Annotated in this window: 199 protein-coding genes, 7 tRNA genes, 2 pseudogenes and 2 riboswitches (1 of these 210 cut by a window edge); of the genes and pseudogenes, 47 read left to right on the top strand and 161 right to left on the bottom strand. The window is 60.2% G+C overall.

The window, feature by feature from the left end:
- Together AAA138_RS03070 and AAA138_RS03065 are read right to left on the bottom strand one after the other, a co-directional pair.
- Window positions 1–279: the 5' end (the start) of an ABC transporter ATP-binding protein gene (locus AAA138_RS03070; protein WP_349089505.1), read on the bottom strand. Its footprint begins 462 nt before the window's first position; the window shows 279 of its 741 coding nt (coding positions 1–279); it begins with the start codon at window positions 277–279; its stop codon lies beyond the left edge, outside the window.
- A 5-nt stretch (window positions 280–284) separates the two neighbouring features.
- Window positions 285–2,507 (bottom strand): hypothetical protein, encoded by a 2,223-nt coding sequence (locus AAA138_RS03065; protein WP_349089503.1) that lies wholly within the window; start codon window positions 2,505–2,507, stop codon window positions 285–287.
- A gap of 135 nt (window positions 2,508–2,642) precedes the next feature.
- On the opposite strand from AAA138_RS03065, the gene AAA138_RS03060 reads away from it, so the two are divergent.
- The 6 genes from AAA138_RS03060 to AAA138_RS03035 all read left to right on the top strand — a co-directional run bounded on the left by AAA138_RS03060 (window position 2,643) and on the right by AAA138_RS03035 (window position 7,252).
- Window positions 2,643–3,155, top strand: a complete 513-nt coding sequence (locus AAA138_RS03060; protein ID WP_349089502.1) for a hypothetical protein — start codon at window positions 2,643–2,645, stop codon at window positions 3,153–3,155.
- A 9-nt stretch (window positions 3,156–3,164) separates the two neighbouring features.
- Window positions 3,165–3,416 carry a helix-turn-helix transcriptional regulator gene (locus AAA138_RS03055; protein WP_006235292.1) on the top strand — a complete coding sequence of 84 codons (252 nt, stop codon included), beginning with the start codon at window positions 3,165–3,167 and terminating at the stop codon, window positions 3,414–3,416.
- An 18-nt stretch (window positions 3,417–3,434) separates the two neighbouring features.
- Window positions 3,435–4,142, top strand: coding sequence for a site-specific integrase (locus AAA138_RS03050; protein ID WP_349089510.1), 708 nt, complete (start codon window positions 3,435–3,437; stop codon window positions 4,140–4,142).
- 396 nt (window positions 4,143–4,538) lie between these two features.
- On the top strand, window positions 4,539–4,826 hold the full coding sequence (locus tag AAA138_RS03045; protein WP_006235289.1) for an ACT domain-containing protein: 288 nt from the start codon (window positions 4,539–4,541) through the stop codon (window positions 4,824–4,826).
- A gap of 77 nt (window positions 4,827–4,903) precedes the next feature.
- A complete protein-coding gene (locus AAA138_RS03040) occupies window positions 4,904–6,322 on the top strand; it encodes a citrate synthase (RefSeq protein ID WP_349089501.1) in 1,419 nt (472 codons plus the stop codon).
- An 87-nt stretch (window positions 6,323–6,409) separates the two neighbouring features.
- Window positions 6,410–7,252 (top strand): Cof-type HAD-IIB family hydrolase, encoded by an 843-nt coding sequence (locus AAA138_RS03035; protein WP_349089500.1) that lies wholly within the window; start codon window positions 6,410–6,412, stop codon window positions 7,250–7,252.
- A gap of 101 nt (window positions 7,253–7,353) precedes the next feature.
- On the opposite strand, the gene AAA138_RS03030 is transcribed toward AAA138_RS03035, so the two are convergent.
- The 3 genes from AAA138_RS03030 to AAA138_RS03020 form a co-directional block, all read right to left on the bottom strand.
- Complete coding sequence (locus tag AAA138_RS03030) at window positions 7,354–9,174, bottom strand: adenine deaminase C-terminal domain-containing protein (RefSeq protein ID WP_349089499.1); 1,821 nt, start codon at window positions 9,172–9,174, stop codon at window positions 7,354–7,356.
- A 279-nt stretch (window positions 9,175–9,453) separates the two neighbouring features.
- Window positions 9,454–10,665, bottom strand: coding sequence for a tyrosine--tRNA ligase (gene tyrS, locus AAA138_RS03025; RefSeq protein WP_035137437.1), 1,212 nt, complete (start codon window positions 10,663–10,665; stop codon window positions 9,454–9,456).
- Window positions 10,666–10,762: 97 nt separating this feature from the next.
- Window positions 10,763–12,733 (bottom strand): U32 family peptidase, encoded by a 1,971-nt coding sequence (locus AAA138_RS03020; protein WP_349089498.1) that lies wholly within the window; start codon window positions 12,731–12,733, stop codon window positions 10,763–10,765.
- A gap of 165 nt (window positions 12,734–12,898) precedes the next feature.
- Here AAA138_RS03020 and AAA138_RS03015 point away from each other — a divergent pair, with 165 nt between their 5' ends.
- A complete protein-coding gene (locus tag AAA138_RS03015) occupies window positions 12,899–15,082 on the top strand; it encodes a PBP1A family penicillin-binding protein (RefSeq protein WP_349089497.1) in 2,184 nt (727 codons plus the stop codon).
- Between the two features lie 182 nt (window positions 15,083–15,264).
- On the opposite strand, the gene AAA138_RS03010 is transcribed toward AAA138_RS03015, so the two are convergent.
- The 23 genes from AAA138_RS03010 to yqeB form a co-directional block, all read right to left on the bottom strand.
- A complete protein-coding gene (locus AAA138_RS03010; RefSeq protein WP_006235280.1) occupies window positions 15,265–15,702 on the bottom strand; it encodes an ArgR family transcriptional regulator in 438 nt (145 codons plus the stop codon).
- A gap of 132 nt (window positions 15,703–15,834) precedes the next feature.
- Window positions 15,835–16,875, bottom strand: coding sequence for a glycosyltransferase (locus tag AAA138_RS03005; protein WP_349089496.1), 1,041 nt, complete (start codon window positions 16,873–16,875; stop codon window positions 15,835–15,837).
- A gap of 161 nt (window positions 16,876–17,036) precedes the next feature.
- On the bottom strand, window positions 17,037–17,861 hold the full coding sequence (gene truA / locus AAA138_RS03000) for a tRNA pseudouridine(38-40) synthase TruA (RefSeq protein WP_349089494.1): 825 nt from the start codon (window positions 17,859–17,861) through the stop codon (window positions 17,037–17,039).
- A gap of 92 nt (window positions 17,862–17,953) precedes the next feature.
- Window positions 17,954–18,421: a 50S ribosomal protein L17 gene (gene rplQ / locus AAA138_RS02995; RefSeq protein WP_055252240.1), complete on the bottom strand. Its 468-nt coding sequence runs from the start codon at window positions 18,419–18,421 to the stop codon at window positions 17,954–17,956.
- Window positions 18,422–18,451: 30 nt separating this feature from the next.
- Window positions 18,452–19,393: a DNA-directed RNA polymerase subunit alpha gene (locus AAA138_RS02990; protein WP_006235276.1), complete on the bottom strand. Its 942-nt coding sequence runs from the start codon at window positions 19,391–19,393 to the stop codon at window positions 18,452–18,454.
- Window positions 19,394–19,425: 32 nt separating this feature from the next.
- Window positions 19,426–20,022: a 30S ribosomal protein S4 gene (gene rpsD / locus AAA138_RS02985; protein WP_006235275.1), complete on the bottom strand. Its 597-nt coding sequence runs from the start codon at window positions 20,020–20,022 to the stop codon at window positions 19,426–19,428.
- Between the two features lie 19 nt (window positions 20,023–20,041).
- On the bottom strand, window positions 20,042–20,446 hold the full coding sequence (rpsK, locus tag AAA138_RS02980) for a 30S ribosomal protein S11 (protein WP_006235274.1): 405 nt from the start codon (window positions 20,444–20,446) through the stop codon (window positions 20,042–20,044).
- 14 nt (window positions 20,447–20,460) lie between these two features.
- Entirely contained in the window at window positions 20,461–20,835 is a 375-nt protein-coding gene (gene rpsM / locus AAA138_RS02975; protein ID WP_022094275.1) for a 30S ribosomal protein S13, read from the bottom strand.
- Window positions 20,836–20,849: 14 nt separating this feature from the next.
- Window positions 20,850–20,963: a 50S ribosomal protein L36 gene (gene rpmJ, locus AAA138_RS02970; RefSeq protein ID WP_006363204.1), complete on the bottom strand. Its 114-nt coding sequence runs from the start codon at window positions 20,961–20,963 to the stop codon at window positions 20,850–20,852.
- Between the two features lie 147 nt (window positions 20,964–21,110).
- Entirely contained in the window at window positions 21,111–21,329 is a 219-nt protein-coding gene (gene infA / locus AAA138_RS02965; protein WP_035137443.1) for a translation initiation factor IF-1, read from the bottom strand.
- Window positions 21,330–21,433: 104 nt separating this feature from the next.
- The gene (map, locus tag AAA138_RS02960) at window positions 21,434–22,222 is read right to left on the bottom strand and encodes a type I methionyl aminopeptidase (RefSeq protein ID WP_195503615.1); all 789 of its coding nucleotides are present in this window, start codon (window positions 22,220–22,222) and stop codon (window positions 21,434–21,436) included.
- Window positions 22,219–22,845 (bottom strand): adenylate kinase, encoded by a 627-nt coding sequence (locus AAA138_RS02955; protein WP_055252238.1) that lies wholly within the window; start codon window positions 22,843–22,845, stop codon window positions 22,219–22,221. The genes map and AAA138_RS02955 overlap by 4 nt, the downstream gene beginning before the upstream one ends.
- An 18-nt stretch (window positions 22,846–22,863) precedes the next feature.
- Window positions 22,864–24,150, bottom strand: a complete 1,287-nt coding sequence (gene secY / locus AAA138_RS02950) for a preprotein translocase subunit SecY (protein ID WP_035137447.1) — start codon at window positions 24,148–24,150, stop codon at window positions 22,864–22,866.
- Entirely contained in the window at window positions 24,144–24,593 is a 450-nt protein-coding gene (rplO, locus tag AAA138_RS02945; protein ID WP_006235267.1) for a 50S ribosomal protein L15, read from the bottom strand. The genes secY and rplO overlap by 7 nt, the downstream gene beginning before the upstream one ends.
- Window positions 24,594–24,596: 3 nt before the next feature.
- Window positions 24,597–24,779, bottom strand: coding sequence for a 50S ribosomal protein L30 (rpmD, locus tag AAA138_RS02940; protein WP_006235266.1), 183 nt, complete (start codon window positions 24,777–24,779; stop codon window positions 24,597–24,599).
- Between the two features lie 2 nt (window positions 24,780–24,781).
- Complete coding sequence (gene rpsE, locus AAA138_RS02935; protein WP_006235265.1) at window positions 24,782–25,306, bottom strand: 30S ribosomal protein S5; 525 nt, start codon at window positions 25,304–25,306, stop codon at window positions 24,782–24,784.
- A gap of 14 nt (window positions 25,307–25,320) precedes the next feature.
- Complete coding sequence (gene rplR / locus AAA138_RS02930) at window positions 25,321–25,689, bottom strand: 50S ribosomal protein L18 (protein WP_006235264.1); 369 nt, start codon at window positions 25,687–25,689, stop codon at window positions 25,321–25,323.
- Window positions 25,690–25,764: 75 nt separating this feature from the next.
- A complete protein-coding gene (rplF, locus tag AAA138_RS02925) occupies window positions 25,765–26,301 on the bottom strand; it encodes a 50S ribosomal protein L6 (protein ID WP_006235263.1) in 537 nt (178 codons plus the stop codon).
- A 33-nt stretch (window positions 26,302–26,334) separates the two neighbouring features.
- Entirely contained in the window at window positions 26,335–26,733 is a 399-nt protein-coding gene (gene rpsH, locus AAA138_RS02920; RefSeq protein WP_006235262.1) for a 30S ribosomal protein S8, read from the bottom strand.
- A gap of 119 nt (window positions 26,734–26,852) precedes the next feature.
- Window positions 26,853–27,038 (bottom strand): type Z 30S ribosomal protein S14, encoded by a 186-nt coding sequence (locus AAA138_RS02915; protein ID WP_022094280.1) that lies wholly within the window; start codon window positions 27,036–27,038, stop codon window positions 26,853–26,855.
- 79 nt (window positions 27,039–27,117) lie between these two features.
- A complete protein-coding gene (gene rplE / locus AAA138_RS02910) occupies window positions 27,118–27,675 on the bottom strand; it encodes a 50S ribosomal protein L5 (RefSeq protein WP_006235260.1) in 558 nt (185 codons plus the stop codon).
- 311 nt (window positions 27,676–27,986) lie between these two features.
- The gene (locus tag AAA138_RS02905) at window positions 27,987–29,030 is read right to left on the bottom strand and encodes an XdhC family protein (RefSeq protein WP_349089493.1); all 1,044 of its coding nucleotides are present in this window, start codon (window positions 29,028–29,030) and stop codon (window positions 27,987–27,989) included.
- 9 nt (window positions 29,031–29,039) lie between these two features.
- Window positions 29,040–29,834, bottom strand: coding sequence for a selenium-dependent molybdenum cofactor biosynthesis protein YqeB (gene yqeB, locus AAA138_RS02900; RefSeq protein WP_349089492.1), 795 nt, complete (start codon window positions 29,832–29,834; stop codon window positions 29,040–29,042).
- A gap of 101 nt (window positions 29,835–29,935) precedes the next feature.
- Here yqeB and yqeC point away from each other — a divergent pair, with 101 nt between their 5' ends.
- Window positions 29,936–30,670, top strand: a complete 735-nt coding sequence (gene yqeC / locus AAA138_RS02895) for a selenium cofactor biosynthesis protein YqeC (RefSeq protein WP_346979546.1) — start codon at window positions 29,936–29,938, stop codon at window positions 30,668–30,670.
- Window positions 30,671–30,789: 119 nt separating this feature from the next.
- Here the strand turns inward: yqeC and hydA are convergent, their stop codons facing one another.
- The 6 genes from hydA to dpaL all read right to left on the bottom strand — a co-directional run bounded on the left by hydA (window position 30,790) and on the right by dpaL (window position 38,002).
- Entirely contained in the window at window positions 30,790–32,157 is a 1,368-nt protein-coding gene (gene hydA / locus AAA138_RS02890) for a dihydropyrimidinase (protein ID WP_346979547.1), read from the bottom strand.
- A 9-nt stretch (window positions 32,158–32,166) separates the two neighbouring features.
- Window positions 32,167–32,781, bottom strand: a complete 615-nt coding sequence (locus AAA138_RS02885; RefSeq protein WP_346979548.1) for a nucleotidyltransferase family protein — start codon at window positions 32,779–32,781, stop codon at window positions 32,167–32,169.
- Window positions 32,782–32,958: 177 nt separating this feature from the next.
- Window positions 32,959–33,909 (bottom strand): carbamate kinase, encoded by a 951-nt coding sequence (gene arcC / locus AAA138_RS02880; RefSeq protein WP_349089491.1) that lies wholly within the window; start codon window positions 33,907–33,909, stop codon window positions 32,959–32,961.
- Between the two features lie 14 nt (window positions 33,910–33,923).
- Window positions 33,924–35,126, bottom strand: coding sequence for a knotted carbamoyltransferase YgeW (gene ygeW / locus AAA138_RS02875; protein WP_195644111.1), 1,203 nt, complete (start codon window positions 35,124–35,126; stop codon window positions 33,924–33,926).
- Window positions 35,127–35,327: 201 nt separating this feature from the next.
- Complete coding sequence (locus tag AAA138_RS02870; RefSeq protein ID WP_195246774.1) at window positions 35,328–36,713, bottom strand: YgeY family selenium metabolism-linked hydrolase; 1,386 nt, start codon at window positions 36,711–36,713, stop codon at window positions 35,328–35,330.
- 74 nt (window positions 36,714–36,787) lie between these two features.
- A complete protein-coding gene (gene dpaL / locus AAA138_RS02865) occupies window positions 36,788–38,002 on the bottom strand; it encodes a diaminopropionate ammonia-lyase (RefSeq protein WP_055252227.1) in 1,215 nt (404 codons plus the stop codon).
- A 277-nt stretch (window positions 38,003–38,279) separates the two neighbouring features.
- On the opposite strand from dpaL, the gene AAA138_RS02860 reads away from it, so the two are divergent.
- The 7 genes from AAA138_RS02860 to AAA138_RS02830 all read left to right on the top strand — a co-directional run bounded on the left by AAA138_RS02860 (window position 38,280) and on the right by AAA138_RS02830 (window position 45,879).
- Window positions 38,280–38,933, top strand: coding sequence for a helix-turn-helix transcriptional regulator (locus AAA138_RS02860; RefSeq protein ID WP_349089490.1), 654 nt, complete (start codon window positions 38,280–38,282; stop codon window positions 38,931–38,933).
- Window positions 38,934–39,057: 124 nt separating this feature from the next.
- The gene (locus AAA138_RS02855; protein ID WP_349089489.1) at window positions 39,058–40,089 is read left to right on the top strand and encodes a hypothetical protein; all 1,032 of its coding nucleotides are present in this window, start codon (window positions 39,058–39,060) and stop codon (window positions 40,087–40,089) included.
- A 264-nt stretch (window positions 40,090–40,353) separates the two neighbouring features.
- Window positions 40,354–40,444: riboswitch (SAM riboswitch) on the top strand.
- 8 nt (window positions 40,445–40,452) lie between these two features.
- Window positions 40,453–40,875, top strand: coding sequence for a hypothetical protein (locus AAA138_RS02850; protein ID WP_349089487.1), 423 nt, complete (start codon window positions 40,453–40,455; stop codon window positions 40,873–40,875).
- 180 nt (window positions 40,876–41,055) lie between these two features.
- Window positions 41,056–41,268, top strand: coding sequence for a YlcI/YnfO family protein (locus tag AAA138_RS02845; RefSeq protein ID WP_233506695.1), 213 nt, complete (start codon window positions 41,056–41,058; stop codon window positions 41,266–41,268).
- Between the two features lie 2 nt (window positions 41,269–41,270).
- Window positions 41,271–42,104: a GIY-YIG nuclease family protein gene (locus AAA138_RS02840; protein ID WP_271748590.1), complete on the top strand. Its 834-nt coding sequence runs from the start codon at window positions 41,271–41,273 to the stop codon at window positions 42,102–42,104.
- Entirely contained in the window at window positions 42,105–44,666 is a 2,562-nt protein-coding gene (locus AAA138_RS02835) for a type I restriction-modification system subunit M (protein WP_349089485.1), read from the top strand.
- A 1-nt stretch (window position 44,667) separates the two neighbouring features.
- On the top strand, window positions 44,668–45,879 hold the full coding sequence (locus tag AAA138_RS02830) for a restriction endonuclease subunit S (protein ID WP_349089484.1): 1,212 nt from the start codon (window positions 44,668–44,670) through the stop codon (window positions 45,877–45,879).
- A 117-nt stretch (window positions 45,880–45,996) separates the two neighbouring features.
- Here the strand turns inward: AAA138_RS02830 and AAA138_RS02825 are convergent, their stop codons facing one another.
- Window positions 45,997–47,031 carry a restriction endonuclease subunit S gene (locus AAA138_RS02825; protein ID WP_349089509.1) on the bottom strand — a complete coding sequence of 345 codons (1,035 nt, stop codon included), beginning with the start codon at window positions 47,029–47,031 and terminating at the stop codon, window positions 45,997–45,999.
- On the opposite strand from AAA138_RS02825, the gene AAA138_RS02820 reads away from it, so the two are divergent.
- Window positions 47,014–47,625 carry a restriction endonuclease subunit S gene (locus AAA138_RS02820; RefSeq protein WP_349089508.1) on the top strand — a complete coding sequence of 204 codons (612 nt, stop codon included), beginning with the start codon at window positions 47,014–47,016 and terminating at the stop codon, window positions 47,623–47,625. The two genes, AAA138_RS02825 and AAA138_RS02820, sit on opposite strands and share 18 nt — an antisense overlap.
- Here AAA138_RS02820 and AAA138_RS02815 read toward each other — a convergent pair.
- The 4 genes from AAA138_RS02815 to AAA138_RS02800 all read right to left on the bottom strand — a co-directional run bounded on the left by AAA138_RS02815 (window position 47,622) and on the right by AAA138_RS02800 (window position 53,337).
- Window positions 47,622–48,548 carry a site-specific integrase gene (locus AAA138_RS02815; RefSeq protein WP_118345121.1) on the bottom strand — a complete coding sequence of 309 codons (927 nt, stop codon included), beginning with the start codon at window positions 48,546–48,548 and terminating at the stop codon, window positions 47,622–47,624. The two genes, AAA138_RS02820 and AAA138_RS02815, sit on opposite strands and share 4 nt — an antisense overlap.
- Complete coding sequence (locus AAA138_RS02810; protein ID WP_349089482.1) at window positions 48,529–49,131, bottom strand: restriction endonuclease subunit S; 603 nt, start codon at window positions 49,129–49,131, stop codon at window positions 48,529–48,531. Before AAA138_RS02810 ends, AAA138_RS02815 begins: the two co-directional genes overlap by 20 nt.
- A gap of 59 nt (window positions 49,132–49,190) precedes the next feature.
- Complete coding sequence (locus tag AAA138_RS02805) at window positions 49,191–52,391, bottom strand: HsdR family type I site-specific deoxyribonuclease (protein ID WP_349089481.1); 3,201 nt, start codon at window positions 52,389–52,391, stop codon at window positions 49,191–49,193.
- Between the two features lie 211 nt (window positions 52,392–52,602).
- Complete coding sequence (locus AAA138_RS02800) at window positions 52,603–53,337, bottom strand: 3'-5' exonuclease (protein ID WP_349089480.1); 735 nt, start codon at window positions 53,335–53,337, stop codon at window positions 52,603–52,605.
- Between the two features lie 462 nt (window positions 53,338–53,799).
- Between AAA138_RS02800 and AAA138_RS02795 the strand changes: the two genes are divergently transcribed.
- Window positions 53,800–53,925, top strand: coding sequence for a hypothetical protein (locus tag AAA138_RS02795; RefSeq protein WP_255412934.1), 126 nt, complete (start codon window positions 53,800–53,802; stop codon window positions 53,923–53,925).
- 423 nt (window positions 53,926–54,348) lie between these two features.
- Here the strand turns inward: AAA138_RS02795 and AAA138_RS02790 are convergent, their stop codons facing one another.
- Window positions 54,349–55,740, bottom strand: a complete 1,392-nt coding sequence (locus AAA138_RS02790) for an ATP-binding protein (RefSeq protein ID WP_349089478.1) — start codon at window positions 55,738–55,740, stop codon at window positions 54,349–54,351.
- A gap of 778 nt (window positions 55,741–56,518) precedes the next feature.
- Here AAA138_RS02790 and AAA138_RS02785 point away from each other — a divergent pair.
- On the top strand, window positions 56,519–57,517 hold the full coding sequence (locus AAA138_RS02785) for a hypothetical protein (RefSeq protein ID WP_349089476.1): 999 nt from the start codon (window positions 56,519–56,521) through the stop codon (window positions 57,515–57,517).
- Window positions 57,518–58,240: 723 nt separating this feature from the next.
- On the opposite strand, the gene xdh is transcribed toward AAA138_RS02785, so the two are convergent.
- The 5 genes from xdh to AAA138_RS02760 all read right to left on the bottom strand — a co-directional run bounded on the left by xdh (window position 58,241) and on the right by AAA138_RS02760 (window position 67,615).
- The gene (xdh, locus tag AAA138_RS02780; RefSeq protein ID WP_349089474.1) at window positions 58,241–61,018 is read right to left on the bottom strand and encodes a selenium-dependent xanthine dehydrogenase; all 2,778 of its coding nucleotides are present in this window, start codon (window positions 61,016–61,018) and stop codon (window positions 58,241–58,243) included.
- Window positions 61,019–61,030: 12 nt separating this feature from the next.
- Window positions 61,031–61,510, bottom strand: a complete 480-nt coding sequence (locus AAA138_RS02775) for a 4Fe-4S binding protein (RefSeq protein ID WP_006235055.1) — start codon at window positions 61,508–61,510, stop codon at window positions 61,031–61,033.
- Window positions 61,511–61,521: 11 nt separating this feature from the next.
- On the bottom strand, window positions 61,522–64,521 hold the full coding sequence (gene ygfK / locus AAA138_RS02770; protein ID WP_349089473.1) for a putative selenate reductase subunit YgfK: 3,000 nt from the start codon (window positions 64,519–64,521) through the stop codon (window positions 61,522–61,524).
- Window positions 64,522–64,669: 148 nt separating this feature from the next.
- A complete protein-coding gene (gene ssnA / locus AAA138_RS02765) occupies window positions 64,670–66,025 on the bottom strand; it encodes a putative aminohydrolase SsnA (RefSeq protein ID WP_124786005.1) in 1,356 nt (451 codons plus the stop codon).
- A 195-nt stretch (window positions 66,026–66,220) separates the two neighbouring features.
- On the bottom strand, window positions 66,221–67,615 hold the full coding sequence (locus AAA138_RS02760) for a solute carrier family 23 protein (RefSeq protein WP_055285183.1): 1,395 nt from the start codon (window positions 67,613–67,615) through the stop codon (window positions 66,221–66,223).
- 351 nt (window positions 67,616–67,966) lie between these two features.
- Between AAA138_RS02760 and AAA138_RS02755 the strand changes: the two genes are divergently transcribed.
- On the top strand, window positions 67,967–68,623 hold the full coding sequence (locus AAA138_RS02755; RefSeq protein WP_349089472.1) for a PAS domain-containing protein: 657 nt from the start codon (window positions 67,967–67,969) through the stop codon (window positions 68,621–68,623).
- A 246-nt stretch (window positions 68,624–68,869) separates the two neighbouring features.
- Here the strand turns inward: AAA138_RS02755 and AAA138_RS02750 are convergent, their stop codons facing one another.
- Window positions 68,870–69,247, bottom strand: a complete 378-nt coding sequence (locus AAA138_RS02750; protein WP_349089471.1) for a Rid family detoxifying hydrolase — start codon at window positions 69,245–69,247, stop codon at window positions 68,870–68,872.
- 378 nt (window positions 69,248–69,625) lie between these two features.
- On the opposite strand from AAA138_RS02750, the gene AAA138_RS02745 reads away from it, so the two are divergent.
- Together AAA138_RS02745 and AAA138_RS02740 are read left to right on the top strand one after the other, a co-directional pair.
- Window positions 69,626–72,118, top strand: coding sequence for a U32 family peptidase (locus AAA138_RS02745; protein WP_349089470.1), 2,493 nt, complete (start codon window positions 69,626–69,628; stop codon window positions 72,116–72,118).
- A gap of 15 nt (window positions 72,119–72,133) precedes the next feature.
- Complete coding sequence (locus tag AAA138_RS02740) at window positions 72,134–72,793, top strand: RluA family pseudouridine synthase (RefSeq protein ID WP_233509079.1); 660 nt, start codon at window positions 72,134–72,136, stop codon at window positions 72,791–72,793.
- Window positions 72,794–73,170: 377 nt separating this feature from the next.
- Here AAA138_RS02740 and AAA138_RS02735 read toward each other — a convergent pair whose 3' ends face one another.
- The 27 genes and pseudogenes from AAA138_RS02735 to AAA138_RS02605 form a co-directional block, all read right to left on the bottom strand.
- The gene (locus tag AAA138_RS02735) at window positions 73,171–73,917 is read right to left on the bottom strand and encodes a DeoR/GlpR family DNA-binding transcription regulator (protein ID WP_148331877.1); all 747 of its coding nucleotides are present in this window, start codon (window positions 73,915–73,917) and stop codon (window positions 73,171–73,173) included.
- Between the two features lie 3 nt (window positions 73,918–73,920).
- Window positions 73,921–75,000 carry a Gfo/Idh/MocA family oxidoreductase gene (locus AAA138_RS02730; protein ID WP_349089468.1) on the bottom strand — a complete coding sequence of 360 codons (1,080 nt, stop codon included), beginning with the start codon at window positions 74,998–75,000 and terminating at the stop codon, window positions 73,921–73,923.
- Between the two features lie 352 nt (window positions 75,001–75,352).
- Window positions 75,353–75,658 (bottom strand): 50S ribosomal protein L24, encoded by a 306-nt coding sequence (gene rplX, locus AAA138_RS02725; RefSeq protein WP_099432059.1) that lies wholly within the window; start codon window positions 75,656–75,658, stop codon window positions 75,353–75,355.
- A gap of 13 nt (window positions 75,659–75,671) precedes the next feature.
- Entirely contained in the window at window positions 75,672–76,040 is a 369-nt protein-coding gene (gene rplN / locus AAA138_RS02720; protein ID WP_006235041.1) for a 50S ribosomal protein L14, read from the bottom strand.
- A 118-nt stretch (window positions 76,041–76,158) separates the two neighbouring features.
- The gene (gene rpsQ, locus AAA138_RS02715; protein ID WP_006235040.1) at window positions 76,159–76,419 is read right to left on the bottom strand and encodes a 30S ribosomal protein S17; all 261 of its coding nucleotides are present in this window, start codon (window positions 76,417–76,419) and stop codon (window positions 76,159–76,161) included.
- Window positions 76,420–76,435: 16 nt separating this feature from the next.
- Window positions 76,436–76,651 (bottom strand): 50S ribosomal protein L29, encoded by a 216-nt coding sequence (gene rpmC, locus AAA138_RS02710; protein WP_006235039.1) that lies wholly within the window; start codon window positions 76,649–76,651, stop codon window positions 76,436–76,438.
- 107 nt (window positions 76,652–76,758) lie between these two features.
- Window positions 76,759–77,154 (bottom strand): annotated as a pseudogene (rplP, locus tag AAA138_RS02705) (50S ribosomal protein L16); the annotation flags it as partial.
- Entirely contained in the window at window positions 77,154–77,864 is a 711-nt protein-coding gene (gene rpsC, locus AAA138_RS02700) for a 30S ribosomal protein S3 (RefSeq protein WP_006235037.1), read from the bottom strand. The pseudogene rplP and the gene rpsC, both read right to left, overlap by 1 nt.
- A gap of 6 nt (window positions 77,865–77,870) precedes the next feature.
- Window positions 77,871–78,242: a 50S ribosomal protein L22 gene (rplV, locus tag AAA138_RS02695; RefSeq protein ID WP_006235036.1), complete on the bottom strand. Its 372-nt coding sequence runs from the start codon at window positions 78,240–78,242 to the stop codon at window positions 77,871–77,873.
- Window positions 78,243–78,256: 14 nt separating this feature from the next.
- Complete coding sequence (gene rpsS / locus AAA138_RS02690; protein ID WP_006235035.1) at window positions 78,257–78,517, bottom strand: 30S ribosomal protein S19; 261 nt, start codon at window positions 78,515–78,517, stop codon at window positions 78,257–78,259.
- Between the two features lie 32 nt (window positions 78,518–78,549).
- The gene (gene rplB, locus AAA138_RS02685; RefSeq protein WP_022094198.1) at window positions 78,550–79,380 is read right to left on the bottom strand and encodes a 50S ribosomal protein L2; all 831 of its coding nucleotides are present in this window, start codon (window positions 79,378–79,380) and stop codon (window positions 78,550–78,552) included.
- 179 nt (window positions 79,381–79,559) lie between these two features.
- A complete protein-coding gene (gene rplW, locus AAA138_RS02680) occupies window positions 79,560–79,847 on the bottom strand; it encodes a 50S ribosomal protein L23 (protein ID WP_022094197.1) in 288 nt (95 codons plus the stop codon).
- Complete coding sequence (gene rplD, locus AAA138_RS02675; protein ID WP_349089467.1) at window positions 79,848–80,474, bottom strand: 50S ribosomal protein L4; 627 nt, start codon at window positions 80,472–80,474, stop codon at window positions 79,848–79,850.
- Window positions 80,475–80,520: 46 nt separating this feature from the next.
- Window positions 80,521–81,141: a 50S ribosomal protein L3 gene (gene rplC, locus AAA138_RS02670; RefSeq protein ID WP_035137484.1), complete on the bottom strand. Its 621-nt coding sequence runs from the start codon at window positions 81,139–81,141 to the stop codon at window positions 80,521–80,523.
- Between the two features lie 448 nt (window positions 81,142–81,589).
- Entirely contained in the window at window positions 81,590–82,216 is a 627-nt protein-coding gene (locus AAA138_RS02665; protein WP_349089466.1) for a histidine phosphatase family protein, read from the bottom strand.
- A 39-nt stretch (window positions 82,217–82,255) separates the two neighbouring features.
- On the bottom strand, window positions 82,256–83,410 hold the full coding sequence (locus tag AAA138_RS02660) for a cation diffusion facilitator family transporter (RefSeq protein ID WP_349089464.1): 1,155 nt from the start codon (window positions 83,408–83,410) through the stop codon (window positions 82,256–82,258).
- Between the two features lie 150 nt (window positions 83,411–83,560).
- Window positions 83,561–84,775 carry a PTS transporter subunit EIIC gene (locus AAA138_RS02655; RefSeq protein ID WP_349089462.1) on the bottom strand — a complete coding sequence of 405 codons (1,215 nt, stop codon included), beginning with the start codon at window positions 84,773–84,775 and terminating at the stop codon, window positions 83,561–83,563.
- Window positions 84,776–84,815: 40 nt separating this feature from the next.
- Entirely contained in the window at window positions 84,816–86,540 is a 1,725-nt protein-coding gene (accD, locus tag AAA138_RS02650; protein WP_349089460.1) for an acetyl-CoA carboxylase, carboxyltransferase subunit beta, read from the bottom strand.
- Window positions 86,527–87,870, bottom strand: a complete 1,344-nt coding sequence (locus AAA138_RS02645; RefSeq protein ID WP_006235026.1) for an acetyl-CoA carboxylase biotin carboxylase subunit — start codon at window positions 87,868–87,870, stop codon at window positions 86,527–86,529. The genes accD and AAA138_RS02645 overlap by 14 nt, the downstream gene beginning before the upstream one ends.
- A 10-nt stretch (window positions 87,871–87,880) precedes the next feature.
- Window positions 87,881–88,303, bottom strand: coding sequence for a 3-hydroxyacyl-ACP dehydratase FabZ (gene fabZ / locus AAA138_RS02640; RefSeq protein ID WP_117563763.1), 423 nt, complete (start codon window positions 88,301–88,303; stop codon window positions 87,881–87,883).
- A gap of 9 nt (window positions 88,304–88,312) precedes the next feature.
- Window positions 88,313–88,786: an acetyl-CoA carboxylase biotin carboxyl carrier protein gene (gene accB / locus AAA138_RS02635; RefSeq protein ID WP_349089459.1), complete on the bottom strand. Its 474-nt coding sequence runs from the start codon at window positions 88,784–88,786 to the stop codon at window positions 88,313–88,315.
- A 3-nt stretch (window positions 88,787–88,789) separates the two neighbouring features.
- Entirely contained in the window at window positions 88,790–90,037 is a 1,248-nt protein-coding gene (gene fabF / locus AAA138_RS02630; protein ID WP_349089458.1) for a beta-ketoacyl-ACP synthase II, read from the bottom strand.
- Between the two features lie 39 nt (window positions 90,038–90,076).
- Entirely contained in the window at window positions 90,077–90,850 is a 774-nt protein-coding gene (gene fabG / locus AAA138_RS02625) for a 3-oxoacyl-[acyl-carrier-protein] reductase (protein ID WP_346977379.1), read from the bottom strand.
- Between the two features lie 30 nt (window positions 90,851–90,880).
- Window positions 90,881–91,807 carry an ACP S-malonyltransferase gene (locus AAA138_RS02620; RefSeq protein WP_349089455.1) on the bottom strand — a complete coding sequence of 309 codons (927 nt, stop codon included), beginning with the start codon at window positions 91,805–91,807 and terminating at the stop codon, window positions 90,881–90,883.
- Window positions 91,795–92,739: an enoyl-[acyl-carrier-protein] reductase FabK gene (gene fabK, locus AAA138_RS02615; protein WP_346977382.1), complete on the bottom strand. Its 945-nt coding sequence runs from the start codon at window positions 92,737–92,739 to the stop codon at window positions 91,795–91,797. The genes AAA138_RS02620 and fabK overlap by 13 nt, the downstream gene beginning before the upstream one ends.
- Window positions 92,740–92,741: 2 nt before the next feature.
- The gene (locus tag AAA138_RS02610) at window positions 92,742–92,978 is read right to left on the bottom strand and encodes an acyl carrier protein (RefSeq protein WP_055285196.1); all 237 of its coding nucleotides are present in this window, start codon (window positions 92,976–92,978) and stop codon (window positions 92,742–92,744) included.
- A 52-nt stretch (window positions 92,979–93,030) separates the two neighbouring features.
- A complete protein-coding gene (locus AAA138_RS02605) occupies window positions 93,031–93,990 on the bottom strand; it encodes a beta-ketoacyl-ACP synthase III (protein WP_349089453.1) in 960 nt (319 codons plus the stop codon).
- A 176-nt stretch (window positions 93,991–94,166) separates the two neighbouring features.
- Between AAA138_RS02605 and AAA138_RS02600 the strand changes: the two genes are divergently transcribed.
- Window positions 94,167–94,943 carry a biotin--[acetyl-CoA-carboxylase] ligase gene (locus tag AAA138_RS02600; RefSeq protein WP_346977034.1) on the top strand — a complete coding sequence of 259 codons (777 nt, stop codon included), beginning with the start codon at window positions 94,167–94,169 and terminating at the stop codon, window positions 94,941–94,943.
- A gap of 116 nt (window positions 94,944–95,059) precedes the next feature.
- Here AAA138_RS02600 and rpsJ read toward each other — a convergent pair whose 3' ends face one another.
- The 12 genes from rpsJ to AAA138_RS02540 form a co-directional block, all read right to left on the bottom strand.
- On the bottom strand, window positions 95,060–95,368 hold the full coding sequence (gene rpsJ, locus AAA138_RS02595) for a 30S ribosomal protein S10 (RefSeq protein WP_022094184.1): 309 nt from the start codon (window positions 95,366–95,368) through the stop codon (window positions 95,060–95,062).
- 60 nt (window positions 95,369–95,428) lie between these two features.
- Window positions 95,429–97,528, bottom strand: coding sequence for an elongation factor G (gene fusA, locus AAA138_RS02590; protein WP_022094183.1), 2,100 nt, complete (start codon window positions 97,526–97,528; stop codon window positions 95,429–95,431).
- Between the two features lie 19 nt (window positions 97,529–97,547).
- Window positions 97,548–98,021: a 30S ribosomal protein S7 gene (gene rpsG / locus AAA138_RS02585; protein WP_006235013.1), complete on the bottom strand. Its 474-nt coding sequence runs from the start codon at window positions 98,019–98,021 to the stop codon at window positions 97,548–97,550.
- A gap of 73 nt (window positions 98,022–98,094) precedes the next feature.
- On the bottom strand, window positions 98,095–98,472 hold the full coding sequence (gene rpsL, locus AAA138_RS02580; RefSeq protein WP_006235012.1) for a 30S ribosomal protein S12: 378 nt from the start codon (window positions 98,470–98,472) through the stop codon (window positions 98,095–98,097).
- 682 nt (window positions 98,473–99,154) lie between these two features.
- Window positions 99,155–100,231, bottom strand: coding sequence for a DUF4179 domain-containing protein (locus tag AAA138_RS02575; protein ID WP_349089452.1), 1,077 nt, complete (start codon window positions 100,229–100,231; stop codon window positions 99,155–99,157).
- A complete protein-coding gene (locus AAA138_RS02570; RefSeq protein ID WP_349089451.1) occupies window positions 100,182–100,700 on the bottom strand; it encodes an RNA polymerase sigma factor in 519 nt (172 codons plus the stop codon). The genes AAA138_RS02575 and AAA138_RS02570 overlap by 50 nt, the downstream gene beginning before the upstream one ends.
- A gap of 201 nt (window positions 100,701–100,901) precedes the next feature.
- Window positions 100,902–105,380 carry a DNA-directed RNA polymerase subunit beta' gene (locus tag AAA138_RS02565; RefSeq protein WP_195503394.1) on the bottom strand — a complete coding sequence of 1,493 codons (4,479 nt, stop codon included), beginning with the start codon at window positions 105,378–105,380 and terminating at the stop codon, window positions 100,902–100,904.
- Window positions 105,381–105,386: 6 nt separating this feature from the next.
- A complete protein-coding gene (locus AAA138_RS02560) occupies window positions 105,387–108,878 on the bottom strand; it encodes a DNA-directed RNA polymerase subunit beta (RefSeq protein WP_271803438.1) in 3,492 nt (1,163 codons plus the stop codon).
- Window positions 108,879–109,165: 287 nt separating this feature from the next.
- Complete coding sequence (locus AAA138_RS02555) at window positions 109,166–110,074, bottom strand: UTP--glucose-1-phosphate uridylyltransferase (RefSeq protein WP_117745808.1); 909 nt, start codon at window positions 110,072–110,074, stop codon at window positions 109,166–109,168.
- Window positions 110,075–110,385: 311 nt separating this feature from the next.
- Complete coding sequence (rplL, locus tag AAA138_RS02550) at window positions 110,386–110,763, bottom strand: 50S ribosomal protein L7/L12 (protein WP_006235005.1); 378 nt, start codon at window positions 110,761–110,763, stop codon at window positions 110,386–110,388.
- A gap of 102 nt (window positions 110,764–110,865) precedes the next feature.
- Window positions 110,866–111,387 (bottom strand): 50S ribosomal protein L10, encoded by a 522-nt coding sequence (gene rplJ, locus AAA138_RS02545; protein ID WP_006235004.1) that lies wholly within the window; start codon window positions 111,385–111,387, stop codon window positions 110,866–110,868.
- Window positions 111,388–111,891: 504 nt separating this feature from the next.
- Window positions 111,892–113,028, bottom strand: coding sequence for an aminotransferase class I/II-fold pyridoxal phosphate-dependent enzyme (locus AAA138_RS02540; RefSeq protein ID WP_349089450.1), 1,137 nt, complete (start codon window positions 113,026–113,028; stop codon window positions 111,892–111,894).
- Window positions 113,029–113,121: 93 nt separating this feature from the next.
- Between AAA138_RS02540 and AAA138_RS02535 the strand changes: the two genes are divergently transcribed.
- Window positions 113,122–113,781 (top strand): hypothetical protein, encoded by a 660-nt coding sequence (locus tag AAA138_RS02535; RefSeq protein WP_349089449.1) that lies wholly within the window; start codon window positions 113,122–113,124, stop codon window positions 113,779–113,781.
- Between the two features lies 1 nt (window position 113,782).
- Here the strand turns inward: AAA138_RS02535 and AAA138_RS02530 are convergent, their stop codons facing one another.
- The 4 genes from AAA138_RS02530 to feoB form a co-directional block, all read right to left on the bottom strand.
- Window positions 113,783–114,346: a uracil-DNA glycosylase family protein gene (locus AAA138_RS02530; protein WP_349089448.1), complete on the bottom strand. Its 564-nt coding sequence runs from the start codon at window positions 114,344–114,346 to the stop codon at window positions 113,783–113,785.
- Between the two features lie 3 nt (window positions 114,347–114,349).
- On the bottom strand, window positions 114,350–115,726 hold the full coding sequence (locus tag AAA138_RS02525) for an alpha-amylase family glycosyl hydrolase (RefSeq protein ID WP_349089447.1): 1,377 nt from the start codon (window positions 115,724–115,726) through the stop codon (window positions 114,350–114,352).
- 153 nt (window positions 115,727–115,879) lie between these two features.
- On the bottom strand, window positions 115,880–117,076 hold the full coding sequence (locus tag AAA138_RS02520; RefSeq protein ID WP_349089446.1) for an MFS transporter: 1,197 nt from the start codon (window positions 117,074–117,076) through the stop codon (window positions 115,880–115,882).
- Window positions 117,077–117,196: 120 nt separating this feature from the next.
- A complete protein-coding gene (gene feoB / locus AAA138_RS02515) occupies window positions 117,197–119,557 on the bottom strand; it encodes a ferrous iron transport protein B (protein WP_349089445.1) in 2,361 nt (786 codons plus the stop codon).
- Window positions 119,558–120,071: 514 nt separating this feature from the next.
- On the opposite strand from feoB, the gene AAA138_RS02510 reads away from it, so the two are divergent.
- Window positions 120,072–121,253 carry a zinc-ribbon domain-containing protein gene (locus tag AAA138_RS02510; RefSeq protein ID WP_349089443.1) on the top strand — a complete coding sequence of 394 codons (1,182 nt, stop codon included), beginning with the start codon at window positions 120,072–120,074 and terminating at the stop codon, window positions 121,251–121,253.
- Between the two features lie 397 nt (window positions 121,254–121,650).
- Here the strand turns inward: AAA138_RS02510 and AAA138_RS02505 are convergent, their stop codons facing one another.
- Entirely contained in the window at window positions 121,651–122,550 is a 900-nt protein-coding gene (locus AAA138_RS02505) for an alpha/beta hydrolase (RefSeq protein WP_349089442.1), read from the bottom strand.
- A 246-nt stretch (window positions 122,551–122,796) separates the two neighbouring features.
- Between AAA138_RS02505 and AAA138_RS02500 the strand changes: the two genes are divergently transcribed.
- From AAA138_RS02500 to AAA138_RS02455, 10 genes are all read left to right on the top strand, one after another.
- Window positions 122,797–123,360 carry a PTS glucose transporter subunit IIA gene (locus tag AAA138_RS02500; protein ID WP_349089440.1) on the top strand — a complete coding sequence of 188 codons (564 nt, stop codon included), beginning with the start codon at window positions 122,797–122,799 and terminating at the stop codon, window positions 123,358–123,360.
- A gap of 234 nt (window positions 123,361–123,594) precedes the next feature.
- On the top strand, window positions 123,595–125,529 hold the full coding sequence (locus AAA138_RS02495; protein WP_349089438.1) for an acyltransferase family protein: 1,935 nt from the start codon (window positions 123,595–123,597) through the stop codon (window positions 125,527–125,529).
- A 136-nt stretch (window positions 125,530–125,665) separates the two neighbouring features.
- Window positions 125,666–127,069, top strand: coding sequence for an asparagine--tRNA ligase (gene asnS, locus AAA138_RS02490; RefSeq protein ID WP_349089436.1), 1,404 nt, complete (start codon window positions 125,666–125,668; stop codon window positions 127,067–127,069).
- 258 nt (window positions 127,070–127,327) lie between these two features.
- Window positions 127,328–128,116 carry a hypothetical protein gene (locus AAA138_RS02485; RefSeq protein WP_349089435.1) on the top strand — a complete coding sequence of 263 codons (789 nt, stop codon included), beginning with the start codon at window positions 127,328–127,330 and terminating at the stop codon, window positions 128,114–128,116.
- Between the two features lie 159 nt (window positions 128,117–128,275).
- Window positions 128,276–129,256 (top strand): ABC transporter substrate-binding protein, encoded by a 981-nt coding sequence (locus AAA138_RS02480; protein WP_349089433.1) that lies wholly within the window; start codon window positions 128,276–128,278, stop codon window positions 129,254–129,256.
- 204 nt (window positions 129,257–129,460) lie between these two features.
- On the top strand, window positions 129,461–130,384 hold the full coding sequence (locus AAA138_RS02475; protein WP_195535792.1) for an ABC transporter permease: 924 nt from the start codon (window positions 129,461–129,463) through the stop codon (window positions 130,382–130,384).
- Window positions 130,377–131,171, top strand: a complete 795-nt coding sequence (locus AAA138_RS02470; protein ID WP_349089431.1) for an ABC transporter ATP-binding protein — start codon at window positions 130,377–130,379, stop codon at window positions 131,169–131,171. The genes AAA138_RS02475 and AAA138_RS02470 overlap by 8 nt, the downstream gene beginning before the upstream one ends.
- 278 nt (window positions 131,172–131,449) lie before the next feature.
- On the top strand, window positions 131,450–132,217 hold the full coding sequence (locus AAA138_RS02465; RefSeq protein ID WP_349089429.1) for a mechanosensitive ion channel domain-containing protein: 768 nt from the start codon (window positions 131,450–131,452) through the stop codon (window positions 132,215–132,217).
- 92 nt (window positions 132,218–132,309) lie between these two features.
- Window positions 132,310–134,226, top strand: coding sequence for a BMP family ABC transporter substrate-binding protein (locus tag AAA138_RS02460; RefSeq protein ID WP_349089428.1), 1,917 nt, complete (start codon window positions 132,310–132,312; stop codon window positions 134,224–134,226).
- Window positions 134,223–134,933 carry a metallophosphoesterase family protein gene (locus AAA138_RS02455; protein WP_349089427.1) on the top strand — a complete coding sequence of 237 codons (711 nt, stop codon included), beginning with the start codon at window positions 134,223–134,225 and terminating at the stop codon, window positions 134,931–134,933. Before AAA138_RS02460 ends, AAA138_RS02455 begins: the two co-directional genes overlap by 4 nt.
- 287 nt (window positions 134,934–135,220) lie before the next feature.
- Here the strand turns inward: AAA138_RS02455 and rplA are convergent, their stop codons facing one another.
- The 18 genes from rplA to disA all read right to left on the bottom strand — a co-directional run bounded on the left by rplA (window position 135,221) and on the right by disA (window position 148,326).
- The gene (gene rplA, locus AAA138_RS02450; protein ID WP_022093892.1) at window positions 135,221–135,928 is read right to left on the bottom strand and encodes a 50S ribosomal protein L1; all 708 of its coding nucleotides are present in this window, start codon (window positions 135,926–135,928) and stop codon (window positions 135,221–135,223) included.
- Window positions 135,929–136,045: 117 nt separating this feature from the next.
- Entirely contained in the window at window positions 136,046–136,474 is a 429-nt protein-coding gene (gene rplK / locus AAA138_RS02445; protein WP_349089426.1) for a 50S ribosomal protein L11, read from the bottom strand.
- 120 nt (window positions 136,475–136,594) lie between these two features.
- A complete protein-coding gene (gene nusG, locus AAA138_RS02440) occupies window positions 136,595–137,131 on the bottom strand; it encodes a transcription termination/antitermination protein NusG (RefSeq protein ID WP_006234984.1) in 537 nt (178 codons plus the stop codon).
- A 3-nt stretch (window positions 137,132–137,134) separates the two neighbouring features.
- Entirely contained in the window at window positions 137,135–137,473 is a 339-nt protein-coding gene (gene secE, locus AAA138_RS02435; protein WP_117775877.1) for a preprotein translocase subunit SecE, read from the bottom strand.
- A 76-nt stretch (window positions 137,474–137,549) separates the two neighbouring features.
- Window positions 137,550–137,625 (bottom strand) — tRNA-Trp (locus AAA138_RS02430).
- Window positions 137,626–137,638: 13 nt separating this feature from the next.
- On the bottom strand, window positions 137,639–137,788 hold the full coding sequence (gene rpmG / locus AAA138_RS02425) for a 50S ribosomal protein L33 (RefSeq protein WP_022093895.1): 150 nt from the start codon (window positions 137,786–137,788) through the stop codon (window positions 137,639–137,641).
- A 279-nt stretch (window positions 137,789–138,067) separates the two neighbouring features.
- A complete protein-coding gene (tuf, locus tag AAA138_RS02420) occupies window positions 138,068–139,258 on the bottom strand; it encodes an elongation factor Tu (RefSeq protein WP_035137538.1) in 1,191 nt (396 codons plus the stop codon).
- A 96-nt stretch (window positions 139,259–139,354) separates the two neighbouring features.
- A tRNA-Met gene (locus AAA138_RS02415) sits at window positions 139,355–139,431 on the bottom strand.
- A 3-nt stretch (window positions 139,432–139,434) separates the two neighbouring features.
- Window positions 139,435–139,510: transfer RNA gene (locus AAA138_RS02410), tRNA-Thr, on the bottom strand.
- 10 nt (window positions 139,511–139,520) lie between these two features.
- Window positions 139,521–139,602: transfer RNA gene (locus AAA138_RS02405), tRNA-Tyr, on the bottom strand.
- A gap of 682 nt (window positions 139,603–140,284) precedes the next feature.
- Window positions 140,285–142,135: a DUF262 domain-containing HNH endonuclease family protein gene (locus AAA138_RS02400; RefSeq protein WP_349089424.1), complete on the bottom strand. Its 1,851-nt coding sequence runs from the start codon at window positions 142,133–142,135 to the stop codon at window positions 140,285–140,287.
- A 403-nt stretch (window positions 142,136–142,538) separates the two neighbouring features.
- Window positions 142,539–142,613, bottom strand: a tRNA-Thr gene (locus AAA138_RS02395).
- A gap of 224 nt (window positions 142,614–142,837) precedes the next feature.
- The gene (locus tag AAA138_RS02390) at window positions 142,838–143,515 is read right to left on the bottom strand and encodes an NYN domain-containing protein (RefSeq protein WP_006234978.1); all 678 of its coding nucleotides are present in this window, start codon (window positions 143,513–143,515) and stop codon (window positions 142,838–142,840) included.
- Between the two features lie 3 nt (window positions 143,516–143,518).
- On the bottom strand, window positions 143,519–144,433 hold the full coding sequence (gene rlmB, locus AAA138_RS02385; RefSeq protein ID WP_349089423.1) for a 23S rRNA (guanosine(2251)-2'-O)-methyltransferase RlmB: 915 nt from the start codon (window positions 144,431–144,433) through the stop codon (window positions 143,519–143,521).
- A 143-nt stretch (window positions 144,434–144,576) separates the two neighbouring features.
- A complete protein-coding gene (cysS, locus tag AAA138_RS02380) occupies window positions 144,577–146,043 on the bottom strand; it encodes a cysteine--tRNA ligase (protein ID WP_349089422.1) in 1,467 nt (488 codons plus the stop codon).
- Window positions 146,044–146,046: 3 nt separating this feature from the next.
- Window positions 146,047–146,541, bottom strand: coding sequence for a 2-C-methyl-D-erythritol 2,4-cyclodiphosphate synthase (gene ispF, locus AAA138_RS02375; RefSeq protein ID WP_006234975.1), 495 nt, complete (start codon window positions 146,539–146,541; stop codon window positions 146,047–146,049).
- Entirely contained in the window at window positions 146,531–147,259 is a 729-nt protein-coding gene (gene ispD, locus AAA138_RS02370; RefSeq protein WP_138374748.1) for a 2-C-methyl-D-erythritol 4-phosphate cytidylyltransferase, read from the bottom strand. Before ispD ends, ispF begins: the two co-directional genes overlap by 11 nt.
- Window positions 147,259–148,326, bottom strand: coding sequence for a DNA integrity scanning diadenylate cyclase DisA (gene disA / locus AAA138_RS02365; protein WP_040359001.1), 1,068 nt, complete (start codon window positions 148,324–148,326; stop codon window positions 147,259–147,261). The genes ispD and disA overlap by 1 nt, the downstream gene beginning before the upstream one ends.
- A 346-nt stretch (window positions 148,327–148,672) precedes the next feature.
- Between disA and AAA138_RS02360 the strand changes: the two genes are divergently transcribed.
- Together AAA138_RS02360 and AAA138_RS02355 are read left to right on the top strand one after the other, a co-directional pair.
- Entirely contained in the window at window positions 148,673–149,251 is a 579-nt protein-coding gene (locus AAA138_RS02360) for a manganese efflux pump MntP family protein (protein WP_349089421.1), read from the top strand.
- Between the two features lie 210 nt (window positions 149,252–149,461).
- Window positions 149,462–149,953 (top strand): helix-turn-helix domain-containing protein, encoded by a 492-nt coding sequence (locus tag AAA138_RS02355; protein WP_349089420.1) that lies wholly within the window; start codon window positions 149,462–149,464, stop codon window positions 149,951–149,953.
- Window positions 149,954–150,222: 269 nt separating this feature from the next.
- Here AAA138_RS02355 and AAA138_RS02350 read toward each other — a convergent pair whose 3' ends face one another.
- Entirely contained in the window at window positions 150,223–150,582 is a 360-nt protein-coding gene (locus tag AAA138_RS02350; protein ID WP_349089507.1) for a DUF3784 domain-containing protein, read from the bottom strand.
- A gap of 69 nt (window positions 150,583–150,651) precedes the next feature.
- Between AAA138_RS02350 and AAA138_RS02345 the strand changes: the two genes are divergently transcribed.
- Window positions 150,652–151,422 carry a radical SAM protein gene (locus tag AAA138_RS02345; protein WP_349089419.1) on the top strand — a complete coding sequence of 257 codons (771 nt, stop codon included), beginning with the start codon at window positions 150,652–150,654 and terminating at the stop codon, window positions 151,420–151,422.
- 39 nt (window positions 151,423–151,461) lie between these two features.
- Window positions 151,462–151,617, top strand: a complete 156-nt coding sequence (locus AAA138_RS02340) for a hypothetical protein (RefSeq protein WP_349089418.1) — start codon at window positions 151,462–151,464, stop codon at window positions 151,615–151,617.
- A gap of 1,248 nt (window positions 151,618–152,865) precedes the next feature.
- On the opposite strand, the gene AAA138_RS02335 is transcribed toward AAA138_RS02340, so the two are convergent.
- The gene (locus tag AAA138_RS02335; RefSeq protein WP_349089416.1) at window positions 152,866–153,519 is read right to left on the bottom strand and encodes a DUF1648 domain-containing protein; all 654 of its coding nucleotides are present in this window, start codon (window positions 153,517–153,519) and stop codon (window positions 152,866–152,868) included.
- A 156-nt stretch (window positions 153,520–153,675) separates the two neighbouring features.
- Between AAA138_RS02335 and AAA138_RS02330 the strand changes: the two genes are divergently transcribed.
- The 3 genes from AAA138_RS02330 to AAA138_RS02320 all read left to right on the top strand — a co-directional run bounded on the left by AAA138_RS02330 (window position 153,676) and on the right by AAA138_RS02320 (window position 156,652).
- Window positions 153,676–155,202: a hypothetical protein gene (locus AAA138_RS02330; protein WP_349089414.1), complete on the top strand. Its 1,527-nt coding sequence runs from the start codon at window positions 153,676–153,678 to the stop codon at window positions 155,200–155,202.
- Window positions 155,203–155,204: 2 nt separating this feature from the next.
- On the top strand, window positions 155,205–155,981 hold the full coding sequence (locus AAA138_RS02325; RefSeq protein ID WP_349089413.1) for a hypothetical protein: 777 nt from the start codon (window positions 155,205–155,207) through the stop codon (window positions 155,979–155,981).
- A 110-nt stretch (window positions 155,982–156,091) separates the two neighbouring features.
- Window positions 156,092–156,652, top strand: coding sequence for an NYN domain-containing protein (locus AAA138_RS02320; RefSeq protein ID WP_349089412.1), 561 nt, complete (start codon window positions 156,092–156,094; stop codon window positions 156,650–156,652).
- Window positions 156,653–156,901: 249 nt separating this feature from the next.
- Here the strand turns inward: AAA138_RS02320 and AAA138_RS02315 are convergent, their stop codons facing one another.
- From AAA138_RS02315 to AAA138_RS02305, 3 genes are all read right to left on the bottom strand, one after another.
- Window positions 156,902–157,189: a hypothetical protein gene (locus AAA138_RS02315; RefSeq protein ID WP_349089411.1), complete on the bottom strand. Its 288-nt coding sequence runs from the start codon at window positions 157,187–157,189 to the stop codon at window positions 156,902–156,904.
- A 1,086-nt stretch (window positions 157,190–158,275) separates the two neighbouring features.
- Window positions 158,276–159,838, bottom strand: coding sequence for a hypothetical protein (locus AAA138_RS02310; RefSeq protein WP_349089409.1), 1,563 nt, complete (start codon window positions 159,836–159,838; stop codon window positions 158,276–158,278).
- Window positions 159,784–160,749, bottom strand: coding sequence for a hypothetical protein (locus tag AAA138_RS02305; RefSeq protein WP_349089407.1), 966 nt, complete (start codon window positions 160,747–160,749; stop codon window positions 159,784–159,786). The genes AAA138_RS02310 and AAA138_RS02305 overlap by 55 nt, the downstream gene beginning before the upstream one ends.
- Before the next feature lie 406 nt (window positions 160,750–161,155).
- Here AAA138_RS02305 and AAA138_RS02300 point away from each other — a divergent pair, with 406 nt between their 5' ends.
- Window positions 161,156–161,803, top strand: a complete 648-nt coding sequence (locus tag AAA138_RS02300; RefSeq protein ID WP_349089405.1) for an AbiH family protein — start codon at window positions 161,156–161,158, stop codon at window positions 161,801–161,803.
- Between the two features lie 1,005 nt (window positions 161,804–162,808).
- Here AAA138_RS02300 and AAA138_RS02295 read toward each other — a convergent pair.
- The 18 genes from AAA138_RS02295 to AAA138_RS02210 all read right to left on the bottom strand — a co-directional run bounded on the left by AAA138_RS02295 (window position 162,809) and on the right by AAA138_RS02210 (window position 185,401).
- Window positions 162,809–164,266: an aminoacyl-histidine dipeptidase gene (locus AAA138_RS02295; RefSeq protein WP_349089404.1), complete on the bottom strand. Its 1,458-nt coding sequence runs from the start codon at window positions 164,264–164,266 to the stop codon at window positions 162,809–162,811.
- Window positions 164,267–164,480: 214 nt separating this feature from the next.
- Window positions 164,481–167,123: an ATP-dependent Clp protease ATP-binding subunit gene (locus AAA138_RS02290; protein WP_195625121.1), complete on the bottom strand. Its 2,643-nt coding sequence runs from the start codon at window positions 167,121–167,123 to the stop codon at window positions 164,481–164,483.
- Window positions 167,124–167,315: 192 nt separating this feature from the next.
- Entirely contained in the window at window positions 167,316–168,005 is a 690-nt protein-coding gene (locus tag AAA138_RS02285; protein WP_260698809.1) for a TetR/AcrR family transcriptional regulator, read from the bottom strand.
- Window positions 167,989–172,428: an acyl-CoA dehydratase activase gene (locus AAA138_RS02280; RefSeq protein ID WP_349089402.1), complete on the bottom strand. Its 4,440-nt coding sequence runs from the start codon at window positions 172,426–172,428 to the stop codon at window positions 167,989–167,991. The genes AAA138_RS02285 and AAA138_RS02280 overlap by 17 nt, the downstream gene beginning before the upstream one ends.
- Window positions 172,429–172,708: 280 nt before the next feature.
- Entirely contained in the window at window positions 172,709–173,257 is a 549-nt protein-coding gene (locus AAA138_RS02275; RefSeq protein ID WP_349089400.1) for a DUF2798 domain-containing protein, read from the bottom strand.
- Between the two features lie 314 nt (window positions 173,258–173,571).
- Window positions 173,572–175,140, bottom strand: a complete 1,569-nt coding sequence (locus tag AAA138_RS02270) for a threonine/serine exporter family protein (RefSeq protein WP_349089398.1) — start codon at window positions 175,138–175,140, stop codon at window positions 173,572–173,574.
- A gap of 419 nt (window positions 175,141–175,559) precedes the next feature.
- Complete coding sequence (gene lysS / locus AAA138_RS02265; RefSeq protein ID WP_349089397.1) at window positions 175,560–177,524, bottom strand: lysine--tRNA ligase; 1,965 nt, start codon at window positions 177,522–177,524, stop codon at window positions 175,560–175,562.
- A 79-nt stretch (window positions 177,525–177,603) separates the two neighbouring features.
- Window positions 177,604–178,074 (bottom strand): transcription elongation factor GreA, encoded by a 471-nt coding sequence (greA, locus tag AAA138_RS02260; protein WP_006234960.1) that lies wholly within the window; start codon window positions 178,072–178,074, stop codon window positions 177,604–177,606.
- A gap of 106 nt (window positions 178,075–178,180) precedes the next feature.
- Window positions 178,181–178,456: a twin-arginine translocase TatA/TatE family subunit gene (tatA, locus tag AAA138_RS02255; RefSeq protein WP_022094895.1), complete on the bottom strand. Its 276-nt coding sequence runs from the start codon at window positions 178,454–178,456 to the stop codon at window positions 178,181–178,183.
- A 112-nt stretch (window positions 178,457–178,568) separates the two neighbouring features.
- Window positions 178,569–178,645, bottom strand: a tRNA-Pro gene (locus tag AAA138_RS02250).
- Window positions 178,646–178,694: 49 nt separating this feature from the next.
- Window positions 178,695–179,591: a 4-(cytidine 5'-diphospho)-2-C-methyl-D-erythritol kinase gene (ispE, locus tag AAA138_RS02245; RefSeq protein ID WP_349089396.1), complete on the bottom strand. Its 897-nt coding sequence runs from the start codon at window positions 179,589–179,591 to the stop codon at window positions 178,695–178,697.
- Window positions 179,592–179,593: 2 nt separating this feature from the next.
- Entirely contained in the window at window positions 179,594–179,890 is a 297-nt protein-coding gene (locus AAA138_RS02240; RefSeq protein WP_006234957.1) for a Veg family protein, read from the bottom strand.
- A gap of 130 nt (window positions 179,891–180,020) precedes the next feature.
- Window positions 180,021–180,467 carry a D-aminoacyl-tRNA deacylase gene (dtd, locus tag AAA138_RS02235; protein WP_349089395.1) on the bottom strand — a complete coding sequence of 149 codons (447 nt, stop codon included), beginning with the start codon at window positions 180,465–180,467 and terminating at the stop codon, window positions 180,021–180,023.
- Between the two features lie 3 nt (window positions 180,468–180,470).
- Window positions 180,471–181,112, bottom strand: coding sequence for an RdgB/HAM1 family non-canonical purine NTP pyrophosphatase (rdgB, locus tag AAA138_RS02230; RefSeq protein WP_055286757.1), 642 nt, complete (start codon window positions 181,110–181,112; stop codon window positions 180,471–180,473).
- A 143-nt stretch (window positions 181,113–181,255) separates the two neighbouring features.
- Window positions 181,256–181,981 (bottom strand): ribonuclease PH, encoded by a 726-nt coding sequence (rph, locus tag AAA138_RS02225; RefSeq protein ID WP_349089394.1) that lies wholly within the window; start codon window positions 181,979–181,981, stop codon window positions 181,256–181,258.
- A gap of 55 nt (window positions 181,982–182,036) precedes the next feature.
- On the bottom strand, window positions 182,037–182,921 hold the full coding sequence (murI, locus tag AAA138_RS02220; protein WP_117802904.1) for a glutamate racemase: 885 nt from the start codon (window positions 182,919–182,921) through the stop codon (window positions 182,037–182,039).
- Window positions 182,922–182,974: 53 nt separating this feature from the next.
- On the bottom strand, window positions 182,975–183,886 hold the full coding sequence (locus AAA138_RS02215) for an HAD-IIB family hydrolase (RefSeq protein WP_349089392.1): 912 nt from the start codon (window positions 183,884–183,886) through the stop codon (window positions 182,975–182,977).
- A gap of 30 nt (window positions 183,887–183,916) precedes the next feature.
- Entirely contained in the window at window positions 183,917–185,401 is a 1,485-nt protein-coding gene (locus tag AAA138_RS02210; RefSeq protein ID WP_349089391.1) for a UDP-N-acetylmuramoyl-L-alanyl-D-glutamate--2,6-diaminopimelate ligase, read from the bottom strand.
- 432 nt (window positions 185,402–185,833) lie between these two features.
- Here AAA138_RS02210 and asnB point away from each other — a divergent pair, with 432 nt between their 5' ends.
- Together asnB and AAA138_RS02200 are read left to right on the top strand one after the other, a co-directional pair.
- Window positions 185,834–187,702 (top strand): asparagine synthase (glutamine-hydrolyzing), encoded by a 1,869-nt coding sequence (gene asnB, locus AAA138_RS02205; RefSeq protein WP_349089390.1) that lies wholly within the window; start codon window positions 185,834–185,836, stop codon window positions 187,700–187,702.
- A gap of 57 nt (window positions 187,703–187,759) precedes the next feature.
- Window positions 187,760–187,835 (top strand) — tRNA-Val (locus tag AAA138_RS02200).
- A gap of 614 nt (window positions 187,836–188,449) precedes the next feature.
- Here the strand turns inward: AAA138_RS02200 and AAA138_RS02195 are convergent.
- From AAA138_RS02195 to AAA138_RS02140, 12 genes are all read right to left on the bottom strand, one after another.
- On the bottom strand, window positions 188,450–189,733 hold the full coding sequence (locus AAA138_RS02195) for an aminotransferase class III-fold pyridoxal phosphate-dependent enzyme (protein WP_349089389.1): 1,284 nt from the start codon (window positions 189,731–189,733) through the stop codon (window positions 188,450–188,452).
- A 64-nt stretch (window positions 189,734–189,797) separates the two neighbouring features.
- Window positions 189,798–190,778 carry an acetylglutamate kinase gene (gene argB / locus AAA138_RS02190; protein ID WP_349089388.1) on the bottom strand — a complete coding sequence of 327 codons (981 nt, stop codon included), beginning with the start codon at window positions 190,776–190,778 and terminating at the stop codon, window positions 189,798–189,800.
- An 81-nt stretch (window positions 190,779–190,859) separates the two neighbouring features.
- Entirely contained in the window at window positions 190,860–192,125 is a 1,266-nt protein-coding gene (gene argJ, locus AAA138_RS02185) for a bifunctional glutamate N-acetyltransferase/amino-acid acetyltransferase ArgJ (protein WP_349089387.1), read from the bottom strand.
- 134 nt (window positions 192,126–192,259) lie between these two features.
- Window positions 192,260–193,330, bottom strand: coding sequence for an N-acetyl-gamma-glutamyl-phosphate reductase (gene argC, locus AAA138_RS02180; RefSeq protein ID WP_343011776.1), 1,071 nt, complete (start codon window positions 193,328–193,330; stop codon window positions 192,260–192,262).
- Window positions 193,331–193,587: 257 nt separating this feature from the next.
- Window positions 193,588–193,998: a pyridoxamine 5'-phosphate oxidase family protein gene (locus AAA138_RS02175; protein WP_099432117.1), complete on the bottom strand. Its 411-nt coding sequence runs from the start codon at window positions 193,996–193,998 to the stop codon at window positions 193,588–193,590.
- A 54-nt stretch (window positions 193,999–194,052) separates the two neighbouring features.
- Window positions 194,053–194,499 (bottom strand): pyridoxamine 5'-phosphate oxidase family protein, encoded by a 447-nt coding sequence (locus AAA138_RS02170; protein WP_349089386.1) that lies wholly within the window; start codon window positions 194,497–194,499, stop codon window positions 194,053–194,055.
- Window positions 194,500–194,529: 30 nt separating this feature from the next.
- Window positions 194,530–195,330 carry an energy-coupling factor transporter transmembrane component T gene (locus AAA138_RS02165; RefSeq protein ID WP_349089385.1) on the bottom strand — a complete coding sequence of 267 codons (801 nt, stop codon included), beginning with the start codon at window positions 195,328–195,330 and terminating at the stop codon, window positions 194,530–194,532.
- The gene (locus AAA138_RS02160) at window positions 195,330–197,234 is read right to left on the bottom strand and encodes an energy-coupling factor transporter ATPase (RefSeq protein WP_349089383.1); all 1,905 of its coding nucleotides are present in this window, start codon (window positions 197,232–197,234) and stop codon (window positions 195,330–195,332) included. Before AAA138_RS02160 ends, AAA138_RS02165 begins: the two co-directional genes overlap by 1 nt.
- On the bottom strand, window positions 197,231–197,821 hold the full coding sequence (locus tag AAA138_RS02155; RefSeq protein ID WP_117745765.1) for an ECF transporter S component: 591 nt from the start codon (window positions 197,819–197,821) through the stop codon (window positions 197,231–197,233). Before AAA138_RS02155 ends, AAA138_RS02160 begins: the two co-directional genes overlap by 4 nt.
- Window positions 197,822–197,826: 5 nt before the next feature.
- Window positions 197,827–198,019, bottom strand: a riboswitch (FMN riboswitch).
- A gap of 370 nt (window positions 198,020–198,389) precedes the next feature.
- Entirely contained in the window at window positions 198,390–200,027 is a 1,638-nt protein-coding gene (groL, locus tag AAA138_RS02150; RefSeq protein WP_022094352.1) for a chaperonin GroEL, read from the bottom strand.
- 96 nt (window positions 200,028–200,123) lie between these two features.
- Entirely contained in the window at window positions 200,124–200,417 is a 294-nt protein-coding gene (groES, locus tag AAA138_RS02145; protein ID WP_022094351.1) for a co-chaperone GroES, read from the bottom strand.
- Window positions 200,418–200,719: 302 nt separating this feature from the next.
- Entirely contained in the window at window positions 200,720–202,357 is a 1,638-nt protein-coding gene (locus AAA138_RS02140; protein WP_349089382.1) for an amidohydrolase, read from the bottom strand.
- Between the two features lie 167 nt (window positions 202,358–202,524).
- Between AAA138_RS02140 and AAA138_RS02135 the strand changes: the two genes are divergently transcribed.
- The gene (locus AAA138_RS02135; RefSeq protein WP_349089381.1) at window positions 202,525–203,988 is read left to right on the top strand and encodes a M20 family metallopeptidase; all 1,464 of its coding nucleotides are present in this window, start codon (window positions 202,525–202,527) and stop codon (window positions 203,986–203,988) included.
- Window positions 203,989–204,094: 106 nt separating this feature from the next.
- Here the strand turns inward: AAA138_RS02135 and AAA138_RS02130 are convergent, their stop codons facing one another.
- From AAA138_RS02130 to AAA138_RS02070, 13 genes are all read right to left on the bottom strand, one after another.
- The gene (locus AAA138_RS02130; RefSeq protein WP_199573591.1) at window positions 204,095–204,592 is read right to left on the bottom strand and encodes a DUF2752 domain-containing protein; all 498 of its coding nucleotides are present in this window, start codon (window positions 204,590–204,592) and stop codon (window positions 204,095–204,097) included.
- The gene (locus tag AAA138_RS02125) at window positions 204,585–205,193 is read right to left on the bottom strand and encodes a DUF4234 domain-containing protein (RefSeq protein ID WP_117770102.1); all 609 of its coding nucleotides are present in this window, start codon (window positions 205,191–205,193) and stop codon (window positions 204,585–204,587) included. The genes AAA138_RS02130 and AAA138_RS02125 overlap by 8 nt, the downstream gene beginning before the upstream one ends.
- Window positions 205,194–205,388: 195 nt before the next feature.
- The gene (locus AAA138_RS02120) at window positions 205,389–206,705 is read right to left on the bottom strand and encodes a zinc-ribbon domain-containing protein (RefSeq protein ID WP_349089380.1); all 1,317 of its coding nucleotides are present in this window, start codon (window positions 206,703–206,705) and stop codon (window positions 205,389–205,391) included.
- 150 nt (window positions 206,706–206,855) lie between these two features.
- On the bottom strand, window positions 206,856–207,878 hold the full coding sequence (locus AAA138_RS02115; protein ID WP_349089379.1) for a YitT family protein: 1,023 nt from the start codon (window positions 207,876–207,878) through the stop codon (window positions 206,856–206,858).
- A 208-nt stretch (window positions 207,879–208,086) separates the two neighbouring features.
- Window positions 208,087–208,602 (bottom strand): Asp23/Gls24 family envelope stress response protein, encoded by a 516-nt coding sequence (locus AAA138_RS02110; RefSeq protein WP_161115101.1) that lies wholly within the window; start codon window positions 208,600–208,602, stop codon window positions 208,087–208,089.
- A gap of 55 nt (window positions 208,603–208,657) precedes the next feature.
- Window positions 208,658–209,035 (bottom strand): DUF2273 domain-containing protein, encoded by a 378-nt coding sequence (locus AAA138_RS02105; protein WP_233540326.1) that lies wholly within the window; start codon window positions 209,033–209,035, stop codon window positions 208,658–208,660.
- A complete protein-coding gene (locus AAA138_RS02100; RefSeq protein WP_349089378.1) occupies window positions 209,028–209,573 on the bottom strand; it encodes a hypothetical protein in 546 nt (181 codons plus the stop codon). The genes AAA138_RS02105 and AAA138_RS02100 overlap by 8 nt, the downstream gene beginning before the upstream one ends.
- A gap of 166 nt (window positions 209,574–209,739) precedes the next feature.
- On the bottom strand, window positions 209,740–210,546 hold the full coding sequence (locus tag AAA138_RS02095; RefSeq protein ID WP_006234926.1) for a YebC/PmpR family DNA-binding transcriptional regulator: 807 nt from the start codon (window positions 210,544–210,546) through the stop codon (window positions 209,740–209,742).
- A 165-nt stretch (window positions 210,547–210,711) separates the two neighbouring features.
- Window positions 210,712–212,895 carry a DUF6020 family protein gene (locus tag AAA138_RS02090; RefSeq protein ID WP_349089377.1) on the bottom strand — a complete coding sequence of 728 codons (2,184 nt, stop codon included), beginning with the start codon at window positions 212,893–212,895 and terminating at the stop codon, window positions 210,712–210,714.
- A 140-nt stretch (window positions 212,896–213,035) separates the two neighbouring features.
- Entirely contained in the window at window positions 213,036–213,857 is an 822-nt protein-coding gene (lgt, locus tag AAA138_RS02085; protein ID WP_349089376.1) for a prolipoprotein diacylglyceryl transferase, read from the bottom strand.
- A gap of 109 nt (window positions 213,858–213,966) precedes the next feature.
- Entirely contained in the window at window positions 213,967–214,245 is a 279-nt protein-coding gene (locus AAA138_RS02080; RefSeq protein ID WP_035137589.1) for a NifU family protein, read from the bottom strand.
- A 170-nt stretch (window positions 214,246–214,415) separates the two neighbouring features.
- Window positions 214,416–214,940 (bottom strand): dCMP deaminase family protein, encoded by a 525-nt coding sequence (locus tag AAA138_RS02075; protein ID WP_099432128.1) that lies wholly within the window; start codon window positions 214,938–214,940, stop codon window positions 214,416–214,418.
- Between the two features lie 84 nt (window positions 214,941–215,024).
- Complete coding sequence (locus AAA138_RS02070; RefSeq protein WP_349089375.1) at window positions 215,025–215,876, bottom strand: type III pantothenate kinase; 852 nt, start codon at window positions 215,874–215,876, stop codon at window positions 215,025–215,027.
- A gap of 192 nt (window positions 215,877–216,068) precedes the next feature.
- Between AAA138_RS02070 and AAA138_RS02065 the strand changes: the two genes are divergently transcribed.
- On the top strand, window positions 216,069–217,772 hold the full coding sequence (locus AAA138_RS02065) for an OPT/YSL family transporter (RefSeq protein ID WP_161144637.1): 1,704 nt from the start codon (window positions 216,069–216,071) through the stop codon (window positions 217,770–217,772).
- A gap of 200 nt (window positions 217,773–217,972) precedes the next feature.
- Here AAA138_RS02065 and AAA138_RS02060 read toward each other — a convergent pair whose 3' ends face one another.
- Entirely contained in the window at window positions 217,973–221,428 is a 3,456-nt protein-coding gene (locus AAA138_RS02060; RefSeq protein WP_349089374.1) for a CAP domain-containing protein, read from the bottom strand.
- Window positions 221,429–221,734: 306 nt separating this feature from the next.
- On the opposite strand from AAA138_RS02060, the gene AAA138_RS02055 reads away from it, so the two are divergent.
- Complete coding sequence (locus AAA138_RS02055; RefSeq protein ID WP_349089373.1) at window positions 221,735–222,874, top strand: DUF389 domain-containing protein; 1,140 nt, start codon at window positions 221,735–221,737, stop codon at window positions 222,872–222,874.
- Between the two features lie 69 nt (window positions 222,875–222,943).
- Here the strand turns inward: AAA138_RS02055 and AAA138_RS02050 are convergent.
- The 4 genes and pseudogenes from AAA138_RS02050 to AAA138_RS02035 form a co-directional block, all read right to left on the bottom strand.
- Window positions 222,944–223,405: pseudogene (locus tag AAA138_RS02050) on the bottom strand (aryl-sulfate sulfotransferase); the annotation flags it as partial.
- 96 nt (window positions 223,406–223,501) lie between these two features.
- On the bottom strand, window positions 223,502–224,461 hold the full coding sequence (locus AAA138_RS02045; RefSeq protein WP_349089372.1) for a 3-hydroxyacyl-CoA dehydrogenase: 960 nt from the start codon (window positions 224,459–224,461) through the stop codon (window positions 223,502–223,504).
- A gap of 416 nt (window positions 224,462–224,877) precedes the next feature.
- Window positions 224,878–229,659 (bottom strand): acyl-CoA dehydratase activase-related protein, encoded by a 4,782-nt coding sequence (locus AAA138_RS02040; RefSeq protein WP_349089371.1) that lies wholly within the window; start codon window positions 229,657–229,659, stop codon window positions 224,878–224,880.
- Between the two features lie 11 nt (window positions 229,660–229,670).
- Complete coding sequence (locus tag AAA138_RS02035) at window positions 229,671–230,381, bottom strand: TetR-like C-terminal domain-containing protein (RefSeq protein WP_349089370.1); 711 nt, start codon at window positions 230,379–230,381, stop codon at window positions 229,671–229,673.
- Window positions 230,382–230,686: the final 305 nt, after the last annotated feature.

The raw sequence follows: 230,686 nt of genomic DNA, 5'->3' as shown, positions 1-230,686 counted from the left end.
TTCCGCACGCAATCCGGGATACAGCAGCGTCCCCTCACCAGGTGCATAGAAGATCATAGAACGGACCTCTCTCGCACCCGTACCCTGCACCTCATCCAGAACGATGTTCCCGTCCACGCGAGGACCCGGCAAACCTGCCATCGCACGCAGCAACGTCGTCTTTCCATGCCCGTTCGGAGCGACGAGACCGTAGACCGTACCCGGGGCAAACTCAGCGTTCACCGAATCTACGAGCACCTTCTTTCCATAAGAGATCGTCAGCGTTTGAAGGTCAATCATCGAGATCATCCCCTTTCGATCTTTGGAACACTCAGGCGCACCATCAACGGAGATACGGCGCCCAAGACCACCAGCAGAGCGCCCGATGCGCCGACGACCTCTCCAAAAGGCATCGCGTTCGTCCCTCGCCCAAGGAACCCAATCGTCCCCACCTGGGAAGCGGGATCAAACGAGGCGAATGGAGCCAGCAGCGCGACGCCCATGCCCACGCTTTCAACATGAGCGCTCAACGAACCCAACACCAAGAGAACCGCGCAAACCATTCCGGTGACAACGGGGTTGCGGCTAATCGCTGCTGTCAACGCAGCGACGACGGAAATCACGCCGTATGCCATGACCAGCAACGGAATACTGCACAACACCGCCTCCCCCACCATGGACGTTGTCGAAGCTCCCGCCCGAATGAGAGCGACGGGATACTCCGATCCACCCGCACCGTTCTTAATCACGGACACAACGACAGCGGGAACCATCGACACCAAAAGCAGCACCAAGCCAAGCAGGAGAGCCAGCGCAACAGCCGCCAGAAAACGCACATGCGCTGTTGCGGGGATCTGGAGAACCAGAAGGGAACGACACTGCAGGTGGGTGCACGCGAGCGATGTGACAACCACGGGCAACAGCAAAAATAAGGAGGGAAGCGCTGCCTGGAGATACGAAAGGAGGATTAATGGGGGCATCTTCGTACTTAACTCGTAAACCTTGGGGTCCGGCAAGCTCGCGATCGACTCAAGCAGAAGGGCGCGCGCCTCCGCACGAGAAGGAGTCTCCGGCTCGATTCCGATCGATTGCAGGAGAGTCGCATCTGCCGCGCCCAGCTCACCTCGAGCGCGCTCGTACGTCGCAAGGCTTCGAAACCCCTCCGCAGGCATAGGCGCGTACACGAAACCCGAAAGAGCATCCCGCATGTCTTCCAGGGCCGCTTTGCCCTCGACGTCCATATTCGCAGCGTTCTGCTCTAGATACCGATCTATTGAACGGAGCTCCCCATCCCTATACCGAACAGCGGAAACGTTATCAGCGTCAGGAAACATCTCGACCAGAGCCGGGGCCAGCATCGTCGTCGACATTGCAATCGCGCATACGGCGAGGGTAGGAGAACGCAGGAGCAGTTTCCCCATCGTTCTTACGTATGCAACGGCGGAGGCACAAGCGCTCGAACGAGTTGCCGTTCTCGATGCAGTGAAGGAACCTCTCTCAAGACAAATCGGGGATATCGGGCACGCGCAGCCGCTCTTTCCAGCAACGCAAAGCAGGCTAATTGCCAGCACCTCGATCCCGATTGCGCATACGAGGGCAATCGCGCCACGCTCGAAGCAAAGTCCAGGCAGATTCACTATCTGCGTTGTCGGGTACGGGCTATAGGCGCCGACGGTCAACTCAGTGTTCGCATACGTAAGGGGATTCAACAGGGCGAACTCACGTAAAGCGATGGATCTTCCGTAATACCCGGGAACCATCGTCACCCCCATCAGGGCACATACGAACACGATTCCAAGCGTAGGGTTATTGGCAATCTTCACGGCAAGGTGAACGACAAGCGAGATGAACGCTGCCACCAAGAATTGCAAGATGGCCGTCTGCGCGAACACCAGCCAAGCCGGTTTGATAACCGGAGTCGCATATTGAATGTAGCCTATCGGATAGAACGGCGAGCCCGGGCCATTCTTCACAAGCGCGGCGATTATCCCTGGAAGATTGATGGCGAGGACGGCAAGCATTGCAAAAACACTCGCCCATACGCTCGATGCAACAAGTCTACCCAGCTCGCCCATCGGTGCCTGGATGATGAGCTTTTCACGTTTGTTAAGACGCGCGGCAAGGAACGAGACGGCAACGGCCGTTGCGACCCATAGCAAGTACTCCTTCGATCCGTCATAATAGGTGTACTCTCCATCCGATATCTGCAGAAACGGAAGTAGGGGAGAGAGCGGTGCCAAGATAAGACGTCCCGCGGCAAGAGGGTACAGAAGCGCGGGCATGCTTGATGAAGAGGTATAGACACCGTCCTCCCCCGCATTCACAAGCGCATCCGCATAGGATGCTGACAATTCCTGCTCAACACGGGTTATTCCCGACTCGAGGTATTCGACCCGTCCGTCGATGCCAGCCGCGCTCCTGAAGACGGGCAGAGCACAAAGAACCATCAACGCAACAACGACAACACAGAGCGACCTGGAGGAGAGAAGCGACCTAAAGATCGCCTTCGAGATTTTGAGCATATTCATCGCCAACCTTAACCTCATCCAGTCGGAACAGAGGGGCCGAACAAAATGCTCGGCCCTTATTACTTGCCGGCAAAGTCAATTTAACATAAACTGTTAAAAAGTAACCTGAGTTTTTTAAATTCTTCGGAGGTTATTATGAGTTCCGACAATCGCACTCCCCGGCTTCATTCCTTCCGCATCGCATGTGCGATAGCCTCTGCGACCCTTTGCGCCACCGCCATCGCACAAGTGGCGTTCTCCTTAAAGCCAGCAATCGAAGTGCTCGACAACCCTGTAATTGCAGACTCCCCCGCGTATCCAGCCCTTGCGATCTCGACATTGGTCCCTGCCGTCATCGGTATCGCTACGACCATCCTCAGCGCCGTTCTCGTGTGGACGATCAAGAGCGCAGACCCCTTCAAGAAAGGGTCTGCGACATGCTTGAAGGTGCTCGGCATTCTCTTCGTTGTTCAAGCTGCCACCAGCCTCTACGCCGGCTCACTCAAAACCTCCTTTTCGATGTTTGGCGGCGAGGGGGCCGTCGGCGCCCAAGAGATCGCTTCATCATTCGATTGGACCTCTCTGGTTCTCGGCATCGTCCTGTTCATGCTTTCCCAGCTCTTCTTGTACGCCCGAGAGCTGTACCTCGACTCCGACGAGATTGCGTAAGGAAACGCCATGCCCGTAATTGTTCGCCTCGACAAGATCATGGCCGAGCGAAAGATTTCCTCGAACGAACTTGCCGAAAGGATTGGAACCACGCCCGTGAACCTGTCCCGTATTAAAAAAGGGCATATTCGCGGCATTCGCTTCAACACACTCGAGCAGCTATGCCTCGCCCTTCGTTGCCAACCCGGAGACCTTCTCGAAGTCATGAGCGAAGAGGATGCCCGAAAGGAGTTCGGACTCGATTGGTCCGCCGAGGATTAGAGGGCGGTCGTACTCGCCCTGCACACGGGGATGCGAATCGGCGAGGCCTGCGGCCTTCGGTGGTGCGATGTGGATTTCGAGACGGGCCTGATCTCGATCAGACACTCGGTGGCGTACGCGAAGGGAATGGGTTCGTTCATCAAGGACACCAAGACCCATGACGCCAGGGGTATCCCCATCGACCCGGTCGGCCTACTCCCCTTCCTGAAGGAGACCCACGAGATCGACTGCGGAAAGCTGCGCTTGCGCGGCCTTACCGGGGCGGTCGAGATCGGGGACTGCTACATCCTGTCGGAGCCGGGCGCGACCTTCGCGACGACAAGCTATATCCGCAGGGCGTTCAAGACGTTCTCGGAGACCAACGGCCTCATGGGCACCAACGACGAGCTGATCACGTTCCACGGCCTTCGCCACACGTTCGCAACGCAGTGGATCCGCCAAGGCGGCGATATCAAGGCGCTCCAATCGATCCTCGGCCACAAGGACGCCATGGCGACGCTCAACGTCTACGCCGACATCGAGCCCATCTCCAAAATCCATAACATGCTGCGCGCCACGCCGTGCCTTTGGCGCGGGCACCTCGGGCCGAGGGTCGATCCGGGTCCCATGTTCCAACAGAGGATCCAGGAGTCCATCGAGACGCTCCAGGCGTTCGGCTACGGCATCACCGAGCCGGACGACCGAAATATCGCCATACGCGACGTGAAGACGAACAGTTGGCTCTAGCTCACCGAGTACGCGGCAGTGCTGGGCCCATCCCAACTGAGGTCACGGTGGTCCGATAGGGGCGCCGCCCGCGGCATGCGCCGCGGAGCGGTATCCCCTACCGAAGGGCGGGGATGCCCTCCGCTTCCAGTTCGGAATCAGCCGTCGGAGGCGTTCGGCTGACTGCGGGAACGGCCTGTCCGCTCAATGTGTTCGGCTGAGATCGGAAATCAACCCAACACGAGCCGGACACGCGCCAGACGGCTCTTCCCCGTACGGCCTTCCCCCTTACGCTCATGTTGCAGGCATGTAACGCCGCAGCGAGCGCGCCTTTTTTGCGCCAGACAGGTACAATGATGAACACTGTACCGTAGCGGAGCGCCCCGCGCGCGCCGCAATCACGCGAAAGGGTTTCCCATGGCCGAGATCTCGTCCTCCCGTATCGTCATCACCGTCCTTGGCAAGAACCGCCCCGGCATCGTCGCCGGCGTCACCCGTGTCCTAGGCGAGGCCAACGTCGACATCCGCGACATCACGCAGTCCATTATCGAGGACATCTTCACCATGACCATGCTGGCCGATACCGCCGAGTCCAAGCTCGACTTCGCCGAGCTGCAGAAGGCGCTGGCCGAGGCCGGCGAGCTTTCGGGCGTCAACGTGTCCATCCAGCGCGAGGACGTCTTCAACTTTATGTACCGCCTGTAGCGAGCAAGCCGTTGGGGATAGCCTGACGCGCGCATGCCCATGCAAGTCACCCCGATGCGGCCCGGAGAGGAGCGCGCATGGCCTACGACGCCAAGAAAATCTATTACCGCTTCGATGACCACTTGAGCCGCCTGGTTCTGGATTACGAAGCAAGCCGCCAGATTTCGCCCGAGAGCGAAAGCCTCTACCACGGCCTGCCGACCGACCCTTATGACGAGGGCCTGTTTGTCGAGCACAATGTCAAGCGCGGCCTGCGCAATGCCGACGGCTCGGGCGTGGTCGCGGGCCTCACTCGCATCTCGGATGTGCACGGCTACAACAAGGTCGACGGAAAGGTCGTGCCCGATCAGGGCAAGCTCACGCTTCGCGGCTACAGCATCGAGGATCTGGTCAACAATGCCCAGGCCGAGAATCGCTACGGCTACGAGGAAGTCGCCTATCTGCTTATCACGGGTTCGCTGCCCAACAAGGAAGAGCTCGACGGCTTTTGCGAGCGCCTGGGCGCCTTTAGACATCTGAGCGACGAATACGTCAAAGAGTTCCCTATGGCCACGGTGTCGTCGAGCATCATGAACGTGCTCCAGCGCGCCGTGCTGCTGCTCTACGCCTTCGATGCCGAACCAGACGTGATCACGCCCGAGCACGAAATCGACGTCGCCATTTCCATGCTCGCACGTCTCCCGCGCATCGCCGCCTTCGCCCACATGGCCTCGGTCGCCAAGCTTCGCGGCTCCGAGGTTCACGTGCCGCACCCCACGCCCGGCCTCTCCACCGCCGAGACCATTCTGCAGGTCCTGCGCGGCGGCATGGCGTTCACCCGCGATGAGGCGATGCTGCTCGACGTGATGCTCATGCTGCATGCCGAGCACGGCGGCGGCAACAACTCCACCTTCGCTTGCCGCGTGCTGTCGTCTTCGGCCACCGACCCGTATTCCGCCTACGCCGCGGCCATCGGCTCGCTCAAGGGCCCGCGCCACGGCGGCGCCAACGCCAAGGTCGTGTCCATGCACGAGGACATCCGTGCGCATGTCTCCAATTGGGAGGACGAGGACGAGGTCGCAGCCTACCTGGGCAAGATCCTCGACAAGCAGGCCTTCGACGGCACGGGTCTCATCTACGGTATGGGCCACGCCGTCTACACGCTGAGCGACCCGCGCGCCGAGGTCTGCCGCCGTTACGCGCGCTCGCTTGCCGCCAAGAAGGACTTGGGCGAGGAGTTCGCGCTCATCGAGCGCATCGAGCGCCTGGCCCCGCAAGTAATGCGCGATCACGGCATGACCAAGCCCATCTGCGCCAACATCGACCTGTACACGGGCTTTATCTACAAGATGCTCGGCGTGCCCGAGACGCTCTTTACGCCGCTGTTCGCCGTCGCCCGCATGGCCGGCTGGTCGGCGCACCGCATGGAAGAGCTCTTCTGCGCGCACCGCATCATCCGTCCCGCGTATCGCCCGGTTATCGAGCCGCTGGAATACAAGCCGCTCGCCGATCGCTAGGACGCGGACCGTTATAGAACCCGAGCGTGGCCAGGGCATCACCGCCCTCGGCCACGCTTTTTATGCCAGTAGAAAGGATCGCAGCGAATGATTGTGTTTTCCGATATGGATGGAACGCTGCTGACGAGTGATAAGCAGATGAGCGACGCCACCTGGGCGATGCTCGACGAGCTTGCGCGCCGCGGTATTGAGTTTGTGCCCTGCACGGGGCGCCCGCTGTCGGGCATCTTTGAGCCCATCCTCGCCCACCCCGCCGTACACTACGCGGTCTGTGCCAACGGTGCCAGCGTCTGGCAGCTCGACGACGGTACGCCCACCGATGCCTCACGTGCTACGCGCATTTTGAGCCGACCGCTCGACCGCGCCATCGCCCGCCGCGTCCACAGCATTGCCGTCGGCCATGACGTCACCTTCGATATCTTCGCGGACGGGCAGTGCTTCCTCCCCCGCTCGCTCTACACGCGCCTGGACGAGTTCTGTGGCGGCGACCCCCACATCGCGGCTTCGCTCAAGCGCACGCGCACGCCGATCGACATGGATATCGACAGCAAAATCGACGAAGTCGAGGTGCTCGAACGCATCGCTATGTACTGGCACGATCCGGCCGACCGCGACGCCATCACGGCGGAGCTCGATACACTCGGCGGGATCGAGGTCACGCGTTCGTACGCCATGAATATCGAGGTTATGGGCGAAGGCGCTACCAAGGGAACGGCACTCACGTGGCTATGCGAGCATCTGGGCGAGCGTCTCGCCGACGCCTGGGCCTTCGGCGACAACATCAACGACATCCCCATGCTGCAGGCAGCGGGCCACGGCATGGCCATGATCAACGCCGAGTCCGAGGACCGCGACGCCGCCGACGCCATCACCGAGTTCGACAACGACCACGACGGCGTCGCCCGCACCATCATGACCGCCCTCGCCTAGTCATTGGGGACGTTCTTAAACGACTAGTCATTGGGGACACTCTTCGCGAAAAGCTGCAAGGACTGTCCCCCACTGCCGGGCAAAAAAGGAACGCCTAATGACTAGTCAGCGTAGGTGAAGGTGGTGACGTCGAACATGCCCTCGGGGCGGATGCGGAGCGTCGGGATCACCGGCAGGGGCAGGAAGATGATGCCCATGATGGGATCGAGCGGCGGCTCAATGCCCATGGCGCGCGCCTTGACCATAAAGTCGTCGTGCTGTGCGGCGACATCCTCGGCCGTGCCCTCGCTCATCAGACCACCAAGCGCCAGCGGAATACGCGCCACGACCTCGCCGTTGCGCACCAGCACGTGGCCGCCCTGGCCAACAGCCTCGACGGCAGCCATCATATCGGCAGCGTTATCGCCCACGACGCATACGTTGTGCGAATCGTGGCCAATCGTCGAGGCGATGGCACCGCCCGTGATGGTAAAGCCGCGCACCCAGCCACGGCCGATATGCTTGCCGACGAGCCCCATGCCGGCGGGACCGTCGCCATCGGCGCCCTCGGCCTGCAGCGACACGCCGCAACCGTGACGTTCGATCAGCATAATGCGGCGCAGACCCTCGGCATTCTCGGGACGAACCATGCCCGTGATGGCCTTGCCCGGCACCACGTCGATCACGGCCTCGCCCGGCTTAAAGGCATAGTCGAACACGTCGAGCGATAGCTTCGGCAGCTTAACGGAAGCACGCAGCTCATCGGCAAGCGCTGCGACCTCGGCGGTCTCGGGCGCAACCTCGCCCACAAAAGTGCCGTCCTGTGCCACGAGCGCGCCGGCTGCATACACGCGATGCGGAGCCGTGGCAAACGTCAGGTCGTTGAGCACCAACAGGTCGGCACGCTTGCCCGGGGCGATGGCGCCACGCAGCTCGTGCGGGTCGCGGCAACCGTGGTCCAGGCCAAACGCCTCGGCCGTGGACAGGGACGCCATAGAGATGGCAACCACGGGGTCAATACCGGCCTCGATTGCCACGCGGCAGGCGTTGTCGATCATACCGGTCGAAAGCGCGTCGGAGGGAGCGCGGTCATCGGTCGCAAAACAGCAGCGGCGGGCACGGGCGGGGTTCTCCAGCAGCATCGGCGACAAGTTGGCCAGGTCGTGGCTACACGTACCCTCGCGCAGCATCACATACATGCCGCGGGACAGTTTGTCGAGTGCCTCCTCGGGAATCGTCGACTCGTGGTCGGCGATAATACCCGCCGCGGCATAGGCGTTGAGGTCCTTGCCGGCAACGAGCGGCGCATGGCCGTCAACTTGCTTGGACGGCGTCTGGTTAGCGGCATCGATGCGAGCGCAGGTCTCGGGGTCGGCCATAAAGACACCCGGCAGGTTCATCATTTCGCCCAGACCAAAGACGTCGCCCGGGTGCTCGGCAAAAAACGCCTGCATATCGGCGGCGGTAATCACAGCACCCGCTTGCTCATCGGGCAGCGCGGGCACGCACGAGGGCATCATGTACTTGATGGAAATGGGCGCGCGACGGCCGTCCTCGATCATAAAGCGCAGGCCGTCCAGGCCGGAAACGTTGGCGATCTCGTGGCTGTCGGCAATGGCAGTGGTGGTGCCGCGCGTCGCCGCCATGCGCGCATACTCGGCGGGACGGATGTTCGAGGACTCGATATGCAGATGTCCGTCGATAAAGCCGGGGGCGATATAGCGACCCTGGCAGTCAATGACCTCGGCAGCCTCGTAGGTACCGGCGGCATCGTCGCGACCGTCGTAGAGCACGCCGACGATTACGCCGTCCTTGACGGCAACGCTACCGGGCGCCACGCGCTGACCGTACACGTCGACAATCTGCGCATTGGTGAACAGCGTGTCGACGGGCACACGACCCTCGGCTGCATCGATCACAGACCTCATGACCTCAACGGACATACATACTCCTTTAACTGTAAAAATAGCTGCGGAGCGGACGAGCCTTCACCGCAGCAAGCCAATAGCAATTGTATGCCCAAAAGGAGGTCCCGCTAACACCCCATCCGCTTAACGGCACCGCCAAATGATCCCTTGGGTGCGGAAGAAAAGTTGCGGTGGAATAGTTCCTGCCTGGGCGCCGTATGGCATTTTTAGGAACTATTTCACCGCAACTCAAAGGGCCGCAGCCGGAATCGTTCCGGCTGCGGCCCTATTGCACATGTTAGGTTGACCTACTTGCTAGACCAATTTAAAGCCCTTGCGCTTGCCTACGGAGAGGGTGTCGCCCAGCTTGAGGGCGCTGGGGTCGATGTTGTAGCTCTTGGGAGCCACGGCCTTGCCGTTGATCTTGACGCCGCCACCGTCAATGTCGCGACGGGCCTGGCCGGCGCTCGCCGAAAGGCCCAGGTCCTTAAGCAGGCCTGCGAGGTAGATCTGGCCCTCGTCGTTGACGGTCAGCTCAACGTGCTTCTCGGGGAAGTCGGCAAGCTGGCCCTCCTTGAACACGCGGTCGAACTCGGCCTGAGCCTCGTCACCGGCACCGGCGCCGTGATAGGTATCGCACAGGTCGCGGCCCAGTGCACGCTTGAGCTCATAGGGGTCGGCGGAACCGTCGGCCAGGGCGGCGTCGATCTTGTCGACCTCGGCCGGGGTGAGCGAGCTGGCCAGACGATAGTACTTGCCGATCATTTCGTCGGGGATGGACATGGTCTTGCCGAACATATCCTTGGGAGCATCGGTCAGGCCGATGTAGTTGCCGTAGGACTTGGACATCTTGCGCACGCCATCGGTGCCCTCGAGCAGCGGCATGGTAAGCGCGATCTGCGGCTCCATGCCCATCTTCTCCATGAGCTCGCGACCAGCGAGCAGGTTGAAGAGCTGGTCGGTGCCGCCCATCTCCACGTCGGCCTTGATCTGAACGGAGTCGAAGGCCTGCATCACGGGGTACAGGAACTCGTGCAGGGCAATCGGCGTCTGGGACTGGTAGCGCTTGGTAAAGTCATCGCGCTCGAGGATGCGGGCGACGGTGAACTTGGAGCACACCTGCAGCAGGCCGGCCAGATCCATCGACAGGATCCAGTCGCCGTTGTGCACGATGGTGGTCTTCTCGGGATCCAGGATCTTCATGGCCTGGCTCACGTAGGTCTCGGCGTTAGCCTCGATCTGCTCCTGCGAAAGCTGCGGGCGGGTGGAGTTCTTGCCCGAAGGATCGCCGATCAGCGCGGTACCGTTGCCGATGATGAGGGTGACGTTATGACCCAGGTCCTGGAACTGACGCATCTTGCGCAGGGGCACGGCATGGCCCAGGTGCAGGTCGGGGCTGGTGGGATCGACGCCGAGCTTGATGTTGAGGGGCTCGCCCTTCTCAAGCTTCTTGCGAAGGTCGGCCTCGGGGACGATCTGCGCTGCGCCCGAGGTGATGATACGCATTTGCTCGTCGACAGACAGCATTGGGTATCCTCCTTTTGCTATAGCACCCTCACCGGATACGGCGGTGCTCGAAGTTCATAAACCCACTAATAATAACCAAAACGGCGCGGCCGAACACCTACGACAGGAAAATCCTCGTCCTGCCGCACGCGTCGATAACGACCGGCAAACGCGTGCCGTCACGTTCGACCAAAAAGCGCGTCTGCTGACGGCGCGAGCAGTCACGGCAACGGACCTGCCCCATCGCATCCGTGGCGCAGGCGCCCTCGGCAGTCAGCAAGCAGTGCTCGCACACCATGAGCTCGGGACGGTCGGCGTCGACAGCCCCCAAGACACCGGGGCAAGCGGCAAGCTCGGCAACGCGCTCCGCGTCGTCGGCGACAAGCTCGGCAGGCAAATACACACGGCCCGCGCCGAGTCCGCGTAGCCAGGCAAGCGTAACCCGGTTCGCGCAAAACACCGGTGCCGCAACGTCAAACGCCACGCCCAGCTCACACGCCATCGCCACCTGTCCCAGATTACGGCAGACGACGCGCCCGGCACGCCGCATAAGTGAGCGGGTACGCGAGGCATCGGCCGCGCGACAGACCTCGTCGAGCACCACGGTCGCATCGGACAGGTCGCGCTCGCCACACGAGTCGGCATCCATCAGCTGCCAGGCAAAGACCATGCGAGCGGAAGCCCCCTTTTCCGTCGGCTCCGCCAACGCCGCCTCGGGCACGTCGTCAACAGTCACGGCGCCCTCAAAGGGCAGTATCTCAACGGCTCGTGCAACGGGTACGACCGCGTCCGCCTCGACCCGCATGCGCTTTAGCGCCGTCGCCGTCTGCTCCAACACGCCGGCGCTGCGAATCAGGTACACCTCGCATCCCGCATCGACCTTGCGCTTGCAGTGCACGACAACGCGCTCCCCCGCCGCTGCATCCACCGGGCAGGGCACCTGGGGCCAGCGCTTGGGCACATCGGGGCGCGCGTCGGCACCCGGATAGAACCGGATCTCGAGCGTGTCGCCCGCGGCAACGGCGGCATCGAGCTCGACGGTCACCTCTTCGTGACCCACCGTCACCAAGTGGCCCACGCGCACGCCCTGGTTGATCGCACGCTCAAAGCTCATGAGCTCAGCACCCGATCGCCCCCGCAGATATGCATCGGTAAACCCGCGGTTGAACGACCTGCCCAGCTCGCGCTCGAGCGCCGACACGGCAGCGGCATCCCACGCGCCATCGCGCAGCATATCAAGTGCACGACGCCACACCCGCACCACGTTGAACACGTAGTCGGGGTTTTTCATGCGCCCCTCGATCTTGAGCGACGCCACCCCGGCCCCAACAAGCTCGGGCAGGTGCGCAATGCCCAGATAGTCGCGCGGGCACAGCAGACGATCGCCCTCCACGGAAACGACGCTCTCCCCCGCCTCGTCCACCAGGTCGTACGCCAGGCGGCACGGCTGTGTACAGTCGCCGCGCATCGCCGATCGTCCACGCCGCAGGGCCGAAAACTCGCAGGCGCCCGAATATCCAATGCAAATCGCGCCGTGGCAGAACACCTCGATAGGCACGCCGGTAGCACACAGGGCGGAAATCTCGTCGACCGCCAGCTCGCGGGCGGTCGTCACACGCTCGACCCCGAGCTCGTCGGCAGCCAGCCGCACGGCACCTTCGCTATGGACGCCCGCCTGTGTGGACAGGTGAATCTCGACCCCGGGAATCGCCGCGCGCAACGCGCAGGCCAGACCGGCATCCGCCACGATCAAGGCATCGGCACCCAACTCATGCGCGTGTGCCCCCAGCGCCACCGCGTCGGCCAACTCGTCATCGAACACAAACACGTTGAGCGTCACGTATACACGCACGCCGTGCGCATGCGCCACGGCACAGCCGCGGGCGAACTCGTCGTCGGTAAAGCCGTGCGCGCTCACGCGGGCGTTAAACCCGCCCAGGCCCGCATAGATGGCATCGGCGCCTGCTGCAATCGCCGCGAGCATCTGATCGAGTCCCCCGGCAGGCGCCAGCAGCTCGGGCAGCGCCGCCTCGGCAGCCCCCGGCTCGTTATCGCATTGTCCACTCGGCCCCATCGTCCGAATCGCCATCGGCAAACTCCTTACCAACAAGGTATGCATTCACTCTGAAAAATGCCGTCATCCAGCATACACGAGGCCTCGCGCGCCTCGTTTGGTTTATCGTGTAATAACTTATGTCCATCCTGCCCCAGCGGCGCACCCGCCGCCCGGCACGACATACCTGGAGGTCAATATATGGGTCCTCGCCAACGACAGGGACGCAGTCGTTCCAAGACGCATGCCCTGCCCATGATTCTGCTCTCGTTCTTGGGCTTTTTGCTCATCGCGGGCGTAGCGTTTGGCATCGGCATGATCGGCAACGTCAACCGTTGGCTGTCCGATCTGCCCGACTATACCGACGCCAACGCCTATCTGGTGAGTGAACCCACCGAGATCGTCGATTGCAACGGCAACAAGATCGCGAGCTTCTACACGCAAAACCGCAAGTCCGTCACCAAGGACCAGGTCTCTCCGTACGTGCTGCAGGGCACCGTCGACGTCGAGGACGAGCGCTTCTACGAGCACGGCGGTATCGACCTGTGGGGTATCGCGCGTGCCGCCGTGGCAACCGTCTCCGGTGGCCACGAGGGTGCATCGACCATCACCCAGCAGCTGGTACGCAACACCATCCTGCAGGAGGAGCAGTTCGATTCGACCATCGAGCGTAAGGTGCGCGAGGCCTATATCGCCATCAAGATGGAGGAGATGTACTCCAAGGACGAGATCCTCATGATGTACCTCAACACCATCTATTACGGCCACGGTGCCTACGGCATCGAGGCCGCAGCCGAGACGTATCTGTCCAAGAGCGCCGCCGACCTCACCCTGAGCGAGGCCGCGCTGCTCATCGGCCTTCCCAACTCGCCTTCGCAGTACGACCCCACGGTCAATCCCGATCTGGCACTGTCTCGCCGCAACAAGGTTCTCGACAACATGCTGCGCCTGGGCCACATCACCCAGGAGGAGCTCGACGCCGCGCAGGCAGAGCCCATCACCCTCAACGTAACCGAGATTTCGGGCAGCGGCGTCGACGTGTATTCGCAGCCCTACTTTGTCGCCTATGTTAAGCAGCTGCTGGAGCAGGAGTTCTCCACCGACGTGCTGTTTAAGGGCGGCCTAACTGTCAAGACCACCATCGACCCCACGATGCAGCAGACTGCCGAGGAGGCCGTGCGTGCCCAGCTCGACACGCTTTCGCTCGACGGCCTGGACATGGGCATGGTCGTCGTCGACCCCAAGACCGGCTACATCAAGTGCATGGTGGGCGGCTACGACTATAACGCCGACGAGAACCACGTGAACCACGCCACGGCCAAGCGTCCCGTGGGCTCCACGTTTAAGGCCTTTACGCTGGCCACTGCCATCCAAAACGGCATGAACCCCAACGTCACCCTCAACTGCAACTCGCCGCTCAAGGCTAAGGGCACCACGACCGAGGTGCAGAACTACGCCAACCAAAGCTACGGCACCATCACGCTCAAGCAGGCGACGGCATACTCCTCCAACACCGGCTATATCCAGGTTGCAGAGGCCATCGGCAATAACAAGATCATGTCGCTCGTCAAGAAGCTCGGCATCGATCCCTCTAAGGACAATATCGAGGACGTTCCCGTCATGACGCTCGGCACCGGCTCCATCTCGCCGCTCGAGATGGCCGCGGCCTATGCCACGTTTGCCAACGGCGGTTACTATCGCCAGCCGATCGCCATCACCGAGATTGATTCGCGAACTGGCTCGGTACTGTACCAGCACACCGATAACCCCTCGCAGGTGCTCTCCACCGGCGAGGCCGCGGCAGTGACCGACGTCCTGACCGGCGTCATGCAGGGCAGCGGCACGGGTGCCGCCGGCGCTCTGAGTGTGAACCAGCCCTATGCCGGCAAGACAGGTACCACCGACAACACCACCAACCTGTGGTTCTGCGGCTATACCCCGCAGCTGGCATGCGCCCTGTGGACCGGCTACTCCGCAGGTGAAATTCCCATCCAAAAGTACGGCACGGACCTGCTGGGCGACAGCACTAACCTGCCCGTCTTTAAGAAGTTCATGAACACCGTCCTTGCCGGCACCGAGCGCGAGGAGTTCCCGACCGGAACGGCCCCCACGTATAAGAACAACAACGTCTGGAAGTTCTACGGCACCAGCAACACCAAGAAGGCGGAAAGCGACACCGAGGACAAAGACGAGGAAGAGACCACGACTACGACAACCACGACTACAACCACGACCACCGAGACCACGGGCGGCAACACCACGGGTGGCACCGGAACGACCGGCGGCTCGACCGGCGGCGACGGTAGCGGTGGCGAAGGCGGCGGCGAGGGCGGTTCCCCCACTCCAACGCCTACGCCCACGCCCGATCCCTCTACGGGTCAGTAGGCACCCAGCCATAGCCAAACAAAGGCGCCCGAGCAGATCAATGCTGCTCGGGCGCCTTTTTCACGCGAAACTTCACACACGCCTCAACACGATGCGATAAAAACAGGGCGCCGACCATCGTCGACGCCCCATAAAAGTCGCTATATGCGCTCGTACTGCGCTATCCTCACGCGCCACCTCGCCTACTTACGAGAGTTGCTCAGCTTGTTGATGAGGGCCTCCAGGCGCTCGCCGTCCTCGGCGGTCTGGGCGATAACCAAGATGGTGTCGTTACCGGCGAGCGAACCGAGCACGTCGGGCAGCTCGGCGGCATCGACCGCAGCGGCAATGCCCGAAGCGGTGCCAGGCTGAGCCTTGATCATAACCAGGTTGTCGGTGCGCAGAACGCCCGTTACCAATTCGGAAACCATACGCTGCAGATGCAAGTCCTCAGCCAGGACATAAATACCCTCGGGAAGCTTGCGCAGCCCCATATCGGCAATGTCGCGCGAAACGGTCGCCTGCGTGCAATCGAAACCCATGGCACGGAGCTCGTCTACCAGCACGCGCTGCGTGCGAACATCCTTGTTGCGCACGATATCTCTAATGGCATCCTGGCGCCCATTGCGTTTTTTAGCCATACAAAACCTCACTCCATAGATGGCGGAGACAATCAATCAGTGATTGTATAGTTTAGCGCTATTTAAGGGTATTTGTGAATAAGAACGCATTTCGAAACAATTCCATGCAAGATTGTTTCGAACATAGCCGTCTTAAGCAGTTTTGACGCCCGTCCGGTTAAAAAAAGCGGCCAGGTGCGTATACATCACGCAACGCGCAGGCTTGGCACTGGCAATCGGTCCAAACAACAGGCCGAGTCCACGATGGTTATCCTTGAGTGCCGCGGCCATCTGACGAGTTCGAGATGCATCGAGCATATCACGCATACGAGCGGAACGCTCAATTGAAGAAACCCCATGCGGGCTCAAGCACAAATTTTCGATGCAGGCGACCAGCCCGGCGAAGTAAAACATATGGCTCGCAACCGTTAGCTGCGTGTCACCGCCCGCCTCTACAAGCGAATCAGTAAGCTCGTCGAGCGCCCGGGCGTCATCGGTCAGCTTGGCAAACAATGTGGGGTCAAAAGCATCTGTAAGCCGTGGCGCCACCGCATGGAAACAGGCGCCACCGCACCCGGATATGCGTTGTGCCTGCGAAAGGGCACATGTCATAAACCCAATCGAGCGAAGCGCACGGCCGCGCGACAAACACGTCTCGAACAACGAGCGGCTGTACATCACACCGGAAGTCTGGGCAATCAAGCCGCCGGAAATCATCTGAGGCAGACCAGCCGCCAAAGAAGCACGGTCATCGATCGCAAGAGAGGTGGCATCCAGCACGCGCGAATGACGCTCACGATGAGCATCGTAGCGGTCGAGCGATGCCGTGGGAATCACCATGTCTGCCGCAGCATCGCACGCAACATCGACCATCTTGGAAAGAGACTGTGGGGCAAACCACTCGTCGGCGTTCATGGCAACAATCTGCAATCCACGCGAGGCGGCAAAACCAGCCTTGAGACATGCTCCGTGCGCCGAATCCTCGACGTCAATCAAATCGATGTGAATATCCCTGCCGGCGGCAACTTCGAGCGAATGGTGCACGCCCGGCGCAACGTCGCGACAAACCACGACAATTTGCAGGTCATAGAGGTCTTGGTTCTGGACGCTCTCGAGCGCGCGCATCGCATAGCTGGGCGAACCCTCAACAATAAGGATCACCGAAAGTCGCGGATGCGAACCACGTCGAACCAAGTTTTCCGTCCTCTCGACAGCGCCAAATCAAACCGTCGTTCATGGTACACCCGAGCTATAAAAGCAACGAGCCGCCTAACATGTTGCACGCCAAGAACAGATGTTGCACACGCGCAGCTCACACATAGTATGTGCCAGGTACGGACGCGCCGAGCACTCCCCTAGTCGAGCACGACAAGCTCGTCGGGGCCGTAATCCACACCCATAAACGTAAGGCCGCAGGCAGGCGCCGTGGGACCCGCAGCGGTACGGTCGCAGGCATCAATAACCTCGCGCATCCACTGGGGATCGCGGCGATGCATGCCGATCTCCACGAGCGTGCCCACAATAGTGCGCACCATCGAATGTAAAAATGCGTTGCCCTCAATGGTAAACGTCAGGATATCCTCGCCAAAAGCGACCTCGTGGCCAAACTCGGCACGCATCACGCAGCGGTGCGTGGGCTTGCCCACGGCAGAGGCGACCTTGCAAAAGCTCTTAAAGTCCTGTTCGCCCAGCAGCTCTGGACAGGCCGCAGACATAGCCTCGACGTCCAAGGGGTAGCGATGCCACCACACCGCACCGCGCGAGAGCACGGGGCGTGCATCGCGATCGGCAATGCGGTACGTATACGTACGCGACCGCGCGTCAAAGCGCGCAGAAAAGCCCTTACGGGCCTTGTAGACCTCGTTTATGGCGATATCTTTAGGCAGGAGGGCATCCATAGCCCTCAGCCATCTACGGCGCGTACACGCCAGCTCAGCGTCCGTTACGGGCACGCTAATATACTGCGCTACCGCATGCACACCGGCATCGGTACGCCCCGCACACGTCAGATCGATTGGGCGGCGCAGCAGCGTCTCGATAGCGCGGCGCAACTCGCCCGCAACGGTCGTCTGGCCCGGCTGCTCGGCAAATCCGCTATAGGACGAGCCATCGTAAGCCACGCGGAATACGAGCGTAGCATCAAGCTCTGGAATCGAATTGAAATCAGACGGCGCGGTCATGGGCGCTCCCAACAAACAATCAACGGTATCGCGACAAAAAAAGAGGGGTACGCGAACGTACCCCTCGAATATAGCCTATGCAGACGGATTGTCTACTCAGCGGTCTCCTCGGCAGCGGTCTCCTCGACAGCCTCGACCTTCTTGGGAGCAGCGGCCTTCTTGGGGGCCGGAGCAGCCTTCTTGGCCTTAGGCGTGCAAGGCTCAGTGACGAGCTCCATGATAACGATAGGAGCGTTGTCGCCCTTACGGTTACCGAGCTTCATGATGCGGGTGTAACCGCCGTTGCGGTCCTGCCACATACCCTGAGCAGCCTTGTCGAAAATCTCGGCAACGAGCTGCTTATCGCCGAGCTTGGCGATGGCCAGACGACGAGAGTGCAGGTCGCCCTTCTTGGCCCAGGTGATGATCGGATCGACGACCGAACGCAGCGCCTTAGCGCGGGTCTCGGTGGTCTTGATGCGGTCGTTCTCGAAGAGGGCCTTGGCCAGGCTCTTCTTCATGGCCTTGGTGTGGCTCGCATCGGTGCCGAGCTTCAGGCCCTTCTTAACGTTGTGACGCATGGTCTAGTTTCTCCTCAAATATGCGAAGCATTAAGCCTTCAGGCTCAGGCCCATGGACTCAAGCTTGTCCTTCACTTCCTCGATCGACTTAACACCGAAGTTACGGATGTTAAGCAGATCGTTCTCCGAGAACTCAACGAGCTGACGGACCGAGTGAATGCTGGCGCGCTTAAGGCAGTTGTAGGAACGGACGGAAAGGTCCAGATCCTCGATCTGCTTGTCCAGCTCGGCGTTGTCGTTGGTGACCTCGGGAGCGAAGATCGAAGCCTCCTCCTCGACCTCGGGGGTCTCGGCAAGGTTCATAAAGGCAGCCATATGCTGGTTGATGATATTGGCAGCCTGGACCACGGCGTCGCGCGGGGCGATGGAGCCGTTGGTCTCGATCTCGAGGACAAGGCGGTCGTAGTCGGTGTGCTGACCGACACGGCAAGCCTCAACGAGCTTGGCGCAACGGGACACCGGCGAGTAAAGCGAGTCGACGTGGATCACACCGATGGGATCGTTGTCGCGCTTGTTAGCCTCGCCAGAGACATAGCCGCGGCCATAGCCGATGCGCATGCTCATGGTGAGATGGCCACCCTCGGTGAGCGTAGCGATGTGCTGCTCGGGGTTGACCAGCTCAAACTCGGACGGAATAAAGAAGTCCGCACCGGTGACCTCGCAGGGGCCGTCAACCGAAATGGTGGCGGTCGCCTCGTCGGTCGTGCCGAGAGCCCTGAAGACAAGACCCTTGACATTCAGGACGATGTCGGTGACATCCTCGACCATGTTAGGGATGGTCATGAACTCGTGCTGCGCGCCATCGATCTGAATAGCCTCGACGGCGGCACCCTCGAGTGAGGACAGAAGAACGCGACGAAGGGAGTTACCCAGTGTATCGCCGTAGCCACGCTCGAGCGGCTCGACGGAGACACGAGCAGACGTCTCGTTAATCTCTTCGACCTGAACCTGAGGCCTAATGAATTCTGACATGTATTACCTCCAGCCTCAGCAGCCCGGATGGACTACTTAGAGTAGAGCTCGACGATGAGCTGCTCGTTGATATCACCGCTGATCTGCTCACGCGTCGGCAGAGCGAGCACGTTACCAGACAGCTTCTCGATATCGACCTCGAGCCAGCCAGGGACCTCGAAACGCTCGGAGGAAATCAGGGCCTCCTTGATGGGGAGGAGGTCACGGAACTTCTCGCCGACAGCGACGACGTCGCCGGCCTTGACGCGGTAGGACGGGATGTCCACGCGCTTGCCGTTCACGGTGAAGTGACCGTGACGGACGGACTGACGAGCCTCTTTGCGGGTGCGGGCGAAGCCAAGACGGAAGACGACGTTGTCGAGGCGAGACTCAAGGATGATCATGAGGTTCTCACCGGTGACGCCGTTCATCTTACGGGCCTTGTTGAAGTAGCCGTGGAACTGCTTCTCCAGAACGCCATAGATGAACTTGACCTTCTGCTTCTCGCGCAGCTGCATGCCGTACTCAGATTCCTTGCGACGGCGCTTGGGCTGACGGATAGATTCCTTCTTGCTGCTGTAACCGAGCTCAGCGGGATCGATCCCGAGCTGACGGCAGCGCTTAAGAACAGGAGTCCTGTCGATTGCCATATTGATACGATCCTTTCAGTTACACGCGGCGACGCTTCTTGGGGCGGCAGCCGTTGTGCGGGATGGGGGTCTTGTCCTGGATGCTCGAGACCTCGAGGCCAGCAGCCTGGAGGGAGCGGATGGCGGTCTCACGACCGGAGCCGGGGCCCTTGACGAAGACGGAAACCTTCTTCATGCCGTGCTCCATGGCCTGCTTGGCAGCAGCCTCGGCAGCCATCTGGGCAGCGAACGGCGTGGACTTACGGGAGCCCTTGAAGCCCACCTGGCCAGCCGACTTCCAGGAAATGACGTTGCCCTGGGGATCGGTGATCGAAACGATCGTGTTGTTGAACGTAGAACGAATGTGAGCCTGGCCCACGGAAATGTTCTTACGGTCCGCGCGCTTCAGACGGGCAGCGCGAACGTTCTTCTTAGCAGTAGCCATCTATCTAGCGCTCCTTATTTCTTCTTCTTAGCACCGATCTGACGCTTCGGGCCCTTGCGGGTACGAGCGTTAGTGTGGGTGCGCTGGCCGCGGACCGGGAGGCCCTTGCGGTGACGAAGGCCGCGGTTGCAGCCGATGTCCATAAGGCGCTTGACGTTCTGGTTGCGCTCACGGCGGAGGTCGCCCTCAACCATGATCTGGTTCTTATCGATATAATCGCGGATGGCGTTAACCTCATCCTCGGTGAGGTCCTTAACGCGCGTATCCACGTTAACGTTGCACTCGACGCAAATCTTCGTCGCAGTGGTGCGGCCGATGCCGTAAATGTAGGTCAGACCGATCTCAACGCGCTTCTCACGCGGGAGGTCGACACCATTAATACGGGCCAACGTAGTCTCCTCTCTTAACCCTGACGCTGCTTATGACGGGGGTTCTCGCAAATGACGAGGACCTTGCCATGGCGCCTAATGATTTTGCACTTATCGCACATCTTCTTGACCGAAGGACGTACCTTCATCGTTCTTCCTTTCGGTAGCGCTCAAACTACTTCCCTACTATCTACTCGCCCAGCCGCAGGCGTTTAAAACTATGGCTGGTCTTCACACGCAAACCGACCGTAGGTTGAGCTAAGCCTGCAGTCGGAAAAGAGCGTGTATGCGTGCCGCTATTTATAGCGATAGGTGATGCGGCCGCGGGTCAGGTCGTACGGGGAAAGCTCCACGACAACCCTGTCACCGGGGAGAATGCGGATGTAATTCATTCGGATCTTGCCAGAAATGTTGCACAGAACCGAATGACCGTTCTCGAGCTCAACCTTAAACATGGCGTTGGGCAGCGGCTCCTTTACCGTACCCTCGAGCTCAATTGCGTCTTCCTTCTTCACAAGCAATCATCTTTCTCTAGAAAACGACAGCGATTGAGTATTCTACAACACGTATGCACGCATCTTAATAACTTCGTAATGGCTCCACAACTAAGTGGAACTTGTTACATTTCTCCGCCTTGGAGCGAACACCAAGCACCTTGCGCATCCGTGGTGAGAATCACCGGGCCGTCATTGGTAATGGCGACGGTGTTCTCGTAGTGCGCGGCGGGCAGGTGGTCGTTGGTCGTGACGATCCAACCGTCGGAACCCGTGCTCACATGGTTGGAACCCATCGTAACCATCGGCTCAATGGCAATGACCATGCCGGCCTGGAGGCGAACGCCCCTCCCCTTCTTTCCATAGTTAGGAACGTTGGGGTCCTCGTGCATCACGCGGCCAATGCCATGGCCCACATAATCACGAAGCACGCCGTAACCGTGAGACTCGGCGAGGGACTGAACGGCATAACCGACGTCCCCGATATGGTTACCGGGAACAGCCTGCTCGATGGCAGCCTTAAGGCAATCGCGCGTGATCTCGCACAAAGCCTTGGCTTCGGGCGTGGGGGTGCCGACGAAAAACGTCCAAGCGTTATCGCCGACCCAACCGTCAACGACAGCTCCCGTATCGATGGAGATGATATCGCCATCGCGCAGGATCATGTCGGGGTTGGGAATACCGTGTACCACGGCATCGTTAATCGATGCGCAAATGGTTCCGGGAAACCCGCCGTAACCCTTAAAGGCTGGGATGCCACCATGCATGCGGATAATCTGCTCCGCGAGCTGATCGAGCTCAAAAGTCGAAACGCCGGGGCGCACCATGGCTCCAACGTGGCGGAGCGCCATCTTAGATAGCGCTCCTGCCTTCTTCATCTGCTCGATTTGCGTTGCAGACTTAATCTTGATCATAGACCGAGAGCCTCTTTGACATCCCCGTACACGGTCTCGCGAGCCTGGTCACCGTTGACCGACTTGAGCAGACCCTGGCCACGATAGTAGTCGACGAGCGGGCTCGTGGACTTCTCGTAGACGTCGAGACGGTTCTTGATGGTCTCGGGCTTGTCGTCGTCGCGCTGATACATCTCGCCGGCGCACTTGGGGCAGGTGGCATCGGCAGCAGTGCCGGTGTAACCGCAGGCGCGGCAGGTGCGACGCGAAGACAGACGATCGATGATGACCTCGGGGGCCACATCGACCAGAAGGGCGCAGTCGATCTCGCGACCCATGGCGGAGAGCTCGGAATCGAGCGTCACGGCCTGGGCGGTGTTGCGCGGGAAGCCGTCGAGGATGAAGCCCTGCTGGGCGTCATCGGCGGCAAGGCGCTCCTTGACAAGGTCGATCACGAGCTGGTCGGGAACGAGCTCGCCAGCGTCCATGTACTTCTTAGCCTGAATACCAAGCTCGGTGCCACCCTTGACGGCAGCACGCAGCAGGTCGCCCGTGGAAATATGGGCGACGCCAAACTCGGCGACGAGCTCCTGTGCGACGGTGCCCTTACCGGCACCCGGAGCTCCGAGCAATACGAGGTTCATGAGCAATCCTCCTCTAGCCTATTTAAAGAATCCATCGTAATCATACATCTTGATCTGGCCTTCGAGCTTATCGACTGTGTCGAGCACGACGCCGACCATGATGAGGATGGACGTGCCGCCAAATGCCTGGATCAGATGGTTACCCGTGAAGGAGAAGATGATCGAAGGCACGATGGCGATGAGCGCCAAAAAGACAGCGCTGGGAAGCGTGATCTTGTTGAGCGCGTTCTTGATGTAGGCCGCGGTAGCCCTACCCGGACGCACGCCCGGAATAAAGCCGCCCTGCTTCTTAAGGTTGTCGGCCGTGTCATCGGGGTTGAACACCATTGAGGTGTAGAAGTACGCGAAGAACACGATGAGGACAACGTTAAGCACCCAGTTGAGCCAACCGGTCGAAAGCGCGGAGGCAACTGCCTGGATCCAGCCGATGCCGGGGAAGAACACGGCAATCTGAGCCGGGAAGTACAGCAGCGCCGAAGCGAAGATGATCGGCACGACACCCGCGGTGTTGACCTTGATGGGCAGGTAGGTGGTCTGACCACCCATCATGCGACGGCCCACGACGCGCTTAGCGTAGGAGACCGGGATGCGGCGCTGGCCGCGCTCAAGGAAAACAATCAGCGGGATAACCAGCAGGATGATGGCGCAGATGATCACCATGGTGATGATGCCACCGGCATTGCCCTCGGTGCTGGAGAAGATAGCCTGCGGCAGACCGGCCATGATGTTCGCAAAGATGATCAGCGACATGCCATTGCCGATACCGCGCTGGGTGATGAGCTCACCAATCCACATGATCAGCATGGCGCCCGCAGTGAGCGTGCCGACGATCATGAGGTCGAAGATGATCTCGGGAGCGCCGGCGCCATTGAAGCTGATGCCGAAGCTCTTAAAGAGGAAGAGGTAACCCACGGAGTTGAGGATTGCCAGAGCAAGGGTGAGGTAACGCGAATACTGCGTAATCTTGGTCTGACCGACCTCGCCCTCGCGGGCAAGCTCATGCAGGGAAGGCACAACGGCCTGGAGCATCTGGAGGATGATCGAGCTGGTGATGTAAGGCATGATGCCCAGCGAAAACACCGACACATAGCTCAACGCGCCGCCAGAGAAAAGATTCAGGAGGGCCATAGCACCTGCGGCGACCGAATTGTTATCGGTCGAGAAAAGGCCCAGCATCCCCTGGAAGGGAATGCCGGGCACAGGAACGTGCGCACCAATGCGGTACACGACGAGCATAGCTATGGTAAAAAGAATCTTTTCGCGCAATTCTTTGATGCGGAAAGCATTCTTAAGACCATTTAGCACGGCAGCTCGACCTTTCCGCCGGCGGCCTCGATCTTGGCCTGCGCAGAAGCGCTGACCTTGTCGACCTTGACCGTGAACTTCTTGGTGAGCTCACCATTGCCGAGCACCTTGACGGGCTCGAACTCGCTCTTGGTGATGCGAGCGGCCTTAAGAGCGGCACCGTCGATCACAGCGCCGTCCTCGAACTTACGCTCGAGACGCTCAACGTTAACAGCGGTGTACTCGATACGACGGGGGTTACGGAAGCCCGGAAGCTTGGGCAGGCGCATAGCCAGCGGAGTCTGGCCACCCTCGAAGCCGGCACCCTTGGTGCCGCCAGAGCGGGAACCCTGGCCCTTCTGACCGCGGCCAGAAGTGGTGCCGTGACCCGAAGAATTGCCACGGCCGACGCGCTTGCGGTTCTTGGTGGAACCGGGCGCGGGAGTAAGATCGTGAAGCTGCATTTGCTACTCCTCTACAATCTCGACAAGGTGCTTGACCTTGAAGATCATGCCGCGGACGGACTCGTTGTCAGCAATCTCGCGAACCTCGCGGATCCTGTGGAGACCGAGGGCACGGACAGTACGGACCTGGTCCTGCTTGCAACCGTTGGTGCTGCGGACCTGCTTGATCTTGATGGTGTCAGCCATGCTTAGTTCTCCTTACCGACGAACATCTCGGAGACCGTCAGGCCACGGCGAGCCGCGACGTCCTCAGGGCTGGAGAGCTCCTTGAGGCCCTCGACGGCAGCCTTGATGATGTTGAGGCCGTTGTCGGTACCGAGGGACTTGGACAGGACGTTCTTGATGCCAGCAAGCTCAAAGAGGGGACGCACAGCGCCGCCGGCGATAACGCCGGTACCCTCGACAGCGGGCTTGATGATGATGCGGCCGGCACCAAAGTGGCCGAGAACCTCGTGCGGGATGGTGCCCTGCTCGGTCACCGGCACGTGGAACATGTTCTTCTTGGCATCGAGAGATGCCTTGGAGATGGCCATGGGCACCTCAGCGGACTTGCCCATGCCAACGCCGACGTTGCCCTTGCCGTCGCCAACGACGACGAGAGCGACGAGGCTCATGCGACGACCACCCTTGACGGTCTTCGACACGCGGTTGATGTAAACGACGCGCTCCTCGAACTCGGAGGCCTCGCGCTGCTGCTTCTGATTACGAGCCATGTGCTACATACCTCCTAGAACTCGAGACCGGCGGCACGAGCACCGTCGGCGAGGGCCTTGACGCGGCCATGGTAGATACGGCCACCGCGATCGAAGGCGACCTTGGTGATGCCGGCCTCGATGGCGCGCTTGCCAACGAGCTGACCGACCTTCTCCGCAGCCTCCTTGTTCGAGGTGTGGGTGCCCTTGAACTCGGCCTCGAGGGTCGAGGCAGAGACGAGCGTCAGGCTGGAGCCCTTGCTGTCGTCGATGATCTGGGCATAGATGTTGGCGTTAGTACGGGTCACGCGAAGACGCGGACGCTCGGAGGTACCCGAGACCTTGCCGCGAACACGACGCTGACGACGCTTGAGGCCTTCCAGCTTCGCCTTATGCTTGTTCATACGTAAACTCCTAAAAAGGTTGATCTTGCCAGCACCTGACGGGGTGCTGGTCTTATGCGAGTGAGTCGGTTACGACTACTTGGCGGCCTTACCCAGCTTGCGGCGGATGTGCTCGCCAACGTAGTGGATACCCTTGCCCTTGTAAGGCTCGGGAGGACGATGGCCGCGGATCTCAGCGGCGATCTGACCGACCTGCTGCTTGTTGATACCCTTGACGTTCACGTGGGTGTTGTCGGGAACCTCGAAGGTGATGCCCTCGGGAGCCTCGACGATCACGGGGTGCGAGAAGCCCAGGGAGAACTCGAGGTTCTTGCCCTTCTGCTGCACGCGGTAACCGACGCCGGCGAGCTCGAGCTTCTTCTCGAAGCCCTCGGAAACGCCAACAACCATGTTGTGGATGAGGGCGCGGGTGAGGCCGTGGCGGGCACGGGTCTCACGCTCGTCGTCGGGACGGGAAACGGTGAGAACATTGTCCTCGACGTTGATAGCGAGCTTCTCAAAGACATCGAGCTCGAGCTGGCCCTTGGGGCCCTTGACGACAACGTTGTTGCCGTTGACTGCCACTTCGACTCCGGCGGGAATCTGGACAGGCTTATTACCGATACGAGACACGGTGATCTCCTTTCCTTCTACCTACCGAGCGAATTACCAGACGTAAGCGATGATCTCGCCGCCGACGTTGTGCTTGCGAGCATCGCGGTCGGTCATGACGCCATGGCTGGTGGAAATAATGGCGGTACCAAGGCCACCGCGGACGCGGGGCATGTCGGCAACGCCGGTGTACTTACGCAGGCCCGGCTTGGAAATGCGGCGGATGCCGTTGATGACCTTAGCCTTCTTGGGACCATACTTAAGCGTGATGTGCAGAGTCTTCTGGGGAACGGTGTCCTCGACATCGTAGCCCTCGATGTAGCCCTCCTCGTGCAGAACACGAGCGATCTCGACGAGCTTCTTGCTGCTCGGCATGGAGACCGTGGCCTTGTTCACAGAGTTAGCGTTACGGATGCGCGTAAGCATATCTGCGATCGGGTCTGTAAGGTTCATACAGATTCTCCTTCGTTCTTGATGAACACGTGCTCTTGGTTCTTCACCGCCCTTAACGGCAAAGCCTTTTTAGCGCGTTTTCCCTGTTCCAAACGGATGCTTGAAACGCTGGTAGTGACTTACCAGCTGGCCTTCTTAACGCCGGGAAGCTCGCCCTTGAGTGCAAGCTCACGGAAGCAGACACGGCACAGGCCGAACTTGCGGTACACAGAGTGCGGACGGCCGCAGCGCTGGCAGCGCGTGTACTCACGAGTAGAGAACTTCTGCTTGCGATTGCACTTGACGATCATCGATGTCTTAGCCACTTATATCCTCCTCACATAGAGTATTGTTCGCCCCAAGCGCCGCCCCCTTGTGGGAACGGCGCTTATAGGGCAGGTGAACCTATTTCTTGAACGGGAAACCGAAGGCGTCCAGAAGGGCCTTGGCCTCCTCATCGGTGTTGGCGGTGGTCACGAAAGTGATGTCCATACCACGCTGGTGATCGACGGAGTCGAAGTCGATCTCGGGGAAGATGAGCTGCTCGGTGACGCCCATGGAGAAGTTACCACGGCCGTCGAAGCTCTTGGCGGAGATGCCGCGGAAGTCGCGGATACGGGGGATCGCGACGGAGGTCAGACGATCGAAGAACTCCCACATACGGTCGCCACGCAGGGTAACCTTGCAGCCGATCGGCATACCAGCGCGCAGGCGGAAGGTAGCGATGGACTTGCGGGCACGGGTGATCATCGGCTGCTGGCCGGTGATGGCGCGCAGGTCGCGCACGGCACCGTCGATGGCCTTGGAATCGGTAGCGGCCTCGCCGACACCCATGTTCACGACGATCTTCTCAAACTTGGGGATCATCATGACGTTCTCGTACTGGAACTTGTCCTGAAGCTGCTGCTTGACCTCATTGTTGTACTTGGTCTTCAGACGCGGCACATACTTCTCTTCTGCCATTGTTCACTCCTTCTTGGGGTTTTAAGCACGGGGCGTGGCCACGACGGGTTGTCCTCGTGCCTCCTGGCTGCATCCGCGCCGCTCATGGCATTTCGCGGTTTGGACTCGACGCAGCAGGAGCCGACAAAACAATCGGTACTATACGCGCATTGGGTGCGTATTTCCAGAAAAACCTCGTCTGCCTGCACAACTCCACAACTCCCCCGCACAAATGGGTCCCAAACAGCAGTTGCGGTGAAATAGGGACTGTTTGGCAACCTAACAGGCTTAAACAATCCGTATTTCACCGCAACTTATTGGCGGGGATGCGACTAGCGTTTGCGGGGGACGAGTTTGGTGCGGCGCAGGTGGATCATCTCGGCGGCGATGGAGATGGCGATCTCCTCGGGGTCCTCGGCCTCGATGGCAACGCCGATCGGCAGGTGCAGCTCGTTGATTTGCTCCTGCGTAAAGCCCTCCTGCTCCAGGCGGGCGCGCACAAAGGCCGTCTTTCGGCGCGAGCCCAAGCAGCCCAGATAGGCGGGTTTGGCGCGCATGGCCTGGATCACCACGTCGATATCGGACTTGTGGCCCGCCGTGGCGACCACCACCAAGTCGCGCGGACCGATGGGGCACTGCTTGCCCAGGTTCTTGTAGTCGACCAGACGACGGTCGTAGACACCGGGCACCCATTCGGGGGTCAGCGTGCCGGGGCGGTCGTCGCAAGCCACGACGGCAAAGCCCGCCGCCGTGAGCACGCGCGCCGTCGCGGCGCCCACGTGTCCGCAGCCAAAGATGTAGGTCAGGCCCTCGGGGCAGAGCGTCTCGATGTGCGCCGCGGGAATCTCAGAGGCAGCGTTGGTGTAGGTGACGTTACTCCCCTCCTCCACCAGTGAAAGCCCGGGGCAGCCCGCAATGGTATGGCGCGATGCCTCGCCATGGTACTCGGCCACATCGCCCTCGAGCGCGCTCGCGATAAACGGCTCAAAGTCGATGACGAAGTCGCCGATGCGCCGATACGCCAAGACGTCGGCAACCGACTGGAACAACGGCACCTGCGATACATCCAGGTGCAGATAGCACAGGCAGATGGCTCCGCCGCAGATCATGCCGGTATCGGAGTTCTCGCCGCCCATGGTGTAGCGGACCAGACGCGATTGCCCTGCGGCCAGCAGCTCGCGCGCCTCGTTCAGCGCAAAGAGCTCGATCTTGCCGCCGCCGATGGTGCCCGCTTGGCTGCCATCGGCAAAGACGGCCATCCAGGCGCCCACGCCGCGCGGCGATGACCCTGCCGTGCCGGCAACTACCACCAGCTCGCACGTCTTACCGGCCTTCAGAGCACCAAGCGCTGCATTCACCACATCGAGCTTTTCCATTGCAATTTCCTATCCCTGGAACACACCGGTAAGCATAGCGAGTGCCTCCAGCACGCCGCCGCCGACCGACGTCGCCTTGTCCGAAATGTAGTTGATATAGCTGGCATCGCCGCGCGGATCGACGTCGGCACATTTAAAGCCCTCGGTCACCTGAACGCCGTCGGCCAAAAGACCGCGCAAGCAGCCGTCAATCTGCGTGACCATGGGCGTATCGCCCGCGTAGCCAATTACGTCTCCGCCGCTCACGATGTCGCCGATTGCGCGGTCGGACCGAAACACGCCGGCGGCGGGGCTGTGGATAACGCGCTCCTTGCCATAGCCGGCGATAATGCCCGGCACGCCTGTGTTGGGCTGGGGCGAACCTTGGGTAATGACACGGCCGAGAAAATGCCCGCGCATGGTCTCGACCACGGCGTCGCAGTCAACCGGCGCGGTAAAGCCCGGCCCCACGGCGATGACGGCAGGCGCCATGTCGCGCGTGGTGCCCAGGTTGCGCTTGGCCAAAATCGCGTCGACCACAGCCGCGGGTTTCAGCTCGCCGAGCATCTTGGCCTGGGGGTCCACCACGACGGCAACATCCCCCGCTTGGGTAATCTCGAGCGCCTCAGCCGGCGTCTGAGCCAAGCGAGCGCGAATGCCTTCGACCTCGACCTCGCCCAGGCGAATGGCCTCGCAAAAACTGATTGTGCGACGGATGCACGTGGGAATCGCAATATCGGCCATAACGACCGACATGCCGGCGCGCACCAAGCGAGCGGCGACGCCCGTGGCGATATCGCCGGCGCCGCGAACATAAACGAGCATTCCCGGGGCACCTCCCTGTGCTACGGTTTGAGCAGAGCAAAAGCGGTTCGACCGCACTCTGATGATTATTTATTATCACAGTATTATACGGCGGTGAACAGATGGAAACGGTTAGCGGCAATCTTGCCTCCGCGCTCAAGATCGAGCCGGGCATTACCGCAATTATCGGCAGTGGCGGCAAGTCGACATTGCTGAAGACGCTGGGCCTTGAGCTTATGCGCGCTGGCGGCCGCGTGCTCCTCTGTACCACCACGCACATGTTTCCCGTCGCCGGCGTGCCATGGGACGGGTCGAGCCGTCGCCTGGACGCCGCGCCTTGGAAGCCGGGGACCCTGCATGTTCCCGGCTGCACCTGCGAGGCATGCGCGGGCATGAACCGCGGAAGTATCTGCCAGGCGGGTGTTTTGGACCCGGAGACAGGCAAGCTCTCCGCCCCCGCCGAGCCGCTCAACGAGCTGGCACGGCGCTTTGACTATGTGCTGGCCGAGGCAGATGGCAGCAAGCGACTCCCGCTCAAAGCGCATGCCGCCTGGGAGCCGGTAATTCCCGCCGCCACGGCAAACGTTGTCTGGATCGTCGGCGCCTTGGGGCTCGGCAAGCCCATCAACGAAGCCGTCCACCGCCCCGAGCTCTTTTGCGAGCGCTGCGGTTGCGAGGCCACCGACACTGCCACCCCAGAGCGCGTCGCCATGGTGCTCAATGCCGAGCTACGGATGCTGAACCTCAGCAATGCCCGCATCATGCTCAACCAAGTCGACACGCTCAGCGACCCGGCTATGGCCGATCGCTTCGAGACAGCCCTCGGCCGCTCCGTCGTCGCCACCAGCCTCAAATAGCCGGCGCTGCCCCAGCAGACCTATAAGTTGCGGTGAAATAGTTCCTGAAACGGCCTATTTGGCGGCTAAACAGGAACTATTCCACCGCAACTGCGGAGGGGAATCCGGTGATCTTCCTGCTAGCGGGGGACGTAGCGGCCGGGTTGGGCTCCGGTAGGCTCGCCGTCGCGCGCAGCCAGCACGCCGTTCACAAACACAGCCTTGGCGCGGCCGTGTGCCTCAAAGCCCTCGAGCGGCGTGTAGTCCACGGCCTGATGCTGCGTCGCGGCACTGATCGTCCAACGAGCGCTCGGATCCCACACGCACACGTCGGCATCGGCGCCCTCGGCAAGACAGCCCTTGCGCGGATACATGCCAAAGACGCGCGCCGGGTTCTCGCTCATCAAGCGGCACAGATCCTCGGGGCCCAGTTGCCCCTCAAAGCTCGTGGCAATCGCGACGGGACGATGCTCCACACCGGGCCCGCCGTTGGGAATCGCACGGAAATCGTCGCGCCCGCGGTCCTTTTGCCCATGCAGGTTAAAGCTGCAGTGGTCGGTCGCAATCGTATCGATCTCGCCGGCCACAAGCGCCTCGCGCAGAGCCGCACGGTCGCCGGCATGGCGCAGCGGCGGACTCATCACATATTTGGCACCCGCAAAGCCGTCCTCACCCTGCTCCAAGTAGCAAGTATCGTCGAGCATCAGATACTGAGGGCAGGTCTCGACATAGATATTCTTCTGCCCGCGCGCCTTGGCGGCACGGATGGCCTCGAGCCCCAGCTTGGTCGAAAGGTGCACCACGTTGACCGGAGCGTCCCCGGCCAAGTGCGCCAGATACAGCAGACGGCTCACGGCCTCGGCCTCGCACACGTCTGGACGGCTGAGCGCATGGCCCTCGGGCCCGTGAATACCATGCTCAAACACGCGCTTCTGCAGTTCATTCACCAGCGTGCCGTTCTCGCAATGCACGCACAGGATACCGCCCAGGCGCTTGAGCTCCTCGAGCACCTCGAGCGTCTCGGCATCGTCCAGGCGCAGATGATCGTAGGCAAAGTAGGTCTTGAACGACGATACGCCCGCCTCGCGCATGGCCGAAAGGTCGACGCGATTGCGCTCGTTCCACTCGGCGAGCGCCATATGAAAGGCGTAGTTAGCCGTGCAGGTTCCGTCGGCACGGCGATGCCACTCGGCCAAGGCATCGGGCATGGTCACGCCGCGATCGGCCGTCGCGTAGTCCACAATGGTCGTCGTACCTCCACAGGCAGCCGCGCGCGTGCCGGTCTCAAAGCTATCGGCTGTCCAATCCATGCCGGTCCAGCACTGCATGTGCGTGTGGCCGTCGATAAAGCCGGGAAACACCCAGCAGCCCGCGGCATCCTCGACGGTATCGCCCTCGGCTGGCTCAATCGCCCCGGCGATCCGCACGATCTTATCGCCATCCATGGCAAGATCAGCGCGGCGAAGCCCCTGGGGCGTCACGAGCGCGCCGTTTTTGATGATGATCATAATTGCTCCTTATTGATTGATGCTGTTGGCCACGCGATCAAAATACGAGCAGGCGGCGATATGCTCCGTTATGCGTCGCTGTCCCTTGGCGGTATCGACGTCCCACAGCTCGTAGGCACGCGCATCGACCAGCACCACGTCGGTACGGTCCATAAGGATCGAGCCGCCGCCGTCCTTGCCCTCAAGACACATAAGTGCATCGAACAGTTCTGCCGGAAAGAGCACCGGGCTCGAAGGCTCACCGTTGCACGCAAGACGCACCGGATGCTTGCGGCCACGCTCGTCAAATGCACGAACCATGGCATCAAAAGAATCCGAACTCACGAGCGGCTGGTCGCCCGGCAAAAAGAGGCAACCTTTCCAGTTGCGTTCGACTCCCCACGAAAGGCCCGCACGGACGCTTTCGCTGCGCAGCTCGCCATCGTGCAGCACGCACGGGCAATGCTTGTCCTCGCAAATCCGGGCGACCTCGGGCCAACGCGTCGAAACCACGACGTCAAAGCCCCGGGGAACCGAATCGATGGTCCGGGCAATCAGCGGCTCGCCATAGATATCGGCGAGCATCTTGTTAGAGCCAAACCGCTTGCCCTCGCCCGAAGCCATAATGACGCAACCGAGTTTCATCTCCGCAAACCTCCCCTGGCTGCCTTGGACACCATAGTTGCTATACCCACCATAGCAAGCTCGCACTCCGTCGGAACAGGCACGCACTCGTTTTCCAGCGAACGCCCCTTGGCTCTCCATAGCACAAAGGAGGGCGCCCCGCGACGCAGGGCACCCTCCTCAATGGTGCAGATATGCCTACTCAGCGTCGCCGGTAAACGTGGTACCGGTCTTGCCGGCAAGACCGTCACGCGCCTTCTCGAGCAGCGTGATGAGCGCCGTGCGGCCCGGCTTGCTCTCGGCAAACGTCGAGGCGGCCTGGACCTTGGGCAGCATGGAGCCACGACCGAACTCGTTGGCCTCGGACAGACGCTTAACATCGGCAGCGCTCAGTGTGTCGAGCCACTGCTCGTGGTCGGTGCCAAAGCCAATGGCAACCTTCTCCACGGCCGTCAGGATAATCAGGGCATCGGCATCGAGCTGCTCGGCGAGCTTCTCGGCCGCAAAGTCCTTATCGATGACGGCGGCAGCGCCCTTAAGGTGGTTGCCCTGGGCCTTGGTGACGGGAATGCCGCCACCGCCGCAGGAGATCACCACATGGTTGGACTCGACGAGCGACTTGATGGTGTCGAGCTCGACGATGTTCACGGGCTTGGGCGAAGCCACCACGCGACGGAAGCCCTGCTTCTCGTCGTGGATAAACTGGTAGCCGCGGTCGGCCTCCAGCTCCTTGGCCTCGGCCTCGCTCATCCACGGACCGATCGGCTTGACCGGGTCGGCAAAGGCCGGGTCGTCTGCCGCAACCTCGACCTGGGTGAGCACGGTGGCGACACCCTTGTCGATATTGCGGTCGAGCATTTCCTCGCGCAGGGCGTTTTGCAGGTCATAGCCAATGTAGCCCTGGCTCATGGCGCCGCAAACGGACAGCGGGCAGGGAATGTACTTCTGAGGGTTAGAGCGCGTGAGCTCGGCCATCGCGTTGGCGATCATGCCCACCTGGGGACCGTTGCCATGCACGACGACAACCTCGTTGCCCTCCTCGATCAGGTCGACGATGGCCTTGGAAGTCGTCTTGACGGCCTCCATCTGCTCGGGAAGGTTGGCGCCGAGGGCGTTTCCGCCCAGGGCGACAACAATACGCTTAGCCATTTCTCAGCCCAGCTTTAGGCCTGGAACCAACGGGCGGTGTTGCGCTCGTCGAGGGCCTTGAGGGTAGCGGCGGGATCGGCAACCTTCTGCAGGAACATCATGGCTGCGATGGCGTACGGCTTGTAGCTGGCCTCCTTGTACATGCCCACACGGTGCATGTCGAAGACGTCGGCGTTGACCTCGCCGTGCTCGCAGGAGACACCGGAGATGTCGGCGGGCAGCGGATGCATAAAGATGGTGTCCTGGCCGTTGGCAGTCTTCTCCATGAGCTCGGTCGTGGAGCACCAATCCTGATGCGTAGCGTTCTGAGCGAGCAGCTCCTTCTCGAGCGCTGCGATGCCGGCGTCGTCGCCCTCGGCGTACAGGTTGGTGCGTTTCTCCATGGCGGCAAACGGAGCCCAGCTCTTGGGGATCACGATGTCGGCGCCCTCGAAGGCCTCGGCCATGGTGTTGACCTGCTTAAAGGTGGTGCCGGACTCGGCGGCATAGCTCTTGGCGCGCTCGACGACCTCGGGCATGAGGTCGTAGCCCTCGGGGTGAGCCAGGGTGACGTCCATGCCAAAACGGGGCAGCAGGCTGATCAGCGACTGCGGGCAGGACAGCGGCTTGCCGTAAGAGGGCGAATAGGCCCAGGTGACGGCAACCTTCTTGCCCTTGAGGTTCTCGAGGCCACCAAACTCGTTGATGAGGTAGAGCATGTCGGCAGAGGACTGCGTGGGGTGATCGGAGTCGGACTGCAGGGAGATGAGCGTGGGACGGTGATCCAGAACGCCGTCCTCGTAGGCCTGCTGGACTGACTCGGAGACCTCAGCCATGTAGGCGTCGCCCTTGCCGATGTACATGTCGTCGCGGATGCCGATGACGTCGGCCATGAAGGAGATCATGGTAGCGGTCTCGCGGACGGTCTCGCCGTGAGCGATCTGGGACTTCTTCTCGTCCAGGTCCTGCAGCTCAAGGCCGAGCAGGTTGGCGGCCTTAGAGAAGGAGAAGCGCGTACGGGTGGAGTTGTCGCGGAACAGCGAGACGGCCAGGCCCGAATCGAAGATCTTGGACGAAACGTTGTTCTCGCGCAGCTCGCGCAGAGCGTCGGCGACGATGTAGAGCGCCTTGAGCTCATCGGTGGTCTTATCCCAGGTGTGCAGGAAGTCGCTGCCGTACATACCCTTAAAATCGAGGCCGTTCAGCTGCTCGACGAGCTCGGTAAACTTGGCGTCCATGTAAATGTCCTTTCTAAAGGTGAAACGATCGCAATGAGTAGATGCGCTCCGGCATGCGCGTGTGGCTAGAACATGCAGAGCGCTATGACGAGGACCCGCCACCGTCGAGGAAGCATGGGAGATAACGACCGCGGGCCCCAAGTCAACAGGAGGCGCCGGGGGCATAAACTGCCCCCGGCTCAACAAGATCGAGGAATGGGACTAGTCGATCTTGTTGTTGGTCAGACCGGCGCGGAACACGGTGGCATCGCCATCGGCCTGGCTCGGATCGTAGAGGTTCAGGGCAGCCACATACATGGCGGCAGCGGTGACCAGGTCGTCCTTGTAGGTAACCTCGTTGGGAGCGTGAGCCTGAGACTCGGCACCCGGGCCAAAGCCCACGCAGGGGATGCCGTAGCGGCCCTGGATGGAAACGCAGTTCGTGGAGAAGGTCCACTTGTCGCACAGCGGACGACCGGTGCGCTTGTCCATGCTGGGCTCGCAGCCGATGCGCTCGTCACCGAACATGGCCTTGTGGGCGTCGACGAGGGCCTTGACGTGCGGAGCGGTCTCCTTGTTGATCCACGTGGGGAAGTAAGCCTCGGTCTCGTAGACCTCGCCGGTCCAGGACGGACGGTCGTACATGTACATGGAGACCTTCACATCGTCGCCGTACTTCTTGGCGGCCGGCAGGTTGCGGATCTCGTCCAGGCAGGACTCCCAGGTCTCACCGGCGGTCATACGACGGTCGATGGAGATGGCGCAGGAGTCAGCGACAGCGCAGCGGCTGGGGCTGGTGTAGAAGATCTGGCTGACGGTGCAGGTGCCGCGGCCCAGGAAGCGGGCATCCTCGTAGTGCTCGGGGTTGTACTTGGGGTCGAGCATCTTGACGAGGCCCTTGATGTCGGTCGACTCGTCGCAGCCGTTGTTGTTGAGGGCGCGGACGTCGGCGATGATGTCGGCCATCTTGTAGATGGCGTTATCGCCGCGGTCGGGAGCGGAGCCGTGGCAGGAGGTGCCGTGAACGTCAACGCGGATCTCCATGCGGCCGCGGTGACCGCGATAGATGCCGCCGTCGGTGGGCTCGGTGGAAATGACGAACTCGGGCTTAATGCCGTCCTTGTTGTAGATGTACTGCCAGCACATGCCGTCGCAGTCCTCTTCCTGGACGGTGCCGACGACCATGATCTTGTAGCCCTCGGGGATGAGGCCCATGTCCTTCATCATCTTGGCAGCATAGGTAGCAGAAGCCATGCCGCCCTCCTGGTCGGAGCCGCCGCGGCCATAGATGATCTCGTCGGTCTCGTAGCCCTCATAGGGATCGGCGTCCCAGTTCTCGATGTTGCCGATGCCGACGGTGTCGATGTGGGAGTCGATGGCGATGATCTTGTCGCCCTCGCCCATAAAGCCCATAACATTGCCCAGGCCGTCGACCTTGACCTCGTCATAGCCAAGGCTCTCCATCTCGGCCTTGATGCAAGCGACGACCTCGCCCTCCTCGCAGGACTCAGAGGGATGGGAGATCATGGCACGCAGGAAGCGAGTCATATCAGCACGATGGGACTCAGCAGCAGCCTTGATAGCGTCGAAATCGAGTTCTTTAGCCATTGTTCATAACCTTTCAAACGAAGGAATCTACCTGTGAGGTGGCGGAGCGATACCTATTTACTCCGCCCCAACGATTAGCAAGTGGGGTATTCGCCTTCCCAGACGATGCGGCGATACTGGTCGGGGTCCGTGTCACCTTCCGTGGAGAAGCAGAGCACGGAGCTCGTCTTGTCCAGGCCGATGAGCTCCTTGAGCTCGGCGTACTCGGGATCGAGCATGAGGGTCTCGACCAGGCCGGTGGTCACCGCGCCGGACTCGCCGGAGATAACGCGCGGGTCGCCCTTCTCGGGAGCGCCCAGGGTACGCATGCCGCGAGCGGTAACCCAGTCGGGGCAGGACACGAAGGCGGTGGTGTGGTTGCGCAGGATATCCCAGCCCAGGATGTTGGGCTCGCCGCAGCACAGGCCGGCCATGATGGAGGGCATGTCGCCGTCCACGATGCGCGGGTCGCCGTCGCCGGCGGCAGCGCCCTTGTACAGGCAGGCGGCAGGTGCACACTCGACCACGACGAAGGTGGGCGGGTTATCGGGATACAGGTTGGTGAAGTAGCCCACCACGGCGCCAGCCAGCGAGCCCACGCCAGCCTGGACAAAGACGTGCGTCGGGCGGTTGATGGCCATCTCGCGCAGCTGCTCGGCAGCCTCGGAAGCCATGGTGCCGTAGCCCTCCATGATCCAGGACGGGATCTTCTCGTAGCCCTCCCAGGCGGTGTCCTGAACGATAACGCCGCGCTCGCAGGCGTCGGCCTCGGCGGCGGCCATGCGCACGCACTCGTCGTAGTTGACCTCTTCGATGGTCACCGTGGCGCCCTCGGCGGCGATGTTATCGAAGCGGGGCTTGGTGGAACCCTTGGGCATGTGCACGACGGCCTTCTGGCCCAGCTTGTTGGCAGCCCATGCCACGCCGCGGCCATGGTTGCCGTCGGTGGCGGTAAAGAAGGTGGCCTGGCCAAAGTCCTTGGCAAGCTGATCGGAGGTCAGGTAATCGAAGGTGCACTCGGCAACGTCCTTGCCGGTCTCGTCGGCAATGTAATTGGCCATGGCAAACGAACCGCCCAGAACCTTAAAGGCGTTGAGGCCAAAGCGATAGCTCTCGTCCTTAACGCACAGGTTGGACAGGCCCAGGCGCGCAGCCTGGCCGTCCAGGCGGGCAAGCGGAGTGACGGTATATTGAGGGAACGACTGGTGGAAGGCGCGGGCCTTCTTCACGTGGTCGAGGCTCATGATTCCCAAGTGCTTGTCATCGCTCTTGGGCATCGTGTTGCCCGCCCACTGGATCTTATCGGCCATACGGTGAACTCCTTAAGTCCTCTCTTGCCGGCCCCCGCATACGCGTTTCAGCCCATTCCCATTCATGCGACTGAACTTTTATGTGGATGCCAAACAAAAAGTTTGTTAGCACTGTTCTATCACACATTTTGATTGATAAACCTAACAAATTGTTTGTTGCCGTAATCGGTACCTTTTCGTCGCCGAACGGTTACATAACGCAGCGCCGCTTTCGTTATTTGCGAACAGGTGTGGTTTATGGCAAAGTGTGCCCAAACTAATTTTTAGGAAGGCACCCATGACCCACGCACAGATTGAGTTTTACAAGCGCCTTGCACACGGCCTGGCGCTCCAATTTGGCCCCAACTGCGAAGTCGTCGTCCACGACCTGGAAACCGAGGACGTGGACCACTCCATCGTAGTGATCGAAAACGGCCACGTCAGCGGGCGCAAACTGGGTGACGGCCCCAGCCATATTGTGTTTGAGTCCATGCACGAGGGCATCACCGACGTGCACGACCGCGAGCCATACCTCACCAAAACCACCGATGGCAAGCTGCTCAAGTCCTCGACCATCTTTATCCGCAACGACGAGGGCAAGCCCGTCGGCATTTTGGGCATTAACTTTGACATTACGCTCATGAAGGCTTTTGAGCGCTCGCTCGATGCCTTTACCGGCACCGGTGCCACGGGCTACACCGAGCCCGAGCCCATTACCAAAAATATCGGCGACCTGCTCGAAGATCTGCTGCGCGAGTGCGAGCAATACGTGGGCAAGCCTGCAGCCCTTATGACCAAAGATGAGCGCATTCGCGCCATTGGCTACCTCGACCGTCGCGGCGCCTTCCTCATTTCCAAGTCGAGCGAACGTGCCTGCGAGTTCTTTGGCATCTCTAAGTACAGCTTCTATAGCTACCTCAACGAGGCAAAGGCTGCCGCCGGCGACAAGTAGGCAACTCGGCCGGGTCGCCCCTCCTCTTTTGGGCGCGAGTTCCGAAATACACGAATCCAAGACTCGGCCGCAAGGCAAGTTCCATATAATCGATGAGATAGACAGTTCGAAAGGATGGAACAAGATGGGGTCGAGCAACGCATCACGCAACGGCCGCGGAGGCTTCGCTTCTGCCGCCAGGCATGCGAAACGCGCGTTTGACGAGGGCGAAGACGATCTGTTTGCGTTGAGCCTGGACGACGTGATGAGCGACCGCCCTTGGACCGCCGATGAACTCATGGGCGGCGGGGCTCGCTCGGCAGGTCCAAAGCCTACGTCGGCCGCCGCCCCCGCGCCGGCCACGACGCCCGCGCCGGCATCCGTGCCCGCAGATGACTTTGCCACCCGCCCCATCATGCAGGCACCGCGCCAGGCCGCCCCTACGCCCCGCCCCACCAGCGATCCGTCCGAGACGGCGGCGTTTCTTGCCGCGGCGACTCAGCGCCATGCGCCCAGCAGCACGCCCGCGTATGCCACCCCGCAGCAGCCGACATACGCGGCTCCCGAACCTCAGCCCGAACCCGAACTCGAGCCGCCCGTCATGGATCTGGACGACCTCGCCAACCGCCAGTTTGCCTTCGATTCCTGGGCCGCGGCCGACTTGGACGAGACCTCGGCCGGCATGCCGGCGCTCGATATTCCGGTCAACCCGCTGTTTGCAGCTGCCGAGGAGCGCGACTCCGATTACAACGAAACAGCAGCGTACAATAACCGCTTTGATGCCGCGCCCCGTGCCTCCCGCATTGAGACCGAGGGCTACGGATCCGCATCGAGCGCATACAATAACGGCCCGTTTGCCGACGCGTCCGCTCCCGAGCACAACAAGACCGGCGTAAAGGCCGCATCGACATCGTCGTATACCCGCGGCACCGACGACGAGCGCTTTGCCGACTACTACACCGAGGAAGAGCCGCCACACTTCTCCGAGTTTCCCCAAGCGGTAAAGATCGTCTTTATCGCAATTATCGTGGCCTTACTCGGCGTGATCGCATTTGAGGGATTCCAGCTATTCCGCGGCCCCACCGCGTCCGAATCGGCAACGCAGCAAAAAGAGGACGACAACCAGCACCTGGACATCAACACCCTCAAGGGCGACCCCAACGACGGAGACGAGTAGCGAGGGTCGGGGGCGGCTGAAGCGTCCGTATGTAGCACCAGCTTCTACGTGCTGTTTTGTCGTCCGGTTACACTTTTCCGGATGTTGAGACCGTCAGATTCGACACTTTTCCGTACTTTCTTACGGCCGATTTTGACACTTTTCCGAATTTAGGTCGAATAATCGCCGCGCAATCAAGCGCCGCCCGCGCGTCATTTCGTAGGCGGCGCTTGATTTGTGTCCGCGCATGCTGATAGACTCCATCGTGCCCGCAAGGAGCGGGCGGTTTTATCCAGAGTCGGGGTAGAGAGTTGGCTCCACGATCCCGACGCCAACCGGCCAAGAGGCACGGTGGCCCTGCCAACATCGATGAAAGGAGTCCGTATGGACAATTTCTCCGTGCGCAGCGAGCGCAACTTCCACAATCTGGCAGCCAAGCCAAAACGAATGCATTTCCTGGACAAGCCGAGCGGCTATGCCTCGGCCATGGTCAAGAGCAGCCTCTCCCATCAGATGCGCCTTACGGTGCAGGCGCTCGAGGAAGAGCTCTGCGTTGCCGGAGACCCTCACGTACTGCAGATCAAGTTGCTCGGAGATAACTCTAGTGAGCCGTCCAGTTGGATGCTCTTCGCCGACGGCGTTTGCGTTGCGGACGGATCGGGCGCTTTTGCACGCGAGTGCTTCTGCGAAGGCGCCGAGGTGTTTCTGGACCTGTGCCGCAACGCCGTCGACGCGGCCGAGCTGCGTCAGTGGAGCCAGAGGGAGTACGAGCTGCTGAGCGCGGCACGCGGGATCGCGATGGCGTAGGCAAACGCACCCGCCACGCGAGACCGAGACAACGTTGTTGGCAGGATTGTCCCTGCCTGACTCTTTGATTCCACGCCTGACCATATTGCCGTTCACCCGTTCGCCTCAACAGTCGCCAGCAATGCAACGCTATAATTCTGTAAACGCATTTGTATTGCATTTCGAGCGATGGGAGCGCAGATGCCCGATAGCTACAAGCAACTCATCAAGAGCAACCCCGACGAGACCGAGATCAGGAGCTTCCTGGTGGACGGCGACCAGGTCTCCGTGACCCTTCGCATCCCCGATACCCTGCGCGACGCTGCGAAGGAAGAGGCGGCCCTGCGGGGCATGAGCTTCTCCGCCTTCGTGCGCACGTGCATGATTGAAGAGCTCGCGAAGAAGGGGGCGTGAGCATGATCCGGGTCAAGACTCTCACCGTCCAGCTCATAGGCGCGCAGCCGGACCGCATCCGCATCTGCCGCATCGACGGCGAGTCGCTTGTGACCGTCGTCGTTCCGAGGGAAGACCTCGCCGAGGCGAAGTCGCTGCCGAACATCCCGCAGCGCGGCGTCTACTACCTGCTCGACGAGGACCACGGCAACGTGAGCCGCGTCTACGCGGGGCAGACGACCCAGGGCATCGCCCGGCTCGACGCGCACAAGGCGAAAAAGGAGTTCTGGAACAAGGCCGTTATGTTCCTCGATGACGACCAGAACATCAGCAGGGATGCACTGGACGTTCTCGAGGCGAAGGCCATCGACTACGTGCGTACCCACGGCTCGTACGAGACCGACAACTCGGCGACGCCCAAGCCCTACATCGACCCGTACAAGGAAGAGGCCGTCGAACGCCTGCACGATAGGATCCTCTTCAGGATGGCAGCTCTGGGGTACGACCTCGATAGGGTCGACCAGGGTCCGGCTGGTGCGCCGGCGGTCTTCCACACGAAGAAGAACGGCATACGCGGGGCGGGACGCTACGACAAGGCCACCGGGCACTTCACCGTGCTCGCTGGCTCGAAAGTGAACCTCTCGAGACCCGTGCTGAAAAACGCGGCCGTCGCGGCCGCGCGCAGGGAGATCTTCGGCGATTCGGGCGGTATCGCAGAGCTCGCCAGAGATCTCGAGTTCCCGACGCCCAGCGCCGCGGCGGTGTTCGTGCTCGGCGGCAGCCAGAACGGCTGGACCGAATGGGTAAGCGACGACGGAGAAACGCTCAACCAAGTCTATAGAAGCGAGGAAAACTAGATGAACAAGCAGCAATTGGCATCAAAGATATGGGAATCCGCCAACAAGATGCGCTCGAAAATCGAGGCAAATGAATACAAGGATTACATCCTGGGCTTCATCTTCTACAAGTTCCTCTCCGAGACCGAAGTCACCCGCCTGAAGGCACGTGATTTCGCCGAGGAGGATTTGCCGAGCCTCGTGGAAGACGACGAAGAAACGGTCGAGTTTGTCAAGGGCGAGTGCGGCTACTTCATCGCCTACGAGAACCTCTTCTCCACCTGGGTCGCCAAAGGCGGCGACTTCGAGATTTCGAACGTTCGCGACGCCCTCTCTGCCTTTAGCCGCAACATCGATCCCGCCCGCAAGCGTGTCTTCGACGGCATCTTCGACACGCTGCAGACCGGTCTCTCCAAACTCGGCACCGACGCACGGAGCCAGTCCAAGGCCGCTCGCGATCTCATCTACCTCATCAAGGACATCCCGATGGACGGTCGCCAGGACTACGACGTGCTCGGCTTCATCTACGAGTACCTCATCAGCAACTTTGCCGCCAACGCCGGTAAGAAAGCCGGCGAGTTCTACACGCCGCACGAGGTGTCCATGCTCATGAGTGAGATAATCTCGTGGCACCTGGCCGGACGCGAGAACATCACCATCTACGACCCCACGAGCGGATCGGGATCGCTGCTCATCAACATCGGCAAGGCCGTGGCGCGCCGCAACGGCGACCCGGACTCCATCAAGTATTATGCACAGGAGCTTAAGGAGAACACCTACAACCTCACACGTATGAATCTGGTCATGCGTGGAATTCTTCCTGACAACATCGTGGCACGCAATGGCGACACACTCGAAGACGACTGGCCCTGGTTCGACACCGTCGAGAACAAGGATGAGACCTACGATCCGCTCTTCGTCGATGCCGTGGTGTCGAATCCGCCTTACTCCCAGAACTGGGATCCGGAAGACAAGGACCTCGACCCGCGCTTCAAGTTCGGTGTGGCGCCCAAGTCCAAGGCAGACTACGCCTTTTTGCTGCACGACCTATACCACCTGCGCCCCGACGGCATCATGTGCATCGTCTTGCCGCACGGCGTGCTGTTCCGCGGCGGCGATGAAGGCACCATCCGAAAAAACTTGGTGGAGTACCGCCATATCCAGGCCATCATAGGTCTTCCTGCCAACATCTTTTTCGGCACGGGCATCCCCACCATCATCATGGTGCTGCGCAAGCAGCGCGAGTCGAGCGACGTCTTGGTGGTGGACGCTTCCAAGCACTTCGTGAAAGAAGGCAAGAACAACAAGCTGCGGGCAAGCGACATCAAGCGTATCGTCGACGCCGTGACAACGAACGCGACCGTCGACAAGTTCAGCCGCCTGGTTCCCATCGACGAGATCCGCGCCAACGACTATAACCTCAACATCCCGCGCTATGTGGACTCGAGCACGGCCGCCGAAAGCTGGGACGTGTATGCCACCATGTTCGGCGGCGTGCCGAAGGCCGAGGTGGACGCGCTCGAGCGCTATTGGAAGGTATGGCCGAGCCTCAAAGGGCAACTCTACCGTGACGCAGGTGGATCGTGTCTTGTGCCCGCGACCGACGACGTTGCGCAAACGGCGAAGGAAAATGCCGATGTCCGTGCCTTTCTGGACGGATACCGTAATGCGATAAGCGATTTACCTGCCACGCTGCGAAGCCGCTTGGTAGACGGCGCCGATGAAGTTGATACCGTGGCCGAGGAAGAGGTCATCGCGGCGCTATTGAAAGACGCACTGGCGGGCACGGCCCTGGTCGACGGCTACGACGCCTACCAGGCGCTCGACGATGCCTGGGTGGGAATCTCCGGCGATTTGGAGGTCATCCAAACCGAGGGGAAAACCGCCGTGCGCAAGGTAGACCCGAACATGGTGGTCAAGAAGAAGAACGGCAAAGACGTCGAGGTACAGGACGGCTGGGCTGGCCACATCCTGCCGTTTGCGCTTGTGCAAGAGCACCTGCTTGCCGAAGACGTCAAGGAGATTACTTCCCGTGATTCCCGTCTAGGCGAGATATCGCAGGAAATAGACGAGATTCTCGAGAGTTTCGATGAGGAGGACAAGGGGTCTTCCGCTGCTGTCAATGACGAAGGTTCGTTTGTGGCGACTGAGCTCAAGAAGGCTGTGAAGGCTATCGGAAAGCACCCCGAAAACGATTTTGAGCAAGGTCTGGTTCGTGCGCAGGCGCTGCTCGATGAGGAGAAAAGCCTCAAGAAGGCAAACAGGGAAGCGAGAGTGGCTCTTGAGGAGACGACCAAGGAAGTCATCGAGGGCCTGACCGATGCCCAGTGCGACGATCTATTGGTTGCCAAGTGGATAGAGCCGTTGCAGACCGAGCTTCTGGCTCTTCCCGAAACCGTTGTGAGCGACTTCATCGCGAAGGTGGCTGTGCTCAACGCCAAATACGCGACAACCTACTCGGACGTGTGCAACCAGATAGATGATGCAGAAAGCCAGCTAGCAGACATGCTGGGCCAGCTTACGGGCAATGAGTACGACATGGCTGGCATCGCCGAGCTGCGCAAGCTGTTGGGCGGTGAGTAGCATGGCAGAGAAACAAAATACCCCGGAAATCCGCTTCGAGGGATTCACTGACCCTTGGGAACAGCGTAAGTTGGGAGAGCTATGCACGTTTTCTAAGGGACATGGATACAGCAAAGCTGACATTAGGGATGCCGGCACCCCACTAATCTTATATGGACGCCTGTATACCCAATACGAATCGCGTATCGAGGAAGTAGACACTTTTACCGTTGAGCAGGATGGATCGATTCTTTCAAGGGGCAACGAAGTGATCGTTCCTGCATCCGGTGAGACGGCAGAAGATATCGCCATCGCATCATCCGTGCGCAGGTCAGGAATCATTTTGGGTGGTGATTTGAACGTCGTCACCCCGACAGGCAAGCTCGATCCGGACTACACCGCGCTTGCCATAACGTACAGCAAAGCCCATGACGATTTGGCAAAGCGGGCACAAGGAAAATCGGTCGTACACGTCCATGGTAACGACATCGCTGAAGTTGAGATCTCTTACCCGTCGGAAAGCGAGCAAAAGCGCATATCATCGGTTGCTCTCAATCTCGATTCCCTCATCACCCTTCATCAGCGTAAGTACGACAAGCTGTGCACGGTGAAGAAATCGATGCTCGACAAGATGTTTCCGAAACTCGGCGAGACCGAACCCGAAATCCGCTTCGAGGGTTTCACTGACCCTTGGGAACAGCGTAAGTTGGGGGGATTATTCTTCGAAAGCAATGAGCGCTCATCATCGATGGAGATCCTATCTGTCAGTGTGGCTAAAGGAATATATCCCGCATCGGAATCGGACAGGGATACAAATCCGGGCGCGAGCCTTGCAAATTACAAAGTGGTTCACAAGGGCGACGTTGTCTACAACAGCATGCGAATGTGGCAGGGCGCTGTTGGGTCAAGTGATTACGATGGTATTGTTAGCCCAGCTTACGTAGTTGCTAGACCTGCCATCGAGCTAGACTCAACATGCTTTGGCTATCTTCTGAAGCGGCCTGAGATGTTATATAAATATCTGTGCGATTCGCAGGGGAACTCGAAAGATACCCAAACTCTGAAATACAACAGATTCGCGGATATCGAAGTCACAATGCCAGCAAATCTCGAAGAGCAACGGGTGATTTCAGCTTGTCTGGGGCGCGTTGACACCCTCATCACCCTTCATCAGCGTAAGCTTGAGCTGTTAAGGAATATCAAGAAATCGCTGCTGGATAGGATGTTCGTTTAATAACTTTCGTGAGTTGTCTCTTGTTTCGAGCCCCAGAACCGCCGATTTCGCTATGTTGAGTTGGCGGTTTTTCGTTCTACTGAGGATAATAATGTTGTGCGCCTTGCCATTAGACTGTCACTGATGAAGGGTGATGAGGGAGTCAAGCTCGGCTAAGCTCTTCGCAATTGCCTTCTGCTCGGCGTGATCGGCAGGCACGGCGAAGAACGATTGTGAAATCAGATTCCAATCTGCGCGAGGCATCTTAGAGCCCGAAGATACATTTGCGAGCCTTTGGAAGTTGTTCGTTTGAATCAGCCGATACAAAAATGAACTGTCACACTTTGTTGCCCTAAGGACCCAAAAATCACCAACAGCTACACCATTGAACTGCGGGTATAGCCAATTCATCAAATAAGGACGAAGCTTCCCGTATAGAACATCTCCGGCGTAAAACTTAATTCCCGTTTTGCCGCCTTCTTTGTCGCGCAAATCTTTGTTCAGCGTGCCCTCGCCGGAAACGATGTCCTCGTATTCGACTTGAGGCAAATCGGAATCGCTTGACTGAATGGAGACCCTGTCGGTCAGATCGGAGAACTTACGCTGTTCCCAAGAAAGATACTCGTATAAGCCACGGTATTGGCACTTACGCTGATGAAGGGTGATGAGGTTGTCGAGAGACCGCAACGTCATCCCAATTTGCTGCTGTTCCGTTCTAGAAGGAAGCATCAATTGATAATCTGCGTATTCCTGAGCATTGACGCCAGGCTGGCCGGATCGCTGCGAGGTTATGGCAACATACTTCTTGTAGGCATCGGTCAGGGTTGCCTGATAGACGAATTCGGGGTCAGCACTTTCTCCGATTCGTGCGCGAATCAGGAATCCAGCAAAGTAGACCGTTCCATCGTATTGCCTGTACAGATAGGTTTTTCCAACACTTGCGCCCGTACGAGCAAAGAGCAAATCGCCTTCCTCCAGTAAATAATCTGCACTCATTGCAAGATCAGCCAACGGAGTTGTAAGATCGCTTTTCAAGAACTCATGTGTTGTGTCGTCAATGTCGGTGATGCGAAGATATTTGTTTTGACCGTCATATTCAGTTGCGGCTGCGTTCAAGCCGTAATCAAATGAAGCCGCAATGCTGCCTAGCTTACGCTGTTCCCAAGCGGTTATCCAGATTGGACGACTCCATCTTGGGAACAGCGTAAGTTGGGAGACTGCTTCGAGTTCTTGAAGAACAACACTCTTTCACGCGCTGATTTGAATGGCGAGAATGGCACTGCTCGCAATGTTCATTACGGAGATATTCTTATTAAGTTCGGTGATTGTCTCGATGGCGAACGAAGCGATTTGCCGTTCATTACTGACGATACAGTGCTTCCCAAATTTGCTGGGTCGATACTTCGCGAAGGTGATGTCATTTTCGCCGACACAGCAGAAGACGAAGCGGCTGGCAAGTGTGTTGAACTGCGGAAGCTACCCAAAGAGCCAACCATCTCGGGGTTGCATACGATACCGGCGCGACCTCGGTCCCCCTTTGGGACGGGTTACCTGGGTCACTACCTTAATTCCGATGCATACCACAGACAGCTTCTTCCCTTAATGCAGGGGATCAAGGTGATTTCTGTTTCAAAGGCCGCACTGCAAGATACACAAGTAAGATTTCCTGGTTTGTCGGAGCAAACTGCCATAGGCGCGGCGTTGAGCGAGATCGACAACCTCATCACCCTTCATCAGCGTGAGCCACGGTTTGCTGATACAGGTTAAATAAGAGTCGAAAGAGCTCTCATGACGATGTCAATGTCCTTGTTCTCGAGCTCTTGGATGACGTGCAGATAGGTTTCCTGGGTGGTGGTCATGCTTGCATGCCCAAGCCTTCGGGATACGCTGGCGATGGAGACGCCTGCGAACAGCAAAAGTGATGCATGTGTATGCCGCAGCCCGTGGACGGATATGGTAGGCACGCCAACATTCTTGCAGTGGCGCGCTAAAACGCTGTTGGCTGTCGAGTTATAGACCTTCCCCTTCGCAAATATGGGCTCGGTCGGCGGAAGGTCTTTGAGCAGTCCAGAAAGTTGCATGATGAGTTGCCAGTCGAGTTGAACCTTCCGCATCGATGAGGCGTTTTTCGTGGGGACGAATCCGCCACCGTTCTTGTAATCCCAGGTCTTGTTCACCGAGAGCGTTTGATGGGCGAAGTCAAAGTCTTCGGGAGTAAGCCCAAGGGCTTCGGAGAAGCGCAGGCCCGTTTTAGCGACTATCAAAATAAGCCAATCCCAACTCGGCCCGCCTGATAAATCAAGGTCGCCGAGCATGGCATGAAGCTCAAACTGGTTGAGATACTTGATCTTTTTCGCCCGCGGCTGTTTCCCTTTGATGATGGCCTTGCGCGTAGGGTCGCGGGGAATGAGCCCCTCGTCAACTGCATCAAGGATCGCCCCCTTAAGCTGATGGTGGAAGTCCATGGTTGTCTGGCGCTCGTGGTGTTCCGCGTAACCATTGATGAGCTGCTGGTACGAGGTCCGGTCGAGATCTTTTATCTTGAGGTCTGGAATCAGCTTGGCAAGCCAAGACTGCGTGAGCCGGTACTTTCCCATGGTGACCTCACGGATGGCCCCTTCTTTGTAGACGCTAATCCATTGCGAGTAGTAGTCGCAGAAAAGAGATTCTTCATTGATACCGATTGGCATTTTTACCCTCTTTCATCATGTGAGTTGGCTCACGCTGATGAAGGGCGATGAGGCTGTCGAGGTTTCCTAGAGAGCGACCTATTTCTAACTGTTCCGTTCTGCTTCGGGGAAAACTGATTTCCGTATCTTCAAGTATTTCTGTATTGATGGAGGCCATCGTGCCGCCAACGGCACGATTGATTATCGAACGTTTAACATCATCCGTGCTCAGTTCGTAATGAAGATAATTAGGACTTATCACCGAGACGGTTGGTCGGGCTCTTAGCACGCGCCCAGAAAACAGCCAGCCGCTTTGAGCTGCGGTTACTTGTGCATTAACGTCAACAGAACCAACACGCGAAAACAGAATATCGCCTTCGATTGCGGAATACTGCTCAAGTCTTGCGCGGTCACTTTCGCTCACCTGAGGTAGGCCAGCTATCTCGTCAGGGAGAAAACCAGATTTGAAATGTTCCGTCGTAACAATGGGAATTCCATCAACTACGTAGTCTTCTGCATGGAGCAGACTTCCGAAAGGTCCTGTTTTAATTGAAGCGACTTCCCCCAACTTACGCTGTTCCCAAGTTGAAACGAGGGGGCGCATGGTCGCATGCGTCCCCTCAGATAGACTAACTTTCGATTTCGTCTGTTCAAAAAAGCCGCTCATTCGTCGATGTCGAAGCCGCCTTCTAGGATGAACTTCTTCAACAGCGCCGCCGCACGGGTGTTCACCTTGAACAGGGGAAGCGTTCTGCCTTCCTTCTGCTCAAAGAAGGCCTTGGCGCGCGCCTTGTCCACCGAGTCCTTCAAATCGTCGAAGCGTCCGAACTCGTTAATGTTCGATTCCGTCAGGTCAAGCGCAGCCATGTTGGCAAGAAGCTCGCCGTCTATGCCGAGCGCCTCGACGATTCGCTCGACTTGAGCGTTTTTCGCCTTGCGGGCATAGGACGTAATGTAATCCCTCAACGTCTTGTCGTCTTCCAGGGCGACGTCCCCTCGCTCGACATCGTGGAGGAACAGCTCAGCGAAGCGTTGGTCATCCTGGCTTAGGGACGCGAACGATCGGTGGAGCTCCTCACGCGCGGCGGCAAGGCCCTCGTCATCCTGCTCAAGGCATTTCAGCCACTTCTCGAAGTTCGCGTTCATGTAGTCGCTGTCTATGAGCCCCGTGTCGATCTCGGTTATATGACCATCGAGCTCGTAGGGCGCTTCGGGCGCGTCGCCAGGCCCGCCCCCTCCTGCGAACAACTCCTTGTACCGCTGCACGAGAATGAGGTAGGTCCGCTCGTCGATAACCGGTTGCACGAAGAAGGACTTGCCCCTCGGCTCGCCTTCCTCCGGCTCCACCTCAAACTCGTAGGTATCCTGCTCCCATGTGAAGCCCTGCACCTTTGCGGCCTCGAGGAACTCGTTGAGCTCAACGAACTCCTTGGCGAACTTGCGCCTGGCTTCCTGCGATGCGGGGAGCTTGGAGAGGTCCCCTACGCCAGCTGCTTCGAAGACCATGAGTATCTCCTGAAGGCGCGCGTCCATCAACGCGATATTCTCCGGTAGTTTCTGGACGAACATGTCGAGCGGGCGGTCTCCCGAATACAGCTTCACTGCCGCTTCGATATACCCCTTCATGGTGTGGGGATGACGGTAATAGCGGATCGTGCCGAAGGGCTTGTCGGGGCCGAACAGGCGATTCGTGCGGCTGAACGCCTGGATGATGCTCTCGTAGTCGATGACCTTGTCGAGGTAGAGCGTGTTTAGCCATTTGGAGTCGAAGCCCGTGAGCATCTGGTCCACTACGATGAGCAGGTCGATGCGAGAGTCGCGGTTGGAGTCGACGTTGACGTAGGGCTTCTTGTGAGACAGGCGCGCCGAGATGTCCTTCTTCATAGCGGGCCATGTAGGGATGGTGAACTCCTGACCGTATGCCTTGTTGTAGTCTTCTATGAGCTCGACCAGGGCATCTTCCTTCACCGTAGAGCCGGCGTTGTTGTCAATGCTCGGATCGAAAAGGGCGGTCACTTTCATCTGCGGGGCGCGTTCCTTGAAGGCTCGGTAATAGTCGATTGCCTCCGGGATGGAGCTTGTCGCCAAGATTGCATGGAACTTGTTGCCGTGGGAGAGCACCGGGAAACGGCGCAGGATGTCCTCTACGACCTTTTCGTGGTGCGGAGTGTCGGGCCAGTATTGGGCGCGGGTGAGGAAATCCTCGATGCCCTTGATGCGGTTGCCGGCGCTGTCGACCATCGGTCCCATGGGGACCTTTGCCGAGTCCATATAGTAGTAGAAGACCTTGCTCTTTCGATCGTCGAAGATGGCTTCGGCTACTGTTGCGGCTTTCGCTTGCTCTAGGGCGACCGCCTCGCGCACGTCGTGGTCGTCGAAGGTCGTCACCATATATGGGTCGAAGCCCAGGACGTTGCCGTCGCGGATGCCGTCTGCGATGCTGTAACGGTGCAGACACTCGCCGAACACCATGGCGGTGGTGGAGCCCTTCTTCTGGTTCTCGTCGAGAATCGGCGTACCTGTGAAGCCGAAGAACAGCGCGTTGGGGAACGCGCGGCGTATGTCCTGGAGCATCTCGCCGAAAGTGGAGCGGTGGCACTCGTCGATGACGAACACGATCCGTTTGGAGGCTAGGCGGTTGAGTTCCGCCTGGGTGATTCTGCCCTCGCCGGCCTTCACGTTGCTCATCTTCTGGATAGAGGTCACGATGAGGCGGTTCTTGGGGTCGTCGCTCGCGAGCTTCGACTTCAGCACCTGCGTGTTCTCGGTCCCCTGCACGTCGTCGGCGTCGTCTGCGAACGCGCGGTACTCGGAGAGCGACTGCGTGCCCAACTCGATGCGGTCCATGAGAAAGATCACCTTGTCGGCGTCGCGCGAGTCAGCTATGAGCTGGGCAGATTTGAAGCTCGTCATGGTCTTGCCGGAGCCGGTGGTATGCCATATGTAACCGCCGGGGCGCCCCGGGGTGCTGCTCTTGGGTCTCTCATCCCATTTGCACTTGCGCACCTTGTCGGATATGGCGGCGGCCGCGTAGTACTGGTAGCTGCGCATGACTTTCAGGCAGCCGTCCGAGCTGTCGGCCACGGTGTAGAAGCCAATGAGCTGGTGCGCCATTGGAATGGAAAGCAGCGTGGAAGTGAAGCGTTTCCATTCGTCGGTTCCGGGTTTGTCGCCCGCGCAGACGGGCTCGTTGTTGAAGTCTTCCCAGTGGAAGAAGAAGTTCGGGTTGAATGCGCCCGCGCCAGGGTTGGCGAAATAGCGCGCCTCGTCGGGGGTCATCCCCACGAAGATCTGCGTCAGGCGGAAGAGCCCCGTGAACACGCCCTCGTGGGCATACTTCTCGATCTGACCAGTAGCCTGGCTGACGGGAATGCCGCTACGCTTGAGCTCGATATGGATGACCGGCATGCCGTTGATGAGCAGGCACAGGTCTCCACGGCGATCGTTCAGAATCTTGTTCTTCGCAGGATAGACCGGCTGCTGAGCTATCTGGTAGCGGCTCTGGCCGGCTGCGATCTCCTGACGATCATAAATCTTCAGGCTCACCTCCTTGCCCAGGTGAAGCGCGTCGTCGGGGTTGTCGCGCGTGACGGCGACGGTCTTTCCGTTGATGAACCCGTTGAGTGCGAGTGGGGTCTTGAGCGTTTCGATTTGTTCGATGATCTGCGCCATCTCGCCCTGGGTGAGCGGGCAGCCGTTCAGGCGGTCTATGTCGGCGTTGTTCTGGAACAGAATCTTCGCCCAGTTGTCGATGAGGTCCTGCTCGGTGGGATAGCGAAGCACACCTCCCGCGTCGTCCCAGCCGTGCTGCTTTAGCACGGTTATGACCGCTTCTTCGAACGAAGCCTCTTTATCGAAAACCATAGCAAAACCTATCTGCACAATTGCAAAAAGCGCATTTAACTGTTCCAAACATTATAGGTCACGCGGCAATTTCCCCGGGATGGCTCAGGCCCATTACAGTCTGCAATAGGTCATCGATAAATTTCGATGGCGAGCATTCGGCGCATTGCCTACGATACGGGCAAGCCCCGAGGGGCCGCCGATCAGACGCCTCCGGATGGCTGTCTGCCTCCTACCTCCCCTCCGCCTTCAGCTTCAGCAGAAGGTCGCCCAGCTCGGGGCACTTGTTGGAGAGACGCGTCTGGGCTCGCTCGCCCATCCCCCAACGCTGGCGGACTTCCTGGGCGCGCGGGCTCACGCGGTAGTTCCCGTCCATCATCTGCTTGAGCAGCTTGGCGGTCACGCGCGCATCGGCCAGGGCGCTGTGGGCGTGGCCCGTCGACTCGTCAAACTCGATGCCAAACCACGTTGCCGCGTCGCCCAACGAGACGCGCCCATGGCTGCCCACGTCCATGATCGAGGTGTAAAACGCCTGCAGGTCGGCCCAGTCCGTAGGAAATGCTGAAAGGTCGATGTGCTTTGCCTGGCACTCGGTCAAAAGCTGTCGACGATCCGCCCCGCTCCAGCAAACTATCTGGGCGGAGTAGCGACCGATCCAATCGCTGAGCCTTTTGATCACCATGTAGAGCGGATCGGCCATCGCGGTGTCCACGGCTGATATCCCCGTAAGCTCACGGACGGGAAACGCAACACCTTCGGTAAATTCCGTCTGCACAAACTGCGAGAACTCGCCCATAACGTTGCCGTGGTAATCAAGCTTGACGGCGCCGACCTCGATAATCTCGTTGCGCAGCCTACGTCGCTGGCGCTGCTTTGGCACCGGCGCAAACTCAAAGTCCAGCACGATCTGGCGCGCAAAGTTCGTCGTATCGATAGCCGAGATACACGGCGTCTTTTCAGCTGACACGGTTATGGCCTTTCTCCGTTGCCTGCCGCTTACTACATAGGCGGCTACATTGCCGTAAGGATAGACGCCCGTGCGGACACAAAAGCGGGGTGCAACGCCATGCGCCGGTCGCACGCCATGCAGACCGCCCCAAGAGAGTCGCCCGCTCTATTCAAATGCATGAAAAAGATTTAGGCCCGGTGACTTGAATCAGCGGTCATCCCGGGCCCATCAATATGCAGTGCACCTACAGAGGGCTGGTTAATCAAACGGGCTTTCGGTGACGAAGACCTGCGCGTCTATCCCCAATCGCCCAGCGCCGTCTTCTGCCGCCCTTACGAAAGGCTGCTATTCGAGGGAATCACGTTGCTGTTATTACCGAACATATATTCGTATTTATGACCGCGCTTTGATAGAATGGCAGTTGTTGACGGCAGTTCCATGTGCCGGGCAGCGCCCTCCATGCGACGGGAGGTGATGCCCATGACCGATCTGATTGATTTCGTGAAGCTCCTGACCGCTTTGGTCTCGCTCCTCACGGCGCTTATCGGACTTTCCGAGGCACTTAAGCAGCGTACGAAGCAAAAGAAGAGGGGTCGACGCCGTTAAGGCATTGACCCCTTGAACTAAGTAACGGCGCTGCCCAGCTATCACCCTTGGGCTGCCGTCCACTTTATTCTACCCACGGTTGCCAGGTTTAACAAATGAATTTTCAGTAATGGAGCCTCGGAGCCCGCTCGCTCAACCACCTGGCCATCGGATTAGCCGGATTCTGGAACACGCCTTCCGTCCCAGGCCTCTACCGGAAAATGCGTCCCACCCTGAGGCTCGATTCCGGGACACGGTTTCCGTTTGAAGCCCCGATGGGAAAGTGTGTCCCGTTCCGAGAGCTCATTCCGGGATGCAGTTTCCGCTAGAGATGCCACCGGGAAAGCGTATCCCGTTTTGGAGCCGAAATCTGGGATGCGGTTTCCGCTTGAAGGGCGATCCGGAAAGCGCGACCCATTCCGAGCATCACATCAAAGCGCTTGGTCATCTCCGCTCGTACATCTCGGCAAACGAGATCAGCTTGACGTCTCCCCTACTCTCCGCAGCATCCCGACATCCCTGCGTAAAACCGCTTTTTGAGAAAAGCGCATAGCTTTTTCGTTGCCGTCTAAAGAGCTCGCTTCGGTGCACGAGCTTTTGCAGCACGTCTTCGCCCGCCGGTTCATTGCGCCATTTGCACTCCGCAAACAGCGCGGCGCCCTCGCCATCGTCAACAATCAAGTCGATTTCTTCCTGCGTATGCGTGCGATTATCCGTCCCCCACCAGCGCCCGACGCTCGCCGGAACCACATCGAACTGGCCCGCCCGCGCAAGTTCGTACACGTATTGCCTGCATATAAGCTCAAAGACCGTACCCATGTAATCCGATACGTGCGGCTCAATGCGCTTATACGCCATCTCGGCCATGTCGTTTTGGATTAGCCCGATGTTCTGCGGCACAAGCTTGTACCAGAACCTAAACATCTGGTCGCTCAGCAGATACACGGCTCGCTTATTGCTCGTCTCGTTTAGGGGCAGCTCGCGCTCGACAATCCCAAGCGACGCCAGCTTATCCACATAGCTCTTTACGTTGCTCGCAGGGATCCCCGTAGAGCTCGCAATCTCCGAGATCTTCGAGCGCCCCTGGGCAATTGCTTGCACGATCGCATCATATTGCTCGGGATTGCGGCACTCTTGCAACAGCAGGTTACTCGGCTCCTCAAAGAGATAGCCCGTAGGAGTAAGAAAAAGACGTTTGACGTTGTCCTTGAGCGGCGCAGCAGGATCGACTTTCTCGATATATGCAGGAATGCCGCCCGTCATGCCATAGCAAACCGCAGCGTCTTCGCGACCCATGCTCTGCCACAGGCCGAGGGTCGTCGTAAAATCGAGCGGCATGATCTTAAACTGGGCCGTACGCCTACCGTATAGTGGGCTCTCGTAGCCTAACACCTGTTCCTCCATAAACGAAAGAGACGAACCGCATAGAATCAGCATGAGCCTGGTCTCTTTGTACAGGTGATCGATCTTGTCTTGCAGCAACGAGCTGATCTCGGGATTCGATTGGGCGAGATAGGGATACTCGTCAATCACGACAATCAAACGTTCCGTGCGAGCCATGGTGGCCAATGCATCGAACGCCTCGTCAAAGCTACGAAACGACACGCCTGCAGCACCAACCGAACCCGCAAGTATCGCCTGGCTAAAGCCGTGCAGGTTTGCCTCTGCATTGGTACGACGAGCTTGAAAGTAAATAGCCTTCTTGCCTTGAATGAACTCCGTGATAAGGCGCGTTTTGCCCACACGACGGCGGCCATAAATCACAGGCATCTCAAAGGAGCCCGTGCCATACAGTCGATTGAGCTCGGACATTTCCGCTGTTCTTCCGATAAACACAGGGCCATCCTTCCTTTACGTTATAGCTGGCTATATTATACCTTCCTATAATATAGCCAGCTATAACGTAATTCGACAAGCGGCGCACGCACAAGGGGCGGCACCCCCACCGCACGTGGACCGCTCCGGAAAATGCATCCCGTTCTGGAGCCAAAAACTGGGCCGTAGTTTCCGCCAAGCATGCCATCAGGAAAGCTCGTCCCGCTCTGAGCCTAAATTCTGGGATGCACTTTCCGCTGAAGCTTCAACCGGAAAACGAATCCCATTCTGAGCGTCGAATCCGGGATACAGTTTCCGGTAGAGGCACCGCTGGGAAAGCGCATCTCACTCTGAGCGCTCATTCCGGGACACAGTTTCCGCTTGAGGCCCGATCCGGAAAATGAATCCCACTCTGGAGCCAAATTCCGGGACACAGTTTCCGTTTGAGGGCTGATCCGGAAAGCGCGTCCCATTCCGCGCGACAATTCCGGGTCACAGTTTCCGCAGATACAAGACAGCGATCCGCAGCCCTTATCACATGCCTTCAAATATGCGATCCAGAAACACGAAACTGCAGATAGAATGCTCTTTTTCAAAAAAGTACACGTCCCGAAACTTACCAAGACTTCATATCTAGCTACCGTTCAAGGTCGCCGATTACCGCCCACCGATTCGGATGTAAAAATGTCGCCGAAAACAGGCCATCTACCTGCATGGTTAGATTTTGGTCAGCTTTTGGTCAGCCGAGCGGCAAGTTCCAGCTGATACGTTTTTGCTACCCAAAAGGAGGCGGTAGCTCATGACCCATTGCAATGACCAACTCATCGATCAACTACTCACCCAAGCCGAACAAAAGGGGCGCTGTCTGATTCCCCCGAGCACGGCGATCCGAAAAGCGCTCCTTCGGCGCATCGGCGACATGGTCGTCTCGCCCATGCCGGGACTGTTCGCGCGTAAAATGCGCTGGGATGAACTCAACCGGGCGCAGCGTCATTGCGAGATTATTCGCGCCCTTGCGATCATCCACCCCGATTGGACGTTCTGCTCGTTTTCGGCCGCCTGCCTGCTGGGGCTCGAGGTCTCGTGGCGACACCTGAATGTCGTGCATGTCTGCAGCTCGACAAAGCCGTCGGCTCGCCCGGGCGCGCATATTCAACGGCACCAGATTGAGCCGGCCGGAGCAATACGTAGAGCCGGCATATCGGTAACGCCGCCCATCCAAACGGCCACAGATTGTCTGCTGCAAACTGGTTTTGCTGACGGCATGCCCATTGCCGATTCGGCGATCTCAAAGCTCGGCCTTACGCGGGAACAGCTGATGGAGGCCGCTGAGCAACGAGCGACTGCCCGCAATGGCCACGCGATTCGTACGGCTCTCACAACGCTTCGATATGCCGACGCCCGCGCCGAGAGCGGTGGAGAATCAGTCGCCCGCGCCGTCATGATCGAGACGGGTTTTGCGCCCGACTGGCTTCAATACGAGCTGACGGACCCCTTCGATTCGGCCAAGCCCATACGAACGGACTTTGCCTGGGAGCGCCAGGTGCGAGAACTCACACTGGGCGAGCTCGACGGGCTCATCAAATATACCGACCAGACCATGCTGGCCGGACGCACCACCGCCGAGGCGCTCGTTGCCGAACGACAGCGCGAGGCGCATCTATCGTTCTACGGTCACCCTCTGCTGCGCTTTACCATGAACGAGGTCCGCTCGGCAGGAATGCTCGCGAAAAAGCTGCAGACGGCAGGCATCCGGCAGACCGCTCTGCCGACATGGCTCAACGACGTGGAGCTGTAGAGGCTGCTGAGCCACGCATTGCCGCGCCGTATCTCGCCAATCTGGGACACACTTTCCCAACAGCCACTCCCGCGGAAAGCGTGTCCCAGATCGAGCGCTCAAAACGGGATGCGCTTTCCAGATGGCATGCCTAGCGGAAAGCATGTCCCGGAATGAAGGCTCAGAACGGGATGCAATTTCCGCTTGAAGGCCGTTCCGGAAAGCATATCCCGTTCCGAGTGTCGATTCTGGGACACAGTTTCCGGTTGAGGACCGTTCCGGAAAGTGCATCCCACTCCGAGGCCTGATTCCGGGATACATTTTCCGCTGAGAGCCCCAAGGGAAAGCGCATCCCGTTCCGAGCGTCGATTCCGGGTCGCAGTTTCCGGTTGAGGGCTGTTCCGGAAAGTGTGTCCCATTCCAGGCGCGGATTCCGGGATGCGCTTTCCGTTTGAAGCCCCAACCGGAAAATGCATCCCACGCTGAAGCCATATTCCGGGACGCACTTTCCATTTGAGGCCTCTACCGGAAAACGAATCCCATTCTGAGCGTCGAATCCGGGATACAGTTTCCGTTTGAAGCCCCGTCCGGAAAGTACGTCCCATTCTGGAGCCGAAATCTGGGATGCCGCCTCCGCTCCAAACAAAAGGCCCCGGCTCGCGATGGAGCCGGGGCCAAAGGTGCAGCATATACAGTTGGTGTTGTGCGCGAACAGCCCATCAGCAATGCCGTCTGCGCCCTACCCTACCCACGGTGACGGGCGCGGCTGTACGGCGTATCCACCATGGGCAGATCTGGACGCAGCTTGCCGTCAAACGCGCGGTAGGCATTCTGTACGGCGGGCGCCGTGGGGATCGTTGCGATCTCGCCGATGCCCTTGCCGCCGTATGCCACGGGCAGCAGCTCGTCCTTCTCCACGTAGATGGCGTGGATATCCGGAATCTCGGGCGCACGGAACAGCCCGAGCGTACCGTACCTTGCCTGGGGCACGCAGTCCTTGAGCGGCCAATCCTCGGTAAGCGCATAGCCCATACCCATGAGCACGCCGCCTTCGATCTGACCCTGGATGGAGATGGGGTTGACCACCTTGCCGGAATCGTGCGCGGCATAGACCTCGCTCACGCGACCGTCATCATCCAAAATGACCACATGCGTGGCAAAGCCGTAGCAGATGTGACTCTTGGGATTGGGGACGTCGGCGCCCAGTTTGTCGGTCGGCTCCAGGTACACGTAGCCAAACTCGCAGCCCTCGAGCGCCTTGATGGCGGCCGCAGGATCTTGAGGATGCATACCCTGGCCGGCAACGAGTTCCTGCGTGCGCAACTGGTAGGCGCGACCGTCGTCGTACTCGATCTTGACGCCGTCGCCATGCGCGCTCACGGGAGCATCGGGCGCAGGCTTGCCAGCCTCGATGCCAACCATGGCATCGCGCAGCAAGAAGGCGGCACCGCGCACGGCCTCGCCGGTCACGACCGTCTGACGCGAGCCAGACGTGGTGCCGGAGTCGGGTGCGTTCTCGGTGGAGCACTCGCCATTGGCAATGCAGCTCAGCGGCAGACCGCAGGCCTCGGCAACGTCCTGTAAAAAGACCGTGTTGCAGCCCTGGCCGATGTCGGACGTGGCGGCATAGACCACGGCCACGCCGTTCTCGACGCGAATCTTGCAGCGGCCGGCGTCGGGCAGGCCCACGCCCACGCCGGCATTCTTCATGGCGCAGGCGATACCGGCGTGTCCGGGATGCGCGTAGTAGGCATCCTTGACCTCGAGCAGCGTCTCCTTCAGCGCCGTGGAGCAGTCGGCAATCTGGCCGTTGGGCAGAACCTCGCCCGGCTCGATGGCGTTACGGTAGCGGATCTCCCACGGATCCAGGCCAACCTTCTCTGCCAGCAGGTCGATCAGGCTCTCGAGTGCAAACTCGGACTGGCAGACGCCAAAGCCGCGGTAGGCGCCAGCGGGCGGGTTGTTGGTGTAGTAGCCAAAGCCGCGGATATCGGTGTTCTGGTACTTGTAGGGGCCGACGGCGTGCGTGCAGGCGCGCTCGAGCACCGGGCCGCACAGCGACGCGTAGGCGCCGGTGTCAAAGTTGATCTCGCAGTCCAGGCCGGTAAAGTTGCCCTCGGCGTCGCAACCCAGCGTAAAGGTGCCGTCCATGGCATGGCGCTTGGGATGGAACGCGAGCGACTCGGCACGCGTGAGCTTGCACTTCACGGGACGCTGGAACTTATATGCGGCGAGCGCGGCCAGGTGCTGGATGGACACGTCCTCCTTGCCGCCAAAGCCGCCGCCCACGAGCATGGTCTCGACGACCACGCGCTCGGGCTCGTTATCCCAGCCAAACATATGGGCGCACTCTTTGCGCGTATCGTAGGCGCCCTGGTCGGTCGACTCCACCTTGACGCCGTTCTTGTACGGGAAGGCGACGGCGCACTCGGGCTCCAAGAAGGCATGCTCGGTAAAGGGCGTGGTAAAGCGCTGCGTCACGGTGAACGCGCTCTCTGCCAGCGCCTTGGCGGCGTCGCCGCGCGTCACGTGACGGCTCTGGCACACGTTGTCCTTGAGCTCCACCGTGTTGCCAAAGGCAAAGAAGCTGTCGTGCAGGCGCGGGGCGTCGGCAGCCTTGGCCTCGGCGATATTGCGCACGGGCTCCAGCGGCTCGTAATCAATCTTTACGAGCTTCTTGGCCTTCTCGAGCGTCGCCTCGTCCTCGGCAACCACCAGCGCGATGGCGTCACCCACGCAGCGGGTGGTATCGCCCGCCGCGATCATGACGTCCCAGTCCTGGATAAGGTGGCCGACCTGGTTGACCGGCACGTCCTCGGCGCGCAGGATACCCACCACGCCGGGCAGGGCCTCGGCCTTGGAGGTATCGATGGAGAGCACACGGGCGCGCGGGTACTTGGAGCGCACGGCGCTGGCGTAGGTCAGACCCGGCTGATCGAGCTCGTCGATGTCGTCGGGATACTTGCCCTCGCCGAGCACCTTCTTGCGCACGTCGATACGGAAGGCGCGCTTGCCCACGCCGTAGTCGTCGCCGCGCTCTAGGTCCTCGTCGATCTGCTTTTCGCCGCGGAGCACCGCAGCGGCCAGCGAGATGCCCTCGATAATCTTTTTGTAGCCGGTGCAGCGGCAGACGTTACCGCGAATGGCGTACTTGATCTGCTCCTCGGTGGGCTCGGGATCCTCGGCGATAAGCGCCGCACCCGCCATGACCATGCCGGGGATGCAAAAACCGCACTGCACGGCGCCCACGGCGCCAAAGGCGTACACAAAGGCCTCGCGCACGTCCTCGGGCAGGCCCTCGACGGTCACGATGTTGCGGCCGGCGGCAAGAGCGGTGGTCAGCACGCACGCCTTGACGGCCGCACCGTCCACATGGATGGTGCAGGTACCGCACGCGCCCTCGGAGCAGCCGTCCTTGGCGGAGTGAATGTGCAGGTCGTCGCGCAGGTAGCGCAGCAGCGGCTTGTTCTGCGTCGTCGTGCGCTCGACGCCGTTAACGGTAAAAGTGAATTCCTGTGCCATGGTGATTCCCTTCTACACGCCGGCGGCGATGCCGGTGCGGTCGTGGATGGCGCCATGAGGACAGACGACGGCGCACATGCCGCACGACAGGCAGTCCACGCCGTCGATATGGGCACAGTTGTCCTCGATGCGGATAGCGCCGGCGGGGCACTTTTTGGCGCACATGCCGCAACCGATGCAGCTCGTGTCGCAAATCTTGCGCGCAATGGCGCCCTTATCGGTGTTGTTGCAGCGCACCAGAATGTTCTGGTAGCCGGGAACGAAGGCAATCACGCGCTGCGGGCACGCCATGCCGCACAGACCACAGCCCGTGCATTTTGAGCGATCCACGCGGGCGATGCCATCGACCAGCGCAATGGCACCGTGGGGGCAGGCCGTGACACAGGCGCCACAGCCAATGCAGCCTTCGCTGCAGCGGGCGTCGCCGCCTGCAGAGGCGCAACCGCTTCCGCAGGCAACGTAGGCCACGTTATGTTGAATGGATTTGGCCATAAGAGACTCGCCTATTTCTTAAGAAGGTACGAATAGTTGTCGCGCACAGCCCTGATGGTCAGGCGGACGGCCTCGGGAAGGCCGGTGTTGACGGCATCGACCGAGACGGTGCGGACCGTGCCGGCGACGCGGACCTTAAAGTGATCCTCGTCCACGGCCAGGAAGCCCTCGTTCTCGGAGTTCTCCATGTCCTCCTCGCTCCAGAACAGGGTGAGCTTGTCCTTGTAGGGACGACCCTCCTGGTAAGGGCAGAACACGGCGCAGTTGCCGCACTCGTTGCACATGCCGTCGACATGGACGACCTGATGCTTGGCCAGGCCCGGCACCTTAATTGCCACGTTGGCGCGGTTGGGGCACACGTCGCAGCAGACCTCGCACACCGAGCCGCAGCCCAGGCAGCGAGTCTTGGTGCAGTTGCGCTTGTCGCGGCACAGCGACCCCTTGCGCTCGTAGCAGGCGTCCTCGCGGCCGGCCCGCTCGTTGCAGTCGGCGTACTTGTTAAAGTCCACGCCGGCGATGGCACGGGCGACCTCGGCGGCGTCGGCAATAGCCTCGACCACGGTGGCCGGACCGCGGCGGCAGTCGCCCGCAGCCCAGACGCCCTCGACGCCGGTGGAGGTGGCGGCAAGACGGCCGCGACGGTCGTGCTCGACGCCCGCGGCATCGTACAGGCTGGCATCGATGCCCTCGCCCACGGCGCAGATCACTGTGGTGGCGGGAAGCTCGACGGTCTCGCCCGTGGCGACGGGGCTGCGACGGCCGCTTGCATCCGGCTCGCCAAGCTCCATAACATCGCAGGTCAGCACGGCGCCGTTGAGCGCCTTGGGCGCCAGCAGCTCGCAGAACTCAACACCGTCGGCCAGGGCAAAATCGAGCTCTTCCTCGTCGGCGGGCATCTGCTTCTTGGTGCGGCGGTAGACCAGGCGCACGTTCTTCACGCCGGCCAGGCGCTTGGCCACGCGGGCGGCATCCATGGCGGTGTTGCCAGCGCCAATGACCACGACGTCCTCGCCCAGCTCGAGCTTCTCGCCCTTCTTGGCGGCCTCGAGGAACTCCAGCACGTCAAGCTCGGCACCCTCGCCCAGGCCGGCGGAACCGGGCATCCAGGCACCGGTGGCCACGACCACGTCGGTAAAGCCCTGGGCCTTGAGCTCGTCAATGGAATCCACGCGGGCATTGAGCTGCACCTTGGCACCAAAGGCCAGGCAGAGCTCGGCATCGTGGGAGATATCGTCGCTCGCAATGCGGAACTCGGGAATCACGTGACGGACCACGCCGCCGAGCGAATCGCGGGCCTCGAAGATGGTGACGGGCACGCCGGCACGCGTCAGGAAGAACGCCGTCGCCAGGCCGGCCGGGCCGCCACCGATAACGGCAACGTTGCGCTCGCTGTCGTTGGCGATGGCCTGGGCGCGCAACTTGGGCAGCACGGCGGTCATGGCCTCGCGGGCGGCCTTGAGCTTGCTGGCGCGAATCTGGGCGCCCTCGGGCTCGTAGAATGCACGCTCGCAGGCACGGCCGCAGGGATGCGGGCAGATGGTGCCGGTAATGAACGGCAGGGCGTTGCGCTCGATGATGATGTTGAGCGCGTCCTCGTAGCGGCCCTCGTCAACAGCCGCCAGATAGGCAGGAATGTCCTGCTGGATGGGGCAGCTCGTGCGGCACGGCGTGGTAAAGCAGTCGGAAAGCGGGCTCTTGCCGGCGACTTTGCGATCGGGCAGCGGGCACAGCGGCTTCTTGTAGAGCGGGTTGGTGAGCGAGTCGGTCTGGATCGCAGTCACGGCCTCGAGAGAGACGCCCGCGAACGGCTTGCCGTCCAGGTCGGCAAACTCGCCGGCCATCTGGCTAAAGCGCTCGTAACCGCCGGGCTTGAGCACGTCGGTCGCCAGGGTGACGGGCCAAATGCCGGCGTCATACAGGGCGCGGATGTTGTAGACCGTGGCGCCGCCGGAGTAGCTGATGCGCAGCTTGCCATCGAACTGCTCGGTAATGCGGCGAGCAGCCTCGATGGTCAGCGAGAACAGCGAACGGCCGGACATGTACATCTCGGTGGAGGGCAGCTCGTTCCTCGTCACGTCGACGGGGAACGTGTTGGTCAGCTTGACGCCAAACTCCAGGCCGCGCTCGGCACACAGGGCAATCAGGCGCTCGAACATGGGCACGGCGTCGGACCACTGCAGGTCCTCGCGGAAGTGCGTATCGTCGAAGACGATGTAGTCAAAGCCCAGCTCGTTCAGACGCTGGCGGGCAAACTCATAGCCCAGCAGCGTGGGGTTGCACTTGATGTAGGTGTTAAGGCCCTTCTCGGTAATCAGATAGGTCGCGATGCGCTCGATCTCCGCCGGCGGGCAGCCATGCAGCGTTGACTCGGTAATGGAGTTGGAGACGCGCGCCGGGATGGACTCGACAAACGCGGCATCGACATGCTCAAACTTGTCCAGGTTGGCGAGCGCCCACGTGCGGCACTCGTTCCAGACGTCGGAGCCGCTGGCGTCCTTCATGCCCTCGATGTAGGCATCGACCTTGGGACTCTTGATGCCCTCCAGGTCATAGCCCACCGACATGTTAAAGACAAAACCGTCCGGGCTGCCCAGGCCGTACTCGCGAGCGATCAGGTGGCAGGCAAACCATGCCTTCACGTACTCGGCAAAGGCCTGCGGAACCTCGAGCTCGGTCGACCACTCGCAGTTGTAGCACTCGTCCTGCGCCACAATGCAGGGCTTGTTCACACACTTGGAGAGCTCCTCGCCGTCCATAACCTGGACGGTCTTGAGCTCAAAGAAGCGGGAACCGGCCACGTAGGATGCCACGATGTTCTGGGCAAGCTGCGTATTGGGGCCGGCGGCCGGGCCAAACGGAGTCTCGATGCGCTCGTCAAAAATGGGAAGCGCGCCCTCCTGATTGGTCGTGACCATCTTACGCACGCCAAAGATGGCGTCCTGAGTCTTGTGCTCCTCGATGATCCAGTTCATCAGCTGCGAAAACGGGATCGGCCTCATGATGTCGCTCATAGTGAGCTCCTCTCTGTAACGCCCGGCGAGACCGCGCGGCGGGCGCAAATACGGTGTAGCGCTAGCACAGCGCCGGCGACCCCGCGGAGGTCGCCTATACGCGCGTCGGATGCGGCGAAACATCCGGCACGCGTGAATCTACTTGTAATTAGTAGGCGCGATCGTTGAGCGTGCTCCAGAGCTTCTTGGACTCGGCCATGGTCCACGCGTTGATCTTGTCCTCATCAATGCCAACGAACTCGCGATCCTTGTACAGGACGCGGCCGTTGATGATGGTGGTGCGGCAGTTTTTGCCCATCATGCCAAAGAGCATGTGGCCGTCGATGTTCTCCTCGCTCAGCGGCGTAAAGGGCTTGTAGTCCATAACGATGACGTCGGCGGCAGCGCCGGCCTCGAGCACGCCGAGCTTGCGATCGAAGTACTTGCTCGCCATCTTGGCGTTGTTCTCGAACAGCATCGTCATGGCCTCGCACCAGCCCACGTTGGGCATGGCGGCGTTGTGGCGCTGAATGATCAGGAAGACCTTAAGGCTCTCGAGCATATCGTGGGTGTAGGCGTCGGTGCCCATGCACACGGGAATGCCGCGGCGGAAGAACTCGAGCACGGGGGCGCAGCCCACGGCGTTGCCCATATTGGATTCGGGGTTGTTGACGAGCCAGGTGCCGGACTCCTTGACGATATCCATCTCGGCAGGCGTCACATGGATGCAGTGGCCGAGCATGGTGTCGGGACCCAGCAGGTTGTGCTGCAGCAGGCGCTCGACGGGACTGATGCCGCCGCGGTTGAGGCGGGAGTCCCACACGTCGTTCATGCCCTCGCACACATGGATGTGGAAGCCGGTCAAGCCGTTGTTGGCCTCGGCCATCTTGTCCATGGTCTCGTCCGACAGCGTAAAGGTGGCGTGACCGCCAAACATGGCGGCGATCATGTGGTTGTCGTTATCGCGACGCTCCTTGGCGGCCCACTGGGCAAATTCGGCGTTCTCGGCAATGGCCTGGTCGCACTTTTCCTGACCGCGACGGTCGGAGACCTCGTAGCACAGGCACGAACGCATGCCCAGCTCCTGAGCTGCATCCTTAATGGTAAAGAGGCTTCCCGGGATCTCACAGAAGCTCGCGTGGTGATCGAAGATCGTGGTGACGCCATCGCGGATGGAGTCAAGAATCGTGGCGTAGGCGCTGGCCTTGGTGCCGTCGAGTGTCAGGTTGTCGTCGATCTTCCACCACTGCTGCTCAAGATTCTCCAGGAAGTTAGTGGGGTTGCAGCCCTTAATGGCAAGGCCGCGGGCCAGACCCGAGTAGATGTGGGTGTGGCAGTTGATAAGTCCGGGCATGATGAGGTTGCCCTGGGCGTCGACGTACTCGGCATCCGGGTACTTGGCCTTGAGCTCGCACTCGGGGCCCACTTCGACGATCGTATCTCCGTCAATGGCGACCGCACCGTTTGGAATGAACGGGGCCTGAGCGTTGCGGGTAAAGACGGAACCGTTAGCGACCAGAAGCATGGATGCTCCCTTCGACATCAGAGGCGGGGTTTGACACCTCTGACATGGCGGAGTGCGAAGCGCCGGCCTACACCGGAAACGGGCCCTCTCCCGTCAACGCTTCACCAAAGGGACAAACCCTTTGAAGTGCGGCTTGGTGCCGCATGACGTCGGCGGACGAGGCGATGCGTCCACCGACGAATAGCACCGAATTGGTTACTTCTTGCTCTCGGGCAAGACCAGATCCACGGCAGCGTCCTTGGCAGCATCGATGTGTTGAGCCACGACCGGCGTCTGCGGAAGGATCAGGTTAAGGACAATGGCCATGATGGCAGTGGGAGTTACGGCATTGGAGCCGATGACGGTGGACACCCAGGCGGGCATACCCTCGCCGGCAAGGCAACCGCTGGCCATCCAGATACCCAGGCCAAAGACGACGGAGGTACCGACGATGGTGGTAGTGCGCTGCGTGAGGCCCTCGCGGGTGAACATGCGCACGCCGTTCATGGTGATGGTGCCAAAGACACCGACGGTCGCGCCGCCGATGACGGGCTGCGGGATAGCGGAAAGGACGGCAGAGAGCTGCGGGAACAGACCGGCGATGGCAAAGACGGCCGCAATAATCACAAAGACCCACTTGTTGACGACCTTGTTGGAGCAGATGATGCCCACGTTCTGGCCAAGGGCGCTGGTGGGAAGACCGCCCAGCAGGCCACCGACCATAGAGGTGAGGCCCTGGGACACGATAGCGCCGGAGAGCTCGCGCTCGGTGGGCATACGGTCGATGGAGCCCAGGCAGGCGGCGGAAACGTCACCGATAACCTGGATGGCAACCATGGGGAACACGACGGCGAGGGTAATGCAGACCTCGGGATCAAACTCGAGTGCGTAGGGCATGAGCTTGGGAAGGGCGAAGACCTGAGCGGTGGCGACGCTGGAGAAGTCGATCATGCCAAAGGGGATGGAGACGATCATGCCAACGATCATGCCAAAGAACACAGATCCCAGCTTGAGCGTGCCCTTGCCAAAGTTGGCGAGCGCAAAGACCACGGCGAAGGTGATAAGAGCGACGCACCAGGCCTGCGGGGTGCCCCACAGCGGCGTGCCCATGCCACCGGCCATGTACTTGACGGCCGTGGGATAGAGAGAGACGCCAATGGAGAAGATGACCGTACCGGTCACGACGGGCGGGAACAGCCACTTGATCTTGCTGTAGGCCAGACCAAAGAGGACCGCAACGGCGCCGCCGACGATCTCGCCGCCCAACAGCGCGCCAAAGCTAAAGCCCGAGGCGCCCATGGCCTGCAGGGCCGGCAGGAACGCGAACGAAACGCCCATGACGATGGGCAGGCCGCCGCCGATGCGACGGAAGGGAGCGAAGGCCTGAAGGGCCGTGTCGATTGCCGAAAGAATGAGCGCAACCTGAATGATGTCGGTGCTCTGCTGGCTATTAAAGCCGTAGACGCCGGCCATGATGACCGCCGGGGTAATGATGCCGGCAAACGATGCCAGTACGTGCTGAAGGGCACACGGGATCATTTCCTTAACGGGCGGCATGCCTTCGCGAGTGAACAGGGCTTCAGTGCCGTTCGTAACCGTCTCCTGGGTCATTTGACCACCAATCCTCGAAATAGTTGTTTTCGCATCTAACGCTCTATTGTGACGCAGTGCGGGGTTGAGGTTGTGCCTTCGTTGCATATCGTATTAAAGATGATTCTCATTCTCAATAATAATTTTTTGTTATCAGACTATTCTTCAGCTGAGATAACACATTTCCGCAGGTCAGGAATGTGTCTGTTCAAAATAACATCTAACTTTTCTTTTGGTCGACCGTTTACCGCCAAATTTCTACCGTTCGTCTGTATTACGCAATGTACCTGCGGATATACGAGATGATGAGCAGCGTGTTACCATGATAAAAAATTGTTATGAACACTTCGATAGAACCCAAAGGAGTTGCCCGTGAACGAGACCGTACGTCGTTTTTTGCCGATGGTCGATTTCCTGGAGCAGATACTCGGCAAAAACAGCGAAATCGTGCTGCACGATTTCTCGGATCCCGACCACGCCATCGTCGATATTCGCAACGGCATCGTGAGCGGCCGCAAGGTCGGCGGTCCCGCCACCGATCTGGCGCTCAAGATCATGCACGACGCCAAGTATCGCGACCTGCCGTTTATTACGGGCTACGAGGGGCGCGGTGCCGGTGGCAAGACGTTGGAGTCGGCGACGTTCTTTATCCGTGAGGACAACAAGATCGTCGGCATGCTTTGCGTCAACACCGACCTTTCCACGATACGCTCCATCAACGCCATGGCTCAGCAGCTCATGGCCTGCTTCGACGCTGTGCCAAGGCAGTCGGAGCCCGCGTCTATCGAGGTCGAAAGTCTTTCGGAGTCTACGCAGGAGCTCATCGACCGCAGTATTGCCGAGCTGCTGAGCGCGCGCGGGCTGGATGTAGCTTCGCTTGGTCAGATCGACCGCGTGGACGTCATTCGCCACCTCAACGGCAACGGGGTGTTTATGCTCAAGGGCGCCGTGGCCTGCGCCGCCACCGCGCTGGGCATCTCGGAGCCCAGCGTCTACCGCTACCTGCAAAAAGTTCGGAAGGAAGGCTAACGAGCAAAATGAAGCGCAGGCAGTCTTTTTGGGACGGGGCTATTTTAGCCACCCTCCCCCTGCCCGCGACTTCGATGAGCCGCAAGTAAAATCAATCCTGCATATTGGGGTAGCTAAAATAGCCCCGTCCCAAAAAGACTGCCCTTGGTGGCTCCGCAAGCGATCCGTCACGTGACAAAAGAACCCTGCAGCTCGCACGCGCTGCAGGGTTCTTTTTGCATGTCATGTTTTGTTTTCGCCAACGCCTTAGAGAGCGGCGACGACCTCGATCTCGACCAGACCGCCGGCCGGAAGGGCGGCAACCTGGAAAGCGCTGCGTGCGGGGAACGGAGCCTCGAACTTGGAGGCGTAGATCTCGTTCACGGCAGCGAAGTCGGCGATGTCGGCCAGGTAGACCGTGGTCTTGACGACATCGGCAAAGGTGGCGCCGGCAGCGGTCAGCAGGGCCTCGACGTTAGCAAGGGACTGCTTAGCCTGGGCCTCGACGCCCTCGGGCGTCTTGCCGGTTGCGGGGTCGATGCCCAGCTGGCCGGACAGGAACACCATGTTGCCGGTCTGGATGCCGGGGGAATACGGGCCGATGGCTGCGGGTGCGTTATCGGAAGACACGACGGTCTTGCTCATGTTTTTCTCCTTACGATCAGATAGAGAGCGTGAGCGCGGCGTTCGCACCGGGAGGCACAATTCGGTCTGAACACCGCGCTTGATTTGGGATAGTACTCAAGGTTTCCGCGCGATGCAAGATTATTATCACGTTGCGAGAATAATTTATCGCCCAACGGCGCCTGTCGGCCGCTGAACGGCACGACCGGACGGTGAAGCTCAAAATGATCCGTTTCCCTCCGTCCCCCATGGATCACCTGATCCGCTGGGGACGGAGGGAAACGGATCATTTTTGCTGCAAGGGCTGCTGAAGACTTTGTCCTGCTTGGGCTGCGGTCATCGTCCGCCGCAACAGCACCACTATACTTTTGAATATCTGAGCATTTTGAAAGGCAGGATATGACCGCAACCGCCAGTCGAACCACCAACCGCAGACCCGAGCTTTTGGCGCCCGCCGGAGGGCCCGAGCCCTTTGCCGCCGCACTCGCCGCGGGGGCAGACGCCATCTATTGCGGCATGGGCAGCTTCAACGCCCGCCGCAAGGCCACCAACTTTACCGACGAGGCCTTTGAGCAGGCCTGCCGCGCCGCGCATCTAGCCGGGTCGCGCGTCTACGTCACGGTCAACATCGTCATCAAGCAGTCCGAGATGGGCGATGCGCTGCAACTCATTCATCGCTGCTCCACGCTGGGCGCCGATGCCTTCATTATCCAGGACTGGGGTCTGTTCTTTGAGGTCAAGCGCACCATGCCCGGCATCGAGACACATATCTCGACCCAGGCGAACATCCACGACGACCGCGGAACCCTTTGGTGCCGCGAGCAGGGCGCCGACCGCGTGACTCTCTCGCGCGAGCTCTCCATCGACGAGATCGCCGCCATTCATAATGCCGCGCCCGATGTGGACCTTGAGGTCTTTAGCCATGGCGCCATCTGCTTTTGCTACTCGGGTCTGTGCCTGCTTTCGAGCTTTGCCATGGCGGGACGATCGGCCAACCGTGGCATGTGCGCCCAGCCCTGCCGCCTGCCCTACGAACTGATCGACGAAAACGGTCGCGCGCTCTCCCCCGCCGGCCGCGAGCGTGCGCTATGCCCGCGTGACACCAACACCTCGCAGCTCGTTCGCCGCCTGTATGACGCCGGCGCCGCGTCGCTCAAGCTCGAGGGCCGCATGAAGGCGCCCGATTACGTGTATTCCATCGTCGATGTGTATCGTCACGAAATTGACGACATGCTGGCCGGGGTCGCCGTAGATAAGGACGAGGACGCCGCTCGCCAGCGCCAGCTCAAGCGCTGCTTCAACCGCGACTTTACGCACGCCTATCAGGACGGCACCTCGGGCGACGAGATGATGAGCTACGAGCGTTCCAACAACCGCGGCCAGATCGTGGGCACGGTGCTGGGCAGCCGCCCGGCCAACCGCGATGTGCGCGGCCTCAAGCCCGACGACCGCCGTCGCCGTGCCGCCATCGCCCGTATTGAGCTGTTTGAGCCCGTGGGCAAGGGCGACCTGCTGGAGCTTCGCCACGACGATGAGTTCGACCAATTCCTGACCACCATTGCCGCCGATGATGCCGCCGCGGGCGACATCATCGAATGTCGCGTACCCCGCAGCATGCCCGAGGGCTGCCGCGTCCGCGTGATTCGCAGTCAGCGTGCCATCGACGCCGCCGGCGCCGCGCTCAAGCGCGATGTGCTGCGCCGCCGAGCTGTTGATGTGTCCGTCGTGGCGCGCCTGGGCGAGCCGTTTACCGTCACACTCACCTGCTGTGACAACCCCGCGCTCGCCGCCACCGCCACAGGCTTCACCGTCGAGGCCGCCAAGACTCGCGCCGTCGAGGCGGCAGACCTGGTTGAGCATGTGGGCCGTATGGGTTCCTCGCCCTTTGAGGCTGCGAGCTTTGACGTTTCGCTCGACGCCGGCTGCGGCATGGGCTTCTCCGCCGTGCACAAGGTGCGCGCCGCCGCCTGTAAAGCATTGGAGGAGACCATTCTGGCGCCGTACGAGGAGCGCGCGAAAACGCTCGAGATTCCGTTGCTCGACAAATGTACGCGCGCCATGCCCGAGCATTACCGCGATGAGCCGCAGATCTGCGCCGCCGTCACCACGCTCGAAGCCGCCGAGGCGGCTCGCGCCGAGGGCGCCGCGCGCATCTATATGACCACCGACGCGCTCGAGGCTGTCGGACTCTCCCCTGCCGATGCATTTGAGCAGGGTATCGTGCCCGTACTCGACGAGGTCTGCCGCGCCGTCGACCACGAGCGCGTCGATCCTTGGATCAATGCCGGAGCCACCGTCGCCGTCGGCAATATCTCCGAGCTCGCCGTAGCCGCGCATGCCGGCGCCACGGCCGAGATTCGCTCTTGCCTGCCGGTGCACAACATACCCTGCATGGAGGCGCTTGCCGAGCGCGGAGCCGGCGCATTTTGGCTCTCGCCCGAGATCACGCTCGACGAGATTGCCTCGCTCGGCGCCGCCGCGCCCGCGGCTCTGGGCATCACCGTCTTTGGCCGTCCGCGCGTTATGACGAGCGAACACTGCATTCTGCAGGTTGCCAACGGCTGCATCCACGATTGTGTCAACTGCCGTCTGCGTGCCCGCAAGCTCTCGCTCAAGAATATCGACGGAAAGGTCATGCCCGTCCGCACCGACATCCACGGCCGCTCTCGCCTGTACGATGCCTACCCCATCGACCTCACGCCGCAGGTTCCTCAGCTGCTCGATGCCGGTGTGCGTCGTCTCATGGTTGACGGAACGTTGCTCGAGACGGATGAGGTGAGCCGTGCCGTCGCCCGCGTCCGTCGTGCCGTCGAAGCGGCGCAGGCGGGCCGTAAGCCCGCCGCCCGTCTGCGCGGGGCGACCTCGGGCTGCATGTTTGTGGGAATCAGCTAACCGAAAGGCTTACACGTGAACGAAGAACCTCAAGTCCTCTACTGCGACGCCTGGCTCATGGCCATCGACAAGCCCGCCGGCATGATCGTCCACGGCGACGGCACCGGCGAGCGCACGCTCACCGACTACGCCAGCGACCTGCTGCTGGCGATGGGCGACGGCTTTGCCGCGACCGACATGCAGCCGCTCAACCGCCTGGACCGCGACACCACCGGCGTGGTGTTGTTCTCGCTCGACAAGCAGACGCAGCCCGCCTTTGACCAGATGGTGATCGACCACGCTTTCGAAAAGCACTATCTGGCGCTCGCCGAAGGCAAAATCGACTGGAACGAAAAGCTCATCGACAAGCCCATCGCCCGCGACCGTCACGACAGCCGCAAGATGCGCGTCGGCGCCAGCGGCAAGCCGTCTCAGACGCGCGTGAAGGTGCTCAAGCGTCTTAAGAGCCGTCGTGGCCTGCCCACGCGCTCGTATATCGATGTCGAGCTGCTCACCGGCCGCAAGCACCAAATCCGTGTGCATCTGGCAAGCGAGCGCCATCCCCTGGTTGGCGACGACCTGTACGGAACGCCGCGCCCCTGCGGCCTGATGCTCCATGCCCACAGCGTGTCCTTTACGCATCCCGTAACCGGTGAGCACATCCACATCGAAGCCCCCTGCCCCTGGGAGCCCTAAAACCTGCCAAAAAGGGCAGGCACCTTTGTGGTGGCTTTGCCGCAATGGCTCAGCCGCGGTCCCAAAACGTCTCGATCTGTAACAGTTAGAACCCATTTTCCGGTCTATCCGTTACAGATCGAGACATTCGAATCCCCCTCAAGGGAAAATCTCAATCTGTAACAATAACTCGTCAAAATCGGTCCCAGATGTTACAGATCGAGACAAAGGGACGGCAAGGTTCGGAAGTATCTCAATCTGTAACACCTAGCCCACTTTTAACGGTCTTGTTGTTACAGATTTAGACAAAACGGCAGACAACAAAAGCGGCATCGCCCATCGAGGGTGTTGCCGCTTTTCTATTGAGGAACCTAAATGGTTTTGACCTTGCCCTGTCGCTAGACCGTGATGACGTTGTCCATCGACTGGTACTTGGCTGGCACCTCGCCCGCGGTAATAATCGTTGCGTCGCGGAAGTCCGCGAACTTGACGGGCGCCACCATGCCGAATTTGCTGGCGTCTGAGATTACGAAGCGTTTGGCGGTATGGCGCATCGAGATACGCTTGACTTGCGCTTCCTCGATATCCGGTGTGGTGAGACCTTGCTCGGCGGCGATGCCATTGGAACCCCAAAAGCCGCAGTTGAAGTTATAGCGGTCCAGGGTTGCCAAGGCGTCGGGACCGACGAGCGCCTCGGTCTCGGGCTTGAGCTCGCCGCCCAGCACCACGGTGCGCATGCCGCGCAGAGCGAGATGCTGGGCATGGAGCACGGAATCGGTCACATAGGTGACGCCCTCAAGGCGCGGAAGATGCTCGATGAGCTTGAGGGTCGTGGATCCCGAATCGATATACACAAAGCTATCGGGCTCCACAAGCGCCGCGGCGCGGGCGCAGATACGCTCCTTGTCGTCGTTATGGAGATCGCTGCGCTCACTGATCGTTAGGTCGCGCGTCACGTGCGCGCGCTCAAGACTTGTCGCGCCACCGTGCACCTTGGCGATACGGTGTGCGCGGTCGAGCGTCTGCAGGTCACGGCGAATGGTGGACGGCGTCACGCCCAGGGCTTCAGCAAGCTCCGGCACGGTAACCGAGCCGGCCTGCTGCACCATCGACACGATCGCGTTGAGCCTATCTTCCGCAAGCATCGCTTACTCCTCCTCGGGGTACACGACTCCCCAGTCGGCGCGGAGCTTGGTCATCAGCTCCATAACATCAGAAGCATAGCCCAGAAGCTCGCGCTTCGAATCATCGCCGGCAACGGCCTGCTCGAGGTCAGCCATCTCGTAGCACAGAGCGTATGCCTCGGTGCCAGCGTGGACCTCCTCACGGTGACCGTCCGCAGTCCACACGATGGTCGCATGGTCGGCGCGCGGATACTCGTTGACCTCGATATAGCACTTGTCGAAGCTGATGACCGAGCGCTTGGGCTGCTTGGAGTGGAGTGTAAGGCTCACGACGCCCAGCTGCTGCTCGGCGTTACGGCAGACAATGCCGCCCGCAACGTCGACACCGGTCTCACAGGTGTTGCCCAGAGACACGACCTCGGCTGGCTGGCTGGCCATAAACAGGCGCATGACGGACAGGGCATACACGCCAATGTCGAGCATGGCGCCGCCGGCAAGGCTACGGTTGTAGAAGCGGTTGGTCAGGTCGCCGTACTCCTTATAGCTGCCAAAGTTGAGCTGGGCGAGGTTCATGCGGCCAAAGTCGCCCGCATCCATTCGACGGCGCAGCTCTTGATACAGCGGCATGTGGAGCACCGTGGTGGCGTCCATAAGGACCACGTTGTGCTCGTCGGCGATGGCACGGGCCTCGTCGAGCTCGGCAGAGTTGAGGGTAATGGCCTTTTCGCAGAGCACGTGCTTGCCGGCGGCCAGCGCGGCACGCAGATAGGTGATATGCGTGTTGTGCGGCGTGGTGATATAGACGGCGTCGATATCCGGATCGGCATAGAGATCCTCAACCGTTTCATAGACCTTCTCGATGCCATACTGCTCAGCAAAAGCCTGGGCCTTGGACAGCGTGCGGTTGGCGACGCCCGCAAGCTTGCGGCCGGCCAGCGCGAGGGACTGGGCCATTTGGTTGGCAATAACGCCGCAACCGATCACAGCCCAACGGAGCTCGGGAGCCGTAAAGATGTCGTTAGGGAACGGCTTGTCCTGGACCGAAGCAAATGCTGCTTTGGCGGCTGCCGCGGCGTCGAGTGGAGCCTGCTTGGAATCTGCCATTATGTGTCTCCTGTGTCATAGAACGTCTTGCATTTCTGACAGCTCTATATTCGCACAAACACGCACGTCTGTGCGCGTTTTTGCGTATCTCACCGCTAAACGGTCATTATTACCCCGTAAACGGCGCATATATACGCATAGGTGCGTAATCAAACGCAATCTAACGCGCATAAACGCGCACACAAGCAATTTATACAGCACAACCCGCTCATTTATGCTTACCCAGTTAGGGTACTCATTTAAGTCTGTCCCCAATGAGTAATTTAAGTCTGTCCCCAATGAGTAGGGATAGAAAAAGGCCCGGGTGCCGTGGCATCCGGGCCTTTGCTAGCAACTTGATGTTGCGGGCAGCTTAGAACTTGTGGCCGCACTTCTTGCAGACGCGCAGCTTGTTCTTGCCGTCCTTCTCGTGACCGACGCGGGTAACCTTACCGCACTCGGGGCAGACGAGATTGACGTTGGAGGCATCGATGGGAGCCTCCTGCGAAACGATGCCGCCCTGCTGGTTGGCAGCGTTGGGCTTGACGGCCTTCTTGACGACCGAAACGCCCTCGACAACGACCTTGTTCTCGGCGGGGAGAGCACGCAGGATAACGCCCTGCTTGCCGCGATCCTTACCAGAGAGAACCTGGACCTTATCGCCCTTCTTGATATACATATATCTCCCCTAACTACAGGGTCTCGGGAGCGAGCGAGACGATCTTCATGTACTTCTTGTCACGAAGCTCGCGAGCGACAGGCCCGAAGATACGGGTGCCGACGGGCGAACCATCGTTGTTGATGACAACGCAGGCGTTCTCATCAAAGCGAATGTAGGAGCCATCCTTGCGGCGGATCTCCTTAACGGTGCGAACGACGACGCAACGGACAACGTCCTTCTTCTTGACGTTGGCGCCAGGGGTAGCCTCCTGGACAGCACCGATGAACACATCGCCGATGCCTGCATAACGACGCTTGGAACCGCCAAGCACCTTGATGCAGCGAATCTTGCGAGCGCCGGAGTTGTCGGCGACGTTCAGCATGGTTTGCATCTGAATCATGGTAGATGTTCCTCCGAACTAAGAACCGAAGAGAGGTGCGCAGCCTTTAGACGGACTGTGGTATGCAAACCAGGCATACGCACATCTTCGGAAACGTACAAGTCGTAAGAGCGACTGCTTATTTAGCGCGCTCGACGACCTCGATGAGGCGCCAACGCTTCATCTTGGACATAGGACGGGTCTCCATAACGCGGACGGTATCGCCCACGCCAGCCGTGCACTCCTCGTCGTGAGCGTGCAGCTTCTTGGAGCTGGTCATCATCTTGCCGTACTTGGGGTGACGCTTGCGCTCGGTGATGGTGACGACAATGGTCTTGGCACCGGAGACGGAGGTAACGACACCCGTACGGACCTTACGCGAGTTACGCGAATCAGTCATGTTCTCTCCTTAGGTCCTACTCGGCGACAGCGGACTTCTCCGCTGCGATCTCGCGGGCGCGCTGCTCCGTGAGGACGCGAGCGATGTCCTTCTTCACGGTGTTGACGCGAGCGGTGTTGTCCAGCTGGCTGGTGGCCATCTGGAAACGAAGGTTAAAGAGCTCGGCGCGCATTTCCTTCAGCTTCTCAACAAGCTGAGCGTCCGAGAGCTCACGAATCTCTGCGGGCTTCATTAGTTCTCCTCCTTGGCGGCGGCGGCGTCCTCAGCAGCCCACTTGGCCTCGAGAGCGGCCTCCTCAGCCATCTCCTTCTCGATGCGCTGCTCAGCGTTCTTAGCAGCAACAATCTTGGTCTTGATGGGAAGCTTGTGCTGTGCAAGACGCAGAGCCTCGCGAGCGACCTCCTCGGGCACGCCCTTGACCTCGAACATGATGCGGCCGGGCTTGACGACGGCCACCCACTCCTCGGGGTTACCCTTACCAGAACCCATGCGAGTCTCGGCAGGCTTCTTGGTGATGGGCTTATCGGGGAAGATCGTGATGTAGACACGACCGCCACGCTTCATGTAGCGGGTCATGGCAATACGAGCGGCCTCGATCTGACGGTTGGTGATCCAATGGGCCTCGAGAGCCTGGATACCAAACTCGCCGAAATGCAGCTCGGTATTACCCTTGGCCTGGCCCTTCATGGAGCCACGCTGCACCTTGCGGTGAAGAATACGCTTAGGGGCAAGCACTACTGACCCCTCCTCTCGGAGTTACGACGACGAGGACGGGAAGAGCCCTCGAGTGCAGGGTTGGGAACAGGCTGGCCCGGGAGCTTCTCGCCCAGGTAGATCCAGACCTTCACGCCGCAAGCGCCCATGGTGGTGCTGGCGACAGCCGTGCCGTAGTCGATCTTGGCACGGAGGGTGTGCAGAGGCACGCGACCCTCGCGGTACCACTCACGACGGCCCATCTCGGCGCCGCCGAGACGACCGGAGCACTGGATACGGATGCCCTTAGCGCCGGCCTTGCGGGCGGACTGGACAGCCTTGCGCATAGCGCGACGGAAGGCAACGCGGCCCTCGAGCTGCTCGGCGATAGACTGAGCAACGAGGTTGGCGTCGAGCTCGGGGCGCTTGATCTCGACAACGTCGACGGAGAGCTGGCCCTTGGAGACGCCAGCGACCTTCTCGAGCTCGGTGCGGAGGGTATCGATCTCGGCACCCTTCTTACCGATGACAACGCCGGGGCGAGCGGTGAGGATGATGACCTTCACCTTGTCGCCAGCGCGCTCGATCTCGACGCGGGAGACAGCTGCGCGGGAAAGACGCTTCTCGAGGTACTTGCGGATCTCGAGATCGTTACCGAGGGTCTTAGCGTAATCCTTCTCTGCGAACCAGCGGGAGCGCCAGTTCTCGGTGATGCCAAGACGGAAGCCGGTGGGGTAGACTTTCTGACCCATACAGCTTTACGCCTCCTTTCGAGGAGCAACGACGACGGTGATGTGGGAAGTACGCTTCAGAATACGAGAAGCGGAACCCTTGGCGCGGGGACGGATGCGCTTAAGCGTCGGACCCTCGTCAACATAGGCAGCGGCGACAACCAGGTTGTCGGCACGCAGACCGTTGTTGTTCTCGGCGTTCGCAACGGCGGAACGGAGAACCTTCTCGACATCCACGGCGACGGCGCGGTCGCAGAAGTGGAGGATGTCGAAGGCCTGAGCGACAGGCTTGCGGCGGATCAGATCGACCACCAGGCGGGCCTTGCTGGGGGAAACACGCACGTACTTAGCGACGGCGCGAACCTCGGTGGCCTCAGTTTCAATAGACTTAGTTGCCATTTACGGTTAACCCCCTATTTGGCCTTGTGGCCACGGAACGTACGAGTCGGCGCGAACTCGCCGAGCTTGTGACCAACCATGGACTCGGTAACATACACGGGCACATGCTTGCGGCCGTCGTGGACGGCGATGGTGTGACCAACCATCTCGGGGAAGATGGTGGACGCGCGGGACCAGGTCTTCACGACGTCCTTCTTGCCAGCCTCGTTCATCGCGGTGATACGCGAGAGAAGGCGAGTCTCCACGAACGGGCCCTTTTTGAGACTTCTGCTCATAAGTGCTTTCTCCTAAAACTCGGTATCCGAAATTACTTCTTACGGCGACGAATGATGTGCTGGTTCGAGACCTTCTTCTTCTTGCGCGTACGAAGGCCCTTCGTCGGCTTACCCCAGGGGGTAACAGAGGGACGACCAGAGGTGTGGTTCTTGCCCTCGCCACCGCCGTGCGGGTGGTCGACAGGGTTCATGACGGTACCGCGGACGGTCGGGCGCACGTTCATGTGACGCTTACGGCCGGCCTTGCCGATGACGATGTTGGAGTGATCGGCGTTGCCGACCTCACCGACGGTGGCGCGGCAGGTAACGAGGATGCGGCGCATCTCGGAGGAAGGCATACGGACGATGGCGTACTTGCCCTCCTTACCCATCAGCTGGCAGGAGTTACCGGCGGAACGGGCGATAGCAGCGCCCTTGCCCGGCTGGAACTCGACGGCGTGGATGAGCGTACCGACGGGGATGTCGGCGAGGGGCAGAGCGTTGCCCGGCTTGATGTCGGCGTCAGAACCGGACATGATGGTCTGACCGACCTCGAGGCCCTTGGGGGCCAGGATGTAGCGCTTCTCACCGTCAGCGTAGTGCAGCAGAGCGATGCGAGCGGAACGGTTCGGATCGTACTCGATCGTGGCAACCTTGGCGGGCACGCCGTCCTTGTTGCGCTTGAAGTCAATCACGCGGTAACGACGCTTCACGCCGCCGCCCTGGTGGCGGGTGGTGATGCGGCCGTTGTTGTTACGACCGGCCTTCTTGGGCAGGGGCTCGAGAAGAGACTTCTCGGGCTTGGTGCAGGTGATCTCGGAGAAGTCGGAGATCGTCTGCCAACGCCTACCAGCGGAGGTCGGCTTAAGGTGCTTTACAGCCATTACAATCCCTTTCAATAGGAATCCGTTAGCCATCGCAGACAGGGATTCGAGGTTCTGCCTCGGGTGCGATGACACCGGACGTATACACGGTTCCGGGCGTGTCCATTTTATACGCCCAAAACCTTGAGCTCTCGCCTCCCCTTTTTGGGAGGCATGAGCTCACTCAACAGCAGCGAGTCTTAGGCCTGGTTGCCAAAGACCTCGATGGTGTCGCCCTCGGCCAGCGTGACGATGGCCTTCTTCCAAGAACGGGTCTTGCCGGCGACATAGCGCACGCGCTTGGTCTTGGGCTTGACCGTCAGGGTGTTCACGCGAACGACCTTGACGCCGAAAATCTCCTCGACAGCGTCCTTGATCTGATACTTGTTAGCATCCTTGGCGACCTCGAACGTGTACTTGTTCAGCTCCATGCCGGAGAAGGAACGCTCGGACACGATCGGACGGATGATGATCTCGTGGGCGGTCATTTATGCAAGCACCTCCCCGAAGTGAGCGGCGATGTCGGCGGGCATCAGCACGGCATCGTTGTTGACGAGATCGTAGGTGTTGGCCTCGTCAGCGGTGATGATGAACGTCTTGGGAATGTTGCGGAACGACAGGTAGGCGTTGACGTCCTCATCGCGAACGATGATGGTCAGACGCTTGCCCTCAAGGCCGAGAGCCTTGAGCATGGCGACGGCAGCCTTGGTGGAAGGCTTCTCGAAGCCGTAGTCGTCGACGAGCACGAGCTCGCCATCGGCCAGCTTGGCGGACAGCGCGGAGCGCATAGCCAGCTTGACCTCCTTGTTGTTCATACGCTTAGCGTAAGAACGGGGCTTGGGGGCGAAGACGACGCCACCGTGACGCCACTGGGCAGCACGGATGGAACCCTGGCGGGCACGGCCGGTGCCCTTCTGACGCCAAGGCTTCTTGCCGCCACCGGAAACCTCAGAGCGGCCCTTAGCGGACTGGGTGCCCTGACGCCAAGAGGCCATCTGGCACTTGACGATGTGGTGCATAACGTGGATGTTCGGCTCGATGCCGTACACCTCAGCGGCGAGCTCGGCCTCGGCGACCTTCTTGCCCTCGCTGTTCTTTACTTCAAACTTTGCCATTTAAGTGTTCTCCTTGGTATGACGCTGGGCTAAATGGGCTGGGCCCTTAGGCCATACGGATGGCGACGAGACCATTCTTGGCACCCGGGACAGCGCCCTTGACCAAGATGAGGTTCTGCTCGGCATCGATGCGGACAACGGAAAGGTTCTTGACGGTAACGCGCTCGTTACCCATGTGACCGGCCATCTTGACGCCCTTGAGGACGCGCGCAGGATAGGCGCACTGACCGATAGAACCGGGGTGACGCTGGAAGTGAGAACCATGCGTCATAGGACCGCGGCGCTGACCCCAGCGCTTGATGCGACCCTGGAAGCCCTTACCCTTGGAGGTACCGATGACGTCGACCTTCTCGACATCAGCGAAATCAGCGACGGTGACGACCTCGCCGACCTTGTGCTCCTCGCCGTTCTCGACGCGGACCTCACGAAGGAAACGGACAGGCTCGACGCCAGCCTTAGCGAAGTGACCAGCCATGGGCTTGTTCACGTTCTTGGCCTTGATGTCGCCGAAACCGATCTGGACGGCGTCATAGCCGTCGGTTGCCTGAGTTTTAACCTGCGAGACAGCGCAGGGGCCAGCCTGGATGACCGTGACGGGAACGACGTTGTCGTCCTCGTCCCAAACCTGGGTCATGCCAATCTTGCGGCCGAGAATCATGCTGATCAAGATATGATCCCAACTCTCGCGTGGTCTTGGGACAATGCGTACACCACCGAGCGTACGCCCCTAGAGGACCACTACTTACACGACGTGCTCCCCAGCCTTGTATTTCGCCCGGACTACCTGACAACCCTATTAAGCAGGCATTTTGTCCAGCCAGAATACTCCCCTGGTTACACACAGCTGATTAGTATACACGGCTGCGGGCGTATCCATCGAGATTCATATTTCACTCACATTGTTTACGCAGGTAAAGTGCGTGGAGTCGCCTGGGCTTGGCAGAGGGGCGGCGAAATATATTAAGTTTGCTGCTCTACAGTCCTGCGCAAGACGGAAAGCACATTAAGTGCTTTCCTTTGCGTGCGGAACTCGCGACAAACTTAATATATTTCGCCGCCCCTCTGCCAAGCTCGGGAGACGACACGTTGATGTCTGCTTAACTCTGCTCGCTCAGCTAATTACTTTGTTGGGGGTCCACTATTTGCTGAAGGGTGAACTTGCATTGCATTGGCTCGCCTTCTGCTTGTGGCTTTGCCTCATCGAAATTGAAAATCATGATGGCGCAGTTGGGGAGTTTTGCTGGGAGCTCGAAGCCCTCTGGGGCTGCAGCCTTGATGAATTGGCGGCTGGCGCTGCCGTGGCTTACTGCTAGGAGGGTTTCGATGCCCTCGGAGCCCATGAGATTGGTGAGGGTACCTACCATGCGTTCTTGTAGCACGCGGCTTCCTTCCCCTCCGAAGGGGACCAGATCCTCGCCCGGGTCCCAGACGTCGGTGGGTAGCGCGTCGTGGGGGCCTTCTTCGAAGGAGCCGTAGCAGCGCTCGATGATGCCTTCGCAGGGCTCGACAGCAGCGTCCGGGCCGAGGAGTTCGGTTGCGACGAGCTGAGCTGTGTCCATGGCTCGGCCTAAGGGCGAAGAGACCACTTTGTCGGGGGCAACGTCGTGGGCCTTGAGCCATGCGGCTGCCATTCCCGCTTGTTTGCGGCCCAGGTCGGTCAACGGTGAATCGCAGCGGCCCTGGACGAGCTTTTTGACGTTGAATTCCGTCTGGCCGTGGCGGAGTAGGTATAGGCGCTTCATGCTCTCCCCTTCTGCTTCAGTTACCTTGCAGGCGCAGCCCTACTCGTGGGTATGCCCTACGTAGTCTTCATCGATCGTAATCTTGGCGACCGACTTGGGATATTCCGATTCGACCCGTTGTGCCAGCGCATGCTTTACGTCTTCGGCACTCATCTGCAAATCCGAGGGTCGCACGCAGTCAAAGATCACGTTGGTGTGCGTAGGACCCGGCACACAGCGCAGGTCATGAATCGAGAGGCGGCTATCAATCTCCTGGGCCATAGCGTTGATGCGCAGGCGCATGCTCGCCACATTCGAATCGTCGGTCACGATGGGATCGTAATGGAGCGTGACGATCATGCCGTCCTCGTTCCTAAACGCCTGCTCGATGTTATCGAGCGTGTCGTGGCTTTCCAGTGGGCTGGCCTCGGCCGCCATCTCGGCGTGCGCACTTGCAAACTTCCTGCCCGGACCGTAATCGTGAACCATCAGGTCATGAACGCCCAAAACGCCGGGATAGCTCATGATCTTGTCTCGGATGTGTTTGACCAGCTTAGGATCGGGTGCCTGGCCCAAAAGCGGACTCACCGTATCTTGGATAAGCTCAAAGCCGCTCCAGCCAATATAGGCACCAACGGCAAGACCGACCCATGCGTCAAGATTGATGTGCGTCACCTGGGAAACAATCGCGCACGCCAACACAGCACCCGTAGCAAGGACATCGTTCTTTGAGTCCTGAGCGGTCGCATGCAGCGTCTCGGACTCAATACGGTCACCGAGCTTTTGGTTGAGGGCCGCCATCCACAGCTTAACAACCATCGAAAGCGCCAGGACTGCCACCAGGGCAAGCGAGAACTCGACGGGTTCGGGGTAGATGACGCGCTCAACCGAGGACTTCACCAGCTCAACGCCAATCAGCAGCACGAGTGCCGCCACGACCAGACCCGAGAGATACTCGTAGCGGCCATGTCCGTAAGGATGCTCGGGGTCGGCCGGCTTGCTCGCCAGCTTAAAGCCCAGCACGCTCACGATATTCGAGCTGGCATCGGACAGGTTGTTCATGGCATCCGCCACGATCGAAACCGATCCCGACAGCACGCCAATTGCGCCCTTTGCAGCGCATAGCGCCACATTGGCGACAATACACACCATGCCCGCTAACGTGCCCACACGCGCACGATCGCCCTGCGCGCGCTTAACTATCCACTCGACCATCTGCATCCGCCCCCACGGTACTACCTATATATCTATTGCTCAAACGGATTGTAGTGTAGCCACTTTGTCCTTCAGATACAAAAAGGCCGCGACCCACACGGGCCACGGCCTTGGAGCATGGCAAAGGAATCGTCCTTGTGTCGCACAGGTTTACGCACTTACTTCGGCCACGCTCTTCGAGGTTTCGGGTGAATCGGCTCCGTCCCCCATCGTCTGTCCCTTCGCCGGCACCACGCCAAAGCAGTAGCTCAGCGCCGCAGACACCGCAAATGCCACACCGCCGGCAGCGCAGCACCACAGCAGGTTCGAGATGCCGCCCGTGGCAAAGCCAATGACCATGAGGACATTCGTCATGCCGATGGTATAGGCCGTAACGTGGCCCACGGCCGCAACAAGGCCTCCGACGGCGCCGCCAATGGCCATGCACGTCAGGCACCTGCCATATTTAAAGCCGCAACCGTACAGCGCCGGCTCGCTTACGCCGCCAAGAACACCCGAGATTGAATAGCCCAGCATGAGCGCCTTCTCGTCCTTATCCGCAACGCGAAGCGACACGCCAAAGGGCATGCCCCAAACGGCGAACGTTGCCATCGTCGCGGCGATCAGGATGCACGAATCCGTTCCCACACTCATAAACTGCGCATAGGCGAGCGATAGGACAACGTTGCTGACGCCGGCGATCTTTAGGAACTCCCAGCCCGCGGCAAGCCCCATGAGCGTGAGCAGCGACACGATGCCACCGGAATTGCCAAGCATAAACATAAGCTGGCCCAACAGCATGCCCAGATAGCTGCCCGCCGGCGCCGTAATGCACAGCGAAACCGGAACCATGACAAGCATGGTTGCAAACGGAACGAACGAAAACGCCACGGCCTTAGGGATAACGCGCTTAAAGAAACACTCCACTCGCCATAGCACGGGCACCGAGATGAGAACCGGAATAACAGTCGTCGTGTAATCGTTGACCGGCGCGGGAAGCAGACCATACACGGAAGCCATCGATGCCCCCGTCGTCGAGGCGGCATCAACGAGCTTAAGCAGATCGGGTGCAATCAATACGCCGCCCAGCATCATGCCCAGCTGCTCCGAGCAACCGAGCTGGCGGGCGGCCGCCCAACCAAGATAAATGGGCAAAAAGTAGTAGCCGGCGTTATAGAGCCAACTGTAGAACAGGCGATAGATTTCGGAATCGGCAGACCACAGGCCCAGCATGCCCTCGCCCATAATGACGGCGACGGTGCGGAACAACGCCGCGCAGACAATAAACGGCAGCGCCGACATCATGCTTTTGGACAGATAGTCCACCACGGCCATGGCGTTTGATGAAACCGACGTTGTAAACGAGGTGTTAGAAACTTGTAGCATGGAACGCCTTTCCCAATATGACATGCGGGCTGTCCCTTTGTCACATCGTGCGGTATCGACCGATTGCGCGGTACTTTTCGTAGCGGAGGTTTGTGAGGGTCGCGTCGTCGAGCTGCCCAAGCGTATCGAAGGCATCAAATGCCGAGGACATGACGGCACCGGCAATCTCCTCATGCGACAGGCCCCTATCGTCAACAATGCCGTCGATGATGCCGAGCGCCAACAGATCGGGGGCCGTGAGCTTCAGCGCCTCGGCGGCCTCATTCGCGCGCTCGGTATCCTTCCACAGGATCGACGCACAGGCCTCGGGGCTCACGACCGAATAGGCCGAGCTCGAGAGCATCAGGATGCGGTCGGCCACGGACAGCGCCAGCGCGCCACCAGAGCCGCCCTCGCCTGTCACCACCGAGACAATCGGCGTCTTGAGGCCGCTCATCTCCATGAGATTCTGGGCAATCGCCTCGCCCTGGCCGCGCTCCTCGGCACCGATGCCGCAAAACGCGCCCGAAGTATCGACCAGACACAGAACCGGTCGACCAAACTTTTCGGCCTGGCGCATAAGGCGACGCGCTTTGCGGTAGCCCTCGGGATGTGCCATACCAAAGTTGCGACGCATGCGCTCTTTGGTCGTGGTACCGCGCTCGACGGCGATAACCGTCACGGGTCGCCCGTCTTTCCAGCCAATGCCAGCCACCACGGCGGCGTCGTCGCCAAAGTAACGGTCGCCATGCAGCTCCACAAATCCATCCAGGCCCAGCGAGATCATCTCGCCCGCCGTGGCGCGATCTGCCGAGCGGGTCTGCTTGACAATCTCGAGCGCGGTTTTTGGTGCGGCCGAGCGCTTGAACAAGTGTCCCAACTTTTTGCCGCGGCGACCCGTATGCACGATCTCATGCGGTGCCCCCAGGCCGGGCGCGTGCCCTTCGTGCAGCGCCAGCAGCTCGCCTACCGTGAGCGCAATCTCGCCACGCGGAACGACGGCATCGCAAAAGCCGTGCTCCAGCAAAAACTCGGAGCGCTGGAATCCCTTGGGCAGGCGCTTGTGCATGTTCTGCTCGATCACGCGCGGGCCGGCAAATGCCGTCAGGGCATCGGGCTCGGCCAGGATAATATCGCCCTCCATGGCAAAGCTCGCGGTTACGCCTCCGGTCGTGGGGTCAGTGAGCACCGTGATATACAGGCCGCCCGCCTCGCTATGGCGCCTAACCGCCGCAGAGATTTTGGCCATCTGCATGAGCGAGGTCACGCCCTCCTGCATGCGGGCGCCACCCGATACGGTAAAGCCAACGACCGGCAGTCCCAGCTCGGTCGCACGCTCAAATGTGCGGCAGATCTTCTCGCCCACCACGGAACCCATCGAGCCCATCATAAAGTTGGCGTCCATAAAGAAGAGCGCCGTATCGCAACCGCAGATTTTGCCCTTGCCGCACACAACGGCATCGCGCTCGCCCGAACGTTCGCTCACGCTCTTGAGCTTGTCGGCATAGCCGGGAAACGAGAGAAAGTCCTCCGGCGCCAGACTGGCATCCCATTCCTCAAACGTGCCCTCGTCGACTGTCATACCCAGGCGCGCACGACCGCTCACGCGAAAATGCTTGCCGCAACGGGGGCAGACCTCGAGGTTGTCGTGCAGGCGTGTCTCATCGATCACACGGCGGCACTCCGGGCACTTGATAAACACGTGGCGCGCGGGAAACTCGGCGCACGACTCGGTCATCGGCCCCTCGAGGACGTTGACCGTCTTCGCTTTTCTATTCATCAGCATAGAGATGCCCCATCAGATCGGTGTGATACATGCCCGACAAGAACTCGTCGTTTGCCAGCACGTCGAGCTGAAGCTCGCTGTTTTCGCTCACGCCCTCAATCACGAGCTCGCCCAGGGCCGAGCGCATCTTGCGAATGGCGCCGTCACGCGTGGGCGCACACACGATGAGCTTGCCAAGCATGGAGTCGTAGTACGGCGGAACTTTTGCACCGGTAAACATGGCGGAATCCCAGCGCACGCGCGGACCACCCGGCACACGCAACGCGGTGACCGTTCCGCATGACGGCAGAAAGTCCGGCGTTTCGGCATTGATGCGGCACTCCATGGCGTGGTTGCGGACCGGCATGTCCTCCTGCTCAAAGGGCAGAGGCTGGCCGGCTGCCACGCGCAGCTGCCACTTGACCAAGTCGGTATCGGTCACAAACTCCGTAACCGGATGCTCCACCTGCAAGCGCGTGTTCATTTCCATAAAGTAGAAATTGCCGTCGTCCGAATACAGGAACTCGATGGTACCGGCTCCTTCGTAGCCGACGGCACGAGCCAGGTCGCGTGCGGCCTTGTGCATGCGGGCACGAATGTCGTCGTGTCCGTCGAGGCACGGCGCGGGGCTCTCCTCGATTAGCTTTTGGTTGCGCCGCTGCACCGAGCACTCGCGCTCGCCGAGCGAAAACACATGGCCCTGCTTATCGGCCATAATCTGCACCTCAACGTGATGCGCCGGCGCGACGAACTTCTCCATGTAGCACTCGCCGTCGCCAAAAACGGCCTCGCCCTCGGCGCGTGCTTCAATAAAGGCCTTTGCCGCATCTTCCACGCGCTCGACCTTACGAATACCGCGACCGCCGCCGCCCGCACGCGCCTTAATAAGCACGGGGCAGCCAATGCGCTCAGCCTCGGCCGTTGCCTCCTCGGGACTTTTGAGCAAATCGCAGCCCGGCACGATGGGCACGCCCGCCGCGGCAGCCGTTCGACGTGCGGCGTCCTTGTCGCCCATGCTGTCGATCACCTTGGCCGAAGGACCAACAAACGCCAGGCCATACTTGTCGCAGTCGCGCACGAAGCTCGCCTTCTCGGAGAAAAAGCCATAGCCGGGATGAATTGCCTTAGCTCCCGACTTTACGGCACAGGTGAGCACAGCATCGTCGTTGAGGTAGCTCTCGGCAAGACGCGGACCGCCGATGCAATACGCCTCGTCGGCAAGCTGCACGTGCAGCGCGTCCGCATCGGCCGTGGAATAAACGGCGACGGTCTTGATGCCCATATCGCGGCACGCGCGGATAACACGGACCGCGACTTCGCCGCGGTTGGCGATGAGCACTTTGTCGAACATGAAGCCTTCCTTAACTTTCGTGCATGAGTGCAAAAGACATATCGGCGCGGCAGCAAACCTCACCGTTGACGCTCGCAGTACCCGTCGCAAAGCGGAACGGCCCGCGCGCACGCGTGATGGTGCACACCAGATCAACCGTGTCGCCCGGGCGCACCGGACGCTTAAAGCGCACCTTGTCCAGACTCGTATAGAACGGCGTCGCGCCGCGCGCTTCCTCATCGCCCATCAGCAGCACGCAGCAGTTTTGGGCGAGCATCTCGCACTGAATCACGCCGGGGACCACCGGGTTTCCCGGAAAATGCCCCTGCAAAAAGTACTCGTCGCCCGTGATCGTGATCTTGCCGTGGGCCTCGTCGCCCACCAGCTCGGCCTCGTCGAGCAAAAGCATCGGTTCGCGATGCGGCAACAGTTCCTTAAGCTCTTCTTTGTTCATGGATATCACCTATCCGATTCTCATGAGGCAGCTGCCAAACTCCACGAGGTCGCCGTCGGCCACGCAGGTCTCGAGCACCTCGCCGTCTGCCTCGGCTGTCACCTCGTTGAGAACCTTCATAGCCTCGATGATGCAGAGGGTCTCGCCGGCCTTGACCTTGGAGCCCACGCGCACAAACGGCTCGTCGCCCGGCGCTGGGGCAGCATAGAAAACGCCGACCATGGGAGCGGTCACCTCGGTGCCCTTGGGCTCCGGTGCGGCAACAGGTGTCTGCGCGGCGGGCTCCGGTGCGGCAGGCGCGACTGTGGGAGCTGCAACTGGAGCGGCCATAGCGCTCGGCATGGGCATGGGCACGGCAACCGGCTGTGCGGCGCTCGCGCGCTCGAGTTCGACCGCGGTGCCATCGGGCTCCTCAACGCGTACGCGCGTGAGGCCGCGGTTCTCCATAACATCGGCTATCTCGGCAAGTCTTTTGGAATCCATGCTCTAGCTCCTCGTATATCTACGCAGCGCGATGGCGGCGTTGTGTCCGCCAAAGCCCAGGTTGGTCGAAAGCGCCCAGGTAAGGTCGGCGCGAACCGCGCGATTGGGCGTGTAGTCAAGATCGCAGGCGGGATCGGGCGTGTGGTAGTTAATGGTCGGCGGCACCACGCCCTGCTCGAGCGCCATGGCGCAGGCCATGACCTCGATGGCGCCCGTAGCACCGATCATGTGGCCGGTCATCGACTTAGTCGACGAGACGTGCGCGGCGCGCGCCGCGTCCTCGCCGAGCGCACGCTTAATGCCCGCCGTCTCGGACGAATCGTTGAGCTTGGTCGATGTGCCGTGGGCATTGATGTAGAGACCCTCGGAAGGCTTGACGTCGCCCTCGGTTACCGCCAGCGATATCGCGCGGGCAATGCCGGCAGCCTCGGGATCAGGACTCGTGATGTGATAGGCATCATCGGTGTTGCCGTAGCCCACGACCTCGGCATAAATGTGCGCACCGCGCGCCTGCGCATGCTCCATGCTCTCGAGAACCAGCACGCAGGCGCCCTCGCCCATCACAAAGCCGTCGCGGTCTGCATCGAACGGGCGGCAAGCCGTCGACGGGTCAGGATTAGTGGTGAGAGCACGGCAGGATGTAAAGCCCGCAACGGCATCGGGGATGATTGCGGCCTCGGCACCGCCGGCGAGAATCGCATCGGCATAGCCATGCTTGATGGCGCGGAACGCCTCGCCCACGGCATGGGCCGAGGTCGCGCAGGCGGTCACCACGGGCAAGGTCGGGCCCTTTGCCTTATGGCGGATTGCGATATTGCCCGAAGCCATATTGGGGATCATCATCGCGATCATATAGGGCGATGCACGGCGAGGCCCTCGATCGGCAATCGTGTGAACGTTGTCGACGAGTGTCTGCATGCCGCCCACGCCTGAACCCACGTAGACGCCCAGGCGCTCGCGATCGATGGCGCCCTCAACATCGAGGCCCGCATCGTGCATGGCCTCGTCCGACGCCGCCATCGCAAACTGAACACAGGGGTCCAGGTGCTTGGCGTCACGCTTGCCAAAGTACTCGTTGCCGTCAAAACCCTTGACCTCGGCCGCCACCTTAACGGCAAACGCATCGGTATCGAAGTGCGTGATCGGGCCGATGCCGCACGTGCCGGCGCACATGGCCGCCCAGGTGGCAAGCGTCGTGTTGCCGAGCGGCGATACGGCGCCGATGCCGGTGATTGCAACTCTCTGTTCCATCATGGTCTCCTCATCCAAGCCGTTGTTCGGCCCTGGTTTCTACATCGCCATTCCGCCGTCAACGCGTACGACCTCACCCGTAATGTAGGCAGCCGCATCGCTCGCTAAAAAGCGCACCACGCCGGCCACTTCCTCGGGGCGCGCCATGCGCCTCAGGGGAATCTGCTCCTCGCACGCCGCGCGCACCTTCTCCGAGAGCTTTGCCGTCATATCCGTCTCGACAAACCCGGGTGCGACCGCGTTCACTCGTACGCCGCGGGGCGCAAGCTCGCGCGCCACCGCCTTGGTAAGCCCTATCACGCCCGCCTTGGAGGCAGCGTAGTTGGCCTGCCCGGCATTGCCCATCAGGCCCACAACCGAGCTCATGTTGATGACGCAACCGCCGCGCTGGCGCATAAAGGTCTTGGTGAGCGCGCGCGTCGTATTGAACGTGCCCTTGAGATTGACATCGAGCACGCGGTCGAAGGCATCGTCGCTCATACGCATGAGCAGGCCATCGCGGGTGATGCCGGCGTTGTTGACGAGCGCCCAAATGGAGCCAAAGTCGTTGAGGACCGTCTCCACGCATGTGTTGACGGCGGCGGGGTCGGCCACGTCACATTGATATGCGCGCGCCGTGGCGCCAGCCGCCTCGCAGGCCTCGCACGTCTCGCGCGCCGCATCGACGCTGCCGGCATAGACGACGGCGATATCAAAGCCGTCCTCCGCCAGACCGACAGCGCAGGCGCGGCCGATACCCCGCGAGCCGCCCGTGACCAGTGCCACGCGACGTGAGTCGTTGCGCTCGAGCGCGGCGTTGTTCAAGTTACCCATGTCATTCCTTTCGGGTTACAGCCCTGTGGACTATGCGAGCTCGTCGGCAATAGCTGCGACCTGCTCGGCCGTTTCGCACGAATACACACGAACGTCGCTCAGCGTACGCTTGACCAAGCCGGACAGCGTTTTGCCGGGACCGACCTCAATAAACGTGTCGATGCCTTGATCCTGCAGAGCATGCAGCGTGTCGACCCAGCGCACGGCATGGCTCACCTGGTTGGCAAGCACCTCCGATGCCGCCTGCGGATCGGCCGGATAGGGCGCCGCCGTCATATTTGCCATGACCGGAATGAGCAACGGGGACGGCGCGTGACCGGCCTCGATATATGCAGCAAGGCCACAAGTCGCCTCGGCCATATAGGGGCTATGGAATGCACCCGACACCGCGACCTTCATGGCGCGACCGCCAGCCTCTTTTACCATGACGTCGAGGGTCTGCAACGCATCGGGCGCTCCGGCCACAACCGTCTGCTGGGGGCTGTTGTAGTTGACCGGCCAGCAGTCCTCGCCTGCCTGTTTTGCCAAGCCCTCGACCTGCGCCGCATCGAGCTTGATGACGGCGCGCATGCCGCCGGGGTGACGCTCGGCCTCCGTGGCCATCAAAGCCGCGCGCTCACACACGAGCTCAAAACCCGCTCGCGTATCGAATGCCCCCGCAAAGGTGAGTGCAGCGACCTCGCCCAGCGAGAATCCCGCACAGGCGGCAGGCACCACGCCGCGATCGCGCAGGGCGACAGCGACAGCCAAGTCGTGCACGAACACGCAAGGCTGCGTGTTCTCGGTCTGTGAGAGCTCCTCCTTGGAGGCGCTCCGGCACTGCTCGCTGGTCCCCGGGCGTACCTCATCGGCAATGGCGAACACCTCGGCAGCCGCCGGCGATGCTTCGATGAGGTCGACGCCCATCGCGGGATGCTGGGCACCCTGACCGGCAAACAGAAACGCTACGCTACCCATGCGGTCGCACCCTTCAGGACACGCTCGGCGCCATCGACCAGATCGTCGACGATTTCGCGTGCGCTCTGGCGCTCGTTGACCATGCCAGCAATCTGTCCGCACAAATACGAACCCTCTTCGTAATTACCGTCCTTTGCGGCTTTACGAAGCGCGCCCGTGCCCATGGCCCCGAGCTCCTCGGGGCTTGCGCCCGCCGCCTCGTTCTTGGCATACGCGTTGGTGAAGGGGCTCTTGAGGGCGCGAACCGGATGTCCCGTCGAGCGACCGGTCGCACGCGTCGACGTGTCGCCCGCCTTGAGCACCAGCTCTTTGTACTGTTCGGATACGGTGCACTCATCGGCGACGAGAAAACGCGTGCCCACCTGGACGCCGGCGGCGCCGAGCATAAAGGCGGCCGCTACACCGCGGCCATCGGCGATGCCGCCAGCCGCAACCACGGGAATATCGACCGCATCGACAACCTGCGGAACGAGCGCCATCGTCGACGTCTCGCCAATATGCCCGCCCGATTCGGTGCCCTCGGCAACCACGGCAGTGGCTCCGCGACGCGCCACGAGACGCGCCAGCGCCACCGAAGCCACGACGGGAATAACCTTGATGCCTGCATCGCCCCAGGCCTTCATGTACTTGGTGGGATTGCCGGCACCGGTCACCACAACGGGCACCTGCTCATCAATCACCACTTGTGCGACCTCGTCGACAAACGGGCTCATGAGCATAACGTTGACGCCAAAGGGCTTATCCGTCTTGACGCGCAGCTCGTGAATCTGATCGCGCAGCCAGTTTGCGTCGGCATTCATGGCCGCGATAATGCCTAAGCCGCCTGCCTCGGACACGGCAGATGCCAACGAGGCGTCGGCAATCCAGGCCATGCCACCCTGGAACACGGGCTTTTCGATTCCGAGCAAATCGCAGAGAGGAGACTTGAGCATCACTACTTCTCCAATGCCGCCTCGACCGTATCGACGAACTCGCCGACCGTCTTGGGGTTCTCCTCGGTATCGAGCTCAATGCCAAACTCGTCCTCGACGGCAACGAGGATCTCGACGGTACCCAGGCTGTCGAGGCCAATCTCCTCGAGCGTGGACTCGGGCTTCATCTCGACATCGTCAAGGCCGGCGGTCTCGCGGATAACGTCGCAAACGCGCTCGAAGGTCTTCTGATCTGCCATGGTAGTTCTCCTTTGTTTGTGCCCCAGGGGCGTTTTCATTTCCTATGTGCAACTACTTCCAGCGAAGTAGATAGCCACCTACATCCAAGCCGGCGCCAAATCCGACCAGGGCGATGGTGTCGTCCGCGTGCAGCGCGCCGGTATTTGCCAGTCGGTCGAGAGCAAGCGGAATGCAAGCGCTCGAGATGTTGCCGGTTTCACGCAACGTTCGGACCACACGGTCGTCCGGCACACCCAGGCGCTTGACCGCCTGGCTCAAGATTCGTTCGTTAGCCTGATGGAATACAAAGTGGTCGATGTCCTCGACCGCGATGCCCGCGTCGCAGGCGAGCTTGTTGACCGTGTCGCAGATGGCATTGACGCCAAACTTGAAGACGCGACGACCGTTCATGGAAAGCACGCTTTCGCGGTCCTGCGCCGTCTTATACGGCGAGGAGCCCGCCAATCCGGGGACACGCAATGTTTCGACGTCAGGCGACGTCGAGAGCTCAACAGCGAGGGGATTCTCTCCCTCAGCCCCTATGACCGCAGCACCCGCACCATCGCCAAAGAGCACGCACGTGGCACGGTCGGTCCAGTCGAGCGCGCGCGTCATCTGCTCGGCGGCAACGACCAGCACGTGCTTGGCGCGACCGCGGGCGATATAACCCTCGGCGACATCGAGCGCAAATACGAAGCCGGCACAAGCCGCCGAAACGTCGAAGGCAGGACATGTGGCACCCAGGCGCTCAGCAACGGCGCACGCTTCGGCAGGAACGAGGTGATCGCCCGTCGTCGTCGAACAGACGATAAGATCCAGCTGGCTCGCGTCGATTCCGGATACCTGAAGCGCCCGCTCGCTCGCCGCTACGGCAAGGTCGTCGAGTGACTCAGTGGTGCAGACGTGGCGGCTCTTGATACCGGTGCGGGTAAAAATCCACTCATCCGAGGTATCGAGGAACTCGGACAGCTCGTCATTGGAAACACTGCGCGTAGGAAGCGCCGAGCCTGTTCCAAGAATCGTGAAACCCATCACTAACCTCCTTTGAGTTGTTGACGTGTTTACATCGACCAAGAGAGGATAGCGCATTTCAGTCATTGTTAACGTGTTAACATTAAATTGTCCAAATGCGACAAAGGCTTCACATTGTGTCTGTCTCTCGACACCATTGCGTTATTCACTTATTCATTAAGGAGGTAGCAGCCGCTATGGATGCCCAATTAACGATAGTCGACGTAACCGGATCGACCAACGATGACCTGCTCGAAGCAGGAAAACAAGGAGCGCCGCACGGCACAGGACTTGCCGCCCGGGCTCAGACAGCAGGACGCGGCCGGCGCGGCCACAAGTGGGATTCAACCGCCGGCAACCTATTGCTTTCGATTGTCCTGCGTCCATGCGTTAATCCTGCAAAGTACTCTGGTCTTGCCGCCGTCAGCGGCCTAGCGGTGCTCGAGGCGCTCGAAAAGCAGGGTCTTGCAAACGAGATTGGCCTCAAATGGCCCAACGACCTGATCGCGCGAGGACGCAAGCTCGGCGGCATTCTGGTCGAGGCGGCACGCGACAACAAAGGCAAGCCCTTCGCCGTCTGCGGCATTGGCGTCAATGTGAACTACACGCCCCAAGAGGTGCCCGATGGCGGCCTGGCGGCAATTGGCCTCTCGGACCTCAACGAGAATGTTCCCGCCGTCGATGTGTTACTCAAGGAGGTCTATCACACCGTCGTAAACGCTGTGGACGCGTGGGCAGAGCGCCTCAACGCCATGGAAGAAGACGCCGGACCGCTCGCGCCCGTCCACGGCGAATATATCGGTCATCTCAATTGGATTGGGGAGCACGTTATCGCCCGCTCCCCTGCCGGTGACGAGCTGGCGCGTGGCATCTTTCAAACGGTCGATGACTTTGGTCGCGCGTGCATCGAGACAGAAGACGACTTGCGATCCTTCCATTTTGAGGAGGCATCGCTGCGCCCCATGGGTAAATAAGACGCCATAGCCACCCATTCGGCCGCATTATCCGGACCCCCAAGGTCACCATTCAAAACAAAAGAGCCCCGCTACCGTAATGGCAGCGGGGCTCTTTAAGCTAAGAGCGATATCGCTTAGAGCTTGATGTCGATGTCGACGCCAGCGGGAAGGTCGAGACGCATGAGCGAATCAACGGTGCCCGAGGTGGGGTCGAGGATGTCGATGAGGCGCTTGTGGGTGCGCATCTCGAACTGCTCACGGGAGTCCTTGTTCACGTGCGGCGAGCGGATAACCGTGTACAGGTTGCGCTCGGTGGGCAGGGGGACAGGACCGGAAACGCGAGCGCCGGTCTTCTGAGCGGTCTCGACGATGAGCTTCGCGGACTGATCAACGACCTCGTGATCATAGCCCTTGAGGCGAATGCGGATCTTCTGGGTAGCCAACTTAAACCTCCAAAGAGTGCGAGAGATGCTCTCGCGGATTACGTAACAGGGAGCTCGAACTTAAGCGTTCTTGCTCATGACCTCGTCCACGATGGACTTGGGCGCGGGCTCATAAGAGTCGAACTGCATCGTGTAGGATGCACGGCCCTGGGTCTGGGAGCGAAGGTCGGTAGCGTAACCGAACATCTCGCCCAGCGGCACCTTGGCACGGATGAGCTTGCTGTTCTTGCGATCCTCCATGCCCTCGATCTTGCCGCGGCGACCGGAGAGGTTGCCCATAACGTCGCCCATGTACTGCTCGGGGGTCTCGACCTCGACAGCCATGATCGGCTCGAGCAGCTGCGGATCGGACTTCTTGAGAGCGTCCTTGATAGCCATGGAACCGGCGATCTTGAAGGCGGCCTCGGAGGAGTCGACCTCGTGGTAAGAACCGTCGAACAGAGTGACCTTAACGTCGAGGACCGGGAAGCCGGCGATAACACCGGTGTTCAGGGCCTCCTGGATGCCCTTGTCGATGGACGGGATGTACTCCTTGGGCACGACGCCGCCGACGATAGCGTTGACGAACTCGTAGCCGAAGCCCTCCTCCATCTTCTCGAGCTTGATGACGGCGTGGCCGTACTGACCGCGACCGCCGGACTGACGGACGAACTTGCCCTCAGCCTTCTCGACGTCGTGACCAGCGGTCTCGCGGTAGGCAACCTGGGGCTTACCAACGTTAGCGTCAACCTTGAACTCGCGGAGCAGACGGTCGACGATGATCTCGAGGTGCAGCTCGCCCATGCCGGCGATGATGGTCTGGCCGGTCTCGTGGTTGGTGGACACCTGGAAGGTCGGGTCCTCCTCGGCGAGCTTGGTCAGAGCCAGGGACATCTTGTCCTGCTCGGCCTTAGTCTTGGGCTCGATGGCAACGTCGATAACGGGCTTAGCGAACTCGATCTTCTCGAGGACGATCTCCTTGCCCTCGGCGCACAGGGTGTCACCGGTGGTGGAGTTCTTGAAACCGACGCAAGCGACGATGTCGCCGGCGGCAGCGTCGTCACGGTCGATACGCTCGGCGGCGTTCATCTCGAGGATGCGGCCGAGGCGCTCGCGCTGACCGTTGGAAGCGTTGACAACGTAGGAGCCGGACTCGGCGCGGCCGGAGTAAACGCGGACGTAGGTGAGCTTACCGACGAACGGGTCGGTCATGATCTTGAAGACCAGGCCGGAGAAGGGCTCGTCGAAGGAAGGATGACGCTGGATCTCCTCACCGGTGTCCGGATCGGTACCGGTGACGGCCTCAACGTCGAGCGGGCTGGGCAGGTAGTCGACGACAGCGTCGAGCAGCTCCTGGACGCCCTTGTTCTTGTAGGCAGAACCCACGAAGACGAGGTTGAGCTCGTTGGCCAGAACGCCCTTGCGCAGAGCAGCCTTGAGCTCCTCGACGGTGAAGTCCTCCTCCATGAGGATCTTCTCCATGAGCTCGTCGTCAAAGCTGGCAGCAGCGTCAAGGAGCTCCTCGCGCTTGGTGGCAGCGATGTCGGCAAACTCAGCCGGGATCTCGTCCATCGGCTCGGGGTAGGTCATACCCTTCTCGTCGGCCTTGAAGTCCCATGCAGTCATGGTGACCAGGTCGATGACGCCCCAGAAGTTGTCCTCGGCGCCCATCGGGACCTGAGCGGCCACGGCGTTAGCATCGAGACGATCCTTCATGGTCTCGATAGCATTGAAGAAGTCAGCGCCCACGCGGTCATACTTGTTGATGAAGGCGATGCGGGGGACGTTGAAGGTAGAAGCCTGACGCCAAACGGTCTCAGACTGGGGCTGAACGCCGGCAACGGCGTCGAAGACGGCGACAGCGCCATCGAGGACGCGCAGGCAGCGCTCGACCTCGGCGGTGAAGTCAACGTGGCCCGGGGTGTCGATGATCTGGATGCGGTAGTCCTTACCGTCCTTGTTCCAGAAGCACGTGGTAGCAGCGGAGGTAATGGTTACGCCGCGCTCCTGCTCCTGAACCATCCAGTCCATGGTGGCAGCGCCCTCATGGACCTCACCGATCTTGTGGGTCTTACCGGTGTAGTAAAGAATACGCTCGGTCGTGGTGGTCTTACCGGCATCGATGTGGGCCATGATGCCGATGTTACGGGTATCGGAAAGCTTGTACTTAGGCTTAGCCATGTTAGTTCCTTACCTTAACTTACCAACGATAGTGAGAGAACGCGCGATTGGCCTCGGCCATCTTGAAGACGTCCTCACGCTTCTTGACGGAAGCGCCCAGGCCGTTGGAAGCGTCGAGGATCTCGTTGGCGAGACGCTCGGCCATGGTCTTCTCCTTGCGAGCGCGGGAGAAGTTGACGATCCAGCGGATACCCAGAGCGGTGGAACGACGGGAGTTGACCTCCATCGGGACCTGATAGGTAGCGCCACCGACACGCTTGGGCTTAACCTCGAGCGTGGGCTTGACGTTGTCCATAGCCTTCTTGAAGGTAGCGAGAGCGTCGCCACCCTCGGACTTCTCGGCAACGATCTCGAAAGCGGTGTAAACGATGCGCTCAGCGGTGGCCTTCTTGCCGTCAAGAAGGACCTTGTTGATGAGCTGAGTCACCAGGCGGTTGTTGTAAACGGCGTCAGGCTGAACCTCACGACGATTAGCTGCTGCACGACGCGGCATGTGAAATCTCCTTAAGTGTCTACCGTGCGGCGCTTAGGCGGCACACGGCGAAAGTATCAAAACGTTATCTGGCTTATTTAGCCTTGGGGCGCTTAGCACCGTACTTGGAACGGGCCTGCATACGGTTCTGGACCGGAGCAGCGTCGTAGGCGCCACGGATGACGTGATAACGGACACCAGGGAGGTCACGGACACGACCGCCGCGGACGAGCACGATGGAGTGCTCCTGCAGGTTGTGGCCCTCACCCGGGATGTAAGCAGTAACTTCGATGCCGTTGACAAGGCGAACACGGGCAACCTTACGAAGAGCCGAGTTCGGCTTCTTGGGGCTCGTGGTGAAGACGCGGGTGCACACGCCGCGCTTCTGGGAGTTGTGCTGCAGAGCAGCGTTCTTGGACTTCTTGGGCACGGAACGACGGCCCTGGCGAACCAGCTGGTTAATAGTAGGCAAAGCGTACTCCTTCTCGAATGATTCCAGCTTTCTGTAAAGTGCAACGGCTTGAATCGAGGGGTCAGCATCCCCCTACGAAACACGCAGTTCGATAGGATACGTGCCGTTAGCTGTGCCGTCAACAGACCACGCCGCCGGGCGTATCCTAAAATAGCCATATTTCCGCAAAGCCTACACAAAAGGAATCCCCTTCTGTGCGCGGGTGTGGATTCCCGGACCGGGCGGCACAGGGGTTAAGTTTGCTGCTCTACAGTCCTGGCTCGCACGGAGGCCACATTAAGTGGCCTCCGGCTCGTGCGGAACTCGCGACAAACTTAACCCCTGTGCCGCCCGGTCCGGGAATCCAACGTGCTCGTCGGGGCAACGTTCCCTGCCAAAAAGGGACAGGTTAATTTTGGTCGGTTTTATCTGGGGAAACGTCGCACTCCAGCGCTTGTCCGCACTCACCTATTACCTGTAGATCGGCGACGTTTTCGGAAGTATGCGGCAAATTTTGGACTTGCTGAGCGCACAGGGGTTTTGCGATAACAAACCCGCAGGTAGAGCGCTTGAGCATATGCGGTGTAGTCAACCCATCAGGATTTTGCCGCATACTTCAGAAATGCAGGCGAATATCGTGCGGTCTAACCGCCCATTTACCGCAAAGAAGGCCGCTTCCCCTAGTAGGAAGCGGCCCCAAATCTTACGAATAGACGATGGTAAAGGGTTCCGACGTTTCGGCGCCCCCTGTTGAAGTGCAGCGTGTGCCCTCAAGCGTTACTGAGACCACTTGGTCGACATCAATCAACTTCGTTGGCACCCAGATGTTCTCTCCGCTATTGCGCGTATAAGAAAAATATAAGTTGAACGCCCCTGCGTCGTCATCTTCGATAATCTGCTCCGATCCATCCTTGTAGGTAACCGTCAACTTCTTCGTGACTGCGTCAATGCCCAGATCATCGATGTGCGTCTGGATGGAAAACGGGCTGATCTCGAGAGGCGAATCATCGGAGCGGAGTTCCTTAGTATCGACGTTCGCTCCAACGCTAAACTCGGGCGTCGATGCCTCGAACGGCTTCGCATCCTCTCCTTCGCCCTCGGTCCACGAGATATTCCAGGTGACCGCATGTTGAAAACCTCGCTCGCGATCCATCGAAGCAAAGTACATCGTGCCATTAATGACAGTATCGCTTGATGTGTCCTTATCAATTGTGCAGCGTGTGTCAGCCCATTCCTCGCCGAAGTTCATGCTGGGCGTGCCGATGCCTTGTTCTTCTTCACCATAGAGAACAAGTTCGCCTGTCTCTGCTGCCGGCTTGTAGTAGTTAACGCCATTTGAATTGGACAACGTAAACGTCACGGCTCCGCAGCCGTTTTGGTCAATAGCCATCTCATGGATATCAAGCGTATAGCCGTTACCCTCGACGGACAGATTAACCTCCTGAACTGCGCCCTCCAGGCTTTGGGGCGCGATGCCGTCACCAAACTCTCTGGTGTAGGTATATTTAGTCCCCGATGAACCGCCGTTGGTCCAGGTAATGGAATCCCCGTTGCCGTGGTTTCCCCAGGCTGAGGCAAAATAGCTGGAATTGATAACTGCGTAGGCGACCCCTCCGGTCGCCAACACTCCGACAAGACATCCGATTACGGCAACATAGAGAGGCTTCGCGTGGCCCTTTCGATGAAGCGGCTCACCCGCAGCGGTATTAAGGACGCGATCTGCAAGATTGCTATCGGCTTGGATGGACTCGAAGGCCTGCTTGATTTGATTGGATTTCACGGTCGCCCTCCTCTAGGATGAATTTGAGCTTCGATCGACCACGAGCTAAACGCGTTCGAACGGTCGCGGCTGGTACATGCAACAACTCGGCAATCTCTGAGGTCGAAAAGCCCAGATAGTAATAGAGCACGATGGGGATACGGAATCGTTCCGGAAGCCGCATGACATCTGACAGGACGGCCTTGGTCTCATCCTGCGCTGTCGAAAGCGACTCGGCCAGGTTCTCAATATCCTCCACACGCCTCCATGGCTTTCGAAAGAGAGATTTGCATTCATTGATCGTGACCCGGATAAGCCATCGACGAAGATGTTCCCAGCTTTCAAATTGCGCATCGCTTTTGAGTAACTTCAGAAAGACGTCTTGAGCGATATCGTCGGCGTCGGCGCGATCACGCAGGTACGTCAACGCGATCCGAAACACGACATCCCGGTGGTCTTCGACCGCCTGTCTAAATGCTTGTTCTTCCATAATCACCTCCCGGTGACGTTAATAATTCTTGGTGAGGCCCTCACCTTAAATACGCTCTTGTCGGGCGAAATGTTTCAAATTCAAGCAGGAAAAACCTACCAAAATAAACCTGTCCCTTTTTGGCAGGTTTTCTTTAACAAAAAAGACCCGCTCCCCTGTTGGGAAGCGGGTCTTTGGAAGGGCGGTTAACGTACTAGGAAATTACTCCTCGTCGTTGTCCTTGGCCTCTTCGGCGTCGTCGGTGTCCACGAGCTGGTTGAGCAGCTCGTCGAGGGAAGCCATGTCCTCGTTGATGGCACCGTTGGCGGGAGCCTTCTTGTCGTCGATCGGGGCGCCCAGGAGCTCCTCGTCGGCGTCGGCGTGATGCGTCGGCGCGGCGGAGGTGCCCAGCAGGATGTCGTCCGGACCGTCGGGGCTAAAGACCATCTGCAGCAGCTGCGAGAGGTCTTCCTCGTCGGCAACGTCGTCGTTGTTCTCGAGGATGTAGAGCAGGTCGTGGGCCTCAAGACCGTCACGGAGCTCCTCGATCGCCTTGGCACCGATGCCATCGATGCGCAGCAGATCCTCCTCGGACTTGCCGACCAGGTCGCCGACCGTCTCGATGCCGACCTCGCTGAACTTGTTGGTCCAGCGCTGCGACACGCCCAGGTCGTCGAACAGGTACAGGCGAGCCTTCTCGGCGGAGATGGTGTGGCCGTTGCGGGTGAACGAACCGTCAGCACCACCGAACTCGTCGTAGCCGGCCCAGTCGAGCTGCTGCGGGAGCTGCTCGTCCAGGTCCTTGAGCTCCACAGGAGCCCACTCGGGCAGCGACTTGGCGTTGGGCGAAGCCGGGCCGTCGATGTCCACGTAGCCGTCGGCCGTGCGATACGTCAGCTTGGCGTTGGCGTACGGCTTGAGGCCAGTACCAGCCGGGATCTTTTTACCGACAATGACGTTGGACTTAAGGTCGAGCAGGTGGTCGACCTTGCCCTCGATGGCAGCCTCGGTAAGGACGCCGGCGGTACGGATGAACGAAGCGCTCGACAGCCAGGAGTCGATGTTGGACGCGACCTTGAGCGTACCCAGGATGACGGGCTCGGCCACAGGAGCCTGACCGCCCAGACGGGCAACGCGCTCGACCTCGTCGGCGAACTCGTAGCGGTCGACGTACTGACCAAGCAGGTACTTGGAGTCGCCGGGGTTGGTAATCTGAACGCGACGCAGCATCTGACGTGCGAGCACCTCGATGTGCTTGTCGTTCAGGTCGACGCCCTGGCTGGTGTATACGTCCTTAACGCTCTCGACGAAGGTGTGCATCGTCGACTCGATGTCGGTCAGCTTGCGCAGGTTACGGAAGTTGACGAAGCCCTTGGTGATCTGATCGCCGGCGCGAACCTCGCAGCCGTCCTCGATCTCGGGCATAAAGCGCACCGAAGCGGGGACGCGGCGCTCGTCGAGGACACGGGTGTGATCCTCGGAGTCGGTGAGCGTCAGCACGTACTCGGACTTCTCGGGCTTAATCGAGAGGTGGCCGGAGTACGGAGCCAGCTCGGCCTCGCGACCCAGGATCTTCTCGTTGACGTTGCCGACGATATCGAACATACGGCTGACCGTAGGCAGACCCTGCGTAATATCGTCGACGCCAGCGACGCCGCCGGAGTGAATGGTACGCATCGTAAGCTGCGTACCGGGCTCGCCGATGGACTGGGCGGCAATAATGCCGACCGCAGTACCGATGGCGACCGGACGACGGGTGGAAAGATCCCAGCCGTAGCACTTCTGGCACACGCCGTACTTGGAGCGGCAGGTGAGCAGCGCGCGAAGCTTGACCTTCTTAAGGCCGGCATCGACCATCTTCTGGATGTCGGCGACCTTCTCGATGTAGCCGTCCTGCTCAAAGAGCACGGTGCCATCGGGAGCCACGACGTCCTCAATGAAGCAACGGCCGACGAGGTCGGTGTTGAGGTCGGTGGTGCCGGGGATGATGAGGTTGTAGGTGACGCCCTCGTGCGTACCGCAGTCCTCCTCGCGGACGATGACGTCCTGGGCCACGTCGACAAGACGACGGGTCAGGTAACCAGAGTCCGAGGTGTGGGATGCGGTATCGACCAGGCCCTTACGGGCGCCGTAGGTCGAAATGAAGTACTCGAGCGGCAGCAGACCCTCGCGGAAGTTCGCCTTAATGGGAAGGTCGATCGTCTCGCCGGACATGTCTGCCATCAGGCCACGCATGCCGCCGAGCTGACGCAGCTGGGTCTTAGAACCACGGGCGCCGGAGTCGGCCATCATGTACAGCGGGTTCTCCTCGTCGAACATGTCGAGCATGAGCGCTGCAACCTTATCGGTACAAGCGGTCCACTCGTTAACGACTTCGATGTGGCGCTCCGTCTCGTTGATGAAGCCCTCCTCGAAGTACTCGTTGATCTGGTCGACGTTGGCCTGGGCGCGGTCGAGCAGCTCCTGCTTCTCGGCAGGGATGAGAGCGTCCCACACCGAGATGGTGAGGCCGGCGCGGGTAGCGTAGTGGAAGCCGGAGTACTTGATGGCGTCAAGGATCGGGCCGACCTTGGCCTCGGGGTAACGATCGCAGCAGTCGGCAACCAGCTTGGCCACGTCGCCCTTGACCATCTTGTAGTTCATGAACTCGTAGTCTTCGGGCAGGCACTGGCGGTTGAAGATGATGCGGCCGATAGAGGTCTCGAAGCGAGCGGTCTTATTGCCGGTGACATCGTAGTCGACGAACTCGTTCTTGCCGTTCTTGACGCGGAAGATACGGGTGCCGTCCTCGTTGATGACGTTGGCATCGGCAGCGGACACGCGGACCTGGATCTTGGCCTGCATGTCGACCTCGGAGCGGCAGTCATAGGCGTGCAGTGCGTCGTCGAAGCTCGAGAACACGTGGTTCTCGCCCGGCAGACCCTCGCGGACCTGGGTGAGGTAGTACACACCGATGATCATGTCCTGCGAGGGGATGTTAACCGGCTTGCCGGATGCCGGCGAGCGCAGGTTGTTCGCAGAGAGCATGAGCACGCGAGCCTCGGCCTGAGCCTGGCTGGACAGCGGCACGTGGACAGACATCTGGTCGCCGTCGAAGTCGGCGTTGAAGGGCGAGCAGACCAGCGGGTGCAGGTGGATAGCCTTGCCCTCGACCAGCACCGGCTCAAAGGCCTGGATGGACAGACGGTGCAGGGTCGGTGCACGGTTGAGCAGCACGACGCGGCCGTCGATGACCTCTTCGAGGATATCCCACACAAAGGTGGCACCGCGGTCGATAGCGCGCTTGGCGCCCTTGATGTTCTCGACCTTGCCAAGCTCGACCAGGCGCTTCATGACGAAGGGCTTGAAGAGCTCCAGCGCCATGGTCTTGGGCAGACCGCACTGGTGCAGCAGCAGCTTGGGGTCGGTAACGATAACCGAACGGCCGGAGTAGTCGACACGCTTACCCAGCAGGTTCTGACGGAAACGACCCTGCTTGCCCTTGAGGGCCTCGGCGAGCGACTTGAGCGGGCGACCGCCACGACCAGAGACCGGGCGACCACGACGGCCGTTGTCGAACAGGGCGTCCACGGACTCCTGGAGCATGCGCTTCTCGTTGTTCACGATAATCGCAGGGGCGTCCAGGTCGAGCAGGCGCTTGAGTCGGTTGTTACGGTTGATCACGCGACGATACAGGTCGTTGAGGTCGGACGCAGCGAAGCGGCCGCCGTCAAGCTGGACCATCGGGCGCAGATCGGGCGGAATGACCGGGATGACGTCCAGAATCATGTTCGCGGGGCTGTTGCCGCCCTTCAGGAAGGCGTCAACGACCTCGAGGCGCTTGACGGCCTTCTCGCGCTTCTGCTTCTGGGAGTCCTCGTCGGCGATGATGGCCTTGAGCTTCTCGGCCTCGGAGGGGAGGTCGATGGCAGCGAGCAGGTCGCGGACGGCCTCGGCACCCATGCCACCCTTGAAGTACATGGAGTAGTAACGGGTCATCTCGCGGAACAGCGGCTCATCAGAGATGAGGTCGCGCTCGGTGAGCTTCATGAAGGCGTTGAAGGCGTCCGTGCGGAGCTGCTTCTCGTCCTTGCACTCTTCCTCGATGTCGACGATGCCAGAGGCAATCTCCTCGGGGGTCAGCGGCTCCTCGTCGGAGAACTCGTCAAAGTTCTCGGGGTTGCCCTGCTCCTTGAGGGACTCAATCTGGCGGGCGCACTCGGCATCGATCTCTTCCAGATCGGCGGCGAGCTCCTCGCGCAGGTCGTCGGCGTCGGCCTCGCGAGCCTCGTAGTCGACCTCGGTGATGATGTAGCTGGCAAAGTACAGAACCTTCTCGAGGTCCTTGGACTTGATGTCGAGCATACGGCTCATCGGGAAGCTCGTGGGGCTCTTGAAATACCAGATGTGGGACACGGGAGCGGCGAGCTCGATGTGGCCCATGCGGTCGCGACGCACCTTGGCCGAGGTGACCTCGACGCCGCAGCGCTCGCAGACGATGCCCTTAAAGCGGATGCCCTTGTACTTGCCGCAGGAGCACTCCCAGTCCTTGGCGGGACCGAAGATCTTCTCGCAGAACAGGCCGTCCTTCTCGGGCTTGAGGGTACGGTAATTGATGGTCTCCGGCTTCTTAACCTCACCGTGCGACCAGGAACGGATCTGGTCGGCGGAGGCAAGGGAGATCTTTACCGAGTCAAAATCAGTAGCTTCGAAATCTGCCACAGTCAACTACTCCTTATCAGTGGTCGTGGCGGCGACAGCCTCGGGCGCCTCGTCGGTCTCGGCATCCTGGGCCTCGACGTCGGCGTCAACGCCGGCGAGCGCAGCCAGGTCGTCGAGAGCAGAGGTCTCCTCGGCGGTCACAGGGGCGGAGGCGTCCTCGTCGGCATCGTGCATGGGCTCGATGTCCAGTGCGAGCGAACGAATCTCCTTGACGAGAACCTTGAAGGACTCGGGGATACCCGGGACAGGAACGTTCTCGCCCTTGACGATGGACTCGTAGGTCTTGACGCGGCCCACGGTATCGTCGGACTTGACGGTCAGGATCTCCTGCAGGACGTTGGACGCACCGTACGCGTACAGTGCCCAAACTTCCATCTCGCCGAAGCGCTGGCCGCCGAACTGAGCCTTGCCGCCCAGAGGCTGCTGGGTAACCAGGCTGTAAGGGCCGGTCGAACGGGCGTGGATCTTGTCGTCGACCATGTGGCCGAGCTTGAGGATGTAGGACGTACCCACGGTAATGGGCTCGCGGAACTCCTCGCCGGTGCGGCCGTCGAACAGGCGGGTCTTGCCGCGCTCGTCAAGCTGGGTGACGAACTCGGGGCGCATGTGATCGCCAAAGGCAGCGGTGGCCTTGTTGAGCATGTTCTTGTTGGCACGACGGATGACCTCGGCGATTTCGTCCTCCTTGGCGCCGTCGAAGACGGGCGTCGCGGTGAAGAACGGACCGGGGACGTACTTGTCGGAGTCGGCCTGCTCGGTATCCCAACCGCACGCAGCAGCCCAGCCAAGGTGGCACTCGAGCAGCTGGCCGACGTTCATACGCGAAGGAACGCCCAGCGGGTTGAGGATAACGTCGATCGGGGTACCGTCAGCCATGTAGGGCATGTCCTCGACCGGCAGAACGTTGCAGATAACACCCTTGTTGCCGTGGCGACCGGCAATCTTATCGCCCTGCTGGATCTTACGACGCTGGGCGACGTAAACGCGCACCTGCTCGTTGACGCCGGGGGCCAGGTCGTCGCCGTTCTCGCGGCTAAAGCGGACGACGTCGATGACGCGGCCGTAAGCGCCGTGAGGCATCTTAAGGGAGGTGTCGCGGACGTCGTGGGCCTTGGCACCGAAGATGGCACGCAGCAGGCGCTCCTCGGCGGTCAGAGCGCTCTCGCCCTTAGGCGTGACCTTGCCGACCAGGATGTCGCCAGGGCCGACCTCGGCGCCGATGCGGATGATGCCGTCCTCGTCGAGGTTGGCAAGCATGTCCTCGGAGAGGTTCGGGATCTCGCGGGTGATCTCCTCGGGGCCGAGCTTGGTGTCGCGAGCATCGATCTCGTGACGGGTGATGTTGATGGTCGTCAGCAGGTCCTCGGCCACCAGGCGCTCGGACACGACGATACCGTCCTCGTAGTTGAAGCCTTCCCACGGCATGTATGCCACGGTGAGGTTCTGGCCCAGTGCGAGCTCGCCATGATCGGTCGAAGGACCGTCAGCCAGGGGCTCGCCCTGCTCAACGGTGTCACCGACGCGCACGAGCGGACGGTGGTTGATGCAGGTGGACTGGTTGGAGCGCTGGTACTTGGCCAGGTGATACTCGTCCATGCCGCCGGCATGCTTGACGATGATCTTGGCAGCGTCGGCAAAGATGACCTCGCCGGCGTTCTTGGCCAGGGTGACCTCGCCGGAGTCCAGAGCGGCGCGACGCTCCATGCCGGTACCGACATAGGGAGCGGCAGGGTGAACCAGCGGCACGGCCTGACGCTGCATGTTGGCGCCCATCAGCGTACGCTTGGCGTCGTCGTGCTCCAGGAACGGGATCAGCGTGGCTGCGACGGAGAGCATCTGACGCGGCGAGACGTCCATGTAGTCGACGTCCTCGACAGGCACGTCGGCGGGAGCGCCGAAGGAGCCGTCGAAGTCGCGGGTACGGGCGATCACGGTGTGCGGGCGGACAAGCTTGCCCTCGGCATCGGTCGTGATGAACTCGTTGGTCTTGGGATCGAGCGGCGTGTTGGCCGGCGCGATGACGTGTTTCTCTTCCTCGTCAGCGGTCATCCAGTCGATCTGGTCGGTGGCAACGCCGTTCTCGACGCGGCGGAACGGAGCCTCGATGAAACCGTACTCGTTGACGCGGGCGTAGAGGGCGAGCGAGCCGATCAGGCCGATGTTGGGGCCTTCGGGAGTCTCGATCGGGCACATGCGGCTGTAGTGCGAGTTGTGAACGTCGCGGACGGCCGTCGGCACGTTGGTGCGGCGGCTGGAGCCGGACTTGTGGCCGGCAAGACCGCCAGGGCCGAGTGCGGACAGACGGCGCTTGTGGGTCAGACCGGTCAGGGGGTTCGCCTGGTCCATGAACTGCGAGAGCTGCGAGGAACCGAAGAACTCCTTGATGGAGGCCACGATCGGGCGGATGTTGATGAGCGACTGCGGGGTGATCTCGTCGATGTCCTGGGAGCTCATGCGCTCACGGACAACGCGCTCCATACGGCTCATGCCGATACGGAACTGGTTGGCGACGAGCTCGCCGACGGTGCGGATGCGGCGGTTGCCAAAGTGGTCGATGTCGTCGACCTTGAAGCCCTGCTCGCCGGCGGCGAGGGACAGCAGGTAGCGCAGCGTAGCGACGATATCCTCGTCGGTGAGCACCGTGACCTCTTCCTCGGTGGTGAGGTTGAGCTTCTTGTTGACCTTGTAACGACCGACGCGGGCCAGATCGTAGCGCTGCGGGTTAAAGAGCAGGCCCTCGAGCAGGCTGCGGGAAGCGTCCACGGTGGGAGGCTCGCCCGGGCGCAGACGACGGTAGATCTCGATAAGGGCATCCTCGCGGGTGAGGGCGGTATCACGCTCGAGGGTGCGCTTGATCACATCGGAGTTGCCGAGCAGCTCGATGATGTCGTCGTTGGTGACGGCGATGCCAAGGGCGCGCAGGAACATCGTGGCGCTCTGCTTGCGCTTACGGTCGATGGAGACCATGAGCTGGTCGCGCTTGTCGACCTCAAACTCAAGCCAGGCACCGCGGGACGGGATGATCTGGGCCTTGTAGATCTGCTTGCCCGAATCCATCTCGGAGCTGTAGTACACGCCCGGGGAGCGGACGAGCTGCGAGACGACGATACGCTCGGTACCGTTGATGATGAAGGTGCCCTGATCGGTCATCATGGGGAAGTCGCCCATAAAGACGAGCTGCTCCTTGATCTCGCCGGTCTCCTTGTTGGTGAGACGGACGTCGGTCAGAAGCGGGGCCTGATAGGTCATGTCCTTCTCGCGGCACTCCTCGACGGTGTGCGCGGGGTCGCCGAACTGATGCTCGCCGAAGGTAACCTCGAGAACATGGTTCTGGCTCTGGATGGGGCTGGATTCCTTGAACGCCTCACGAAGGCCCTCGTCCTTAAAACGCTCAAAGGATTCCCTTTGAACAGAGATAAGGTTGGGGAGCTCCATGGCCTCCGGGATTTTCCCGAAGCTGACGCGCTTGCGCTCAGTGGCAGTGTATGCGTAGGTCACCAGGTTTTTCCTCCTTCACGGAAATGCTCGGTGGGTTGGCGAGGCATAGCTTCGCCAGTTATCGCAACCTAATAGTTTATCAGGTACCGATCGTTGGGCAAGAAAAGCCTTGACGCAATTGAGTTTTTGGAGTAGCAAAGTTTTTCGACAGAAAATGCGCAGGTAGATGCATGTATATCGAACACCTGTTCATATATTTTCTGTGAACAGAGGGCCAGCAATCGCAGCTCTTATAAAAAACGGGCGCGAACCGAAGTCCGCGCCCGTAAATGTCGATGCCCGAAGGCTTACTTGCGCATCAATCCGCCGCGCTCGTCAATGGCGTCCCAGAAGGCGCTGGCAAAGCGGGGGTCGCTTGCAGCCATGAGGGCGTTGGTGGCCATCCAGCCAGAGGGAGTGCCGGTGTCGTAGCCCGAGAGCGGGTCGATGACGACAGCGTACATGGCCTCGCGGTCGAGCGAACGGGCCATGGCGTCGGTGAGCTGGATCTCGCCGCCCTTGCCGGCCTGCTGATCTGCCAGCAGGTCCATGACCAGCGGGCTCAGCAAGTAGCGACCGACAATGTACAGGTTGGACGGAGCAGCCTCGGGAGCAGGCTTCTCGACCAGACCGCCGATACGCCAGACAGCGCCCGGCTCGGCATCGGCAACGTCCTCGGCGCCTTCGAGCGAACCGACGCGCTCACCGGCGATAACGCCGTAGCGGCTGACTTCCTCGGGCGAGCAAGCAGCGACGGCGATAACCGAAGCTCCACCGTGCTCCTTGGAAACGGCGAGCATCTTGTCGCAGATGTCGCGATTAGGCACAACGTAGTCGCCCAGAAGAACCAGGAAGTTCTCCCCTGCCACGGCGTCGGCAGCAGAGCGGATAGCATGGCCGAGGCCCTTGGGCTCGTACTGATAACGGAAGTCGACCGGCATACCGCCAGCGTGGGCGACGGCATCGGCATAGGCGTTCTTGCCGCGCTCGCGCAGCAGGTTCTCGAGCGAGCGATCGGGCTGGAAGTAGTTCAGTAGCTCGGGCTTACCGGGAGAAGTAACGATGATGGCGTCGTCGACCTCCTCGGGGTCGAGCGCCTCCTCAACGACGTACTGAATGACGGGCTTGTCGAGCACCGGCAGCATCTCTTTGGGCGTGCACTTGGTGCCAGGCAGAAAACGCGTGCCAAGACCGGCGGCGGGGATGATTGCCTTCATGTTATTCAAAGATCCTTTCGCAGGCGCAAAAGCGCCCCATGCGTGCGGCACACAGCCGCAGACCAAATTGCGATACCCAAGCATCTTACCGCTGGAACTATATGTCGCTACAAGGCAGAGACAATTCTTCAGCAGGTCAACGCAAATTATTGCCCGAATGGTGCAATTTTACGCCCCAGCGGTAACGGGATTGGCACGGCGAAGACAACGATGTTCTGCGTGCCGAGCAATGGGAATGAGGGGCCGATACAAAAAAGACGGGGCTCGCATAGCGAGCCCCGTCTGCAAAGAAATCTGGCGAGAGAGCCTGATTACTTGAGGGTGACAGCAGCGCCAGCAGCCTCGAGCTTCTCCTTGGCAGCCTCGGCGTCCTCCTTCTTGGCACCCTCGAGAACAGCCTTGGGAGCGCCCTCGACGACCTCCTTGGCCTCCTTCAGGCCAAGGTTGGTGAGCTCACGGACGGCCTTGATGACCTGGATCTTGTTGTCGCCGAAGCCCTCGAGCACGACGTCAAACTCGGTCTTCTCCTCGGCCTCAGCAGCGCCAGCAGCGGGAGCGGCGACAACAGCGGCAGGAGCAGCGGCGGAAACGCCGAAGGTGTCCTCGATAGCCTTGACGAGCTCGGAAGCCTCGAGAAGGGTCATTTCCTTAAGAGCATCGATGATCTCATCGGTGGTAAGCTTAGCCATTTCTAAGTCCTTTCGGTTTCCGTGCGGATGCACGGAGATCAGTTAAAACACGGCGCGAATGCGCCAGGGGTGCGGCGTTGCCGCCGCGGGTGAAAACAGCGACTAGGCTGCCTTCTGCTCGGAGACCTGCTGGATCGAACGAGCGAGACCAGAGGAAACGCCGTTGACGCAGACAGCGATGTCGCGAGCGAAACCGGAGATGAGACCGGCGATCTGGCCGAGAAGCTGATCCTTGGTGGGCAGCTCGGCGATAGCCTTAACATCATCAGCGGAAACGGCCTTGCCGTCGGAGATACCGCCCTTGATCTCAAGGACGCCCTTGGACTTAGCGGAGAAGTCCTTAAGGGCCTTAGCGGCCTCGACCGGCTCGGACTCGTAGAACACATAAGCGACGGGGCCGGCGAGGATCTCGTCGAGCTCGGGCTGCTCCTGGTTCTTGAGAGCGATCTTGACCAGGTTGTTCTTGTAGACCTTCATCTCGGCGCCGCACTCGCGAAGCTGATGACGCAGCTCCTGAGCCTGCTTAACCGTCAGACCGTTGTAGTTGACGACGAACAGACCGGCGTTCTCGGCGATACGAGACTCGATCTCTGCAACCTTGTCGATTTTGTACTGCTGGGGCATGAATTACACCTCCTCGAATTCTTTCCGGGCACGGTCCGCCACAAGGACGTGACGGGGGCATGTCCAAAAAGAAAGCCCCCGCGCTGCATGAGCGACGGGGGCGAGAAGACATATCAACTCGACCACCTCGGCTGGCGGGATATCCCATTAAGCTCGCGGGCGATGCCCGTTTGCACCGGCTGTCTCTGGCAGCGGATTCGTGCGTGAACCGAAAGTATTATGGCGGGGACCCCGGCGTCGGTCAACGGGCGCGAGGATTCGTACACAAACCCTGCATACGCTCCGGCCGGGAGGGGCAGGGCGAGTTTTCCGCTCGGTCAAGTCCTGGGCTCGCACGAAGGCCACATTAAGTGGCCTTCGGCTCGTGCGGAATCTACGGAAAACTCGCCCTGCCCCTCCCGGCCGGAGCTACGTTGCCTTTGCTGCGAATCCTCGTGTCCGTTGAGCGACGCGCCCCACGCATAACCCTTATGTCGGTGGGCTGATGCGTTGCGTCCCGTTGGGCTATAAGGTTGAAATGAAGGTGGACAGGCGGTGGAGGCCTTCGTCCAGGTTTTCGTCGGAAACGCAGTAGCTTAGGCGGATGTGGCCTTCGGTGCCGAAGCAATCTCCGGGGACTAGGGCTACGTTTGCCTCTTCGATGGCTTTGATGCAGAAGTCTTCGCTGGTTAGGCCGAACTTTTTGATGCTCGGGAAAGTGTAGAAGGCTCCTGCGGGCTCTACCACGTCGAGGCCCATGGCGTTTAAGGCTTCGAGTACACGCTCGCGGCGGGCTCGGTAGACTTTGAGCATGGGGGTTGGGTCGACGGTCAGGGCTCGCGCTGCTGCGTCCATCTCAAATGAAACGGCACTCGATACTAGGTATTGGTGTGCTTTTGCGATCTCGGCGATGACGGGGGCTGCCGCTGCGAGCCAACCCAAGCGCCAGCCGGTCATGGCCCAGGGCTTGGAGAAACTCTCGATGATCACTGTCTGCTCGCGCAGCTCCGGGTGTCGCTGGGCGAAGCGCTCGTAGCCATCCACATAGACGAGACGGTTGTAGACGTCGTCGCAGACTACGTAGATGCCCGCCCGCTCTGCCACGCGTGCCACGGCGTCGAGCGATGCCGCGTTGAGGATGCAGCCCGTGGGGTTGTTGGGCGAGCAGATGACGATGGCCTTGGTCGCCGGCGTCACGCAGGCACGAAGCGCTTCCTCGTCGATCTGGAATTGCGCGGGCTCCGTATCCAAAAAGACCGCCTTGGCGTGGTTGGCCACGACGATGCTCTCGTACAGGCCAAAAGCCGGCGTGGGGATAATGACCTCGTCGCCAGGATTGAGCATGGCCATAAACGTGGCCGACAGGGCCTCGGTCGCGCCATCGGTCAGGATGACCTCGTCAGCCGAAAACGAAAGACCCGCGTCGCCCATATATGCGGACAGTGCCTCGCGCAGGACAGGGCGTCCGTTGTTGGGCGGATAGTGTGTGTCGCCGCGGTCGAGCGAGGCGGTCACCTCGGCGCTGATCACGTCGGGCGTGGGAAAATCGGGCTCGCCGAGCGCAAGCGCAATGCACCCCGGATGCTGGGCGGCAAGTGCGTTAATCCGGCGGATGCCGGAGGGCTTGAGCGTGGCAAGCGAAGTATTCATGGGCAGGCGCATGGCGTTCCTTTCGTAAGGGTTGCACTAGGATAGCGCGGCGAGGCGTCACCAGACGGTGTAACCTAAACGGAAACCAACCGGAAAGGAGGCGGCATGGAGACGACCGCACGCGGCGATGTACCAAAAACGTTGCAAACCATTGCGTATATCAGCATTCCCAATAGCGCCGATCTTGAGTTTTTGCTCTGGGACCTGCAGGATGCCATCGCCGCCTATGCTCAGCTTTCTGGCACCGCGCTCCCCCGCCCGATCGATTTGGAGGCGGATGATGCCGGTGCAGTCGATGGCATGGTGCTCGCTGTTGATGATGCATGTGATGATGAGGCTATGATCACTGTCGAGGAGATACTCGATCGCTTTAAGAATACAGACGCGCGCGTCTATGTCGTCGTTCAGGCCCTGTCCAAAAACACCAAGCAGGCGGACGAAGCCCTCGACCGCCTATACCGGGCATGTATTCTACGTGACCTGCCATGGTGCGACGGCGTTGTCATCCGTGCCGGCAGCGGCATCGCAGCGCTTCGCCACTCCCCGCGTATGGGCCTCTTGCGTCGGCCATTTTCGGAAGCGATAGATAAGCTTGTGGGCGCTGTGCGCATGGGCTGCTCCATTGAACATGCGCAGCTGCTTGGCGGCGGCAATGCCGGTAGCGTCGATGCCGACGGCATGGTGCGCGTCAAGCCCGCGCTGCCCGCACCGATCTGGCATGCCATCATGAAACGCCTCAGCACCCGCGCCCAATCAGATATCTAAATTACAGAGCGCCCCAGTCAACGGCCTCGCGCCAGCGCTCGACAAGGCGTTCCAGGCGCCATGCCGCATTGGCGGGACTAGTCGACGGCAGAACGATGGCCGACAGCCCCGTGCGTTCTTGTAGATAGCGCTTGAAGAGCCGACCAGCTGTACCACCGTTGCATATCACCTGCTCAATGGGAGCTGCGCCGGTAATGCGCTCGACATGCGCCGGAACGACGTTTTTGATGCTGGCGTCGCTTGAGCCCTTGATGTCACAGCCCTCGATCACGTCCCACAGGGCCACGCCGCCGTTCAGCAGCATGGCCCGCTTGGCGGCAATCGAGGCATCGAGCGTCGCGGGCTCACCGCTTGCCAAAGGATTGCCCTCGTTGGGCGGCACGGGCACACCGAGGCACGCGGCCATCACGCGCCAAAAGCGGTTCTGGGGATTACCGTAATAGAAGGCATTGGCGCGCGAGAGCACCGAGGGAAACGACCCCAGCACCAAAACGCGCGAGTGCTCGTCAAACACGGGCTCAAACCCATGCTCAATATGTTGATAGCCCTCGTCTGGCGCGGCCATGGCCTAGGCCCTCAACAGATAGCGCACCTCGTAGGGCGCAAGCTCAAAGGAGCCCGGCAGCTCGACCGTGGGCGCATCGTCGGCAAGCAGATCGACGAAGGAGCCGTTGAGCTCGCCGGCTCCAAAGGTATAGGGCTCGTTCACGGCGTTGACCGCCACGAGCACCGTCGCGTCATCGCAGGCGCGCTCGAACAGCAGCTGCTTGTTCTGGATCACCACGTTGCGATAGGCACCGTAGTTGAGGGCACGGGCTGCCGCGTCGTTTGCCGAGCGCAGGTGCGCCAGCTGCGTGACAAATGCCGTCAGCTCGTTGGGCGCGGGCTCATCGAGCGCAGGACGTAGCGCCCAATCGCCATCGGGGCCGCCCTTTTCGCCGGCAATCCCCCACTCGCTGCCGTAGTAGACGCACGGAATGCCCGGCATACCAAAGAGCATGCCGTAGGCGGGGCGCAGGCAGGACTTGTCCGTCAGGATGCTCGCCAGGCGCGGCACGTCGTGGTTGTCGACAAACGACAGCAGATGCTTGCCGCGATAAATGCACCAGGGGTCGCCGCCAAACTGGCGATGAAGCGAGTGGGCAATCTCGAACATGTTGACCGAGTTAAAGCTGGAGTACAGGCCCTTGTAGCACTCGTAGTTGGTGCAGGAGTCGAGCATCTCGTCGTTGACGATCTGGTTGTAGTCGCCGTGGAGCGTCTCACCAATCAGCACAAAGTCGGGCTTGAGCTCACGGGTAAAAGTATGCAGGCGGCGCATAAAATCGCGATCGAGCATATAGGCGACGTCCAGGCGCAGACCGTCGACGCCAAAGACTTCGGTCCAGCGACGCACGGACTCAAGCAGGTAATCGACCACGGCGGGGTTTTGCAGGTTGAGCTTCACAAGCTCAAAATGGCCCTCCCAGCCCTCGTACCAAAAGCCGTCGCCGTAGCACGAGTCACCGTCAAAGCTGATGTGGAACCAGTCCTTGTACGGCGAATCCCACTTGCGCTCCTGCACATCACGGAAGGCCCAAAAGCCGCGACCGACGTGGTTGAAGACGGCATCGAGCACCACGCGGATGCCATGGACGTGCAGCGTCTCGCACACGGCGGCAAAGTCGGCGTCCCCACCCAGGCGACGGTCTATATGGCGCAGGCTGCGCGTGTCGTAGCCATGACTATCGGACTCGAGCGGCGGGTTGATGAGCACGGCGCCAACGCCGAGTTCCTGCAGGTAATCGGCCCATTGGGCGATTTTCATGATGGGGGCATCGGGGTTGGGTGCAGTGCCGGCAGCTTGGGCGAGCTCATCCTCGGCAACGGGGGCGACGTTTTCGCGCGGAGCTCCGCAAAAGCCCAGCGGATAGATCTGATAGAACGTCGTCTCGTATGCCCACATAGCAACCTCCCGGTAAGCGCAACACAACGACATCCATTGTATGCCCGGCTTGTATCCTCTTCCCCAAAATAAGTTGCGGTAGAATAGTTCCTGCTTGGGCCTTCAGAGGCCTTAAACAGGAACTATTCCACCGCAACTGATGAGGAAACGTGATCAGGCGACAGGCTTTGCGCGGCGAATGGCCGGGAACATCACCGTGATAGCGAGGATGACGCCCACGGCAGCAATCGCACCGCCCGCGTAGCCGATCCAGGCGATACCGGGGCCCGAAACCACGGCTCCGCCGATCGCGGTACCCGTGCCAATGCCCAGATTGAACAGGCCCGAGAAGATCGACATGGCGACGGCCGACGAATCTGCCGGCGTGTGCTTGATGAGCTCGGCTTGGAACGCCACGTTAAAGGCCGTGGCGCAGCAGCCCCACAGCGCGCAGACGGCAAGCACTGCCACGAGCGACGATGCGGCCGGACCCATGAGCAGCAGAGCCACCGGCACGCCGGAGAGCGTAATCGCGAGAAACGGGAACCGGTGCCCATCGAACAGTCGGCCGAACAGCCAGCTTCCGAGCAGACCAGAGCAGCCGAACGCCGTCAGCGTCATGGTAATAGCGCTTGCGTCGACGTGCGCGACCTGTGCCAGGAACGGCTCAATATAGCTATAGCCCGCGTAATAGCCAGTTGCCATGAACACCGTGACCGCATAGAGCGCGATCAGTAACGGGTTCTTGAGCAGCTCGGGCAGTTGCTTGACGGTAAAGCGCTCGCCCGCCGGCATGGTTGGAAACACGGTCGCCTGGTAGACGACCGCGACAGCAGACAGTGCTCCGACCACGGCAAACGTCATACGCCAGCCCACGGCCAGGCCAATGGCGCGGCCGAGCGGCAGGCCGAAGATCTGTGCGATGGAAGAGCCCGTGGCGATCATGCTGATGGCGAGCGCCCCATGGCGCGTGTCGACCAGGCGCGAGGCCATAATCGAAGCGACCGACCAGAACACGGCATGCGCGCAAGCGACCACCAGGCGCGCGCAGACCAGGATGGGATAAGTCGGCGCCACAGCGGACAGAAACTGGCCGAGCGAGAACACGGCGAGCACGCCCAGCAGCATCCGCTTGAACTCGAAACGCGAAGCGAACACCATGAGCGGCAACGACAGCAGCATGACGCCCCAGGCATAGACCGAGATCATGATGCCCGCCTGGGCCTCGGTGAGCGAGAACGACGCGGCGATATCAGTCAAAAGGCCGATGGGCATAAACTCCGACGTGTTGAACACGAACGCACAGCAGGTGAGCCCGACGAGTGGGAGCCACTGCCTGAGCGTGATGCCGTCTTGCCTTGCCTGACTCATATATAACATCTCCAATCATTTTGAGTGGAGGCGATTATATAGCAACGGTCCCGCATCCGTCAGTAACGGACACGGGGCCGAAACAATTCGATACACAGAGGTTGCGCCGTCAATAAATAACTAAGCCAACCCCAGCAATATGCCCGCCGAATGCACGACAAACGCCACGATCCAGGCGACCGTCACTTGAAACGCGAACACGGCAACGGCATAGCGCGCGCCCAACTCGCTCCTGACGGCGCCGATGGCCGCCACGCAGGGCGGGTACAGCAACGTAAAGACCAGGAACACGTAAGCGGTAAACGGCGAAAACATGGTCGACAGTGCCGCGGGCGAGGTCGCGCCCAAAAGCACGGTGAGGGTCGAGATGACACTCTCCTTGGCGATAAGTCCGGTGACGAGCGCCGTGGATGCGCGCCAATCGCCAAAGCCAAGCGGCGCCAGCGCCGGCGCGATGATGCTGCCGAGGCCCGCAAGCAGGCTTTGCGACTGATCGGCGACCACATTAAAGCGGATATCGAACGTCTGAAGGAACCAGATGACCACCGTAGCGGCAAAGATAATGGTAAAGGCCTTGGTAATAAAATCCTTGGCCTTATCCCATGCCAGCATCACCGTCGTCTTGACGCTCGGCAGGCGGTAGTTGGGGAGCTCCATGATAAACGGCACTGGGTCGCCCTTAAATGCCGTGCGGTTGAGCACCAAAGCCGCGATACAGCCAACCGCAATGCCAATCAGATAGAGCGAGACCATGGCGGGGACCGTCGCCTGCGGGAAAAACGCCCCGCACAGCAGGCCGTAGACCGGCAACTTGGCCGAACAGCTCATGAACGGCGTGAGCATGACCGTCATCTTGCGGTCGTGCTCGGATGGGAGCGTACGGGTCGACATGATAGCCGGCACGGTGCAGCCAAAACCGACGAGCATAGGCACAAAGCTGCGGCCCGACAGGCCAAAGCGACGCAGCACCTTATCCATAACAAAGGCCACGCGCGCCATGTAGCCCGAGTCCTCCAGAATGGAGAGGAACAAGAAGAGCACGACAATAATCGGCAGGAAGGTCAGCACGCTGCCCACACCCGTAAGCACGCCGTCGACAGCCAGTGAGCGCACCACGTCGTTGGTGCCGAACGCCTTGAGGCCCGCATCGGCCGAGGCGATGATGGCAGCGATGCCGTCCTCCATGAGTCCCTGCAACGCCGCGCCGATCACGCCAAACGTCAGCCAAAAGACGAGACCCATGATCAGCAGAAACGCCGGAATGGCCGTATAGCGACCCGTCAGAATGCGGTCGATCTTGACGGAGCGCACGTGCTCGCGGCTCTCGTGCGGCTTGACGACACAGCGCCCACACACGTCGCCGATAAAGCTAAAGCGCATATCGGCCAGCGCGGAAAGGCGGTCGGTGCCGGCCTCGCCCTCCATCTGGGTAATGATGTGCTCGATGGCGTCGAGCTCGTTACGGTCCAGGTGAAGCGCCTCGGTCACCAGCTCGTCGCCCTCAACCAGCTTGGTCGCCGCAAAACGCACGGGAATGTGTGCCGTCGCGGCATGGTCCTCGATAAGGTTGGCGATGCCGTGGATGCAGCGATGCAGCGCACCGCCGTCTGGACCATCGGGCGCGCAAAAGTCCAAGCGGCCGGGACGCTCGCGGAACCGCGCGACGTGCAAGGCATGATCCACCAGCTCACCGATACCCTCGTTGCGGGCAGCGCTAATGGGGACAACAGGCACGCCCAACAGGCTCTCGAGCAGGTTGACGTCCACGGCGCCACCGTTGGCCGTCACCTCGTCCATCATGTTGAGCGCGATGACCATGGGGCGATCGAGCTCCATAAGCTGCAGCGTCAGGTACAGATTGCGCTCGATGTTGGTGGCGTCGATGATGTCGATGATGGCGTCGGGATGCTCATCCAGGATAAACTGACGGCTGACGATCTCTTCGCCCGTGTACGGCGACAGCGAATAGATACCAGGCAGATCAGTGACGCTCGCCTCGGGGTGGTTACGGATGGTGCCGTCCTTGCGGTCGACCGTCACGCCGGGAAAGTTACCGACATGCTGGTTGGAGCCCGTAAGCTGGTTGAACAGCGTGGTTTTACCGCAGTTTTGGTTGCCGGCGAGGGCAAAATGTAGCGGTGCGCCCTCGGGCACGGCCGTTTTTGCCGCACGGGGCGAATACGTCCCCTCGCCGAGTGCCGGGTGCTCCGTCGTGCCGATTGCGGCGTTAGCGCGCGGACCCGTATCGGTGTCGTGAACACCCACGAGCTCAATCCGTGCGGCATCGTCCTTGCGCAGCGTCAACTCGTAGCCACGCAGGCGAATCTCGAGCGGGTCGCCCATGGGGGCGTACTTCATCATGGTGACTTCGGTGCCCGGTGTTAGGCCCATGTCCAAAATATGTTGTCGGAGTGCCTGGTCGTCCGATGTCACCGATGCGACAACGGCGTCCTTTCCAATCTCGAGCGTATCGAGCTTCACGTCCGTGTTCCTCCCCCGGCGCCCGCAGGGCGTTGCATTTTGTTTACTATGGCTAACCGTTTGCCATGGCTAACCAATTGTAACCATGCATGATAGCGCGAACACGCAACGATGTTCAATCGACAGATCGGTGCAATGGGGACAGATCGCTTTGCCCAATAGATGCGATGCGGAACAACCAGGCGCGGGAGGGGATTCTGGGACACGGTTTCCCAGACGGCACCCTTTCGGAAACCGCACCCCACTATTCAGGCGAATTCCGGGATGCAGTTTCCCGATGGGGGCTCCTGGGGAAACTGCATCCCACTCCGAAACGCTAAAACGGGATGGGCTTTCCGACTGAGGTCTCTAGCGGAAACTGCGTCCCGGAATAGGCGCTCGGAACGGGATACGGCTTCCCCGGACGAGAGCCCGGCAATGTTGCGCAACAAAGGGCGCAAGTCCGCGCATAGGATAGAGGCGGATGAGGATGCGCCCGGTATTCGCGCGGGCGCCGATCGAGGGGAGTCTGCACATGTTCTGCCGAAATTGCGGGTCGAAGGTCGAGGACGGGACCAGGTTCTGCCCCGTGTGCGGAGAGCCCGTCGCTGACGAATATGAACCCCCGGCCGAATCGCAGGGCGGCTTTCAATCCGCCCCGGCAGCCGAGGCGCAGCCAACTACACCGGCGCCGGCGAAGGCCAAGCGCTCAAAGAGACCCCTCATGATCGCCGCCGTCGTGGCCGCGCTGCTCGCCGCGGGCGGCGGCGCCGGCTACTACTTCGGCGTCTACGCCCCCGAGCAGGCTCGACAGGCGGCCGAACAGGAGGCGCTCGCGGCGAAGCACGCCGTGCGCTTTAGCGTCTCGGCCCAGGGCTGGGACACCTCGGCGGGAGCGAGCAGGCTGCCGGTTCATATTACGGGCAAGGAGGAGCGTGGCAAGAAGGTCGACGCCGTGCGCTACGTGGACAGCGACGGCGAGGGCGTCGAGCTCCGCTGCGGAAGCTACGAGGTCGAGGTCGCCGCCTCCCCCATCGCCGCCGACGGCACGATCTACGCCGTCCCCGCCGACAAGCTCGACATCAAGCTGGGCGAAAAGGCCGCCGAGAAGAAGACCATTGACGCGGGCGACGTGGCGCTGGAGCCGATCGAGGCGCCCGAAGTGACCGACGACCAGATCGCCGCGGCAAAGAAGTACGCCGAGGAGGACGAGGGCGCCAAGAAGGCCGGCTTCAATATTGACGCCGATGCGCTCGCGACCGCCGCGACCAAGCGCCGCGACGACGCCGTGGTGGCAAAGCAGGCCGAGGAGGAGGCAAGGCGCCAGGCGGAGGAAGAGGCCAAGAAAGCCGAGGAGGCAAGGCAGGCAAGGACGTTTGAAACCGACTACTTTACAATGGCCCCCTCCGACTGGTTCCCCATGGATTGGTTGAAATTCGAAACGACGTCCGACACCCTTACCGCCAATGACGTTACAGCGCAAGATGTTGCCTCGAAAGCGAACTTTACGGTATACGCAACCGATGGATCGCCGCACGGCGCAGAGACCGCCTTCTCTAGGACGATTGGAAAGACGTCATCGGGCAAGACTGTAGTGCTGTCCGGCGGACCTTACTGGGGATATGTCCAGGATGGATACCGCCCGCTTGGGATCAATTATGATTTCACGGGAGAAACGTACTGCGATCTCCTCGCATCCTGCATTACGCTGAAATAGCCGACTACCGCCACCCAAAATGATCCGCTTTCCTCCGTAGCATGCGAATCATACAGGGAGTGTCCCAGGGTGCCGGCACTTAAGGAACGTCCCCAGCTGCCGGAAGCCGATATTTTGCCGCTCTGCCAGAATTCTGGCTCGAAACGGGATATGGTTTCCCAAACAAGCCTCTTGCGGAAAATGCAACCCGGAATCCCCGCCCGAAACGGGACGCACTTTCCCAGTCGAGGCCCTATGGGAAACTGCATCCCGGAATCCGCGCCCAAACCGGGACGCAGTTTCCGGGCGGGGCATCAAAACCAAAGTTGCGGTGGAATAGTTCCTGCCTGGGCTGGTTGACGCCCCAGATAGGAACTATTTCACCGCAAGTTATTGAAGGGCCGGGATGCCCGTCCTCTTACAGATGACGCTCCAGGAAGCGGAAGGCTAGGCGAATCCAAGGACGGACTGCCACCTGCTTGCCCTCGTTGTCGACCGCGGTATTGGCGTTGCCGAGCGAAAGACCGTGGCCGCCCTGGTCAAAGACGTGCATCTCGCATGCAACACCCTCCTCGGCCATGCGCTGCGCAAACGGGTAGACCTGCGCGATCGGCGCCGTCTTGTCGTCCGAAACGCCCCACACAAAGGTCGGGGGCATCTGGCGCGAAACGTGCGTGGTAGGGCAAATGTCGGTCAAGTGCTCATCGGTCGCCTCGCCGCCCGTCACCATCGACAGATAGTCGTTGAGCAAATCGCGTCCTGTCTTGCCGCCCGTCTTGGGCACGCGCAGGTCGATGCGCGGATCGCGTGTCTGCATATCGCGCACATAGGCAAGGTCGAGCAACGGATAGCCCAGCACCACGGCGTCGGGACGAATATCCTCCGGACGAGCCCCAGCAAGGCCCGCGAAGGGTCCGGTCTTCCACTGCGTTGCCAATGAGGCGCAGATCATGCCGCCCGCCGAGAAACCCACAATGCACACGCGCTTGGGATCGACATGCCACTCGTCGGCGTTGGCGCGCACGGTAGCGACCATCTTGGCGAGGTCCGCCTGCGGGTGCGGAAAGCTCACGTCGCCCGTGCCACTCGTCACATAGTTGAGCACAAAGGCCTGGTAGCCGCGGTCCAAAAATGCAAACGCCACCGGGTCCTGCTCGTGCGGAGCGATATGCGTAAACCCGCCTCCGCCGCAGATGATCACCGCGGGGCGGCGGCCATTGGGCTTGTCGGGCAGCGGCTCGGCACCCAGATACGTAAACGTCGCCGGATAATCCTCGGTCGGCTCCTCGCCCCACAGCGCATGGTTCTCAATAATCATAGGTGCTCCCTCCGTGCGATTCGTGCGCACTCGTTTTTCGCACCTTAGCGTACCCCACTTGAGCCCGCGGCGCAGAAACACCCCCGCAATAAGTTGGCCTTCAACTGATATATCACAAAATCGCTGTTCAGAGCTATCGTTAGGCAGCGTAAAATAGGGGCGCTGACCGTGCTGGGAAACACGTACGAAACGTTTCCGGCAAACCACACGCGTGCAACATGCGCGCCTGATACGTTGGAGGCATCTATGGGTCTGCTCGATTCGCTCAAGTCCACGTTCACCTCGTCGGGCGAGGCGTCCGTTCCGCCCGCAGCAAGCTTCGCCACCCGCGAAGGCGTCATCTACGCCCCCGTCAACGGCGTGCTCGTCAATCTGAGTGAGGTTCCCGACGAGACCATCGCCTCGGGCATGCTCGGCCAGGGCTATGGCATCGAGCCCATTACCGGCACCATTTACGCCCCCGCCAACGGCCGTATCGGCGCCACCACCGTCACCAACCACTCCATCGGCATGATTACCGAGGACGGTCTGCGCGTGTTTATCCATGTTGGCCTGGGCACCGTGGAAATGAACGGCAAGGGTTTTGCCCGCTTTGTCGAGATGGGCGATGTGGTCAAGGCAGGCCAGCCGCTCATCAGCTTCGACCGCGAGGCCATTAAGGCCGCTGGTCACGAGGACATCGTGACCGTCATCGTCTCCGAGCTCAATCGTCTTAAGAGCATCGACCATGTCGGCGAGTCTGGAACGCTTATCGGCGGCAACCCGCTCGTCAAGCTTGGTGATCCGCTGCTGGTTGCCAAGACCAAGTAGCAGACTGCCGTCACATAACGGGTCAACCACCCGTGCATCTTTGCCGCATCTGTGTTGTTGTTTTTGCCTATGTAGAGGTTCTGAAACGTTTCTATATAGGCAGCTGAGCATCAACGCAGGTGCGGCTTTTGCGTAGCGAAGCATCGTCCCGCGGCATGTTGTTCAACCGCACGAACCCCCTTCCTTTGTCCGCGCAGAGCGCTAGACTGCTAGGTCGACATTGGAGGAAGATCGATGCAAAACACACCCACGGGCGCCGCACATGCCGCGCCTCAACGCAACCAACGCATCGTCGCGCTCGACGGGCTCCGCGCCCTCGCCATCGCCGGCGTCGTCCTATATCACCTTCGCCCCAGCCGCCTGACCGGCGGTTTTTTGGGCGTTACGCTCTTCTTTACGCTGAGTGGCTATCTCGCCACCAAAAGCATTATGCGGGCCACGGCACGCGACGGATTCTCGTACCCGCGCTATATCTGCCGCCGCATTGCGCGCATGATGCCGCCGATCGTCGTGACCATCGCGCTTACCGCCGTCGCCACCTACATCGCGGCCCCGAGCCTACTCCCTAAGGTGCAGCAGGACGCCCTGCCATCGGCACTCTTTTTGAGCAACTGGTTCTACATCTTCCGCAACGTCTCGTATTTCGCAGCTGCAGGACTCCCCTCGCCGCTCACGCACCTGTGGTTCTGCGCTGTCACTATGCAGTTCTATCTGGTATGGCCGGTCATCCTTATGGCGCTGTGCAGCAAAACCAGGTCACGCAACACCGCCATCGGCATCACGATCGCATTCGCGCTTGCATCGACGGCAGCCATGGTCCTCATGTTTAATCCCACCGCCGACACATCGCGCGTCTACTACGGAACCGACGCCCGTGCCGCCGAGCTTCTATGCGGAGCCTTAGCCGCCATCGCCGCGCCGCGTCTGCGCGAAATGCTGAGCGGTGACATCCATACCCCCGGCGCCAACAAGGGCATCTCAAAGGTCAACGCGATTTCTATCGCGTGGCTCGTTGCCGTTATAGCCGGCGCACTCATGCTGACCGGAGAGAGCGCCTGGCTCTACCGCGGCGGCTTTTTGCTGTTTGCCCTGCTCACCGGGCTCCTTATCACCTGCGTGCAAAACACGGAATGTATCGTACGTCGTCTGTTGTCGGTCAAGCCGCTCGTCTGGTTGGGACAGCGTTCGTTCTCGGTCTATCTGGTGCACTATCCCCTACTGCTTCTTATGAACCCTGCAACCCGCACTACCCGCATCGCCTGGTGGGAGCAGGTATTACAGCTTGTACTGATCCTTGCGGTAGCCGAGGTTTTCTATCGCCTCGTCGAACGTCCTTGGTCCCACAAGCCGGCCCAACAGGACAGCACGGCAAGAAAGCACGTCCTCGCACCCACCATGGTGCTCCCCGCGCTTGGCGCCGCATGCGTCGCCGCACTTGCCTTCGCGCCGCTTGACTGGGCAGGCATCGCCACCGCCCGCGCCGAGCAGCTCCGTCCCGAGCTTGCCCAGAACGCGACCTCCGCCCAGGACAACGGAGCCAACGACAAGGGTGCCGAGCCCGCATCCGGTAAAGAATCCCAGCCCAGCGACACCGCATCCGATGACGCTGCCAAGCAAAAACCCAAAGAGGGACCTATCGCCGAAAAGGTCCCCAAGAACCTTGACTGGAAGAGCTTTACCTACGACGAGGCAACCGGAACCTGCGACGCCCGCGTGCTCATGATCGGCGACTCGGTCACCGCAGGTGCCCAACCTGGCATTCAGGCGGCGCTTCCCAACGCGTACATCGACGGCGTGGTGAGCCGCCAGTTCTACACCTTCCAGGATGTCTACGCGCAGGACAGCGCCAATTACGACCCGAGTGTGGTCATTTGCGCACTTGGCACCAATGGCCTCATCCGCGACCCCCAGCAGGTGCAAGACGTGATTAATGCCGTAGGTGGCAAGCCCATCTACTTTGTGACCGTGCGCGTACCGCTCGAGCTACAGGACCGCAATAACCAGACGATTCGTGACGTCTGCGCTCAAAACGACAACGCCGGCGTCATCGACTGGAACGGTGCCTCAGAGGGCCACAGCGAATACCTCGTCGACGACGGCACACACCTCACCCAGGCGGGAATCGACACCTACGCTGCCCTCATACGCCAAGCCATCTGCGGGCACTAGGCAACGCAAAATCGGCGCTTGCGCGGTGCCCACGTCACGCCCATACATCACACCTGACGTTTTGCTACGCCCCCACTCGCGGGTTAGAATGGTTAACTGCTTGGAAATAATCCGTACAACCGTTATGGGAGGATACGTGAACCGCACCAAAATCGCGCAGCTCTATGCCGATGCCGAGTCGCTCGGCGGCCAGACTGTCACCGTCGCCGGCTGGGTCAAGTCCGTCCGCGACATGAAGAACTTTGGCTTCGTTACGCTCAACGACGGCAGCTGCTTCCGCGACCTGCAGGTCGTCATGAACCGCGAGGCGCTCGACAACTACGACGAGATCACCCATCAAAACGTCTCGGCCGCCCTCATCTGCAGCGGCACCGTTAAGCTGACCCCCGATGCGCCCCAGCCCTTCGAGCTTTCTGCTACCTCCATCGAGGTCGAGGGCGTCAGCGCCCCGGATTACCCGCTGCAGAAGAAGCGTGCCACCGTCGAGTTCCTGCGCACCCAGCAGCACCTGCGCCCGCGCACCAACCTGTTCCGCGCTGTGTTCCGTATCCGCTCTGTCGCGGCTGCCGCCATCCACCGCTTCTTCCAGGAGCAGGGCTTTGTCTACGTCAACACCCCCATCATCACCACGAGTGACTGCGAGGGCGCCGGCGAGATGTTCCGCGTGACCACGCTCGACCCCAAAAATCCGCCCCTCACCGAGTCCGGCGAGGTCGACTGGAGCCAGGACTTCTTTGGCAAGCATGCGAGCCTCACCGTGTCCGGCCAGCTCAATGCCGAGAACTTTGCCATGGCCTTTGGCGACGTGTACACCTTTGGCCCCACCTTCCGCGCCGAAAACTCCAACACCACGCGCCACGCCGCCGAGTTTTGGATGATTGAGCCCGAGATGGCCTTCGCCGACCTCAACGACTACATGGACAACGCCGAGGCCATGCTCAAGTACGTTCTTAAGGACGTTATGGCCACCTGCCCCGACGAGCTCAACATGCTCAACAAGTTTGTGGACAAGGGTCTGCTCGAGCGCCTGGGCCATGTCGCCAACTCCGACTTTGCCCGCGTCACCTATACCGAGGCCGTCGAGATCCTGGAGCAGGCAGTCGCTGCGGGTCACAAGTTTGACTATCCCGTGAGCTGGGGCATCGACCTGCAAACCGAGCACGAGCGTTTCCTGACCGAAGAGCACTTTAAGCGCCCGACCTTCGTAACCGACTACCCGGCCGAGATCAAGGCCTTCTACATGCGCATGAACGAGGACGGCAAGACCGTCGCCGCCGCCGACTGCCTGGTTCCCGGTATCGGCGAGATTATCGGCGGCTCACAGCGCGAGGAGCGCCTGGATCTGCTCGAGGCCCGCATCAAGGACCTGGGTATGAATCCCGAGCAGTACAAGTACTACCTTGACCTGCGCCGCTACGGTTCCTGCAAGCACGCCGGCTACGGTCTGGGCTTCGAGCGCTTGGTGATGTACCTCACCGGCGTGGGCAATATCCGCGACGTCCTGCCGCACCCGCGTACCGTGGGTAACGCCGACTTCTAATCGTCGGACGCTAGCTCGCGTCGCCACTCGCCAACGCTCGTCACACAAGCGCCTCTCGACATCTGCCGAGAGGCGCTTTTTTCAACAGCATCCGTCAAGCTTTTGGCAAGGTTTTGGTCAGTTAGGCAGGGTTGTTGAAAACTCGACCCACCGTTTGCCGACGGCTACCGACCGCCCAGAGCGCCCTGCACCCCTGGGAAAGCCCCGCATCCTAGGCTCCATACCGTCGCCACCCAAAACGGAGAGGACGTGGGCGCTATGACCGAAGCCGTTGTTGAAAACTACGAGACCACGACCAGGGGCTCCGCCTCGATGGCAGCCTATCGCGCCGTACGCATCCTGCAGCTCTTGAGCGAGAACACCGGCGAGGACAAGGCACTGCTTTCCGACGAGCTGGTCGAGCTCCTCGCCCATCCCGACGACCCCGCCCGCATGCCCATCTCGGCGGCACGCCGCAGCATCTATACCTCGATATCCGCACTTCGTCACGCCGGATACGAAATCGACTATAAACGCGGCGTGGGCTATCGGCTCCTCACCCGCCCGCTTGCTGACGAAGAGATCATACGGCTCCACGGCATGGTCATGCGCAACCGATCGACGCCCATAGCCATTCGAAAGAGCATGGCACAGCACCTGGTCGCCATGGCGAGCGCCGATGTTCGCGACTATCTCGATATGCCCGAACCGGCACCGGCCGCCAACGACGCGCCCGTCAAGGCAACGCGTCCGCACGCCAAGCGTATCGACACGTGCGAGCTCGTCGAACAGGCCATCGACCATGGAACAACCGTCAGCTTTGATATCACAAACGTCCTGACCCGAGGCGAAATCGAGGTGGTGCGGATGACGGTCCGGCCCTTTGCCATCAGGCAACGCGATGGCGTCTCGTATCTGCTGGGAACGGTCTACGACACCCGAGGCGCCGACGACACCCTGCGCACCGTTGAGGTCAGCCGCATGAGAAACGTCAGCACGCGTTTGCTCGACGGCAAGAAACTCTTTGCCGCGCTAGACGAAGAAGACAGCACCGCACCCGCAGCGTAAGCCCCGTTACCGTCCGTCGTTCCTCAGCACCGCCCATCCGGTTCAGTATTAAAAAACGCGCCAGGATGTTGTAAAAATGGGCATCGGCGTTACTATAGTCCCACTTGCACTTTTTCCTAGTGCAGTGTTTCCAGCCATTTTTATACTGGGGGTAATGATATGAAGGACATCACCATCAGCCGCAGGAGCCTTCTTGTCTCCGCTGGCCTGCTCGCGCTCGCTCCGCTCGCCGGATGCGGCGGCAACTCTGGTTCCGGCTCCGCTGCCGCCGGTTCCGACTACACCATCGGCGTTCTGCAGCTCACCGAGCACTCCGCGCTCGATGCCGCCAACGACGGCTTCGTCAAGGCCATCAAGAAGAGCGGTCTCAAGGTCAAGATCGACCAGAAGAACGCCCAGAACGACCAGTCCACGTGTAAGTCCATTGCCGACAAGTTCGTAGGCGACGGCGTCAACCTGATCTATGCCATCGCTACGCCCGCCGCGCAGGCTGCCGCCGGCGCCACCGCCGATATCCCCATCGTTGGCTGCGCCATCACCGACTACGCCGCTTCCGGCCTGGTCCAGGACAACGACAAGCCCGGCACCAACGTCACGGGCGCTTCCGACCTCACCCCGGTCGCCGAGCAGCTCGAGATGATGCAGAAGGTCCTGCCCGACGTTAAGAAGGTCGGCCTGCTCTACTGCACCGCCGAGTCCAACTCCGACGTCCAGATCAAGGCCGCCAAGAAGGAGCTCGACAAGCTGGGCCTCGAGTACACCGACTTCACCGTCTCGAGCTCCAACGAGATCCAGTCCGTCGTCGAGTCCGCCGTGGGCAAGGTCGACGCGCTGTACTCCCCCACCGACAACACCATCGCCGCGGGTGCTTCGCAGGTCGGCCAGATCTGCAAGGAGAACAAGCTCCCCTTCGTTACCGGCGAGGAGGGCATGTGCAAGGCCGGCGGCGTGTTCACCCTCTCCATCAACTATGAGGACCTGGGCTACGCTGCAGGCGAGATGGCCGTCAAGATCCTGAAGGGCGAGGCCAAGCCTGAGGATATGCCGATCAAGCATCTCTCGAGCAAGGACCTGGTCGTCGTCAAGAACGACGAGATGGCCGAGGCCCTGGGCATCGACCTCTCCGCTCTGGACGCATAGCGTCATGCGTGGCAATGCATCTAGAGCCCGCGCTCGTGCCATAGCCGCGTTATTCAATATCTGAGCCACAGGGGCGAACGCTATAGACCGGCGTTCGCCCTGCTTGTTTTGGATGAGACAAAACATCCGTCCGCAGCTCTTTTATGCAGTGTTACCGCTATTATGGAAAATCACGTGTCCACCCTATCCTAGGAGGTATGAAGCATGCTCATTGCATTGCAGGGCGCCATTTCGCAGGGCGTCCTCTGGGGCATTATGGTGCTCGGCGTGTTTATCACGTTCCGCCTGCTCGACATCCCCGATATGACCTGCGACGGCAGCTTTGCCCTCGGCGGCTGCGTTTGCGCCGTGCTCATCGTCAACAATAACGTCGACCCACTGCTCGCCGTACTGGCTGGCATGTGCGCCGGCGCCATCGCCGGCGCCGTCACGGGCATCTTGACCACCGTCTTTGAGATTCCCGCAATCCTCGCCGGAATCCTTACGCAGATCAGCCTGTGGTCCATCAACCTGCGCATCATGGGTAAGTCCAACACGCCCATCCTTGCCAAGGGCACCATCTTCTCGTCTGTCAGCCACATGACGGGCCTGCCGCAGTCCACCGTTGCCATCATCCTGGGCATTGTGCTGGCCGTGGCCATCGTCGCCATCCTGTACTGGTTCTTTGGCACCGAGATCGGCTCGGCGCTGCGTGCCACCGGCAACAACGAGTACATGATCCGCGCCCTGGGCGTCAACACCAACTCCACCAAGATGATCGCCCTCGTGCTCTCCAACGCCCTTATCGGCCTTTCGGGTGCGCTCATCTGCCAGAGCCAGAAGTACGCTGACATTGGCATGGGCACCGGCGCCATCGTTATCGGTCTTGCCGCCATTGTTATCGGCGAGGTGCTCGGCCGCCTGCTGCCCGGCGGTCTGACGCAGTTTAGCGTCCGTCTTGCCTCTGCAGTCTTTGGCTCCGTGGTGTACTTCCTCATTCGCGCCATCGTGCTGCAGCTGGGTATGGACGCCAACGACATGAAGCTGCTCTCCGCCGTGATTGTTGCCGTGGCCCTGTGCGTGCCCGTGGTTTGGGAGCGCTATAAGCTCCGCAGCTCCTACACGAAGGGGGATGAGGCAGATGCTTAAGCTCTCGCACGTCAAAAAAACCTTTAACAAGGGCACCGTTACCGAGAAGCGCGCGCTCACCGGCGTCGACCTTACCCTTAACGACGGCGACTTTGTGACCGTGATCGGCGGCAACGGCGCCGGCAAGTCCACGCTGCTCAACATGATTGCCGGCGTGTATCCGCTCGATTCGGGCGTTATTGAGCTCGACGGCACCGATATCTCGCGTCTGAGCGAGTCGCAGCGCGCCAAGTACCTGGGCCGAGTGTTCCAGGACCCCATGCGCGGCACCGCTGCCGACATGCAAATTGCCGAGAACCTGGCCCTCGCCAAGCGCCGCGGCCAGCGTCGCGGCCTTTCGTGGGGCGTCACCAAGGCCGAGAAGGACGAGTACGTTGAGCTGCTCAAGCGCCTGGACCTTGGCCTGGACACACGCCTCAACGCCAAGGTCGGCCTGCTCTCGGGCGGCCAGCGCCAGGCACTCACCCTGCTGATGGCCACGCTCACCAAGCCGCGCCTGCTGCTGCTCGACGAGCACACGGCGGCCCTCGACCCCAAGACGGCCTCTAAGGTGCTCAACCTGACCGAGGAGATCGTCGACGAGAACCACCTGACCACGCTCATGGTCACGCATAACATGAACGACGCCATCCGTCTGGGCAACCGTCTGATCATGATGCACGAGGGCCATGTGATCTACGACGTGGCGGGCAATGAGAAAAAGTCGCTCACCGTGGCCGACCTGCTGCAGAAGTTCGAGGAGGTCTCGGGCGGCGAGCTCGCCAACGACCGCATGCTGCTGAGCTAAAACCTGCCAAAGAGGGACAGGTTTATTTTGGCAGGTTTTATCTGCACAAACGTCAAAACCGCCGCAAAGGGACAGGCGCCCTTGCGGCGGTTTTCGCATATCATGTCGATAATCCAGCGTCAGCAGGGACCACTGGTCAAGAACTAAGGAAACTGCCTTGAGAAGATCTCTTCCCCGCCGTGCAAACCTTATACCCACCAAGAAGCCCGTCCGAATTTGATCGGACGGGCTTCTTGGTGGGTATCATGGTTGGACGATCATTAGGAGGTTTTCCCTACATGGAATTGTTTGAACCGATTCTTCATTTCTTTGAGCAACGGTGGGTCCACAACATCATCTGGGCCGTCATCTTGGTAATAGGCACCGCCATCGCCACCAAGGTCGTATCCAAGACCCTGCGCCACCTGCTCAACCGCGACGACAACCCGCTTCCGGCATCGAGCATCTTCATCAACATCGCGCGTGCCGTCATCTGGACGATCGGCGGCAGCTTTATCCTCGACAACTGCTTTGGCATTAACGCAAACGCCCTCGTCGCCGCTCTTGGCGTCGGCGGCATCGCCATCTCGCTCGGCTTTCAGGACACGCTGTCAAACCTTATCGGTGGCATGCAGGTGACCTTTATGGGCATCATCAAGCCCGGCGACAATATCGAGGTCGGCGGCGTGTCGGGCGTGGTCCAAGACATCACCTGGCGTCATACGACCATCGAGGACGCCTGTGGGCAAACCATCATCGTCCCCAACTCCAACATCTCCAAGAACACGCTCGTGCATTTGATGCCCTTTGGGCGCGTTGCCGTGCCCGTCGCGGTCAAGGACACGTCCAAGTGGGCTTCACTGGACGCGCTGGCAGATGAACTCACCGACGCCACCAAGGCCGCCGTGCTTCCCATCTCGAGCTTTGACAAGGAGCCCTACGTGCTCTTTAGCGAAATCGGCGACTTTGGCATTAAGGGCAAGATCATCTTTATCGTCAGCGACGACAGCACCACCTTTACGGCAGCCGACGCCTGCATCCGCGCCATCGCCCCCATCATCGCCTAAAACCACCACAAAGGGCCAGGCACCTTTCTGGTGGTTTCGCATCGTGGTACCATGGTTATATCGTTGTTTAAACGACTAAGGGAGTAGACACCATGGAAGAGGCCTATCGTCAAGCACGCAAGCGCGGCGAGCAGGGACGCCGTCGCGCCATCAGCCAAAGCGAGCACCCGTACCTTACGGACCTCGACGGCCTCGTTTCCCAGCTCCCCTTAGGCCAGCGAGAGAGCGTCGGTCTGAGGGACATTCCGCTCGAAATGGTCGTCGGCACGGTCACCAAAGGCCGTCAGTCTGCCTTTTCGTGTAACTTTATGCCCCTGCTGCCGTTTAACACCGAGTTCGCCCGCAAGTGGTCCAACCTCTACGACATCCAGGTGACCGAGGGCTATCGCGACCCCATCATCGTCACCGAGTTCATGCATCGGTTCTATGTCCAGGAAGGCAACAAGCGCGTCAGCGTCCTCAAATTCCTGGACGCCCCGACGGTTTCGGCCAAGGTCACCCGTCTCTACCCCGGCAAATGGAACTCCGTCGAAAGCCGCCTGTACGGTGAATTCTGCGCGTTTTGGCGCGTCTGTCCCCTATACGAGATCGAGTTCTCGCGTGAGGGAAGCTACGAGACGCTCGCCAAGATGCTCGGTCAGAACCTTATCGAAAAGTGGCCACAGAAAAAGGTCGACTACCTGCGCCACACCTTCCTACTCTTTAAGCGTGCCTACCTTCGCGCGGGCGGCGACCACCTGGACATTACGCCCGCCGACGCCATGCTCGTCTACCTCAATGTGTACAACCAGGACCGCCTGCTGGATACGCCGACGGATATCGTCGTAAACCGCCTGTGCAAGATGTGGCGCGAGTTGGTCATTGCCGGCAAAAATGACGAGGACAAGGTCGATCTTGTCGAGGCACCGAGCGTCGATGAGGAAGAGGCGCCCGCCAAGTCCACCTCCGGCGTGTTCAACTTCTTTATGGGCAAGACCGTTTATTCGGCGGCCAACCCTCTGCGCATCGCCTTTATCCATGAATTCCCCTGTGCATCGTCGAGCTGGGACAGCTTGCACGACCAAGGGCGTCAGTATCTCGACGAGCACTTTGGCGGCATCGTGCGCACCGAGGCATTCGAGGACTGCCACGATCCGGACGTGTTCTACGCCGCCGTGGAAACGGCTGTCAAACATGGTGCTAACGTCATCTTCTCGACCTCGCACCGCCTGATGGAATACACGCTCAGGGCTGCCGTTGAGTATCCCCAGGTTCGGTTCCTCAACTGCTCTATCGGCCTTCCCCACCAAAGCGTCCGTTCGTATTTTGGAAAGATGTACGAGGCTAAATTCCTCCTGGGCGCCCTTGCCGCCAGCATGGCGGACAACCATCGCATTGGCTACCACGCGTCGGTCTTTGCGTCGGGCGCACTTAGCGAGATCAACGCCTTTGCGATTGGCGCCTCGCTGCTCGACCCCCGCGCGCAGGTAATCCTCACCTGGGGCGATGTGCCCGCCGGCGGTCTTGCCGAGGCCATGTGCCGCGAAGGCGTGAGCGTCATGACCGGCGCTGACATGTCCAAGTCGCTGGAGGACCCTACGGCCTACGGACTCCACCGCCTGGTCGATGGCAAGGTCGTCGGCATCGCCATGCCGGTATGGAACTGGGGCCGATACTACGAGCTTATCGTGCGAAGCCTGCTGCATGGCACCTGGGATGAGACCAGTGACGCCAACCAGGTTCGCGCCGTCAACTACTGGTACGGCATGAGCTCGGGCGTTATCGACATTCGCTACGCGCCGGGCCTGCCCTATCAGACGCGCAAACTGGTGCAGCTACTCCGCAACGGCATCGTCGAGGGCTCCATCAATCCGTTTGGCGGTGAGCTCCACAGTCAGAGCGGCGTGGTGCAGATCGAGGGCTTTCCCCCACTGCCAAGCACGCAAATCGTCGAGATGAACTGGCTGGCCGACAACGTGGTAGGCGCCATTCCACAGCCCAACGATGAGCCGAAAGTCCGCGCCCTATGAAGATCCTTGCCGTAGCCGATACCGAGGAACGATGCCTTCGGGAATGCTTTCGCAAGGAACGCTTTGAGGGTGTCGACCTGATTTTGTCCGCCGGCGATCTGGACCCGGATTATCTTGAGTTTTTGGTCACCGTCATCAACAAACCGCTCATCTACGTGCGCGGCAACCACGATGACCGCTATGCACGTCATGCACCGGGTGGCTGCATCTGTGTCGAAGACGCCGTCTACGTGTACCGCGGCGTCCGCATTGCGGGGCTTGGCGGCTCCATGCGCTACCGAGACGGTGCCAACATGTATACCGAGCGCGAGATGACCAAGCGCATGCGCAAGCTCTCCCGCAAAGTGAGGATGGTCGGCGGCTGCGATATCCTGCTGACCCATGCGCCCGCCGCCGGCATGGGCGACCTGGATGATCTGGCACATCGAGGATTCGAATGCTTTAACACAGCGCTCGAGTCCTGGAATCCCGACTACATGGTGCACGGGCATGTGCATCAGAGCTACGGTCCCGATTTTCAGCGCGAGCGGCAACACGCGTGCGGGACGACGATTATCAACGCCTGCGGCTATACGCAGTTTGAGCTAGACGAAGCGCGCTACCCCATCCGTGGCTGGCAGGCAGCCTGGCTCAATTCGCAAACCATGCGCCGCGAGCTCAAGCGCCACGAGGCCATCGAGTCCTCAACCGCCAGAACACCCTGGTAACCACTTTTAAGGCTTGACGCTGCGCCGGCCCCAAGCACCCCATCTCGCCCCTCAAGCCGTCGCTCGCGTACCAAAGTACGCGTCGCTCCTCTTTCGGGGCGACCTGGGGCACTTGGAACCGGCTCGCTGCGATGCAATAACATTGACGCCAAAGTGCCCAAACCACCACAAAGGTGCCTGTCCCCTTTGTGGTGGTTTGGGCCCGAGATAGCAAGAAACCCGGTCCTGCACGAGGCAGAACCGGGTTTCTTTAGCAATGCTTGCTTTGCTCAGGCAGTAACTGTTAGTTACTCAGCCAGGAAATCACGCTGGACAGCGGGATCGACCTTGACGCCAGGGCCCATGGTGGAAGACACGGAGATGGACTTGACGTACTTGCCCTTGGCAGAAGAGGGCTTGACGCGCAGGATCTCGGTGTACAGGGCAGCGTAGTTCTCGACGAGCTGCTGCTCAGAGAAGGACTTCTTTCCCAGGGGCACGTGGCAGATGCCGTAACGGTCGGCGCGGTACTCAACGCGGCCGGCCTTGAGCTCGGAGACCATCTTGGCGACGTCCATGGTCACGGTGCCGAGCTTGGGGTTCGGCATGAGGCCACGGGGACCAAGGATCTTACCGATGCGGCCAACCTTGGCCATCATGTTCGGCGTAGCGATAGCGGCGTCGAAGTTGATCTCGCCCTTCTGGATCTGGGCGACGAGCTCGTCGGAACCGATGATGTCGGCGCCGGCAGCCTCGGCCTCGCGAGCCTTCTCACCCTCGGCGAAGACGGCAACACGAACGGTCTTGCCGGTGCCGTGGGGCAGGGAGATGGAACCACGGATGTTCTGGTCAGCCTTACGAGTATCGATGCCCAGACGGAAGTGGGCCTCGACGGTCTCGTCGAACTTGGCGGTGTCGAGCTCCTTGATGAGCTTGGCAGCCTGAAGGGGGGTGTAGAGCGTGGCGCGGTCGATCTTCTCGGCAGCGGCGTTATAGCTCTTACCATGCTTAGCCATGTGCATTACCTCCTGTGGTTAAACGGGCGTGAGCCCTCCCACATCGTATCGTGTGCCCTATTGCACACATTTAACGGGCGCCCCGGTCGGAGCACCCGTCGTTACCATAAGAAATCGCTACTCAGCGATGGTGACGCCCATGGAACGGGCGGTACCGGCGATAATCTTCTTGGCGGCGTCAATGTCGTTGGCATTGAGGTCCGGCATCTTGATCTCGGCGATCTTGGTGAGCTGCTCCTGGGAGAGCTGGCCAACCTTGTCGGCCTGGGGCTTAGCGGAACCAGACTTGAGGTTCAGCTCCTTCTTGATGAGGTGAGCCGCCGGCGGGGTCTTGGTGATGAAGGAGAAGGACTTATCCTCGTAGACAGAGATCTCAACGGGGATGATGTCGCCCTTCTTATCCTGCGTCTCGGCGTTAAAGGCCTGGCAGAACTGCATGATGTTCACGCCAGCAGCGCCCAGGGCGGGGCCGACGGGAGGAGCGGGGTTAGCTGCACCAGCAAGAATCTGGAGCTTAATGACGTTGGCAACCTTCTTCTCAGCCATGGTCATTCCTTTCGAATCACGAGTGTGAAGTACTTGCTATATCGTAAGCACGCACGTGTTAGAAGCACTCCTGAGATGAGCAGTCACAGAAGAAGCACGCTCGCGCGAACGGACGAAAACTTAAGCGATGACAGCGACCTGGTTAAAGTCGAGCTCGACCGGCGTCTCGCGGCCAAAGATCATCAGCGTGACCTTGAGCTTGCCAGCCTCGGTGTTAACCTCGGAGACCTTGCCATCAAAGTCGGTAAGCGGGCCATCGGTGACGCGGACGGACGTGCCGACCTGAATATCAACCGAGGTGCGCTTGGGCGAATCGCCCTTACCGGGACGACGAGTCATCTTATTGTACTCATCGCGGGAAAGCGGTGCAGGCTTACCGTTGCCGCCCAGGAAACCGGTGACGCCGGGCGTGTTGCGGACACACGTCCAAGCATCGTCATCCATCTCCATGCGGACCAAGACATAACCCGGGAAAATCTTGGAATCCTTGGTCTCGCGCTTGCCACCCTCTTTAATCTCGGTGACGCGCTCCATAGGAATCTCGATATCAAAGATACGGTCCTGCATGCCCATGGTCTCGATACGATGCTCGAGATCGGACTTTACGCGGTTCTCGTATCCGGAGTAAGTGTGAACGACGTACCAACGCTTAGACATGGTTTAGCCCCTCAATCCAGAGAACAGAGCAAGAGCCTCGCCAAAGCCAGCATCGAGCAGAGCGATGACGACGCCGACGACGACCAGAGAAGCGCAGACGACGACCGAGTAGTTCACGAGCTCCTTCTTATCGGGCCACGTGACACGCTTCATCTCGGACTTGACCGAAGCGAAATACTTCTTGGTGCGGGCGAAGAAACCAGGCTTCTCGTTCTTCTTGGACTTCGCAGCCTTCTCGTTCTTCTTGGCAACGGCCTTCTTGGCCTCAACCTTGGAGTTGGCGGCAGCGCTGTTGGCAGGTGCCGACTGCTGAGCCTTCTTCTTGTTCTTCTTGTTGGCCATTTGGGTTACCTCCGCGCAATGCGCTTATACATGAGTAAACCGTAAGCCCCCAAGTGGGAGCTTACGGAATAATGACTGGCACGCCAGGAAGGACTCGAACCCTCAACACTCGGTTTTGGAGACCGATGCTCTACCAATTGAACTACTGGCGTATGTGACTAGAGACTAGCGAGTCTCTTTGTGCAGCGTGTGGTGACGGCACCAGGGGCAATACTTCTTGATCTCCATACGATCAGGCATGGTCGACTTGTTCTTGGTGGTCGTATAGTTGCGGCGCTTGCACTCAGTGCACGCAAGAGTAACTAGAGTACGCATGTATCCTGAACCTTTCATTTCCGCCCCGTACGGGCACGAGTTGTTACTTTATCAGCTCCACGTAAGTGCTGTCAATGAAAACCTCGAGTCAATTGGTTCTCGGTGGATCCATTCATATTTGGAACACATCAATGAAGCCACCGAGAGCTAATCGACGGTGCATCCAGGACCATTATCGATCCTCTCGACACCAGCAACGGCTCAATATCCATTGCAGAAAAGAACCCGGCACCCATATAAGTGCCGGGTTCTCTAAGTCAGCTATATCAAAGAGCTAATTTACTCAATGATCGTGGAGACGATGCCCGAACCGACGGTGTGGCCACCCTCGCGGATAGCGAAGCGCAGGCCCTCCTCCATGGCGATCGGGTGGATGAGGTCGCCCTCGATGGTGATGTGGTCACCAGGCATAGCCATCTCGGTGCCCTCGGGGAGCTTGACCGTACCAGTAACGTCGGTGGTACGGAAGTAGAACTGAGGACGATAACCATCGAAGAACGGGGTGTGACGGCCGCCCTCCTCCTTGGTCAGAACGTAGATCTCACCGGTGAACTTGGTGTGCGGGGTAACCGAACCGGGCTTGCAGAGAACCTGGCCGCGCTCGATGTCCTCACGCTTGATGCCGCGGAGCAGCAGACCGACGTTGTCGCCAGCCTCGCAGAAGTCCATGGACTTACGGAACATCTCGATACCGGTAACGACGGTGTTCTGGGTATCCTTGATGCCGACGATCTCGACGGGCTCGTTGAGCTTGAGCTCACCGCGCTCGACACGGCCGGTAGCAACGGTACCACGGCCGGAGATGGTCATAACGTCCTCAACGGCCATCAGGAACGGGAGGTCGTTGTTACGAGCAGGCGTCGGGATGTACTCGTCGACGGCCTTCATGAGCTCGCGAATGGCGTCCATCCACTTGGCGTCGCCCTCGAGAGCGCCCAGAGCGGAACCACGGATGACGGGGATGTCGTCGCCGGGGAAATCGTACTCGGAGAGGAGCTCACGGGTCTCCATCTCGACGAGGTCGATGAGCTCGTCATCGTCGACCATGTCGCACTTGTTCAGGAAGACGACGATGTAGGGAACGCCGACCTGACGGGCGAGCAGGATGTGCTCGCGGGTCTGAGCCATGGGGCCGTCGGTAGCGGCGATGACCAGGATAGCGCCGTCCATCTGAGCAGCACCGGAAATCATGTTCTTGACGTAGTCAGCGTGGCCCGGGCAGTCAACGTGAGCGTAGTGACGGGCAGCGGTTTCGTACTCGACGTGGGAGACGGAAATCGTAATGCCGCGCTCGCGCTCCTCGGGAGCCTTGTCGATGTTCTCGAACGCAGTGAAGTCAGCCTTGCAGCCCTCGGTCTCGGAGAGAACCTTGGTGATGGCAGCGGTCAGCGTGGTCTTGCCGTGGTCGACGTGACCAATGGTGCCGATGTTAACATGCGGCTTAGTGCGCTCAAACTTCTCTTTGGCCATAAAGCCCTCCTCTTAACAGGTCGTCCCCGGACGGGACTTTGCCTTTATACCATAGTGGCCTCTCAACATACTATTGAGAAGCCACCGTGTTACCTATGGTAGCGGTGACTGGATTCGAACCAGTGACGCCACGGGTATGAACCGTGTGCTCTAACCAACTGAGCTACACCGCCGGATGGAGCCTGCAACCAGACTTGAACTGGTGACCTCTTCGTTACCAACGAAGTGCTCTACCGACTGAGCTATACAGGCACTTGACGGGTGGGAGCTATAGGATTCGAACCTATGTAGGCAGAGCCAACGGGTTTACAGCCCGTCCCCATTAACCACTCGGGCAAACTCCCAATCGTTCAAGTATCCGCAGGTCCTTTGGTCTTTTGGACCGCCGCCCCCGCGAACGAAGAAGATAATACGATGCCACCTTGGGGGCTGTCAACGAAAACCTCTAGATACACGGTGCCGGGCGTATCTACATACCTTTGACCTGCGGTTTTGCTGAGTTTGGATATGAAGGAAGGTGAATTTGCATATAGCGGTGACATTTCCCGAGGGAACACTTTGGCGTAGTAGAGTGAGCCTGTAGAATATCACTTCGATAACGACTCATTTGCACCTATATATAGGTCGTGGTTGGGCTTCCCAGACAGAAATTTGCTCTTCCCAGGCAAAATCGAGCGTGGATAATCTCCAGGCGGGAGATTCTCCACCCTCGTTTGTCCGGAAATCCTCGCTCAGCCAGGATGACTGGGACCGGTCCGGCCTTTGTCTCGACCTGTAACATTTAGAGAACATTTTCTCCCCTATCTGTTACAGATTGAGATACTACGCAGTAGCCCCGACTTCCGTCTCATTCTGTAACAGTAAGAAAGGTTTTCAGCCTCTTCGTGTTACAGATCGAGATATTACCCGCCAACCCGTCTTAACATCTCAATCTGTAACAGCTTGAAGAGAAATACCGGTCTAGATGTTACAGATTGAGATTGAATCGTTTGGGCCGAATGTCCCCAAGATATTGGCTGGCGGTCACTAGAACTCAATCTCGTCAAAGTCAAAAGCTTTCAAAGTGAGTCCAACGAGCTTGTCTGTGCGCTCCTGAATCTGCTCGCTGGTCCAGGTATCCGTGTTTACCAACTCGTCGTTCAGGTTCAACCCGTTGCGGTATCCGACGTTCGCCCCGTTCGCATCCTTGCGGTCTCGCTTGGTCACAAAGGGCATGTTGCTCAGCTTTGAGTTATATCCGGTGATAGTCAGATTTCCAAGCGTATGAACCTGCTTCTCCTGCACCTCAATCGCCCTGGAAACGTCGCCGTCCGCAACCATCTTCACCCATTCGTCGGGAATGTTCTTACCTTGGGGAAAGATGTGCTCGATTGTCCAAACGTAGTTTCCGGAGTCATATCGATCCCAAAGTGGCTTCATCTCCTTCGTAACGCTCGGTGATGCAATAACGGTCAGGATGTAGCGCGTCATATCGGGATTGACATCGTAAATCGGCCCTTCAAGACGTTCTTTGAAGGAAGCGTCACTGGCAGACACGTCGACGAGGCGCTTCTTGATGTGTTCCGCGGCCGCAATGCCCTTGAGACCCTCGCTTTCGAGGCTCTCGCAAATACTGATGAAGAGCCTCTCCAGGTCACGCGTGGGAGGCGTATCGGTAAGGTTGCGTCGGACAAAGAAGCAGACAAGGAGCTTAACAAGAAGCGCGAGGGTTTCATCTTTTAGCTCCAACTGGTCCTGCTTCTTGAAAAGGAACAGCAGCATCAGGTAAGATGCGACGCCCTGCGCTCTCGAAAGCTCCAAAAGCTGATGCGAAAGCTCGGAATCCGGGCTCTCTTGATCGAGCCCAATGATCTTCGAGTAGAGTGCGGAATTCTCGGTCAGCTCGTCCAACACCTTAAGGGCGCCGTCATCGGCTTCCATCCGCTTCTCGTAGATTTTCAGAAGGTTGGAACGCGTGGCAACGGAACCGAGGGGGAGTTGGGAACCTGATTCGCCGATAAATGGCTTATTTACCTCCCGGCGGAAGGCATCGTAGTTCTGGCGGAAGAAGCGCTCCTGCGTCTTGTAGTCATCGCCGAGATTGCGGAGCACTTCCTGCCAGCGTTCAAAGTAATAGTCGAGCCGTCCGTCATCCACCCCGGCAACCTTGCCGAGAAGCATGTTTTTGATGAGGTCAACGGCGCTCAAGGGGACACCGCGGTTGTTAAGGGACGCGAACAGGGTATAGGCGTCCGCATGGCTATCGACGGTAATCTGGACCACGACTGCGGAGCACACCAGCTTGCAGATATCAAGCAGGGCATGAACACATTCGATCCCGCTCCCGTCTTCAACTTCCTCGCCCAATCGATCGTAAAAATAGTTGAATGCCTTAGACATCTTTCTCAGACCGAGGAACTTCGGCTTTTGCATAACGACGTCTAAACCGATATGTTCCTTCAAGATCCAGCGGTAATCCTCAAGGTTATGATTCTGAACCTGAGGAATAACGCGCGTCCTCGACTTGTCGGATTTCAGGATAAGGCGATTGCGCAGAGGGCGGACATCGTCCAGCATCAGGTCATCGTCGATAGAATCCTTATGCTCCATAACGCGAGCGTAGATGGCAGCAAGGAGAAGGCTGAGCGTCGTCAGGCGTTGCTGGCCATCGATGACTTCATAGTGAATGGTATCCATCTTGGAATTCACAGTCCCGTTCACGACAATAAACGAGCCCAGGAAGTATCCGGCATCGTTTTGGGTGATATCGTCATAGAGATTCGCCCAATCGCGCTGATTCCAAGTGTATTCGCGCTGGTAACGAGGAATGTCATAGATTTTTAGCATATCGGTCGACAGAATATTGGCAACCGTTGGGTCCTCTACGCTATTAATCATCATGAGTCCTTTCAATCACCTTGCTCACAAACGACGGGAAATCCTTGTCGCCCTTGACTTCTCGCGCCGAATTAAATCTAGACTATAGTAATACCCATGGGCTACAGGAAAGAGCGCCGCGCACGGCGCGCAATCTTTCGAGAGGCAGCGTCGGAGCTCTCGGCACCTTGGTCACTTTCCACCCTATCCCAGTTGGAGAAACAAAGCCCAAAACTCTAATGGAGACAGAGCAACTGTAAGCTTTGCTTTTCCTGCTTCGTTGCACGCATTTATGGACATTGGACATCGGTCACAAAACACACATAAATGCAATTCCGATTTAATTGTTGCATGTTTGTTGCATGAGCTGTTGCATGAAAATGCAAAATCGGGAGCCATACGGCCCCCGACCTGCGAAAACTCATGGAGCCAGTGACAGGAATCGAACCTGCAACCCACTGATTACAAATCAGTTGCGCTACCGTTGCGCCACACTGGCACACTTGGCGCTTTCACGCGAAGCCAGTTAAGAATAAAGGAATTGCGGACGAGGCGCAACAGACCCTTTGACCGACCACATCTCAAAACCCTTCGTCAGAACGAATAGTTTTATCTGTTCGCCAGAACCAAAAACTATTCGTTTTGGCGACGGTAAGCCCGCAGCCCATTGATTACAAATCAACGGGCTGGCCAATTGGGAAACGGGTCTCTATGGACAATCCCCTACCTCCCGCGCAACGCCTTGAGCTTGGCCAGCGCATCGGGACTTAGGCGACTGCCCAGGGTCATCTTGATCTGCGGAGCTTCCTCTGCCTCGTGAACGTCGTTATCGATCTGTTTGATCTCGTCCACCAGCATGCGGCTCGAGATGCGCGTAACGCCCTTGCCCATGACGACGGCCTGGATTGTGCCGTCGCTCGATACAACGGAGCACGCGCGGCCTTCCTCGCGCGCCTCGATGCAGAGCTTTTGCACCACGGTATCGGCCGAGACGCCCGTCGGCGAAAACTCGATGCGCACGCCACGGGCCGGCAGGTTGGGGCGCTCGCTGGAGATATTGCCCGCACCGTCAAACACGATTACGGCCTCGTAGCGGCCTTGGGCAAACGCAGCAACGTCGTTGATGAGGGCAGTGCGCGCCATATCGTGAACGTCGCTGGAATACGGATCGTCGGAATGATCGTACACGAGCTTTTCGTAGCGCGGCGTGCAGTGGATCACGTTGTAACCGTCGACCACCAGCAGCTCGGGCTTATTGGAGTGCACCGTCGAGACTGGGTCGGCGATAGCCTGCGCAAACGCATTGCCGCCCACGCCATAGGTCGCAGCCGAAACAATCGGCTTGGCCGAGCCCTCGCCAAAGCGCTTGGCCTTGGACTTGGCGCGGTTCTTCTTGGACATGCGCTACTCCTCCCCCATGAGCTCGCCGGCATTGCGGCGCAGCCACTCAAAGCACAGCGCGGTGGTCGCCTGGGCAACGTTGAGGCTCTCGGTCATGCCACGCTGGGGAAGCTTGGTCAAAAAGTCGCATTTCTCGAGCACCAGGCGCGAGATGCCGTCGCCCTCGGAGCCCATGACGAGCGCCACGCGGCCCTCGAAGGGAGCATCCCAGCAGCTGCCCGCGGCGTGCTCGGAAGCACCGCCCACCCAAAAGCCAGCGGCCTTGAGGTCATCGAGCGCACGGGCGATATTGGGAACCTGCGCGATAGGCAGATGCATGACAGCGCCGGCGGAAGTCTTGTAGCTGCCGACGGTCACGCCGGCAGCGCGCTTGTTGGCAATGATGACGCCCGCCGCGCCCACGACTTCGGCGGAGCGCACGATGGCGCCAAAGTTGCCGTCGTCGGTCACGTGGTCGAGCACAACGACAAGCGCCGGACCGTCGCCCGCGCGGTTGAGGATATCGGCAACATCAGCGTAAGGGAAGTTACCAACCTCGAGCGCAATGCCCTGGTGAGCGCCATGGCTCGACAGCGCATCGAGCTGCGCGCGCGGCACATACTTAATGCGGACGCCCGCGGCGTTGAGGTCGTCGACCAGACGAGACAGGGCGGCATCGCGCTCCCCGCCCTCGGCAATGAGCGCGCACTTGACGGGAAAGCCGGTACGCAGCGCCTCGGCGGCAGCACGGCGACCTTCGATAAACTCGCCCTTGGGGACCTGAACGTTGTCGCGGTTGCGATCGCGCTGAGGACGTGCGGCCTGGGTGCGATCGCGCTGGCCCTTGGGAGCGGCAGCGCGGTCGTTGCGGCGAATCGGACGCGAGCCAGAAGCAGCCTGCTTGCCTCCACGCGGTGCACGCTTGCGATTGTCGGCCATAAAACGGCCTCCTTAAATAGATAACGGACAAGAATCGACCGTCCGAGCCACAGCACCTTGCCTTTCAATCGTCGGGCATGACCACCAGGTCTATGCCCTCCTCTTTCAAGGCAATCTGCCGCACCTCGAACGGTCAACAAATACTAGAGAGTCTTAATACGGGTGCCGGCGGCAGTATCCTCGATCGTCAGGCCCAGGTCCTTGAGCTGGTCGCGGATGGCGTCGGCCAGACCCCAGTTCTTGGCGGCGCGGGCCTCGGCGCGGGCCTCGAGAATCTTGGCAGCGGCCTCGTCCACGTCGTCGCCCGTGTAGGCGACCAGGCCGGCGGCAACGCCTAGCAGACCCAGCGGCAGCTCGACCTTGGGCTCGGGGAGCTCAACGCCAAGCGTATCGAGCAGCTCGGCCAGCGTGTCGGCGGCGGCAAGCGCGGCGGCCTTGTCGGCAGCGTCGCCCGCCTGCTCCAGGTACTGGTTGCACTCGGTCACAAAGCCAAAGACGGCACCCATGGCACCAGCGGTGTTAAAGTCGTCGTCCATGCACTCCTTAAAGGCGGCACGAGTCTCGGCGGCCTTGGCGGCAAACGCCTCGGCGGCAGCCGCATCGGCATCGGCCGTCGCATGGTTCGCGGCCCAGCGCAGGTTCTCGACCGTACCGGCGATACGCGTGAGCGAGTTCTCGGCACCCTCCAGGCGCTCCCAAGAAAAATCGAGCGGCGAGCGATAGCTCGTCTGCAGCATCAGCAGGCGCAGGGCGGCAGCGGAGTGCTGCTCGAGCACCTCGGCCAGCGTAAAGAAGTTGCCGAGCGACTTGGACATCTTCTCGCCGTCTACCAGCAGCATGCCCGTGTGCATCCAGGTGTTGGAGAAGCCCTGGTGCCAGGCGCAGGTGGCCTGGGCGCACTCGTTCTCGTGATGCGGGAAGGCAAGGTCGGAGCCGCCGCCGTGGATGTCGATCGGAGTGCCCAGGTAGCGATGCACCATGGCGGCGCACTCGGTGTGCCAACCGGGACGGCCCTCGCCCCAGGGGCTCGGCCAGCTGGGCTCGCCGGGCTTGGCGGCCTTCCACAGGGCAAAGTCGAGCGGGTCGTTCTTGTCCTCGTTCTCCTCGATGCGCGCGCCAACCATAAGGTCGTCGATGTTACGGCCCGAGACCTGACCATAGTTGGGATCGCTGCGCACGGCAAAGTACACATCGCCGTTATCGGCTGCGTAAGCGTGGCCCTGCTCGATAAGCGTCTTGATCATGGCGATCATGGGGCCGATCTCCTTGGTGGCACGGGGGCGCACATCGGGATCGAGCACGTTGGCGGCGCGCATGACGCCGATGAACTTGTCGGAGAACTCCGTCGCGACCTCGGCAGCCGTACGGCCTTGCTCGTTGGCGCGCTTGATGATCTTGTCATCGACATCGGTGAGGTTCTGGGCGAACGTGACCTCGTAGCCGCTCGCGATGAGCCAGCGACGAATCACGTCAAAGCTGATGAACGTGCGGGCATTGCCGATGTGGATGTTGTCGTAGACCGTGGGGCCGCACACGTACATGCGGACCTTGCCGGACTCGATGGGCTGGAACTCTTCCTTTTTATGGGTAGCGCTGTTGTAGATACGCATTCGTTACTCCTTAACGGTTTTCTGTAGCAGGCAGACGGCCCAGGCGCCGATTCCCTCGCCCTGGCCTTCCCAACCGAGCTTTTCGGTCGTAGTGGCGGCGACGCCCACGTTTTCGACGTCAACGCCCAGGGCATGGGCAAGGTTGGCGCGCATGGCATCGCGGTGCGGGGTGATCTTGGGTTGCTGGCAGGCAATGGTGCAATCGGCATCGACAAACTCAAAGCCCAGCTCGCGCGCGTAGTCCATCACGCGAGCGAGCAGCACCATCGAATCAGCACCCTCGTAGGCAGGATCGGTGTCGGGGAATAGCTTGCCGATGTCTCCCCCGCGGCAGGCGCCCAGAATGGCGTCGGCCAAGGCGTGCGCGAGCACATCGGCATCCGAGTGGCCCAGCAGGCCGCGCTCGTAGGGAATGTCGACCCCGCCGATGATACATCGACGCCCCTCCACCAAACGGTGGACGTCGTAGCCGTGGCCAATGCGCAGGTTACTGAACATGGGGAAGGTCCTCTCCCTCGGCCATGCGACCGAGCAGAATCGCGGTTACGGGACGCAGGTCCTCGGGCACCGTCACCTTAAGGTTATCGCGCGGGCTCTGGACACAGCGGACGCGCCCGCCCATGCGCTCGACCAGTGATGAATCGTCGGTACCGATAAAGCCCTCGGCGATAGCAGCGGCGTGAGCGCGCTTCATGGCGTCGACGCTAAAAATCTGCGGCGTCTGCGCGGCCCAATAGAGCTCGCGCGGCGGCGTCTCGACGATATTATCGCCGTCGACGATCTTGAGCGTGTCGATCGCGGGCTGACCGCACACGACACCGTCGAGCGAGCGGTCGCCCATGAGCACGTCGATAGCGTGGTCGATGGCCTCGGTCGTAATGAGCGGACGAGCGCCATCGTGGATGGCAACGTATTCAAAGCCCGCCGGAACCGCATGCACGCCGGCACGAGTGGAATCCTGACGGGTATCGCCGGCATCGGCAAAGCTGATGGGCGTGTCATAGTCAAACGGGTCGATGGCCAGGCGGCGCATCTCGGCACGGCGCTCGGCAGGGCACACCACCACGATGTGGCCGACCTTGTCGCTACGATCGAACGCGCGGATGGACCAGCTCATGAGCGGACGGCCCGCCACGTTAACGAGCTGCTTGCCGCCGGGATTTCCAAAGCGCTGGCCGCTGCCACCGGCAACGACCACGGCGCATACGGGCGCCATTATGCGTTCCCCTGTTTGGTGCCCTTCATGCGGTACAGCGAGTCCGCAAGAATGGCAGGGTTGTTGACGCCAAAGTCGCCCAGGCGCTCCGGATCCTCGCTGATGTCGTCCATGAGCTCCTGCAGCGAGCCGTACTCGTCGACGATCTTCTCGGCCACGCCGTCGCGTACGACGGACACTCGCGAAAGCGTGCGCAGGCCCAACGGCGTCATGACGGAGTCCTCGTCCAGGTCGTCATAGCCCAGAACTGCCGCCACATGCTGCGGGTCGGACAGGTCCTTAGGCGTCATGCGAGCGAGCTCTGCACGAATCTTCTCGGCGTTTGCCTCGGAGGAATCGCTCGCGTAGTCGCGGATCATCAGGTCGTATTCGGTATCCATACTGGAACCGGCGAGCTGCTCGAGCTGCATCTGCACGAGCTTGCCCTGGTTGCCCAGCTTGACGATGCAATCCTTAAGCTCGGTCTTTGCTTGCTGCATGATCTCGAAGCTCGAGAAAATACCGGTAATGTCGGCGAGCGTAACGTAGTCGTCGAGCTCGAGGGCCGTCAGGCGCAGCAGGGAGCGGTCGAGCGACTGACGAGTAGTCTGAAGCGTGGCGACGAGCTGGTTGACCGAGCTCATGATGGTGGTGACGGGCTGGATCTCGTAGCTCTTGCCGTGAACGTACACGTTAACGACGGCACGACGGGCCGAGACCGAGATCACGATGGCATCGGTGAGCACCGACATGCGAGCGGCGGTGCGGTGACGCATGCCCGTCTCGCTCGTGGCAAGCGAGGGATCGGGATTGAGGTGGAAGTTGGCGCGCAGGATCTGGGTGAGGTCGCCGTCGATGACGATGGCACCGTCCATCTTGGAGAGCTCGAACAGGCGGTTCGAGGTGAACGAAATGTTGAGCGGGAAGCCGTCGTTACCGGCAGCGAGCACGTTTTCGGTGTCGCCGACGCAGATAAGGGCGCCCAGGTGACCGGCGATGATCATGTCGAGGGCGGTGCGGATCGGCTGACCAGGTGCCGTCAGGCGGATGGCCTGTTCCATACGCTTTTGCAGCTCGTTCTTATCCAAGGCATCGCTCCCATCGTATACGCTCCATAAACGCTAAATAGTTTCTCACGGTTTGTCCCCGCGGCGCTTGCGAAATCCGATGCTTACAGAATGAGCGAACACAGCTGAGAGCCCAACCCAAATGGGCTGCTTATGTGGTAGCATCGGGATTCGCATAAATGAGGGAGTAGTCGCGTGATCGGGTTCGCCTCCGGTGGCGCGGCAAGTCAACACACTGGCCGATGCGGCCTGGCTTGCCTTAATGAACGAGACTCGTGGCTGTGCGCGCAACGCGTACGCCACGGGTCTTTTTTGTTACTCCCCCAAGAGGTACACGCGGGCCCGCCCGCAGAGAGGGAGCCAGACTATGGGACTCGCAGAGCTCGTGTTGCTCGCAGTTGGCCTTTCGATGGACGCCTTTGCCGTATCCATCTGCAAGGGCCTTGGCATGAAGAAGATCAACCTTAAGGTCGCCGTGGTGCTCGGCCTGTTCTTTGGCGGCTTTCAGGCCGGCATGCCCGTAATCGGATGGGCGCTTGGCAGCCAGTTTATGGGCATCATCGGACCCATCGACCATTGGATCGCCTTTATCCTATTGGCCTTTATCGGCGGCAAAATGCTGTGGGAAGCCTTTACCGAAGACGAGGATGAAGGCGACGGCAAGGATGCCGAAAAAATCGACCTGGGCGAGTACCTGATCCTTGCCATCGCCACCTCGATTGACGCGCTCGCCGTGGGTATCTCGTTTGCGGCGCTCTCGGTCGACATCGTTCCCGCCGTATCGCTCATCGGCATCACGACTTTTATCTTTTCCGTCTCCGGCGTGGCGATTGGCCACACCTTTGGCGCGCGCTACGAAAAACCCGCCACCATCGTGGGTGGCGTCGTGCTCATCCTCATCGGCCTTAAGATCCTGCTTGAGCACTTGGGAGTTTTGGCGCTGTAGCCTAGCGGCTCACAGTGCACGCGCAGCCTTTCGGCCCCATCTCACCAGACATTACTGCCGTGTTTCCCCTAGGGAAAACACGGTCAACGGCGCCGGCCATCAAAATAGGAGCCCTCGGATGTGGCAAAGGGACTGTCCCTTTGTCACATTGACATGCAGACTTTTGCAGGTCATACTAACATGCAAAAGTCTACATGTTTGGAGGTCGCCATGGATGCCCTTCCCATCACCACACCGCGCCAAGCTGGCATCTACGTGCGCCAAGCGCGCGAGGCACAAGGGCTCACCCGTGCGACCCTCGCTAAAAAAGCCGGCGTTTCGGAGCGTCTGCTCGCATCGCTCGAGCTAGGAGATGCCACCGGCATTCGACTCGACAAGCTGTTGAAGGTATTCGATGCTCTCGGACTGACGCTCGCCGCTCAAGGGGATATCACCGAAACGGGCAGCGAACAATCAGTCAACGCCCCGCATGCCGACCAGGAACCTCGCAGTGCCCCCAAGCGCCATCACGCTCAACGCCCTCAACATAGCAAGCGTCGCAGCGCCGTCATTCCGGCTCTTGAAGATGCACCCTTTACGTCCGAGGTCTACGACAAAGCCTTCGCAGATTTCGCCATGTCCAATCTCGGAATCTCGATTACCACAAACGCATCTGCCCAAGCAAAGCCTGAAGGGAACACTTCTGAGCACTATGAACATTAGCTAATTTGGGACGTGTCTCTTTTAATTACTTCAATCAGCGAACGTGCCCATATCTAAAGTAGCCAAAACCCCATTACACATGACGCACGAGAGAGCAAAATTCACCGACATGAGAATCACGAAAAGCCATGACCCTTTACACCGAAACAACTCGTGAACCGTCTTCTTAAACATGCCAGCTCCCATCAAGCGACCTTTTATCCAAAACTGAATTTGTTCGCCGCTTAATCGCCCCATATATCCCTTGTTGTAAATTCTTGCTCAAGACATTATCGCGGGTTGCGGTGCCCAGGATCCCATTTCGCCTTTATATACATACGAATAGGCCCCCTATTTTCATAGGCAAGCGCGGAGATTATAACGGCAGCCACCATCAGGCCGAAAATAGCCCTTTTGTCCGAAAAAAGGGACGAGAGAAAAAGGCATATTGCGGAGAAAACTATAGCCGCCCCCATCACTCGGTTTACACCTTGAGTCTCGGCCGTCCGCTTTGCCTCCTCTAAACGCTCTCCCGATAGCAATGACATTCCGGCAAGCAATCCCGTGAGCTTGCCTCGATACATCATTATTCCGAACACCAGCAGCAGGCATGACTCAACCATTGGAACCACAACGCCCGACATCGCCATCACTCCAGTCCATTCCTTGTCATCGAATCCTTGCGGCGGCTCAGCGCATCTGGCGTCAAATGCAATCTCGTGTCAAACGGTCTGCTCGTAAGCTCAATTACTTTGCATGAGCTCGAACGCGCCGGTTTAAACGGCATACAGTTTAGCCTCGATGGCCTACGCGATTCTCACGAACATATGCGGGGGCTCCCGGGGCTTTACGACCGGGTGCTCGACGCCATCGATATCGCGCTGAACGAAGCCTCACTGCACTTTTCAATTGCCTTTTGTCCGGCATCGTTCAATGTCGACGATTTCAAGCCAGATTATACGATGCTTCGAGACAAGCTGAAATCGTCGGGTAGAACTGACCGAATTGACCTTCGAATTCAGCCACTCATGCTCCTCGGTAGAGCCCGAAGAAACCGCACGATTCGCCCTTCTAATAATCAATACCGTCGGCTAGTCAACACGATCAACGATCTTCGATACGATCCGGACTATCGAGGCTACTTCATGTTTGAGTGGGGCGACCCTATCGACCACTTGGTCAGATTCCCTCAACTGCAAATGCAATTTGACCAAGTGGCCATCCACGCCAATGGCGATATCGTCGCATCCCCCTATATACCTCTCATCATCGGAAACGTTCGCAAACACAGTCTTCAGGAATACTACGATGCCGGAATGGCAACCGTTTGGGATAAGCCCGTTGTTACCGCGTTGGCCAATCGCATGCACTCGATTGACGAGATGGAAGAGATCTCATCATTGATTGCAGACATCAATATGGACGGCGACCTCTATATCGACCTAATCGACAATGATCTAGGCGACCTGAGTGTCCTGTCCCAATTCTAAGGAGATGTTCCCATGTACGAGCCCCCAGAAGTAGAGAGGATGGATTCCAAAACCGGCTCCGTTCCCGTTGTGGTCAACTTTGCAGCCGTCGTGGATAACGTAGTCGCAGCCGTCTATGATGCCGTCGTTGCGGCCTACGCATTCTGGTACTCAGCAGACAACGACGGCACCGAGACGAGTGCAGCACAGAACTAGTCGCCGGCTCATCGAGCAATCACCTCGCCTATCACTGCATGCGATTGACTGCGCAGCCCCAGCCAACGCCCAAAGCGCCTTGAAGAGCTGCTTGTAACATTCGTTCATTCAACAGCGGGATCTCTTCACCATTCTCGGCCGGCCCGACAGGGCGACACATCAGTCGGGCCGGCCAGACTTATACAACGCGGCGACTCCGCTCACGCCACACTCCCCGAAACTCGCACTGTCATCACACGGGCAATCAACACTGAATCCTGTTGTGCGATATGGGCAAACGGTCACGTGCGCGATTAAAACGAATTCACTTAGCAGACTTCAAGAATGCTTTTGCACCGCAGGATGGCCATACGCAGAGCGCGGCACGCATAAGCCAAAAGCGGCATTAAAAGCCATCCCCTTCCCTGCTGAATGCGCGTCCTAGCCCATCAACCGGTCGGACCATCGCGAAGATGGTCCGTGCTTCCATGCTGCGATGCGATATCAAGCATCACGAATAGTCCCCGCCCAACGGGGTTCTCCCCTCCACAGGCGTTTCGGAACCCGCCCCCATCCCGAATTCCCACACAGCGGCCGCGTTCACCGCCGACACGGGGACCCCTAGCTCCCCCGCGACGCGGCAGACCCTCGGCTGCCCCTCGTAAAGGATGCAGAAGACGCGGTCGAGGTCCGGCGGTTCGCCCATGGCGAGCTCCGGCACCTTCGTCACACGGCCGCCCAGCCACTCAATCTCTGTCATCGCGCGCGTGGTGTAAGCCCCTTCCAACACGGGATTGTCAGCTCAACCCGACCCTTACCCATACGGACGAACATAACTCGCCAGGGGAAGCCCTTGAAGGCCGTGCGCCACAACATGAGGCCGAATCCGCCCCCGGCTGGACAGGCCAACAACGAAGGAGCACACGGAACCGGCGCGGCGTTACAACCGTCCCGGCAAGCGTGTCACTTGTCCAAGTTATGATGCCGACAAACCCGGAAATGCTCCAACGGAGCGCCGAACGAGCGTAACAATATAAAGCCGTGCAACACGCGTTGGACGACCGGAACATCCCAAACAAAGGCCCGTCGGTCCCACCTTCAAGCCCAATAGCAAAATGTGCATCAGCGGATTTGCAGCGATACAAGTCTCAACCGTCACCATCACACCGCAGCGCGCCTAGTCCCACTCATCCTACTGCAAATGTCCCAGAACGAGAAAACGACCAGCTTAACATGCCAACCTTTATATCCGCACGCGCGTAATTCAACTCATAAGGACCGGCTATCCCTTACCTGTGACACAATCTCAAACGCACAGAACAGAATCATCAGTCCAATCATCGCATAAGAGGCAGCCGAACCTTCAAGCACTATTCCACAAAGAACAATCTCCGCGCCGCCAATAAGAACTGTTATCAGGCGCTCTGCCTTTTTGCTCTCGCCGCTCGCATAAAAAGGCGGCAAAGCGCACAAGATCACATATAGCCCGGGAAGGGAATACAGGATCGATAGTCCAAGCCCCCCATCAACCGCAGTGTTTTGCGTAAGAATCAACTGAACCCAAACGGCAATTATCACTGAGCAGGTTGTCGATAAAAGAAGACTAGAAATATAGCACGCAACAAAGTCCCGTCGCATTCGAACAGAGAAATCCGCGAACTCTCTTCGCCGCGTGGAAACAATAAGGTACACAGAAATTGCAATAGAACCAATCAGAGAAAACAGCGGAACAACCAGCAATTCAAGCTTATTACCCCATCGATCAACCACACCCCCACTCCAATGAGCGGGAATTGTATCAGGGAGGACTGACCAAGCCGCCCATAGAATCAGAAATGGAAGAATAGAGAGGATGAAAGATGATAACACTGCAGTAATTTTTTTTGAGGCTCTCATCGATTCCGCATCTCCTTGCGCGCTCACATTCCACTCCGTCTTAAATCAAGTAAAAATAATAGCTTGAATGCAAATTTGTTTTAATTATTGGTTGATCTCATTTCCATTCTTAATAATTGTTATCTTGATTTTATATCGATTATTCGATATATAGTAATCTAAAATGTGTTCAAGGAGGGCACCATGATCCGTATTCGCTCCATAGAGCTCTCAAACGTGAAAAACGTTGCTAACGGCACGATCGGCTTCAAGGACAGCCCCTTCGGTTCCAGCGTGATGGGAATATACGGTCAGAACGGATCGGGCAAGACCGCCGTCGTCGAATCCCTCGCGCGAGTCCAGGATTTGATGTGCGGCTTTCCGCTCGACCGTGAAAGCGTCGATCTGATCGGCCCCTCTGCCGAGTGCGCCAAAATCAGCATCGAGGTCGAGGTGACGGAGGGTTCCCCTTCCTCGCTCGGCTTCGTAGGCGGGCTCGGCGACACCGTAGCGGCCGGGAAGCCCTTCACAGTGTGCTACTCGTTCTCCTTCGACAGGCTCGACGACAGACCGCGCCTCCTCTCCGAGGACCTCTCCGTCCGCGCCGAGGGGCTCGTCAAGAGAAGGCTCGCCGCCTACGATGCGGCCGATACCGAGGACAGCCAGAACCTGAAGCCCGTCAACAGGTGGCGGGCACTCAGAAACCTCGCCGGAAGGGAGGCCGACCTCGACCTCACCGTCGCACGGCGCTCCCCCGACCTGCAGGGCTCCTCGAAGCTGTTCTCGAACGCCATGGTCGCCTTCGCGGTCGCCGCGAGAAAGTCCTATCTCGAGCGCCTCGGAAATAACTCCCTATCCGAGGCGGCGAGGACGGCGTACGAGAGCGTATTGGTTCCACTCATGGACTCCACGACACTCCTGAACAGGTTCGCCGACGATAAGATGAGGGTCTGTGACACGCGCCGAAGCGCGGCGCTGGCGTTCAACATCTTCCTCCTCGCCTCCCCGGGCAGCAGCACAGGCGGATGGTCACCCGAGGAGGCCGGAAAGGCCCCTGTCATCCGCGACGTGTCACTCCCTATCGATCAGACAACGGTCCTCCCCTCAGAAGTCTGCGACTCGGTCCGCAAGACCGTCGAGACCATCAACTGCGCGCTTGGGGCAATCGTTCCGGGACTCAGCATCCAAGTGAACACCCTCCACGGCGAAACGATGGAAGACGGCACACCGGGCGAGCGCGTCGAGCTCCTATCATGCCGGCAGGGGGTACGCGTCCCCTTCAGAACAGAATCGGAAGGAATCAAGAAGATCGCATCGATGCTCGGTTGGCTGATAAACGTCTTCAATGACGACAGCGCCTGTCTCGTCGTTGACGAGATCGACTCCGGAGTGTTCGAGTTCCTGCTCGGCGAGCTCCTCGAAGTCGTGACCGAGCAGGGCAAGGGCCAGCTCATCTTCACCGCTCACAACCTGCGAGCGCTCGAATGTCTCCCGGTCGGATGCCTCGTCTTCTCGACCTCCAACCCCAACAACCGCTACATCGGGTTCCGGGGCATGGCCCCCTCGAACAACCTCAGGAACCAATACCTGAGAGCCATCAACCTCGGGGGCCAGAAGGAACAGCTGTACGAGCCGACCAGAACCTCCGCGATAGGCTCCGCCCTCCTTGAGGCTGGAAGCCCCCAGACCCTCGACTTCGACTCCCTTCTGTCCTCCATGGGAGGCGAGTGACCATGGCAAGGGAGAAGCGGGTCGTCCTGATTCTCGTGGAGGGGCCGAGCAATGAAAACGCGCTCCTCGAGCCCATGCAGGCCGCGCTCGACTTCACTGCAAACGGTGCACTGCCCGAGGCGAGGGCGCTCGCCTTCCACTGCGACGTTACCACGGTGCGACCGTTCTCATGGGAGGCCTCCTTCGCCGTCAAGGACAGGGTGCGCGACACCGTGCGCCAGTTCGTCGTCGACCGCATCGCGTCGCGGCACGAATACGAATGGACCGACCTCGACCGGATCATCCACATCGTCGACCTGGACGGCGCCTTCATACCGAACGAGTGCATCGTCGAGGGGGACTGCGATGGATTCGCCTATGGCCGCGACTCTATCACCGCCCGGGACACCGCTAGGGTGGTAGACAGAAACGAGAGAAAGTCTGCTGCGCTGCTTGAGCTCGCGGGCACGCGCGAGCTCAAGCACAGAAAACACGCGGTCCCCTACAGAGTCTACTTCATGTCCCGTAACCTCGAGCATGCGCTCTACGGCTCCGTACGCGAATTCAGCGATGACGAGAAGAGGCAGCTTTCCGCAGCCTTCGGCAAGAAATACCGGAACGACCCCGAGGGTTTCATCAATCTGCTCCGAAGCGGGGACGTAAAGGTTCCGGGCGATACCGTGGAGGAGACGTGGCGCTACGCCCGGGAAGGTACTAATTCCCTCCACCGGGGCTCAAACCTTCACCTCTTCTTCTCTGGCTCTGAACCGGAATCGCCGTCCCGGCCATCCACTCCCTAGGATCCGAAAGCCCGAATGTCGTGCTGACGCCTGTGCGAGATGATCAGCTTTCGGCAGTCGCTGCTCCCCGTTTTCGATCGCATAGCTCTTCCGAATCGAAAGGATTACTCATGTACATCTTCTGGGACAACTCAAACATTCAATACGCTGGACTCAATAGCGTACTGCCCGTCAAAGAGCCCGATGTCGATCGCGGAAGGTATCGCACCTACTTCAAAGGCCTGTTGAACCTCGTCTCTCGCGGCAGGATTATCGACAAGGTCTATCTTGCCGGAAGCATCCCTCCGGGAGATGACGCTCTTTGGGATGCGGTTGAAAGACTTGGAATCGAAACCACACTGATTCCTCGCAGCGAGTCGAGTGGCGAGGCGGACACAACCGACTTCGCACTTCAGACGGACCTGCTCCGGTTGGGCTACGATGTCCAGGAGCCAGGCACCATCGCCCTGCTAACCGGTGACGGTGCGGGCATTAATTCCGGTAAAGGCTTTTTGGCAGACGCGATGAGGCTGACTGAACGCGGGTGGAAGTTCGAGGTCTACTCTTGGGATGCTGCCTGCAACTCAAAGCTGCGGGAGTTTGCCATGGCGAACGGAAAATACTTCAAGCTCGAAGACTACTATGAGTACATTACATTTATTGTGGGAGGAAGGCGCCCCGTCGAACTGTAATCGAAACAAAAATACATTGCCCGGATACCACTCGCACAAATCACCTAGGGGCACGTCGGAAACACATGCCTCTCATCACGTCCATGGCGTGTCCTCCAGGTGGCTGCCGTGCTTCTCCCCAGCTCCTAATAGGGCGATGTACGCCCTCAAGCTGAAACGAGCACAAAGTAGATGGAGCTTTAAGCTCGTCCGGAAGCCGCCGTCCAAGCCTGTCGCGTACATTCACTCGATGCGCGGGGCACAACGCACCTAATAGCATGCGACCCCTTCAGTCTCGAACAGAATCCGCATATACCGGTCGTCAAATCTAAGGGCAACCATGTCAACGGAGTTGCGAACAGCACTGCATTGGCATATAAAATCGAAGAAGGAGCGACCGAGCCCCTCATCACATTCCCCGGCCAAGATACGCTTCCCTAGCTCCGCCGCGGATGCCAGCTCCTCAGGAATGAGATCATCGGGAATCGACCCCGTCATCCCACTCGCCCTCTCAAGCCTCTCAACCGCCGGGGCGACGACGTCAGTCACATAGCGCACATCAAGACAATCTTCCTCTATGTGGCGAGGGAGGTCGTACATCAGTTCGGACAGACAGATGTAGTAGCCAGCCCATGACTCTTTCAGTTTTGGAAACTACGCGATGCGGACTAGGCGAGCATCCGCGCTTTCTTCCCCAAGACGATTTCTCGGTGGGATATGGACGGTGTTCGACTTCTGATGTCTCCAGGCCGGATTCTCGAAGTTAAGACGAATGCGAATGTACTCTTGCAGCCACACAAAATAGCACGAACCTGAGTCGGCGATAGAGCAACGAAACAGTAGGAACGGGATGGCCAGCATCTCGGCATACAGCAGGGTCTTTGTTTCAAGCTGGAAAGAAATAACCTGGCTATCGTCTATTGGTTTTTCGGTCCCCTTTACTTGAATAGCTGGTAGCTCGCTGGTCGCGTCGCCCCGTCGAAACGTTCGGCAATTATATCAATTCCGAAATCCCGTTCCGTCAGATCTCGAATGACCCAGCTTTCAAAGGGCATCAGCCCCGAAATGATGCTGCAAGCCCTCGAGTCTATCTCGTGGCTCCTCGATCTTTGCGGAGGCCTTGCCATCAACCCCTCCCCCTTCTGACGAAATCTATGATACGAAACGGCCAAAACGCTTGTCGCAACGCCAATCAAAGGAAACGGGCCGTCAATCTCCTCCGACGTTTCATATACATTAACAACCCCAAGAGCATCACCTAACGCGCCGTCGCTTACACCCTCCGCTCGGAGCGGCAAGTATAACGGACCATCAAATCCACCGTGGCTATCGTCGACAGATCCATCCACGGCCAACCTCTTTTATACCGGCAAGCGCCCTCTAGATGTCGTCCAAACCGAACTAGGAATCAACCCCCTCATCGCCATCGGAATATCTTAGGGAAGCGTTGATTTTCATGGAGGCGATTTCAATCAGCTCTTTGAGGTCTTTGTAGTAGCCTAGCGCCTTTGAATCTTTTCCACCTCAGGCGACACCGTAACCGTAAAGCTCGTCGGAGCCTCAACCGTGGAGAATACCGCATTATACAGGTTTCCCACTTTCAGCTCGGGGTTCTTCAAGTCGATTGAGAAACCTTCCACCCCTTCAAATGCTATCCTCCCGTTGCTGAGAATGACGCGAAGCGTCCTGCGCTCTATAGCGTTTGAGGCGTCTTTTGACGACATCAGCTCCTCCTTCCACCGTATCGGCGACGATTCCGAGAATTGAATAATCCTTGCATTCGTATTCGAGCGCACCGCTCTTGACTGTGATCTTCTTCGCCTTATCCCTTCCCAGCACGATGACGTTTTCCGCATCGAGGTTCACGACGAACTGAGGGTTATGCGTGACGATAATGACCTGTCTCTTCTGCCGCATCTCGGAAAAGGCTCTGATGACATCCTTGCGGATTGCGGTCTGCGATATCTGGTCCTCCGGCTGGTCGACGATATAGATGCCCTGTTTCTCGTCTCCCGCCATCAAGTCGAAGTAGATTCGCCCATAAAGGCCGGCAGATGGTTCGCTGTCGAGGCCAATCTTTTCGTTTGTTATCTTTCCTCGCTCGTAGATCGAATCCACTGCGCTGTTCAGTCGACCCTTCATCTCCGACGCCCATCTTTCCGCTGAAGGCTTGCTCACAGAGAAGCCGGCAGCAATCTCCTCTGAAGTGAGATTCGTCTCACCTTCGACGCCGCCGACGATCGACGGCAGCGGCCCTTTGTTGAACATGTCGCCCAGGAGCGAGATGCAGTAGTCCCGATTGATTTTCTTGACACTAAGCTCAGACACGAACTCAAGGCTGCCAAACGACGTCCTTCCGACCCTCATGTCAACGTCAACGGGATCAATCTGTCGGTCCTTTCTCCCGAGACGAAGAGCAACCGCCTCGGCAATCTGGGAAGCCGCAGCGTCGATCCGGTCTCTGTAGGCATCTCTCGAGTTCTCCTCGTCAGTCTTTGCTTGCTGGAGCCGCTTCTTCAGATCGTTGGCAGCGCTTTGGAGAATTCTTCTCTTTGTGTTGTCGAGCTTGATGGAAGTCATCTCTTCCCTGACAAGAGCGAGCAAATGGTCGAGCGCCGCGGTGGCATTCTCGAGGTCTATCTCCGCTTCCTTTCCGAGCCTCGAGAGAACCGCACGATGATCGTCCCCGATGGCGGCAACCTGGTTCCTGACGGACTCGACTGCGTTGTTGAGGCTTTCAACCTCTTTCGTCGGTTTTGAACGCAGCGACCCAACGACGGCCATGCGATCGGAGACCTCGTGAATCTCGAGCGGAAGCACGGTCTCCCCCAAGCGATTCATGTAGTCGTTATATGCGACTTTCGTTTCAAGCGCCTCAACACATGATGCGAGGTGTCTCTTCAGGGCCTCTTTGACAACATCGATGTTCACGTGTTCTTGGAAATAGTCGTCGAATCTGCTGCCCTCCGTCCCATCATGGAGGCCCTCTAGCGCTCTGCGGATGCTACCCTGGTCATCGAACTGAAGCAGCTGCGAAGAGGCAATAGCGCTTTTTACCTCAATCTTCTCGCGTCCGCAGTATTCACGGTACCCCTCCCTGAGACGCCTAGCATCCTCCCCTTCGCCGTAGAGGCCAGTCAAAACGTGCAGGATCATCGACTTGCCGATCGAGTTATCTCCGATGATAACGTTGACCCCGGCAGACATGGGGATGGAGCAGGGCTCTCCATCGATGACAAGGTCGAGGCTGCCCAGCTTCGGTGCGGCAGGATTAAAGAACGAGCGTTTCCGACCCTGATGCGCGACGGGTCGGTGATGGACATGACAAGACCCTCGAACGTCGGAAGGCACTTCAGGGAGCAGAACCCGACTTCATCCTCCCTCCCACGAAAATCGGCAGAGGGAAGCGGGTAGGCGTCCCAATTATGGCAATCGCTCCCCAGGACGAACGGGACGTCCGGCTTCGTGTACCGCTCAACGAGGTCCCGCATATCGACCTCGTTGCGCCTGTTACGGATTTCCAACGCGTCGACGAACTCGGTAAGCACGATCTCGTCGGCGCGCTCAGCCCCCAGGCTGCTGACGTCATTCTTCTGCTCCCTCCCTACGGACTTCTCGTGCCCGATAAGCACCGCGCTCAGGCCGATGTCGCTGAGAATCTGAGAGAAGCGTTGCGAAGAGAAGGTGCCCTTGTCCTTGCTGTCGTACTCCGGCCTTCCCCCTGCTGTCTTGGGGATGTGGCTATCTAGGGCCTCGATTAGGTCGTCTGGACCTCGATCGTCGAAGATCGCGACCACGTGAATCGGAATCGGGCGGCCCATGTCGTCTGGGAGGGCAACGGTGAACTCAACGCCTGGAAGGACCTTCTTTAGAGTTCCATGCCCCTCTTTCGACTTCAAAGCACGATACATCTCGACGTCGAAGCAGTCATGATCCGTAATGGAACACATGTTGATGGGGAGCCTGGGGTTGCCCAACTTTTCCACGAGCGTGTCGATTTTGCTGGACGTGCAGCGGGCAAGCGCCTCATTTCCCGCATCTCGGGTGCGCACGCTCGCCGCCGAGTGGATATGAAAGTCAACTCGCACCGGGCTTGTCACTATCTTGGAATCATCCATGGGTTTGCCCTGCCTATTTCGTCGCAATGTACCTGCTGATTTTGCTCCTTGAATTTACCTCACTGGAAACAAAACCGCGGGTCCTGGGCGCTAACTACCAAAGGCGGCAAAACTTGGGTGCAATATCGCAGATACGGCAGGGCCTAAAGCACCCTCGAAGGAAACGCACTGAACCCGTCTCGCGTCATCGGAGCTAATCAGGCCACAGGAGCAGCCCGCATACACCACACAGCCACCAGCCCCTTTGAAGCGCAAGGGTCTTTCCATCCGGCTGCAATCCGACGACATAAAAACAGCGAAGCCGTCAATTCAACTGCCGCTCTTGGACTAAAGTATCAGGGAGGCGGAGACCACAGACTGTCCGTACGTCACAGGGTAACGACCGAAATCCGGCGAAAGTTGCAGCATGGGAACCATACAACCGCCTTCACGCCCCGAATGCCTGTACATCATTGGCAACGGATTCGACCTGCACTACGGAATAAAAAGTTCTTACCTAGACTATCTAGCGTACCCAAACGAGCACGACAGCGCCCTCTCAGGCCTGCTCGAGGAGGTCTGCCCAGGCGACATCTGGAAGAACTTCGAGAGCGCACTCGGGGCGCTTGCCCCGGGCTCGCTCTTCACGAACACATTCAATCTGATCATTCCCGATAGCGATTCCGAGTATGAATGGGAGCAGCGAAGCGCATCGTGGAACTATCATCTCCAAGCCATGGAAAAAACTCAACCCGAAAAGGATTCGGGCACCTTCAGCGCTTGGGTAAGCAAAATCGATACCGTCGACCGTGCCCACGATGACGGGTTAATCGAGAACACAAGCGATGCCGTGTATCTAACGTTCAACTACACGAAAATCCTCGAGGATCGACTAGGTATCGATCAAGAGAGGATACTGCACATCCACGGCACCGCGGGGGAATCCGATCTTGTTTTCGTACACTCTCCGGTCAGCTGCGGCGCAAGTTCATCCTGGCCACAGAGAAGCCCGCCCGCCTCCTCATCTTTCTTCACAGGGAGTGATTCGATGCGCTCTCATCCGTTCGAGAAATAATTGTCTCAGGTCTCAGCTGCTCAGCAGTCGACCTGCCTTACATCAAAGCCATCGTGAATATAGCGCTCCATGCCGTCTAGACGGAGTTCTCGCAATTCCCGAACGCCGTAAGCGGGAATACCTATGTAGACAATGTCCGAATCGCTCCATATCCCTAAGAGGTGCCGGGCAATCGCCGAAAACGCTTGGCCGTTACGCTTGGACAATGGCGGTCCGACGCCCTTCTCGATATCGGAGTCACTCCAATGCTTCCATGATCTTCTCATTCCGCGCTATGATTGCGCGAGATATGACCAGGATGAACAGGAGGTGTCCCGTCGCACGCGATCGTCCGTGAAGCCGCGAAGCAATACGCATAGGCCATAGCAAGCACGGCCGAAAGCAAAAATGCAGAGACCACGATTATAACGGCAGCCACCATTCCCTCTCTCAAGTTACAGCGCAGTGCGTAATGTCACGGATAGTCCCCGCCCAACGGGGCCTCTCCACAGGCGTTTCGGAACCCGCCCCCATCCCCGATTCCCACGCAGATTCCCACGCAGCTGCCGTGTTCACCGCCGAAACGGTGACCCCGAGCTCCCCCGCGACGCGGCAGACCCTCGGCTACCCTGCGCCTCACCCCTGCTCGCACCTCCGACGGCACGGGCAGGGGCATCGAGGGCGAGTCAAGGATGAACCCCCTTGTATAGCTGCACCCGAGGCGCTTCCCTGTCGCCCTCCGGTGCCGGGGTTCCCCTCCATCACGAAGAGGTAATCCCCGTCCGGCCTCGCCGTCTCTGCAACGCCAAGCCTCCCGAGCGACTCGAGGAGGGCAGGCTCGTCTTGGGAGAGTTGACAATACTATAGGGACACGTCCCAAATTGACTAAAGGGTGATATGGGTTAGACGCCGGGCAATATCCCATTTCTCAAAAGAAGAGGGGCACCCGTCGCTAAAGCTCGGGTACCCCTCTCGGGTCATTTGCGATCTGTCAGCACGTGACTCGGATCGCTATTAGCGCAGCCTTTATGCAGCAAGGCGCTTGAGGACGTCGATAAGCAGCTCGTAGAAGCGCTCGGCAGAAGCGAGCTCCATGCTCTCGTCCGGGGTGTGGACATCGGAGAGCGTCGGGCCCACGGCGATGGCGTCCAGGCCGTGCAGGGCCTCGGCAAACAGGCCGCACTCAAGGCCGGCGTGAATGGACTCGATTCGTAGCTCGGAGCCAAAGAGCTCGCGATAGCTCTCGACAAAGATGTCGCGGACCGGCGAATGCTCGGCATAGCTCCAGCCGGGATACTCGAACTCAAACTTGGCGTCGAATCCCAGGACATCGGCCAGCGTCTGCAGGCGGTCCTTGAACTCGTTCTGCAGCGAGGTGATCGAGGAGCGCGGGGACAGCATGATCTTGACCTGGTCGTCAGAGGTGGCAACCACGCCGATGTTGGAGGAAACCTCGACGGAGCCGTCGGTGGCGACGTTGCGGCGGATCACACCGTTGGGGGCAAGACGCAGAGCGCGAATGAGGGCAAGTGCGGACTTCTCGTCCATGGCCTCGACCTCAGTGTTGTCGGCAATCTCAACCGTGCAGGTAAAGCCGGGGTCGAAGACCTCGAGCTCGGCAGTAACGTCGGCGATGATGCCCTTTGCGATCTGGGCCGCGGCCTCGGCGGCAGCGTGGTCGGCGTAGACCAGAACAGCCTTGCACTCACGGTTGATGGCGTTGTCCTTGGTGCCGCCGTTAAAGCTAACGATGGCGGGCTCGCCGGCAACCATCAGGCGGTCGATGATGCGGGCCATGATGAGGTTGCCGTTGCCGCGCTCCAGGTTGATATCGCTGCCGGAGTGGCCGCCCAGCAGGCCGGAGATGTCGAGCGTGAGGGTGCTACCGGTCTTGTGCTCGCGCGCGATCGGGCAGGTGTAGGTAACGACGACACCGCCGGCGCAGCTGACGGTAGCAACGCCCTCTTCCTCGGAGTCGAGGTTGATCATGGTGCGGGCGCTAATCTGGGACTTGTCGAGCGTCTCGGCGCCGACCAGGCCAGTCTCCTCGTCGGTGGTGAATACGCACTCGAGGGCCGGATGGGCAATCGAATCGTCGTTGAGCACGGTAAGCATAAGCGCGACGGCGATACCGTTGTCGGCGCCCAGAGTGGTGCCGTTAGCGGTGAGGACGCCGTCCTTGACGACCAGATCGATACCATCGGTCGTAAAGTCGTGCTCAACGGAGCCCAACTTGTCGCACACCATGTCGATGTGGCCCTGCAGCATCACGGTCGGGGCATTCTCGGCGCCGGCAGATGCGGGCTTGCGAATGATGACGTTGTAGACCTCGTCCTGATACACATCGAGACCGCGCTCCTTGGCAAACGCGACCAGGAAATCGCTGACGCCCTTCTCGTTGCCAGACCCACGGGGGATCGCGCTGACCTCCTCAAAGAAATGGAACAGCTGAGCGGGCTCGTAGCCGGTAATCTTGTAGTCCATGGTGCCTCCTTGGCGCAACTGGTTAGACAGTAAGACATGCGCCTTGTATATTCCCAGACTTTGCGTGCATAAACCAGTCGAAAACGCCGAGCGCCCTCGCATCATCGGCTAACGGTGGACCGCATAGCGTAACGGTCACAACTTCCGCAGCTCTACAAATCGAGGCGCCCTTGCCAGAGCGCCTCGATTGCACAGATCAAATTGTCGCCACGCCCTACAGCGCGCCGGAACCGGCTTGCATCATGCCGCCGGGGCCCGAGGTCACGCCGCCGCTCACGGGCGCGGCGTTGCCGGTGTGCGGTGCCGCCGGGGCGGTATCGCCACCGAGCGTGCCCGCCGGACGCGGTGCCGGGATCTCGCCCGTGCCGTGGCTAAAGACAAACTTGCCATCGGCCACGTCGCACAGGACGGTATCGCCCTCGCCCCACTCGCCGGCCAGAAGCTCCTCGGACAGCGGGTCCTCGATGAGCTTTTGGATGGCACGGCGCAGCGGACGCGCACCGTTGGTGAGGTCGGTGCCCTCGGCCACGATCTTGTCATAGGCCGCATCGGTGAGCTTGATGTTCATGCCGTTGGCAATCAAACGCTGACGCAGGTCGTCCACCAGCAGGTGCGCGATCTTAGTGAGATTCTCGCCCGAGAGCTTCTGGAACACCACAATGTCATCGATACGGTTGAGCAGCTCGGGGCGGAACAGGCGCTTGAGCTCGCCCATCGCGCGACCACGGATCTCACTCGACGTGAGACCCTGCTCGCCGGTGGTGCCAAAGCCAACGCTCGCATCCTGCGCAATCTCGCGGGCGCCCACGTTGGACGTCATGATGATCACGGTGTTGCGGAAGTCAACCGTCTTGCCCTGGCTATCGGTCAGACGACCCTCCTCCAGCACCTGCAGCAAGATGTTGAAGATATCGGGGTGCGCCTTCTCGATCTCGTCGAACAGCACGACCGAGTACGGGTGACGACGAACGGCCTTGGTGAGCTGGCCGCCCTCGTCGTGACCGACGTAACCCGGAGGGCTACCGATGAGCTTGGAGACCTCGAACTCGCTACCGAACTCGGACATGTCGAAGCTGATGAGCGCATCCTTGCTGCCAAAGAGGTACTCGGCGAGCGTCTTGGCGAGCTCGGTCTTGCCCGTGCCGGTGGGACCCAGGAAGATAAAGCTGCCGCCGGGGCGACGCGGGTCCTTGAGCGGCGAGCGACTGCGGCGCACGGCCTTGGCAACTGCCTCGACAGCCTCGTCCTGACCGATGATGCGCGTCTTGAGCACGCTTTCGGCTTGCAGCAGGCGACGGCTCTCGCTCTCGGTAAGCGAAGACACCGGCACGCCCGAAGTCACGGACACGATGTCGGCGATCTGGGAGACATCGATGGTGAGCGGGCTGGCGTCGAGCTCGGCGGTCCAGGCGGCCTTGGCCTCGGCGAGCTCAATCTCGGCGGCCTTCTGCTGCTCGGTGATCTCGGCGGCCTTGTTCATGTCGTCGCTCTCGGTGGCCTCCTGCGCGGCGGCCTTAAGCTCCTCCACGCGATGCTCGGCCTCACGCACCGGCTCGGGCGCGCGATTCGCGGCGATGCGAGCGCGGGCACCGGCCTCGTCAATGAGGTCGATAGCCTTATCGGGCAGGAAGCGATCCTGGATGTAGCGGTTGGAAAGGTTCGCGGCGGCCTCGATAGCACCCTGCGTATAGCGCACATGGTGGTGCTCCTCGTAGCGCGGCTTGAGCGCGGTCAGGATCTTGACCGTGTCCTCAACGCTCGGCTCCTCGACATCGATGGTCTGGAAGCGACGCTCGAAGGCCGGGTCCTTGGTGAGGTACTTGCGGAATTCCTCGGCCGTGGTGGCGCCGATAATCTGGAAGGCACCGCGCGCAAGCACGGGCTTGAGCATGGAGCTCGCGTCGATGGAACCCTCGGCAGAACCGGCACCGATGATGGTGTGCATCTCGTCGATAAACAGGATGACGTCGTCGGCTTCGGTGGCCTCCTGGATCACGTTCTTGAGGCGCTCCTCAAACTCGCCGCGATACTTGGCACCCGCCACGAGGCCCGGCAGGTCGAGCGTCCAGATATTCTGGTTCATGAGGTTCTCGGGCACGTTGCCGGCTGCAATCTGCTGAGCCAGGCCCTCGACGATGGCCGTCTTGCCCACGCCGGGGTCGCCCAGAATGAGCGGGTTGTTCTTGGTGCGGCGCGAAAGAATTTCCATCATACGCTGGACTTCCTTTTCGCGACCAATTACAGGGTCGAGCTCGCCGTCGCGCGCCTTCTGCGTGAGGTTGGTCGCGAACTGCTTAAGCGTATCGGTGCCACTCCCCTTTTGCTGAGAGGCATCCGAGCCGCTAAAGAACGGCAGGCCCGCACCGGGACGACCAGCACCGGCGCCGGCGAGCGGACGCTTCTTGTCCTGGTCCTTGGCGGTGAGTTTCTCGATAGCCTTTTTGATGGAGGCGGACGACACACCCAGGCGCATGAGGATGTCCATGGCCATGCCGTTGCCCTCTTCGACGATGCCGATCAGCAAGTGCTCGGTCGACACGTAGGTCTGGTTGTTCTCACGCGCCACGCGGAACGAACGCTCCATCACGCTAATGACGAGCGGCGTAAAGGCGAGCTTGGCCGCCTCGGTCTCCTCGCTGGGCTCGGGAACCGTGGTCTGGACCTCTTTGAGAGTATCCATGATGTCATCGTAGGAGATGTCGAGCGAACGCAGCGCCTCGGCGGCAATGCCCTCGTCCTCCTTGGCAAGCGCGAGCAGCAGGTGCTCGGTGCCCACCTTATTTGAATGAAGATCGAGCGCCTCCTGTTTGGCCATGGACATGACCTTACGCGCACGATCGGTAAATCTATCTAACATGCTCGTTTCCTTACATGAGTTCATCGAAATCAAAACGCCCGCCCGTCGGCGGCGCTTTTGTCTCTTTACCCACAGGTCGTCTATGTTAACAGCTGGAGGAATATCTATAAACCCGGCTCACATGAATGCAGGTTATGACCGCATCGCGGGACTCACCGCGCGATGCGCGACGGGCGCCCCGCAAGAGAAACCCTAGACGTCTTTCACCACGTCGGGACTCGTCGCACGCGATGCGCGATAGGCATCGGCCTCCTTGGAGACGCGTTCGAGCAGCTCGGATGTATCGACGCCCTCGACTTGCGCGACCGTTTCAACCGTCTGCATGGCGACCGCCCTCAGGTACGCGCACGCGCTGTCCCCCAGCTGCTCGAGGTCTATCTCCTCGCCGCCCTCCCGGGCAAAGCCGACCGCCATCACAAAGCCCATGATGCCCGAGACCAGAAAGCCCACCGCAAAGCTCGAATCTGCCTTGAGCTCTTCTCCGTCAGGGTGGACGATCTCTCTCACGCGGTCGATGATGATCGTATGGATGCCCTGCACGACCTGCTCGGCGGCACCCGCCCTCATGGTGATGACGATGCGCCGCAGCAGGCAGCGGACGTCGCGCCGGTCGAACGCCGAAAGGTCGCCCTCGCTCGAAAAATGCCAGAGGGCATCGGTGATGAGCTCGTTATCCTGCAGCAGCTGGGCTATGGCGATGGCGACGAGTTCATCGAAATCGTGAAAATAGTAGTAAAACGTTCCGCGATTGCACTGGGCGGCGCGGGTCACCTCGCCAACCGACAGCTCGAAGATGCTGTTGTTCTCGATGAGCTCCCAAAACGCCTCGATGATACGGGTGCGTGCATCGGGCGCATCGGCGTCCTTACGCGGTCTCGCCATGCGCCTCACCGCACCCCTGCGCCTTGGCGTTCATGATGAGCATCTGAAGACGGTTCTCCACGTTGGCGAAGCTCACGTCGGGATCGTAGTCGAGCGGCAGGAACTGCGCCGTGGGATACTGCTCCTTGAGCGCATGGATGAGCCCGCGCCCCACGACATGGTTGGGCAGACACCCGAACGGCTGCAGGATCACGAAGTTGCGGCAGCCGCGCTTGGCGTGCTCGAGGATCTCCGCCGGAATCAGCACGCCCTCGCCCGCATCGAACGTATGGTGCAGGATCTTATCGCTCGCGCGCACGAGCTCGGGCATGCGCGTCGGCGGCTCGTAGAGCGGGCTCGCCGCGCCCAGGCGGTCGCAACGGTCGTGCGCGAGCTCGAACAGGTTGTCCGCTGTGGCGTACCAGGCCTTTTCGGGCAGCGACAGGTCGACGTGGAACTCGCGCGACTGCGCATGCTTGTAGAAATAGGTCTTGCGGATCACGTCGGTCATGCGCGCCTCGATGACCTCGAGCCCGTTGTCCTCGAGGTAGCGCTCGATCTCGTGGTTGGCGCCGAGATGGAAATTGAGCAGGTACTCGCCCACGATGAGAACGGTCGGATGCGGGTTCGAGCGGTCGTACGGAACGGCGTCCATGATCGCAAGCGCGCGTTTGAAGCCCGTCGCCTGGCCTCTCAGCCCGGAGCGCTCCATGCCCTCGATAACCTCATCGAGCGCGCGGTCGAACGCAGCGTCCGCCGCGCCCTTCTCGAGCTCGTAGGGACGGATGCGCCTAAGCATGGCCTCGAGGGTATCGATCATGGGAAGACCGTAGGCGATCTGGATGCTCGGGCCAAGGCCGAGCTTGAAGCCCGGATGCGCATTGTGGGCATCGACGTCGTCGTTGGTGAGCACCGGGACATAGTCGTATCCCGCGTCGTCGAGCGCGCGGCGCAGCAGGGGCATGTAGTGCGTCAGGCGGCAGTCGCCGATATACTTGCCAGTCACCACGGCGACGTCGTGCGGGTCGTACTTACCGCTCTCGAGTGCCGCGAGCGCCTCGCCGATCACGATTTGCGCGGGGAAGCAGATGTCGTTGTGCACATAGCGTTTGCCCAGGCGGATGGCATCCTCGCGCCCGATATCAAGGGCCTCGGCGCGCACGCCCTGATTGCGCATCGCCGCGGTCATGAGCCTGCAGAACGCATGGGAGGTGTTGGGGACCAGTGCGATCTTGTCGTGCCGGTCGCGCTTGGTGTACTTGACCTTATACGGGTCGTCGAGCGGATGGACCGCGTGCACCCGGGCGCCCTCGGCACGCTCCTCCGCGCGACGACGGTTGACCGACTCGATAAACGAACGCACGCGAATGCCCATGGGACCGGCGACGTCGCTCTCATCGAGCTTGATCATCATCGGAACCTTGGAGCCCATCTCGCCCATCATGCGCGCGATCTCGTCGGTGAGATACGCATCGTGGCCGCAGCCGAAGCTGCCCATCTGCACGAGCTCGAGCTCGGGCGTCGATGCGACGATGACCGCGCACGACAGCATGCGCGCATGGTAGTTGTTCACGATGTCGATGCGGCTGTTGGAAAGATCGACGTTGCAGACCCCCGGCACCGCATCGGGCGTCAGCACGGGGATGCCGCGCTCAGAGAAGAGCTTGGGCAGCCCGTGGTTGACCAGCGGGTCGTTGTGGTACGGGCGCGAAGCGATCACCACCGCGTAGCCGCCGTCCTCGCGCACGTTCTCGAGCACCTGCCTGCCGCGCAGCTGCAGCTGGCTCTCAAACGTCTGCTGCGCGCGGTCCGCCTGCTCGGTCGCCTTGGCAACCAGGTCGGCATCGATATCGAAGGTCTCCTTGCACCACGCCTTGAGCTGGCGGTTTCGGTCGCCCTCGTCGTACCAGTGGAACAGCGGCGTATCGAACGGAACGCCGAAACGCCCCTCCGGGTTATCGGAATTGCGCATCACGTAGGGGTATCCCTTTACGACGGCGCACATCCACTCGCTGGTAGAGGCGGTGTTTTCGGTGGGCACCGTCGTGATGATGGGCATGAAGATGCGGTCGACGCCGGCGTCGACGAGATTGCGGATGTGCCCGTGGACGAGCTTGGCCGGGAAGCACACGGTGTCGGATGTGACGTGCGCCAGACCGCGCTCGTACATCGCCTTGGTGCTGCGTCCCGAGACGCGCACCTTAAAGCCGAGCGTGCTGAAGAACGTCGACCAGAACGGCATGGTGTCCCAGAACTCGAGCACACGGGGAATGCCGATCGTGACATCGCGCCCCCCGCAGACGGGAACCGTGGGGTACGACTCGAACAGCAGCTTCTCGCGGTCGACAAAGAGATTGGGGGCAGCCGCGGTCCGGTCGCGCCCCGTGCCGGGTGCCTGTGCCTCGCAAGCACCCTGCGGACGCAGCTCCTCCGCCGCGGGAACCTCGCGCACGAGCTCATCCCATGAGATGGCGCCGCCGCGCGGGCAGCGATTGCCCGTGACGTAAAGCGAGCCGTCGCCAAATGCCACGACCGCGCGCTGGCAGCGGTTGTTGCACCGACGGCAGGTAACGCCGCCGAACTCGCGATGCTCGAAGCGCTCCACGGCATCGAGCCCGATAAACGACGTGCCGGCGTCGCCCTTGCGGCATTCCTCGCGCGCGAGCAGGGCGATACCGATAGCGCCCATCAGCCCCGGGTGGGGCGCACGCGTGACGGGTTTGCCCAGATACTGCTCGAATGCGCGCAGCACCGCGTCGTTTCGGAACGTGCCGCCCTGGACGACGACTTTGTCGCCCAGACGGTTGAGATTTGAAACACGAATGACCTTGGTGAACACGTTCTCGATAATCGAACGGCAGAGACCGGCCATGATGTCGCCCGGACCCTTACCGCGCCGCTGCTCGGAAACGACGCTGCTGTTCATGAACACCGTGCAGCGGCTGCCGAGAACGGCGGGGGCTTTGGACGAAAATGCCTCGGTCGCGATATCCTCAACGGCTATTCCGAGGTTTTTGGCAAAACCCTCGAGGAACGAGCCGCAGCCCGCAGAGCACGCCTCGTTGACGACGATATCGGTCAGCACGCCGTGGTTGAGCCAGATGGCCTTCATATCCTGTCCGCCGATGTCGAGCACGAAGGTCGCATCGGGAACGCATGCGCACGCGGCGTGGGCGTGCGCGACCGTCTCGACCGTATGGTAGTCGGCGTGGAACGCGCGCGCGAAAAGCTCCTCGCCGTATCCCGTGGTGCCCACGGCATCGATCGCAAGCGTGACTCCCGCTGTCTCCCAGCGGTTCTTCAAGCTGACAAGACCCTGTTGGGCGACGTCGAGCGGTCTGCCGTTATTAGACGCGTAGAACGAATCGACAAGCTCACCCGCCTCATCGACCAGGGCGAACTTGGTCGTCGTGCTCCCCGAATCGATACCGAGCGCCACACGCACCGTCTCTCCGGGCGCATACGCATCCGGACCCTTTGCCGGCGTCTCTTTGCCATGGCGTGCCGTAAAATCCTCCTGCTCGGCAGGTGTGGCAAAAAAGGGCTGGGCAAGACGTCCCTCCCCGCTTGCGGGCGCGACCGTCTCGAGCTTATCCAGCCGGACAAAAGCGTCGGGAAGGTCGATCGGTTGGGACGATGCGAACATGTCGGTCAGCGACAGGGCGGCACCGCGCGCGACCATGATCTGCGGATCGCGCGGGACGATAACCTGATCGTCCGATAGATTCAGTTGCTCCCGGAACACGCGGACCAGCGTGGGGTTGTAGGCGAGCGTACCGCCCTCGAAGATTACCGGCGGCTCGATGTCGATACCCTGGGCCAGACCGCCGATCGTTTGGCGGGCGACCGCGTGAAGCGCCGAAAGCGCCAGGTCGGTGGTAGGAATGCCCTCGTTGAGCAGCGGCTGGATATCGGTCTTTGCGTACACGCCGCAGCGGCCCGAGACTTCGTGGACGGTCGTTCCCCGGCTTGCGAGCTGCTCGAACTCGCCCGATTCGGTGCCGACCCCCATGAGCTTTGCCATCTCGTCGATAAATGCACCGGTACCGCCTGCGCACGAGCCGTTCATGCGCATGTCGGCAACCTCGATGTCTCCCTTATCGTTGGTGCGGAAGAAGATCATCTTGGCGTCTTGGCCGCCCAGCTCGATGGCGCAGCGCGTCTGCGGATAGAACCTGCTGATCGCGAGCGCGTTGGCGACCACCTCCTGAACGTACGAGGCGCCCAGCGCGGTCGCGATATCGCGCGCACCCGAGCCGGTCACCGCAACGCGCAGCGACTCATGGGGAAAGCGCTCGGCGAGCTCGCCGAGCATGGCGCGCACGCTCGCTGCCTGACACGCCCCGTGGCGGCGATATCCCCACCACGCCTCGGTCATATCCTCGTGCATCGCGTAAACTTTGGTCGTCGTCGACCCTACGTCCAGTCCTACTAGCAACGCCATAATGCTCCGTCTCTCGCATTTTTCCTGCTAGAGATATACCACTCTACGTAATACAACAGACTGTTGTATTTAAACTCCGTATAAAAAGCGGCTGCCGAAACGCTTCAGCAGCCGCCGAATGCACCAACAGATTGTCTGCGCGCTAGCACGTCGGGCAACGGAGCAGCACGGGCCCTCCGGTCATGCGCACCGCTCGCGCCCGCGATGTCGCCGAGCGAGCTATCCACGCTTAGGGCTCCAACCAAGCAAGTCGCCCGCGCTCAGCAGGTCCCTAAGCGAGCTACTCGCACTCAGAAGCCATAGCCTGCTCCAAGAGCTCGGCATGCTCCTCCTCGAAAACCGTCCCCACAGGGAAGGCGCGACGGAAGACGAAGCGGGAAATCGGACCGGCTACCAAAAGGTTCCACGGCAGCGCCATCACAAAATTATGCGGGATGTTGATCATCCAGATCGCGGGCACGGAATACAGGTTCGCAAGGATGCCGCCGGGCATGTGCGTCAGACCCTCGCAGGCACCGTACAGCGACATGATGATGACCATGGGAACGACCATGCAGGAGCTGACGGCGAGCGTCATGGCAAGCGGCGAGCTCTTGCCCGGCGTGACCAAGTACTTAAAGGCGAAACCCTTGGCGAGCGGGCTGGCGACGAACCAGTCGCAGCACATGGCAAAAATGTAGGCAACGGGGGAGCCGAGCCACGCAGCGGCAACGACCTCGCCGTTGATGGCCCCGTGCTGCAGGGCAACGTTGTAGATGCTCATCCAGAGCACCATGCAAAAGCACATGATAAAGGTGAACAGCAGGCTCTCTCGTTTGTTGATAGGCATGAAGGGCAGATTCCTTTCTGTGTTACGCCGCGGCACTACGCAACAAAAACGGGCGGGCGAGATGGAGCTGTTGGGACTTCATCTCGCCCGCCCGTGGTACGTGCGTCTGCGACTACTTATGTGGTGGAACCAGCCTAGCACGAAAACCCTGCGCTTCGTAAGCGTTGAGTTTATGAAGATGCAGGGTACCAATAATCCCCCGACCCCATAAGTTGCGGTGGAATACGGACTGTTTTGACCCTTTGAGCAGCAATTCAGTCCCTATTTCACCGCAACTCATTTGGTGCAAAGTGACCTGTCCCCCCTTGCACCAATTAGCTGGTGTGGCGCCAGCGAGGGTCGGTGAGCGTACGCGCCACACCCAGGCCAACGGGCAAAAACGCCACGATGAGCACTGCGCGCACAAACCAGCCGAGCATATTGACTGTGTCGAAGGTGCACATGTAATACATCGAGCGATACAGATACAAACCCGGCACCATAATGACAATCGAAGGCACCGTGAGAGCGATACGCGGGTAGGTGAGCTTGACTTCGGCCAAGCTTGCCAGCAGACCCGATACCAGCGCGCCGATAAACGCTGCTGCCTCGGGAGGCATTCCCGTGCTGAGGCCCAGGAAGGGAATCATCGTCGGCGCATCGACAAGGGTCAGACGCAGGGTATTGGAAACGGCGCCGATCAACCCAGCCGCCGCGGCCATCTTTACCGGGCTGTTGAACATAACCGAGAAGCCAAATACACCGATAAAGCTCATCAGTATGCGCAAGAGCGTAAGAGCCAACGGTGAGAGGCCGAGCGGGGCGAAGTCATCCGGCGCCAGCCCCACACATTCGGCAACCATCCAGCCTACGAGGGTCGCCATCACAATAATCGACACAGCATACGAAAGACGCTCAATGCCGCTTCGCATGTCGAGCTTAGCGATGTCGAGGCCTGCCGTAATGAGGGGAAAGCCGGGAATCACAAAGAGCATGGCGCCGATATAGCCTTCTTGGTGCGACATTGCCCCCGGTACGACCTGGCCAAGGCCGAGCAATGCCAGCAGATACGAAACGCAAGCGAGCGCAACACCGGTCGTCAGCGCGCTGAACTGACCAAGGCCTTGCTTGAGAATATGGGAGCGGGCAAAGTTGCCGACACCCGCGCCCACAAACGCGCAGGCCATCTCGATAGGGCCGCCGCCGAGCAAAAAGACGAAGGCGCCGCAAGCACAGGCTGCCGCAAGGCCCTGTTGCCAGGGAGAGTAATCGGGCTTTGAGCTCTCAACGGTCCTGAGCATCTCGTGGTATTCGTGCACGGTAAACCGGCGCCCATACGTCTCGATTTCCTTTAAGAAGCTCTCCATCATCCAAATGCGATGGGTATTGACTCCCGTTGTGGGCAGGCTGACAACCTCGTTAAAGCAGTGGCCATCTTCGATGCAAGTGCACTCAAACGACAGAAGACTCAGGTCGACGTGAATCGTGACGCCGAGTACGGCAGCAACACGATTCATGGTATCGCGCACGCGCCAGGCACCTGTTCCGCTTGCCAGCATAAGCATGCCGGTGCGGCAGATGATGGATGACTTGTCGGTGAGCGGCGCATCGACGGCAAGCTCATCGCCTGCCGTCACGATCTGGTGCCAATCAGTTTTCATATGGAGCGCGCCGGCACGAACGCCGTGGTGCATGGGGGCTCTCGAAAGCAGCGAGTTAAGGCGCGAAGACTGTGGGAACTCCGTTGATTCGTCCTCAACCTCATCAGTCTCTTCATCGACCAGATCAAAAGAATCAAGCGGCGCTGGCTCGCGACGGTCGATCAGCTCCTCGTCCTCATCATCAAAGTAATTGAACTGATCGAGCATGTCCTCTTCGATTGAACGCTCGCTCGCGTCGTCCATATAGACGCTCCCTTCCTACCGACTAACCCCCATCCTAGGCAGCAACGGCTAAAGGAAACATAAAAGAGACGGCTGTCATGCATGGAAGGCGCAAACCCCCAATGCGCCGGTAGATCCCCAACGACTAGGACTGTCCCCAAGTGCCGGCAGAAAAGGAACGTCCCTAAGTGCCAACCAGGGCAACACCGCAGATAGAGGACGGACAGCGAAAGCCCGCCAGAGCGAGCAAGGTCCTTTGGGGCGAGATGACACCATAGGTTGAGCATAAGTCAGCGAGCGGGCCGCATTTGTGACAAGGTGACGTGAAACGAAAGGGCGCTGACCTTCTGGTCGCGCCCTTGAAGTTGAACGTCAGATTGTCCAAATGCGGCCCGCGCAGCGTCGAGCCGTTACGCGGTTTGGTAAAACCGCGTAACCCCCTAGTACATCTTTGCGCCGGCGGGGATGGAGGCGTCGAGCTGGATCAGGTTGAGGCGCTCCTCGCCCTCCTCCTCGTGGACAGCGCTGATCAGCATGCCGCAGCTGGGAATACCCATCATCTTGCGCGGAGGCAGGTTGGTGATGGCGAGCAAGGTCTTGCCAACCAGGTCCTCGGGCTCGTAATAAGCGTGAATACCGGAGAGGATGGTGCGGTCGGTGCCGGTGCCGTCGTCGAGCGTAAAGTTCAGCAGCTTCTTGGACTTCTTGACGGCCTCGCATGCCTTGACCTTCACAGCGCGGAAGTCGCTCTTGGAGAAGGTATCAAAGTCGACGAACTCCTCAAACAGCGGCTCAACGGCGATCTTGGAGTAATCGAGCGTGGGCTTAAGCGACTTAACGAATGGGCTCGCGGCGTTGCCGGCCTCGGCAGCCTTGGCGGCAGCGGCACCGGACTGGAAACCCTTCTCGGGCTTCATGTGCGGGAACAGCAGCACGTCGCGGATAGAAGCCTGGTTGGTAAGCAGCATGACCACGCGGTCGATACCAATGCCAATACCGCCCGCGGGAGGCATACCGTACTCGAGGGCGCGCACGTAGTCCTCGTCATACTCCATGGCCTCATCGTCGCCGCCGGCCTTCTCGGCCATCTGGGCGGCAAAGCGCTCGGCCTGGTCGACCGGGTCGTTGAGCTCGGAGAACGCGTTGGCGTACTCGTGGCCGGCAATAACCAGCTCAAAGCGGTGCGTCAGGCGCGGGTCGTCCTCAAAACGCTTGGCAAGCGGGCTGACCTCGATGGGGTAATCGCACACGAAGGTCGGGTTGACGATGGTGTCCTCGCCCAGCTCATCGTAGATCTCGGCGATAATCTTGCCGGCGGTCCACTCGGGCTTAATCTCCAGGCCCTTCTCGCGCGCGGCGGAAGCAAGCTCCTCGACCGGCGTGTCGATGGTGACCTGCTTGCCGAGCACATCGGAGACGATGTCGGTCATGGGACGGCTGGCCCACTCACCAGAAAGGTCGATGGTCTGGCCCTGGTACTCGATGACCTCGGGGTTGCCGATGGCCTTGTTAGCCGCCTTAATGACGCCCTGGGCGAGCGCCTTCATGCCCTCGAGGTCGGAGAAGGCACGGTAGGCCTCCATCGTGGTGAACTCGGGGTTGTGGGTGAGGTCCATGCCCTCGTTACGGAAGATGCGGCCGATCTCGAACACGCGCTCAAAACCACCGACGATGCAGCGCTTGAGGTGCAGCTCGGTGGCAATACGCAGGTAGCACTCCTGATCGAGCGCGTTGAAGTGGGTAATGAACGGCTTGGCAGTAGCGCCGCCCTGGATGGTCTGCAGGATGGGGGTCTCGACCTCCATGTAGCCGTCGGACTCCATAAAGCGACGGAAGGTGGAGAGAATCTGCGAACGCTTACGGAAGGTCTCGCGAACGTCGTCGTTGGCGATCAGGTCAACATAGCGCTGGCGATAGCGGGTCTCCTTGTCGGAAAGACCGTGGAACTTCTCGGGCAGCGGACGAACGGCCTTGGAAAGCAGGGTCGCACTCTTAGGGGCAACGGAAAGCTGGCCGCGCTGGGTGCGCACGACCACGCCGGTCACGCCCAGGATGTCGCCCAGGTCGAGGGCCTTGAGCGTATTCCAGGCAGCCTCGTCCATGTCGTTGATGCGGCAGAACAGTTGAATCTCGGCAGTCGCATCGCGCACGACGATGAACATGATCTTGCCCTGACCGCGCTTGGCGACCACACGGCCGGCGATCTTCACGACATCCTCGGTGTCCTCACCATCGGCAAGATCGGCGTACTTAGTCTCGATATCGGCGACGTAGTCCTCAAGCTCAGAGTGCTCGGGATAGGGGTTCTGGCCCGCCTCGAACAGGGCGGCGCGCTTGGCCAGGCGGGTGGCGCGCTCGTCGTTGAGCGTCGATGCCTGATCGGCGGCGTTCTGGTTCTCTGCCATAAGTTAGCTCCTCAAACTAAAACGCTCCCCAGGATTCGGTCCCAGGGAGCGAAAACATACCTTTACGCGGGACCGTGGTCTAGCGTGCGATCTTGGCGATGGTGTAGACGCGAGTCTTGCCGGAAGGCGTAACGACCTCGACGGAGTCGCCCTCGCCGTGACCGATGATGGCGTGACCGACCGGAGACTCGTTGGAAATCTTGTGCTCGAGCGAGTTGGTCTCGGTGGTACCAACGAGCGTGACTTCCATGACCTCGCCGTTGGGATCAATCAGCGAAACGGTGGAACCGATGGAGACGGTCAGGTCGCCCGTGGTGGCAGCAACCTGAGCGTTGGCGAGGATGGCCTGGATCTCGGCAATACGAGCGGCGTTCTGGGCCTGCTTGTCCTTAGCGGCGTCGTACTCGGAGTTCTCCGAAAGGTCGCCGAACGCGCGGGCTTCCTTGATGTCCTCGACGATCTCCTTGGCGTAATCGCCCTCACGCCAAGCGAGCTCCTCGACGAGCTTCTGGCGGCCCTCAGCGGTCAGTACGATCTGGCTTGCGTCCATACGGATATCTCCCCAACTCTGATCAAACAATCAACTGTCAACAAAACGAAAAAGACCGGCTAGCCTGCGGGCAAGCCGGTCAGGTGCTCACCCCAAAGGGATGGGACTACTCTGCGTCCGCGTCGCTGTCCTCTGCCTGCTTCTTCTTGGCAGCAGCGAGCTTGGCCTCGAGCTCAGCGATCTCCTTGTCCTCCTCGGACTGCTCGACCACGACCTCCTCGGCCTGCTTGGTCTCGGCCTTATCGTCGCCCTCCATACCCTCGCGGATATTCTTGACGGTAGAGCCGAGGGACTTGCCGAGCTTCGGCAGGTTCTTGGGCCCGAAGATAATCAGGACAACGACGAGAATAATGATGAGCTCAGGAGCCCTCAGTCCAAACATGTAGACCTCCACAATACAGCGAGACAAGCTCGAATGAGTATACCGCGGGTATCGCGGTATCACAACACTAGCTAAAAAAAGGGACCGCAAGAAGCGGTCCCTCCTCATGCTCTGGTCGGGTTGACTGGATTTGAACCAGCGACCCCTGCGTCCCGAACGCAGTGCTCTACCAAACTGAGCCACAACCCGTTAGCTCGACTATAATAACAAAGATTTTCGCCGCGTGCTAGAGAAATTTTTATTTCTTTGAAGCGTCGATTTGAACCGTGTTGGGAATAAGCTCAGTCGCGCAGGCCCACCAGCCATTTTGCTGGGCAGCATCGGCAAGCCTTTCGGCCGTGGCAGCGGTGTCGCAAATGGCAAACGAGCAGGCACCCGATCCGCACACATCTACAGCAACGGTTCCGTCCTGTTTACGCAGCCAGTCGAGGACCGTTTGAATCTGCGGCTCCATCTGTGCGGAAATGACACCAAGGTTGTTATGGATGAGTGCATATGCCGTCTCGGCATCACCGGCACGCAAGGCAGAAGCTATCGCGCCGGGCTTGTCCGCAGGCACCGGGGCCTCGTCAAAACGTCGATAGGCTTCAATTGTCGAAACGCTCGCCTCCCGCGGCTTAACCAGTACGACGGGCGTCGCGGGCAGCGCGAGGTACTCAGTTGCCAGCACGTCTCCCCCACCTACGTAAAACGCAGGGCTCGCGTGCAAAAAGAACGGGACGTCGGCACCAATGCCCCGCGCAATATCGTCGAGCGCTGGGTCGGTGCGATCAATGCCCCAGAGCTCCGCCAAGGCGACAATGACCGCGGCCGCATCCGTCGAGGGGCCGCCCAAGCCGGCGCACAATGGAATGCGCTTCTCAATCGTCACGCAGATGTTTGCCTCGCGACCATAATGCTCGGCCATAGCAACCGCAGCCCGATACGCCGTATTCTTTTGCATGGGAAAGTCGGATGCCGGAACCGTCTGGACGGTCAACTCCTGCGCCGGGGCGACCGTCACGATATCGGCAAGACCGGCGGCTGCCATCAGGGAATCGACCTTGTGGTAGCCACGGTCATCACGCTCGGTATGAACCCCCAGGTAGAGGTTTATCTTTGCCGGCGCAGAAAGGGTCAGGGACCAATCGGTCACCGTTAGTGCTCCTCGAGCTGATTGCCAAGCGGGGTAAAGATGTGCTCGCCGCTCTCGGGGTCGAACAGCTCGACCTGGCCGGTAAGGACATCGATATACTGGTAGGACTGGCGCGACTTGCGGCCACGGCGCTCGTCAACCTCGACGATAAAGACGGCGGGGTGAACGCTCTTGATGGTGCCCATGCGCTCGACGACGCGGGTGCGGCCCATGTTGGCCTTCACCTTAACGCGATCGCCCACCATGTCGGTCAGCTTCTCGTGGATGTCGTCGACGTGATTGACTTCCATCTCTTCCATGAACAGGGCCTCCAGAAGGTGCAATTCAAAAAGGGGATAATACCCCTAAGATAGACAAAAATCTAATACTATAGCACCCTGCTGCCATCATACGCAAGTAGCTAAATAAGCCCCGTCCCAAATTGACTACTTACAGATTGTCTGTGTCAAGAACGATGGTGAAGGGGCCGTCGTTGACGAGGCTGACCTTCATGTCGGCGCCGAAGATGCCGTGTGCCACATGCTCGACGTCTTCGCGCACCAGCGTCAGGAAGTACTCATAGAGCTCGTTGGCCACATCGGGCGCGCCGGCATCCGTAAAGGACGGACGGCGACCATGACGGCAATCGGCAAACAGCGTGAACTGCGACACCACGAGCACCTCACCGTCGACATCGGCAAGCGCCAGATTGGTCTTGCCGTTCTCGTCCTCGTTAATGCGCAGGCCGCGGAGCTTGCCCCACAGTTTATCGGCCTCGGCGCGTGCATCGCCATGGCCCACGCCCAGCAGTACCAGGTAACCGCGGCCAATCTTTCCCACACACTCGCCGTCGACCGTCACACCGGCATTGAGCACGCGCTGCACTACCGCACGCACGGCCTACTCCTCGCCCGTCAGCTTGGCAGACAGGTGCTCGAGTGCATGGAAGCGATGGCTAATGGCGTTCTTCTCGTCCGCCGTGAGCTCGGCCATCGTCTTGCCCGGCGTGTCGACCGGCAGGAACAGCGGATCATAGCCAAAGCCGTGATCGCCGCGGCCCTCGTGCGCGATAACGCCCTCGCAGGCGCCCTCGCCATAGGTAACCAGACCATCCGTGTCGATGAGCGCAACGACGCTCATAAAGCGCGCGGTGCGATCCTCGTCGGCCACGCCATCCAGGTTAACGAGGAGTTTGGCGTTGTTGGCGGCATCGTCGCCGTGCACGCCCGCATAGCGCGCGCTATACACACCGGGCTCACCGTCCAGCGCGTCGACGACCAAGCCCGAATCGTCGGCAATGGCCATAAGGCCCGTCTCCTCAACCGCGGCTTGGGCCTTGATGATGGCGTTCTCCAAAAACGTCGTGCCGTTTTCCTCGGGATCCTCAAAATCACCCAGCTGGCCGAGCGCCACAAAGCGCACCTCGGGCATGACCTTGCCCAAAATGGCCTCGATCTCGGTGAGCTTATGAGCGTTTCCGGTTGCCACGACGATGGTCGCCGCCGGGTCGAGGGTGTCGATGTCAATCTTCTCAAGTGCCATAACTGGCCTCCTTGTCTCTATAGCAATGCCGAGTTGAGGACGACGAGGACTTCGGTCTCTCTCCCGTCTCAATCAACGGCAGTCTTATACTTCGACGTTTTCCCAGATAAAACCTGCCAAAATTAACATCCCTTTTTGGCAGGTTAGGCGAGGGCTTGGCGCTGAAGCTCGATGAGCTCGGCGATGCCCTTGTCGCCCAGGTCGAGCAAGGCGTTGAGACGCTTGCGGTCGAAGGGCGCCTGCTCGCCGGTACCCTGGAGCTCGATCATCTCGCCGGTGTCGGTAGCGACGAGGTTCATGTCGACCTCGGCGTGGCTGTCCTCGGAATAATCGAGGTCGAGCATGGTGTTGCCGTCGACAACGCCCATAGAGATGGCAGCAACCTGGCCCGTGAGCGGAATGCGCTCGATCTTGCCGGCCTCGACCCACATAGCAAGAGCATCATGCAGCGCCACCCAGGCACCGGTAATGCTCGCTGTACGCGTGCCGCCATCCGCCTGGATCACATCGCAGTCGACGGTGACGGTGTACTCACCGAGCGCCTTCATGTTGACGACGGTGCGCAGGCTGCGGCCGATGAGGCGCTCGATCTCCATGGAGCGGCCCTTACGCTTGGCGTACTCGCGCTTGCAACGCTTGCCGGTCGATGCCGGCAGCATGGCATACTCTGCGGTTACCCAACCGGCCTTGGCGCCCTTGCGCCAGCCCGGCACGCCCTCCTCGATGGTGGCGGCACACAGCACGCGCGTGTCGCCGAACTCAGCCAGGCACGAGCCGTGGGCATGTTTCATAACACCACGGGTGAGCCTGACGGGGCGCAGCTCATTGGCGGCACGACCGTTGGCGCGGTTGACCTGCATGTACTCCATAGAAATATCCTTTCGGCAAAAGAAGGGGGCAAGTCTTTGGACGGTAACCCTACATCTATTTCAGTTCGTCGATATCGACATGCTCGATGCTTTTGAGCGGCTGGCCAAAGATAAAGCTACCCGCCACCGCAAACTCGGCAATGTTGTCAGACGTGGTGGCAAAGCGATGCTGCGGTTCGGCAGCGTCGCCCGCCAGCTGCTCACGACGCGTGAGGATATCGGTCAGCTCGCGCGTAGTCTCCTCGGCGGAACTCACCACGCGCACCCCGGGCCCCAGCGCATGGCGAATAGGTCCCACGAGCAGCGGAAAGTGCGTGCAACCAAGCACCACGGTATCGATTCCACGATCGCGCAGCGGCTCAACCGTGGCGCCGACCAGCGCTCGCACGGCCGGCGTATCGAAGATGTCCTCGTTCTCGAGCCACTGCTCCTGCAGATGCGCACCCGAGGCGAGCTCGTGCTCGACGACCTCGACAAAGCTCGAAGCCGGGCATCCATACACGTCCACACCGGCATCCAAATCCTGAATGGCACGCGTGTAAGCACCCGAGCGAATGGTGAGGTTGGTGGCGAGAACGCCCACGCGGCGTGTGCGAGTGCTGTTAATCGCCGCACGTGCGCCCGGCGCGATGACACCGATCACGGGCACGTCGAGCACCTGCTGAGCCAGACGCAAGGCCGCTGCAGTCGCCGTGTTGCAGGCGATGACCATGATCTTGACGTCGTGCTTCGACAGCCAGCGGCCCGCCTGCAGTGCAAACGAGCGCACCTCGTCCTCGGTGCGAGTGCCATAAGGGCAGCGTTTGGTGTCGCCGAAATAGTAGACGGACTCATGCGGCAGCGCCGTCGCGATGGCGCGTGCAACTGTCAGACCGCCCAGACCCGAGTCGAATACGCCAATGGGGCGCGTGTCGCCAGCCAGATTCTCGATATCGGACATTACCTCACCAGATTCTCTCTCGAAAAGATATGGCTCAGAACGATAGGACCGTACTACGAACGAGCCGCGACAAGCAGCTCCGCCGTTGCCGCCCAGCCGTCGACAATCTTGCCGCGCGTGACGTAAGCGTTGTCGCAAGCGTCCAAGAACTCGGGCGCGCCGGCGCTGGTCAGGCCGTTCTCGACCAAGCAGAACGTACCCACGTGGTCGGCCATGTAGAAATCGGACTCGGAGTCGCCGAGCGCCAGCGTCTCCTCGCGCTCGATCCCCAGGTGCTCGCAGAAGCGCGCAATGGCAACGCCCTTGTTGAGACCCGCCGGGTTGATGTTGAAGGCACGGCCGTCCTCGACACGATTAAGCTCGAGCGTCGTCGGCTTGGACAGATGGGTTAAATGGCCGTTGCAAGCCCAAACCAGGCCGCAGCCGGCCTCGTCGAGGATGACTTGCGCCTCGTCATCAGGCACATCGCCGCGCATGCCGACAGTGACCTCGCGGTACTTGTAACCGGTCGACATGTCGTTGTGGTACTCGATCTTGTGCGGCCAGCGAGCGAGAATTTTCTCGCACACGCCGGTCTGCTCGATCACCTGGTGCGGTGTGAGACCGCAGGCGGGATCGTAGGGCATGTCGCCGGTCAGGTACTCCCAATCGTTGGCCTTGAGGTCGTACATGACCAGGCCGCCCATCTCGCCGATGTAGGAGTTGAGGCCGAGCACGCGCGCGTCCTCGTGGATCATAGTGCGGTTGCGACCCGAGGTGGGAACCACCTGGATGCCGGCGCGGGCGAGCGCGACGACCGCCTCGACAAGCTTGGTCGAGGGATTGCCGTCGTTATCGCGCAATACGCACGAGCCAGGAGCGAGCATCGTGGCGTCCAGATCGGTAAAGACGTACTTGACCTTGGCCAGACGCTCGCGCATCTCGCCCGAAAGCTCGGCAACGGTCGGCAGGGTGTTGTGGGACATGGTCACTCCATTACGTAGAAGGGGCTTGGTCTAGGCGTCATACGCCGCAAGGGTGCGCTTGAGAATCGAACCGTCGCGCTCGCAAGGCTCGGGCCCGTTCTTGCGCAGCATACGCTCTTCCTCGCCCTTACCGGTCACGATGACCACGGCAGGTCGGACGGTTTCGCGCACGGCAGTCTCGATAGCGGCAACGCGATCAGTCACGATTTGCCAGTTATCATTTCCCTGCGCTTGAACGTTGCGCGCGATCTCGGCACAAATATCCTCGACGTCTTCGGGGCCAGGGTCATCCTCGGTAATCACGATTCGGTCGGCATACTTGCCAGCGGCGATGCCCATCGTGGTGCGTCGATCGACACCCTTACCGCCCGTAGCGCCAAATACAACCGCCAGCTCGCGCTCGGGATAGTTCTCGCGCAAGTCACGCAGGAGTGTCTCGAGGCTCATGCCGTTATGTGCAAAATCGACGACGCCCAGGATTTTGCCCGATACGGACGGATAGAGCTCCATACGGCCGGGAACGAAGACGCCCTCAAAGCCGTGGACGATACCCTCTTCGGAAATGCCCAGGGCCTCGGCGCAGGCAATAGCGGCAAGCGCGTTGGACACATTGAACTTAACCGGCGTGGGAATCACAATGTCGCGCGTAAAGCGGGGCGTGCGCACCGTTGCCACCACGCCGCAGTCGCCATTACGAATCGCCAGCGCAAGCACGTCGGCACGCTCGTCGGTCAGGGAGAACGTCACCGTACGTTCGCAACGAGATGCCGTCTCGAGCACGCGATCGACCTTGTCCATATCGAGATTGACCACGGCAAAACGGCTCTGCGAGAAGATTTTGAGCTTGCTGGCAAAGTAATCCTCGAGCGTCGGATGCTCAATCGGCGAAATGTGATCCTCGCCGATATTGGTAAAGGCGCCGACCTCAAAGGCGATCTTGCCCGTGCGCTCGTATTTGAGGCCCTGGCTCGATGCCTCCATAACCAGCCACGGGGCACCCGCCTCCGCAGCATGTGCGATGCGAGACTGCAGCAGGAAGGATTCGGGGGTCGTCAGTTTGGAAGGGCCCGCCTCGATGCCGTCGTCGAACTCAATGCCCGTATTAAGAGCGGGTCGGTGACAGCCCGTAAGCTTGGCCTCGTTGACGAGAATGCCGCGCAGATAAAAGCTACAGGTCGACTTGCCCTTGGTGCCTGTAAAGGCACAGACCTTCACCTTGCCCGACGGGTGCCCATAAAAGGTATCTGCCACCACGGCGAGCGTGCGACGAATATCACTCACAATCACCGCGGGAAGATCAACATCGTAATCGACCTCGGAAACGTAGGCCACGGCGCCATCGGCGATTGCCGAAAGCAGGTACTCACGCTTAAACGCGCGGCCCTTGCAGACAAACAACGTGCCCGGACGCACCTGGCGCGAGTCGTCAGTCGCAAACTCAATGCGCTGGTCGCACGAAGCGCTCGGTTTGGAAACAACAAGGTCATCTTCCTCGAGCAACTCTATATAGCGCATCAGAGTTAGCTTCTCTTGTGTCGGACTCGACATACAAAGACCTCTCTCGCTAAATTCAGCCTTAAAGGGCAAAAGACGTCCCGCGGCAGAAACGATGAAACATTCTGTATTATCAACCATCCTAATATGCCACCCGACCCTGCGCGCACTGCAGCCTTCTAAAAAATTGCATGGACTGTGTCGTGGGTTAATAGATGGCAACAGTGTTCACCCCGCGTAAAAACAAGGAAATCTGGGTGCTATTCTTTAGCATAGTGTTCGCAACCACGGCCCGCCGCTTCGTCTGAAGATCGGGCCGTGGTTTTTTCGGTTCGCTCGGCGCTTATGCCCTATCACGAAACAAAAGATTGGCATGATAGTAAAGATTATTTGACATCAGCTGCCGTAACCCTTGCGGCAGTACACCTGAGCCGTCAGCAGAAAGGATCTTGCATGTGCGGTTTTGTCGGTTTTACCGGTACAGATGAACAGAGTGAGCTGGTTCTCACGGCCATGATGAATCGCATCATCCACCGTGGTCCCGATATGGGCGGCCAGCATATCGTCGACAACGTTGCCCTTGGCTTCCGTCGTCTTTCGATTCTTGATCTTTCCGAAGCTGGAGCTCAGCCCATGTCGAGCGATGACGGCAAGGTCACGATTGTCTTCAACGGAGAGATCTACAACTTCCAGGAGCTTCGCGCCGAGCTGGAGGCAGCCGGCTACGCCTTCCACTGCAACGCCGATACCGAGGTCCTGGTACACGGTTACGAGGAGTGGGGCGAGGACCTGGTCAACCGCCTGCGCGGCATGTACGCGTTCGTGATTCACGACCAGAACAAGAACAAACTCTTTGGCGCTCGCGACATCTTTGGTATCAAGCCGTTCTATTACTACCAGGCATCCGATGGCTCGCTGCTGTTTGGCTCCGAAATCAAGAGCTTCCTGGACCATCCCAAGTTTGAGAAGGCTGTCAACCACGACGCGCTGCGCCCCTACCTGACGCTGCAATTCCCCGCCACGGAGGAGACCTTCTTTAAGGGCGTGTTCAAGCTTGCCCCGGCGCATTGCTTTACGTATGACCTGACGACCAACACCATGGACATCAAGCGTTACTGGAGCTGTGACTTCACCGACGACAACTCCAAGACCTTCGAGGAGTACGTGGACGAGTGCGACAAGGTCGTGCACGAAAGCGTCGCTGCGCACCGAATCGCCGATGTTAAGGTGGGCTCGTTCCTTTCTGGCGGCGTGGACTCCAGCTACATTGCCGCCTGTCTCATGCCTGACACCACGTATTCTGTTGGCTTTGATTACAAGAACTTCAACGAGACCAACTACGCTGCCGAGCTTTCCGACAAGCTGGGCATCAAGAACGTGCGCAAGATGATTACCGCCGACGAGTTCTTCGATGCGCTGCCCGATATCCAGTACCACATGGACGAGCCGCAATCGAACCTGTCCAGCGTTCCGCTGTACTATCTGGCGCAGATGGCTTCCGAGGAGGTCACCGTCGTCCTTTCGGGCGAGGGTGCCGACGAGCTGTTTGCCGGCTATGAGTGGTACGAGGACACCCCCGAGATGCGCTCCTTTAAGAAGCGCGTGCCGCTCGGCGTGCGTCGCGCCCTGGGCTCACTCGTTCAGCATCTCCCCTACTTTAAAGGCCATAACTTCCTGACGAAATGCGCCGAGGTTCCCGAGCGCTGGTATGTGGGTCAGGCAAAGGTGTTCGATCCCTCCGAGGTCGACGAGGTGCTCAAGCCCGCTTATGACACCGGCAAGAACGCCGCCGAGATGTGCGCCGAGTACTACAAGCAGGTTCCCAACTGCTGTGAGCTTTCCAAGAAACAGTATCTGGATATGAACATGTGGCTGCCTGGCGACATTCTGCTCAAGGCCGATAAGATGTGCATGGCGCATTCTTTGGAGCTTCGCGTCCCGTTCCTGGACAAGAAGGTCATGGAGTTTGCCGAGCACATTCCCGCCAACTACCGTGTTAACGAAGAGGGCTGCAAGCTTGTCCTGCGCCACGCCGCCAACCGCACGCTGCCCGATGAGTGGGCCACGCGCAAGAAGGTGGGCTTCCCCGTACCGGTCAAGTACTGGCTGCGCGAGCAAAAGTACTACGACTACGTAAAGGAATACTTCACCGCGCCGTGGGCTGCCGATTTCTTTGATACCGATGCGCTCATGAAACTGCTTGACGATCACTTTGAGGGTCGTGCGCTCAACCAGCGCAAGATCTATACCACGCTGACGTTCCTCATCTGGTACAAGCGCTTCTTTATCGACGAGGACAAGGGCGCTGAAGTCGCCGCGTAAGTTTCGTTATGAATTAGCGGTGAACAGCATAGGGTTTCCGCTATACTCAGTCCCTGCGGGCGATTGGCGCAACGGTTAGCGCAGGTGCTTTACACGCACAAGGCTGGGGGTTCGAATCCCTCATCGCCCACCACTTGATTGAAAAGGCTCGCAGCGATGGGGGCCTTTCTTTTTTGTGCCCAGTGCAGAGGGATTCGAACCCGCAAGGGTGCGGAGCTGAGGAAACGCGAAGCGTTTTCCAGCGCAGCACGCGAGGAGCGAAGCGACGAAGCGGAAGCGGGCGGCGCCAGCCGCACGCGGACATCCCTCATCGCCCACCACTTGATTGAAAAGGCTCCCAGCGATGGGGGCCTTTCCTTTTTGGGCCCATCGCAGAGGGATTCGAACCCGCCAGCACGTCTGTCACAAAGGCCATGGCCAAAAAATGGCAAAAATGAGTACTGCTACCTTGGTTACAACATATAAATAGATAGTATTTGCTTAAGTTTCGCAACATATGTCCATTATAAGGACTAACAGTCGGACCAGAATCGTGCATTCATCGCCATTTCGACTTGCTATTTGGTCTGATTAGTCCAAAATTGCTGCTACCAAATCGGTAACAGTACTCATATTTGATGTTTTTTGACCAGTAGGTCTCCCAGCCTTAGCAAATCTAAGGCAAAAAGGGTTCCAGACCGCTGAATCATGCCGCATATGGCACGTCCGCAGTCCGGAACCCGGTCCAAATTGAATCATTGCGCCGAACTAGCCCAAGACACCCGACAAAATCTCAATCAGGCTATCCACATCGGCCTCCTCGCACACGAGCGGCGGCAGGAAACGCAGCGTATGAGCTCCGGTCGCGTTAATCACGGCACCGGCCTCCAGCGCTCGGGCAACAATGTCATGTGCATCGCCCGCAGCGCCATCCAGGTCGCAGCCGAGCATCAGGCCGCGGCCACGGACCTCAACCACGTGCGGAAGCTTGGCTAGCGTCTGCTCCATATAGGCGCCCACCTTGGCGGCATGCTCAGCGTAGTCGCCGCGCACAAGCGCGGAGAGCGTCGCAGCGCACGCCGCGACGGCCAAGCAGCTACCGCCAAAGGTCGAACCGTGGTCGCCAGGCTTAAACACGTCGGCGATCTCCTTCTTTGCCACCACGGCGCCCATGGGAACGCCGTCGGCGATGCCCTTGGCAAGACTCATGATGTCGGGCTCCACGCCATAAGTCTGGAACGCAAACGGCTTACCGGAGCGGAACAGACCGCACTGGACCTCGTCGGCGATAAGGACGGCACCGGCCTCGTGCGCCAGGTCGCGCGCGGCAGCCATAAACTCCTCGGTCATGGGATGCACGCCGCTCTCGCCCTGAATCGGCTCGAGCATCACGGCGCAAATCTCGCTTCCCAGCTGCTTAAAGATTGCGTGCAGCTCATCGATATCGTTGGGTGTGCAGGCCACAAAGCCGCCCGGCAACGGGCGGAAGCTATCCTGCAGCCAATCCTGCATGGTAGCGGCAATGGTCTCGAGCGTTCTGCCATGGAAGCCACCGCGCATGCACACGATGGTGTTGCCACCGTTACCGGCACGCTTGGCGTACAGGCGAGCAAGCTTCATCGAACCCTCATTGGCCTCGGCGCCGGAGTTGGCAAAGAACGTCTCCCACACCTGCTCGCCCGCCGTCGGAGCACCGAGCGCAGCTGCCGTGGTCTCATCGCCGGCGGCAATGGCATCGGCAATCACGCGTGCGCTGTCCACGTCATCGTTAGCGAGCTTGGACAGCAGCGCCGCGACCTGGCCACGCTGCTCGATGTAGAAGTAGTTAGACACATGCAGAAGCTTTTTGGTCTGAGCCTCGAGCGCCGAAAGCACTGCAGGACTACCGTGGCCTAGGCTACACACGCCAATACCAGCGAGAAAGTCGAGATACTCATGACCATCGTCACCGGTGAGCTTCATACCGTGACCTTCGACAAACTCAACCGGCGAGCGGCCAAAGGTATGCATAACGTAGTGGGATTCGAGCGATTGTTGAGCAGCAAGTGACATGGGATGCCTTTCGTTAAGCGCCAGGTAGCGCGGGCTATGGGTGTACGGATGCGGCGCCAGGACGTTAAACCGTCTGGAGCTTCTCGACCTCGTCGAGGTTCTCGGTCAGACGTGCCGCAAAGGTCGAAAGCGGGTGCGGGTGCGTATCGAACTCATAAGCCGTCTCGGTGGAATGAATCACGGTACCGACGCCGGCATCGGTCAACAGCTCCAGCAGCAGCGAATGCGGCGTGGTGCCGTTAATGATGTGCGCGCGGAACACACCGGCGGCAAGCGCATCGACAGCGGCGCGTAGCTTGGGAATCATGCCCTTGTCGACTTCGCCGCCGTAGAGCATCTCATTAACCTCGTCGAGCGTCAGGTTGGAAATGAGCGAATCCTTGTCGCTAAAGTCCTTATACAGGCCATCGACGTCGGTAAGGAAGATCACCTTATGCGCGTGGAGCGCCGCCGCGACAGCACCGGCGGCAGTATCGGCGTTGATGTTAAAGAAGCCGCCGTCCTCCCCCGCCGCGACGGTAGCGATGACGGGAATGTACTCGCTATCGAGCAAGCGCTCGATATAGTCGGTGTTGACATGCGTCACTTTGCCCACGCGACCGAGCTCGGGGTCGAGCGGCTCGGCGATGAGCGTGCCGGCATCGCTGCCCGACACGCCCACGGCCAGGTTACCGTGCTGGTTGATGGCAGCGACCAGCTCCTGGTTGACCTTGCCGCCCAGTACCTCGCGCACGATATCCATGGTATCCGGCGTGGTTACGCGCTGGCCGTTCTTAAATTCGACAGGGATGTCATAGTGGCTGAGTGCTTCGTTAATGGCCTTGCCGCCGCCATGCACGATAACGGGGCGCATGCCGATGATCTTGAGCAGAACGATATCGCTCATCACGTCGCGGCGCAGTTGCTCGTCGACCATGGCGGCTCCGCCGTACTTGATAACGACCGTCTTGCCGGTCAGGTTTTTAATCCACGGCAGCGCCTCGAACAGCAGCTGCGCGGTCGCTTCGTTGGATTCGCTCGAACGACAATCGCGTGCGAATTTCATAGTCTGCCTCGTCTTTCGTGTAGCCATTGAGCCATGCCCCGCCGCTCGCAATCACACCGGGACGCACGGCACGCCCAGAATCTAGGAACGGTAGTCACCGTTGATGGAGATATATTCGTGCGTGAGGTCGCAGGTCCACACGGTCGTCGCCGCATCGCCTGCGCCGAGATCGGCCGAAATCACAATCTCGGGCGCCTCAAAACGTCGCAGGGCCTCGTCCTCATCGAAGGGGACCGTCAGGCCATCGCGACAGACGGGCATGCCCATCATGTCGATGGAAACATCTTCCTGGTTAAACTTCACGCCGCACTTACCGAGTGCCATGGCAACGCGGCCCCAGTTGCAATCGTGTCCGGCAATGCAGGTCTTGACGAGCGGAGAGTTGGCAACAGCGCGCGCCACGATATCGGCCTCCTCGTCGTTAGCGGCGCCGGTAACATTAACCGTCACGAGCTTGGACGCGCCCTCGCCGTCGGCGGCGATGTTGCGCGCCAGGCTCTCGCACACCTCGTGCACGGCAAATGCCAACTCGTCAAAGGCATCAGTGCCCTCGACGATGGCCTCGGCATCCGCAGCGGCGCCGGAGGCAAGCATGATGCAGGTGTCGTTGGTCGAGGTATCGGAGTCGACCGTTACCTTGTTGAAGGTCTGTTTGACGGTCGAGAGCAGCAGAGCGTGGAGAGCCACCGGCTCGACGGGGGCATCGGTGGTAATGACCGAAATCATAGTGGCCATGTTGGGCATGATCATGCCCGAGCCCTTGCACATGCCACCCACCGTATAAGCGTTGCCCACATGGCCCGCGGCCTCGCTGCGGTAGCGAACGGCATACTCCTTGGAATGGGTATCGGTGGTCATGATGGCGCGGGCGGCATCGGCGCCACCATGAGCGGAGAGTGCCTCATAAGCTGCCGGAATCGCCGTCTCGAATGTGTCGATCGGCAGAATCTGACCAATCACGCCCGTGGAGGCGACCAGGATTTGCTGAGGCTCGCAGCCGATGACCTGCGAGGCGATGCTGCACGTCTCGCGCGCGCAGGCAAGGCCTGTCTCACCCGTGGCGGCGTTGGCATTGCCAGAGTTGACCGAAACACCGGCGATGATACCGTAGCCCTTGTCGGCACCGCCCAGGTTGGCACGGCTCACCTGCACGGGCGCCGCGCAAAAGCGATTGATGGTAAACACGCCGGCACCGGGACAGGGCTTATCGGGCACGACGAGCGCATAGTCCAAGCGCTCGGGATTCTTCCGGAATCCCGCATGGATGCCTGCGGCCTTAAAGCCGGCAGCTGCCGTAACGCCACCCTCGACGGCGCGAATCTTGATATCAATCAGGTCGGTATTCATCGTCTTTATGGCTCCTTATGTCAAACAAAAAACGGACATCGGTTGGTGCGCCATGCCAGTCGTGATCATGAGACCAGCTTAAGAGTGGCGCCCCACTCGATGCCCGACTACCAAATCGTTAACAATCGAATGTGCTACACCGGGCACGCCACTGTGGGCAAGCCTCGTCGCTCGTCAAAGCCAAAGACGATATTGGCGCACTGGACCGCTTGGCCCGCAGCGCCCTTGCACAGATTGTCGATGGCGCCCGTCGCCACCAGCACGCCCGCGCGCTTATTGAGCGCGAGGCCAATCTGGGCGGCGTTGGTGCCGACAACCGAAGCCGTCTTGGGCTGCTGGCCAGCATCGAGCACGCGCACAAAGGTGCGACCGGCATAGAACTGCTTGTAATAGTCGACAACGTCCTCAAGAGCCAAGGAGTCGATGGCCTGCGGCGCGAGCGGCATCGTCACCGTGGAGAGCAGACCACGCTTGAGCGGTGCCAGGTGCGGGGTAAAGACAACGCGATCGGTCAGGCCAAGGATTTGCTCAATCTCGGGCGTGTGGCGATGCTTGCCCACGCCGTAGGCCTCCAAATTCTCGTCGGCGCTGCAAAAATGCGTACGAGCGTTGCAGGACTTGCCGGCACCCGTCACACCGCTGATGGCATCGACAATCACGGGACCGTTCTCGGCCACCCAGCCCGCACGCACGGCAGGAGCGGCAGCAAGGCTCGTTGCGGTGGGATAGCAGCCGGCGCAGGCAACCAGCACGGGTTTGCCGTCGGCATGATCGGATGCAGCGGTCTCCAAATCCTGGGAGAACAGCTCGGGCAGACCGAAGGCGCGGGTCTTGAGCAACTCGGGGCTCGTGTGCTTGGCGGCATACCAGGCCTCAAAGGTGGCCGGATCGCTCAGGCGATAGTCGGCCGAGAGGTCAATGCAGGAGACTCCCGCGGCAAGCAGGGCGGGCACCTGAGCCATGGCCGCGGTATGCGGCACGGCCAAGAAGACGGCGCCGCAGGATTTAAGCTCGGGGGCGTCATGCGTGGTGAAAACCAGATCGCTCACGCCAGCAAAGCTCGGATACACCGCGGACAACGGCTGGCCGGCATCGGCGTTGGACGTAATGGCGACAAGTTCAAACTCGGGATGACCGAGCACGAGGCGAATGAGCTCGGCTCCGGCATATCCAGCCGCGCCGACGATTCCAACCTTCAAAGACATATCAGACTCCTTGTCTGCGATTTATGCACTGATGCGCATTTCGCAGCGGTCGTTATGAAGTGGGTTGAAACTTTAGCACCAAAAGATGCATTAACACGTAAATGGTTTACATATTCATGCATTGAAACATTCCCGACACATTCGCTTGAAGGAATTGACAAATGGAGCGGGCCCCGTATTGACCGGCGCTCCTAACGGCGCCGGGCAATACGGGGCCCGCCCATGCGAAAACCAAATTGTTAGGATGAGCCAGCTGGCTAGAGCTCGACCGGCACCCATTCGTCGTGATTGCAGATAAAAGCCTCGGGATCCTCGACGCTAAAGAAGACGAGCGTGGGGTCGTTAGGCCCCTCATAGTGCTCGCCCAGGCGCTCTAGATGCTTCCACCCGGCTTCGCGCATTTCGTCTAAGGCCCGGTCATCCAAGCCGGCACGCCCGCGCAAGATGAGCCAGCCATGGCCCGGCCACCAACTCGTGGCCTCAAAGCGCTGATTTTGTAGCAGCTCTTGCCACACGTCTTTGGTGCGCGCTGTTACAAACCACAGCTTGCCATCCTGGATCTGCGCAAACGAAAACGGACGCACATGAGGCTGTCCGTCAACGCTCGTCGCCAAATACCATGCCGGCACCGACGTCAGATACTCCAACACCGTATTCAATCCGTCCATGTGTCCTCCTGTCGCCTGACCAGTCTTTTTGGAATGGGTAATCAATTTGGGAAATTAGAGCTCCAGGCGCTCCTCGCTGCCGTCGATATCGCAGAACCGCGCGGCGATGTTGCGGACCGAGAAGAACGCAAGGCGGCCGTCGTTGGCGCTCTCGTGTTCCTCGCCGATGCCCACCATGTGCTTAAAACCCGCTTGACGCACCTTGTCGCTCGCAACTGCGTCGTCCTCAAGTGCGGCCTCGCCGGTCAACACGATCCAGCACTCCCCCGGCTTCCAGCCCGAGAGTTCAAACTTGGGATTCGCACTCAGCTCCGCCCACACATCCTTGTCGCGCGATGCGCAAAACCACAGCTTACCGTCATCGACCATGGCAAATGAAAACGGCCTCACGCGAGGCTGATACCCGTCGGCCACATCGGTCGTGGCCAGATACCACGCCGGAATGCGCCTGAGATACGAACAGGCGCGCTCAAGCTGAGCCGTGCGGTCGTTGTCGGTCATAGGGACCCCTTTCTTGCGCTCGAATCGCGCCTAAACAAGTTGAAGATTGATGACGATGACGCAGATGAGCAGCAACGCCGTCACCACCGCCGCCAACGCATCGCTGCGGCCAAATGCAAGCGCATGCAAACGTGTGCGGCCCTGCTCGCCATGATAGCAACGGGCATCCATGGCGGCCGAAAGCGTCTCGGCATGACGGAACACGCCCGTGAACAGCGGAATCGCCACACTGCCGAGCATACGCACGCCGCCGAGCGGACCGCACGTCACGCGCGCGCCGCGGCTTGCCTGCGCGTCCGCCGTCTGCTTCATCTCGGTGGCGAACTGCGGCATAAAGCGCAACGCGATACCCATGATCATGCCGAGCTCATGCGCAGGGAGCCCCACGCGCGCAAACGGTGCGAGCAGACGCTCAAAGCCCGCGGTGAGGTCGAGCGTGGGCGTGGTGAGCGTAATGGCGCTCATGCCGGCCATCATCAGGGTCAGGCGGCACGCCATAAAGGCGGCAGAACGCAGCGAGCCCTCGCTTATCTGCAGAAAGCAGAGCTGCCACAGGATGCGCCCGCTCTGGTCGGAAAACAGGTTGAGCACTGCGACCACCACGACAATCGCCAGCAATGGTGCCATCGATGATAGGACCCGGCGCAACGGCACCCGGGACACGGCATAGATCAGGACAACGAAGATTGCGACCGGGGCCAGTCCGCGGAAGCTGCTGACTGTGAGCGTCGTGATCAGAAACACAAAGCCCAAGAGCAACTTAGTTCGCGGGTCTAGGCGGTGGATCGCACTATCGCCGGGATAGTAGCTGCCAAACGAAAACGCCTCCATTAGCAGCCCTCCTCTCGCGCGACCGTCTTTGATTTAGCAATGTCCGCGACGTTAGAAGGACCGCCCGAGCGACCGATTAGCAGGTCCACCAACTCGTCTGCCAGCGACTCAACCGTATAGAGGCCGTCAAAGCGCAGCGGCACGCCTGCCTTCGCGAGCGCCAGCGCCATGCGCTGGGCGGCGGGAACACCCAAGCCGATTGATTTAAGCTCATCCGCATGCGCAAAAACCTGCGTGGGCGTTCCCTCGGCAAACACCGCGCCCTCGTTCATCACAACGATACGGTCACAACAATTTGCCAGGTCATCCATGCTGTGCGAAACCATGACAACGGTCAGGCCTTCGTCATGTAAACGGCCAATGAGCTCCAGGAAATCCCTGCGGGCAGCCGGATCGAGGCCCGCCATGGGCTCGTCGAGCACCAGCACCTCAGGTTCCATGGCGAGCACGCCGGCAAACGCCACGCGACGCTGCTGGCCGCCCGAAAGCTCAAAGGGGCTCTTGTCGCCGACCGTGGAAAGATCGAGGCCCACGCGCGAGAGCGATGACTCGACACGACGGTCGACTTCATCTTGCGGCAAGCCAAGGTTGTGCGGACCAAACGCCACGTCCTGCGCCACGGTTTCGGCAAACAGCTGACGCTCAGGATACTGAAACACCACGCCGACCTTGGCCTTAACCGCAGCGGCGTCTTTCTTGTTTGATAGGTCGAGCCCCAGCGCGCAAATGCTTCCCTCCTGCGGACGGATCAGCCCGTTGAGATGCTGGACCAGAGTCGATTTACCCGAGCCGGTATGGCCTGCTAGCCCCAGGAACTCGCCGCGACGCACCGTCAGCGATACATCGCGCAGCGCCCACGGACTGCTGGGGTCGTTTCCCCAGAGAGCCTGTTTGCTCGATTTGCCCGCAGTGGCCGAGCGCTTATGCCAGCGGCGGCGCTCGCGCGGACTGAGCGAATAACTGTACGAAACATGGGATAGCTCTATGACGGGCTCCGACGCGTTGCCCTCGTTGTCTACCGGAACAGTGCCGTCAGCGATTTCCAACTGGGATGCGGAAGACTGCCCCGCGGTGCCTGCCCCACTTCGCTCGGCATAAGTCTGCGCAATCTCGGCGACCATATCCGCCTCACGTACCTGCGCGCAAACGGGCACGCCCTTCGCACGAAGTGTCCTACCTAAGCAGCACGACGCCGGCATATCCAGGTTGAGCTGAGCGAGTTCATTCGCCCGCGTCAGAATCTCCTCGGGCGTACCCAGCATGGCAACATGCCCCGCCCGAAACACCGCGACACGATCGGCCTCGGCGGCCTCTTCCATAAAGTGCGTAATCATCACGATGGTCATGCCGCGAGCGTGCAACGCGCGGCAAGCCTTCATGAGGCCCTTGCGTCCACGCGGATCGAGCATCGAGGAAGCCTCGTCCAATATGAGCACGCGCGGTTCCATGGCGAGCACGCCGGCAAGCGCCACGCGCTGCTTTTGGCCGCCCGAAAGCGCATGGGTCTCGTGGCACTCAAAGCCCACCAGGCCCACGCCCTTCAGCGCCTCGCGTACGCGCTGCGCAATTTGCGCCGATGGCACGCCAAGGTTTTCGGGACCAAACGCAACGTCATCTTCGACAAGCGTTGCCACCAGCTGGTCGTCGGGATTCTGGAATACCATGCCCGCGGTCGAACGAATGTCGTAGACCAGCTCGGGCTCGGACGCATCCATGCCGTTGATGCGTACCGTGCCCGCATCGGGCTGCAGCAGCGCATTCAGATGCTTGGCAAACGTCGACTTACCCGACCCATTGCCACCGAGGATGCAGAAAAACTCGCCGTCCTTAATGCTCAGATCGATGCCGTCAAGCGCCTGGGCGGCACCGTCATAGCTAAAGGAAACGCCCCGACACTCAATCATGCGCGGCCTTTGACCTGGTCCTTTTTAGGCGTGATGAGGTTGGAGACTGCTTTATACACCACCAGCGTCAACACCGAGTTAAGCACGGTCTTGATAAGGTTGAACGGCAGTACGGCAGGAATCATGAGCGGGGCGATCGCATCGACCGAGCCATACCAGAACCAAACGCCAATGGTAAGGTTTGCGACCATAGACAGCGCCGTAGCGGCAATGACGCCGAGCACCAGGCCAATCACGGCACCCTTATAGGTGTGCATCTTCTGGTAAACGGTAGCCGCGGGCAGAATGTAGCCCAGCGTGGCAACCAGGTTCATAAGCGCGCCGACCCAGTCACCCGTGGTGAGCGCATGGATAACGATCGCCATGGCGGCAACAGCAGTGCCGGCGCCAGGACCATACGCAAAACCGCACACCATCGCCGGCACCAGCGACGGGTCATACGTCAAAAACGGCGCCGAAGGAAGGATAGGCAGCTGCACGTACATAAACAGGGCGCCCAAGGCGCACATCAACGCCATGGTAACGAGCTGTTTGGTGCTCCACCTATTCGTGTTCTCAAAATGGATATGCTGCGACTGTTCAGACATAAGATCACCTGCCTCTTTCATCCGGACTCTAACCGTTGGTACTGGGATCTCACCAGTTCAGCCGGCATGCGAACCAACGCACACACGGGTCGCGGACTCATCGGCTCGGTCGCAGGCATCTCACCTGCGCCACGGTACCCCTTTGGCACCGCCCGATTTACCGCCAGTGGGGAATTCCACCCCGCCCTGAAACAGCAATTGCAAGTGTAGCACGAGCAGGTTTTCGCGCAAGTATGCCAAGGGTAATTTGTGGCGGAGATCAGTTGCCGCAACAACCACGTTCCCCACCCATCCCAAAGTAGCGCGCCTTTCGCGCAAAGCGCGAAACAGCGAAGGGGACACGTATCCCCATCGACCACATCCTTCTCCGCCCGCCGACCTCAAGGCCGTAAACGCAGGGAATCCGGGGGCGGGACGGGGACTTCTCTCCGGAATATTCCGCAGGACGCAAAGAGGCTCCGCAGCGCGAAGCGCGATGCGGAGCCTCTTTGCATGTCCGAGGACGTTCCGGAGAGAAGTCCCCGTCCCGCCCCCGGATTCCCGGTGGGAGTTCTAGACCTTGTCGGCCTTAGTACATACCGCCGCCCTGCTGACCAGCGGTGGCAGCAGCGATAGCATCCTCAAGCTGAGTGTTCTTGGGCACATCGGAGACGGTAGCCTCGGTGATGAGGATCAGGCTGGCGACAGAAGCAGCGTTCTGCAGGGTGACGCGGCTGACCTTGACGGGGTCGAGGACGCCCATCTCAATCATGTCGCCCCACTCGCCGTTGGCAGAGTTGAGACCCTGGCCGGCAGGCAGCTCGGCAACCTTGTCGACCACGACAGCGCCCTCAAAACCAGCGTTCTTGGCGATGGTAGCGACCGGAGCGGTCAGAGCCTTCTTGACGATGTCGACACCGATCTTCTCCTCGGGGTCGTCGAGCTCAACGGCGTCGAGCGCAGGAGCAGCGTCCATGAAGGCGACGCCGCCACCGGCGACGATGCCCTCCTCAACAGCAGCGCGGGTTGCCTGCAGGGCATCCTCGACGCGGTGCTTGATCTCCTTGAGCTCGGACTCGGTAGCAGCGCCGACCTTGATGACGGCAACGCCACCGGAGAGCTTGGCCAGGCGCTCCTGGAGCTTCTCGCGGTCGAAGTCAGAGGTGGTGTTCTCCATCTCGCCCTTGATCTGAGCGATACGGGCGTCGATGGCCTCCTTGGAGCCAGCGCCGCCGACGACGACGGTGTTGTCCTTGGAGATGGTGACGGACTTAGCGGTACCGAGCATATCGGCGGTGATGTCAGCGACCTTCACGCCCAGCTCGTCCAGGGCAGCCTGGCCACCGGTGAGGACGGCGATGTCCTCGAGGATGCGCTTGCGGCGATCGCCGTAGCCCGGGGCCTTGACGGCGCAGACGTTGAGGGCGCCACGGATCTTGTTGAGGACCAGGGTAGGCAGAGCCTCGCCGTCGATGTCCTCAGCGATGATGAGCAGGCCACGGCCAGCGCGCTGGACAGCCTCGAGAACGGGCATGATGTCCTGAACGCTGGAGATCTTCTGGTCGGTGATGAGGATGTACGGATCCTTCATCACGGCCTCCATGCGGTCGTTGTCCGTGACGAAGTAAGCGGAGACATAGCCCTTGTCGAACTGCATGCCCTCGACGGTGTCGATGGTGATGTCGAACGTCTGGGAATCCTCGACGGTGATGACGCCGTCCTTGCCCACGACCTCCATGGCCTCGGCGATCTTCTCGCCGACCTCGGGGTCACCAGCGGAAATGGTGCCGACGGAAGCGATCTGCTCCTTGGTCTCGACCGGCTTGGCCTGCTTCTTCATCTCAGCGACGGCGGCGTTTACAGCCTTGTCGATGCCGCGACGGATGGCCAGCGGGTTGGCGCCGGCAGCGACGTTGCGCAGACCGTCGTTGACGATAGCCTGAGCGAGCAGGGTCGCGGTGGTGGTGCCGTCACCCACGGTGTCGTTGGTCTTGGTGGCGACCTCCTTCACCAACTGAGCGCCCATGTTCTCGATGTTGTCCTCGAGCTCAATCTCCTTAGCGACGGAAACGCCGTCGTTGGTGATGGTCGGGGCACCGAACGTGCGCTGCAGAGCGACGTAACGGCCCTTGGGGCCCATGGTGACGGTAACGGCGTCGGCCAGAGTGTTGACGCCCTTTGCGAGCTTGGCGCGGGCATCGGTGTTGAACGTAATGTTCTTTGCCATGGTAGGTAATCCTCCAAAAGAAATGTGACTCGCGTCGCCGGTTCCGAGTCCTATGCGGCGATCGCGTTCAAAGACGAATCAGAGATTCTGACGAGACTAGGCCTCGACGACAGCGTAGATGTCGTCGGCGCGCATCAGCAGATACTTCTCGCCGTCGACCTTGACCTCGTTGCCACCGAACTTACCGTAGATGACAACGTCACCGACCTTGACGTCCATGGGGATGCGCTCACCCTTGTCGTTGACCTTGCCGGCGCCCACGGCAACGATGGTGCCGCGCTGCGGCTTCTCCTGAGCGTTGCTGGCGATATACAGACCAGAAGCGGTCTTCTGCTCGGCCTCGTCGGGCTTGACCAGAACACGATCTGCAAGCGGCTTCAAAGACGACATGCTTGTCTCCTCCTTTTTGGGCCGCGCGGTTATACCACGCGAATTAACCCTTTTTGTTTGCGTACGCGTTGAATGGTACCCACGAATGGCGGGTTATACAACACGGAGTCAAAAAATCTTATTTTTTGGCACTTAGATTTTCTGAATGCCGGGGGATAACTTAGCGGAGCCACACGGGAGGCAGGTTAACTAATTCGGGCCCGACATTCAGAAAAGTCAGTGCAGCAAAATGGCGATGCAGATGTTGCGAACAAGAAAGGGGCACGTTGCTGAAACGTGCCCCCTATGAGTGGGGTATGAGGCTAGCGCTCGTAGATTACGTTACCTGCCAGGTAGGTGGCCTGAACCTTGGTGGCTTGCAGTTCTTGGGGGTCGATGGTGAGTGGGTTTTGATCCAGGACTACCAGGTCGGCGTATTTGCCGGGTTCCAGGCTGCCGAGGTTTTGCTCGTCGCCCGCTGCGTACGCGCTGCCCAGGGTGTAGTTGCGCAGGGCTGTTGCTGCATCGATGCGCTCGCTCGGCAGCCAGCCGCCCTCGGGCCAGTGGCTTTTGGGGTCCTGGCGCGTGATAGCCGTGTAGAGCACGTTCATGCTGGTAACAGCTGTGATAGGGCTGTCGGTACCGAAGGCTTGGCGAATGCCGCGCTGCTTATAGGTCGCAAACGGCCACATGATGCGGCTGCGTTCCAAGCCCAGATCGCGCTCCGGACCACCCGGGTCGAGCGTGATATGGCAGGGCTGGCTCGAGGCAATGACGTTGAGTTTGCGCAGACGATCGATGTCCTCGGGCAGCAGATTCTCCAAATGCTCAAGCGTATTATGGCCGTGCTGGGGCAAGCCGTAGAGTTCTGCCGCCTCCTCAAAGATATCGAGTGCGGCATGGATGGCGCCGTCGCCGATAACGTGGATGCGCACGGTGTGGCCGCGCTCGGCTGCCGCCAGAACCAGCTTGCGCATGCGCTCGGCGGGAACCGTCAGACGACCCTGGTCGCCCGGGAAGCGCGGGTTGGTATAGGGATCGGTGAGATATGCGGTATGCTCGCTCGACACGCCGTCGAAGAACTGCTTAAAGCCCGGCGCCGAGAGCAACGCATTGTTTGCGTAGCGAGTCTGAAGCTCTTCCAAGCGCGATTGGTCATCCAACAGCGTGGGGAACAGGTGGGCGCGAATGCCCAGCTTGCCGGCGGCCTGCAACTTGTCATAGACGTCGTCGCGGATAAAGTCGCAGCCCGGCATGGGCATGAGCGACATGTCGCAAATCGAGGTAATGCCCTGCTCGGCCATGCGTTTCATTTGGTCGGCATACGCGCTCGCGATGCGGTCCTCGCCCAGCCACTCAAGACAGCGCGGCAGCAGCTGCATGGCCGCAGCCTCGTGAGCGATACCCGTGAGCTCGCCATTTGCATTCTTGTCGTAGCTGCCACCCGCCGGCGGCTCGCTGTCACGCGTCACGCCGAGCGCCTCGAGCGCGCGGCTGTTGAGCCACAGCGTATGCCCGTCGCCCGAGTACATAACACAGGGGCGATCGGGAAAAGCAGCATCGAGCGACGCCTTGGTGGGATGCTCGGGCGGATCCCAGCGGTAATCGCGCCAGCCCTGCGTCACGACCCAGGCGTCGTCGGGCAGGTCCTGGGAAAACTCGAGTGCGTGCTGCACCAGCGCCGCCTCTGACGTGCCCATATCCATGAGCATATACGGCGAGGAGCCAACCGAGGTATGGAAGAAGTGCAGGTGCGCGTCATGGAAACCGGGGCAGATGAACTGCTCGCCGTAATCGATCACCGGCGTGACGGCAGGCGCGGCGGCAATCACGTCATCGGGCGCGCCGACTGCAACGATGCGATCACCCGCGATGGCGATCGCCAGCTCGCGGGCGGTATCGATGCCGTCTTGGGCGGTAAAGACGTTCTTGGAGCGGATAATCCGATCGATATGTTGCATGGGCATCCCCATCTCTGGCGGGTAATTCAACACCCCGAGTGTACTTCCCCGCCCTTGCAACAAAACCCCAAGCGGCAAACGGCAACTTTACCAGCCCTAGCGGCAGGTGGCATACTGAAGAGAGCCTGTACGATTTTGCGATCAACCCAGCAAGGAGCAAATCGACCATGACGAAGACCAAGGCACAGCAGATTATGGCGGCAACCGAGGTTCGCGCGGCAGACGACGTCACCGCGGCCATCCGAGATATCGCCGCCGAGTTTGAGCCCTATATCATCAAGCAGCGCCGGCACTTCCATAAGCACCCGGAGCTGAGCCTCGCCGAAGAGCGCACGACTTCTGACATCGCCAACCAGCTCGACGCCATGAATATCCCCTACGAGCGTCCCCTTAAGACGGGCCTGGTGGCGACCCTTCGCGGCACCGCGCCCGACGCCTATCGCGAGGACGGCACGCCGCGCCGCCGCATCCTGCTGCGTGCGGATATCGACGCCCTGCCCGTCACCGAGCAGACCGGCGAGGAGTTCGCCAGCGTCAACGAGGGCTGCATGCACGCTTGCGGCCACGACTGCCACATCGCCATGATGCTCGGAACGCTGCAAATCCTGCGCCATATGACCGACGACATCCACGGCGAAGTCCGCATCGTCTTCCAGCCCAGTGAGGAAAACGGCCAGGGCGCCAAACTCATGATCGGCACGGGTGTGCTCGACGGCGTCGACGGCGCCTACGCCGCGCACATCTGGAGCGAGGTCGACGCCGGCACCGTAAGCTGCGAGCCCGGCCCGCGCATGGCCAATACCGACTGGTTCCGCATCGATGTCCGCGGCACCTCGTGCCACGGCGCCATGCCCCAGCGCGGTCACGACGCCGTTATGGTGGCCGCCGAGATCGTCAACGCCCTGCAGACCATCGTCTCGCGCGAGATCAGCCCCTACGAGCCGGCCGTCATCACCGTCGGCGAGCTGCACGGCGGCACCGCACGCAACGTTATCGCCGGCACGGCCTACCTCGCCGGCACGGTGCGCACCTACGGCGATTCGACCCACGAGGAAATGCCGGAGCTTATGCGCCGCATCGTGGAGCATACCGCGGCCGCCTTGGGCGCCGAGGCTGAGCTCACCGACTACACCATCGCCAACTACAAGGTCGAAAACGACGCCGCCTCGAGCGAGCGCTGCCGTCAGGCTGTTATTAAGTGTCTGGGCCCCGCCGGCCAAGGCCATTATCGCGGCACGCTCTCGGGCGAGGATTTTTCGGAGTACCTGCGCCGCGTACCGGGCGTGCTCGCCTTTGTAGGTACGCGCAACCCCAAGATTGGCGCCACGTACGCCCAACATTCCTGCTTTTACAAGATTGACGAGACCGTGCTGGCAAAGGGCTCCATGGTGGCCGCCCAGTATGCTATCGACTTTTTGGCCGAGCCCACGCAAGAGGAGCTCGACGGCCCCACGATCGCCGCGGTTGCCGAGACCAACCCCGACTTGGCCGCCAAGCTGCGCTCTGCCAAGGCAACAGCCGCTGAGGCGCGCGACGCCATGCACGATGCTCGCACCGCTCGCCATGCTGCAATCAAGGGCATCCACGATGCGCGGGCTGCCGCTCGCCACGAGGAGAAGCGCGACGAGTAGCCATCACGCCCACCCATAACAACCTGGCTAGAGCAAAGCGGGGGCGAACGTTATCTCAACGTTCGCCCCCGCTTATGTGTCGACCGCTTTTCTAGCGCGTCCTCCGTCACGACAGGAAAGAGCGAAGGATGGTGAGCCAGCGTGGGGGTTCGAGGTGGATGATGTCGTCGGGGACTCCGGCGGGCGCATGGCCGCCAAAGAGTAGGCCGGCATCTACCGGATTGATGAGGCGCACGATCCATACGGCGATGACCAGCATGCACAACACGGTGACTGCAATGTCGACACCACGCTTTAGCTTGCTCGATGCCACCTCCTCGCGCACGAACGCGAGCACAAACGCAATCGGCACCACCCAAAACAGCGGATGGTAGGCAAAGGCCGCCGCAAAATCGAGACGCAGCGCCGCCAGCCACGCCCTCGTCATGCCGCATCCCGGACAAGGAGCGCCCGTCATCATTCGAAAAATGCAGCCGATATCGAGCAGGTAGAGCGCGAGCCAGGCGACAAAGAGCGCGCCGGTGCAAAAAAGGGCGCGGCGAAGGAGCTCTGCCGTGCCCCTATGTCCCTGGGAGCTGTTCACGCCGCCCTTATTGTTAGGCACGAGCGCCAAGGCGAGTGTTGTAAGCCGTTGCCATGGCATTGGTATTATTGATGATGATGTTCATAGCGAAGATGGGACCAAGGCCGCACAGGAGCGCGCCGAAGATCTGCCACAGAAGAACGGTGGTGCCGTTTTCCTGGAACACCAGGCCGTAGCGAGGAGCGTTGGCCTGCAGGCGGTTGCCAATCTTGTAATACCAGTAGTACGCGTAGAAGCCGCAGGTCACAAACGATAGAAGGATGAATTCCGCCAGACCCGGCGTGTAATCGCCGTCATCCTGACACAACGTGTTGACGTCGCGTGCCAAGCAATACAGGAAGTAGAACGAATAGATACCGCAGGTCACAAGAGAGAGCAGCAGCCAGCCGATCAGGCTGCGGTCAGCCTTAATGGGGCCATAGCCCATCGGAGCGGATGCGGACTGTTGGGCGTATTGACCGGTGTACTGCTGCTGAGGCTGGGGCACGGGCTGAATAGCCTGGGCCGGAGCGGGCTGGGGCTGCGGGGCCGGAGCGGCAGAAGCGGCACCAACGGCGGATCCGCAAACAGGGCAGAATTTGGCATCATCCGAAATGGGAGAACCACAAGTGGGACAGAACATGAGCCTCTCCTTTTCCTAAGGCGTCGCACGCCTTCAAACCTTACACGTCTACGTTCTCAACAATAGCCGCGACGTTGTTGCGCAACATTGACCAATTTCCGAGAAATTTTGCTGCAACCGTTTTCCCAGGCATTTTCTTGCTTTCGCAGTAGAAAAAGGCACCCCGGGCTCAGTTGCCCAGGGCGCCTCGACCGGCTATTCGGTTTGATTGTTTTCGGCAGCAGGATTATCGCCCGGCTCATCCGCCGGCGTGGCAACGGCATCCCAATCGGGCTCCGCAGGCGTCGCCTCGGACGCCGGTGCGGGGACAGGAGCAGGTGCCGGGGCAGGGGCAGGCGCGGGTGCCGGGGCAGGTGCAGGCGCGGGTGCCGGGGCAGGCGCAGCACCAGTGGCTGCCGTGGGATTGAATCCCGCAGGAGCAGGCTTCTTCTCACCCGGGAGCACAAAAGTCAAAACGTCGTCCTTGTCCTCATCGGCCCATTCGCTTGCATAACGTGCAGCCCAATAGCCAACGGCACGGTGCTTGAGCATCTTGCCAAAGACCGTAAGGAACACCGTGACGAATGCAATCAGCACCAGGAACAATACGAGCGTGACACCACCGGCGGTAACAATCGCCTCGATACCCGTGGGGCGATAGTAATAGCCGTACGCGCCAATTCCGGCGATGGCACCAAAGACAGCTGTCAAGATCCACGTAATGGCGTTGGAAACCAGGCCCGTCAAAAACTCGGGAAGGAACGAAGCGCAGAACAGCTTGGTCTTGTTGTGCTTAAACGCCGCCCAGACCTTGTCGAGCGAAAACGCGCTCTCAACGCGCCCGGTCACCGCAAAGTGCATCACGGCAATGTCGGCGAACATCTTAAAGAAGACCCCCAAGACTGCCGTGGCAATCATAGCCAGGACAAGCAGGCCGAGCGAACCGAACAGCGCAGCCTCGAGCGCATAGGAGCCATAGTAGGAGTACGAGCCTGCGGCACCAAGCGCCACGCCCTCCACCAGCGAAAGCACTACACCGATAACGGGAATGGCAGCGATAACCTCGAGCACGACCGAAATAACGCTCGAAAAGACTCCGAGACCAAACGACGTGGAACGCATCAGCGGACGATCCATGCCGTCATCGATCTTAAGCGACAGATCGCGACCCCACTCGATGCCAAAGCCGGAACCGCACACGCTCGCAATGCAAGCTGCCAAAAAGCCGATGGCAGCCGCAATGCCGCCAATAACGGGAATAAACAACACGAGCACCGACACAACGCAAATCAGCGCCGGCAAAAACGCGATTTGGCATACACGCTGAAGCACGCCCGGAGTCTTTGTCATATCTTGGAACGCCTGAGCCGTGCAGCCCTTTGGCGCATTCGCCACGGGCGGTTGCGGAACAAACTGCTGGGGCTGAGGCTGACCCTGAGGGGTGGAAGCTGCAGCACCAGCATTAGGAGCACCGCACACGCCGCAGAACTTGTCGTTATCGCCCATAGGAGCGCCACACTGCGAACAGAACATCGAAATCATCCCTTCGTATGTTGAGCGAATCACCTGGATCGCAAACGATGTCTTTGGCATCATTATCACCCAATGTGAGGACAAATACTCTTAGATGACGTATTTGCAACGCGCGAGGCGCTTTTCGATTGTTTGATGAATGCGTTCGCGCTAGTTCGTGCCGCGGAAACCCTTGCCGACGATCTCGGAGCTGTCGACAATCGTGATAAAGGCACCCGGATCGACTTCGCGCGCATAGCGGCGCAGTTGCACGGCCTCGCGACGGCTCAGCACGCTCATGATCACCGTCACGCACTTGCCCGAGAAGGCACCGTAGGCACGACTGATAGTCGCCGTACGATTGAGATGCTTGACGATAAACTCCTCGACCTTAAGGGGCTCGGAACAAATGACCGTGCAGACCTTACGAAGGTGAATGCTCTCGATGGCCTTGTCGACCACGAGCGTCTTGGCAAACAGGCCGAGCACGCAATACAGGCCGACACGCGGGCCATACAAAAAGGCCGCGATGGTCACGATGCCGATATCGACCAACAGCAGTGCGCGGCCAATCTCGAGCGTGGTGCGGCGCTTGAGGATCATAGCGAGGATATCCGTGCCGCCCGTCGAGGCGCCGATATCAAAGACGATGGCGCTGCCGAGCGCCGGCAGAATCACGGCAAAGCACAGGTCAAGCCACATATCGCCCGTCATCGAGATATCGGTCGGGATAAAGAGCTCAAACAGCGAAACATAGGCGGACAGTGCAAACGAGGCGAAGACGCTCCACAGGATTGCCTTGCGCTCCAAAAAGATAAAGCCCAAAACGACGAGAACCGCGTTGATAATCCACATAAAGACGCCGACGGGCAGGGTCGGGAACAGCGTGGACAGAATGACCGACACGCCCGAGGTGCCGCCAAAAGCAAAGTGATTAGGGGTTTTAAACGCAACGATGGCAAAGGCCGTAAGAATCAGGCCCAGATTGAGCTCGGCGAAAAAGCGCGGGAAGCCTGGCTCCTGGCTGCGCTTTTGGCCGGCACGCTCACCGCGCTCGATATCGGTGCGATCGACCACGCGCTCCATCGGCACCACGGGAGGACGATGCATCTCCTCGGCAGCACGCGATGCCGCCTCTGCCGCGGCGGCCTCAATCGCCCATGCCTTGCTTTCTGTTTCGTGCTCGTCGGCCATTACGGCAACCCCTCGTTAACAATTTGGAAACAATGCGTCCATTAGGGTAACGCGGAACGCGACGATTGCAACCCCTAGTTAGACGAGCGGTATGCCTACATCGGGGGGCATACAAATAACGGCCGGCCACGCTTTTGCTTGCGCGGTCGGCCGTTTAACGTTTTCGCAGATAAAACCTGCCAAAACAAACCTGTCCCTTTTTGGAAGGTTATTCGTGCTGGCTGGTGCGGTGCTCGTACTCCTCGGGGGTGATGACGTCCTCGATGCGCAGGTTGACGCCCGCCACCTCAAGGCCCGTCATCGCGGCAAGGCGCTCGGTGACGCGTGCCTTGACATCGTCGAAGATCGCGGGCGCATAGGCACCGTACTCGATAATGACGGAGATGTTGACGACCACGCGATTGTCATCGGTGACCTCGACCGTCACGCCCTTGGTCAGATTCTCGGCACCAAACTGCTCCTGCACAAAGTGCATGAGGTTACCCTTCATGCCCAGAACGTGCGGAACCTCGCGGGTGGCCATGGCAACGATCTTCTCGATCACACCGTTGGAATAGGTCAGCGAGTCCTCGGACTCGTCCGCCTCCTCGTCGTCCTCATCCTCATCGGACTCGACCTCGACAAGAGCCTCGTCCTCGAGCGTCACATCCTCGGCTTCGGCGACGACCGCCTCGTTCTCCTCGAGCTCGGTATCGGCTACATCGACCTTCGTGTTAAAAGCCATGGTTCCTCCTTATGCCTGCCGCAGATGCGACAGTCGAATACATATTAGCGGCCTATTAGCGGCCGCTAAACAGACGGCCGAAGAAGTTGACGATCCCGTTCTCGCCGTCGCGAATTTGGCCGATCACAGCGCCGATCAGCACGAAGAATGCAATGACGAGCGTGTCCCACAGGCCCAACGTGAGCACCAACACGGCGAGGATAAAGCCAGCGACGGCGCCAAGCGTGGTGTTGGGATGACGCACGGCATAGCTCCAGATGGCAGCGCCCGTACCCTTGATGAGACCCATAGCCTCGTCAAAATCCGCGGCTGCCGCGTCTTGTAACTCGGTTGCCTCTGCTTTGGAATCAACAGGTTCGTTCGCCGGCGTGGCGCTCTGGTCAATCGTCAGGCGCGGCGTACGAGCGGTCTTGTCTTGATTGGTATCACTCACCGGAAACCTCCACGGTCTGGACGGTAGTCTTGGACGGCAAAAAACGAACGCGTGCGGTCGTGCCCGGCGTGCCAAGCATGGTGTCGCAAGCTTCCTCGATGCGCCGCTGCATCGCAGTAGCCAGAGATGCCACGTCCTTATCGTCAAGCGCGATAGCCTCGACCTTAAATCGGACGTGCGAATCGTCGGAGCCTTGGACGCGGGCCTCGACATGCTCGACCATCACGCGGTCGTCGCGCTCGGCAGCAGCCCTAGCACACGAAGAAAGCGCCGCAAGGGTGACCTCGATATTGCGCTCCCCCGCCGGATGCACACAGGACGGCTCGCGACGAGCAAACATCAGGCGGAAGAAGCTTACCAGCACGCCGATCGCCACAACTCCGCCGCATGCCGTCACGACAATGCGCGGCATGGGGTCGCGCATCAGCAGCATAAAGCGATACGTATACGGCCCCCAAAACTGGCAGACAAGCGTACCCAGCGCCACGATGGCGGCGGCAAGATACACAATCGCTAGGGCTCGTTTGAGTACGCGCACGTGGCGCTCCCTTCAAATCTCGGCACTCGAAATACAAAACGGTTCGCATCATTATAAAAGAGCCGGGTCCGGTGCTCTACGCACGCGGATCCGGCTCATCTATTCCACGAGGCTTGCATGCTCGCTTCATTATGCCCAGATATGCACGGCTTAACCCGTGCGGGCGCTACTCCTCCTCGAGGGCAGCGATGACCTCGTCGGTCATGTCCATGGTGCTGTAAACATCCTGGACGTCGTCGAGCTCCTCAAGACGGTCGATGAGGCGCTGAACCTTCTTGGCGTCGGCGCCGGAGACCTCGGTCGGGGTGGTCGGGACCATGGTGGTCTCGGAGCCCTTGACCTGGACGCCCTGCTCCTCGAGCGCCTTGGAGACAGCCATGACCTCATTAGCAGTAGTCCAGACGATCCACTCCTCGCCGGCATCCTCGTAGTCCTCGCCACCGGCCTCGGCGATGGCCATCATGAACTCATCCTCGTCACCGGCAGCACCGTTGGCGATCATGGTCTCCTTCTTGGCGTTCTCGTCCAGGATCTCCTTGGCGACGACGATCTGGCCCTTGCGCTCAAACTGGAAGGCGACGGAGCCCGAGGTGCCCAGGTTGCCACCAGCGTGGGAGAAGGCGGAACGGACATCAGCGGCGGTACGGTTGCGGTTGTCGGTCAGGCAGTCGACGTAGACGGCGACACCGGCGGGACCGTAGCCCTCGTACACGATGTTCTCGTAGACGGCGGCATCGGCACCCGAACCAAAAGCCTTGTCGATAGCGGACTTGATCTTGTCCTTAGGCATGGACTGAGCCTTGGCCTTGGCAACGGCAGCGGCGAGGCTGGCGTTGTTCTCGGGCAGCGGGTCACCGCCGAGACGGGCAGCAACGGTGATGTTGCGGCTGAGCTTGGAGAAGAGGGCGGAACGCTTGGCGTCCTGCGCGCCCTTACGATGCTTGGTTGTGGCCCACTTAGAGTGTCCGGACATACGTGTCTCCTATCGGTTTCGACCTAAAGCCCAGCGCAGATGCTCGGGCAATATAAACAAACGTCGTTATGATATACCTACTGCCCTGCGAGATAAACCCCAAAATGAAGGCGTCGTGATGATGTCCCCTTTGGTGCAAAGAAACCTGGCCCTCAATGCACCAAATTAGAACCAGAAGAAGTCGCTGCGGGTGACGGTGGCGCCGATGGCGAAGGGCATGCAGGCGATGACCGGATACAGGTAGCGCATGTAAGTCGAGCCGTTGCACGGGCCAATCAGGCACACAGCGAGCACGCCCAACAGCGGCACCCAGATCGCCAGCGCACGCCATGAATGACGACGCAGCAAGTAGACCACCACGGCGATCATGATCCACACATAGGTGGCCGAGCTCATGGTGAGCGAGATAAAGGGAACACGCTGCACCGCCACACGGTACAAATTGATCAGGTGGTCGCACCAGCGCACCACGTTGCTGTCAACCGGATGGAAGTCGAAGTACTTGAGGTTGTCGGGACGCGCCATGATCTCGGCACTACGCGCCGTGCTGTAGACCCAGGCATCGCGCGCGCTCGGATAAAAATAACCGTAGTAGTTATTGATGAGCGCCGAGATATAGCACTCGGGATCCTTTTTGAACATCTGGGCCCACACCTCAAAATAGGCCTTGATGTCCTCCTGCGAGGCGTACTCGTTAAAGCAGTTCTTGACGGCATCGGACTTGTCGGGGTTGTAGCGGCGGCCCAGATTCTCGTACTTGAGCACGCGGTCGATCACGGCGCGCTCTTCGTCGGTCACCAAACCGTCGCAGGGTGCCTCCACGATGGTGCCGTCCTCCTTAACCGTAGGGTTGACGCCCGAGTTGAGGCCGTCGTGCTTTTGGACGAAACGAGCCGTCTGCTGGAACGGAATCGAAAGGATTTCGCGCTTGGAGCCGGGCGTAATGTCGTGCGCCGGCATAAAGACCTTGGTGAAGTACATATTAGAGGCAAGGCAGAGCGCGAGCACCGCGAGAACGCCAACCCAGCGGAAACGCGGGATGGCGCCCGAAGGCGCAGCGCCAGTCTGCTTGGCTGCACGACGAGCCACATGCACGTCCCATACGCAAAACGCCGCCGCGATTACGCATGCCGCCAGGGGAAACACCAGGCCGCCGTTGCGCAGAAACGTGGAACCCATGGCGCCCAGAGCGAGCAGCAGCCAGTCGTGGCGCGCAAAGAGCACGGGGGCTTTCTCGCCCGCTCGCTCGACATTGGCATCACGACGGGGCAAGCCACATGCCACGAGCTTGACGGTCTGCACCAACAGCACCAAAAACGCGTCGGCAAAGAGCACGTCTTTGGTGAGCAACGCCGCGTAGTTAGAAAACATCGGCATAAACGCGAAGAACAGCAGGATCGCACCGCGAACCGGCAGGCTCACGCCCAGTTTGCGCAGCGACGAAATGGAATAGGCCATGCAGGCGGCCGTGATGACGAACTGAGCACAGGTGTAGATGGCAAGACCTGCGTTGGCGCTGTTGAACAGCGAAAGCCCCAGCTGAACGCACGAGCCGATAATGGCCGTGTGCACTACGGGATGATGCCCGTTGAGCAGCACGTTGGGGTTGAGTAGGCGCAGGTAGTCGCTCGTGCCGTTGGGATAGTTGAACCACTGGCGAATCTGCGCGCCCGTATCTCCCATAAAAAGGCCAGGCAGCGAAGCGATGAGCGTGGGCGCCCAGGCGATCATAAGCACCAGGAAGGGCCCGGCAAAAGGATGGACCGAGAGCACGGCGTGAGCCACACGCCATACGCGGCCAAAGTGCGCTTCCGAAAACGGAATGCGCCGAGAGCTCAGCCAATCTAGACACTCAAAGGCAAGGTAGAAGGCAACGATCGCTAGGAGCATCCAGCCCGCGCCGCCAATCCAGGCGCAGATGATGCGGGCTTTGTCGCCAAGGACAATCTCGGCCGAGTCGGTGAGATCGTAGCTGCGGCCGAACACCATGCAGATGGCGAAGAACAGCGACGGCAGAATGATCGATGGACGCCAGGTGTCGCCACGGCCAAAGAACACGTAGCGAAACGGCAGAGTGAGCAGGCAGGCAAGCGCAAGCAGCATGACCGCGTCGGTATGGCCGGCAAACGAGAGGAGCACCTCGTAGCACACGTACAGCATGCCCGAGGCGTTGGGGTCAATCGCCAAGACTGCGTTGCTCGACACCGGGGAGGGATCGATGGAAAACGCCGTGGTCGCCAACAGCGCGAGCAAAAATGCGATGAGCGTCTGCTTGGCGGGGTAGCGCTTAAACCAGACGATGCGGGCAGCGTCGCGCGCAGCCGTTGTGGAGAGGTCGGAATCCTTCACAGTCCGAAAGCCTTTCTAGAAACCTACCAAAAAGGGACAGGTTTATTTTGGCAGGTTTTATCTGGGGAAACGTTACGGTTCTGTCATCGTTGCCCAGCAAACCACCACAAAGGTGCCTGTCCCCTTTGTGGTGGTCTTGGTTAGGCGTCGAGGTAGATGCGCTGGGGGCGATTGCGGTGTCGGGCGAAGATGACGAGCGCCAGGCCCACGATTACGAGCGGCAGGCTCAGCAGCTGTCCCATCGTGATGACGCCTCCCAGCAGATAACCCAGCTGCGCATCGGGCACGCGCACAAACTCAATGAGGAAGCGAACGATGCCGTAGCCCATCACAAAGACGCCCATAAACGTGCCTTGGGGCAGCAGCGGCTTTTTGCGGCTGAGCACCTGCAGAATGCAAAAGAGCACGATGCCCTCAAGAAATGCCTCGTAGAGCTGGGAGGGGTGACGCGGCATATCGCCCGCAGTCCCGCCAAAAACCACACCCCAGGGCAGATCGGTCGGCTTGCCCCACAGCTCTCCGTTGACAAAGTTGGCACAACGGCCCAGGCACAAGGCCAGCGGCGCGCCTATGACGGCAAGGTCTGCCAAAGTCCATGCGTCGAGCTTATACATGCGGCACACGATGATGCCGCCGATAATGCCGCCCACCAGGCCGCCATGGAAGCTCATGCCGCCCTCGTTGGTGGCAAAGATCTCGAGCGGGTGCGCCCAGTAGTAGCCATCACCGTAAAAGACGACGTAGAACAGGCGGGCACCGATAATGAGGCCAAAGACCACGCCGACCACGACACTCGTCAGGTCGTCAATCGTGATGTTAAAGCCCCAGCGGCGCTGCGTGCGGTACATGACGACCGCCGTGAGCAGAGCGCCGACCACGTAGGCCAGGCCGTACCAGTAGATAGTGATGGGGCCCGCCGAGATCGCGACAGGATCAAGCATATGGTAGAAGTCGTTGAGCATGTCGATCCTCCTACTCCCTACATACAAATGCGGCCGCGGGCCTTGCGCTCGCAGCCGCATATTTGGGCGTAACGTCTATGCGGAGTATGCCGTCCGCAGCTTTCGCATCTTAGAACGGCGCGTACTCGTCGTACAGGTCCTCGGCCTCGCCGGAAGCATTGACCTGCTCGACGCGGGTAACGCCGGGCACGTGCTCCTTCAGGATACGCTCGATGCCCATAGACAAGGTCAGCGAGCTCATGGGGCAGCCGGCGCAAGCGCCCTGCAGCTCCAGTTTGACGACGCCCTCGTCGTCAACGCCCACATACTCCATATCGCCGCCGTCGGCCTGCAGGTTGGGGCGAATCTCTTCAAGAACCTTCTTAAGCAGCTCTTCGTTAACAGCCACAGGGGCTCCTTTCTCACAATTACGCGGGCGCGCCCGCGGACAGAAGCTATGTTACTACAGCCATGTACCCGCTTAGGCGCCAGCCATGCGTGCGGACACGACTTTCACGAGCGGTCAATTTGGGACGGGTCTCTTTTGGCTGTTTTGCCGCCAGCTGGCGTTGCCACGAGCTACTGCTGAGCCTGCCCCTCGGTGCCGATGTGAACATCGACGATAACCTGGCGGTAGCTGATGCCACAGGAGTCGAGGATGCGGCGGCTGATGCGTCCATCATCGGTATCGGCGTACTTGTTGTCCAGGTAGACGACCTCGCCCACGCCCACCTGCGCCAGGATCTTGGCGCAGTCGTGGCACGGGAACAGCGTAACGTAGACCGTGGAACCCTCGAGATCCTTGAGCGAGCCACGGTAGTTGAGCACGGCGTTGGCCTCGGCATGGACCACGTAGTTGTGCTTGTCCTGCAGCGGGTCGTCGCTCGTACCCCACGGGAAAAAGTCGTCGTTGAGCGCCGAGGGCGTACCGTTGTAGCCCACCGAAAGGATGCGGTGGTTGGTGCTGGCGATGCACGCACCCACCTGCGTATTGGGGTCCTTGCTGCGGCGCTGCGCGGCGATGGCCACGCTCATAAAGAACTCGTCCCAGCTAATGACGTCCAGGCGCTTGCCTGACGAAGTTTGATGAAGATCGTCCGACATGGCAGACACCTCCGTAATCGCAATAGTTTGACCCATTGTAGCAGGTGAAAGGTGGGGGCGTTTGTCCCACCGGCGCCCTCACCTTTACACGCGGCGGGGCTTTTGGTTGATGCGGTAGAGCTCGGCGAGACCCCGCAACGTCAGCGCGTCGTCGACCGTCAGACTGTGACCGACAAGGGCCGCAAGTGCCTCGGCATCGTCGCCGGTAATGACGATGGGCACATCGCCCTCCCCCGCGGCCTTGGTCGCGCGCATCTCGGCAAGCACCATGTCGAGCATGCCGTCGATGCGGGCTACCTCGCCCAAGACCACTCCCGAGCGCATGGCCTCGCGCGTGTTACGGCCGATGACGTGCGTCGGTGCCGAGGGCTCGACCTGCGGCAGACGCGCCGCAGCGGCCGAAAGCGAGCGGGCGCCGAGCGCCAGACCCGGCGCGATGACGCCGCCCACAAAGGTACCGTGCGCGTCGATGACCTCGATATTGGTCGTCGTGCCCAGGTCGATCACGATGCACGGAGAGCCGTAGACGGCACGGGCCGCCACGGCGTCGGCGATGCGGTCGGGGCCGATCTCGGCCGGGTCGTCGTAGTGCACGGGCATGCCGGTCTTAAGTCCCGGCCCCACGGTGAGCACGCGTCCCGTGCAGGTACGGGAAAGCGCCGCCTTCCATGGGCGTTCGAGCGCCGGCACCACGCAGCTCAGCACTGCGGCCGCGGGAACGAGTGCACCCGGCATGCCCGCATCGGCTGCCAATGCGCCCATGACCTGCGCGAGCCTCATGTGCGCCTCGTCTGCCGTAATGCTCGACGGCGTCGTGATCTCGCACGTCGCAAGCGGGCATTCCTGCGCCGCGGCCGAATCCTCGGCAAACAGGCCAAAGCGAATGAACGTGTTGCCCACGTCGACCGTCAATATATATGCGCACCCATTAAGCATCGTCGGCGCTCCTTTCGTCTGCCCAGCAGTATATCGCCTACCTAAACCAGTCATCCCAAAATGACTAGCTTGCGGCTATACTGGTGCGCGGTCGCGCGCGAGCTCACGCGGCGGCCCTTGGTAACCCGACTTCCCGCGCCGTATCCGTAGCGGCGCTCCCGGGGGAAGCGGATATACGCAAAGGAGTTCTATATGAGCAATCCCTCGAACCGCGCCTCGATGCGCGGGCAACTCACGCTGCGCGGCGTCGTCATCGGCGTCCTTGGCTGCGTGATTATCACGGCAAGCTCGGCCTACACCGCCCTCAAGATGGGCGCACTCCCCTGGCCGATCGTCTTCGCTGCCGTCATCTCGCTGTTCTTCCTTAAGCTCATGGGCAACGCCAGCCTCAACGAGGCAAACGTCACCCACACCATCATGTCCGCAGGCGCCATGGTCGCCGGCGGTCTGGCGTTTACCATCCCGGGCGCCTGGATGCTGGGCTATGCCGACCAGATCAGCTGGCTCGACATGTTTATCGTGGCACTCGCCGGCACCATCCTGGGCCTGCTGGCCACCGCGCTCATCCACCGTCACTTTATCGTGGACGCCGCGCTTGAGTTCCCCACCGGCAACGCCGCAGCTCAGACCTTGCGCGCGACCGAGGCTGGCGGCAAAACCGGCAAGCAGCTCTTTGGTTCCATGGCCATCGCAGGCATCTATAGCGTGCTGCGCGACGCCCTGGGCGTGGTGCCCAGCATGCTGTGCACGCTCAATATCCCCGGAGTGACCTTTGCCATCTACAACTCGCCCATGCTGCTCTCCGTCGGCTTCCTCGTGGGCTTCGCCCCGGTCGCTTTCTGGTTTGCCGGCGCGCTGCTGGGCAACTTTGGCATCATCGTTGGCGGCACCGCTGCCGGTCTGTTCGACGTTGTGACTGCGCAGGGCATCGTCAAGTCCCTGGGCATGGGCCTCATGATGGGCTTTGGCGTCGCCGTCGTCCTCAAGGACATCCTGCCGCAGGTCGCCGGTATCGTCCGCGGTCTTGCCGCCGACAGCTCCACCGACACCGACGAGCAGTCGCTCATCTCGGGCTCCCTTAAGCTCGACGCCGGCATCATCGGCCTGGGCGCTGCCGCCATCGCCGTGATCATCGCCATCGTGCTCGACCTTGGCCCCGTTCCGGCCGTCATCGTCACGTTGTTCACCTTTGTCACCACCATCATGAGCGCGCAGAGCTGCGGCCAGACGGGCATCGACCCCATGGAGATCTTTGGCCTCATCGTTATGCTCATCGTGGCTGCCTTTGCACAGATCGCTCAGGTCAAGCTGTTCTTTATCGCCGGCATCGTGGCCGTGGCGTGCGGCCTTGCGGGCGACGTCATGAACGACTTTAAGGCCGGCGCCGTGCTGGGCACCAATCCGCGCGCACAGTGGGTCGGCCAAGCCATCGGCGGCATCGTGGGCGCCCTGGTCGCCGCCGCTGTCATGGTCGCGCTCGTCACCGCCTATGGCCCGGACGCCTTTGGCCCCGACAAGAGCTTTGTTGCCGCGCAGGCAAGCGTCGTCGCCACCATGGTCTCGGGCATCCCGAGCGTGCCGTGGTTCGTTGGCGGCTTTATCGCCGGCATCGTCATGTACTGGCTCGGCATTCCGGCCATGATGATCGGCCTGGGCGTGTACCTGCCGTTCTACATGTCACTCACGGCATTCCTGGGCTCCTGCGTCAAGCTCGCCTACGACAAGTGGTCCGCCCACCGCGACGCCACCGCTGGTCTTTCTGACGAGGAGAGGGCTGCCAAGGACGCCGCCTTTCAGGAACAGGGCCTGGTTGTCGCCAGCGGCCTGCTCGGCGGCGAGTCCATCGTCGGCGTTATCCTGGCGTTTGTCTCCGTGGGCTTAAGCCTGCTGGGCTAAGCTGAGCAGCTGCTCGACAGCAACCATATTGCCTACGATTTGCCCGGTCGGTAGCTTTCGCGGCTACCGACCGGGCTTTTTGATACCAACGCAAAGAAAGGCCGACGTGCTGCGTATGACAGCGCGCCGGCCTTATCGTTTGGGTATCGAGACGGTCCCGCTATGAATTGAAGTTCACTGCAGAGCCGACGCCCGAATCACTACATGTGCTTGCGACGACGATCGCCCAGCGTCACGCCCGCGGCAACGAGCGTAATGCCGCCGATAACGAAGACCTCGCCCGCAAGCGCGGAGGTATCACCGGTCTGGGCGAGCGCTGCGTCCGCAGCCTTCTTCTTGGCGACAGGAGCCTTTGCAGCAGCCTGCGCAACCTGAGCCTTGGCCTGCGGCTCAGCCTTGGGATGATACTTGTCGTACTCGGTCTGCGCGGCAGCCAGGGCATCCTTGGCATCGCCAAGCTCGGCAAGCGCGGCGGCATAGGCGTCGTTGGCATCGGACAGCTTGGCATCGGCATCGCTCAGAGCAGCCTTGAGACCAGCGGCGGCATCGACGGCAGCCTTATAGCGAGCGTAGGCAGCGTTCAGCTTGACCAGCTTCTCGTTGCCCGTCGTGCCCGCGGCAAGGGATGCCTTGTGGTCGACAGCCTCAAGATCGGCCTTGAGCGCCTCGTCGTTGGCAAGCTCTGCCTTGGCCTTGAAGATATCGAGGTTCGCATCGACGACGGCTTCGTTGGCGGCCTCGAGCTGCTTCTGGGCATCGGCGACACCGGCGACGGCGGCGTCATAGGCGGCCTTGGCGTCGTCGACCGCCTTCTGGGCGCCGGCGAAGCGCTCGAAGGCCTTGTTTGCGGTGGCAAGCTCGCCCTCGGCGGCCTTGGCCTTCTCCTGTGCGTCGGACAGGGCCTGCGCCTTGGCGGCAACCGCCTGCTTGGCGTCCAAAAGAGCAGTCGCGGCCTGGACATCTGCGGCCTGGGCCTTGTCTACACCAGCCTGGGCGGCATCGTCGGCCTTCTTTGCCTCGTCAAGCGAGCGCTGCTTATTCGCAAGGCCCGCTTGGGCGGCATCGCGCTTGGCAGCAAGGTCCTTGACCGAAACCGTGGCGTTGTCATACGCCTCATTGGCCTGTTCGGACTTTGCCTTGGCGGCATCGCGGGCGCTGCGAACCTTCGCCTTGTGAGCAGCGGCCTCGGCTGCCTTCGTCTTGCTGTCAGCAAGCGTGGCGTTTGCCTTATCGAGAGCCGCCTGGGCAGTAGCGGCCTCGGCCTTGGCGGCATCGAGGTTCTGCTTGAGGGACTCGATGTCGATTCCGCCGAGTGCGTCCTTCGCGGCGTCGTATGCCGTCTTCGCGGCGGCGGTACCGGACTTAGCCTTCTCGTACTCACCCTTGGCGGTGTTCATGTTCACATCTGCTGCGGTGAAAGCGTCCTGGGCGGCATCCTGCCCGTTTACAGCTGCGAAGTAAGCTTCCCTAGTAGTTCCAAAGTTCTTCTGCGCCTCGGCGAGCTTGCCCTGAAGCTCCTTGAGCTGCGCCTTCTGCGCCTGCGTGCCGCCAGCGTTATAGGCAGAGTCGATGTAGTCGTTCACGAGCTTCTTGAACTCGGAGACAGTGAAATCCTTCTGCCCCGTGCTCCCGCTATAGTCGAAAACGGTTACCTCGGAATCGGTATTCTTACCGCTACCGGTCGCGATGCCGATAGCCTTCGCGCCGGCATCGATGATGTTTAGATAGTGCCCGCACTCATGGTAGATGCTGTTGTAGTGCTGGTAGATATAGTAGGAATCATATCGATGGCTTCCAAGTGCGTCACCATACTGCTCGACGTACTTATCGAACGCCTTTTTCTCCTGGGTGTAGAGACCGGTATATGGCCAGCCGAGGGTATCCTCGGTCTCGCCTCCGGTGTATGCCCCGCCGCCGCCTGCAAGATTCTCACCTTGATCGAAATAGCAGTTCGAGTGTCCCCAGATGTTCGATGAATATGATGTATTGAGGGCGGCTGCCGCAGTCATGCGGAGGCTGACGCTAAGCTCAGACTGGCCGTTCGCCTTGCGGAGGTTGTTCTGGGTATCGAGGTAGGTCAGGGCGTTACGCATCTGCTCCAAGGAGAGCGGATTGGTGTCGCGAGACATGTCCTGATCGACGTACTTGTCATACCAGTCCTGTTTCTCTGTCGTCCCCATGAGCATCGACGCGGCGGTACTTGCATTTGACTTCTGCTGGGCGGTGAAATCGCTGCTGTTGCTGATGTAGGCCATAAAGCCGAGCATGCCCTTATTGATGACTTCCTGGTCAACGGTCATGTTGGACTTTAGGTCTGCAATCTGCTGCTCAAGAGCCTCAACCTGGGCATTAGCAGCGTCATAAGCCTTTTCCGCGGCGTTCGAAGCGGCGCAGGCTGCCTCCCACTCGCTGCGCTTCTGCTTGCGAACTTCGACAAGCTTATCGTACTCAGCCTTCTTGTCGGCCTCGGTCTGCTGGGCCTGCTCGTATGCCGTCTTCGCGGCGTCACGCTTACTGGCCGCGTCCTTGTACTCCTTGTTTGCCGCATCGTATGCAGACTGGGCAGATGCCACAGCAGCGTTGGCGGCGTTGGCCTTCTCCTGCGCGGCAGCGACGGCAGCCTGGGCGACCTGCAGATTTGTCTGTGCGGTGGCGTCGGCATCCGTCGCGGCATTGAGCTCCGCCTGCGCGGTCTTGAGCTCACCAGCAGCAGCGATTTTGGCGGCCTCAAGCGCACTCAGGTCGACACCCGTACCCGAGACGGCAGCATCGAGCGCGGCCTGCGCCTGGTTGAACTTCTGCTGGGCGTTATCGCGCGCGGTGGTTGCGGCTGCGAGCGCAGCGGCAGTCTCCTGCTTCTTGGCCTGGGCAGTCGTCAAAGCTGCCTCGGTATTCTGCTTTTCCTGCTGGGCGCTGGCCTCGGCAGCCTTGGCCTGGTCCAGATTGTCCTGTGCAGTAGTAACGGCCTTATTGGCGTCATCGAGCTTTGCCCGCGCGTCCTCGACGGCCTTCTTGGCGGCCTCGTACTCGTCCATACCCATGGCCTCGAGCTTGGCCTGGGCATCATCGAGGGCCTTCTTGGCCTCATCCTGCTTTGCCTTGGCGTCCTTGAGCGCCTGGGTCTTATCCTCGACACTCTTGTTGGCCTGTTCGAGCTGATCGTTCAGGTCGCCCAGCTTCTTCTGCTGCTGCTCGGTCTTTTCGACGGCTGCCTTAAGCTCGTCGATCTTCTCCTGAAGCGCGGCTACCTCGGCCTCGTTCTGCTCGGCGGCGTTATCGGTCACGGCCTGCGAGGCCTGATTCTTTTGCTGCTGTGCCTGCTTTTGAGACTGGCCCGCCGCGTCGGCCTTCTTCTGGGCGGCATCGTAGGCGGCCTGAGCGTCCTTGAGCTGCTTTGCCGACTCCTCGGCCAGCTGGGCAGCCGTCTTTACGACCGCTTGGTTACCGGCGGCAACGGTATTCTCTACAGAACTACCCCCCCCCTGAACAGAATCGCCGTTATCGGTTGACGGTGCGGCGATTGCCGCCAGCGGCGACATGAGCGGCTGAGCGATGAGGCCCGCCGTCAAAACGGTTGCGACGGCGCGGTTGGCAACGCCCTTGACGTTGACGGCCTTGGCCCGAGGCTCAAAGTGTTGTGGACTGTAGTTTGCCATGGCTTTCTCCCTTTGACACGGATATATCCATACGTATCAAACGGTAGCTGTCGATTTTTGAATTCTGTTGCGCAACATTGGCGACCAGCGTTTTTTTGAAATTCACGCTCTCGTGCTTCACAGTTTCGTCACATTTGAAGGAGCTGGTGCATCATATTCTCGCGGGATGGAATTGAGCCTGTGATTTGCATTTGCTCCCGCGTCATCCGCCCTATCGGATTCCGCATCCAACAGACACCCCGCCCGCCACGGTGTAGAGTTAGGACAACGGGCGCGTTGCGCGGACCGCGCTGGAACGAGGTGGACATGGAACTCGACAAACAACAGATCAAGCGACTACGCAAGCGTCATCATCGGCGTCACGGCATCCGCCCTGCCCATAGTGAGGCTGCCGAGCAGGCTGGTCGCTTTTTAAAGCGCGCGTTCAACATTCGCGAGGGACGCGCGCCCTACCACGAAATCCGCAAGCGTTTTGTAAACGGGGCGCGTCTGACTGGCTCCCACCTATGCATCCTCATCATCGCCATGCTGATCGCGAGCATCGGCCTCGATATCGATTCGGACATCGCCATCGTGGGCGCCATGCTCATCTGCCCGCTCATGGGCTCGGTCCTTGCCATGGCATACGGCATCGCCACGCTCGACCGCGAGATTACCGTCGAAGCCGTCGCCAGCCTTGCGCTGCAGATGGCCTTTTGCCTGGTCACGTCCACGCTGTACTTTAAGCTCTCGCCCCTTGGCACCACCACGGCCGCCATCATCGACAACTCGACACCCACCGTCTGGGACCTTACCGTCGCACTCGCAGGCGGCTTTGCAGGCGGGCTGGGCAACTCGCGCGACCAGGAACCCGCCACGCTCATCGCCGGCGTGGCCGTGGCGACCGCGCTCATGCCGCCCCTGTGCGCGGCGGGCTACGGCATCGCCATCGCAAGCGGGTCACTGTTTCTCTCGGCGCTTTATGAGTTTGGCATCAACGTGGTCTTTATCGCGCTGGCTGCCGAAGCCGTGCTGCTTCTTTTGCGCGTGCCGCTCAAGCGCGACCTGAACGGCGACGGTATTGTGACCGCTGAGGAAGACGCCGAGGTCAACGAGCTGTCACGCAAGGTGCGCCGCCGCATCATTGTGGGCACGATGATCTTTACCATCCCCTGCATCGTCATGACCGCGGGGTCCATTGGCTCGGCGCAGGCCGGCGTGCAGGACGGCTACGGCGTCACCGAGACCACACGCGAGCTTGCCGCGGTGCTGCCGGGCTTTAAGGATTACACCGTCGCCGTCGAGACCTCGGCCACCGAAGGGGACGAAGAAGGCATCGTCGAGCGCGAGATTGTCGCCCATGTGACGACAGGCGAGGCGCTTGGGGCGCACGACCGCCGTGTCGCCCGCAAACTCATCGACCTCAATGTGCCCGAGCTCGATCGCGTTGAGTTCGATGTGAAGTGATGCGGGACGCGAGGCGGGCCCGGCGCGAGCGCGCGCAGCCACGGGGCACAGACGCAGCCAAGCGCAGCGCTACAGCTCGTACTTGTACACGCGGTAGATGTACTTCTCGGCTTCCATCTCGTAGGTGGCGATGGGCAGTCCATAGCGATCGTACTCGGCAAAAGTCTTGGCCATGCCCGATGCCACGAGCATGCTATTCGAATCGCCGACGCGCTGCGCACTGCTCGCATAGCCCGAGAACGGCACGGCGATCTGGTCCACAAGCTCGTAGGTGCGCACGGTCTCGTCCACCGTAAAGATGCGCCCAAACGAATGCGTTCCCTTGCTGTAGTCGGTCACCACCGCGGCGCCCAGCTGGCCCCAGTCGAACTTGGGATAGCGCTCGGTCGCACCAAAGTTGTTGTCGTATAGCAGCACCTGGTAGCGACCAGTCGCTGCCGTGTCAGAACTCGGCAGATACGTCACGCTGTGCTGGCCTGCATTGAGCGAGAAATCGCCCTGGGCCTGCAATAACTTGTCTTCAAAGCCCGAGCCAGCCCATTGCCACTCCTTTCTATTTCTGGGTCCATCTTCTCACTGCTGGCGGCCGAAAATGATCCGTTTTCCTCCGACCCCGAGGGATCGTTCTTAGTACTTGAAGAAGCCCTCGCCCGAGCTTTCGCCCAGCTTGCCTTCGTCGAGCATTTTCTTGAGAACGGAGGCCATGGCCTTAAAGTTGTAGGGCATCATCATCTTCTTGAGCAGCGGGCTCACCAGGCCCGGCACCTTCTGATACTGCATGACGATGTTGTAGGCCGTCTGGATACCCACCGTGTCGAATACGCGGAACGGGCCCTTGGGAGCGCCGGTGCCACGCGTCCACGCGAGGTCGATGCTCTTGGGATCGCTCACGCCCGAGACGTACAGATCAAGGCCCGAAAGCAGCCACGGTACCAACATGGAGTTGAGCAGATAACCGTTCTTTTCCTTGTTGACGGGCAACGCCAGCATACGGATGTCGTTGGCAAAGTCGACGAGTTCATCGAAGTAGCGCTTGTCGGTCTGGTCCTGTGCCATGACCTCGGTCAAGTTGTTCTTCCAGATAGAGTTGGCAAAGTGCAGCGACAGGTACTTCTCGGGGCGGCCAGTGTACTTGGCAAAGGTACTCGGCAGTAACGTGGAGGAGTTGGTCACGACGACGGTCTTTTGCGGAAGGACCGGGGCGAGCTTCTTGTAAAAATCGATTTTTGCCTGGGTGTCCTCGGCCATAGACTCGATGACCAAGTCGGCGTCGGTCACTGCCTTGGCAAGATCGAGCTCCAGCTTGAGTGTGGAGTAGGCGCGCTCAACGGCGGCGAGTGCCGCCTCTTTGTCGAAGGGCTTGCCGCTATCGGCGATACCGGAGCACCACTCGCCCGTGCCGTCCGCCATACCCTCGATTGCCGCGATGTACTCCTCGCGCACATGATCGATCTTGGGCTGGGTGCGACCGATGCTGCCCTCGCTGCGCAGCCAAATCGTTACATCGAAGCCGCAGTAGGCAGCCTGAAAGGCAATCTGGCTTCCCAGCACGCCGCCGCCGGCAACGCAAACGGTCTTGTAGCTCATAGGAACAGTCCTCTCTTACGTAATTCCATAGATGTGTATTTATTCAACCGTAAGAGGGCTGCACACTGGGGGTGGGTTCTATAAACGGACGGTAATTTGCGGCGAACGGCTACATCTGTTCATTAACTCTCGATTTTGAGGCCATTTTTTGGCGCTGCTGAACCGCTGTTTTCGGAAGTGCGGGGAAAAATCGGGTTTCGCCGACCAGATCGGCTTTTTTGACAACAAAACCGCAGGTCGCGGGAGTCTAAAAAGGCGGTGTGCTCGGGAGGTTCGCGTTTTTCACCGCACTTCTGAAATACGAGCCCACGGAAGGCTGTAGCAAGGTCATTTGCGCAACATGTGTCCAGCAAAAACGGGTGGTAGCCGATATGTCTACCACCCGCTTGCCTCATATCCAGCCCAAAGCAGGCCAGCTACTTCTTAATGCCGCGTCCCAGACGCTTGGCGACCGATGCAACAGCCTCCTCGCTGGCCGGCCCGCAGCTCACGCAGCCATCATGGGCACGCATCTGGCCAGTGACCTCGTCCATCGCGAGCGGCGCCACCTTCTCGAGCTTAAAGCCCTTGCCGGCGCGCATGTTCTCCTTGGCCACGCTGATCATGAGCTTAATGCGGTTGAGCTGGTTGACCTCGGACGCACCGGGGTCGTAGTCCACCGCGACGATGTTGCTCTCGGGGTGCTGACGGCGCAGCTCCTTGATCACGGCCTTGCCCACCACGTGATTGGGCAGGCACGCGAAGGGCTGCGTGCAGATGATGTTGGGCGCACCATGGTCAATCAGGTCGAGCATCTCGGCCGTGAGCAGCCAGCCCTCGCCCATGTTGTTGCACACCGAAAGCACCGTACGGGCCTTGTCGGCCATGGTGCCGATGCGCTCGGGCGCCTCAAAGCGGCGGGACTTTTCGAGCATCTCCTCCACCGGCGTACGCATCCAGTCCACCAGCTTAATGAGCGCCTGCATGCCAGCACGCGTGGTGGCAGAGCTTCCCAGCTCGTCCTTCTGCAGCTCGGCATTGCTCATGGAGTACAGGAAGAAGTCGAGCAGGCCCGGGACCACGGCCTCGCAGCCCTCGCGCTCGATCACGTCGACCACATGGTTGTTAGCCGTGGGGTGGAACTTGACCAGAATCTCGCCGACCACGCCCACGCGTGGCTTGGTGCCCTCGCCCACAAGCGGCATAGTGTCGAACGCGCGGATGGCCTCACGTGCAAGCTTGGTGTAGTTGTGTCTGTTGAACTTAGGCGCCAGCTTGCGGGCACGTGCCATGTACTCCTCGTAGAGCGCGTTGGCGGCACCGGGCGTGGCCTCGTACGGGCGGCAGCGATAGAGCATCTGCATCATCACGTCGCCAAAGAGTACCGCGTAGACTGCCTGCTTAAGCAGTGCCGGAGTAATCTTGAAGCCGGGGTTGTCCTCGCCGAGTGCCACAGCCGAAAGCGAGATTACCGGGATCTCGGGGTGGCCGCTCTCGCGCAGGGCCTTGCGGATGAGTGCGATGTAGTTGGTGGCACGGCAGCCGCCGCCAGTCTGGCTGATAACCACGGCCGTCTTGGACAGGTCGTACCGGCCGCTCTCGATGGCCTCCATAATCTGGCCCGTTACCAGAATCGACGGGTAGCAAATGTCATTGTTCACATAGCGCAGGCCGGCCTCGACGGCATCGTGATCGGTCGAGGGCAGCAGCTCTAAGTTGTAGCCGGCACCGCGGAACACCTCTTTGACCAGGTCGAAGTGGATCGGCGCCATCTGCGGGCACAGGATGGTGTAGCCCTCGTCGCGCATCTGCTCGGTAAAGGGCACCTTGGGCCATGCAGTCGATGCGCTCTCGCGCTGGGCCTCAAACGTGTACTTGCGGCTCGCGAACGCGGGAGCATCCGTGGAGGGAGCCACCGGCGCGGCATCACCCTGCTCGTAGGCCTCGCCCGCGGCCGTGGCCTCTGCCAGGCGCTCGGCCTCTTGGTCCTTGAGCGCTGCCATGAGCGAGCGGATGCGGATGCGCGCGGCGCCCAGGTTGGACACCTCGTCGATCTTGAGCACGGTGTAGATCTTGCCGCTGGCCTCAAGGATTTCCTGCACCTGATCGGTAGTCAGGGCGTCGAGACCGCAGCCGAAGGAGTTGAGCTGAATCAGGTCCAGATCGTTGCGCATCGTCACAAAACGGGCGACGGCGTACAGGCGGCTATGGTACATCCACTGGTCGACGACGCGGATCGGACGCTCAGGCTTCACCAGGTGCGCGAGCGAATCCTCGGTAAAGACCGCAAAGCCAAAGCTCGAGATAAGCTCGGGCAGGGCGTGGTTGATCTCGGGGTCGTTGTGGTAAGGACGGCCGGCGAGTACGATGCCGTGGCCGCCGTGGTCCTCGACCCACTTAAGAGCCTCCTCGCCCATGGTCTGGATATCCTCGTGGAAGCGCGCGTCGGCCTCAAAGGCAGCGTTGACGGCGGCATCGACCTCGGAGCGCGTAATCTTGGGTCCACGCACGCGACCGCGACCAGCCTCGGCATCGGCCACACGGTCGACGGCGAGCACCTGATACAGGCGGCGCTTGAGCTCGGTCTTGTCGTGATAGGGCACAAACGGATACAGGAACTCGATGTTCTGCTCGCGAATCTCGTCGATGTTGAGCGCCAGCGCCGTGGGGTAGCTCATGACGATGGGGCAGTTATAGCAGTTACCGGCAGTCGGGTCCTCCTTGCGCTCCCAGCGCACGCACGGCATCCAGATAAAGTCGACGTCACGGTCGATAAGGTTCATCACGTGGCCGTGGCTCATCTTGGCCGGATAGCACACGCTCTCGGACGGCATGGACTCGATGCCCGCCTGGTAGGTCTTCTTGCTCGACTGGTCGGACAGCTGCACGCTAAAGCCCAAGCGCGTAAAGAACGCGTGCCAGAAGGGGTAGTTCTCGTACATGTTGAGCGCGCGCGGGATGCCGACGGTGCCGCGCGGGGCCTCGTCGGGACTCAGGACCTCGCGGTTAAAGAGCAACTCGTTTTTCTTTTTGAAGAGGTTGGGGGCCTCGGTCTTCTGCTTTTTGTGGCCGGCGCCCTTCTCGCAGCGGTTGCCGGTAATGAAGCGCCTGCCGCCGCCAAAGTCGTTGACGGTGAGCTGGCAGTTGTTAGAGCAGCGACCGCAGCGGACATGCTTTTGCGTCACGGTAAGGTGCGCGATGTCCTCAGCCGAAAGGATGGTCGAGGTGCCGTCGGCGCCGGCGCGATCGCGGGCGAGCAGGGCCGCACCGTAGGCGCCCATACAGCCGGCGATGTCGGGGCGCACGGCATGCACGCCGGTGAGCTGCTCAAATGCGCGCAGCGTGGCGTCGGACATAAAGGTGCCGCCCTGGACGATCACCTGGCTGCCGATCTCCTTGGGATCGCGCAGCTTAATGACTTTGAACAAGGCGTTCTTGATGACGGAATAGGACAGGCCGGCCGCGATGTCGCCCACCGTGGCGCCTTCCTTTTGCGCCTGCTTAACGCGCGAGTTCATAAAGACCGTGCAGCGGCTGCCCAGGTCGACCGGGGCCTTGGCATGGATGGCGGCATCGGCGAACGCGCGCACGTCCATGTTCATAGAGACGGCGAAGCTCTCGATAAAGCTACCGCAACCCGACGAGCAGGCCTCGTTGAGCATGATGTGCTCGATGACGCCGTCCTTGACGCGCAGGCACTTCATGTCCTGGCCGCCGATGTCCAGAATAAACTCGACGCCGGGCAGGAATGCCTTGGCGCCGCGCAGGTGCGCGACGGTCTCGATCTCGCCGGAATCGGCCTTGAGGGCCTCGATGAGCAGCGCCTCGCCGTAGCCCGTGGTGGTCACGTGGCCGATGGTGCAGCCGGCGGGAATGTGGTTGTAGAAATCGGCCATGATGACCTTGGCCGTGCCCAGGATGTCACCGTTGTTGTTGCCGTACCAGGTGTGCAACAGCTGGCCGTCCTCGCCCACGAGCGCGGCCTTCATGGTGGTGGAACCGGCGTCGATGCCGATGAACACGCGGCCGGCGTAGCCGTCGAGCTTGCCCTTGGGGACGACTTCCTGGTCGTGGCGGGTTTTGAACTCGGCAAAGTCCTCGTCAGTGGCAAAGAGCGGATCCAGACGCTCGACCTCGGCACCCTGCGTGTCACCCAGGGCATCGATGGCCTCGATGAGCTGCGGGAACGTGCTGAGCTTGTTGGACTCGTGCGCCATGGCGGCGCCGCTTGCCACAAACAGATGGGCGTTTTGGGGCACAATGCGGTGCTCCTCGTCCAGGTTGAGCGTGAGGTAGAAGCGGTGGCGCAGCTCGGAAAGATATTGCAGCGGGCCGCCCAGGAAGGCGACGTTGCCGCGGATGGGGCGGCCGCACGCCAGGCCCGAGATGGTCTGGGTCACGACAGCCTGGAAGATGGAGGCGGCCACGTCCTCGGGGCGGGCGCCCTCGTTGAGCAGCGGCTGCACGTCGGTCTTGGCAAAAACGCCGCAGCGGCTGGCGATGGGATAGATGGTGGTGGCGTTGGCCGCGAGCTCGTTGAGGCCACTGGCGTCGGTGTGCAGCAGGGTTGCCATCTGATCGATGAACGCGCCCGTACCGCCGGCGCAGGTACCGTTCATGCGCTGCTCGATGCCGTTGTCGAAGTAGATGATCTTGGCGTCTTCGCCACCCAACTCGATGGCGACGTCGGTGGCCGGGATAAGGGTCTCGACGGCGCGCTTACTGGCGATGACCTCCTGGACAAACTCCAGGTCGAGCCACTGGGACAGCAGCAGGCCGCCCGAGCCGGTGATGGCGCAGGTCATCTGGACCGTCGGCAGCACGGTCGCAGCGCCCTCGAACAAGTCGCGGGCGCAAGCGCGGACGTCGGTGTGGTGACGCTGGTACTTGGCGTAGACAATCTGGTTGTCGTCGTTGAGCACGGCGAGCTTAACGGTGGTGGAGCCCACGTCGATGCCCAGGTGCAGGTTGCCGCGGGCAGCCTCGGGGTTGAAGATCGCGCCTTCGGGGGCCTGGGCGGCGGCTACGGGCTCAGCGGCGGTGGCGGGCTCGCTGACGACGGACGTCTCCCCTGCCACGTTCTTGGCATCGGCGACAGCCTCGGCAACTTTCTCGGCAGCCGCGGTCGCGGCCTTCTGCGCGGCGTCCACCACGGCGGGCGCAGCCTCGCGTGCGGCAGCGACCACACGGTCTTTAATGCCCTCGACGAGTTTGCTCATTGTCTCTCCTCTTAGTTGTTGGACTCGATGGTTGCGGCGGTATCGGCCGCGTCCTCGAGCTGCAGATTCAATAGCTTCATGCCGTATTCCGGCACGTTGATATCGATGGGTTGGCCATACAGGTCACCAGGGCGCACAAAAGCGATGACCGTCATAATGCGCGCCATGGTCTCGGGCGATTCGGAAAGGTCACGCTCAAACCAACGTTGGATCATGCCGACCTCGGCACTCACAACATAGGTGACGTAGTAGTCAAAGAAGGTGCCCAGCGCCAGGCCCAAAATGCCCGTCTGCGCACGCGGCACCACAGCCTCACGCGCGGTGTCGATAATCCTTTTAATAAAGGCCTGATCGCCGCCCGGACCCAACAGCGCACCGATTAAGTCGCGGTTGGCCGCAAGATAACGCAGCAGCTCAACCGAACCGGGTGCCGGCTCGAGTTCATCGATGTTGTGATAAAGGTCGGGCAGCTGAGCTGCGGTGATGAGCTCAATGCGCTCACGGATCTCGGCCAGCAAGCCGTCCTCGATTTGATTGATAAAGTCAGGGATATCGCGGTAGTGCGAATAGAACGTTCGGCGCGTAAGGCCGGCACGCTCGGTGAGCGACGCGACATTAATGCGCGAAAGGTCGCCGCTTTCGGCAAGCTCGCTGGCAAGTGCCTGGCGAAGGGCACGCTGCGAGCGAAGGGACCGGCGATCGCATTTCTCGAGCTGGGACAAGCGTCCTCCTTGTTACTCAGCCTGTGCGCTATTGCACAGTGCGAGTATTATTGCACACCGTGTGCATCAACACGTAAAGGCAATATTTTAGATGTGACAAAGGGCAGCCCCTTTGTCACATTCCGCCCACCTTTTGAATCGGCATTACCGATTGTCCGAAATGGCATTCGTGGGTAGAATAGTGTCGACGGCAGCCCAAGTTGTAGCTAGCTGGGCAGCGCCGTTGTTTGCATTAGGGGGTCAACGCCTTAGCGGCGGCGACCCCTTCTGTTGCGCTTCGAACGCTGCTTGAGTGCCTCGGAAAG

Source organism: Collinsella sp. CLA-JM-H32B (assembly GCF_040098065.1).
GTDB lineage: Bacteria > Actinomycetota > Coriobacteriia > Coriobacteriales > Coriobacteriaceae > Collinsella.
Note: the sequence above shows the minus strand (reverse complement) of the source record. Positions and strands in the feature narration are given on the sequence as shown.

Coding starts and splice junctions, on each gene's coding strand:
- AAA138_RS03065 (WP_349089503.1), bottom strand. CDS start 2,507: ATGAATATGCTCAAAATCTCGAAGGCGATCTTTAGGTCGCTTCTCTCC.
- AAA138_RS03060 (WP_349089502.1), top strand. CDS start 2,643: ATGAGTTCCGACAATCGCACTCCCCGGCTTCATTCCTTCCGCATCGCA.
- AAA138_RS03055 (WP_006235292.1), top strand. CDS start 3,165: ATGCCCGTAATTGTTCGCCTCGACAAGATCATGGCCGAGCGAAAGATT.
- AAA138_RS03045 (WP_006235289.1), top strand. CDS start 4,539: ATGGCCGAGATCTCGTCCTCCCGTATCGTCATCACCGTCCTTGGCAAG.
- AAA138_RS03040 (WP_349089501.1), top strand. CDS start 4,904: ATGGCCTACGACGCCAAGAAAATCTATTACCGCTTCGATGACCACTTG.
- AAA138_RS03035 (WP_349089500.1), top strand. CDS start 6,410: ATGATTGTGTTTTCCGATATGGATGGAACGCTGCTGACGAGTGATAAG.
- AAA138_RS03030 (WP_349089499.1), bottom strand. CDS start 9,174: ATGTCCGTTGAGGTCATGAGGTCTGTGATCGATGCAGCCGAGGGTCGT.
- tyrS (WP_035137437.1), bottom strand. CDS start 10,665: ATGCTGTCTGTCGACGAGCAAATGCGTATCATCACCTCGGGCGCAGCG.
- AAA138_RS03020 (WP_349089498.1), bottom strand. CDS start 12,733: ATGGCGATTCGGACGATGGGGCCGAGTGGACAATGCGATAACGAGCCG.
- AAA138_RS03015 (WP_349089497.1), top strand. CDS start 12,899: ATGGGTCCTCGCCAACGACAGGGACGCAGTCGTTCCAAGACGCATGCC.
- AAA138_RS03010 (WP_006235280.1), bottom strand. CDS start 15,702: ATGGCTAAAAAACGCAATGGGCGCCAGGATGCCATTAGAGATATCGTG.
- truA (WP_349089494.1), bottom strand. CDS start 17,861: ATGACCGCGCCGTCTGATTTCAATTCGATTCCAGAGCTTGATGCTACG.
- rplQ (WP_055252240.1), bottom strand. CDS start 18,421: ATGCGTCACAACGTTAAGAAGGGCCTGAAGCTCGGCACCGATGCGAGC.
- AAA138_RS02990 (WP_006235276.1), bottom strand. CDS start 19,393: ATGTCAGAATTCATTAGGCCTCAGGTTCAGGTCGAAGAGATTAACGAG.
- rpsD (WP_006235275.1), bottom strand. CDS start 20,022: ATGGCAATCGACAGGACTCCTGTTCTTAAGCGCTGCCGTCAGCTCGGG.
- rpsK (WP_006235274.1), bottom strand. CDS start 20,446: ATGGCTACTGCTAAGAAGAACGTTCGCGCTGCCCGTCTGAAGCGCGCG.
- rpmJ (WP_006363204.1), bottom strand. CDS start 20,963: ATGAAGGTACGTCCTTCGGTCAAGAAGATGTGCGATAAGTGCAAAATC.
- map (WP_195503615.1), bottom strand. CDS start 22,222: ATGATCAAGATTAAGTCTGCAACGCAAATCGAGCAGATGAAGAAGGCA.
- AAA138_RS02955 (WP_055252238.1), bottom strand. CDS start 22,845: ATGAACCTCGTATTGCTCGGAGCTCCGGGTGCCGGTAAGGGCACCGTC.
- rplO (WP_006235267.1), bottom strand. CDS start 24,593: ATGCAGCTTCACGATCTTACTCCCGCGCCCGGTTCCACCAAGAACCGC.
- rpmD (WP_006235266.1), bottom strand. CDS start 24,779: ATGGCTGACACCATCAAGATCAAGCAGGTCCGCAGCACCAACGGTTGC.
- rpsE (WP_006235265.1), bottom strand. CDS start 25,306: ATGGCTCGTAATCAGAAGCAGCAGCGCGAGGCCTCCGAGTTCGAGGAG.
- rplR (WP_006235264.1), bottom strand. CDS start 25,689: ATGAACAAGCATAAGGCGAAGCTGGAAGGCCTCAAGCGTCGTCAGCGT.
- rpsH (WP_006235262.1), bottom strand. CDS start 26,733: ATGAACCTTACAGACCCGATCGCAGATATGCTTACGCGCATCCGTAAC.
- rplE (WP_006235260.1), bottom strand. CDS start 27,675: ATGGCAGAAGAGAAGTATGTGCCGCGTCTGAAGACCAAGTACAACAAT.
- AAA138_RS02905 (WP_349089493.1), bottom strand. CDS start 29,030: ATGGAAAAGCTCGATGTGGTGAATGCAGCGCTTGGTGCTCTGAAGGCC.
- yqeB (WP_349089492.1), bottom strand. CDS start 29,834: ATGCTCGTTTATGTTCGCGGCGCCGGCGATATCGCCACGGGCGTCGCC.
- yqeC (WP_346979546.1), top strand. CDS start 29,936: ATGGAAACGGTTAGCGGCAATCTTGCCTCCGCGCTCAAGATCGAGCCG.
- hydA (WP_346979547.1), bottom strand. CDS start 32,157: ATGATCATCATCAAAAACGGCGCGCTCGTGACGCCCCAGGGGCTTCGC.
- AAA138_RS02885 (WP_346979548.1), bottom strand. CDS start 32,781: ATGAAACTCGGTTGCGTCATTATGGCTTCGGGCGAGGGCAAGCGGTTT.
- arcC (WP_349089491.1), bottom strand. CDS start 33,909: ATGGCTAAGCGTATTGTTGTCGCCCTGGGCGGAAACGCCCTCGGCGCC.
- ygeW (WP_195644111.1), bottom strand. CDS start 35,126: ATGGACGCCAAGTTTACCGAGCTCGTCGAGCAGCTGAACGGCCTCGAT.
- AAA138_RS02870 (WP_195246774.1), bottom strand. CDS start 36,713: ATGGCTAAAGAACTCGATTTCGACGCTATCAAGGCTGCTGCTGAGTCC.
- dpaL (WP_055252227.1), bottom strand. CDS start 38,002: ATGGCCGATAAGATCCAGTGGGCGGGCAACACGATGCCCAAGAGCGAT.
- AAA138_RS02860 (WP_349089490.1), top strand. CDS start 38,280: ATGACCCACGCACAGATTGAGTTTTACAAGCGCCTTGCACACGGCCTG.
- AAA138_RS02855 (WP_349089489.1), top strand. CDS start 39,058: ATGGGGTCGAGCAACGCATCACGCAACGGCCGCGGAGGCTTCGCTTCT.
- AAA138_RS02850 (WP_349089487.1), top strand. CDS start 40,453: ATGGACAATTTCTCCGTGCGCAGCGAGCGCAACTTCCACAATCTGGCA.
- AAA138_RS02845 (WP_233506695.1), top strand. CDS start 41,056: ATGCCCGATAGCTACAAGCAACTCATCAAGAGCAACCCCGACGAGACC.
- AAA138_RS02840 (WP_271748590.1), top strand. CDS start 41,271: ATGATCCGGGTCAAGACTCTCACCGTCCAGCTCATAGGCGCGCAGCCG.
- AAA138_RS02835 (WP_349089485.1), top strand. CDS start 42,105: ATGAACAAGCAGCAATTGGCATCAAAGATATGGGAATCCGCCAACAAG.
- AAA138_RS02830 (WP_349089484.1), top strand. CDS start 44,668: ATGGCAGAGAAACAAAATACCCCGGAAATCCGCTTCGAGGGATTCACT.
- AAA138_RS02815 (WP_118345121.1), bottom strand. CDS start 48,548: ATGCCAATCGGTATCAATGAAGAATCTCTTTTCTGCGACTACTACTCG.
- AAA138_RS02810 (WP_349089482.1), bottom strand. CDS start 49,131: ATGCGCCCCCTCGTTTCAACTTGGGAACAGCGTAAGTTGGGGGAAGTC.
- AAA138_RS02805 (WP_349089481.1), bottom strand. CDS start 52,391: ATGGTTTTCGATAAAGAGGCTTCGTTCGAAGAAGCGGTCATAACCGTG.
- AAA138_RS02795 (WP_255412934.1), top strand. CDS start 53,800: ATGACCGATCTGATTGATTTCGTGAAGCTCCTGACCGCTTTGGTCTCG.
- AAA138_RS02785 (WP_349089476.1), top strand. CDS start 56,519: ATGACCCATTGCAATGACCAACTCATCGATCAACTACTCACCCAAGCC.
- xdh (WP_349089474.1), bottom strand. CDS start 61,018: ATGGCACAGGAATTCACTTTTACCGTTAACGGCGTCGAGCGCACGACG.
- AAA138_RS02775 (WP_006235055.1), bottom strand. CDS start 61,510: ATGGCCAAATCCATTCAACATAACGTGGCCTACGTTGCCTGCGGAAGC.
- ygfK (WP_349089473.1), bottom strand. CDS start 64,521: ATGAGCGACATCATGAGGCCGATCCCGTTTTCGCAGCTGATGAACTGG.
- ssnA (WP_124786005.1), bottom strand. CDS start 66,025: ATGCTTCTGGTCGCTAACGGTTCCGTCTTTACCCGCAACGCTCAGGCC.
- AAA138_RS02760 (WP_055285183.1), bottom strand. CDS start 67,615: ATGACCCAGGAGACGGTTACGAACGGCACTGAAGCCCTGTTCACTCGC.
- AAA138_RS02750 (WP_349089471.1), bottom strand. CDS start 69,247: ATGAGCAAGACCGTCGTGTCTTCCGATAACGCACCCGCAGCCATCGGC.
- AAA138_RS02745 (WP_349089470.1), top strand. CDS start 69,626: ATGACCGCAACCGCCAGTCGAACCACCAACCGCAGACCCGAGCTTTTG.
- AAA138_RS02735 (WP_148331877.1), bottom strand. CDS start 73,917: ATGCTTGCGGAAGATAGGCTCAACGCGATCGTGTCGATGGTGCAGCAG.
- AAA138_RS02730 (WP_349089468.1), bottom strand. CDS start 75,000: ATGGCAGATTCCAAGCAGGCTCCACTCGACGCCGCGGCAGCCGCCAAA.
- rplX (WP_099432059.1), bottom strand. CDS start 75,658: ATGTATATCAAGAAGGGCGATAAGGTCCAGGTTCTCTCTGGTAAGGAT.
- rplN (WP_006235041.1), bottom strand. CDS start 76,040: ATGATTCAGATGCAAACCATGCTGAACGTCGCCGACAACTCCGGCGCT.
- rpsQ (WP_006235040.1), bottom strand. CDS start 76,419: ATGACTGATTCGCGTAACTCGCGTAAGGTCCGTACGGGTGTCGTTACC.
- rpmC (WP_006235039.1), bottom strand. CDS start 76,651: ATGAAGCCCGCAGAGATTCGTGAGCTCTCGGACGCTCAGCTTGTTGAG.
- rpsC (WP_006235037.1), bottom strand. CDS start 77,864: ATGGGTCAGAAAGTCTACCCCACCGGCTTCCGTCTTGGCATCACCGAG.
- rplV (WP_006235036.1), bottom strand. CDS start 78,242: ATGGCAACTAAGTCTATTGAAACTGAGGCCACCGAGGTTCGCGCCGTC.
- rpsS (WP_006235035.1), bottom strand. CDS start 78,517: ATGAGCAGAAGTCTCAAAAAGGGCCCGTTCGTGGAGACTCGCCTTCTC.
- rplB (WP_022094198.1), bottom strand. CDS start 79,380: ATGGCTGTAAAGCACCTTAAGCCGACCTCCGCTGGTAGGCGTTGGCAG.
- rplW (WP_022094197.1), bottom strand. CDS start 79,847: ATGACCGCCCACGAGATCATCATCCGTCCGATCGTGTCCGAGCGTTCC.
- rplD (WP_349089467.1), bottom strand. CDS start 80,474: ATGGCAAAGTTTGAAGTAAAGAACAGCGAGGGCAAGAAGGTCGCCGAG.
- AAA138_RS02665 (WP_349089466.1), bottom strand. CDS start 82,216: ATGAAGCGCCTATACCTACTCCGCCACGGCCAGACGGAATTCAACGTC.
- AAA138_RS02660 (WP_349089464.1), bottom strand. CDS start 83,410: ATGGTCGAGTGGATAGTTAAGCGCGCGCAGGGCGATCGTGCGCGTGTG.
- AAA138_RS02655 (WP_349089462.1), bottom strand. CDS start 84,775: ATGCTACAAGTTTCTAACACCTCGTTTACAACGTCGGTTTCATCAAAC.
- accD (WP_349089460.1), bottom strand. CDS start 86,540: ATGCTGATGAATAGAAAAGCGAAGACGGTCAACGTCCTCGAGGGGCCG.
- AAA138_RS02645 (WP_006235026.1), bottom strand. CDS start 87,870: ATGTTCGACAAAGTGCTCATCGCCAACCGCGGCGAAGTCGCGGTCCGT.
- fabZ (WP_117563763.1), bottom strand. CDS start 88,303: ATGAACAAAGAAGAGCTTAAGGAACTGTTGCCGCATCGCGAACCGATG.
- accB (WP_349089459.1), bottom strand. CDS start 88,786: ATGGATTCCAAAAGACTTGCCGAGATAGCCGATGTTATGGAGAACCGC.
- fabF (WP_349089458.1), bottom strand. CDS start 90,037: ATGGAACAGAGAGTTGCAATCACCGGCATCGGCGCCGTATCGCCGCTC.
- fabG (WP_346977379.1), bottom strand. CDS start 90,850: ATGGGTAACTTGAACAACGCCGCGCTCGAGCGCAACGACTCACGTCGC.
- AAA138_RS02620 (WP_349089455.1), bottom strand. CDS start 91,807: ATGGGTAGCGTAGCGTTTCTGTTTGCCGGTCAGGGTGCCCAGCATCCC.
- fabK (WP_346977382.1), bottom strand. CDS start 92,739: ATGCTCAAGTCTCCTCTCTGCGATTTGCTCGGAATCGAAAAGCCCGTG.
- AAA138_RS02610 (WP_055285196.1), bottom strand. CDS start 92,978: ATGGCAGATCAGAAGACCTTCGAGCGCGTTTGCGACGTTATCCGCGAG.
- AAA138_RS02605 (WP_349089453.1), bottom strand. CDS start 93,990: ATGGGTTTCACGATTCTTGGAACAGGCTCGGCGCTTCCTACGCGCAGT.
- AAA138_RS02600 (WP_346977034.1), top strand. CDS start 94,167: ATGGATGCCCAATTAACGATAGTCGACGTAACCGGATCGACCAACGAT.
- fusA (WP_022094183.1), bottom strand. CDS start 97,528: ATGGCTAAGCCTAAGTACAAGCTTTCCGATACCCGTAACATCGGCATC.
- rpsG (WP_006235013.1), bottom strand. CDS start 98,021: ATGCCGCGTCGTGCAGCAGCTAATCGTCGTGAGGTTCAGCCTGACGCC.
- AAA138_RS02570 (WP_349089451.1), bottom strand. CDS start 100,700: ATGGAAGAACAAGCATTTAGACAGGCGGTCGAAGACCACCGGGATGTC.
- AAA138_RS02555 (WP_117745808.1), bottom strand. CDS start 110,074: ATGAAGGCAATCATCCCCGCCGCCGGTCTTGGCACGCGTTTTCTGCCT.
- rplL (WP_006235005.1), bottom strand. CDS start 110,763: ATGGCTAAGCTTACCACCGATGAGATCATCGATGCTCTTAAGGAAATG.
- rplJ (WP_006235004.1), bottom strand. CDS start 111,387: ATGCCCCAGCAGTACAAAATCGACAAGGTTGCAGAGATCGAGTCTCGT.
- AAA138_RS02540 (WP_349089450.1), bottom strand. CDS start 113,028: ATGCGCCTGCCCATGAATACTTCGCTTGCCACGCTCAAGCCCTCCGGC.
- AAA138_RS02535 (WP_349089449.1), top strand. CDS start 113,122: ATGGAGACGACCGCACGCGGCGATGTACCAAAAACGTTGCAAACCATT.
- AAA138_RS02530 (WP_349089448.1), bottom strand. CDS start 114,346: ATGGCCGCGCCAGACGAGGGCTATCAACATATTGAGCATGGGTTTGAG.
- AAA138_RS02525 (WP_349089447.1), bottom strand. CDS start 115,726: ATGTGGGCATACGAGACGACGTTCTATCAGATCTATCCGCTGGGCTTT.
- AAA138_RS02520 (WP_349089446.1), bottom strand. CDS start 117,076: ATGAGTCAGGCAAGGCAAGACGGCATCACGCTCAGGCAGTGGCTCCCA.
- AAA138_RS02510 (WP_349089443.1), top strand. CDS start 120,072: ATGTTCTGCCGAAATTGCGGGTCGAAGGTCGAGGACGGGACCAGGTTC.
- AAA138_RS02505 (WP_349089442.1), bottom strand. CDS start 122,550: ATGATTATTGAGAACCATGCGCTGTGGGGCGAGGAGCCGACCGAGGAT.
- AAA138_RS02500 (WP_349089440.1), top strand. CDS start 122,797: ATGGGTCTGCTCGATTCGCTCAAGTCCACGTTCACCTCGTCGGGCGAG.
- AAA138_RS02495 (WP_349089438.1), top strand. CDS start 123,595: ATGCAAAACACACCCACGGGCGCCGCACATGCCGCGCCTCAACGCAAC.
- AAA138_RS02485 (WP_349089435.1), top strand. CDS start 127,328: ATGACCGAAGCCGTTGTTGAAAACTACGAGACCACGACCAGGGGCTCC.
- AAA138_RS02480 (WP_349089433.1), top strand. CDS start 128,276: ATGAAGGACATCACCATCAGCCGCAGGAGCCTTCTTGTCTCCGCTGGC.
- AAA138_RS02475 (WP_195535792.1), top strand. CDS start 129,461: ATGCTCATTGCATTGCAGGGCGCCATTTCGCAGGGCGTCCTCTGGGGC.
- AAA138_RS02470 (WP_349089431.1), top strand. CDS start 130,377: ATGCTTAAGCTCTCGCACGTCAAAAAAACCTTTAACAAGGGCACCGTT.
- AAA138_RS02465 (WP_349089429.1), top strand. CDS start 131,450: ATGGAATTGTTTGAACCGATTCTTCATTTCTTTGAGCAACGGTGGGTC.
- AAA138_RS02460 (WP_349089428.1), top strand. CDS start 132,310: ATGGAAGAGGCCTATCGTCAAGCACGCAAGCGCGGCGAGCAGGGACGC.
- AAA138_RS02455 (WP_349089427.1), top strand. CDS start 134,223: ATGAAGATCCTTGCCGTAGCCGATACCGAGGAACGATGCCTTCGGGAA.
- rplA (WP_022093892.1), bottom strand. CDS start 135,928: ATGGCTAAGCATGGTAAGAGCTATAACGCCGCTGCCGAGAAGATCGAC.
- rplK (WP_349089426.1), bottom strand. CDS start 136,474: ATGGCTGAGAAGAAGGTTGCCAACGTCATTAAGCTCCAGATTCTTGCT.
- nusG (WP_006234984.1), bottom strand. CDS start 137,131: ATGTCTAAGCGTTGGTACGTCGTTCACACTTACTCCGGATACGAGAAC.
- secE (WP_117775877.1), bottom strand. CDS start 137,473: ATGGCCAACAAGAAGAACAAGAAGAAGGCTCAGCAGTCGGCACCTGCC.
- rpmG (WP_022093895.1), bottom strand. CDS start 137,788: ATGCGTACTCTAGTTACTCTTGCGTGCACTGAGTGCAAGCGCCGCAAC.
- tuf (WP_035137538.1), bottom strand. CDS start 139,258: ATGGCCAAAGAGAAGTTTGAGCGCACTAAGCCGCATGTTAACATCGGC.
- AAA138_RS02400 (WP_349089424.1), bottom strand. CDS start 142,135: ATGATTAATAGCGTAGAGGACCCAACGGTTGCCAATATTCTGTCGACC.
- AAA138_RS02390 (WP_006234978.1), bottom strand. CDS start 143,515: ATGTCCAAGAAGAACCGCGCCAAGTCCAAGGCCAAGCGCTTTGGCGAG.
- rlmB (WP_349089423.1), bottom strand. CDS start 144,433: ATGGCCGACAATCGCAAGCGTGCACCGCGTGGAGGCAAGCAGGCTGCT.
- cysS (WP_349089422.1), bottom strand. CDS start 146,043: ATGCGTATCTACAACAGCGCTACCCATAAAAAGGAAGAGTTCCAGCCC.
- ispF (WP_006234975.1), bottom strand. CDS start 146,541: ATGTTCAGTAACCTGCGCATTGGCCACGGCTACGACGTCCACCGTTTG.
- ispD (WP_138374748.1), bottom strand. CDS start 147,259: ATGGCGCCCGTATGCGCCGTGGTCGTTGCCGGTGGCAGCGGCCAGCGC.
- AAA138_RS02360 (WP_349089421.1), top strand. CDS start 148,673: ATGGGACTCGCAGAGCTCGTGTTGCTCGCAGTTGGCCTTTCGATGGAC.
- AAA138_RS02355 (WP_349089420.1), top strand. CDS start 149,462: ATGGATGCCCTTCCCATCACCACACCGCGCCAAGCTGGCATCTACGTG.
- AAA138_RS02350 (WP_349089507.1), bottom strand. CDS start 150,582: ATGGCGATGTCGGGCGTTGTGGTTCCAATGGTTGAGTCATGCCTGCTG.
- AAA138_RS02340 (WP_349089418.1), top strand. CDS start 151,462: ATGGATTCCAAAACCGGCTCCGTTCCCGTTGTGGTCAACTTTGCAGCC.
- AAA138_RS02330 (WP_349089414.1), top strand. CDS start 153,676: ATGATCCGTATTCGCTCCATAGAGCTCTCAAACGTGAAAAACGTTGCT.
- AAA138_RS02325 (WP_349089413.1), top strand. CDS start 155,205: ATGGCAAGGGAGAAGCGGGTCGTCCTGATTCTCGTGGAGGGGCCGAGC.
- AAA138_RS02320 (WP_349089412.1), top strand. CDS start 156,092: ATGTACATCTTCTGGGACAACTCAAACATTCAATACGCTGGACTCAAT.
- AAA138_RS02310 (WP_349089409.1), bottom strand. CDS start 159,838: ATGTCTGCCGGGGTCAACGTTATCATCGGAGATAACTCGATCGGCAAG.
- AAA138_RS02305 (WP_349089407.1), bottom strand. CDS start 160,749: ATGGATGATTCCAAGATAGTGACAAGCCCGGTGCGAGTTGACTTTCAT.
- AAA138_RS02300 (WP_349089405.1), top strand. CDS start 161,156: ATGGGAACCATACAACCGCCTTCACGCCCCGAATGCCTGTACATCATT.
- AAA138_RS02295 (WP_349089404.1), bottom strand. CDS start 164,266: ATGGACTACAAGATTACCGGCTACGAGCCCGCTCAGCTGTTCCATTTC.
- AAA138_RS02290 (WP_195625121.1), bottom strand. CDS start 167,123: ATGTTAGATAGATTTACCGATCGTGCGCGTAAGGTCATGTCCATGGCC.
- AAA138_RS02285 (WP_260698809.1), bottom strand. CDS start 168,005: ATGGCGAGACCGCGTAAGGACGCCGATGCGCCCGATGCACGCACCCGT.
- AAA138_RS02280 (WP_349089402.1), bottom strand. CDS start 172,428: ATGGCGTTGCTAGTAGGACTGGACGTAGGGTCGACGACGACCAAAGTT.
- AAA138_RS02275 (WP_349089400.1), bottom strand. CDS start 173,257: ATGCCTATCAACAAACGAGAGAGCCTGCTGTTCACCTTTATCATGTGC.
- AAA138_RS02270 (WP_349089398.1), bottom strand. CDS start 175,140: ATGGACGACGCGAGCGAGCGTTCAATCGAAGAGGACATGCTCGATCAG.
- lysS (WP_349089397.1), bottom strand. CDS start 177,524: ATGGCAGAGAACCAGAACGCCGCCGATCAGGCATCGACGCTCAACGAC.
- greA (WP_006234960.1), bottom strand. CDS start 178,074: ATGGACGCAAGCCAGATCGTACTGACCGCTGAGGGCCGCCAGAAGCTC.
- tatA (WP_022094895.1), bottom strand. CDS start 178,456: ATGTTTGGACTGAGGGCTCCTGAGCTCATCATTATTCTCGTCGTTGTC.
- AAA138_RS02240 (WP_006234957.1), bottom strand. CDS start 179,890: ATGGAAGAGATGGAAGTCAATCACGTCGACGACATCCACGAGAAGCTG.
- rdgB (WP_055286757.1), bottom strand. CDS start 181,112: ATGGCACTTGAGAAGATTGACATCGACACCCTCGACCCGGCGGCGACC.
- rph (WP_349089394.1), bottom strand. CDS start 181,981: ATGGAGTACATGCAGGTCAACCGCGCCAACGGTCGTGCCGCCAATGAG.
- murI (WP_117802904.1), bottom strand. CDS start 182,921: ATGTCCGATATCGAGAATCTGGCTGGCGACACGCGCCCCATTGGCGTA.
- AAA138_RS02215 (WP_349089392.1), bottom strand. CDS start 183,886: ATGTCCCACAACACCCTGCCGACCGTTGCCGAGCTTTCGGGCGAGATG.
- AAA138_RS02210 (WP_349089391.1), bottom strand. CDS start 185,401: ATGCGCTATATAGAGTTGCTCGAGGAAGATGACCTTGTTGTTTCCAAA.
- asnB (WP_349089390.1), top strand. CDS start 185,834: ATGTGCGGTTTTGTCGGTTTTACCGGTACAGATGAACAGAGTGAGCTG.
- AAA138_RS02195 (WP_349089389.1), bottom strand. CDS start 189,733: ATGTCACTTGCTGCTCAACAATCGCTCGAATCCCACTACGTTATGCAT.
- argB (WP_349089388.1), bottom strand. CDS start 190,778: ATGAAATTCGCACGCGATTGTCGTTCGAGCGAATCCAACGAAGCGACC.
- argJ (WP_349089387.1), bottom strand. CDS start 192,125: ATGAATACCGACCTGATTGATATCAAGATTCGCGCCGTCGAGGGTGGC.
- argC (WP_343011776.1), bottom strand. CDS start 193,330: ATGTCTTTGAAGGTTGGAATCGTCGGCGCGGCTGGATATGCCGGAGCC.
- AAA138_RS02175 (WP_099432117.1), bottom strand. CDS start 193,998: ATGGACGGATTGAATACGGTGTTGGAGTATCTGACGTCGGTGCCGGCA.
- AAA138_RS02170 (WP_349089386.1), bottom strand. CDS start 194,499: ATGACCGACAACGACCGCACGGCTCAGCTTGAGCGCGCCTGTTCGTAT.
- AAA138_RS02165 (WP_349089385.1), bottom strand. CDS start 195,330: ATGGAGGCGTTTTCGTTTGGCAGCTACTATCCCGGCGATAGTGCGATC.
- AAA138_RS02160 (WP_349089383.1), bottom strand. CDS start 197,234: ATGATTGAGTGTCGGGGCGTTTCCTTTAGCTATGACGGTGCCGCCCAG.
- AAA138_RS02155 (WP_117745765.1), bottom strand. CDS start 197,821: ATGTCTGAACAGTCGCAGCATATCCATTTTGAGAACACGAATAGGTGG.
- groL (WP_022094352.1), bottom strand. CDS start 200,027: ATGGCAAAGAACATTACGTTCAACACCGATGCCCGCGCCAAGCTCGCA.
- groES (WP_022094351.1), bottom strand. CDS start 200,417: ATGTCGTCTTTGAAGCCGCTTGCAGATCGTGTTCTGGTCAAGCCCGAC.
- AAA138_RS02140 (WP_349089382.1), bottom strand. CDS start 202,357: ATGCAACATATCGATCGGATTATCCGCTCCAAGAACGTCTTTACCGCC.
- AAA138_RS02135 (WP_349089381.1), top strand. CDS start 202,525: ATGACGAAGACCAAGGCACAGCAGATTATGGCGGCAACCGAGGTTCGC.
- AAA138_RS02125 (WP_117770102.1), bottom strand. CDS start 205,193: ATGTTCTGTCCCACTTGTGGTTCTCCCATTTCGGATGATGCCAAATTC.
- AAA138_RS02120 (WP_349089380.1), bottom strand. CDS start 206,705: ATGTTCTGTTCGCAGTGTGGCGCTCCTATGGGCGATAACGACAAGTTC.
- AAA138_RS02115 (WP_349089379.1), bottom strand. CDS start 207,878: ATGGCCGACGAGCACGAAACAGAAAGCAAGGCATGGGCGATTGAGGCC.
- AAA138_RS02110 (WP_161115101.1), bottom strand. CDS start 208,602: ATGGCTTTTAACACGAAGGTCGATGTAGCCGATACCGAGCTCGAGGAG.
- AAA138_RS02095 (WP_006234926.1), bottom strand. CDS start 210,546: ATGTCCGGACACTCTAAGTGGGCCACAACCAAGCATCGTAAGGGCGCG.
- lgt (WP_349089376.1), bottom strand. CDS start 213,857: ATGCTCAACGACTTCTACCATATGCTTGATCCTGTCGCGATCTCGGCG.
- AAA138_RS02075 (WP_099432128.1), bottom strand. CDS start 214,940: ATGTCGGACGATCTTCATCAAACTTCGTCAGGCAAGCGCCTGGACGTC.
- AAA138_RS02070 (WP_349089375.1), bottom strand. CDS start 215,876: ATGCTTAATGGGTGCGCATATATATTGACGGTCGACGTGGGCAACACG.
- AAA138_RS02065 (WP_161144637.1), top strand. CDS start 216,069: ATGAGCAATCCCTCGAACCGCGCCTCGATGCGCGGGCAACTCACGCTG.
- AAA138_RS02060 (WP_349089374.1), bottom strand. CDS start 221,428: ATGGCAAACTACAGTCCACAACACTTTGAGCCTCGGGCCAAGGCCGTC.
- AAA138_RS02055 (WP_349089373.1), top strand. CDS start 221,735: ATGGAACTCGACAAACAACAGATCAAGCGACTACGCAAGCGTCATCAT.
- AAA138_RS02045 (WP_349089372.1), bottom strand. CDS start 224,461: ATGAGCTACAAGACCGTTTGCGTTGCCGGCGGCGGCGTGCTGGGAAGC.
- AAA138_RS02040 (WP_349089371.1), bottom strand. CDS start 229,659: ATGAGCAAACTCGTCGAGGGCATTAAAGACCGTGTGGTCGCTGCCGCA.